The following is a 230,686-nucleotide window of genomic DNA, read 5'->3' as shown; positions in this document are numbered from 1 at the left end:
CGTCCGCCCGGCGACGTAGTCGAAGTCCGAGGCGTCGTTGTTGACGGTCTGGTAGATCGGGAAGCAGCGCAGGCCCTGCTGGGCGAAGACCTGCAACTCGCCCGGCTGGATGGCCTTCTCCGGCAGGGACGTGGCGCTCGGGTTGGTGAGGTAGCGGCCGACGTGAGTGATCCCGGCGGCCTTGAGGGCCGCCGCCCGGGCCGGGGTGACCTTGGCGATGGTGTCGCAGGCCTTGCCCTGGCGCGACTGGTCGCCATAGGACGCCAGGAGCGAGGCGAAGGTCGCGAAGTCGCCCTCGCCCGTGGCCGGGAGAGCGACGAAGGTCTGGAAGGACCGGACGGCCGCGGCGAGGTAGGAGTCGAAGGTGTCGGTGAGGGCGACGGGCCGCCGGTTCACGACCATCCCGGCGGAGAACAACTGCACGTGGACGCCCTGGTCGCCCTGCCGCACGGGGTGCGCCTTCAGGGCGGACTGGGTGCCGGGCCCGAAGTTGCCGTTGGCGGTGCCGTCGGCCATGCCGAGCTCGTACTGCGTGCCGAAGACCAGCGCCCGGGCCAGGTCCCGGGAGACGCGCCCGTCGCAGGCGACGGCGAAGAAGTCCTGCCGGTTCAGGTAGCGCCCGTTGAGCCACTGCTGCACCTCGCGGACCTGGCGGGTGCCGGAGGGGCCGAGGACGTACGAGTCCATCGTCAGGAGCGCCTTGAACACCTTGGGCGTCAGATCGGCGCCGGGGAAGGCCTGTTCGACGCCCATGTCGGTCTTGAGCTTCGTGACGGCGGCCCGGACCCGCTCGCCGTACGTGCCGTCCAGGTCGCCGCCGTCGTAGCCCTTGCAGTACAGGCCGGACTGGACGATGCGGCAGAAGTCGGGGGAGGGGACGGTGTCCGCGTTGAGCTTGGGGTACTTGGCGGTCAGCGCCGAGAGGGTGCCGGGCCCGAAGTTGTCGGACAGTGCCGTGATGCCCAGCTCGTACTGGAGGGCACGGGTCAGGGCGTAGAGGGTCGCCCAGTCGGTCTCGCCGGTTTCCTCCACGGTGGTACCGATACGGCTGCCGTAGACGGAGTTCACGAATCTCTGGGCCCTGAGCACCATGGGGTCGCGCATGAAGAGTGATCGTATGTCCGGCTAAACCGCTTACTGTGGGGTACTTGGGCGGGTCTGCGGAGCTTCTTGTGCTCTTCGGCGTACCGCTGGTTCACCCTGCGGGCGGACGCGGGCGGCCCCCCGCCCGTGGGCAGGGGGCCGCCTCGGCCGGTTCACGACCAGGTGATCAGGCGCTTCGGCTGCTCCAGGATCGCCGCCACGTCCGCCAGGACCTTCGAGCCCAGCTCCCCGTCGACCAGGCGGTGGTCGAACGACAGGGCCAGCGTGGTGACCTGACGGGGCTTCACCTTGCCCTTGTGGACCCACGGCTGGAGCTTGATCGCACCGACCGCGAGGATCGCGGACTCGCCGGGGTTGAGGATCGGCGTGCCCGTGTCGACACCGAAGACGCCGACGTTGGTGATCGTCACCGTGCCGCCCTGCATGGCCGCCGGGGACGTCTTGCCGTCCCTGGCGGTCGACACCAGTTCGCCCAGCGACTCGGCCAGCTGCGGCAGCGTCTTGGCGTGGGCGTCCTTGATGTTCGGCACGATCAGGCCGCGCGGGGTCGCCGCCGCGATGCCCAGGTTCACGTAGTGCTTGACCACGATCTCCTGGGCGGCCTCGTCCCAGGAGGCGTTGATGTCCGGGTTCCGCTTGATCGCGACGAGCAGCGCCTTGGCGATCAGCAGGAGGGGGTTCACGCGCAGGCCCGCGAACTCCTTGTCCTCCTTCAGCTCCTCGACGAGCTTCATCGTGCGCGTCACGTCGACGGTCACGAACTCCGTGACATGCGGCGCGGTGAACGCCGAGCCGACCATCGCCGCCGCCGTCGCCTTGCGGACGCCCTTGATCGGGACACGGGTCTCACGCGTGGTGTCGTACGACACCGCTGCCGGCGCGGGGGCCGGGGCGGTGGCCACGGGGGCCTCCGGCTGCGCGGTCTGCTGTCCGGGCACCGCCGCGTGCACGTCCTCGCGGGTGATGATGCCGTCCGGGCCGGTCGGGACGACCGTCGTCAGATCGACGCCCAGGTCCTTGGCCAGCTTGCGGACCGGAGGCTTGGCGAGAGGGCGTTCCCGGCCGGCGGGGGCGGCCGGGGGCGCCGCCCCGTGGCCGTTCAGCTCCGTCTGGATCGCTGTCGAGGCCTGCTGGACGGGGACCTCGGGGCCCTTGCGCGGGCGACGGCGGGTGGACGATGCCGCCACCCCGTAGCCGACCAGGACCGGCTGGCGGCCGGAGCCCTGCGCCTTCGGCTCCTCGGCGGGCGAGGGCGCCGCGGGCTGCTCGGCGGCGGGCGCGGGCTGCTCGGTATCGGGGGCGGTGCCTCCGCTCACGTCCACCGCGATGATCGCCGTGCCCACGTCGACCGTGGTGCCCTCCGGGAAGTGCAGCTCCCGGACCACGCCGTCGTACGGGATGGGCAGCTCGACGGCCGCCTTCGCCGTCTCGACCTCGCACACCACCTGGCCGTCCGTGACCGTGTCGCCGGGCTGGACGAACCACTTGAGGATCTCCGCCTCGGTGAGTCCCTCGCCCACGTCGGGCATCTTGAACTCGCGTACGGACGCTTCCGTCATCGTCGTCACGACCCTCTCCTCAGTACGCCAGCGAGCGGTCGACGGCATCCAGCACCCGGTCCAGGTTCGGCAGATACTCCTCCTCCAGGCGGGCCGGCGGGTACGGCGCGTGGTAGCCGCCGACCCGGAGCACCGGGGCCTCCAGGTGGTAGAAGCAGCGCTCCGTGATCCGCGCGGCGATCTCGGCGCCCGAGCCGAAGAACACCGGTGCCTCGTGGACGACGACCAGGCGGCGCGTCTTCTCCACCGACGCCTGGATCGAGTCGAAGTCGATCGGGGAGACCGAGCGCAGGTCGAGGACCTCCAGGTTCCTGCCCTCCTCGGCGGCCGCGTCGGCGACCTCCTGGCAGAGCTTCACCATCGGGCCGTAGGCGGCGAGGGTGAGGTCGGTGCCCTCGCGGACCACCTGGGCCTTGTGCAACGGGCCCGGGATCGCCTCCGGGTTGACCTCGCCCTTGTCCCAGTAGCGGCGCTTGGGCTCGAAGAAGATCACCGGGTCGTCGCTCTGGATGGCCTGCTGCATCATCCAGTACGCGTCCGACGCGTTCGAGGGGCTGACCACCTTCAGGCCCGCCACGTGCGCGAACAGCGACTCGGGGGACTCCGAGTGGTGCTCCACCGCGCCGATGCCGCCGCCGTAGGGGATGCGCACGACGACCGGGAGCTTGACCTTGCCCAGCGAGCGGGCGTGCATCTTGGCGAGCTGCGTGACGATCTGGTCGTAGGCCGGGAAGACGAAGCCGTCGAACTGGATCTCCACGACCGGGCGGTAGCCGCGCAGGGCCAGGCCGATCGCCGTGCCGACGATGCCCGACTCGGCCAGCGGGGTGTCGATGACGCGGCTCTCGCCGAAGTCCTTCTGGAGGCCGTCCGTCACACGGAACACACCGCCGAGCTTGCCGACGTCCTCGCCCATGATCAGGACCTTGGGGTCGGAGTCCAGGGCGCGGCGCAGCGACTCGTTGATCGCCTTGGCCAGGGCCATCTTGTCGGCCATCTCAGTTACCCCCCTCGTCGGCGAACGACGCCTGGTACGCGGCGAACTGGGCACGCTCCTCGTCGACGAGCGCGTGTCCGTCCGCGTAGGCGTTCTCGAAGATGGCGAAGTGGTCCGGGTCCGGCATGGCACGGACCGCCTCGCGCACTCGTTTGCCCAACGCCTCGGACTCGGCCTCCAGTTCCGCGAAGAATCCCTCGTCCGCGTGGTTTGAGGCCTCCAGATAGCGGCGAAGGCGCAGGATCGGGTCCTTGGCCTCCCAGGCCTGGCGCTCCTCGTCGCCCCGGTACCGGGTCGGGTCGTCGGAGGTGGTGTGGGCGCCCATGCGGTAGGTGAACGCCTCGACGAGGGTCGGGCCCTCGCCGGCGCGGGCCCGCTCCAGGGCCCACCGGGTGACCGCGAGGCAGCCGAGCACGTCGTTGCCGTCCACGCGGACGCCCGGGAAGCCGAAGCCCTGCGCGCGCTGGTAGATCGGCACGCGGGACTGCTTCTCGGTCGGCTCGGAGATGGCCCACTGGTTGTTCTGGCAGAAGAACACGACGGGGGCGTTGTAGACCGCGGAGAAGGTGAACGATTCGGCCACGTCGCCCTGGCTGGAGGCGCCGTCGCCGAAGTAGGCGATCACCGCGCTGTCCGCGCCGTCCTTGGCGATGCCCATGGCGTAGCCGGTGGCGTGCAGCGTCTGGGAGCCGATGACGATCGTGTAGAGCTGGAAGTTGTTGCCGTTCGGGTCCCAGCCGCCGTTGTTCACGCCGCGGAACATGCCGAGCAGGTTGGTCGGGTCCACGCCCCGGCACCAGGCGACACCGTGCTCGCGGTAGGTGGGGAAGACGTAGTCGTCGTCGCGCAGGGCCCGGCCGGAGCCGATCTGGGCGGCCTCCTGGCCGAGCAGCGAGGCCCACAGGCCCAGCTCGCCCTGGCGCTGCAGGGAGGTCGCCTCGGCGTCGAAGCGGCGGGTGAGCACCATGTCGCGGTACAGGCCGCGGAGCTCTTCCGGGGTGACACCGGCGACGTACTTGTCGTACTCGGCGTTCTTGACCCGCTTGCCCTCGGGCGTCAGCAGCTGCACGAGCTGGGGCTCGGCGCCGGCGTCCTTCTTGGCGGTCGTGCGGGTGGTGCGCTTGGTGCCGGTGGTGCCGGCCTTGCTTCCGGCGCTGCGTCGCGGTGTGCGCGCGGCAGTGCTCTCCACGGTCACGTGTGCTCCTCCGTCGGTCCGGCCCCCGGGGTTGCCGGTAGGCCAGTGCGGCTCACCTGTTCTCGACCACCGGGCACGGGGTGGGTGCCACTCGGCCGGGAACAGGCGTGACAGGTGCCCCGGCGAGCGCCCTGCAAAGGGCACGTTACCCAGTGCATCACATTTCTGTGAAACCCCCTCTGACCTGCGATTTTGCTTGGATATCCAAGTAAATCGGGAAGGTGTGGAAGGGGCCCTGGTCACAGCCTTGCAGGAGGCCGGAGCAACCGCACGTTAACCCGGTGACCCACGTCACGGGAAGAGTCCACTTTCCGGCGCGGCGAAACGGCACGCGCGCGTGGAGCCCGTTTCCGGGTCCCACGCGCGCGTGGATCATCCGTTTCGTCCCGGCGTTCCCCTTCGGGGAGCCGGCGTCGGGTCAGCCGCCGTCGCCGCCCGCGCCGCCTCCGACGACACCGGTCGCGCCGCCCGCGTCGGTGCCGCCCGTGTCGTCCGGCGGCGTCGCCGGGTCCGAGGGCTCCGAGTCCGTGGGCTCGTCGGTCGGCTCCTGGGTGGTGGGCTGGCCCGTCGGCTGGCCGGTGGGCGTCTGGGGAGCGCTCTGCGACGGCGTGTAGGAGGGGGTGTACGACGGCGTCCACTGGCCGCCGCCGGAGCTCGTGCCGGTGCCGTCGTCCGTGGACGTGTCGGTCGGCTCGTCGGTCGGCTCGTCGCTCGGCGTCTCGCTGGGCGTCTTCTTCTCGGTCGTCTGCGAGGTGGTCGGCGACTGCTTGGTGCCGGGCCCCTTCGTGTCACCGCCGGTGTTCTGCAGCGCCAGGGCGACACCCGCCGCGACGGCGATCACCGCGAGCACGGCGAGGATCCACAGCTTGCCGCGGCCGCCGCCCTTGTTGCCGTGGCCCTCGAAGCCGCCGTCGTCCCCGCCGCCGTAGCCGGCGGGCAGGATCGGCGACGGGATCTGCGCGGTGCCGGAGGCGTCCCCGGGGTGGCCCATCACGGCCGTACTGGCGAAGCCGCCCGACGGGGTGTGGCGGCCCTCGTGCATGTCGACCGGGCCGGTGTTCCAGGTGCCGGTGTGGCCGCCCTGGTCGTAGAGCATCTGGAGCGCGTACTGGACCAGCCCGCGCATCTCCTCGGCCGTCTGGAAACGGTCGTCCGGCTCCTTGGCGAGGGAGCGCATGACCAGGCCGTCGAGCTCGGGCGGGCAGGCGTCGGAGGCCTCGGAGGGAGGCGTCGGGATGTCCTGGACGTGCTGGTAGACCACCGACAGCGGGGTCTCGCCGGTGAACGGCGGGCGCAGCGAGAGCAGTTCGTAGAGCAGACAGCCCGTCGCGTACAGGTCGGAACGGTGGTCGACGGCCTTGCCGAGCGCCTGCTCGGGCGACAGGTACTGCGGGGTGCCCATGACCATGCCGGTCTGCGTCATCGTGGACTGCGCGCCGTGCAGGGCGCGGGCGATGCCGAAGTCCATCACCTTCACGGCGCCGTTGTGCGTGATGATGACGTTCGCCGGCTTGATGTCGCGGTGCACGATGCCGTGCTGATGCGAATAGGCGAGCGCCTCCAGGACGCCCGAGACGATGATCAGGGCCTGCTCCGGGCCCGGCGCCTCGGCGTTCAGCAGCAGGTCGCGGATCGTGCGGCCCTCGACCAGCTCCATGACGATGTAGGGCACGGACTGGCCGCCGACGACGTCCTCGCCGGAGTCGTACACGGCGACGATCGCGTGGTGGTTGAGACCGGCGACCGACTGGGCCTCGCGCGTGAAGCGCGCCTTGGACACCGGGTCCTCGGCGAGGTCGGAACGGAGCAGCTTGACAGCGACGGTGCGCCCGAGGCGGACGTCCTCGGCGGCGAACACCTCGGCCATGCCGCCCCGGCCGAGTCTGTGGGTCAGCCGGTACCGGCCGTCCCCGACCAGCCCGCCGTTCCCCCAGGACTCCGGCGCGTCCGACATGCCGCCGCCAGTCGCCTCGGGTTCGGACGGGCCCTGAGCGCGCTGCTGCTGTGCCATCAGTCCTCGCCGTCGTTTCTGCCCGCGGTGCGCGCGGTGTTGTTACGGTCTCCGTCGGCCACGCTACAGCCTCCGCGCAAGCCGCCGGTCCGAGACGGGGTGCCAGGACCGGCACGGGACGGACGCGTCATGAAACCTTCACTCCGTACTGTCGTGCAAATTCTGTGGACCGGCAGTACGTCCCCTGTAACGCTTCCGCGACGCTTCTTTCGCGTACGGTCACGGAACGGGCACCGAGCTTGACGTGTCAGTGCCCTGGGGCAGACTTGGCCGGGAATGGCGGTTTGGATCAACGCGGATCAAGGCGGATCAGCGTCGGATCAGCGACAGTCGGCGGCGCCTCAAGGGCTACGGGGGAAACGGAACATGAGCCAGGACGGCGCACAGGGCCAGTACACGGGGCGGGCGCTCGCCAATGGCCGCTATCAGCTGCGTGATCTCCTCGGCCAGGGCGGCATGGCCTCGGTGCACCTCGCGTACGACAGCGTGCTCGACCGGCAGGTCGCGATCAAGACACTTCACACCGATCTCGGCCGCGAACAGGCCTTCCGCGAGCGGTTCCGCCGCGAGGCCCAGTCCGTGGCCAAGCTCACGCACACCAACATCGTCTCGGTCTTCGACACCGGCGAGGACACCCTCGACGGCATGACGACGCCGTACATCGTCATGGAGTACGTCGAGGGCCGCCCGCTGGGCTCGGTGCTCGACGAGGACGTGCGGCAGCAGGGCGCGATGCCCGCCGACAAGGCGCTGAAGATCACCGCGGACGTACTCGCCGCGCTGGAGATCAGCCACGAGATGGGGCTGGTCCACCGGGACATCAAGCCGGGCAACGTGATGATGACCAAGCGCGGCGTGGTCAAGGTCATGGACTTCGGCATCGCCCGCGCCATGCAGTCCGGTGTGACGTCGATGACGCAGACCGGCATGGTCGTCGGCACCCCGCAGTACCTCTCGCCGGAACAGGCCCTCGGCCGCGGTGTGGACGCCCGCTCCGACCTGTACTCGGTCGGCATCATGCTGTTCCAACTGGTCACCGGGCGGCTGCCGTTCGACGCGGACTCGCCACTGGCCATCGCGTATGCGCACGTGCAGGAGGAGCCGCCGGTTCCGTCCTCGGTCAACCGCGCGCTGCCCCCGGCCGTGGACGCGCTGATCGCCCGCGCGCTGAAGAAGAACCCGAACGAGCGCTTCCCCAGCTCCGAGGCCATGCGCGACGAGTGCCTGCGTGTGGCGTCGTCCTTCCAGGCCGCCCCGCCGAGCATCGTGCCGGGCACGCAGGCCCCGAGCGGGGCGGGTGTCGGCTCGGCCGTGTTCCCGCCGGTCGACCAGGCGACCCCGGCGCCGTCGGGCCAGGTGCAGACGCCGTACCAGCCGACCCCGCCCCCGAACCCGTACGGCACGCCCGCCCCGGCGGCGCCGTCCCCGGCCTACGGCTACCCGCAGCAGGGCGGCTACCAGACGCCGTCCCCCGGCGCGTACTCCCCGCAGCAGGGTCCGTCGACCCCGCCGCCGTACAACCTCTCGCCGCAGACCGCGCAGGTCTCCGCAGGCGGCGGCAAGAGCAACAAGCCGGTGATCATCGGCTCGGTCGTGGTGTCCGTCGTCGCGGTCGGCGGTCTGGTCGCGGCCCTGCTGATGAACGGCGGCGGCGAGGACGACCAGGGCGGCGGGGGCAGCAGCGCGAGCGCGTCGGCCTCGGCGGCCAAGAAGCCGGGATACCGCGGGCCGGACACCTCGAAGACGATCGACACCGAGGAGTGCACGGAACCGCAGGAGTCGTACAACGACCCCGACAAGATCCGGATGCCCGACTTCAAGTTCAAGGACATCACCTCGGTCAAGGCCTGCCTCCAGGCGGCCGGCTGGGAGAAGAAGATCAACAAGCTGGACGAGAACACCTACGGCGACGGCGCGGTCATGAACCAGTTCCCGTCCGCCGGCACCGACGTGGACCCGAAGAACATGCCCCAGATCGAACTCGGCGTCTCCACGGGCAACCCGCCGGCCTGACCCGCCTGCGCGAAGGGCCCGGCAGCCGAGGCTGCCGGGCCCTTCGCTTGGCCGGTACGCGGACGCGTTACAGGTACGGCCCGCCCGTTCGGCCGGCTGAACGGCCGCCCGGGGGCTGCTCGTCGAGGCCGTCACCGACGCCCGGCGGGAGGGCGCGGCGCATCTGCTCCAGCTGGGCGCGGGCCGCCATCTGCTGGGCGAACAGCGTGGTCTGGATCCCGTGGAAGAGGCCCTCCAGCCAGCCGACCAGCTGCGCCTGCGCGATGCGCAGCTCCGCGTCGCTCGGGGTCGTCTCGTCCGTGAAGGGCAGGGAGAGCCGCTCCAGCTCCTCGACCAGCTCCGGGGCCAGACCGTCCTCCAGCTCCTTCACCGAGCTGGCGTGGATCTCCTTGAGCCGGACCCGGCTGGCCTCGTCCAGGGGAGCCGCGCGCACTTCTTCCAGAAGCTGCTTGATCATGCTGCCGATCCGCATGACCTTCGCGGGCTGCTCCACCTGTTCCGTGACCGGAGTCTCGCGGGAGTCCTCGTCTGCGCCGCCGCCGCTGAGCGCCATGCCGTCCTGGCCCACGACCAGGATCTGCGGGTTCTCCGGCGACCTTTCGTTCCTCGGCATCTCCATGCCGCCATTCTCTCGCACGCCTGCACCTCACCTCTGTGGTGCCCCCGCGGGAGGCTGATCCACCGTGTTGGAGGAGACGTGTGGGCCGGGCCCGAGGTTGCTCACCAACGGGTGAATCCGGCTCCCGGGTCAGGTGCGGCGGCCGGACGCGGTTCCGCCTGTCGGCCCAACCCGGAGTGCCGGACGCGTGGGGCGATGTGAGGCTGATTGCCTTGATCTGACCGAACTTGCCGATCTTGCCCTACCGGGCACGGCGGGAGGGGGTCACCCACGTGACTCCATGGCAACGCGCACTGCGGGCGACGGGACTGGTGGTCGCCCTGGGGGCGGGTGCGGTCGTCTCACCGTACGGGGCCGGCGCCTCGTACGGAGCTGTCCAGTCCGTCCGGTCGTACGAAGACCCCGGGGGAGGTGCCTTCGCCGCCCCCTCCGACCCGGGTGAGCCCTCGCGGGCCGGGAGCCGGGCCGGTGAGGGGCGACAGCGGCCGGGACGGCCGGAGGAGGAGCGGGGCGCCGGTGAGGCCACCGCCGCCCCCGAGGAGCCCCGGGAAACCGTCCCCGAACCCTCCGCCGCGACGGAGCAGCCCGTACGGGAAGCCACCGCCGCTCGCGCCGACCGCCCCGTCGGGCCGGTCCTGCGCATCCTGCCGCTGGGCAGCGGCCTGGTGCTGATCGGCCTCGGCCTCGGACTCGCCTTCTTCGCCCTGCGGCTGCGGCGGGTCTAGGACCTGCCGTCTCAGGCGCCCTGCGGGGTGATCAGCAGCACCTTGCCGATGTGGCCGCTCTCCTCCACGACCCGGTGGGCGGCGGCCGCCTCCGGCATCGGGAGCTCGCGGTCGACGACCGGGCGCAGGTGGCCGCCGGCGAACAGGGGCCAGACGTGTTCCCGCACGGCCGCGACGATGGCCGCCTTCTCCTCCAGCGGCCGGGCGCGCAGGGACGTCGCGCTGATGGCGGCGCGCTTGGCGAGCAGGGCGCCGATGTTCAGCTCGCCCTTGATGCCGCCCTGCATGCCGATGATCGCGAGCCGGCCGTTGACGGCGAGGGCCCTGACATTGCGCTCCAGGTACTTGGCGCCCATGTTGTCGAGGATGACGTCGGCACCGGCGCCGTCCGTGGCCTTCCGGACCTCCTCGACGAAGTCCTGCTCGCGGTAGTTGACCAGGATGTCTGCGCCCAGTTCGGCGCACCGGTCGAGCTTCTCCTTCGTGCCGGCCGTGACCGCCACCCGCGCGCCGACGGCCTTGGCCAGCTGGATCGCCATCGTGCCGATGCCGCTGGAGCCGCCGTGCACGAGCAGCGTCTCGCCCGGGCGCAGGTGGGCGATCATGAAGACGTTCGACCAGACGGTGCAGGTCACCTCGGGCAGGGCCGCGGCCCGCGTCAGGCCGACGCCCTCCGGCACGGGTAGCAGTTGTCCGGCCGGGACGACCACCTTCTCGGCGTAGCCGCCGCCGGAGAGCAGTGCGCACACCTCGTCGCCGGTGTTCCAGCCGGAGACGCCGGGGCCGATCTCGGCGATCCGCCCGGAGCACTCCAGGCCGGGGTAGGGGGACGCGCCGGGCGGCGGGTCGTAGAAGCCCTGCCGTTGCAGGATGTCGGCCCGGTTGACGGCACCGGCCGCCACCTCGACCAGGACCTCGCCCTCGCCGGGCACGGGATCCGGGACCTCGTCCCAGACCAGCGCCTCGGGCCCACCAGGTTCGGGAATCGTGATCGCATGCATGAAGGGGACGGTACTCCTCGGTCGCCGGGCCGACGCCCCTGCGCCCCCGCCTCCGTCTTGGGGCCGGTCCTGGCAGGCATCCGTGTGCGGGACCGATGAGTTTGCGTGACGGTGAAGGTCTCCCCATGCGTAGCCCACGTAGGCGGAAGGAACCGGCACATGAGCACGCAGACGTCCGGCATGGCGATCGAGACCGCGGGACTGGTGAAGACCTTCGGCGAGACGAGGGCGGTCGACGGAGTGGATCTCTCCGTGCCCGCGGGCACGGTCTACGGCGTCCTCGGCCCGAACGGCGCGGGCAAGACCACCACCGTGAAGATGCTCGCCACGCTGCTCCGTCCGGACGGCGGCGAGGCCCATGTCTTCGGCCACGACGTCGTCCGCGAAGCCGACGAGGTGCGCGGCCGGGTGAGCCTCACCGGCCAGTACGCGTCGGTGGACGAGGACCTCACCGGCACCGAGAACCTGGTCCTGCTGGGCCGGCTGCTCGGCCACCACAAGAAGGCCGCCCGGAACCGCGCCGCCCAGCTCCTGGAGGCCTTCGGGCTCACCGAGGCGGCCGGGAAGCAGGTCAAGCAGTACTCGGGCGGCATGCGGCGCCGCATCGACATCGCCGCGTCCATCCTCAACACCCCCGACCTGCTGTTCCTCGACGAGCCGACGACCGGCCTCGACCCGCGCAGCCGCAACCAGGTCTGGGACATCGTGCGGGCCGTCGTCGCCCAGGGCACCACCGTGCTGCTGACCACGCAGTATCTGGACGAGGCCGACCAGCTGGCGTCCCGGATCGCCGTCATCGACCGCGGCCGGGTGATCGCCGAGGGCACCAAGGGCGAGCTGAAGTCGTCCGTCGGCGCCGGATCCGTCCATCTGCGGCTGAGGGATCCGGACCGCCGGGACCTGGCGGCGGACCTGCTGCGCCGGGTCCTCGACGCGCAGGTGCAGCTGGAATCCGACCCGGTGGCCCTGACCGCCCGCCTCGGTGCGGCGGCGAGCGACGACAACGCCGCCGAGCAGGCGTCCCGCGCGCTGGGCGAGCTGGCCCGCGCCGGGATCACCGTCGACAACTTCTCACTGGGCCAGCCCAGCCTGGACGAGGTGTTCCTCGCCCTCACCGGACACGACACGCACGACTCCGGCCACGCCGACGGCTCCGACCACTCCCACGACCCGAAGGACGAGGTGGCGGCATGAGCACCGCGACGAGCACCGAGAGCAAGGAACTCGCCCCGGTCAGCGCCGAATCCCTCGCCGCGCTGCTCATCTCCAAGGAGCGTCCGCCCCGGCCCAGCGCCTGGTCGACCTCGATGACCTTCGGCTGGCGGGCGATCCTCAAGATCAAGCACGTGCCGGAGCAGCTCTTCGACGTCACGGCGTTCCCGATCATGATGGTGCTGATGTACACGTACCTGTTCGGCGGGGCGCTGGCCGGCTCGCCGAAGGAGTACATCCAGTTCCTGCTGCCGGGCATCCTCGTGATGTCGGTCGTCATGATCACGATGTACACGGGCGTCTCGGTCAACACCGACATCGAGAAGGGCGTCTTCGACCGGTTCCGCAGCCTGCCGATCTGGCGGCCCTCGACGATGGTCGGCTATCTGCTCGGCGACGCCCTGCGGTACACGATCGCGTCCGCCGTGATGCTCACCGTCGGCATCATCCTCGGCTACCGGCCGGACGGCGGAGTCGGCGGGGTGCTCGCCGGGATCGCCCTGCTGGTGCTCTTCTCGTTCGCCTTCTCGTGGATCTGGACCATGTTCGGGCTGATGCTGCGCACCGAGAAGTCGGTGATGGGCGTCAGCATGATGGTGATCTTCCCCCTCACCTTCCTGTCCAACGTCTTCGTCGACCCGAAGACCATGCCGGGCTGGCTCCAGGCCTTCGTCAACAACAGCCCCATCACCCATCTGGCGTCGGCGGTGCGCGGACTGATGGGCGGTGACTGGCCGACCGCCGAGGTCGCCTGGGCGCTGGGCTGGGCCGGCCTGTTCGTGCTGGTCTTCGGGCCGATCACGATGCGGCTCTACAACCGGAAGTAGGCGTGGGGCGTGTCCGTCCGGTGCCGTGCCGGTCAGTTGCGCGGCATGGGCGGCATCGGCCGGAAGTCGGGCGCGATCTGTGAGCCGGGCGTCGCCCGCACGATCGTGATGAGCCGGTCGGTCAGCTCCAGCGTCCCGACGGCCGGATCGTCGTAGCCGAGCACCCGGTGACCGCGTATGACGCTCACCACCAGGTCGGTGATCTCCCGCGGGGTCTTGCCCACCTCGGCCTTGACCACCGGCCGTTCGACGATGTCGAGCCCGCTGCCCTGCTGGATGAGGTCCTCCATCACCATGCCGGCGGAGGGGCTGAGCACCGACAGGCCGAGCAGACGGCCGGCGGCGCTGGCACTGGTGATGACCGCGTCGGCGCCGGACTGCTTCAGCAGGGGCGCGTTCTCCTCCTCCCGCACGGCGGCCACGATCTTCGCTCCGCGATTGAGCTGCCGGGCCGTCAGCGCCACCAGGACGGCCGTGTCGTCGCGCTGTGTCGCGATGATGATCTGGCGCGCCTTGTGCACCTCGGCCCGCTTCAGCACCTCGCTGCGGGTCGCGTCCCCGACGATGCCCGCGTACCCCTCGGCGGTCGCGGCGTCGATCACCTTGGAGCTGGGGTCGACCACGACGACCTGTTCCTTCTTCAGCCCCGTCGCACAGACGGTCCGGATCGCCGACCTGCCCTTCGTGCCGAATCCGATGACGACGGTGTGATCGCGCAAGGTGGACCTCCAGCGGGTCAGTCGCCACTCCTCCCGGGTGCGTTCGGTGAGGGCTTCGAGGGTGGTGCCGACCAGGATGATCAGGAACAGCACGCGCAGGGGCGTGACGACGAGGATGTTCGTGAGCCGGGCGGTGTCGCTGGCGGGGGTGATGTCGCCGTAGCCGGTGGTGGAGAGGGTGACGGTCGCGTAGTAGAACGCGTCGAGCAGCGTGACGCCACCGCCCCCGTTGTCGTTGTAGCCGTCACGGTCGGCGTAGACGATCAGCGCGGTCACGACGAGGACCCCCAGTGCCATGGAGAGCCGCTTGGCGACCTGGCCGATCGGGTGCTCCACCACTTTCCTCGGGAGTTTCACCCGATGGGTCACCAGGTGCTCGTCCGCCTGGCGGGCGATCGCGTCCTGGCCCGGAAGTTTCACGTGAAACACACCCCGATTCCTCCGGACGCCCAGGGCAGGTCGAGCAGTTCCGCCTCCTGCCCCGCGCGGGCACCGCCCGGGGTGACGACGGCCAGCGCGTCGGCCGCCGCGATGCCGCGCAGCATGGCCGGTCCGTTGTAGTGCAGCGGCACGGCCTGGTCACCCCGCAGAACGACCGGGATGAGCCGGGTGTCGTACGGGTGCCCGTGCACGGCGTCCCTGAGCGGCAGCGTGTACGGCTCCGGGGCCGGGCGGGCCGCGAGGGTCCGCAGCAACGGCTCGGCGAGTGTCAGCAGTCCGGAGACGGCGGCGAGCGGATTGCCCGGCAGGCCGACGAGGTGCTGGTCCTCCGTGAGGCGCGCCAGCAGCATGGGGTGGCCGGGGCGTACCTGGACGCCGTCCACGAGGAGTTCGGCACCGATGCGGCGCAGCGTGGGGTGGACGTGGTCGACGGGGCCCGCGGCGGTGCCGCCGGTGGTGACGACGACATCGGCGTCGGACGTGGTGAGCGCCCGGTGCAGGGCATCGGCGTCGTCGCGGATCCGTCGTACGGCGGTGACCTCGGCGCCGAGTGCCCGCAGCCAGGGCGGCAGCATCGGGCCGAGCGCGTCCCGGATCAGACCGTCGTGCGGCCGTCCCTCGGTGAGCAACTCGTCGCCGAGGACGAGGACTTCGGCACGAGGGCGGGGGACGGCGGTGACGGTGTCGTACCCGGCCGCCGCGGCGAGCCCGAGTACGGCCGGGGTGACGAGGGTGCCTACGGGGAGCAACTGGTCGCCGCTGCGGCACTCCTGGCCGCGCGGGCGGATCTCCTGGCCGGTGACGACGTCCCTGGTCGCGTACAGGTGGCCCTTGTCGTCGGTGCGGCCGTGCTCGCTGCGCAGAACGGCGGTGGTGTCCGGGGGGATGCGGGCGCCGGTGGCGATCCGGACGGCCTCGCCGTCGGTCAGGGGCTCGGGCGCGGCGTGCCCGGCCAGGACGCCGTCGTCCCGGACGTGCCAGGGGGCGGGCCCGGCGACCGCCCAGCCGTCCATCGCGGAGGTGTCGAAGGAGGGGAGGTCGGTGAGGGCGTCGAGCGGGGCGGCCAGGGTGAGGCCGAGGGCGGCTTCGAGCGGCACGGAGACGGGCCGGCGGCGGGTGGGCCGGGCGGTGCTCCGGGCGGCGCGTTCGGCGGTGGCCCGGGCCTCCGGCCAGGGGGTGGCGTGGTGGCGGGTGTCCGGCCGGGCAGGGGTGTCCGGCCGGCCGGAGGCGCGGCGGCTGTCCGTCTCACCTGGTTCGGCGGGGCCGGGCAGGCCGTTGCTGTTGTTCACGAGGGCGAGCACCTCCTCGACGTCGAGGTCCTCGGCGTCCTCACCGGCGCGTGTGCCGTGCGGGGTCATCCGGCGTCCGGGCGGGTGTCGGGCGTCGCGTCGGGGGCGACGTCACCGTTGCGGGGAGTGGCCCCGGGCCCGGTACCGGAGGACTGGGCCTCGGAGGCGCTCTCCTCCGCCCAGCGGACGGCGAGGGCCGCGGCCTTGCGGGCGGCCTCGGCGACCGCCTCGGGGCCGCCGCCCGCCCGTGCGGCCGCGTAGCCGACGAGGAAGGTGGTCAGCGGCGCCGCCGGCCGGTCCACACCGTGGGCGGCGTCGCGGGCGAGGTCGAGCAGGCCGCGGGTGTCGACGTCGAGCTCGATCTCGAGTTCGTCCTTGACTGCGGAAATCCATTCATCCAACACGTGCCCATGCTCCCTGATACGTGCCCTGGCGGTGGCGATGTCGTCCCAGGTGTCGCAGTCGAAGGACGCGACGGGGTCGGAGATACGGGTGAGGTCCAGCTCGGCGATGAGGCGCCGCAGCGGGAGGCCGGCGAGACCGTCGTGCCGGTCGGCGAGGAGCGCGAGCCCCTCGCGCAGCCGAGACGCGACGTAGGCGGCCACGAGTGGCTGGTCACGGCCCTCGGGGTCGGTCAGCAGCACGCCGTCGGCGGCGCTCGCCCGGAGCGTGCTCAGGAGCCGGTCGACCGTGTGCCCCTGCAGGAACGGCAGATCGGCGGAGAGCACCACGACGTGCTCCGCCGTGGTGTGCCGGAGCCCGGCGTCGAGCGCGGCGAGCGGGCCGCCGCCGGGCGGGTCCTCCTGGGCCCAGGTCACGGGCCGGGCCGTCGGCCGGGGCGCGGCGACGACGACGGTGCCGCGGGCTCCCGCGCATGCGGCGAGCACCCGGTCGAGCAGGGCCCGGCCGCCCACGCGTACACCTGGTTTGTCCGCGCCGCCGAGGCGCCGGGCGGCACCGCCGGCGAGCACGACGGCGTCGTACGCGGCGGGGTCCGGTCGCTGCGCGGGGCCGGAACCGGTGCCGGGTTGGCCCGGGAGCTCGTAGGCGGTCACACCCCGAGTATGCGTGCCCCCGCGATCACAAGGAACGCGGGGGAACCGACACGATCAGGGGCACCAGCTCGCGGGCGGAACAGGAATCACAGCGTCCGCAGCAGCACCGCCGGCTGTTCCACGCAGTCCGCCACGTAGCGCAGGAAGCCGCCCGCCGTGCCGCCGTCGCACACCCGGTGGTCGAAGGTCAGCGAGAGCTGGACGACCTGCCGCACCGCCAGCTCGCCGTCGTGCACCCACGGCTTGGGGACGATGCGGCCGACGCCGAGCATGGCCGCCTCGGGGTGGTTGATGATCGGTGTGGAGCCGTCGACGCCGAAGACGCCGTAGTTGTTCAACGTGAAGGTGCCGCCGGTGAGTTCCGCGGGCGTCAGCGTCCCGGTCCGGCCCGCCTCCGTCAGCCGGGCGAACTCCGCGGTCAGCGACTCGGCGTCGCGCGCGTGCGCGTCCCGGACGACCGGGACGACGAGGCCGCGGTCGGTCTGCGCGGCGAAGCCCAGATGCACGTGGTCGAACCGGACGACCTCCCTGGCCTCCGCGTCCACCGTGGAGTTGAGCTCGGGGAAGCGGGCGAGGGCCGCCGTGCAGATCCGGGCCAGCAGGGCGAGGAGGGAGATCTTGGGACCGCCGGCCGCGTTCATGGCCGTGCGCGCCCGCATGAGCTCCGTGGCGTCGGCGTCCACCCAGCAGGTGGCGTCCGGGATCTCGCGGCGGCTGCGCGCCAGCTTGTCGGCGACGGCGCCGCGGATGCCCTTGAGCGGGGTGCGGGTCTCGCCGTGGACCCCTGCCGCGGTCGACTGCGGCGCGGTGGGCTGCGGTGCTGTGGGCTGAGGTGCGGTCGCCGTGCCCGTCGCCTGCGGCATGGGGGCGTGCGGTTGCGCCGTCTGCGCCGCCGCACCCGCTCGGGCAGCGGCACGCAGCGCGTACTCGACGTCCGCCCGCAGGATCAGCCCGTCGGGGCCGGACCCGGTCAGCTCGCGCAGGTCGAGGCCGTTCTGCCGGGCCAGGCGGCGGACCAGGGGCGAGATCACGGGGACGGGGCCGTCCTCGGCCTCGGGGACAGCCGCCCGCCCGTTCACCGCCGCCGGGCCGTCGCCCTGCCCGCTCACCGCCCGGGAGCCCGCCGCGGACGACCCGGACACCGGCCTCTGCTGTCGCACCCTGCGTCGCCGCGCGGGCGCCTCGGACGTGCCGTATCCGACCAGGACGTTCCCGGAGCCCTCGGCCCCGGCGGTCCCGGACTCCTCGACGGCCCCGGCACCGGACGCCGGCCGCTCCCCCACCGCCACCGTGATCAGCGGCGCCCCGACGGGCAGTTCCGTGCCCTCCTCGCCGAAGCGGGCCGTGACCACACCGCCGTAGGGGCAGGGCACCTCGACCATCGCCTTGGCCGTCTCGACCTCGACGACCGGCTGGTCGATCGCGACGACGTCGCCGACCTCGACCAGCCAGCGCACGATCTCCGCCTCGGTGAGTCCCTCACCGAGGTCGGGCAGCTTGAACTCCAGCACCTGTGCCATCAGCTCTCGGCCTCCCACTGCAGACGCCCCACGGCGTCCAGGATCCGGTCCACACCGGGCAGGTGGTGGCGCTCCAGCATCGGCGGCGGATACGGGACGTCGAACCCGGCCACGCGCAGCACCGGCGCCTCCAGATGGTGGAAGCAGCGCTCCGTGACCCGGGCCGCGATCTCCCCGCCCGGGCCGCCGAAGGAGCCCGACTCGTGGACGACGACCGCGCGTCCCGTCCGCCGCACCGAGGCGCACACCGTCTCGTCGTCGAACGGCACCAGGGAGCGCAGATCGACGACTTCGAGGTCCCAGCCCTCGGCCCGGGCCGCTTCGGCCGCCTCCATGCAGACGAGTACGGACGGCCCGTACGTGATGAGCGTGGCGCTCCGGCCGGAGCGCCGCACCACCGCGCGGCCGATCGGTTCCACGGGCGTGGGCTCCTCGGGGTTCCAGGAGTCCTTCGACCAGTACAGCCGCTTCGGCTCCAGGAAGACGACCGGGTCGTCGGAGGCGATGGCGGCGCGCAGCAGACCGTAGGCGTCGGCGACGGTGGCCGGCGTGACGACATGGAGCCCCGGAGTCGCCATGTAGTACGCCTCGGAGGAGTCGCTGTGGTGCTCGACGCCGCCGATGCCGCCGCCGTAGGGGACGCGGATGGTGATCGGGAGCGGCATCGTGCCGCGGGTGCGGTTGCGCATGCGGGACACGTGCGAGATGAGCTGTTCGAACGCCGGGTAGGCGAACGCGTCGAACTGCATCTCCACGACCGGGCGCAGGCCGTACATGGCCATGCCGACGGCCGTGCCGAGGATGCCGGCCTCGGCCAGCGGGGTGTCCGTGCAGCGGTCCTCGCCGAACTCCTTGGCGAGTCCGTCGGTGACGCGGAAGACGCCGCCGAGGGTGCCGACGTCCTCGCCCATGACGTGCACGGCGGGGTCGGCGGCCATGGCGTCGCGCAGCGCGCGCGTGAGGGCCTGCGCCATGGTGGCCGGCTTGACGGCGACGGTGGTCATCGGTGCGTCCCCTCCGACTCGCTCTCGGCCTCCAGCTCGGCCCGCAACAGGTGCTGCTGCTCGCGCAGTTGGGGGGTGGGCTCGGCGTAGACGTGCGCGAACAGGTCCATGGGGTCGAGCGCCGGGTCCTGGTTCATGTGCGCGCGCAGGTCGGCGGCCATCGCCTCGGCGGCGTCCCGTGCGGCCTGCTTTCCGGCCTCGTCGAGCAGGCCGCGCGCGGTCAGCTCCCGCTCCAGCAGCTGGATCGGGTCGTGTTCGCGCCAGGTCTCGACCTCGGCGTCGCCGCGGTAGCGGGTCGCGTCGTCGGCGTTGGTGTGGGCGTCGACGCGGTAGGTGATCGCCTCGACGAGGGTGGGTCCGCCGCCCGCGCGCGCGTGCCGTACGGCGTCGCTCAGCACCTCGTGCACGGCGGCGGCGTCGTTGCCGTCGACCAGGCGGCCGGGCATGCCGTAGCCGACGGCCTTGTGGGCCAGCGACGGGGCCGCGGTCTGCTTGGCGAGCGGGACGGAGATCGCGAAGCCGTTGTTCTGGACGAGGAAGACCACCGGGGCCTGCCAGACGGCGGCGAAGTTCAGCGCCTCGTGGAAGTCGCCCTCGCTGGTGCCGCCGTCGCCGACCATGGCCAGCGCGACCACGTCGTCGCCCTTGAGGCGGGCGGCGTGGGCGAGGCCCACGGCGTGCGGCAGCTGGGTGGCGAGCGGGGTGCACAGGGGGGCGACCCGGTGCTCGTAGGGGTCGTAGCCGGTGTGCCAGTCGCCGCGCAGCAGCGTGAGCGCCTCGACGGGGTCCACACCGCGGGCCACCACGGCGAGCGTGTCGCGGTAGCTGGGGAAGAGCCAGTCCTGCTCCTCCAGCACGAGCGCGGCGGCGATCTCACAGGCCTCCTGGCCTGTGGTGGAGGGGTAGACGGCGAGGCGGCCCTGCTTGGTGAGCGCGGTGGCCTGCGCGTTGTAGCGACGCCCCCGGACCAGCTGCGCGTACAGCGTCCTCAGCAGCTCCGGGTCGGCCTTCGCGGCCGCCTCGGTGCCGAGGACGCGGTACGGCTCGGTGTCGGGCAGCAGCGGCGCGGGGTCCGTGCGGGGCTGCCAGGCGGGCGGCGGGGTCGGCCGGTACGCGCCCCGCTGCTCCATGACCGTCATGACGGCACCTCCTCGTGGGAGCGGCTTCGTGCAGGCGCGTCGGCTGTGATGCGCCTCACCTACCGATTGTTCGGTCGTCGGCACAATTTGGCTACGGGTGACCTCAGGCTGTGGACAAACGGTTCTCCACAACCTGAGATGGACGCAGTACGTCCATGGCAGGGAGGCGGGCGCAGGTGGCATCTGAACAAATGGCCGAGAGTCAGGACGACAGCGGCCTGCTGCCGCCGCCACCGCGCCCGCTGGACGCCATCGACCAGGACATCCTGCGCATGCTCCAGGCGGACGGCCGCGCCTCGATACGGTCGGTCGCCGAGCGGGTCCACGTCTCGCGCGCCAACGCCTACGCCCGCATCAACCGGCTCGTCGAGGACGGTGTCATCCGCGGCTTCGGCGCCCGCGTCAACCACGAACGGGCAGGCCAGGGGACATCCGCCTACATCACCCTGAAGATCGTGCAGAACTCCTGGCGCACGGTGCGCGAGGAGCTCAGACAACTGCCCGGTGCCTCGCACATCGCCCTGGTGGGCGGTGATTTCGACGTGCTGCTGCTGGTGCACGTGTCCGACAACCGGGCACTGCGCGAGCTGGTGCTGACCCGGCTCCAGGCGATCCCGCAGGTGCTCAGCACGCGCACGCTGCTGGTGTTCGAGGAGGAGGACCTGGAACCCCAGAGCTGAGCTCAGGCGCTCTTGCGAAGCCCTCCGAACGCCAGCTGCACCACCGCGTCGGCCACCTCGCGCTCGTTCATGCCCCGCCCGTCCGGCCGGTACCACTCGACGAGCGAGTTGATCATGCCGAAGACCAGCCGGGTCACCAGCCGCACCTCTATGTCGCCGCGCACGTCCCCGTCCGCCGCGGCGGCCTTGAGCAGGTCGGCCACCCGGTGGTCGAAGTCGCGGCGGCGCTCCAGGGCCCACCGCTCGGTGTCCGTGTTGCCGCGCACGCGCAGCAGCAGGGTCACATAGGGCAGTTCGGCTATGAGCACCTCGACCATGCGCCGTACGACGTACTCCAGGCGGTCGGAGGCACGCCCCACGCGCGCGTGCTCCTCGTCGAGGATCCCGAAGAGACCGTCCAGGGCCCGGCTCACGGCACGGCGCAGCAGCTCCTCCTTGCCGGTGACGTGGTGGTAGATCGACGACTTGGAGATGCCGGCCGCCTTGGAGAGGTGCTCCATGGAGGTGCCGTCGTAGCCGCGCTCGTTGAACACCCGGACGGCGACGGACAGCAGCGTGTCCGGGGTGTAGGTGTCGCGCTTGGCGGTGGTCATGAGGCGGTGCCCTCCCGCTTGTCGGAGGCGTGGGCGTGGCGGTACAGCGCGAGGGACGGCGCGTAACGCCCCGAGGGGTCGCGCAGGTGCAGGTCGTCCAGGAGGGCGTAGGCCCAGGAGCGGCCGAGCCGGCGGCTCCATTCGAAGGGGCCCAGGGGGTAGTTGACGCCGAGGCGCATCGCGGTGTCGATGTCCTCCTCGGTGGCCACGCCCTTGGCGACGGCGTCGTGCGCCAGGTCGATGATCCGCGCGACCGTCCGGGCGACGATCATGCCGGGGACGTCGCCGATGACGCTGACCTCCTTGCCGAGCGCCTGGAACAGGCCGATGGCCTCGGCGAGGGTCTGCGGGGAGGTGTCCTGGGAGGCGGACAGGGCGATCCGGGTGGCCTGGCGGTAGTCCAGGGCGAGGTCGAAGTAGACGACGTCCCGGAACTCCACGGAGGTCTGCCCGTCGGCGAGGGCGAGCTGGCCGCCGCTCGGCAGCACCAGGCGGGTGCCGTTGTCCTCGTCCTCGTCGCGGACCGGGATGCCCGCCTCGCGGATCAGCGCGAGCAGGGCACCGGCGGGGCCCAGGTCGCCCTCGGCGACGACGTAGGCGGGCGGCTGCCGTTTCTCGGCGGTGTCCGGCTCGGGGCGCTCGGCGCCGTCCCGGTGGTCGTACCAGCCGTGGCCGGTCTTGCGGCCCAGCCGGCCGGATTCGACCAGGCGCCGCTGGGCGAGGGACGGCGTGAAGCGCACGTCCTGGAAGAAGGACTCCCAGACCGACCGCGTGACGGACTCGTTGACGTCCTGGCCGATCAGGTCGGTCAGCTCGAACGCGCCCATCCTGAAGCCGCCCGACTCGCGCAGCACGGCGTCGATGGTGGCCGGGTCGGCGCCCTGTGCCTCGTACACCGCGAGGGCCTCGGCGTAGAAGGGCCGGGCGATGCGGTTGACGATGAAACCGGGGGTGTCCGCGCAGGCCACCGGCGTCTTGCCCCAGGCGCGGGCGGTCTCGTACGCGCGCGTGGCGTACGTGACGTCGGTGGCGAACCCGGAGACGACCTCGACCAGCGGCAGCAGCGGCGCGGGATTGAAGAAGTGCAGGCCGACGAAGCGGCCGGGGACGCGCAGGGCGCCGGCGATGGCGGTGACCGACAGGGACGAGGTGTTGGTGGCGAGCAGGCAGTCGTCGTCGACGATGCCCTCCAGCTCGCGGAACAGGTCCTGTTTGACGTCCAGGCGCTCCAGGACCGCCTCGACGACCAGGGAGCAGTCGGCGAGCTCGGCGAGGGTCTCGGCGGGCAGCAGGCGGGCGCGGGCGGCGTCCCGGTCGGCGGCGGTGAGCCGGTCCTTCTCGACGAGCCGGTCCAGGCGGGTACCGATCGCGTCGGCCGCCTCGCCCGCCCGCCCGGGGAGGGCGTCGTACAGCCGTACGGGATGGCCCGCGACCAGCGCGACCTGGGCGATTCCCTGGCCCATGGTGCCGGTGCCGACGACGGCCACGGGGCTGCTGAGGTCGAGTGCTGTCATGTGCGCGATCCTCCCGCACGGGGTTTTCCACAGATGCGGCGGACCCCCTTGAACCGACCGATCGTTCGGTTACTCTAGCTCTGTCCGAGTGTTCCTGCCCAGGTTTCTGCCCAGGTCATGAACTCGACGAGGAGTTCTTGAGACGAGGAGTTGGTCACCCATGACCGCCGCACTCTCGGCGCACGAGCTGATCGCCCGGCACCGGTCCACCCTCGACCAGGCGCTGGAAGCGATCCGCACGCGCGCGTACTGGTCCCCGCACCCCGAGCACCCCAAGGCCTACGGGGAGAACGGCAGCCTGGACGCGGCCGCGGGCAAGGCCGCCTTCGACGCCCTGCTCGGCACCCGCCTCGACCTCGGCCAGCCGGGCACGGACGACTGGGTGGGCGGCGAGACGTCCCCGTACGGCATCGACCTGGGCGTGACGTACCCGCACGCGGACCTCGACGTGCTGCTGCCCGCCATGAAGGCCGGCCAGCGGGCCTGGCGGGACGCGGGCGCGGAGCAGCGCGCGGTGGTCTGCCTGGAGATCCTCAAGCGCATCAGCGACCGGACGCACGAGTTCGCGCACGCGGTCATGCACACCTCCGGCCAGGCGTTCATGATGGCGTTCCAGGCGGGCGGGCCGCACGCGCAGGACCGCGGCCTGGAAGCGGTGGCGTACGCCTACGTGGAGCAGGTGCGCACGCCCGACACGGCGGAGTGGACCAAGCCCCAGGGCAAGCGCGACCCACTGGCCATGACCAAGCACTTCACGCCGGTCCCGCGCGGCATCGGCCTGGTCATCGGCTGCAACACCTTCCCGACGTGGAACGGCTACCCGGGCCTGTTCGCCTCCCTCGCCACCGGCAACGCGGTCCTGGTCAAGCCCCACCCGCGCGCGGTGCTGCCGCTCGCCCTCACCGTGCAGGTCGCGCGCGAGGTGCTCGCGGAGACCGGCTTCGACCCGAACCTGGTCGCGCTGGCCGCCGAGCGCCCCGGCGAGGGCATCGCCAAGACCCTCGCGCTGCGCCCCGAGATCCGGATCATCGACTACACGGGCTCGACCGCGTTCGGCGACTGGCTGGAGGCCAACGCCCGCCAGGCCCAGGTCTACACGGAGAAGGCCGGCGTCAACACGGTCGTCGTCCACTCCACGTCCGACTACAAGGGCATGCTCTCCAACCTGGCGTTCTCGCTGTCCCTCTACAGCGGCCAGATGTGCACGACCCCGCAGAACCTGCTCGTCCCGCGCGAGGGCATCTCCACGGACCAGGGCCCCAAGTCGTACGACGAGATGGTCGCCGACCTCGCCAGGGCGGTCGACGGACTGCTGGGCGACGACGCCCGGGCGAACGCGCTGCTGGGCGCGATCGTCAACCCGGACGTGAAGGCCCGGCTGGAGGCCGCGGCGGGGCTGGGCGAAGTCGCCCTCGCCTCCCGGGAGATCACCAACCCGGACTTCCCCGGTGCGGTCGTCCGTACGCCGGTGATCGTGAAGCTGGACGGGGCCAAGCCGGACGCGGAGGCCGCGTACATGAGCGAGTGCTTCGGGCCGGTCTCCTTCGCCGTGGCGGTCGACTCGGCGGCGGACGCGGCGGAACTGCTGCGGCGGACCGTCCGGGAGAAGGGGGCGATGACCGTCGGGGCGTACACGACCGACCCGGAGGTCGAGCAGGCCGTACGGGAGGTGTGCCTGGAGGAGGCGGCGCAGTTGTCGCTGAACCTCACGGGCGGGGTGTACGTGAACCAGACGGCCGCGTTCTCCGACTTCCACGGGTCGGGGGGCAACCCGGCGGCGAGTGCGGCGCTGTGCGACGGGGCGTTCGTCGCCAACCGGTTCAGGGTGGTCGAGGTGCGGCGGGAGGCCTAAGCCACCCCGCAGCTCCAGTGGTACAAGGTCATCGCCACGCTCGTCGCCAGGTTGTAGCTGCTGACCTGGGGGCGCATCGGCAGGGACAGGAAGTGGTCCGCACGCGCGCGTAGTTCCGGTGACAGGCCGGTGCGTTCGGAGCCGAAGGCGAGGACGGCGTCGTCCGGGAGTTTCACGGCCCGGATGTCGTCGCCCTCCGGGTCCAGCGCGAACAGCGGGCCGGGCGGCAGGTCGGACACCTCCAGCCGTTCCACCGCCGTCGCGAAGTGCAGCCCGGCCCCGCCGCGGACGACCGTCGGGTGCCAGGGGTCGACCGTCCCCGTCGTCACCACGCCCGTCGCCCCGAAGCCGGCGGCCAGGCGGATCACCGCGCCCGCGTTGCCCAGGTTGCGCGGGTTGTCGAGGACGACGACGGGGGCCGTGCGGGGCGTGCGCGCCAGCCTCTCGAGGTGGGACGCGCGCGAGGGCCGTACGGCCAGGGCGGCCACGGCGGTGGGGTGCGGGCGCGGGACGAACGACGCGTACGTCTCGTGCGGCACCTCCGTCAGCAGCCCGGCCAGCGCGTCCCGTACGTCCGGAGCCAGCTCGTCGGCGAGGGCGAGCGTGGCCGCCCGGTCGGCGGTGACCGCGACCGGCACCTCGGCGCCGAACCGCACGGCGTGCTTGAGGGCGTGGAAGCCGTCGAGCAGGACGGTGCTGCCGGCGAGCCGGCGCCAGACGGTGACGGGGTCGGTCATGTCCCGAAGCCTACGTGCGTCGCCTCGGGGCGCTCGTGGGCCTGCTGGTCAGGGGCCTGCGCGAGCCCGCCGCGCCGCAGCAGCCGGTCACGCGCGCGTGCCGCCCGGCCGCCCAGCCGACGCAGGAAGCCCGTCGGCAGGAACACCGCGTCCGCCGCGATCATCGCCAGCGAGAAGAACGGCAGTCCCAGCACGACGGCGATCACGGCGTGCTCGGTGATCATGACCGCCAGCAGGACGTTCTTCACCCGCCGGTTGAACAGCGTGAACGGGAAGGCGACCTGCACGAGGACCGTCCCGTAGGTCACGAGCATCACCATCGTGCCGCTGGCGGTCAGCAGGTCGGCGAGCCCGGGCCAGGGCGAGAAGTACTCCAGGTGGAGCGGGTAGTAGACCGCGGTGCCGTCCTGCCAGCGGGAGCCCTGGATCTTGTACCAGCCGGCCGTCGCGTATATCAGGCACGCCTCGGCCATGATCACGAACAGGGCGCCGTTGTGCACGATGTTCGTGACGACGTCGAGCATGATCCGCGGCTCACCGGCCTTCGCGCGGCGCCCCGTCAGCCACCACAGGGCCTGCGCCACCCACACCGTCCACAGCAGCGCCGGTATCAGCCGGTCACCCTCCATCCGGCCGGCCAGGGTCGCCCCGATCAGCACGAACCCGAGCACACCCCACAGGACCGGGCCGGTCCGGTCCGTGACCCGCTCGCCCCGCGCGTGTGCCGCCCGGGCGCGCGCGGCCCGCCGGGCGTCCAGCGACCACACCTGGGCGCAGCGCGTGAACACCAGATAGACCGACATCAGGTGCAGCACGTTGTCGCCGCCGTCGCCCATGAAGACGCTGCGGTTCTGGAGCGACAGCACGCCGACCATGAACAGCACCGACATCGTGCGGGTGCGCCAGCCCAGCATCAGCAGGGCACTGGTGAGGACCGCGAGCAGGTAGACGCTCTCGAACCAGATCCCGCCGTCCGACCACATGAGAGCGGTGAAGGCCTTGTTGGTCCCGATCAGCTGCTCGGCGAGACCCCAGCTCCAGGGCCCGTCGGGGCCGTAGAGCTCATGGCGGTGGGGGAACTCGCGCAGCAGGAAGAGCAGCCAGGTCGCGCTGAAGCCGATGCGGATCACAGCGGTCTGGTACGGGCCGAGGGCGGCCTCGGTGACCCGGGCGATACCGCGCGAGACGGCCAGGGAGAAGCGGTTCACCGCACGCCACCCCCGGCCTCGTCCGCCGGCACCGGCCACCACGGCAGCTCGCGGTAGGCCGGCGTCGTGGACACCTTCTCCCGGCTCCACTTCGGCGGGGGCACATTGCTGGTGCGGGAGCGGACCTGGACCCGCTCGATGACACCGGCGCCCCCGGTGGCGGCCCGCACGGCGTCGTCGCGGTCCAGGCGCAGCACCACGATCCGGCGCAGATAGGACTCGGAGAGCGAGCCGCGCAGGCCCACCGGGCGGTTCTCGCCGTCGTGGGTCGCGAGGAAGAAGTCCCAGGCCCGGCGCAGCTCGTTCTGCTGGGTGTGGCTGGGCAGCAGGTTGCCGTCGATGGCCCGGCCGTCCTCGGCGGACAGGTCGTACCAGCCGGTGGTCAGAGTCCCGCCCTCCCCGTCCCGGACCTCGGCGCGGACCTGGATCGAGATGTTCTGCTGGAGCGGGTTCGGCGCGAAGAGCTTCCAGTTCTGCTCGAACTCCGGATAGATCCAGTCGTCCACGGCCTTGCCGTGCTCCCGGGTGACGGTGTTCGGCGGCGCGACGTGCAGGAACGTCATCCCGAGGTGCGCACAGGCCCCGATCGCGACGACGGCGAGCGCCAGGGCGACACCGATCTGGTACCGGAGGGAGAGCGCTGCGATACCGGCGCGGGGTCCGGCTGCCGGGTCCGGCTCGGCGGGCGGGTCCGGCTCGGCGAGCCCGACGGACGGGGTGGGCGCGCCCGGCGCGGTGGGCCCGCCCGGCCCGGCAAGCCCGCCCGGCGCGGTGGGCCCGCCCGGCGCCGTCGGCACCTGGGACCCGTTCGGCCCGTGCCGGGCGTTCGAGCCTCCGTCGTACGCGTCCATCCCGCCCCGTTCCACGATCCCGGTCCGTCGCTGTCGTCCGCCCGGTCGCGAGGGCGTCGCACCGCCCGCGCACCGCTGCGCGACGTCGGCACGGGCACGGTACTCAGGCCGCCCGCCCGGGCACAGCCTCTTGTGCCGGTTCCGGCCGTGGCCGTCACCACACGGCGATCCCCCTGCTCCACAGGGGACCCCGCAGGTTGTCCACAGGGCGCTCGGGCCGGTCGCCCGCAGGAGTGACACCCTATGACGCCCGCCCGCACCCGCATTCCCTTGTTCCGGAACCCATTCCCTTCTTCTAGAACCTGTTCTATCTTGCGCCCGTCAGCTCAACGGGACCGGCCGGAGGGACAGGCACCGTGGACTTCACCTTCACCGAGGAGCAGCAGGCGGCGGCCGAGGCGGCGAAGGGCGTGTTCGCCGGGGTCGCGCCGGACGCCGTCCCCAGCCCGGCCCTCACCCCGGGCGCCGTCGCCGACACCTTCGACCGCGCCCTGTGGGCCAGGCTCGCCGACGCCGGCCTGCTGAGCCTGCTGCTGGACCCGCGCTACGGCGGCGCCGGCCTGGACGCGATCGCGCTGTGCCTGGTGCTGCGGGAGTCGGCACGCGTGCTGGCCAGGGTGCCGCTGCTGGAGAACAGCGCGGCAGCCGCCGCCGTCCAGACCTACGGCAGCGAGGAGGCGAAGGCCGCCCTGGCGGGCCGTGCGGGTCGGGGCGAGCTCGTGCTGACCGTCGCCGCGCACGGCCGCACCGGCCACGACCCGGCCGAGCAGGCCGTCACCGCACGGCGGGACGGCGGGACGTGGGTGCTGGACGGCGTCCAGACGGCGGTGCCGTGGGCGTACGACGCGGACGTCACGGTCGTCCCCGCGCACACGGAAACGGGCCGGACCGTGCTCGCCCTGGTGCCCCGCGACCAGCACGGGGCCGGCCTCGCCGAGCAGTTCTCCACGAGCGGTGAGCGGCTCGGGGAGCTGCGGCTGGAGTCGGCGCGGCTCGCCGCCCGGGACGTGATCGACGCCGACGGGGCATGGGAGTGGCTGCGGGACCTGCTGGCCACCGGGACGTGTGCGCTGGCGCTCGGGCTCGGGGAGCGCGTGCTGCGGATGACCGGGCGGTACACGAGCGAGCGGGAGCAGTTCGGCTTCCCGATCGCGACCTTCCAGGCCGTCGCCGTGCAGGCCGCCGACCGCTACATCGATCTGCGCGCGATGGAGGCCACGCTGTGGCAGGCCGCGTGGCGGATCGCCTCGGGGGCGCCGGGTGCGCTGCCCGCCGCCGGTGACGTCGCCGTCGCCAAGATCTGGGCGGCGGAGGGCGTACGCCGGGTCGTGCAGACCGCGCAGCATCTGCACGGCGGGTTCGGCGCCGACGTCGAGTACCCCCTGCACCGGTACCACGCCTGGGCCAAGCACCTGGAGCTGTCGCTCGGCCCGGCCGCGGCGCACGAGGAGGCCCTGGGCGACCTGCTGGCGGCCCACCCCCTGGCCTGACCCCACCGGCGACCGACGCCCAAGGGCGATACAGGCGCTACAGGACGAACCCGGGCTGCCCGTCGTCCGTCACGACGGGACGGCCCGCCGCCTCCCACACCTGCATGCCGCCGTCGACGTTCACGGCGTCGATACCCTGCTGGGTCAGGTACATCGTGACCTGGGCGGAACGCCCGCCGGAGCGGCAGATCACATGGACCCGGCCGTCCTGCGGGGCCGCCTCGGTCAGCTCGCCGTACCGGGCGACGAAGTCGCTGATGGGGATGTGCAGCGCCCCTTCGGCGTGACCGGCCTTCCACTCGTCGTCCTCCCGGACGTCCAGCAGGAAGTCGCCGTCCTTGAGGTCCGCGACCTCGACCGTGGGCACACCAGCTCCGAAACTCATGCGTCCGACGCTACCCGAACCGGCGCCCGGCCCGACCGGAACGCGGCTCAGCCCTCGGCGAGCAGCGCGGCCAGCTCCCGCTCCCTCTCGGTGACCTGGGTGAGCAGCTGCTGCCCGATCTCGTCCAGGAGGCCGTCCGGGTCGTCCGGGGCCAGCTGGAGCATGTGGCCTATGGCGCTCTCCTCCAGCTCCTTGGCGAGCAGGGCGAGCAGCTCCTTGCGCTGGGCGAGCCATTCGAGGCGTGCGTAGAGCTCCTCGGCGCGGCTCGGGCCCCGCTTCAGCTCGGGCCCCTTGGCCCACTCCTCGGCGAGCTCGCGCAGCTCCGCCGCGTCGCCCCGGGCGTAGGCGGCGTTCACCCGGGTGATGAACTCCTCGCGCCGCTCGCGTTCCTTCTCCTCCTGCGCCAGGTCCGGGTGGGCCTTGCGGGCCAGCTCGCGGTAGAGCTTGCGGGCCTCCTCGCTGGGGCGGACCCGCTGCGGCGGCCGGACCGCCTGGTCCGTGAGCATCGCCACGGCCTCCGGGAACAGGCCGCTGTCGTCCATCCAGCCGTGCAGCAGCTCCTCGACGCCGGGGATGGGCGCGAGCCGGGCCCGGGCCTCCTCCGCCCGGCGCCGGTCCTCCGCGTCGCCGCTGCGGGCGGCTCTGGCCTCCAGGATCCGGGCGTCCAGCTCCTCCAGCCGGGCGTACAGCGGACCGAGTTTCTGTTCGTGCAGCCGGGAGAAGTTCTCGATCTCGACGCGGAAGGTCTCCACCGCGATCTCGTACTCGATCAGCGCCTGCTCGGCGGCCCGCACGGCCCGCTCCAGCCGCGCCTCGGGCCGCGCCGCATCACCTTCGGGCGTCACCCGTTCCTCACCGGCGCCGCCACCACCCTGCTCAGCTTCCGGGGTCGTCACCCGACCAGCGTAGGCCACGGCCCGACCGCTCCGGCGCTCCGGACAGTCGGACTCCGAAGGTCCTCGGGGGTCACACCCCCATCTCCGCGGCGACCTTCCCCGCCCGCACCGCCGCCACCAGGTCCGCGTGGTCCGCCTCCGTACGGTCCGCATAGGCGACGGCGAACGCGGCCGTCGCCTCGTCCAGCTCCTCGCTCTTGCCGCAGTAGCCGGCGATGAGGCGAGGGTCGGCGCTATGGGCGTGGGCGCGGGCCAGGAGGGCGCCGGTCATCCGGCCGTAGTCGTCGATCTGGTCGGCGGCCAGGGCGGCCGGATCGACGCTGCCCTTGCGGTTGCGGAACTGGCGGACCTGGAAGGGTCGCCCGTCGACCGTCGTCCAGCCCAGCAGGATGTCGCTGACGACCTGCATCCGCTTCTGCCCCAGCACGACCCGCCGGCCCTCGTGGCCGGCCGCGGGTGCGTCGAAACCGGCCGTCAGCAGATGCGGCACCAGCGCCGACGCCCGCGCCTCCTTCACCTGGAGCACCAGCGGCTCGCCCCGGTGGTCCAGGAGCAGCACCACGTAGGACCGGGTGCCGACACTGCCGGTGCCGACGACGCGGAAGGCCACGTCGTGCACCGCGTGCCGGGCGAGGAGCGGCAGGCGGTCCTCCGGCAGCGTGCCGACGTACTCCTCCAGGGACGCCGCCACCGCAGCGGCCTCCTCGTCCGGGACGCGCCGCAGCACCGGCGGGGCGTCGACGAAGCGGCGTCCGCCGTCCCGCGTGGCCTGAGTCGACTTGGCCGCGAAACGGCCGCTGGTGTTGTGGCGGGCCTTCTCGGAGACCCGCTCCAGCGTGCCGAGCAGGTCGTGGGCGTCCGTGTGGGAGACGAGCTCCTCGTCCGCGATCGCGTTCCACGCGTCCAGCACCGGGAGCCTGGCCAGCAGGCGCATGGTGCGGCGGTAGGCGCCCACCGCGTCACAGGCCGCCTTGCGGCACCTGTCCTCGTCCGCTCCGGCCTCCCGGCCCGCGAGCACCAGGGACGCCGCGAGGCGCTTCACGTCCCACTCCCAGGGGCCGGGCACCGTCTCGTCGAAGTCGTTCAGATCGATGACCAGGCCGCCGCGCGCGTCGCCGTACAGGCCGAAGTTGGCCGCGTGGGCGTCGCCGCAGATCTGGGCCAGGATCCGGGTCATGGGGGTGCGCGCCAGGTCGTGGGCCATGAGGCCCGCTGCGCCGCGCAGGAACGCGAACGGGGTGGCGGCCATGCGGCCGACCCGGATCGGCGTGAGCTCGGGGAGCCGGCCGCGGCCCGACTCCTCGACCGCGCTCACCGCGTCGGGCCGGGACGGGTCCGGATCCAGCGTGGCGTGCGCGCTGCGCGGGATCCGCTCGCGCAGGGCCTTGCCCTCGTCCTTGGGCGAGCCCTCGACGGGCCACTCGGCGAAACCGCGCACCCGCGGCAGCCGACGGGGCGCCCCCTGCGCCGCCGCCCCGCTCGCGGCTCCAGCACCGTCCCTGGTCACACCGACCGCCTCCCCCGCACGCGCACGAACATCAACTCGTGCGACCGTACAGCCGACGGCCGAAACCCGTCAGACCCTGTGGACAACTCCACAGCTGTGGACAACCCGTGCGGAGCACACCGGCTCCCAGAGGGGGCCCTAGGCCCCCGTCGAGACCTGCGTGGGCACAGCCCCCTTCTGCACCTGAACCTGCACCCGCCCCTGCACGGGCAACTCCACCTGCCCCTGCGCCAGCACCCGCTCGGCCCGCTCCGCCGAGATGTCGAGCCGGGCCAGCACCGCGGGAACGGCGATGCTCGGCAGGAAGTGTTCGAACATCACGACGATGCGGCGCTCCAGATCCTGCCGCTGGCAGCGCAGCTGCGACAGCAGCTGCACCCCCGAGAAGCCGCCGACCAGCAGCTCCGCCGTCTCCGCCACGTCGACATGCGGCAGCAGTTCGCCCTGCGCCTTCGCCTCCGCCAGCATCTGCACGTTCTGGTCGATCCACATCCGGAAGGCCGGAGTGCGGTCGAGGTCCATCGCCCCCTGGTCGAGGGCGAGCCCCACACTGGCGCGAACCAGCGGTTCGGACCGCAGCCGGCGTGCCAGCACCAGACCGGAGTCGACAAGTTCCTGGAGCTTGCTGGACTGCGGCGGCAGCGTGATCGCGAGCTGTTCCTCGAACACCCCCACCGCCAGCTCCTCCTTGGAACCGAAGTGGAAGTACAGCGCGCCCTTGGTGACGCCCGCCCGGTCCAGGATCTCCCCGATGGTGGCCGAGGTGTAGCCGCGTTCGTCGAAGACCGCCGCGGCCGCTTCGAGGATGGTCCGCCGGGTGCGGATCGCGCGCTCCTGTCGCGCCATCGCGTGCCTCCTGATCTCCGTCAATTCCAGTGAAATCGCTGTGCAGCGGGGGCGCGAGAGCCTGTCCCAGCGGTTTGGCTCACCCTTTGAAAAAAACCGGCTCGTCCGTATCTTAGTCAAACGCCGACCTCAGCCAGGCAGCCGATCGGGGGGGTTCTCGTGCCGCAGTCAGAACCTTTAAGCGCACCCAGGGACGATCAGACCGGACAGGAGGGCCGTCCGGCAAACAGAACGACCGCGGCCGTCGAGAACGCGCCACACGCCGTGGCCACCGACCCCACAGAACCCCCCGACGCCCCCGGAGTCCCCGAAGCCGTCCCGGTCACCAAGGAACTCGCCCACCGCACCACCGAAGCAGACGTCTTCCCCACCCGGTGGCGCCGAATCTCCGAAACCCGTTTCCGCTTCACCGCTCACTGGCCGGCCGCCCACGCCTTCTTCGGCCCTGTGGACGACCGCCACCAGGACCCGATGATCGTGGGCGAAACGTTGCGGCAGGCCTCGATGGTGCTCGCGCACGCCGAGTTCGGCGCCCCCGCCGACACCCACTTCGTCATGTGGGACCTGACGGTCCACACCGACCCGTCCGCGCTCCTGCTGGCGGACGCGGCCGAACCGGTCGAGGTCGACGTCGTGTGCTCCGAGATACGCCGTCGCGGTCGCGGCCTGAGCAGCATGCGCACCACGATGGAGTTCCGCCGCGCGGGACGCTTCGTCGCCCGCGGCACCGGCAGCACCGGCTGCACCTCGCCGCTCGCCTACCGCCGTCTGCGGGCCAGGCAGTTGGCCGAACTGGGCACGCCGGTGCCGCTGCTGCCGGGCATATCACCGGCGCTCGCCGGCCGCTCCCGCGCCGAGGACGTCGTCCTCGCCCCCGCCGACCGCCCCGGCGTCTGGCGGCTGCGCGTGGACACCGGCCACCCGGTGCTCTTCCCACGGCCCAACGACCACGTGCCCGGCATGGTCCTGTTCGAGGCGGCCCGCCAGGCGGCGACCGCCGCGACCGGCCGGCACCCCTTCCTGCCCCGCTCGATGACGGCGGCCTTCTCCCGGTACGCCGAGCTGCACAGCCCCTGCTGGATCGAGACGGAAGTGCTCGACGAGGATCCGCGGGAGCCGGGGGAGACGACCGTACGGGTCTCGGGGCGGCAGGACGGCGAGTCCGTCTTCAGCGCCACGCTGACCTGCGCGCAGCCGGCCCGGGTGCGGTCCCTGTCGTGACAGCCGACTTTCTGATCACGGGCGCGAGCGGCTTCGTCGGCAGCCGGGTCGCCGCCACCGCGCACCGGCAACCCGGCGTCCGCGTACGGAATTTGTCACGCCGTACGCCTCCGGAAGCCGGCCCCGGCGAGTTCGTCCGCGGCGACCTCGGCGACCCGCCCTCCCTGCGCGGCGTCTGCGCGGGCGCCGACGTCCTGGTGCACTGCGCCACGCGGATCGACGGCGACGCCGGGACGGTCGAGGCCGTCAACGACCTGGGCACGCGGGCCCTGGTCGAGGAGGCCGTGCGCGCCGGGGTGCACCGGATCGTGTACGTGAGCACGGCCGCCGTGTACGGCCGCGGCCCCTTCCGCGGTGTGCGGCCCGGGGAGGTGCCGATCGCGCCCGTTTCGGCCACCAGCCGCACCCGGGCCGCCGCCGAACGGCACGTCCTCGACGCGGGCGGCCTGGTGCTGCGCCCGCACCTCGTGTACGGCGAGGGCGACCGGTGGGTCGTCCCCGGACTGGTGTGGCTGCTGGGCGAGTTGTCGGCGACGACCCTCACCGGCTGCGAGGCGCTCCAGTCGATGATCGACGTCGACACGCTGGGCCGTGCGGTGGTGGCCGCGGCCCTGTCCCCGGCGCACGACGGCGGTGTGCACCACGTCAACCACCCCGAGCCGGTGGCGGTCCCGGACCTGCTCGGGGCCGTGCGCACGCTGTCGGCGGAGCCCGGCGGCGGTGCGGTGGTGGACGTCGCCACCGCCCTGGACCGGGCCGCCGGGAAGCCGCTCGCCCTCCATCACCTCGGCATGCTCACGGTCGACCACTGGTTCGTGGACGACGCCTTCTGGAAGGACCTCGACTGCTCCCCCGGTGACGGGTTCGCGGCCGGGTTCAGGCGCGCGGCACCCTGGTACCGCTCGTTCCTCCAAGGCCGGAAAGCTTTCTGATCGCCTCCGCCTCTTCCGGACGCGGACCCGGCTGCGAACCGGGATCGCGGCCGTGCAGCAGCACGGGCAGCTCCTGGTGTCCGGTGGAGATGATGGACCGCAGCCGCCGCGGAGGCCGGGACGGATCGGCCAGGGCCAGCCGCGGGAACCGGTCGAACAGCGAGGTCAGGGCCACCGTCGCCTCGGCCATGGCCAGGGGCCGGCCCAGACAGTGGTGCACGCCGTGGCCGAAGGAGACGTGGTCGCGGCTGGTGGACCGGGTGACGTCGAACCGCTCGGCGTCCGGGCCGTGCCGCTCGGGATCGCGCCCGGCACCGGCGAACGAGACCACGACCGGATCGCCCTTCGGAATCGTCAGACCTGGCCCGATCTCGATGTCCTCGACGGCGTACCGCAGCCCCGACATGGCGCCGGGCGCCTCGAAACGCAGCGACTCCTCGATGGCGTCCTCCCAGGTCACCTGCCCGGAGCGGACGAGTGCGAGCTGGTCGGGGTGGGCGAGCAGGCTGTGCACGGTGTTGTCGATGAGGTTGACGGTCGTCTCGAAGCCCGCGGTCAGCAGCAGGATCAGGTTGTCCATCAACTCCTGTTCACTGAGGCTGCCTTCGTCGTGCGCGGCCATCAGGGCCGTCGTCAAGTCGTCGGCCGGGTGCTCGCGCTTGTACTGCAGGAACGCGGTCAGCGTGCCGTACAGCTCGACTCCGTTGGCCTGGGCGTCCTCCAGGGTGATCGCCGTGTCGAAGAAGCGGCTGATGATGCGGTAGAGGGCACCCCGCGGACCGTCCTCACCCGGCGGTACGCCGAAGAGTTCGCACACCACCTCGTGCGGTATCGGCGCCGCGAACGCCGCCCGCAGGTCGACGACTTCGCCCTCGGGGGTCCGCTCCAGGCCGTCCAGCGCCCGGTCGACGATCTCCTGGACGCGCGGCAGCAGCGCGTCGACGCGGCGTTTGGTGAAGGCGGCGGCCATCGGTTTGCGCAGTCGGCTGTGGTCGGCGCCGTAGGCCGTGACCATGTTGCGCACCGACACCCAGATCGCGAGCGGCCAGGTGCGGGAGATGTCCCCGTTGATCCAGGCCGGCCAGTGCTGGAAGGCGTCCTTGCTCGTCTCGGGGCCGGCCAGGAGCCGCTTGTTCAGCTCCAGGCCGTTGATCCACCACGCCCGTACGCCGCCCGGGAGTTCCACCTCCACGGCCGGTCCCTGGGCGCGGATCCGGGATATCTCGCCGTAGAGGTCCTGGCCGGACGGGTCGATCGCCAGGAAGGGGCAGGCGTGCTGTGCCATGACTCATCGCTCCTTGGTCCAGAGGCTGGGGAACCATCGTGCGATCTACGTGACGAAAAAACTTGGCATCCGGTTTGTTTTGGCCACCACTTCACCCGCTGTCAGCCAGGGGAAGCCCGACCGCGGGTCGCCCGGGCGCCGACCGGGACGCCCCGCTACCGCAGCGCGAGCCCCGCCCGGTCCGGCTCCTCCAACGCCCCGTCGGTCTCCTTCTCCCCCGCTTCCCTGCCGGGGTCCGGCTCGGTCCCGGCCGGGTCCAGGGCACCCTCCAGGTGCGGTGCGGCCACGCACGGCAGCAGCAGGTGCCACAGGTCGGTCAGCGAGGGGCGGGCGAGCCAGCCGGGGTCCTCCCGGGCCAGCACCTCGATACCGGTCGTGGCGGCGAGGACGACGGCGCTGGAGCGGTGCGGCGGCATCCCGACGGCGAGTTCGCCCCTGCGCTCGGCCTCGGCCAGCAGCTCGTGCACGCACTCCCGCCACTCCCGGCGCAGGTCACGCACCCGCCCGGCGACCGCCTCGGCGTTCAGCCGCAGCCCCGCACGCGCCACGACATCGGCGCACAGCAGCCGGGCGACGTGGTGCGTGACGTCCACGAGGCGCTGGAGAGCGCACCCGTCGCCGCCGCGGACCCGGGCCGCGATCTCGCGCAGGGCACGGGCTGCCGCGTGCTCGACGGCTTCGGCCACGGCGGCCTTGTTCGCGAAGTGGAAGTGCAGCGCCCCGGAACTGACGCCGGCTCCCGCGCTGATCTCCGCGAGGCTGGCCCGGACGTATCCCCGTGCCTCGAACTGCTCGGCCGCCGACCGGATCAGCGCGAGACGGGTCCGGACGGCCCGGTCCTGTTTGGTCACCCCTGGCTCCCGTGGAGGGCTCTGATGGCGACGCAATGAAACCAACTCGCTGGTTTTTCCACAACGCGCCGATGAGCCGGGAGCCTTGGTCCAGCCGCCCACCCCCGCCTACGCCGGCGCGACGCGCCCCTACGCCCGCAAATACGCCAGCACGGCCAGCACCCGGCGATGGGTCTCGTCCGCCGGGGGCAGGTCCAGCTTGGTGAGGATGCCGGAGATGTGCTTGCCGACGGCCGCCTCGGAGACGACCAGTTCGCGGGCGATCGAGCTGTTGGACCTGCCCTCCGCGATCAGCGCCAGCACCTCCCGCTCACGCGGGGTGAGCCGCTCCAGCGGATCGCGGCGGCGGCGCAGCAACTGCCGTACGACCTCGGGGTCGACGACCGTGCCGCCGTCGGCCACCTCGCCGAGCGCCTCGACGAACTCCTCGACCTGGCCGACGCGGTCCTTGAGCAGATAGCCGACGCCCGTGCCGTCACCGGAGTCCAGCAACTCGGCGGCATAGCGGCGCTGCACGTACTGGCTGAGGACCAGGACGGGCAGCGTGGGCCGCTCCTGGCGCAGCCGTACGGCCGCGTGCAGGCCCTCGTCCTGGAAGCCGGGAGGCATCCGCACGTCCGTCACCACCACGTCGGGGGCGTGCTCCCCGACCGCGGCGATCAGTGCCCCGGCGTCCCCCACGGCCGCGACGACCTCGTGTCCGCAGCGGACGAGCAGCCCGACGAGCCCGTCCCGCAGCAGCACACTGTCCTCGGCCAGGACCACCCGCAGCGGTCGCTCAACTCGCAGGGCCACAAGGGATCTCCACACGCAGCAGGGTCGGTCCGCCGGGCGGACTGGACAGGGAGAGTCTGCCATCGAGCACCGACACCCGGTCGGCGAGTCCGGTCAGCCCGCTGCCCTCCCCGGCCCGCGCACCACCGCGCCCGTCGTCGCGGATCTGCAGCACCAGCCGGCCGTCGCGGTGCCCGCCGCTCACCTCCGCCCGGCTCGCCCCGCTGTGCCGGCCCACGTTGGCGAGCGCCTCGCACACCACGAAGTACGCGGCGGCCTCGACGGCCTGGGAGAGCCGCCCGGGCAGCTCCAGGTCGACGTCCACGGGCACGGCCGAGCGGTCGGCGGCGTCGGCGACGGCGGCTTCGAGGCCGTAGTCGGCGAGGACCTTGGGGTGGATGCCGTGGATGAGCTCGCGCAGTTCCGCGAGGGCCGTACCCGCCTGCTCATGGGCCTTGGCGAGCTGGTCGGCCAGCGGTCCGGGCGGGGCGTCCAGCCGGGCCAGGCCGAGCGTCATCGTCAGGGCGACGAGCCGCTGCTGCGCCCCGTCGTGCAGATCGCGCTCGATCCGCCGCCGTTCCGCCTCGAAGGCATCCACCAACCGCACCCGGGACCGGGCCAGTTCGACCACCCTGGCCCCCAGGTCGGCCTCGCGCGGGGCGATCAGCAGCCGGGCCAGCCCGGCCCGCGCACCGGCGGCGACACCCAGCAGGTAGGCGCCCAGGACGAGCAGGAGCAGTCCGAGGACGGCGAACCCGACGGCAGCCGGCCAGGTGGTGACCAGCCACACCTTGAGCACCTTCGCCTCTCCGGAGACGGCCATGAGCACCGGAGTCGCCCCCACGGAGAGCGGCCCCAGCAGAAAGGCGGTGAACACGAGAGCGTCGACCGGCCACAACAGCCCCGCGAACAGCAGGGCATGGCCGAACTCCCGCCAGGTGGCCCGCTCCCGCAACCGGGTCGACAGCCAGGCCCACAGCCCCGGCTCCCCGGGCGCCTCGTGCGGGTCGGACGCCGGCTCCGCGTCGACCAGCCGCAGCCGGAACCGCTCCAGAGCCGCCACCGGAATGCCCGCCAGGGCCGTCCCCAGCAGCAGAGGAAGCCCCACCAGCGCCAGGGCGAGCACCCCGCCCGCCGCCACCGAGACCACGATCCCCACGAGCACGACGGCACCGGTCACCGCGCCCGTGAGCAGGTATGCGGCCGACCGCCACGGCCACGCCCGCAGCAGATAGCCGGGGCGGGACATGGCCTGCCACACGTTCCGAGGATGCATGGGGATCACCGTAGAAGCGGGCCGGGGCCCCGGCCATGGGCCCAGACGGAGGCCGGAGGGTATGCCTGGCCCTACCCCAGGTCTAGGCCCCGCCGCACTGCGCCGGCCCGCCCCCGCCCGGTTTCGTGGAAGCGACACCGACACCAGGGGGCACCCATGACACCCGACGCCATCCGGCTGGACTCCGTCACCAGGGCATACGGGCCCTTGACCGCACTCGACGAGGTCTGTCTGGCGTTCCCCGCCGGGACCTTCACCGCCGTCATGGGCCCCTCCGGCTCCGGCAAGTCGACCCTGCTCCAGTGCGCCGCCGGCCTGGACCGGCCCACCTCCGGCTCGGTCACCCTCGCCGGCACCGAACTGGCCGGGCTGAGCGAGCGCCGGCTGACCCTGCTGCGCCGCGAGCGCGTCGGGTTCGTCTTCCAGGCGTTCAACCTGCTGCCCTCGCTGACCGCCGAGCAGAACGTCGCCCTGCCCCTGCGGCTGGCCGGCCGGCGCGTCCCGAAGGCTCGCGCGCGCCAGGCGCTCCAGCAGGTCGGCCTCGCCGAACGAGCCCGGCACAGACCGTCCCGGCTCTCCGGCGGCCAGCAGCAACGCGTCGCCCTGGCCCGCGCGCTGATCACCCGCCCCGACGTGCTGTTCGCCGACGAACCGACCGGCGCCCTGGACACACGGACCGGCCGCGAGGTGCTCGGGCTGCTGCGCGGCATGGTCGACCGCGAGGGTCAGACGGTCGTCATGGTCACGCACGACCCGGTGGCCGCCTCGTACGCGGACCGCGTGGTCTTCCTCGTCGACGGGCGCGTCCACGGGGAATTGACCGCTCCGAGCGCCGACACCGTCGCCGCGCGCATGACCCGACTGGAGGCCGTGCCGTGCTGAGCGTCGCCCTGCGCACCCTGCGCACCCGCTGGGCCACCTTCACCGGCAGCTTCGTCGCGCTGTCGCTGGGCGTGGCGCTGCTGACCGTGACGGGCCTGGCCCTGGCCTCGTCGGCCGGCGCCCCGCAGCGCGCCCCCGAACGCTTCGCGGCGGCACCGGTCGTCGTCAAGGCCCAGGACACCCTGCGCGCGCCGACCCCGGCAGGCGACCGCGTCTCCCGCCTCGCCCACCCGCGCCCGCTGCCCGCCACGACCGTCGCGGAGGTGCGGAAGCTGGGCCCGGTCGTGGCGGACAGATCCTTCGCCGTCCGCGTCACGAAGGCCACGGACGCCCCCACGGACCTCGTCGGCCACCCCTGGTCCAGCGCCGCGTTCGCCCCCTACGACCTTGCCACCGGCCGGGCCCCCCGCACGGCCGGCGAGGTCGCCGTCACCGGCGACTGGACCCGCCCCGGCCAACGCCTCCACACCGACCGGGGCCCGGTACGCGTCGTCGGCACGCTCACCTCGCGCGGCTTCGAGAACGCCGTGTTCTTCACCGACGCCCGCGCAGCCCGACTCGCGCCCGCGGTCCCCCAGTTGGCCGTCGAGGCCGATCCGGCAGCCGTGCGGGAGGCGGTGGGCGACACCGCCCAGGTCCTCACCGGGGCCGCGCGCCGCCTCGCCGACGCCGACCCCGGCCGGGACGGCGAGGCGCTCACCGCGATGAACTCCCTGTTCGGCACCGCCGGCGGCGTCACCGCCTTCGTGTCGGTCTTCGTCGTGGCGTCGACCTTCGCCTTCGCGGTCGCCCAGCGGCGCCGGGAGTTCGCCCTGCTGCGCACCGCCGGGGCCACCCCGGGCCAGATCCGCCGGACCGTCCTCGTCGGAGCCCTCGCCGTCGGCACGCTCGCCTCGGCCGCCGGCTGCGCCCTCGGCTCCCATGCGGCGCCGCGCCTCGCGGCCTGGGTCGTCGGCAACGATCTCGCCCCGGCCTGGTTCACCATCGGCGACCACACCTGGCCGTACCACGCGGCCTTCTGGACCGGCCTGCTCGTCGCGCTGTGCGGAGCGACCGCGGCGTCCTGGCGGGCCGGCCGCACCGGCCCCACCGAGGCGCTGCGCGAGGCCGCCGCCGAGAGCGGCACCCTCACCCGGGGCCGCCTGCTGTCCGGCACGGCCCTGCTGCTGGCGGCCGCGGTGACCCTGGGCCTGTCCCTGGCCGGTGACCCGGCCGACCTGCTGCACCGCAAGACCTACATCAGCCGCCCGATGCTGCTGATCACCGCGGCCGCCCTGCTCTCCCCGCTCGTGCTGCGCCCCCTGACCCGGCTGCTGACCTGGCTGCCGGGCCCCTGCGCCCTGCTGGTGCGCGAGAACACCGCCGCCGGGATGCGCCGCACCGCCGCGCTCGCGGCCCCCGTCCTGGTCACCGTCGCCCTCGCGGGCTCCCTCCTCGGTGCCACCGCGACCCTGAACCGGGCGCAGACCGCCGAGACGAGCGAGCGCACCACCGCCGCCTTCGTCGTGACCCCGCCGGCCGGCACCGGCTTCGACGCCGCCGCCCTGCGCCGACTGCGCGCCGTCCCGGGCACCGAGATGTCACCGACGTCCTCGACGGCCGTCCACGTCCTGGAGGACGGCGTGGCCCTCATCCGCTCCGAGGCCCGCGCCGCCGCCCCCGGCCCCCTCGCGGCCACCACCCGCCTGCCCCTGGCCGCCGGAGCGGTGGGCGACCTCGACGACGACTCGATCATCGTCAACGAGGAGTGGCAGCGGCACCGGGTGGGCGACCGCGTCCGGATCTGGCTCGGTGACGGAACACCGCGCACCCTGCGGATCGCCGCGGTGATGCCCACCGGCACCGGCGACAACGGCGTCTACGTCACCCCGCGCAACGCCCCGGGCGCCACGGTCGACCGGATCGACGTGGCCCTGGCCGCCGGCGCGGACCCGAAAACCGTCGCCACCGCCCTCCACCAGGCACTCGGCACCGGGAACGGCCAGGTCCTCACCCGGGCGGAATGGATCCGGGCCACCCACCCCGAGACCCAGCGCACCACCCGCCTCGGCCTCCTGCTGGTCCTCGGCATCGCCCTCCTCTACACGGGCATCTCCGTGGCCAACACCATGGTCATGGCGACGTCCGACCGGGCCCGCGACCTGGCCGTGCTGCGGCTGGCCGGCGCCACTCGGTGGCAGGTCCTGCGGCTGACCGGCGCCGAGGCCCTGACGGTCGTGGCGGCCGGCGCCCTCCTCGGCCTCCTGGTCGCCGCCGTCAACCTGGCCGGCATGGCGGGCGCCCTCGCCCTGCTGTCGGCCCCGGTCACGGTCGAGCTCCCCTGGCAGGCCCTCGGCACGACGACGGCCGTCTGCGCCCTCCTCGCCGTGACCTCCGCGCTCACCCCGGCCGCCCTCGCCCTGCGCCGCCGCCCGGCGGAACTGGCGGGCGTACGGGAGTGACAGGTGCAGGACGCCCGGGGCCGGGTTCATCTCGTGATGAGACCGATAATCTGGCAGCCGTGAAACGGACCTCGTTCGACACCTGGCCCTGCTCCATCGCCCGCACCGCCGACATCCTGGGCGACGCCTGGAGCCTGCTGGTGCTGCGCGAGGTCTTCTACGGCGAATCCCGCTTCGACGGCTTCATCGGCTCGCTCGGCATCGCCCGCAACACCCTCACCGACCGGCTGCGGCGCCTGGAGTCCGAGGGCCTGCTGCGGCGGCAGGCCTACCAGAGCGACCCGGTCCGCCACGCGTACCTGCTGACGGACAAGGGCCGCGACTTCTTCGGCGTACTCGCCGCGATCAACGCCTGGGGCGACCGCTGGCTGGCCGGCGACGAGGGCGCCCCGGTCGTCCTGCGTCACACGCCGTGCGACCACGACACCGAGGCCCGGGTCGTCTGCTCCTCCTGCGGCGAGCCGCTGCGCCACCAGGACATGGCCGCCCGCACCGGCCCCGGCTACCCGGCCCGCCTCCTCGACGACCCCGCCGTACGCGAACGCTTCGCCCCCGGCCGGTCGCTGGGGGACGCCCGGGCCGACCAGGCCTGAGAACAACGAGGCCTGAGAGCTTCCTCACACGCGCGCACCCCTGGGCGCCGCGAGACAACCCTCACATCCTCGGACACGAGGAGGCACGAAAAAGGGCGGCATCTGAACGATGCCGCCCTTTTCGACGGTGCGCGAGGGGGGAGTTGAACCCCCACGCCCTTGCGGGCACTGGAACCTGAATCCAGCGCGTCTGCCTATTCCGCCACCCGCGCATTGGGTGTGTCGTGGGCTCCTGCCCCAGGGGGCCCGGCGCCTTCCGACACCCAGAACATTAGCACGCGGGGCGGGGTGGATTCACATCCGTTCTTCCGCAGGCAGACCCGCCTCCGAACCTTCGGTGCCCTGGCCACGTATCAACGCGTGCCGCTGCACGTATCAACCTCGTACCGGTACCCCCGTCTCCCCAGGAGGCGGTCGGGGTCCACAGCCGGGTGCGGGACACTGGTCTGCAGCCGCCTCTACGATCCTTGTCAGGAGTCCGGGAGAGCGGTTGCGCGGCAGCCGTAGCACCGGAGGAGTTCGAAGGAGAGCTCCACAGGGAACTTCGTCATGCGTCGACACCCGTCGGCCGTGCTGACAGGGGGAACCAGCCGATCGAGCGGCGCGTGGATACGATCAGTAAGCAGTACCAGGCAAGCGGCCCGCAGGGCAGTACACAGGACGGCAGCGACGGAGGAGGTGCCCCATGGGAGTCCTGAAGAAGTTCGAGCAGCGTCTCGAAGGTCTGGTCAACGGCACCTTCGCCAAGGTGTTCAAGTCCGAGGTCCAGCCCGTCGAGATCGCCGGCGCGCTCCAGCGCGAGTGCGACAACAACGCCACCATCTGGAACCGCGACCGGACGGTCGTGCCCAACGACTTCATCGTGGAGCTGAGCACGCCGGACTTCGAGCGGCTCAGCCCCTACTCCGGCCAGCTCGGCGACGAGCTCGCCGGCATGGTGCGTGACTACGCCAAGCAGCAGCGCTACACCTTCATGGGCCCGATCAAGGTGCACCTGGAGAAGGCCGACGACCTGGACACCGGTCTGTACCGGGTGCGCAGCCGCACGCTCGCCTCCTCCAGCAACCAGCAGGGCCCGTCAGGCGCCGCCGCACCCGCGGCCCCGCCCGCCGGACGTCCCGGCGGCTACGGCTACCCGCCGGCCGCCGCGCCCGCGGGCGCCCCGCCCATGCCGGCCGCGCCGCCGCCCGGCGGCGGCCGCCCCGGCGGTTACGGCTACCCGCCGGCCGCGAGCGCCCAGCGGCCCCCGGCCGCCCCGGCCGCCGGCGGACGCACGCGCCACTGGATCGAGATCAACGGCACCCGCCATCAGATCTCCCGCCCGACGCTGGTGCTGGGCCGCAGCACCGACGCCGACGTGCGGATCGACGACCCCGGCGTCTCCCGCCGGCACTGCGAGATCCGGACCGGAACGCCCTCGACGATCCAGGATCTCGGATCCACCAACGGCATCGTGGTGGACGGGCAGCACACCACCCGCGCTACGCTCCGCGACGGCTCGCGGATCGTCGTGGGCAGCACCACCATCATTTACCGGCAAGCCGAAGGGTGAAGCGGGGGCAATGTCAGAGCTGACCCTCACGGTCATGCGGCTGGGTTTCCTGGCCGTACTGTGGCTGTTCGTGATCGTGGCCGTGCAGGTCATCCGGAGCGACCTGTTCGGTACGCGCGTCACCCAGCGCGGATCGCGCCGGGAGGCAGGCCGGCAGCAGCAGGCCGCCCGCCAGGCCCCGCCGCAGCAACGCCAGCAGTCCGGCGGCGGCCGCCGCGGCCGTAACGCTCCCACCAAGCTGGTCGTGACCGAGGGCACCCTCACCGGCACCACGGTCGCGCTCCAGGGCCAGACCATCACCCTGGGCCGGGCGCACGACTCGACGATCGTGCTGGACGACGACTACGCCTCCAGCCGCCATGCCAGGATCTACCCGGACCGCGACGGCCAGTGGATCGTCGAGGACCTCGGCTCCACCAACGGCACGTACCTGGACCGGAACCGGCTGACGACTCCCACACCGATTGCGCTGGGCGCGCCGATCCGCATCGGCAAGACCGTCATCGAGCTGCGGAAGTAGTACGACAATGAGCGAGCGGAGCGAGCACGCAGTGGCGGGCCCCACCCCGGGCCCCGGCGCGCTCCCGACCGGAGGGTGGGCAGTGTGGCTCGACACGACCGGCTGTACCCGGAGCCGACAGGCGAGGTGCGCATGAGTCTGTCACTGCGCTTCGCCGCCGGATCGCACAAGGGGATGATCCGGGAGGGCAACGAGGACTCCGGATACGCCGGCCCGCGCCTGCTCGCCATCGCCGACGGCATGGGCGGCGCCGCGGCGGGCGAGGTCGCCTCCTCCGAGGCCATCTCCACGATCGTCGCGCTCGACGACGACGTCCCCGGCTCCGACATCCTCACCTCGCTCGGCACGGCGGTCCAGCGCGCCAACGACCAGCTGCGCTCGATGGTCGAGGAGGACCCCCAGCTCGAGGGCATGGGCACCACCCTCACCGCCCTGCTCTGGACCGGCCAGCGCCTCGGCCTGGTGCACGTCGGCGACTCGCGCGCGTACCTCCTCCGCGACGGCGTCCTGACGCAGATCACGCAGGACCACACCTGGGTGCAGCGCCTGGTCGACGAGGGCCGCATCACCGAGGAAGAGGCCACGACCCACCCGCAGCGCTCACTCCTGATGCGCGCGCTCGGCAGCGGCGACCACGTCGAACCGGACCTGTCCATCCGCGAGGTCCGCGCCGGCGACCGCTACCTGATCTGCTCCGACGGCCTGTCCGGCGTGGTGTCCCACCAGACCCTGGAGGACACCCTCGCCAGCTACCAGGGCCCCCAGGAGACCGTCCAGAACCTGATCGAGCTGGCACTGCGCGGCGGCGGCCCGGACAACATCACCGTCATCGTCGCCGACGTCCTGGACCTGGACACCGGCGACACCCTCGCCGGGCAGCTGTCCGACACCCCCGTCGTGGTCGGCGCCGTCGCCGAGAACCAGCATCAGCACCACGACAACGGCATCATGCAGACCCCCGCCGGCCGCGCTTCCGGGCTCGGCCGCCAGGGGCACGGCCAGGGCGGCGGAGGCGGTGAGTTCGGCCCGCCCGGCTCCGGCGACACCACCGGCTACATCCCGGCGGCCGGCCTGGGCTACGGCGACGACGACTTCGCCAAGCCCCGCGGGAAGGGCCGCTGGCTGAAGAGATCCTTCTACGGCGTCCTCGCGCTGGCCGTCATCGGCGGCGGCCTGTACGGCGGCTGGCGCTGGACGCAGACGCAGTACTACGTCGGCGCCGAGGACGAACACGTCGCGCTGTACCGGGGCATCAGCCAGGACCTGGCCTGGGTGTCCTTGTCGAAGGTCGAGAAGGACCACCCCGAGATCGAACTCAAGTACCTGCCGCCCTACCAGCAGAAGCTGGTCAAGGCGACCATCGCCGAGGGCGGGCTGAAGAACGCCCAGGCGAAGATCCAGGAACTGTCGGTGCAGGCCTCCGCGTGCAAGAAGGAGGCGCAGCGGCGCGAAGCCGAGAGCGAGAACAACGCCAAGACCGGCGAGGGCGAGGCCGGGGGCACCACGGGAACCACTCCCGCCTCCTTCACGTCCAAGGCCACACCGACGCCGAACCCGTCGAACCCGTCGGGCTCGCCGTCGACGCCGGAGAAGTCCCCGAACCCGTCCACGACCGCACCTACTCCCAGCCCCGGCCCCAGCCTCTCGGAGGAAGAGCAGAAGGTCGTCTCGCTGTGCGGTAAGCAGTAGGCAAGCCGTGAGAGGCCCTGTTACACGATGAGCGGTACGAACACATCGCACTCGCCGCAGCACCACACGTCCACGATCGGCGCGATCGGCGCACCGAGCAGACGCAACACCGAGCTGGCACTGCTGGTGTTCGCCGTCGTCATCCCGGTGTTCGCCTATGCCAACGTCGGCCTGGCCATCAACGACTCGGTGCCGCCGGGCCTGTTGAGCTACGGCCTCGGACTCGGCCTGCTCGCGGGCGTCGGCCATCTCGTCGTACGGAAGTTCGCGCCGTACGCGGACCCGCTGATGCTGCCGCTGGCGACGCTGCTGAACGGGCTCGGTCTGGTGGTCATCTGGCGCCTGGACCAGTCCAAGGGACTCAGCAACTACGCCGATGCCGCACCGCGCCAGCTGCTGTACTCGGCGATGGGCGTCACCCTGCTGGTGGCCGTGCTGATCTTCCTCAAGGACCACCGTGTCCTGCAGCGCTACACGTACATCTCCATGGCGGGTGCGCTGTTCCTGCTGGTCCTGCCGCTCGTGCCCGGACTCGGCGCGAACATCTACGGCGCCAAGATCTGGATCAAGATCCCCGGCCTCGGCACGCTCCAGCCCGGTGAGTTCGCGAAGATCGTCCTCGCGGTCTTCTTCGCCGGTTATCTCATGGTCAAGAGAGACGCCCTGGCCCTGGCCAGCCGCCGCTTCATGGGCCTGTACCTGCCCCGCGGCCGCGACCTCGGTCCGATTCTCGTCGTCTGGGTGATCTCGATCCTCATCCTGGTCTTCGAGACCGACCTCGGTACGTCCCTGCTGTTCTTCGGGATGTTCGTCATCATGCTGTACGTCGCCACCGAGCGGACCAGCTGGATCGTCTTCGGTCTGCTGATGTCCGCGGTCGGCGCCGTCGGTGTGGCGAGCTTCGAGCCGCACATCCAGACGCGTGTGCAGGCCTGGCTCGACCCGATGCGCGAGTTCGAACTCTCCCGCGCCGGCGTCCAGGACGGCGTCGTCCACTCCGAGCAGGCGATGCAGGCCCTGTGGGCCTTCGGCTCCGGCGGCACGCTCGGCACCGGCCTCGGACAGGGCCACTCCGACCTCATCGGCTTCGCCGCCAACTCCGACTTCATCCTCGCCACCTTCGGTGAGGAGCTCGGCCTGGCCGGCGTCATGGCCATCCTGCTGCTCTACGGCCTGATCGTCGAACGGGGCGTGCGCACCGCACTCGCGGCCCGCGACCCCTTCGGCAAGCTGCTGGCCATCGGCCTGTCCGGCGCCTTCGGCCTCCAGGTCTTCGTCGTGGCCGGCGGCGTCATGGGCCTCATTCCGCTGACCGGTATGACGCTGCCGTTCGTGGCCTACGGCGGTTCCTCCGTGATCGCCAACTGGGCCCTGATCGGCATCCTGCTACGCATCAGCGACACCGCCCGCCGCCCGGCTCCCGCTCCCGCCGGCGACCCCGATGCCGAGATGACCCAGGTGGTCCGCCCGTCATGAACAAGCCCCTGCGCCGAATCGCGATCTTCTGCGGCCTGCTCGTTCTGGCCCTGCTGATCCGCGACAACTGGATTCAGTACGTCAAGGCCGACGAACTGAGGACCGACACCAAGAACCGCCGCGTCTCGATCGAGCGCTACGCCTCGCCGCGCGGCGACATCATCGTCGGCGGCGACCCCATCACCGGGCACGCGACGACCACGTCGGGCGACTTCAAGTACAAGCGCACCTACAAGGACGGGCCCATGTGGGCGCCCGTCACCGGCTTCGTCTCGCAGGCCTTCGGCGCCAACCAGCTGGAGAACCTCGAGGACGGCATCCTCTCCGGCAACGACGACCGGCTCTTCTTCCGCAACACGCTCGACATGCTGACGGGCAAGAAGAAGGAGGGCGGCAACGTCGTCACCACGCTCAACGCCGCCGCGCAGAAGGCCGCCTACAACGGCCTGAAGAAGCAGGGCGGCAAGGGCGCGGTGGTGGCTCTGGAGCCGTCCACCGGCAAGATCCTGGCGCTGTCGTCCTACCCGTCGTACGACCCGTCGTCGATCGCCGGCAACAGCTCCAAGGACGCCGAGGCCTGGAAGAAGCTGGACAAGAAGAACAACCCCGACGACCCGATGCTCAACCGGGCCCTGCGCGAGACGTACCCGCCGGGCTCCACCTTCAAGGTCCTCACCGCGGCCGCCGCCCTGGAGGACGGGCTGTACACGGACGCGGACCAGAAGACGAAGTCGCCGCTGCCGTGGACCATGCCGGGCACCACGACCCAGCTGAAGAACGAGGGGAACATCCCCTGCGAGAACGCCACCCTCCGGACGGCGCTCCAGTACTCCTGCAACACCGTCTTCGGCAAGATCGGCTCCGACCTCGGCAACGAGAAGATGCTGGCCGAGGCCAAGAAGTTCGGCTTCACCGAGGAGCAGTTCACGCCGGTCCGCTCCAGCGCGTCGGTGTTCTCCGACAACATGAACCCCTCGCAGACCGCGCTGTCCTCCATCGGCCAGTTCAACACCGCGGCCACCCCGCTCCAGATGGCCATGGTCGCCTCGGCCGTCGCCAACAACGGCACTCTGATGAAGCCGTACATGGTCGACGAACTCCAGGCCCCGAACCTCGACACCATCGAGAAGACCGACCCGGAGGAGATGAGCAAGCCGATGTCGGCCGAGAACGCCCAGATCCTCCAGTCGATGATGGAGACCGTGGTCGACAAGGGCACGGGCACGAACGCCAAGATCGACGGCGTCAAGGTGGGCGGCAAGACCGGTACCGCCCAGCACGGCGTCGACAACAGCGAGAACCCCTACGCGTGGTTCATCTCGTACGCCAAGGGCGACGACGGCAGCTCGCCGGTCGCCGTGGCGGTCGTGATCGAGGACGACAACGCCGTCCGTGACGACATCTCCGGCGGTGGCCTCGCGGCGCCGATCGCGAGGAACGTGATGGAGGCGGTCATCGACAGCAAGAAGTGACCCCGCTCACGTCTGCTTCACATCGATGCACGTTGCGATACCGGTCCTGTATCGGCTGACGGGCTTGGCCAGGTCACACAAAGCGAGCCGGGTACGGTAGGCCCGGACGGCAGCCTCCGACCGCACAAGTTTCCGGTCGGGACCGACGGAGAGGGCTGGTAGGTAGCTATGGAAGAGCCGCGTCGCCTCGGCGGCCGGTACGAACTGGGCCAGGTGCTCGGGCGTGGTGGCATGGCGGAGGTCTACCTCGCGCATGACACCCGCCTCGGCCGCACCGTGGCGGTGAAGACGCTGCGCGCGGATCTCGCGCGTGACCCTTCCTTCCAGGCCCGGTTCCGCCGGGAGGCCCAGTCGGCCGCCTCGCTCAACCATCCCGCGATCGTCGCGGTCTACGACACGGGCGAGGACTACATCGACGGGGTCTCGATCCCGTACATCGTCATGGAGTACGTAGACGGCTCGACGCTCCGCGAACTGCTCCACAGCGGCCGCAAGCTCCTGCCCGAGCGCGCCATGGAAATGACCATCGGCATCCTCCAGGGCCTGGAGTACGCCCACCGCAACGGCATCGTCCACCGCGACATCAAGCCCGCGAACGTCATGCTGACCCGCAACGGCCAGGTCAAGGTGATGGACTTCGGCATCGCCCGCGCCATGGGCGACTCCGGCATGACCATGACGCAGACGGCGGCCGTCATCGGCACCGCCCAGTACCTCTCGCCGGAACAGGCGAAGGGCGAGCAGGTCGACGCGCGGTCGGACCTCTACTCCACCGGCTGTCTCCTCTACGAACTCCTGACGGTGCGGCCCCCCTTCGTCGGCGACTCCCCGGTCGCCGTCGCGTACCAGCACGTTCGCGAAGAGGCCCAGGCCCCGTCGGTCTTCGACCCCGAGATCACGCCCGAGATGGACGCCATCGTCCTCAAGGCACTGGTCAAGGACCCGGACTACCGCTACCAGTCGGCCGACGAGATGCGCGCCGACATCGAGGCCTGCCTCGACGGCCAGCCGGTCGCGGCCACGGCCGCGATGGGCTCGGTGGGCTACGGCGGCTACCCCGACGACCAGCCGACGACGGCCCTGCGCGCGGACTCCGGCGCGGGCGCCACGTCGATGCTGCCCCCCATGAACCCGGACGACGACGGCTACGGCTACGACGACCGCCCCGACCGGCGCCGCCAGCAGCAGCGCAAGTCCAACACGTCGACGATCCTGCTCGTGGTGGCGGGCGTCCTCGTCCTGGTCGGAGCGATCCTGATCGGACGGTGGGCGTTCAGCGGCAACGGAGGCGTGGGCGACGACACACTCCCCGCACCCAACTTCGTCGGTGAGACCCAGCAGAACGCCCGGAAGCTGGCCGACAACGCCGACCTGAAACTGACCTTCTCCAAGAAGCCCTGCGAGAACCAGACCAAGGGCAACATCTGCGACCAGGACCCGAAGGCCGGGACGGACGTCCAGAAGGGCGACACCATCTCCCTGGTGGTGTCGACCGGGGCGCCGAAGGTGACGGTGCCGGACGTCACCGGCCTGACCTTCGAGAAGGCCAAGGCCGAGCTCGAGGACAAGGGCTTCGACGTCGAACAGAAGACGGAGGAGTCCGACCGCACCCCCGGCGTGGTCATCGCGCAGGACCCCAAGGGCGACACGGACCAGGAGAAGGGCTCCACGATCACCCTCACCGTCGCCAAGGAAGCGGAGAAGTCCACCGTCCCGGACGTCCTCGGCCAGAGCTGTGACGCGGCCAAGCAGCAGATGCAGGCCAGCAACCTCGTCGGCAACTGCACCGAGGTGGAGACCGACGACGCCACCCAGGTCGGCAAGGTCATCCAGACCACGCCGCAGGCCGGCACGTCGGTCGACCCGAACTCGTCGGTGAACATCCAGATCGGCAAGGCAAAGCAGAACAAGCAGGTCGCGGTTCCCAACCTCCAGAACCAGACCCTCAAGGACGCCAAGAAGCTGATCCAGGACGCGCGCCTGACGGTCGGCAACATCGCAGGCTCCCAGGACGACAACGCCGTGGTAGTCGCGTCGAACCCGACCCAAGGCACCCAGGTCGACGAGGGGACAGCGGTCAACCTGTTCACCGCCGACCAGGCGGGCGGTGGCAACGGCAACGGCAACGGCGGCAACGGCGGCGGTTTCTTCGGGGGCCTCACCGGAACGTCGGCCCGCACGGAGGACTGACACCCCTCCTCACCGACAGAAGCCCCGGCACTCTCGTGAAGGTGCCGGGGCTCGTTCGTGTACGGGCACCTTTCAGCCAAAGACAATTACACCTGATCGGTTTAGACATAACAGAGTTTTCCACTCATGTTCTGCATTCCGCTTTCCCCCAACCCCCCTTCCCCCAAATTCACTTGTCTCCCAGTCGCAAGCACCGCTATTCTGCGCTCGTGAGAAAATGCCGAAGGATTACCACAATCGCCACCAGTGCTGCGACGATGATCGGACTCGGCGTCATTGCTGCGCCTTCCGCATCAGCAGCGGCCAGCTACAACGGCGCTTGCGGATCCGGCTACAGCGTCACCAATTCCGCCCGTATCGGAAATGGCGGAACGATATTCCTGACCTACAACTCATCGAATGGCTACAACTGCGTGGTGACCATTCGGGACACGCCTGACTCGACTCCGGGCATCGTCAGCGCCGGTCTGGGCAGGAATGGCGACATCTACAGCTGGAAGAGCGACCTGGGCAAGTACCAGTCCTATGCCGGACCGGTGTACGTCTACGGCAAGGGCGCATGCATGGACTGGACCGGAGCCATCGAGGGGTACGGCGTAGCCGAGCGCAAGGCGACCAACTGCGGCTGACCAAGTCCTGAGCTCTACCGGGCCCGTCAACTCTGTCGACGGGCCCTCCAGCTCTCTCGGGGGCGGGCAAACCCGTCGTCCCATTTCAATGCCCTGAGCGAAACGTCTGGAGGGGTGGAGCGCCGAGGTGCCACTGAGCGTTCTGGAGTAACAACCGGACTGCGATACAAAGCAGTCAGCCCAGCTCCTTCGGTGGTGTCCGCTCACTGTCCACCTTTTCGACCCGCTCCAACTCGCCCCACACGATGTACCGGTACGTGCTCGTGTACACCGGCGTGCACGTCGTCAGCGTGATGTAGTGGCCCGGCTTCTTCCTGCCGGACTCCTTCGGGACCTGCGAGAGGACCTTCACGTTGAACTTCGAGGTCTCGGGAAGGATGTCGTAGACCTTGTAGACGTACCACTTGTCCTTCGTCTCGAAGACGATCGGGTCGCCCTTCTCGATCTTGTCGATGTTGTGGAACTTGGCGCCGTGACCGTCACGGTGGGCCGCGAGGGAGAAGTTGCCGGTCTTGCCCGACATCGGCAGGACCGCCTTGACGGGATCGGTGTAGTACCCGGCGACACCGTCGTTGAGGATCTTGTTCGACGTGCCCTTCTCGACCAGGACCTCGCCGTTCTTCATCGCCGGCACGTGCAGGAACCCGATGCCGTTCTTGGTGTCCAGCGCACCGGGGCCGCCGCCGCGGCCGTGGGCCCAGTCGTCACGGACCTTGTCCGCCTGCTTCCCGGCCGCACGGTCGGCGACCACGTTGGTCCACCAGAGCGAGTAGACGACGAACAGGCCCAGGACCAGGCCCGCGGTGATGAGGAGCTCCCCGAAGACGCTCACCGCCATGGCGATCGGGCCGGGACGGCGCCGGGCCGCGGACGGCCGGGACGCCGACGCGCCGGTGTGCTCTTCGTGCTCCGTGTCGGTGGTCGCTGCCACTGGTCATCTGCCCTTAACTGACGAGCGCATCCGGCTTGCCCTTGCTGCGCGGCCGTTCCTCGACCATCTTGCCCCAGACGATCATCCGGTACTTGCTGGTGAACTCCGGCGTGCACGTGGTCAGCGTGATGTAACGGCCGGGCTCGGTGAACCCCGACCCCGGGGGGACGGGGTTCAGGACGCTCGTGTTGCTGGGCGACGTGACCGGCAGGATCGACGCCATCTTGTAGACGTAGTACTTGTCCTGCGTCTCCACGACGATCGGATCGCCCTTGGTGAGCTTGTTGATGTACCGGAACGGTTCTCCGTGGGTGTTGCGGTGGCCCGCGAGCCCGAAGTTCCCGGTCTTGTCACCGGGCATCGCCGTCTTCAGCGCGCCCTCGGCGTAGTGGCCGACCATGCCCCGGTCGAGCACGCCCTTGCTGCTCGTGCCCTCGGCGATCGGCACCACCACGTCCAGCTTCGGGATGTGCAGGATGGCGAAGCCCTGCCCGGGCTCGAAGACTCCCGGGTTGCGCTTGCCGTTCGCCCAGTCGTCCTGGAGGCTGCTGGCCTCCTGGCCGGCCTGCGCGTGCGCCCGCACGTTCGTCCACCACAGCTGGTAGGTGACGAACAGCAGCATCAGCACACCGGTGGTGATGAACACCTCACCTATCGCCCGGCTGGCCACGACCGCCGGACCCGGCTTGCGCGCCCGCGCCTGCCGCCGCGCCTCGACCCGCGACAGCGGCGCCCGCCGCTCCTCCTGAGCCGAGCCCCGGGCCGATTCCTGAGCCGATTCCTGAGCCGAGCGGGCCTCCGCAGCGCCGCCATGACGCCCGTGACGGCCCTTGGCGGCCTTTCTGCGGGCCGCGCGGCCCCCGTGGGCGGGTCCGCCGTGCCGTGCCGCGGAAGAGCCCGGAGAGCCGGATACGGCGTCATCGGCCGCGGGCGGCGGATCCGGTATCCGCAGCGCCACCGTCTCCTCGTCGGCCGGAGGCAGATACGGCTCGTCCGGGACGGGCTCGTACGACGCCGGGTACGGCTCAGGCGCGAACGGCTGCGGCTCCGGCTCCGGCTGTGACATGTACGGCTGCGGCGCTGACGGCGGCTGCGGAGAGGCACCGTACGCCCCTCCGCCCGACCACTCCTCGAACGCACCCGGCACCCCGTACGACTGCTGCCCGTACGAGGTGTCGGACTCGCGCTCGGGGCGCAGCGCCGTCACGCCGTGGCCCTGCCCACCACCGGGGCGAGCCCGGCCGACCTCGCCACCGCGCCCTGGTCGCCGCACTCCACCAGCCAGTTGGCCAGCATCCGGTGCCCGTGCTCGGTCAGCACCGACTCGGGGTGGAACTGCACGCCCTCCACCGGAAGTTCGCGGTGCCTCAGACCCATGACGATGCCGTCGTGCGTCCGGGCCGTGACCTCCAGCTCGGCCGGGACCGTCGCCGGCTCGGCGGCCAGCGAGTGGTAGCGCGTCGCCGTGAAGGGCGAGGGCAGGCCCGTGAAGACACCCCGGCTGGTGTGCTCGACCAGCGACGTCTTGCCGTGCAGCAGCTCGGGCGCGCGGTCCACCACTCCGCCGTACGCCACCTGCATCGACTGCATGCCGAGGCAGACACCGAAGACCGGCACGCCCGTGGCGGCGCAGTGCCGGACCATGTCGACACAGACGCCCGCCTCCTCCGGGGTGCCCGGGCCCGGGGAGAGCAGGACACCGTCGAAGCCGTCCTGGGCGTGCGCCGTCGACACCTCGTCGTTGCGCAGGACCTCACACTCGGCGCCCAGCTGGTACAGGTACTGGACCAGGTTGAAGACGAAGCTGTCGTAGTTGTCGACGACGAGAATGCGCGCGCTCACTGGTTGTCCACCGTCACATCGTTGAAGGGCAGCAGCGGTTCCGCCCACGGGAAGACGTACTGGAAGAGGACGTAGACCACGGCCACGACCAGGACGAGTGAGATCAGCGCCTTCACCCACGTGTTCCCCGGCAGATGCCGCCAGATCCAGCCGTACATGCCGTCCCTTCCGTCGTACCACGGCACCAGACCCACGCCGTACAGCCACCAGACTAACGGCGCAACGCCTCAGGTTTCCCTGCCTCCACAGGCTGCGTGGAGTCCAGGTGCGCCCAGACGATCAGCCGATGACTGTGTCCCCATTCCGGTTCACACGTGGTCAGCGTCAGATAGCGACCCGAACGCGTGTACCCGGATGTACGTGGGACAGGGTCGATCACCTCGATGTCCGAGGGCACTGTTTTGTACGGGCCTTTGTCGATCCGATACGTGAACCAGGTCGTTCCGTCGGTCAGCACCACGGCGTCACCCCGCCTCAGCTGGGGAAAGTCCTTGAAGGGGTCGCCATAGGTGCGGCGGTGGCCGGCGACCGCGAAGTTCCCCCTCTGGCCGAGCTGAGCGGTCTCCGCGTAATGGCCCAGGCCCTTCTTCAGGGTGCCGGTGCCGGTGCCTTCGAGCACCGGCTTGTTCCACGTGAAACCAAGGCGCGGGATGTACATGATCGCGAAAGGCTTGCCCTGGGCGTAGGGCGCGGATTTCGGCGGGTTCGCGACGTTCGCGCTGGAGGAGCCGGCCACCGCGGGGGGCGCGCTCGACTTCGCCCACTGCTCCTGGAGCAGCTCGATCTGGTCGTCCATGACGTCGTCGGCCCGCACGCCGGTCCAGAACAGCACATAGACGACGAACAGCACGATCACGCTGCCGACGGTGATACACAGTTCGCTGAGGGTCCTGACGATCACACGCACCGGCGGCTCCCCCGGCCAGGCTCTACTCCTCCACGGGCTTCGCGTAGTGCAGATCCACTGTGCCCGAGTAGCCGGGAAGAGTCACCGGGCCGTTCTCCTCGACTTTCCAGCCGAGCCCGTAGACGTTGACGTAGACCATGTAGTTCTGGATCGCCGGGGACGCCGCGAGCGCCTTCTGGAGCTTGCCCGGGTCACCCACCGCCGTGATCTTGTACGGCGGCGAGTAGACACGGCCCTGGAGGATCAGGGTGTTGCCCACGCAGCGCACCGCGCTGGTGGAGATCAGCCGCTGGTCCATGACCTTGATGCCCTTGGCCCCGCCCTGCCACAGCGCGTTCACCACGGCCTGGAGGTCCTGCTGGTGGATGACCAGGTAGTCGGGCTGCGGCTCGGGATAGCCGGGCAGCTTGGCGGTGGCGTCCGGCGGGGCGTCGTTGAGCGTGACCGTGAGCGACTCGCCCGTGAGTTTCTGCGTGCCCGCGCGCTTCTCCAGGGCGGCGAGCTTGTCGTCCTCCGCCTTGGTGCTGCCGTCGTCCCGCTCGGCGAGCGCCTCTATCTCCTTGCGCAGGGTCCCGTTGGTCTCGTCCAGCCCGCCGTTCTCCCGGCTGCGCTCCTGGATGAGGTCGGACAGCTTCAGCAGCGAGGTGTCCGTGCGGATATTGGTGCCTTTGGCGGTGTTGAAGCTGGTGAAGAAAATGAGTCCCGCGAGAGCGAAGACGGCCGCCGTGAGGATCCGCACAGGCCGGAAACGGCGCGCGCGCTCAGGGGTGGATCCCGTCCCGGGGGAGTCGGCAGAATTGCTCAACGTACCCTTATCTCCTTCGGCGCCACGGAAGCACTACGCTAACGGACGCCCGGGGGAGCACTCAGAGTCCCCTTACGCTGCCCCGAGACCGACCCAGTTACCTGCGCGGCCACGCAGCGCATCGACAGGAGAGACCCTCGTGCCGAAGTCACGTATCCGCAAGAAGGCCGACTACACGCCGCCGCCCGCGAAGCAGGCGACCGCGATCAAGCTGAACAGCCGTGCCTGGGTCGCGCCCGTCATGTTGGCCATGTTCCTCATCGGCCTGGCCTGGATCGTCGTCTTCTACGTCACCGACGGGTCGCTGCCCATCGACTCGCTGGGCAACTGGAACATCGTGGTGGGCTTCGGCTTCATCGCCGCCGGATTCGGTGTCTCGACCCAGTGGAAGTAACGGTCACCGGACGGTGAACGCAGCTCTGCCCAGGGTTGTTCACTGAGTTATCCACAGCGGTTTTCCACAGGTGGAAAAGAAAGACGATCTGTGGATAACTCGTTGAGTGTTGACGCCGGTATGACGGAAGTACCGGAACTCGAAAACTTGTTCGCCCCCTGCCTGACCTGCAAAAACGCGGGTCAGTGACAGGGGGCACAGGTGTTCCCGCACAGTGTGCACAAGATCCGCCACCCGCTGTGGACAACGCTCGCGCTCAGCTGAGCTGGGCCGTCCTCAACAGGGTCAACAGGACGATCACGGCGAGGACCAGCGCACACGTGCCGTACTGGATCAGGGCACGTCGCTCGCGCGGGGCGTGGACCATGGCGTAACCGACGACGACACCGGCGACGAGGCCGCCGATGTGGGCCTGCCAGGAGATGTTGAAGCCCGGGCTGAAGGTGAAGATCAGGTTGATCACCAGCAGCGCGATGATGGGGCGCATGTCGTAATTGCGCTGGCGCATCAGCACGGCCGTGGCACCGAACAGGCCGAAGATCGCGCCGGAGGCACCCAGCGTCGCCGTGTTCGGGGAGGCCAGCAGATAGGCCAGGGTGCTGCCCGCGAGTCCGGAGACGAAGTAGAGCGCGAGATAGCGCACACGGCCGAGGGCCGCTTCGAGCGGGCCGCCGAGCCACCACAGGCTGAGCATGTTGAACGCGATGTGCCAGATCTCCTGGTGCGTGAACATCGACGTCACCATGCGGTACCACTCACCCCCCGCCACGCCCTGTGTGGGCGTGAAGGGCGCGGGCGGCCAGGCGCCGACCAGGGCGAGGTCGGTCGCGAGCGCCTCATGGGCCTGGATGGCGATGAACACGGCCAGGTTGATCCCGATGAGGATCTTGGTCAGCAGGCGGGGATCGGCGCTGACGGTGCTGCCGGCGATGGTCCGGGGCATGGCGGCCGTGGGCGCGTGACCGGTGCCGGATCCGCTGCGGACGCACGCGGGGCACTGGAAGCCGACGGAGGCGTTGACCATGCACTCGGGGCAGATCGGGCGCTCGCAGCGGGTGCAGCGGATGCCGGTCTCGCGGTCCGGGTGGCGGTAGCACATGGGGACGCTGTGGGCGTCCTGCGGGCTGCCCGCAGCCTGGTCGTCCATGGGATCCCCTAGGTCGTGATGAGAAAAGCCCGCCCCGCTCATCTTTACGGACGAGCGGGGCGATTGGTTCCCTGCGGGGGCTTCGGCACTCCGCGGGTCTCAGCGGGTCTCGATGACGACCGACTCGATGACCACGTCGTTGACCGGGCGGTCGGTGCGCGGGTTCGTCTGGGCCGTGGCGATGGTGTCCACGACCTTCTGGCTGGCCGCGTCGGTGACCTCGCCGAAGATGGTGTGCTTGCGGTTCAGCCATGCCGTCGGGGAAACGGTGATGAAGAACTGCGAGCCGTTGGTGCCCGGGCCGGCGTTGGCCATCGCCAGCAGGTAGGGCTTGTCGAAGCGCAGGTCCGGGTGGAACTCGTCCTCGAACTGGTAGCCGGGACCGCCGGTGCCGTTGCCCAGCGGGTCACCGCCCTGGATCATGAAGCCACTGATCACCCGGTGGAAGACCGTGCCGTCGTAGAGCCTGTCCGTGGTCTTCTGTCCCGTCTCCGGGTGCGTCCATTCCCGCTCGCCCTGGGCGAGCTCGACGAAGTTCTTGACCGTCTTGGGGGCGTGGTTCGGCAGAAGCCGGACGTCGATGTCGCCGTGGTTGGTCTTCAGGGTGGCGTAGAGCTGCTCAGCCACGATCTGCCTTCCGTTGTCTTTCCGTGACTCCCTGATCCTCGCATGGACGGGGCTCCGCGTCGCCCGACCTCGGGTCACGGGAGGTAAACCGGGCCGACTCGCTTGCGGAAAACCAGTCGAGTAGTCCCGGGGCGGGGGCGCGCGGCGGCGATCCGTGGCATTGTCGACGGCAAGCTCCTGTTGAACCCTATTCGTCCGCTATTGCAGGTGATCGGCTCCCGATCAGTGTTCGGTCCGCTCTTGATCGGTTTTCGACCGGAGGTGGCCCGGAGCCGGCTCCCGTGACCCGGATGCCCGCCCGCGCATGCCTGGCGGTGCGCCGGGAGGCATGATCCGTAAAAGGGTGGAAAGTCGAAATACCGTACGCCACCGAGGAGGAGGAACCCGTGACCCGCATCGACAGCGTGCGCGCCGCGACTGGTTCGGCGAAGGACAGCGTGCTGCACGCCGCGGAAGTGGTGGCGCCCTACGCCGACACGGCCAAGGACAGGGCCGCGCACTACGCACACGAGGCACGCGTACGGCTAGCGCCCAGGGTGACGCAGGCCGCCGGGCAGGCGCGCGTCCAGTACGGCACCCATGTGCAGCCGTATCTGGAGCAGGCCCGGACGCATGTGCCGCCGAAAGTCGACCAGGCCGCCCATGAGGCCGCCGTCCGCACGCGCAAGGCCGCCCGGCAGGCGGCGGAGTACTCCCGGCCGAGGCTCGAGCAGGCTGTGGCCGCGGCCGTGCCCGTCACGACCGAGGCCGCGGCCCGGAGTGTGGCCGCGATGGCCGCGCTGCGCGGTCAGGTGTCGTCGAAGGAGGTCCAGAAGCTGATCCGCAGGCAGGAACGGCGGGCGAGGGCCGGCCGGGCCATGAAGACGCTGGTCGTTCTGGGCGCCGTCGCGGGCGGTGCCTTCGCGGCCTGGAAGTGGTGGGACAAGCAGGCCAACCCGGACTGGCTGGTGGAGCCGCCCGCCGCGACGGAGGTGCCCGAGTCGGGCCGTCTGACCTCCGTGGACGGCAGTGGTGAGTCCGCCCTGGACCCGGAGGTCGAGGCGAAGCAGGCCCAGGATGAGGCCGCCAGGCGCGACGACCGTTCCTGACGTCCGCCGGATTCAACAGCGCGGTGGGGCGGGAGACTTGAGGCTCCGAGGTGCGAGCCTTGGGGAGTCTCCCGCCCCACCGCGCTGTTTCACGTGAAACAAAAGCCCCCCGAACCACGTTTCCGCAGGTCGGAGGGCTTTCCGGAGTGGAGCCTAGGGGAGTCGAACCCCTGACATCTGCCATGCAAAGACAGCGCTCTACCAACTGAGCTAAGGCCCCGGAAGAGGAACATCCGCCCGGAGAAAATCTCGTCCCGGCGAGCGTCGGAGACCAGAGTACCGGGTTACCCCCGTGATTCCGCAAAAGGATTGGGGGTCCCCGTCGCCGACCACTCTCCGTAAGATGCTCGGCGTGGTTCGCTACCGCGAACCGCCGTACTTGGGGAAGCGATGGGGAGACGCAATGGACGCCGCACAGCAGGAAGCCACCGCAAGAGCGCGGGAACTGCAGCGGAACTGGTACGGGGAGCCGCTGGGGGCGCTCTTCCGTAAGCTCATCGACGATCTTGGTCTCAACCAGGCTCGTCTCGCGGGGGTTCTGGGACTGTCCGCACCGATGTTGTCGCAGCTGATGAGCGGCCAGCGGGCGAAGATCGGTAACCCCGCTGTGGTGCAGCGAGTGCAGCTGCTCCAGGACCTGGCGGGGCAGGTCGCGGACGGCAGCGTGAGCGCGGCCGAGGCCACCGAGCGCATGGAGGAGATCAAGAAGTCACAGGGGGGTTCGGTGCTCAGCAACACCACGCAGACGACGAGCAGTTCGGGGGCGCCGACGGTCAAGCGCGTCGTCCGGGAGATCCAGTCGCTGCTGCGCTCGGTCGCGGCGGCGGGCGACATCATCGACGCCGCGGAGACCCTCGCCCCGACCCACCCGGAACTCGCCGAGTTCCTCCGGGTGTACGGGGCCGGGCGCACGTCGGACGCGGTCGCGCACTACCAGTCCCACCAGAACTGACCCCGGCGCCCGGCCGCCGAAGGGGGTTCGGCACCGGGCTTCGGGTGAGGTGACGGGGGCTACGTCACGGTACGGGCGGACACGAGGGGGCGTGTGCCGCACGGGGGACCGTTCGACGCGAGGGGGACGTGTATCGCTCATCGGGGGAGTCACGGGGCCACGTGCAGTCCTGGGCGGCTTTGGGAGGCCACGGGGAGTCGTTTCGCCCGTCGGGGAGTCGTAAGGCTCGCCGAGGGGGAAGCAAGGGGGGAGACCACAGGGGGAGGAGAGACGTACAGCCATGGGTGAGGTGTTTGCCGGCCGGTACGAACTGGTCGACCCGATCGGACGCGGAGGGGTCGGCGCCGTCTGGCGTGCCTGGGACCACCGCCGCCGCCGCTATGTGGCCGCCAAGGTCCTGCTCCAGAGCGACGCGCACTCTCTGCTGCGCTTCGTCCGTGAACAGGCCCTGCGGATCGACCACCCCCATGTGCTCGCCCCCACCAGCTGGGCCGCCGACGACGACAAGGTCCTCTTCACCATGGACCTGGTCGCGGGTGGCTCACTGGTCCACCTCGTCGGGGACTACGGGCCTCTGCCGCCGGCCTTCGTCTGCACGCTGCTCGACCAGTTGCTGGCGGGGCTGGCAGCGGTGCACGCGGAGGACGTCGTGCACCGCGACGTCAAACCCGCCAACATCCTGCTGGAAGCCACCGGTACGGGCCGGCCGCGGCTGCGGCTGTCCGACTTCGGCATCGCGATGCGGCTGGGCGAGCCGCGCCTGACGGAGACCAACCTCGTGGTGGGGACGCCCGGTTATCTCGCGCCCGAGCAGATGATGGGCGCGGATCCGGACTTCCCTGCCGACCTGTTCGCCGTAGGCCTGGTCGCGCTGTACCTCCTGGAAGGCGCCAAGCCGGACAGCAAGGCGCTCATCCAGTACTTCGCCGAGCACGGAACTCCCGGTGCGCCCAAGGGCATTCCGGAGCCGCTGTGGCAGGTGGTGGCCATGCTGCTCCAGCCGGACCCGCTGGCCCGGTTCCGTACGGCCACGGGGGCGCGCAAGGCGCTCGCCGCCGCCGCGGAGCTCCTCCCCGAGCCCGGCCCGGACGACGAACTGATCGAGATCTTCGACCAACTCGGCCCGCTGCCTCCGGGATTCGCGCCGGACGGCCCGCTGGAGAGAGCGCGGGGTCTGCGGCCGAGGGAGGGGGAGCCGCCCGGCCCGGCGACGGACGAGGATCGGTACCGTCCGGCTGAGGAGGAGCGGCCCCGGCTGGACGCCCCGGCCCCTTCGGGAGACGGTTCGGCGTCCTGGCAGGGCCCGGGCGCCGCGGTCGTACAGCCGGGCCCCGGCCGGCACACCGCCCCGCCGGCCACCCCGGCTCAGACGCCCTCCATGTCGGACACCGGCAGCTTCCACCTGCCGCCGCCGCAGGCCACCGGCACGAGCTCCCCCACGCCGGGTCACGACGCACAAGCACCGGCCTTCTACTCCCCCTATGACCTCACAGACCGGCTGTCCCCGTCGCAGCCGCTCCCCCCGGTGTACCCGAACCACGCGGGCTACCCCGGTCAGCCCTTGCCCCCCGGGACACAGCAGCCCACCGGCACCTCCACAGCCCCGTACACGACTCAGACCCCGCAAACCCCACAGCGCGGACAAGGGATTCCGCCCGGCCAGGGCACTTCACGGCACCGGGCACACCGCCCTCCCCGCCGCCCCGGCCCTCCGGCCAAGGTGGCGGTCCCTGTCCTGCTCCTCGCCCTGGCCTGCTACGCCGTGGGGTTCTGGGCCCTGACCCGCATCTGAGTCCCGCGGACACCGGTACGGCGGGTCAGCCGGTACTCCTGCGCCGAGCCACCACGGTCCACACCCCGAGCCCCACCAGCAGCGCGCTCCCGGTGCCGATGCCGCCCACGGCGACGACCCGCATCGCGGTGTCGTCACCCCCGGCCACGCCTTCGGCCGCGGCCTCCCGGTCCTCGTCCGAGACCGCGAAGACGCCCTTCGGCTCGGACTCCCCCACGTAGTCGGGCCCGCTGCGCGGCTGACCGCTCACCCGGACCCGCAGGGTCATCGGGAACGGCCCGTCCCCGAAGCTGTCGGCGACGCTCTCCGCGAGGTGCGCGACGAGGTAGTAGGAGCCGGCGAAGCGCATCGCACCGACCTGGCCGATGACGGCGTAGCGGTTGGCGTGGTCGACCGGCGGCAGGGGAGGCAGGCTGCCGGACTTCTGGCCGCCGTTGTAGCCGACGCCCACGTCGGCGACGCGGCCGCGCGCCGGGTTGTACAGGTCCAGGTCCAGCGCGTCGGGCGTGTAGCCGGTGCCGCCGGAGGCCGAGCTGCCCAGGTCGGCGGTGACCTGGAGCTGCTGGCCCCAGTCGACCGGCACCTCGTAGAACAGCGTCTCGCCGGGCCGGATGTCGTCGCGCCAGACCCCCTGGTCCAGCGGGGTCGCCCCGGCGAACCCCGCGCCGCCCGGACGGTGCTCGGCCTTGCCCAGGAGCGGCTGGGGCGTGGCGGAGTTCCACACCTCGGGTGCGCTGGTGGGCCCGGTCTTCGCCGTCCGGGGCTCCGTCATGGCGACGATTTCGAGGTCCCAGGCGTCGGGCGAGGAGCCCTCGCCCTCCGGGTCGGCGCGCTCGACGGTCACGTAGTAGGTCCCGGCCTGTCGGCACAGCGACTTGGTGGGAGAGATCTCGCGCCGGCCCCACGCCGCGATCGGGTGCGGGCTGCGGGCGGCGCCGAAATTCGCGACGTCGCTGGAGCAGGAGGTGCCGTCGTCGTCCTGCACGGACACCTTGAGCCCGTCGATGACGGAGACGGTGCTGCCGGGGGAGGGGACGGCGGTGACGGAGACGTACGCGTTCGACGTGGCGTCGAGCTGGAGGCTGTAGCTGACCTTGCCGCTGCTCGGGAGGGAGCTCTTGTAGGTTGTGCCGGGCGTCAGCACCACGGCGTCGGCGGTACTCCTCGCCCCTTTGACACTGCGGGCGTCATCGGCGAAGGCGTACGGGCTCGGCGACTGCGCCGTACCGGACGCCCCGGCGGCGGCCAGAGCGGCCTGTCCGGGGGCCACGGCAGCCGTCGTGCCCAGCACCACCGCCACGGCGCCCAGGCGCACGCCCACCGACGGACGCCGACCGCGCCACGCGCCCGCGCGCCCCCACGCCGTACGACACCGTCCCCTCACGCGCCACCCCTCACGTCACCGGACCGCAGAACCGCCGTGCATCCTCGAACCGTGGAACCGTGGCCCATCCTGCCCCGCCGCCGCGTCCACCGTCCCGCCGTCCGCGCACACACACGAAACCCCGACCGCGAGGCGGCCGGGGTGTGCTCGCTTTGGGATGTCGTGACTCACGAACCCGTGGGCACGGAGTCAGTCGCCTCCGTCCACAGATCCTGCTCGGCGCGATCCGCCTGGATCTGGCGGTACACGAGGAGCCCGCCGATGGCGGCCAGTGCGACCAGGAGAAGCTTCTTCACCGCGCGACCTCGTCTTTCCTTGACGTAGGGGACCTCTGGCGCCCGACTATACACACCGACCGATACCGATCGGTGACCTGAGTCGGACCTCAACTCCCGCCCGGGACACAGCGATAGAAGCGGAGTCCACCGATCCGGCCGGAGAGTGATCACACGCCGACGGACGGTTACTTCGACCGCTCTTCTCCTCCTTCCTCAGCTTTTCGCCCCTCTTGCGTCCATACGGGTGGTGTTCATCTGAACATCGATGCGCCACGGGCGTCGGTCCACCACTTCTCGACCCTCATACACATCATGAGGAAAGTACGCAAATCGCCCAACCCGAAAGTGAGGGGTTATGGCCCGGAACAAGGTCATGAACCTGTGGACCGCCATCGTCACCGCCTTCCTCGCGCTGTGCACGGCGCTCGGATTCGTCACCACGACCGCCGCGGCGGCGGTACCGCAGGACGAGCAGGAGCGCAACAGCGCGCTCATCCCGCAGCAGCGGACGGCACCGGCGACGGCCGCCCCCAGGTCCTTGTCCTACGCCAAGGCCTTGCCCCCCACGATGAAGCAGCGCATCCACGCCGAGGCCCACGGCAAGTCCCCCCGCTGTCGCCACCGCCCGCTCGCGGACACGACGGCGTCACCCACCGCCGACTGCACCGGCGACGACACCGACGCCGACGGCGACCCGACGGACCATCTCACTCCGCTGCAGCGCTGATATCACCGGAACGTCCCGGCGACCCGCGTACAGGCCCGGCGGCTCCTCGGAGCCGCCGGGCCTTCTTCAACGGATCAGCCCTTGGAGAGCGTGACCTGTGCCTCCTGCTGTCCCGTGTCGACCGTCACCGGGTAGTCCCGGTCATCCGCTCGGGCCCTGCTGCGGATCGTCGCGGTACCGGGCTGGAACGAGGTGCCGGACTCCTGGCTGCTCAGACTGACCGACCACGGAACGGGCGCACCCGGCGTGCAGGCCACGGTCGTCTGGTAGGACGCGCCCGGTGTCGCCTTTTTCTGGATCTGGAAGACCTGGCCGGCGAGCGAGACGCTCGCGGGCTTGTTGCACGTCACGGTGCCGCCGACGGTGATCCGCCCCTCCGGGACCTCCACCGTGCCCGCGGGGTCGGTGGTCATCCCCATGGCGAGTTCGGCCGGGGGTTCGGGCATGACCGCGTGCACCGCACCGCGCAGCGGCACCGTCGAGCCGTTGCAGTACTGCTCGAAGGTGGCATCGAGTTCGCTGACGTAGCCGTAGGGGCCGAAAGCGATGTGCTCGATGGTGAAGGAACCGGAGGTGGTGTTGCACCACTTCTCGGTCCCGTTGTCGGTCCCGCTGAACGCCAGTTCCGGATCCTCGGGCTGGGCGTCGGGCCATTGCTTCGCCCCGGTGTACGTCGTGCCCTCGGTCAGCTTCTGACCGTCGGGGGCGGCGACGTTGAGACGCCAGAGCGTGCCCTGCTCCGCGTCCACCGCGACGGTCAGGCTGTTCCCGTCCGTGCTGCCCTGGACGTCGAACATCTGGACCGCGCCGGCCGTGTACGCGTACGACTGACCGCCGGATATGGGCTCACCCGCGTCGCCGCTGAAGCTCAGCGTTCCCGACGTCGCGCTGTAAGCCTGCGCGGTGCCCGCCGGCGGCGCGACGGCGAGCGCGACGGCCATCGCCGCGACAACGCCCACCGTCCTGGCCGGGACGCGTCTGGGCATGGTGCTTCTCGTCAAGGTTCCCCCAAGGGAATGTCTCCGGGAGGCCGACCGGCCTCACTGGAGAAGCGCCGGAGCGTCAGCAGGCGTCACAGTGGCCTCAGGCACCCCTGAGCTTCACCGCCCGCTCACGCGGGTCGTACCCGCGACCGACGCCCTCGACCAGCACGACGTCCCCGTCGATGTGGTCGGTCCGCAGCCGCAGGATTTCCCGATACGCGGGGGACGCGTACCAGGCGCGGGCCTCGGCCAGGCCGGGGAACTCGATCAGCACCATGCTGCCCGGCCAGCTCCCCTCCACCACCTCGGTCGGCGGGCCGTGGATCAGGAAACGGCCGTGAAACGGGTCGAGAGTGTCCTGAATGCGTTCCAAGTACTCAAGGATGTCAGGGTGGTGACGGCGGTCACGTAGGTGCGCAAAGCCATATGCGGGCACGTCCGCTTCCTTCGTTCGCTCCGGTACGACGACCTGACCGTAGCCAGGCGCTCCGTACGCCGCGATTACCTCCGAGGTAAGCGGGAGACACGCCCCTGGCGGCTGTGTCACCCGTAGATGCCAAAGACCCCCGGTCCAAGGGGACCGGGGGTCTTTTTCGCTGGTGGGGCTAACAGGATTTGAACCTGTGGCCTCATCCTTATCAGGGATGCGCTCTAACCAACTGAGCTATAGCCCCGCCGCGCTCTGCGGTATGTGTCCCGCGCGCTGACTCCTGAAGATTAGCGCACGACATGGGCAGTCCCAAAATCGGTTGTCGGGACAACGTCAAAGGACTCACTCGTCCTCGGCGAGCGTCAGCTCCACGCCGCCCACGAAGCCCGCGGACAGGTTGTAGATGAACGCGCCGAGCGTCGCCAGGGCCGTCGCCAGGACGACGTCGATGACCGCGATGACCGACGTGAACATCAGGACGTTGGGCAGCGACAGGAAGGCCTGGAGGTCGAAGCCGTTCGACTCGTTGGAGCCGGTCGCCTCGGAGATCGTGCCGCCGACCGTGGAGAAGACGCCCATCGCGTCCATCACCATCCACAGCACGGCGGCCGCCACGATCGTGCAGATGCCCAGGGCGATGGAGAGCAGGAAGCTGACCTTCATCACCGACCACGGATCGGCCTTGGCCACCCGCAGGCGGGCCTTGCGGACGCGCGGCGTGGTGCGCGCGCCTGTGCGCGGACGCCGTACGGCAGCGGCGGCAGCGCCCGCTCCGGCACCGGCCGCCGCCGGCTGCGCCGGGTAGGCCTGCGGCGGGTGGTACGGCCCGGCCTGCTGCTGTCCTTGCCGTTCCCCCGGCAGGGGGGAGGCCGTCTGCGCGGCGGTGCCCTTCTCCTGCGCGGCCGGCTCGGGCTGCGACTGGGCGCCGGATGCGGACGGGCCCGCTCCAGCGGTGTGCTGCTGGGTCTGCGGACCTCTGGTGTCCGTCACAGTTCCCCCCTGTGATTCATTCCTGCCAGGCGAGGACGCGTCCTTGGTCGGGGACTTGATCGCCTTCAGGTTGGTCGTGTGCGGATCCGCCGCACGCGCGGCGGAGCCACGGCCGCCGTCGTCCGTGTCCGTACCCTTCGAGGTACCGGTCGGTCCGGCGCCCGTGGCTCCGCTCACGCTGACTCACTCCTCGTGCTACTCGGCCGAGGGCGCCTCACCCTCGTCCGTGCCGGTGGTCGCGGCACCTTCGGCGGTCTCGTCGACGACCACGTCGCCGTCGACCTCCTCCGCCTCGCGTCCCGCCTCGGCGTTGCGTGCGATGCCGACGACGGCATCGCGCTTGCCCAGATTGATCAGTTGGACGCCCATGGTGTCACGGCCGGTTTCCCTGATCTCGTTGACTCGCGTACGAATCACACCGCCGCCCAGCGTGATGGCGAGGATCTCGTCGGTCTCCTCGACCACCAGCGCGCCGACGAGAGAACCACGGTCCTCCACGATCTTGGCGGCCTTGATGCCGAGGCCGCCGCGACCCTGGACGCGGTACTCATCGACGTTGGTCCGCTTCGCGTACCCGCCGTCGGTGGCAGTGAACACGAACGTACCGGCTCGAACAACATTCATCGAGAGCAGCTCGTCGCCCTCGCGGAAGCTCATGCCCTTGACACCCGAGGTGGCACGGCCCATGGGGCGCAGGGTTTCGTCCGAGGCGGTGAACCTGATCGACTGTGCCTTTTTGCTGATCAGAAGCAGATCGTCGTCCGACGAGACCAGTTCGGCTCCGATCAGTTCGTCGTCCGAACCGTCCTCTTGCGCACGAAGGTTGATCGCGATCACACCGCCGGAACGCGGCGAATCGTAATCCTTCAGAGGCGTCTTCTTCACAAGTCCGGCCTTGGTGGCGAGAACGAGGTACGGAACCGCCTCGTAGTCGCGGATCGCCAGGATCTCGGCGATCGCCTCGTCGGGCTGGAAGGCGAGCAGGTTCGCGACGTGCTGACCACGCGCGTCCCGGCCGGCGTCGGGCAGCTCGTAGCCCTTGACGCGGTAGACGCGGCCCTTGTTGGTGAAGAACAACAGCCAGTGGTGCGTCGTGGACACGAAGAAGTGGTCGACGATGTCGTCTTCCTTGAGCTTCGTGCCGCGGACGCCCTTGCCGCCGCGCTTCTGGGCGCGGTAGTCGTCGGTCTTGGTGCGCTTGATGTAGCCGCCCCGGGTGACCGTGACGACGATGTCCTCCTCGGCGATCAGGTCCTCGATGGACATGTCGCCCTCGTACGGGATCAGCTTGGTCTTGCGGTCGTCGCCGTACTTCTCGACGATCGCGGTCAGCTCCGCGCTGACGATGCCCCGCTGACGGACCGGGGAGGCCAGGATCTGGTTGTACTCGTTGATCTTCGCCTGGAGTTCGTCGTGCTCCTGGACGATCTTCTGGCGCTCCAGGGCGGCCAGTCGGCGCAGCTGCATCTCGAGGATGGCGTTGGCCTGGATCTCGTCGATCTCCAGCAGGCTCATCAGGCCCCCGCGCGCGATCTCGACGGTGTCGCTGCGCCGGATCAGCGCGATGACCTCGTCGATGGCGTCCAGGGCCTTCAGCAGACCGCGCAGGATGTGCGCCCGCTCCTCGGCCTTGCGCAGGCGGAACTTCGTACGGCGGACGATGACCTCGATCTGGTGCGTCACCCAGTGGCGGATGAACGCGTCGAGCGAGAGCGTGCGCGGCACGCCGTCCACCAGCGCCAGCATGTTGGCGCCGAAGTTCGTCTGCAGGTCCGTGTGCTTGTAGAGGTTGTTGAGGACGACCTTGGCGACCGCGTCCCTCTTGAGCACGATGACGAGCCGCTGGCCCGTGCGGGACGACGTCTCGTCGCGGACGTCCGCGATGCCGCCGATCTTGCCGTCCTTGACCAGGTCGGCAATCTTCTGGGCGAGGTTGTCCGGGTTGACCTGGTACGGCAGTTCCGTGACCACCAGGCACTGGCGGTTCTGGATCTCCTCGACCTCGACGACCGCGCGCATGGTGATGGAGCCGCGGCCGGTGCGGTACGCCTCCTCGATGCCCGTGCGGCCGACGACGAGCGCGCCGGTCGGGAAGTCCGGGCCCTTGATGCGCTCGAGCAGCGCGTCCAGGAGCTCCTCGTGGGACGCCTCGGGGTTCTCCAGGTACCACTGGGCACCGGCGGCGACCTCGCGCAGGTTGTGCGGCGGGATGTTGGTCGCCATGCCGACCGCGATGCCGGCCGAGCCGTTGATCAGCAGGTTCGGGAAGCGGGCCGGCAGGACGGTCGGCTCCTGGGAGCGGCCGTCGTAGTTGTCCGTGAAGTCGACGGTCTCCTCGTCGATGTCACGGACCATCTCCATCGACAGCGGCGCCATCTTGCACTCGGTGTACCGCATCGCCGCCGCCGGGTCGTTGCCCGGGGAGCCGAAGTTGCCGTTGGAGTCGACGAGCGGCATGCGCATCGACCACGGCTGCGCGAGGCGGACCAGCGCGTCGTAGATGGAGGAGTCGCCGTGCGGGTGGTAGTTGCCCATGACGTCGCCGACGACACGGGCGCACTTGTAGAAGCCGCGCTCGGGGCGGTAACCGCCGTCGTACATGGCGTACAGGACACGGCGGTGGACGGGCTTGAGGCCGTCGCGGACGTCCGGCAGCGCACGCGAGACGATGACGGACATCGCGTAGTCGAGATACGAGCGCTGCATCTCCGTCTCGAGCCCGACGGGCTCGACGCGCATGGCCAGGGCGTCACCCTCGGGCGTCGTCACGGGAGTGTTCTCGTCGGTCATTGCTGGTGAAGATCCTTCCTGGTGCGGTCAGCTGAGACCGACTCAGATGTCGAGGAAGCGGACGTCCTTGGCGTTGCGCTGGATGAACGCGCGGCGGGCCTCGACGTCCTCACCCATGAGGACCGAGAACAGGTCGTCAGCCTGGGCGGCGTCGTCGAGGGTGACCTGGCCGAGGACGCGGTGCTCCTGGTCCATGGTCGTGATGCGCAGCTCCTCGGCGTTCATCTCGCCGAGACCCTTGAAGCGCTGCACCGAGTCGTCCCGGATGCGCTTGCCGGCCTGGCGGCCCATCTCGATCAGGGCGTCGCGCTCGCGGTCGGAGTAGGCGTACTCGAAGTCGTCCTTGCCCCACTTGATCTTGTAGAGCGGCGGACGGGAGAGGTACACGTGCCCGGCCTCGACCAGGGGCCGCATGAAGCGGAACAGGAAGGTCAGCAGCAGGGTGTTGATGTGCTGGCCGTCGACGTCGGCGTCCGCCATCAGGATGATCTTGTGATAGCGGAGCTTCTCGATGTCGAAGTCCTCGTGCACACCCGTGCCGAACGCGGAGATCATCGCCTGGATCTCCTGGTTCTGCAGGATCCGGTCGATGCGCGCCTTCTCGACGTTGAGGATCTTGCCGCGGATCGGGAGGATCGCCTGGTACTGCGGGTTCCGGCCGGACTTGGCCGAGCCGCCGGCGGAGTCGCCCTCGACGATGAAGATCTCGCACTTGGTCGGGTCGTTCGACTGGCAGTCGGAGAGCTTGCCCGGCAGGGACGCGGTCTCCAGCAGGCCCTTGCGACGGGTCAGGTCGCGGGCCTTGCGGGCCGCCACGCGCGCGGTGGCCGCCGCGATGCCCTTGCGGATGATGTCCGCGGCCTCGTTGGGGTTGCGGTCCAGCCAGTCGTTCAGGTGCTCGTAGACGACCCTCTGGACGAAGGTCTTGACCTCGGTGTTGCCCAGCTTGGTCTTCGTCTGGCCCTCGAACTGGGGCTCGCCCAGCTTGACGGAGATGATCGCGGTCAGACCCTCGCGGATGTCGTCACCGGTGAGGTTGTCGTCCTTCTCGCGCAGCAGCCGCTTGTCGCGGGCGTACTTGTTGATCAGCGAGGTCAGCGCGGCCCGGAAGCCCTCTTCGTGCGTACCGCCCTCGTGGGTGTGGATGATGTTGGCGAAGGAGTACACGCCCTCCGTGTAGCCGCCGTTCCACTGCATGGCGACCTCGAGGGACAGCTGCCTGTCCTTGTCCTCGGCCTCCAGGTCGATGACGGTGGGGTGAACCGCCTCGCCCTTGCGGGAGTTGAGGTACTTCACGAAGTCGACGATGCCGCCCTCGTAGTGGTACTTGACCGTCTTGACCTCGGCGGTCTCGTCCGCGCCCGCCTCGTCCGCCCCGGAGGTGGCCTTCGCGGACTCACGCTCGTCGGTGAGGTTGATGCGCAGGCCCTTGTTGAGGAACGCCATCTCCTGGAAGCGCCGCGAGAGCGTCTCGAAGGAGTAGTCCGTGGTCTCGAAGATGTCCGGGTCGGCCCAGAAGGTGACCGAGGTGCCGGTCTCCTCGGTGGCCTCGTGCTTGACGAGCGGCGCCGTGGGGACGCCCATCTTGTAGTCCTGCGTCCAGCGGTGGCCGTCGGTCTTGACCTCGACGGCGACCTTCGAGGACAGCGCGTTCACGACGGAGACACCCACGCCGTGCAGACCGCCGGAGACCGCGTAACCACCGCCACCGAACTTGCCGCCCGCGTGCAGCACTGTCAGCACGACCTCAAGGGCCGGCTTGCCCTCGGAGGCGACGATGCCCACCGGGATGCCACGGCCGTTGTCGACGACCCGGACACCGCCGTCGGCGAGGATGGTCACGTCGATGGTGTCCGCGTGGCCGGCCAGCGCCTCGTCGACCGAGTTGTCGACGACCTCGTACACGAGGTGGTGCAGTCCTCGCTCACCGGTCGAGCCGATGTACATGCCGGGTCGCTTGCGGACCGCGTCCAGACCCTCGAGGACTGTGATGGCACTGGCGTCGTACGAAGCAGTGACTGAGGCCTCGGCGACTCCAGCCAGGGCCTCGACGGACGGGTTGTTCTCGTTGGGGTTGCCGGAATCGGCCACGAAGCGCCCTTTCTGGCACAGCACGAGCCAGGCTCGTCGGCGGGTTGCCGGAGCGGCTGCGGCATGTTGCGTTGGTAAGCCTTGATCAGCGTTGCTCAGCTTTTCCCGGACGGTCCCCACGATTGGGGCGGGATTGCTTCCAGTCTACCGGTAGCACTGACACTGATGGGGGTTTGCCGGTACCTGGGTCCGCATGTGCCGCCCTCAACCGGTCTTCCCCGACTCCCGATATGCGGATGGGGGCTCCAAGAGGCTCACGGAGGCACTCAGCGCTTCCGGCCGTCAACCCTTGGCTACTTCGGAGTCAGGTCGCGATTCGCAACCGTGTGCGGTGGTGCGAAGAGAGGGGCACCGGCGCTCCGTGCGGGCCGCCGACAGCCATTTTTGTGATGTCAGTCACTTGCTGTGGATCGACGGGAAACAGGCGCCGATCGGGCCCTCGCAGGGCCCCCGCCGAGGCCTCGCAGGGCCCCCGCCCGAGGCCTCGCAGGGCCCCCGCCCGAGGCCTCGCCGGGCCCTCGGGCAGCCTCGGGGCAGGGCTCCCGTCGGCTTCGGGGCAGGGCTCCCGTCAGCCGTAGGTGTCTCCCGGGCCAGTGCTCCCGGGGGCGCGCAACGGGCCGTAGCGGCGGTTGGGTCCGCCGGGTCCCTGCACCTTGATCATCTTCACCGTGCCGTGCCCCAGGTCCTCGTTCAGGCGCGCGACCAGCGTCGGGGCGAGCAGCCGCAGGTTCGTCGCCCAGGCCGTCGAGTCGCAGCGCACGGACAGGACATGCTCGTCCTCGTCGTACCGCTCCGGCACACAGTGGTTGGCCACGTCCTCGCCGACGATCTGCGGCCAGCGGCCCATCACCCCGCCCACCGCGGCCGGGGCCTCCCAGCCGCGCTCGGTGATCAGCCGGTTGATCGCGGAGCCGAGCGCCATGGGGTCGCGGCCGTCGGCGCGCGCGCCGGAGCGCAGACCGCCGCGGCGCGCCTGCTTCTTCTGCTGCGCCGCGTCCCCACGCGCGCGTGCGGCTTCCTTGGCGGCGCGGAGCGCCACGCGCGCGAGGTCGACGCCGGACGGCTCGGGGACGCGGGGCGCGGGGGCCTTCCCGGACGGGTTCTCCGGGGTGTGCCCCCGTGTGTGGTCCGGTGTGGTGCCGGCTGACCTGTCCGGTGTGTTCTCCGTCATACGCGCTCCACCGACCCCTCGGACACGGCGAACCGCACCCCCGACAGCACATGCGGGACGTCGTCGTCGACCGCGGCGGTCACCAGGACCTGCTCGCCGGGCGCCACCAGCTCGGCGAGGCGCTCACGGCGGCGGGTGTCCAGCTCCGCGAAGACGTCGTCGAGCACCAGCACCGGCTCGTTGCCCTCGGCTCTGAGCAGGTCGTAGGAGGCCAGGCGCAGGGCCAGCGCGTAGGACCAGGACTCGCCGTGCGAGGCGTAGCCCTTGGCGGGCAGCTGGCCGAGCTTGAGCAGCAGGTCGTCCCGGTGCGGGCCGACCAGGGTGACGCCCCGCTCGATCTCCTGCTTGCGGGCCTCGGCGAGCGCGGCCATGAGCTGCTCGAACAGGTCCTCGCGGGTGTGCGCCTCGCCGGGCGCGGACGGCTTGTACTCCAGGGCGACCGGGCCGCCGCCGGGTGCGAGCTGCTCGTACGCCTTGTCGGCGAGCGGCTGCACGGCGGCGATCAGGTCCAGGCGCTGGGCGAGCAACTCGGCGCCCGCGCGCGCGAGATGCTGGTCCCAGATGTCGAGCGTGGACATGTCCATGCTGCGGCCGCCGTGCCGACGGGCGAGCGCGGCCGACTTCAGGAGGGTGTTGCGCTGCTTGAGGACCCGGTCGTAGTCGGAGCGGACCCCGGCCATACGCGGGGAACGGGCGGTGATCAGCTCGTCGAGGAAGCGGCGCCGCTCACCCGGGTCGCCCTTGACCAGGGCGAGATCCTCGGGGGCGAACAGCACGGTCCGTACGATCCCCAGCACATCACGCGGCTTGACCTGCGAGGACCTGTTGATCCGGGCCCGGTTGGCGCGCCCCGGGTTCAGCTCCAGCTCGATCAGCTGCTGCCGGTCGCCCTGCCGCACCTGGGCCCGGATGATCGCTCGCTCGGCGCCCATGCGGACCAGGGGGGCGTCGGAGGAGACGCGGTGGCTGCCGAGGGTGGCGAGATAGCCGACGGCCTCGACGAGGTTGGTCTTGCCCTGCCCGTTCGGACCGACGAAGGCCGTCACCCCTGGGTCGAGCGGGACCTCGACCCGGGGGTACGAGCGGAAGTCGGCCAGCGACAGATGCGTGACGTGCATGGTCGTTTCGCCGACCTCCCCAACCGTCGGTGTTGCTTACTTGGTCTCGACCGCGTGGCCGCCGAACTGGTTCCGCAGCGCCGCGATCATCTTCATCTGGGGCGAGTCCTCCTGACGGGAGGCGAACCGCGCGAACAGCGACGCGGTGATCGCCGGCAGCGGCACCGCGTGGTCGATCGCGGCTTCCACAGTCCAGCGTCCCTCGCCGGAGTCCTGTGCGTAACCCCGGAGCTTGTCCAGGTGCTCGTCCTCGTCGAGCGCGTTGACCGCGAGGTCGAGCAGCCAGGAGCGGATCACCGTGCCCTCCTGCCAGGAGCGGAAGACCTCCCGGACGTCGGTCACGGAGTCGACCTTCTCCAGCAGCTCCCAGCCCTCGGCATAAGCCTGCATCATCGCGTACTCGATGCCGTTGTGGACCATCTTCGCGAAGTGGCCCGCACCGACCCTGCCCGCGTGCACCGAGCCGAAGTCGCCCTCCGGCTTGAGGGCGTCGAAGACCGGCTGCACCTTGGCGACGTTCTCCGCGTCGCCGCCGTACATCAGCGCGTAGCCGTTCTCCAGGCCCCAGACGCCGCCGGAGACACCGCAGTCGACGAAGCCTATGCCCTTGGCCGCCAGCTCCTCGGCGTGCTTCTCGTCGTCGGTCCAGCGGGAGTTGCCGCCGTCCACGACGACGTCACCGGGCTCCAGCAGTTCGGCGAGCTCGTCGATGGTGGACTGCGTGGGCTCGCCTGCCGGGACCATCACCCAGATCACGCGCGGGCCACTGAGCTTGCCCACAAGCTCCGGCAGGCTGTGGACATCGGCGAGGTCCGGGTTGCGGTCGTATCCGTAGACGGTGTGGCCCGCGCGGCGGATCCGCTCGCGCATGTTGCCGCCCATCTTGCCGAGGCCGACGAGACCGAGCTCCATCAGTTGTGTTCCTTAGGTTCGCAGGTGTCCGACGTGGCGTTGCGGCACTTTCGTACCGTGCCGAGCCCTCCGAGCCTAAACCCGGACGCTCGCGCACATCTGTGGGCATACGCGCTCAGTCGTATGCCCTCACCTGCGGGTTTGCCCCCAGCCTGTGGACAACCGGTCGGAACTCAGCCGCTGAGCCGCACCGGCATGATCAGGTACTTGTAGGCCTCGTCCGCCTCGGCGTCCAGCGCCGGCTTGCCGCTGAGCAGCGCGGGCTTGGTGGACGTCGTGAAGGACAGCTGGGCGACCGGGGAGTCGATGGCGCTCAGGCCGTCCAGCAGGAACGTCGGGTTGAAGGCGATCGAGATGTCGTCGCCCTCCAGCTGGGCGTCGACCCTTTCCACAGCCTGTGCATCGTCGCTGGAGCCGGCCTCCAGGATGAGCACGCCCTGCTCGAAGCTGAGGCGCACCGGGGTGTTCCGCTCGGCGACCAGGGCCACACGCTTGACGGCCTCCACGAAGGGGGCGGTCTCGATCACGGCGACGCTGTTGAACTCCGTCGGGAACAGCGTGCGGTACTTCGGGAGATCGCCCTCCAGCAGGCGGGTCGTCGTACGGCGGCCGGCGCCCTCGAAGCCGATCAGGCCCTCACCCGAGCCCGAGCCGGAGAGCGCCAGGATGACCTGGTCGCCGCTCGTCAGGGCCTTGGCGGTGTCCAGCAGCGTCTTGGCGGGCACCAGGGCGACCGCGGAGGCCTCCGGGTTCTCCGGCTTCCACAGGAACTCGCGGACCGCGAAGCGGTAGCGGTCGGTGGACGCCAGCGTGACCGTGTCGCCCTCGATCTCGATGCGGACGCCCGTGAGGACGGGCAGCGTGTCGTCGCGGCCGGCGGCGATCGCCACCTGGGCGGCGGCGGAGGCGAAGACCTCGCCGGGGACCGTGCCCGTCGCGTTCGGCATCTGCGGCAGCGCCGGGTACTCCTCCACAGGCAGGGTGTGGAGGGTGAACCGGGAGGAGCCGCAGACCACGGTCGCCCGTACACCGTCTGTGGAGATCTCCACCGGGCGGTTGGGGAGGGCGCGGCAGATGTCCGCGAGGAGGCGGCCGGAGACGAGCACCGTGCCCTCCTCCTCGACCTCGGCCTCCACGGACACCCGCGCGGAGACCTCGTAGTCGAAGCTGGACAGGCTCAGCTGACCGTCCTCGGCCTTCAGCAGCAGGCCGGCGAGGACAGGCGCCGGCGGACGGGCCGGGAGGCTGCGTGCCGCCCAGGCCACTGCCTCCGCGAGTACGTCGCGTTCCACCCGGATCTTCACTGTTGCCGCCTCCTGCTGTTGCCGGCGCTTCTCGCTCTGCCTGGCCCTCGTCGTCTGTGTCGGTGTCGACGGTCCCTGGGATGGGGAGGACACCGGGGACCAGTCTGACGCACCGCACTGACAGTAGGTGCCTCTCGGGGTCAAGTCGTGACGAGGGGCGGTCGGGCGCCGAAGGGCGAGTTGTGCACAGGACCCGCTTCGAAACGAATTCCCAGCTCTCTCTAGTCGGGAGTAGTAGTAGGGCCTGTGGATACCGTGGATAACCACGTTTGCCCAGCTCAGAGCAGGAATTTTGTCCACCGGTCCTGTGGGTGACGGCGGTGGACAACCAGGGGTCTCTGTGGAGAACGGAAAGTTCTGCACACCCCATGCACAGGGGGAGGCGAGTTCTCCCCAGCGCCGTCCCCAGTTTTACCCACCTTTCCCACAGCCCAACCCGGCACCTTCGTGTGACGCCTTTCACTCGACCCGGTGAGGAGGCGCGTCGCGTTGCCGAACAGTGGACAGCGATGTGGAGAAGCTGGGGATCGCTGGGGACAACCGGCCTCAACCTGTGGGTTGCCGGTGGACAACTCGATGCACAGCCTGTGGATCCCCGCGCTGTCCACAGCCTGTGGAGATCTTTCGTCCACGAATCCACATGTCACTGAGCTGGTCTGATGGTCCCTCACCAGGTGCCTCTGTGGACACAGTCTGGACAACTTCCCGGTCCCCAGGGTGTGGACGGGAAAAAGTCGCCGAATCTGTGGAGAGAGGCCGTAACCCGGCAGGTATTCGAACAGCCGGCGACCGCGACATGACGACGGCCGACAGCGGCATGACGACGGCCGGCCGTCGTCATGTCGAAGGGCGCCCCCGGACAACCTGCTCCGGGGGCGCCCTTCGGCGTCGTACGACCCGGCTGTGTCAGCCGTTCTTGATGCGGTTGGTCAGCTCGGTGACCTGGTTGTAGATCGAGCGGCGCTCGGCCATCAGATTGCGGATCTTGCGGTCGGCGTGCATGACCGTCGTGTGGTCACGGCCGCCGAACAGCGCGCCGATCTTCGGCAGCGACAGGTCAGTGAGCTCACGGCACAGGTACATGGCGATCTGCCGGGCGGTGACGAGGGCGCGGCCGCGCGAGGTGCCGCACAGGTCCTCGACGGTCAGCCCGAAGTAGTCCGCCGTCGCGCCCATGATCGCCGTGGACGTGATCTCGGGGGCGGAGTCCTCGCCGCCGGGGATCAGGTCCTTGAGGACGATCTCCGTCAGGCCCAGGTCGACCGGCTGCCGGTTGAGCGAGGCGAACGCCGTGACGCGGATCAGCGCGCCCTCCAGCTCGCGGATGTTGCGCGAGATCCGGGACGCGATGAACTCCAGCACCTCCGGCGGCGCGTTCAGCTGCTCCTGCACCGCCTTCTTGCGCAGGATCGCGATCCGCGTCTCTAGCTCGGGCGGCTGGACGTCCGTGATCAGACCCCACTCGAAACGGTTCCGCAGCCGGTCCTCCAGCGTCACCAGCTGCTTGGGCGGCCGGTCGGAGGACAGCACGATCTGCTTGTTGGCGTTGTGGAGCGTGTTGAAGGTGTGGAAGAACTCCTCCTGCGTCGACTCCTTGTCCGCCAGGAACTGGATGTCGTCGACGAGCAGGATGTCCATCTCGCGGTAGCGCTTGCGGAAGCTGTCGCCCTTGCCGTCGCGGATGGAGTTGATGAACTCGTTGGTGAACTCCTCCGAGCTCACGTACCGCACCCGCGTGCCCGGGTAGAGGCTGCGCGCGTAGTGCCCGATCGCGTGCAGCAGGTGGGTCTTGCCGAGCCCGGACTCCCCGTAGATGAATAGGGGGTTGTACGCCTTCGCCGGTGCCTCGGCGACGGCGACCGCGGCGGCGTGCGCGAAGCGGTTGGAGGCGCCGATGACGAACGTGTCGAAGAGGTACTTCGGGTTCAGGCGCGCGGTGGGCTCACCCGGGCCGGTCGCCGGCGCGGGCTGTGCGGCCAGCGGCCCGGGCGCACCGGTCGTGGGCAGGTTCGGACCGACGGGACCGCCGCGGTGCACGTGCCCCGAGCCGGGCGGCGGCTCGGGCAGCTCCCGGCGGACCGGGTCGCGCTGGTCGTAGTCGGGGCGTGACGTGTCGTAGTCGGAACGCGGTGCCTCGTAGGAGGGGCGCTCCATGGACTGCGGGCGGTAGTCCTGGGAGGGGGAGCCGTAGGAGTCGGACCCGTGCGATCCATAGGAGTCCTGGGACCCATGGGATCCCTGTGATCCATGTGACCCATGCGATCGCTGTGATCCATACCCGTCCTGCGACGACCCGTGGGATCCGTACGTATCCTGCGACGCACCATGCGAACCATGGGATCCGTACGAGTCCTGCGGGCCGTAGGTGTCCTGGTTGGGCGACGCGTACGGGTCGCGCTCGGGAAAGCCGAGGCGTTGCTGCTGCCAGCCGTAGTCGTCCTGCGTCGGCCGCGGCCAGGAGCCGGGTTCCGGGCGCTGGTACTCGGAGGGGTAGGCGGGACGGGCGGAGGGGAGTTGATCTCCGCGCGTGGGCGGGAGCTGGTCGCCTGCCGTTCCCGGCAGCTGGTCGGCGCGATGGCGGCCGTACCCCTCGTAACCGTCGCGGTCCTGGCGCGCGGCCGGAAGCTCGGGCTCCTCGTAACGCGACTGGGGACGGGCCGGGGGCGCCGTCGTGGCCGGGGGGTCGCCCGCGGAGTCGTCGACGGTGATCGCGATCCGGATCGGGCGGCCGCATTCGCGGCTCAGTGTCTCGCTGACGACGGGCGCCAGGCGGCCCTCGAGTACGCCCTTCGCGAATTCGTTCGGTACGGCGAGCAGGGCCGTGTCCGCGACCAGCGCGAGCGGCTGGCAGCGCCGGATCCAGTGCTCGTCCTTCGACTCGACGCCCTGGCCGCGGCCCTCCCCGAGGAGCTGCTCCAATACGCGTGGCCACACTGCGGCAAGATCGGCAGGTACGTCAGCCACAGGGCACGCTCTCTCACAGGTCCCACGAACGTGTGGTTCTGGGACGGCTCGGGATGTAAATCGGGTGGGGCAGGGATAAGGGAACGAATCGGAGTTCCGTCACGGTAGTCAGGGCGGCCACTGCGGTTCAAGTTGTTGTCCCCAGCCTGTGGACAAGTGTGTCCGGGCGGCTGCTGGTTTGACCGGATGGCGTAGCCGCGCGTACCGTAACCAGGTCGAGTTGTCGATGGCTGCTGCCGCCTGCCTCCGATGGGCACAGATCATTTGGGTGATCGGTAAGCGGTGCACTCGGGCGTAACTGCGAGCTACTCGTGGGCGCACGGTGACAGCCAGGACGGCACCCCGCAACTACCGAATCTTTCTGGAGCCCCCGAGTGAGCAAGCGCACCTTCCAGCCGAACAACCGTCGTCGCGCGAAGACCCACGGCTTCCGGCTGCGTATGCGCACCCGTGCCGGCCGCGCGATTCTCGCGTCCCGCCGTGGCAAGGGTCGCGCCCGTCTGTCCGCCTGATCCCGGTCAGGTCATGACGTCGTGCTGCCCACCGAGAACCGGCTGAGGCGGCGCGAGGACTTCGCGACCGCGGTACGACGAGGACGCCGGGCAGGACGTCCGCACCTCGTCGTCCACCTTCGTAGCGGTGCAACGGACCCGCATGCGCCTGGGGAGAGCGCTCCCCCGACGCGTGCGGGTTTCGTCGTGAGCAAAGCCGTGGGCGGTGCGGTCGTACGCAACAAAGTGAAGCGCAGGCTTCGCCATCTGATGCGCGACCGAGTCGCCCAGCTGCCCCCCGGTAGCCTGGTAGTGGTGCGAGCGCTGCCCGGTGCGGGCGACGCCGACCACGCACAGCTGGCCCGAGACCTGGACGCCGCCCTCCAGCGGCTGCTGGGAGGGGGCGCGCGATGAAGTACCCGCTGCTTGCTCTGATCAAGCTCTACCAGTGGACGATCAGTCCGCTGCTGGGGCCGGTCTGCAAGTACTACCCGTCGTGCTCCCACTACGGCTTCACGGCCATCGACCGGCACGGTGCCATCAAGGGAACGGCACTCACGGCCTGGCGCATCCTGCGGTGCAACCCGTGGTCGCTGGGTGGTGTGGACCATGTCCCGCCGCGCAAGCGCCCGCGGTGGCACGAAATGCTGCGTAACGCGTGGCGTGCACGCAAGGGCGGGCCCTCCGCCGCCGACCCGGACATCGAAGGACAGACTTCTCCCGCAAGTCCCCCGAGTCCTTCGAGCCCGGCCGCAGAGACACCGTCCCATGCCCAAGGAGCATGATTAGTGGACACGATTGCCAGCCTCTTCAGCTTCATCACCACACCCGTCTCCTGGGTCATCGTCCAGTTCCACTCGGTGTACGGCGCCCTCTTCGGCCCCGACACCGGGTGGGCCTGGGGCCTGTCGATCGTGTCCCTGGTGATCCTGATCCGTATCTGCCTGATCCCGCTCTTCGTGAAGCAGATCAAGTCGACCCGGGCCATGCAGACGCTGCAGCCCGAGATGAAGAAGATCCAGGAGCGCTACAAGAACGACAAGCAGCGTCAGTCCGAAGAGATGATGAAGCTGTACAAGGAGACGGGCACCAACCCGCTCTCCTCGTGCCTTCCTATCCTGGCGCAGTCGCCGTTCTTCTTCGCCCTGTACCACGTGCTCAACGGCATCGCCACGGGCGACACCATCGGCGTGATCAACAAGAGCCTGCTGGAGAGTGCGCAGAAGGCACACATCGTCGGTGCGCCGTTGGCGGCGAAGTTCACCGACAGCTCGTCGAAGGTGGAAGCACTCGGTGCCTCCCTCACCGACGTGCGCGTGGTCACCGCCATCATGATCGTCCTGATGTCGGCGTCGCAGTTCTTCACCCAGCGCCAGCTGATGACGAAGAACGTCGACACCACGGTGAAGACGCCGTTCATGCAGCAGCAGAAGATGCTGATGTACGTCTTCCCCGTCATGTTCGCCGTCTTCGGTATCAACTTCCCGGTCGGTGTCCTCGTCTACTGGCTGACCACCAACGTGTGGACCATGGGCCAGCAGATGTACGTCATCCACAACAACCCGACCCCGGGTTCCAAGGCCCAGGCCGCCTACCTGGAGCGCCTGCACAAGCACGTCACCACGAACGGCAAGGTCAGCCGGCGCCGTGACAAGGTCATCGTGAAGGCGATCGTCGCCAAGGGACGCGACCGCAACGAGTTCGAGCGCAAGTTCATCAACGGCCTCAGCAAGGCCGGTCTCGCCGCTCAGGCCGACGGCACCGTGATCAAGAGCGACACCGCTGCCGCCGTCGAGGCCGAGGACGGTACGCCGACCACCACCGGCACGCCGAAGCGTCAGCAGCCCAAGCGGCAGACCAAGGCACAGCGCCAGTCCGCTGCCGCCAAGGCGGCCGAGGAGTCCGAGCAGAAGACGTCGCTCACCAAGTCCGACGAGCCCGAGGACGCCAAGCCCGCCGCCGCTGCCAAGAAGGGCGGCGCGAAGTCCGGCAGCGGCACCCGCAGCAAGGCCCAGTCCGGACAGCGCAAGGGTCCGCAGCGGCCCAAGTCCCCGTCCAAGAAGTAAGAAGGAGTCCATCCCGTGACGGAAGGCACCACCTCCGCCGCTGCCGAGGGTGCAGACACCCTGACCCGCCTGGAGCAGGAGGGCGAGATCGCGGCGGACTACCTGGAGGGTCTGCTCGACATCGCCGACCTCGACGGCGACATCGACATGGACGTCGAGGCCGACCGTGCCTCTGTCTCGATCATCAGCGACACGGGCAGCCGCGACCTCCAGAAGCTGGTCGGCCGTGACGGTGAGGTGCTGGAGGCGCTCCAGGAGCTCACCCGTCTGGCCGTGCACCGGGAGACCGGTGACCGCAGCCGGCTGATGCTCGACATCGCGGGATACCGCGCCCGGAAGCGCTCCGAGCTGTCCGAGCTGGGCGCCAAGGCCGCCGCCGAGGCCAAGAGCAGCGGTGAGGCCGTGAAGCTGGAGCCGATGACGCCGTTCGAGCGCAAGGTCGTGCACGACGCGGTCAAGGCCGCGGGCCTGCGCAGCGAGTCCGAGGGCGAGGAGCCGCAGCGCTTCGTCGTCGTACTTCCCGCCTGATCGGCCCTCACGTTCCCCGGCCCCGTCTGTTGCGCAGGCGGGGCCGAACTTTGTCAGCCTGATAGTTCTGGTGGTTCTGGTGTCGGCGCGCATGCGCTGACGCGGTACGGAAGGACGGTCCCCCGTGACGGAGGCAGCGGAGCTTCCCCCCGCGCCCGAGCAGGCGCGCGAGGTGTTCGGTGATCGCTTCGCGGATGCGGTGCGGTACGCCGAGCTGCTCGCTGAGGCGGGCGTGCAGCGCGGTCTCATCGGCCCGCGTGAAGTGCCCCGCCTGTGGGAGCGGCACCTGCTGAACTGCGCGGTGCTCTCGGAGGTCGTGCCCGAGGGCGTGACGGTGTGCGATGTCGGCTCGGGCGCGGGCCTCCCCGGCATTCCGCTCGCGCTGGTCCGGGAGGACCTGAAGATCACGCTGCTGGAGCCGCTGCTGCGGCGCACCAACTTCCTCAGCGAGGTCGTGGAACTGCTCGGTCTCGATCATGTGACCGTGGTGCGCGGCCGGGCCGAGGAGGTCATGGGGAAGATCCAGCCCGTCCACGTCGTGACGGCCCGGGCTGTCGCGCCCCTCGACCGCCTCGCCACATGGGGTATCCCCCTGCTGCGGCCGTACGGGGAAATGCTCGCGCTCAAGGGCGACACCGCCGAGGAGGAGCTGAAGAGCGCGTCAGCGGCTCTCAGCAAGCTGGGTGCGGTGGAGACGTCCATCCTGCATGTCGGTGAGGGCGTGGTGGACCCGATGTCCACGGTCGTCCGGGTGGAGGTCGGGGAGAGCCCCGGCGGGGTGCGCTTCGCGGCGAAGCGCGCCAAGGCGGCTCGGACGGGGCGCGCCCGTCGGCGACGCTGATCCGTCCTGAGGACGAGACGTACTCCACACAAGCTGCCAAACGTACGCAAGCCGGAGTGTCGCGGCAGTTCGGCCACGGCTGCTGTGCATCGTGTTTCACGTGAAACGTCGCTCACTGCTGCACGGCATCATCAGTCGTGGCCGCGCTGCGGCCGAACCCCGCGACCGTAAGCCTCTCGGGTCACTCGATGAGGGAACTGAGTTGTCCACAGAGGTGGATTTCTCCACAGAACGGAAGGCCTCACTGGTTCACGACCCCGAAGACATGGGAGGCTCTGTTCATTGCGAGCCTGAAGTCGAGGAGAGTGAATCCTTGCGGTCCGACGCCAACATCGCGGGACCGATGACCGATCCGGTCCCCGGTCCCCGTACCGAGTCGATGGGGGCGGATGTTTCACGTGAAACACCGCCTCCGATGGACGACACTCCCATCGGTCGTGCTGCCCAACTGGCGGTGGAGGCTCTAGGCCGCGCCGGCGAGGGCCTGCCACGGCCCGAGCAGACCCGAATCATGGTGGTCGCCAACCAGAAGGGCGGTGTGGGCAAGACGACGACGACCGTCAACCTTGCCGCATCGCTGGCCCTGCATGGTGGCCGGGTTCTGGTGGTCGACCTCGACCCACAGGGCAATGCGTCCACCGCGCTGGGCATCGACCATCACGCAGAAGTTCCGTCCATCTACGACGTGTTGGTGGAGAGCAAGCCGCTCTCCGAGGTCGTCCAGCCGGTCCCCGATGTCGAGGGCCTTTTCTGTGCCCCTGCCACGATCGATCTCGCCGGTGCGGAGATCGAGCTGGTGTCCCTGGTGGCACGGGAGAGCCGGCTGCAGCGCGCCATCCAGGCGTACGAACAGCCGCTGGACTACATCCTCATCGACTGTCCGCCCTCGCTCGGCCTCCTGACGGTCAATGCGTTGGTGGCGGGCCAGGAGGTTCTGATCCCCATCCAGTGCGAGTACTACGCGCTGGAAGGTCTGGGGCAGTTGTTGCGTAACGTCGACCTCGTGCGGGGGCACCTCAACCCCGCCCTGCATGTGTCGACCATCCTCCTCACCATGTACGACGGCCGGACGCGCCTCGCGTCCCAGGTCGCGGAAGAGGTGCGCACCCACTTCGGCGACGAGGTGTTGCGGACGAGCATTCCCAGGTCCGTCCGTATCTCGGAGGCACCGAGTTATGGGCAGACGGTCCTGACTTACGATCCTGGATCGAGTGGTGCCCTCTCTTATCTTGAGGCGGCACGAGAGATCGCGCTGAAGGGCGTCGGTATCAGCTATGACGCGACGCACGCCCATATCGGCGCACAGCAGAACGACCCGAGCATGGTGGAGGGCATTCAGTGAGCGAGCGACGGAGGGGGCTGGGCCGTGGACTCGGCGCACTGATCCCTGCTGCGCCGACGGAGAAGTCGGTGGCCCAGGCTGCGGCAGGGGGCGCCGCTTCCACGTCCCCCGCGGCAGTGCCCGTGCTGCCGAACGATCGTGGGGTGGCCGCGGCGAAGGTGGCGACCCTGCCGCATGTTTCACGTGAAACAGAGGAGCCGGCGCAGCCCAGTGCTCCCGCCACGCCTGCGGCGCCCGTCGGTGCGCACTTTGCCGAGATCCCCCTCGACTCCATCACGCCGAACCCGCGGCAGCCGCGTGAGGTCTTCGACGAGGACGCGCTGGCCGAGCTCATCACCTCCATCAAGGAAGTGGGGCTCCTCCAGCCGGTCGTCGTACGGCAGGTGGGGCCCGCCCAGTACGAGCTCATCATGGGCGAGCGCCGCTGGAGGGCCTGCCGCGAGGCGGGGCTGGAGGCGATCCCGGCGATCGTGCGCGCCACGGAGGACGAGAAGCTCCTCCTGGACGCTCTGCTGGAGAACCTGCACCGCGCCCAGCTGAACCCGCTGGAAGAGGCAGCCGCCTACGACCAGTTGCTGCGAGACTTCAACTGCACGCACGACCAGCTGGCGGACCGCATCGGCCGGTCCCGCCCACAGGTCTCCAACACCCTGCGTCTGCTGAAGCTTTCTCCGGCGGTGCAGCGTCGGGTCGCCGCCGGGGTGCTCTCCGCCGGCCACGCTCGGGCCCTGCTGTCCGTCGAGGACTCGGAGGAGCAGGACCGGCTCGCCCACCGCATCGTGGCCGAAGGGCTGTCGGTGCGGGCCGTCGAGGAGATCGTGACCCTGATGGGGTCGCGTCCCCAGAAGGCCCAGAGGCCCAAGGGCCCGCGTGCCGGTGCTCGTGTCTCTCCCGCGCTGTCCGAGCTCGCCACACGGCTCTCGGACCGCTTCGAGACGCGGGTGAAGGTCGACCTGGGGCAGAAGAAGGGCAAGATCACCGTCGAGTTCGCCTCCATGGAGGACCTTGAGCGGATCCTCGGCTCACTCGCTCCTGGCGAGGGGCCGGTTCTGCAGAAGAGCCTCTTGGAGGGTGACTCCGAGGAGAGCGAGTCCTGAGCCTCCGGCGGGAGCCGCTGTTGTGGATGACGGAGCGGGCCATGTCCGGTGTGTGCCGGAACGTGGCCTGCTCTTTCCTTTCTGGCGGTATCGATGGAATCGCATCGTGGATACGATGCGTTCGGATACGGCGCAACCACCCGGCAGCACCTCTGAGAGGAAGGCAGGGGCCATGCGAACGATGAGCCGCGCTGGACTGGTGAGCGCCGGTTTGGGGCTGGGAGCGGTCGGTGGGTTCATCGGCAGTCTCCTCAGGGAACGGAGCGTTCTCACAGCCGCCCGCGACGCGGCAGGCGAAGGAAGCGAGGATCAGCCTTCATGGGGCGCCGGCTCGTACCGCTCACGTTGGACAACCTTCAGGACCTTCCCAAGCGCTGCCGGTCGTGTGTCTTCTGGGAGCTCGACCCGGTCAGCGGTGAGGCCGCGGTAAAGGCGGGCGAGTCCGCTCTGGAGAAGGAAGCCTGGATCTCGGCCGTTCTGCTGGACTGGGGGTCCTGCGGCCGGGTCGTGTACGTCGATGACGTGCCGGTGGGTTTCGTGCTCTACGCGCCTCCCGCCTATGTCCCGCGCTCCACGGCGTTCCCCACGAGTCCCGTCTCCCCCGACGCTGTTCAGCTGATGACCGCGTTCATCGTGCCGGGGTACCAGGGGCAGGGACTCGGCCGGGTGATGGTCCAGACGGTCGCCAAGGACCTGCTGCGGCGCGGGTTCAAAGCGATCGAGGCGTTCGGGGATGCGCGTTGGAAGGAACCGGCCTGTGTGCTGCCCGCCGACCACCTCCTGGCGGTGGGCTTCAAGACGGTCCGGCAGCACCCCACCTATCCCCGGCTGAGGCTGGAGCTGCGGTCGACGCTCTCCTGGAAGGAAGACGTCGAGATGGCCCTGGACCGGCTCCTGGGAGCCGTACAGAAGGAGCCGGCGCTGCGGCCGCTGTAGGGCAGGCACTCAAACGAATGGGCCAACCCTTCCGGGTTGGCCCATTCGTGTTTCACGTGAAACATGCACCGTCGCTCAGACGGCACCGCCGGTTCACTCGGCGATGAACTCCTCGAGGTCGCGAACGATCGCGGCCTTCGGCTTGGCGCCCACGATGGTCTTGGCGACCTCGCCACCCTGGTAGACGTTCAGGGTCGGGATGGACATGACGCCGTACTTGGCGGCCGTACCCGGGTTCTCGTCGATGTTCAGCTTGACGATCTCGATCTTGTCGCCGTACTCGGAGGCGATCGCCTCGAGGGACGGCGCGATCTGGCGGCACGGACCGCACCAGGCGGCCCAGAAGTCCACCAGCACGGGCTTGTCGCTCTTGAGGACGTCCTGCTCGAAGGAGTCGTCGGTCACATTCTTCAGGGTGCCGGCCACGGCGGGCTCCTTAACTGGTTGTTGCGTGGGGCGGGTAGGGAGAGGTCAGACAGAGGTCTTCTCGGGCTCGGGCTGCTCCTCGTCCGCGAGGGCGGCGAGGTAGCGCTCGGCGTCGAGAGCAGCGGAGCAGCCGGTACCCGCCGCGGTGATCGCCTGACGGTAGGTGTGGTCGACCACGTCGCCGGCACCGAAGACACCGGTCAGGTTCGTCCGCGTCGACGGGGCGGTCACCTTCAGGTAGCCCTCGTCGTCCAGGTCGAGCTGACCCTTGAAGAGCTCGGTGCGAGGGTCGTGGCCGATGGCGATGAAGAGACCGGTCACCGGCAGGTCCGACAGCTCGCCGGTCTTGAGGTTGCGCAGCTTCAGGCCGGAGAGCTTCGGGTCGCCCTGGATCTCGGCGACCTCGCTGTCCCACACGAACGTGATCTTCGGGTCGGCGAAGGCGCGCTCCTGCATGGCCTTGGAGGCGCGCAGGGTGTCACGGCGGTGGACGACGGTCACGGACTTGGCGAACCGCGAGAGGAAGGTGGCCTCCTCCATGGCAGTGTCGCCACCACCGATCACGGCGATGTCCTGGTCCTTGAAGAAGAACCCGTCACAGGTGGCGCACCAGGACACTCCCCGGCCGGAGAGGGCGTCCTCGTTCGGCAGACCGAGCTTGCGGTGCTGCGAGCCGGTGGCGACGATGACGGCCTTGGCCCGGTGGACGGTACCGGCCGTGTCCGTGACGGTCTTGATCTCACCGGTCAGGTCGACGGCGACGATGTCGTCCGGGACGAGCTCGGCACCGAAGCGCTCGGCCTGGGCGCGCATGTTGTCCATGAGCTCAGGGCCCATGATGCCGTCCTGGAAGCCCGGGAAGTTCTCCACGTCGGTGGTGTTCATGAGCGCACCGCCGGCGGTGACGGCGCCCTCGAACACCAGTGGCTTCAGCGACGCGCGCGCGGTGTAGAGCGCCGCCGTATAGCCGGCGGGCCCGGAGCCGATGATGATCACGTTACGGACGTCGCTCACGGCTTGATTCCTCGTCTCTGGACTGCGTCGTTCGACCGGTGGGAGCTTCTCTCGGAGCTCTCACCCCACCCAACGGATCCTAAGGGGCGAGCATTCCCGCTGTGTCCGGGCACACGGAGATGCGGGCCCTGTGCCGGGTACCGCCGCGGGTGAAGACGAAGACGTGGCTCAGGCGGACGGGTACGAGCGTTGGAGAAGGACCTTGCCCTTGGTGTCGGCCGCGGCATGATCCACACAGGTCGCGTCGACGATGTAGGCAGTGACCCGAGTGGCGTCGGATGCGTCGGGGAGCAGCACCAGCATGGCCTTCTTCCCGTGATACCTGCCGTTCTCGACGGCGAGGGCCGAGTCGTTACGCCCGATGCCGTCACGGACGCAGCCGGGCACGGTGGGTTCCCGGAAGACCTGGGGATGGTCGGGGCCGGCGGTCGCCGCGCCGAAGGGGGTGCGGGAGCCGCCCCCCTTCTTGCTCTGCTTGTCCGCCAGGAGATCGGTGACCTGCTTCTCGAGCTTCGCCTCGGAGAATGTGTCCGCAGGGGCGGTCCGTGGCCCGCCCGCCGTTTCATGTGAGGGCTTGCCGTCGCCGAGCGACGACAGCAGGACGGAGCCCAGCCCCAGCGCGGCGACGGTGAAGACGGTCCCCAGAACGGCGATCCTCCGGCGCCCGTTCCGGGTGCGGTCCTTGCGGCCCGGGCCGGTGGTGGAAGAGCGGGGGCGTCCGGCGGGCCGGTCGGCGGGCGTCGATGTTTCACGTGAAACATGCGCACCGCTGTCGTTCTCGGACGTGGAACGGGGGGTGCTCACCGGTGTCTGGTGCTCTGCGGTCTCCGGCCCCGTGGCGTTCAGCAGGGCCTCGGCGGCGAGGGCGGCATCGATGCGGCCTGCGACGTCGGCGGGCATGCGCGGCGGGCCCGGCAGCGTGCCGAGCAGCCCGCGGATCTCCTCCAGGGAGGTGTAGACGTCCGCGCAGAGCTCGCACTCGTCCAGATGACGGCGCACGTCGGTGCTCCGGGACGGTGGGAGGAGGCCCTCGGTGAGGTCGGAGATCTCCGCGACGTCCGGGTGCCCGGCCATGTCTGTCGTCGACGTCACGCTCGTCCACCTCCGCCCTTCACTGCCGCTGGGTCGCTCGGTCCTGTGTCCGGTGGTTCCGCCCGGCGCGGACCCGCTGCGGGTGGGACGGCTGGCCCCTGCGTCCGGTTCCGTTCCCCGCCCGGCTTCTTGCTCCCACCGGTGCTCTCCGGCCGTAGGTGGGTGAGCAGTGGCAGGAGTCTGGCTCTGCCGCGCGCACATCGGCTCTTGACCGTGCCGGTCGGCACGTCGAGAATGCGGGCCGCCTCGGCGACCGGGTAGCCCTGCATGTCCACCAGGACGAGCGCCGCTCGCTGGTCGGCCGGCAGGGTCCCCAGGGCTTCGATGAGCTGGCGGTGGAGATCGTTGCGCTCGGCGGGCGCCGAAGCCGACTCGTGCGGCTCCAGCAGCTGCTCCAGGCGCTCGGTGTCGTCGACGGGAGAGGTCTTCCGGGAGGCGACCTTGCGGGCGCGGTCCAGGCAGGCGTTCACCGTGATCCTGTGCAGCCACGTCGTGACGGCCGACTGGCCCCGGAAGGTGTGGGCGGCCCGGTAGGCGGAGACGAGGGCGTCCTGCACCGCGTCAGCGGCCTCCTCGCGGTCCCCCAGCGTCCGCAGGGCGACCGCCCAGAGCCGATCGCGGTGCCGCCGCACGATCTCACCGAAGGCGTCGGGGTCGCCCTCGACATGCCGGGCGAGGAGGTCCTGATCACTTGCACCGCTGTGCTCGGCGCGGTCCGCCATCGAACCCCCTTCCCTCTGTCGGCTCTCAGCCCGTGAACTTCACTTCGGTGATGGCCTGCTTGTAGCCCGGATTGCTGAAGTTGGCGGGGTCGTCGCCGGAGTACGGCAGGGCCGTCAGCCACACCAGGAGGTACCGGCTCTTCACCGGCTTGTTGACGGTCACCTTCGCGGAGGTGCTGCTCGTCGTCGCCGTGCCCAGCTTCTTCATGGCACTCAGCGGCGTGGACGAACCGAGGGTGTCGGTCGCGTACAGCTCGACCGTGGTGTGGTCACTGCCGTACCGCAGCGAGAGCGTCGCGGCCGAGACTTCCTTGTCGGACCCGAGGTCATAGACGATGCCGACACCGGGCTTTATCACCATCTGCGGGCCGTCCAGGTAGCTGCTGGTGCGCCAGGCCGTGGACGGGTTGCCGTCGTAGGTCTTGGTCACGTCGGCGGGGTGCTGGGCGTCGCCCTCGGCGACGTACTCCTCGGCGCCCTTGATGGCGATCGGCTTCGGTGCCGGGCGGTTCTTGTTCTTGTCGCCGTCGTCGTTGTTCTGCGTCTGGCCCGGGTCCTCGGACTTGCCGCCCTGGTCCATGAGCGCGTCCGCCAGCTGCCAGCTGCCGAGGCCCAGCGCGGCAATGAGGAGCGCGGACACGGCCCACTTCAGGGCCTTGCCCGTGCGGCTCTGCAGCGGGGGCGGCGGGGTCGGGACGGGCTGCGCGGCACCGGGGCGCTGGGCCTGGCGGCCGTACGCGCCCTGCTGGTACGCGGTGCGCTGGTACTCGGGCGGCGCGGTGAACGCCGGCTCCGGCGGGCGGATGCGGGGCATCTCGCCGATCGCCTTCACCAGCTCCTCAGGGGTGGTGCACGGCGACTCGTGGCGGGAGGCGGTGGCGCCGTCGTTGGCGAGCGCGCGCATGGAGAGTTCGGAGAGGCCGCGGTGCACACCGGCACGCACCTGGTCGGGCGCGATCAGGCCGATGTCCTTCGGCAGGCCGGACAGCCCGTAGGCATCGCTCTCGTACGGCCAGCGCTGGGTGAGGGCCGCGTACAGCAGGGCGCCGATGGCCTCGGTGTCGGTGCGCTGCGGGGTGTCGGACGCGACGCCCCGCAGAGCGGCGTTCACCGCGAGCCCCCGGATGCGCCACTGCCCGGTCGAGGCACGCAGGACGGCATTGGGGTTCAGCCGCAGATGGGCGAGGCCCTCGCGATGGGCGGCGGCCATGGCGGACGAGACCTGGCTGACCATCTGGTAGGCGTCATACGGCTCCAGCGGCCCGGCGGCGAGGAGCGTGGTCAGTTCGGTCGCGTCAGGAAGCCACTCGTGGACGACGTAGACGAGGTCGTTCTCCTCCACCGCGTCCAGCACCTGGACGAAGCGCGGGTCGCCCAGAAGGGCGGAGGAGCGGGCGGCGGCCAGGACGGACCGGGCCCGTGAGTGGTCCGCGGGCAGGATGTGCACGCCGACGGCACGGCGGAGCTTCTCGTCCACGGCACGCCAACTGCTGAAACCGTCCAGACGGGTGACGCACTCCTCGAGGCGGTAGCGTCTGGCGAGTTTGTGACCACTGTGCAGTTCGGGCGGCGAGGTCTTCCCTGGACCGTCGGTCCGGGTGCTCTCCTGTACCTCGTCGCTGTCCGTGTCCCGCTCCCGGTTCTTGGCCACCCCGTCGGCCGTGGACTGGTCCGCCTGTGCGGTCAGCGACGTCTCGTCGCTGTTGTCTGCCACGTCGACGGCAGCCGTACTCCGTTCCGCCACCGTCGTTCCTGCCTCCCCATCCATTGCGCGCCGCCCGGCATTCGTTGCGCGCCGTTCGACGCCGAAACCAATTGTGCCCACAGTCCGCCGCTATGCACGACACGCGGTGGCTGACGATGGTTGTGCGCCCACCCCCGACTCAGCGTCCCAGGCGTCCGCGGACCATGCCGACCAGCGAGTTGAGTTCCTCGATGCGCATGCGGCGGGCGGCGACGAAGAAGATCACGAGCAGCACGGCGCCTCCGGCCAGCACCGCGGCGAGCGAGCCCACGACACCCTGGCCGAGCGTGCGGCCGATGCCGTAGCAGGCCGCGCCGCTGAGCAGGGCGGCCGGGATCGACGCGATGCACAGCCGGGCGTAAGTCCGCAGGACACGGGCGCCGTCGAGATCCCCGCCCAGCCGCTTGCGCAGCCGGCGCCAGGCGACGCCGACGCCGATCGCGTAGGCGAGGCCGTACGAGGCGGCCATGCCGACCACGGCCCAGCGCGACGGGATGACGAAGTAGCAGACCGCCGATGCGCCCGCGTTGACCGCGGCCACGATGACCGTGTTGTAGAAGGGAGTTCGGGTGTCCTCGTAGGCGTAGAAGGCGCGTAGGACGACGTACTGCACGGAGTACGGAATCAGGCCGAGACCGAACGCCATCAGCATGAAGCCCATGTTGGTGGCCTCGCTGGTGCCGGAGGAGCCGAACATCAGGGTGCACATGGGGATGCCGAGCGAGAGGAAACCGAACGCGATCGGCACGATGGCGACCGCCGTGTTGCGCAGGCCCTGGGAGATGTCGTCGCGGACGGCACCGCCGTCGCCCTCGGCCGCCGAGCGCGACAGGCGCGGCAGCAGGGCGGCCATGAGGGAAACCGTGATGATGGCCTGCGGCAGACCCCAGATCAGCTGAGCGTTGGCGTAGGCGGAGAAGCCGGTGCCGTCGACGGGCGAGGCCTTGCCCGCCGCGGTGGACAGCCAGACGACGATCATGGCGCCCGCCTGGTTGGCCAGGACGAACAGGACCGTCCACTTGGCGAGCGTGATGGCCTTGCCGAGGCCCTGGCCCTTCCAGTCGAAGCGCAGCCGCAGCCGGAAGCCCGTCTCGCGCAGGTAGGGGATCATCGCCAGGGCCTGGACCACGAGGCCGAGCAGCACACCGACACCGAGGAGCCGCTGGCCCTCCGGCGGGATGTTCGTGACCTTCATCCCGGAGTCGGCCGCGGTGCCGTAGACGTAGATGAACATGCCCAGCGTCACGATGATGACGATGTTGTTCAGGACCGGGGTCCACATCATCGCGCCGAATTTCCCGCGGGCATTGAGGATCTGGCCCATCACCACGTGGACGCCCATGAAGAAGATCGAGGGCAGGAAGTACTGGACGAAGGTGATGGCGACCTGGTTCGCCGCGGGGTCGCTGGCGATCGAGGGGGACATCAGGCGGATCAGGAGCGGCGCGGCGAAGATCGCGAGCGCGGTGAGCGCGCCGAGCGACACCATGACGAGGGTCAGCAGGCGGTTGGCGTACGCCTCGCCGCCGTCCTCGTCGTCCTTCATGGCGCGCACGAGCTGCGGCACGAAGACGGAGTTGAGACCGCCGCCGACCGTGAGGATGTAGAGCATCGTCGGCAGCTGGTAGGCGACCTGGAAGGTGTCACCGAGGAAGCCGACGCCGATGGCCGAGACGATCAGTGCGGAGCGGATGAAGCCGGTGAGGCGGGAGACCATCGTGCCCGCCGCCATCACGGCGCTGGACTTCATCAGGCCCGCGGCACGGCCGCCCTTCTTCGGAGCGGGCGAGGCAGCAGCTTCCGGGGCGGGGGCGTCGTCCACCGCCGGCGTCGCCGCGGTCTCGCCGGGAACCGGGTACTGGCCCGCCGCGTACTGCCCCTGCGCCGCGTACTGTCCCTGCGCCATCTGGCCGGGGGCCGATGACGGGCCGGGGACCGACGGCGACTCGTAGGACGGGTGGCCGCTGGCCTGCTGCTGGTCCCGGAAGAGATGGGCGAACGCGTCCGGCTCCTGGCGCGGCTCACCCGCCTGGGAGACCAGGTCGTCCACACCCACGAACTGGGTGGTCCGGGCGTCGTCGCCGTACGGCAGGTGCCTGGTCGGGCCCTCCGGCTCCGGCGCGGGCGTCTGAGCCCACACCCGCGGGTCGGGCGCGTACGGCGACTGCGGCGGCTGGGCGTACAGCTCCTGCTGCGGCTGGTACGTGCCCGGAGGGGGCGGGGGGTGCGCGGCGCGGTCGTAGCGCGCTTCGGCGACCGGGTCCTGGGCGGAGAGGTCCTGTGCCCGGTAGGGGTCCTGGCCGTAGGCGTCCTGGAGGTACATGTCCGCGGGCGGCTGCGGCGGCACCTGGCCGTGCTCGGGCTGCGAGCCCTCGGGCCCGCCCGACTCGGGGTAGCCCGAGCTGCCCACGCCACGGCCGTGGTCACCGTCGTACGGCGCGTTCATGGTTACCCCACCTCATCGTCCCGGGCCCACCGGCCACGACATCTCAACGGTCCACTCTCTCACCCGTGCCGGACGGGTCGGCGCTTTCCGCTGCGGTGTCCGGGGCCGGGTCACTCGGCTGCTGCGGGGCGTCTGCCCGGGAGCCGGTCTCGGACTCTTTCTTGAGACGGTCGCCGGGGGCTTCCGGGTTCTGCGGAGTGCTGACCGGGCTGTCGACGTCGTCGTCCGCCTCCGCCGCGGCGTCCTCGGCGGCTTCGCGGGCGGCGGCGCGCTTGCGCTGGGTGTACATACGGAAGCCGGCGAGGACCAGGAGCAGGACGCCGCCGCCGATGACCAGCATCACGGTGGGCGTGACCTCGGTGACCTTCACGTCGAACGTGACGGGCTCGCCGTACTTCTGGCCGTCCTCCGTGTACAGCTGGGCGACCACCTCCGCCCGGCCGTTGGCGTTGGCGGACGTGGTGAACTTCACCGACTGGCTGTGCCCGCCGTTCACGGTGACCGGCTGCTCCTCGTAGGCGTCGCCGCTGATCTTGAGGCGGGTCGGGTTCTTCGACGTGAGCCGCAGCTCCAGGTGCTCGACGCCCTGGACCAGGTTGTTCTGGACGGTGACCGGGATCGTGGCGCTGCGGCCGGAGAGCTTGGTCTCCGACTTCTCGATGAGTTTGACCCCGTCGATCAGCCCGTCGAGGTAGGACTCGACGTTGTCGCGGTACCCCACCGCGGCGACGCCCCGGCCCCGCCACGACGTGGACATCTCGCGGTTCATGGCCCGCCCGAAGGGGGTGACCACCCGGGACTCGTCGGTGAGGATCACCTTGAAGTTGTCGAGCTTGTCGTGCGTCCTGGCGATCTGCTCGAAGGCGGCCCGCGGCAATTCCTGCCTGCGCAGCGAGGCGGGGTACGCGGAGGTGGGCGGCACCTTCCTGTTGGCCGACGGGTCCGGCTTGGCCTTGGCGGCGGCCGTGAGGTCCTGCGACTCGGACCAGTTACCGCCCTGGAGGGCTCCCAGCGCCTCGGCCATCGCCTGAGCCTGGCTCACGGAGGGCGTGCGCTGCGGGGCGACGACGATGCTGCGCTGCTTGCCGGTCTGGAGGCCGAGCGTCAGGCTCTGGGCCAGGAAGCGCTGCACGGCGAGCGTGGAAGCGGAGGCCTTGGTCAGGTTGCCCTGGAAGGCTGTGGACATCCTGGAGTCCGCGACGACCGCCGTGGTGCCGCCGCCGATGGGCCGGGCCGCGGAGGGTGTGTACGACAGATCATCCTGGAGGCTGTCGCTGCGGGTGATCACCTTGTCGGCGCCCCCCGAGGTCGCGACCTTCATGATCGACGGGTCGACGGCGCCGTCCACGGGCCACGCGAAGTCCTTGGACGGTTTCACGTGGAGGATCGGCTCCACCGTGTTGTCGACGGCGTCGGTGGCCTCCTTGAGGTGATTCAGCGAGCTCGTGACGGCCGTGCCGTTGTGAGCGAGGGAGGCGAGGTCCGGATCGCCGAACGGCAGGGCGACGACCTCCTTGCCCGCCACCGCCTGCTGGAGCTCGGAGAGCCACTGCTTGGCGACCGCCTGGTTCCTGCCGGGCGTGGTGGCGCCGTCCTCGCCCCTGACCTGGTAGCTCCTCGTCATCGCATCGACGGACGCCAGCAGATCCGGGTCGATCACCCAGGTGATGTCGAGACCCTTGCCCAGCGACACCATCTGGTCGAGGCGGCCGCCCGGGGAGATCTCCGCGGCGAGGTCGTCGTTGCTGAAGACCGGCGTCTGCTGCTCGTTCGACCCCGTCTCGGCCGTCATGTGGACATCGGAGACGAGCGGCCACAGGAACGTGGTCTTCGTCTTGGTGCCGGCCTCCTCCGGCTGCCACGGCAGGAACGTGCGCTGCACGCCGAGAACCTGGTCCCAGGGCTGCGCGGCGGTCTCACCGGAGAGCGCGACGGCCAGCTGGTAGACGCCGTCCTGGCCGAGGTCCAGCTCGTCGGCCGGAACGGAGATGTTGAAGGGCTCCGCCACACCGGGGGTGAGCTTGGGGAACTTCTTGGTGTACTTGCCGCCGACTGCCTCGCCGGCGGGGCCCTGGATGTCGTCGCTCTTCTTGGCGAGGCTGTCGATGGAGGAGCGGGTGTCGAGCGAGGGCCCCACCCGCAGGTCGACGTGGGCGTCGGTGACCGGCTGCTTGCCGTTGTTGGTCACCGTGCCCGTCACGGTCACCGTGTCCCCCTCGGTGGGGGCGCTGGGGCTGAGCGAGTCGACGGCTACGGACACCGAGCCGCTCGTGCCGGAGGCAGCCTGCGCGGACTCCTGCCCGGCCGCGTCCGCCGGCGTCGCGGCGGGCAACTGGAGGAGTCCGGCCAGTAGGGGCGCACCGGCGAGCAGTGCTCCGGTGCGCCGCAGCCACCGGCGGGCAGGTGAGGCACTGGTCCCCTGGAAGTCTGCCGCCTCGGCCACGCGCTCGTCCGTCCCTCGTCGTCGTCAGTGGTCGTCGGAATGTGCGTCCACGCATGGTAACGATGCGCGCTGAGGGGAAGTGCCGCGGTCCGTTCCACAAGATCGCGGCCCGGCACCGAGCTGTCCCGTATGTCGCTGTATGGCGGAGAGCGGTTGTCTCCATCTCAAGGGCGCCTCTTGTGCGCGTATGGAGGGACGTGTCTGCATGCGTCATAAGGGGAGGTCGGGGGCGCCCGGGCCACGTACCCTCTTCTGTTGTGCCGAACGCCAACGAAGAAATGCCCAGTGCCCTGAGCCAGGTGCAGCACCGCGCGGTGAGTGAACTGCTGCGGGTTGCTCCTGTCGCCGACGACCTCGCCCGCCGCTTCCAGGAGGCCGGGTTCTCACTTGCCCTGGTCGGCGGCTCGGTCCGGGACGCGCTGCTGGGCCGGCTCGGCAACGATCTGGACTTCACGACCGATGCCCGCCCCCAGGACGTACTCAAGATCATGCGCCCGTGGGCGGACGCGGTCTGGGAGGTCGGGATCGCATTCGGCACCGTCGGAGCGCAGAAAGACGGCTATCAAGTCGAGGTGACCACCTACCGGTCCGAGGCGTACGACAGGACCTCGCGCAAGCCCGAAGTGTCGTACGGCGACTCCATCGAGCAGGATCTCGTCCGCCGTGACTTCACGGTGAACGCGATGGCTGTCGTGCTGCCGGAGAAGGAGTTCATCGATCCGCACGGCGGGCTCGAGGATCTCGCGTCGCGTGTGCTGCGGACGCCTGGCACCCCGGAGGAGTCCTTCTCCGATGATCCCCTGCGGATGATGCGAGCCGCGCGTTTCGCGGCTCAGCTCGACTTCGAGGTCGCCCCCGAGGTTGTCGCGGCGATGAAGGAGATGGCCGGGCGTATCGAGATCGTCTCGGCCGAGCGGGTGCGGGACGAGCTGAACAAGCTGGTCCTTTCGCCGCACCCGCGCAAGGGCCTGACATTGCTCGTCGAGACGGGCCTCGCCGACCGCGTGCTGCCCGAGCTGCCGGCCCTGCGCCTGGAGCGGGACGAGCACCACCGGCACAAGGACGTCTACGACCACACGCTGATCGTCCTGGAGCAGGCGATGGCGCTTGAGGATGACGGCCCCGACCTGACCCTCCGCCTGGCCGCCCTGCTGCACGACATCGGCAAGCCCCGCACGCGTCGCTTCGAGAAGGACGGCCGGGTCTCGTTCCACCACCACGAGGTGGTCGGGGCGAAGATGACCAAGAAGCGCATGACGGCGTTGAAGTACTCCAACGAGCTGGTGAAGGACGTCTCACGTCTGGTCGAACTCCACCTGCGCTTCCACGGCTATGGCACCGGCGAGTGGACGGACTCGGCGGTCCGCCGCTACGTCCGTGACGCCGGTCCGCTGCTCGACCGCCTCCACAAGCTGACCCGCTCGGACTGCACCACGCGCAACAAGCGCAAGGCGGCGGCCCTGTCGCGCGCGTACGACGGTCTGGAGGAGCGGATCGCCAAGCTTCAGGAGCAGGAGGAGCTGGACTCGATCCGTCCCGACCTCGACGGCAACCAGATCATGGAGATCCTCGGCGCCGGTCCCGGCCCGGTCATCGGCCGCGCGTACCAGCACATGCTGGAGCTGCGCCTGGAGAACGGGCCGATGGAGTACGACTCCGCAGTGGCCGCGCTCAAGGAGTGGTGGGCCGGCCAGGAGAGCTGAGGCCGTGAAGCGGGGTCATGTTTCACGTGAAACATGACCCCGGGAGACGGGCCGAGGGCGGTGTTTCACGTGAAACACCGCCCCTCGCTGTGTCGGCCTTACTTCTTGTCCTTCAGGCAGAGCAGGAAGTCCTTGCCGTCACCGCTCTCGGTGTACGTGTACTGGAAGTCCTTGGCCTCGGCCTCGCACTTGCTCGACGCCAGGGTCTGCGTCAGGTACGCGCCCTCGATCTTGGCCAGCACCACGTACTGAGCCTTCGCATCGCTGCACTCGACGACTTCGAGGTCCGGGTTGTCGTCGTTGGTGCTGCCGCGGTGCATGCAGCTGCCGACGGACGCCGTGTTGGCGTCGTCGCGGCTGGTTATGTAGCCGCCGATGGCAATGCCCGCCACCGCGATGACGATGACGATGTTCTTGATGGTCTTGAAGCTGAGCTTGCGGCCGGTCGGCTGCGGCGGGACCGGAGCGTACGGAGCCGCCCCCTGCGGCGGGAAGCCGGGCTGGCCGGGCTGCTGGGGGTAGCCGCCCTGCGGCGGGTACGGAGCCTGGGGCTGACCCGCGGGCTGGCCCTGCGCGAACGGGTTGCCCTGGGGCGGCGGAGTGGTCACTTGGGGGTCCCCCTAGAACATGGTTGAGTGACGCGAACATGTCGCGAGATAAGACCCACGTAAGTTATCGGTCCCCACTGACACCGCAGTAGCCAGATGTGGCTCTGTGTCATTGATGTGACACTTACTGGCGGCCAAACCGGCCCATAGTCACAGCTACTGCCGCGTAGATAACGGCGATCGTGATCACCAGCGGCACGGATCGGCCGTCCGGCGGCAGCATCAGGGCGGCGATGGCGGCTGCGCCGACGAAAGCGACGTTGAAGAGCACGTCGTAGACCGAGAAGATCCGGCCACGGAAGCCGTCCTCGACGGAGGACTGGACGATCGTGTCCGTGGCGATCTTCGCCCCCTGGGTGGTCAGACCCAGGACGAAGGCCGCGGCCAGCAGAGGGGCAGCGGCGAAGGGCAGCCCGAGAGCGGGCTCCAGCAGCGCGGCGGCCCCCGCGCACACGACGATCCAGCGGCCCGGCCCGAGCCGCCCCGCGGTCCACGGCGTCACCGCGGCCGCCGCGAAGAAGCCGGCGCCGGAGACGCCCAACGCCAGGCCCAGCAAGGCGAGTCCGTCGTCCGTGGTCGTGGTGAGCGCGTACCGGCAGAGCATCAGCAGCATCACCAGCAGGGCGCCGTAGCAGAAGCGCATCAGCGCCATGGCCACCAGCGCCCAGGCCGCTTCCCGGCGCTGCGGCGCGGCCAGGTGACGTACGCCCGCCGCCAGATCGCGAGCGGTTCCGGTGAGAGCCGTCCCGAGCCGCACGCGTGTCAAGTTCTGGTCGGGGCCGAGGAGTTCCCGCGCCATGCTGAGCGATGCCAGGGCGGCGCACAGATACAGCACGGCTCCCACGAGCACCACGGCGGCGTCGCCGTCCGCCGCCACCAGGCGGACGGTGAAGGCGAGGCCGCCGCCCGCGGTCGCCGCCAGTGTTCCCGCGGTCGGGGAGAGGGAGTTGGCGATGACGAGGCGCTCGGCGTCGACCACGCGGGGCAGGGCCGCGGACAGGCCGGCGAGGACGAAACGGTTGACGGCGGTGACGCACAGGGCGAAGACGTAGAAGAGCCAGTCCGGAACCGGACTGAGTATCAGCAGGGCCGTGGCGGAAGCCAGCAACGCGCGCAGCAGGCTGCCGTAGAGCAGGACCTGACGGCGCCGCCAGCGGTCCAGCAGGACACCGGCGAAAGGGCCGACGAGAGAGTACGGGAGCAGCAGCACCGCCATGGCGGAGGCGACCGCGGCCGCCGAGGTCTGCTTCTCCGGGGAGAAGACCACGTACGAGGCGAGCGCGATCTGGTAGACGCCGTCGGCACCCTGGGAGAGCAGGCGTGCGCCGAGCAGGCGCCTGAAGCCCTGGAAGCGCAACAGAACATGCAGGTCACGGACGACGGCCATGGTGCACAGCCTCACATACGGGAGAGGGTCCCCGGGTCGTACGACCCGGGGACCCTCACAGCCCTGGCAGGAGCGACTGGTTGCGGCGCCTCAGCGCTCGACCTCACCCTTGATGAACTTCTCGACGTTCTCGCGGGCCTCGTCGTCGTAGTACTGGACGGGCGGGGACTTCATGAAGTAGCTCGACGCGGAGAGCACGGGGCCGCCGATGCCGCGGTCCTTGGCGATCTTCGCGGCGCGCAGGGCGTCGATGATGACGCCGGCGGAGTTCGGGGAGTCCCAGACCTCCAGCTTGTACTCCAGGTTCAGCGGGACGTCACCGAAGGCGCGGCCCTCCAGGCGGACGTAGGCCCACTTGCGGTCGTCCAGCCAGGCGACGTAGTCGGACGGGCCGATGTGGACGTTGTCCGCGCCCATGTCGCGGTCGCGGATCTGGGAGGTGACGGCCTGCGTCTTGGAGATCTTCTTCGACTCGAGGCGGTCGCGCTCGAGCATGTTCTTGAAGTCCATGTTGCCGCCGACGTTCAGCTGCATCGTGCGGTCCAGGACGACGCCGCGGTCCTCGAACAGCTTCGCCATGACGCGGTGCGTGATGGTGGCGCCGACCTGGGACTTGATGTCGTCGCCGACGATCGGGACGCCCGCCTCGGTGAACTTGTCGGCCCACTCCTTGGTGCCGGCGATGAAGACTGGAAGGGCGTTGACGAAGGCGACCTTGGCGTCGATGGCGCACTGGGCGTAGAACTTCGCCGCGTCCTCGGAGCCGACGGGCAGGTAGCAGACGAGGACGTCGACCTGCTTGTCCTTGAGGACCTGGACGACGTCGACCGGCTCCTCGGCGGACTCCTCGATGGTCTCGCGGTAGTACTTGCCGAGGCCGTCGAGCGTGTGGCCGCGCTGGACCGTCACACCGGTGCTGGGTACGTCGCAGATCTTGATGGTGTTGTTCTCGGAGGCGCCGATGGCGTCCGCCAGGTCGAGGCCGACCTTCTTGGCGTCCACGTCGAACGCGGCGACGAACTCGACGTCGCGGACGTGGTAGTCGCCGAACTGGACGTGCATCAGGCCCGGCACCTTGGACGCCGGGTCGGCGTCCTTGTAGTACTCGACTCCCTGCACCAGCGATGCGGCGCAGTTGCCCACACCGACGATGGCTACGCGAACCGAACCCATTCCGGTTGCTCCCTGTGTGTACGAGTGAGGCCCGTGGCGGGCTCTCACGTGGCGGTGTCGCCGGGCGTATCCGGACGGGGGTCGTCCCCCGGCCGGGGCAGGCCGCCCGACGCTCCAGATGTGGTGTCACGCGAACCGGGCTCCTCCGGGGCGGAACCCTTCAGGTCCCGACCCGCCCGCTCGCTCTCGATGAGCTCGTTCAGCCAGCGCACTTCGCGCTCCACGGACTCCATCCCGTGGCGCTGGAGCTCAAGCGTGTAGTCGTCGAGGCGCTCCCGGGTCCGGGCCAGGGAGAGGCGCATCTTCTCCAGGCGCTCCTCCAGCCGGCTGCGGCGGCCCTCCAGCACGCGCATGCGTACATCGCGTGAGGTTTGCCCGAAGAAGGCGAAACGGGCAGCGAATGTCTCGTCCTCGTACGCCTCGGGCCCGGTCTGTGAGAGCAACTGCTCGAAGTGCTCCTTACCCTCCGCCGTCAACCGGTAGACGATCTTGGCGCGGCGGCCGGTGAGGGGAGCGGCCTCGGTGTCGTTCCCCGGCTCCTCGATCAGCCAGCCGTTGGCGACCAGCGTCTTGAGGCAGGGGTACAGCGTCCCGTAGCTGAACGCACGGAACACACCCAGTGATGTGTTGAGTCGTTTGCGCAGCTCATAGCCGTGCATCGGAGATTCGCGGAGCAGGCCGAGTACGGCGAACTCGAGGATCCCGGAACGCCGGCTCATCGTCGCCTCCTCTCTCCCGCGGTACCCGATGTCTCGGGCCGATGTGTCGCACTGATGTATCGACTCGATACATCACGACGATAGAACGGCCTTCCGGGTGCGACAAGAGGGGGTGCGGTGAACGGGGTCACATCACCGATTCATCGGACGCGAGTTGCCTGATTTGAGGTGAACTTCAGGCCTCGGCAGGTTTTGACGGTGCGTAGTCTGTGCGCCATGCACATCACCGGGAACCAAGTGACGCCTGAGAGCGTCGTCGTCTTCGGTGTAGTACGGGTGCATGCGGGACCGATGAATGCGGAGCCGACCGCATCCGTACTTCGGGGGGACCGGAAACCAGCCGCCGTTTCCAGGCGCGCAGGGGTGCGCCTGCCCGAGGAGTAGTCGTTCGATGAGCGAGCACCGTCGCAAACCGCCGCAGCCGCAGGGAGGCGGACGTGCCGCGGCCCGACGCGGCCAGTCCGGTTCGTCCTCCGGCCGCCGCGCGGCCCCGCGAGGCGCCACCGGGTCTCCGTCCGACTCCTATGGGTCGGACTCCTACGGCTCGGGGGGTGAGGAGCGTCCGTACGGCGGCCGTGCCGAGGCCCGCCGTGCGGCGCAGAGAAGTACCGGAGGCGGCCGACGCAGAGCGGCCGAACCGGCCCGTGGCGGCCGACGCGCCGCCCCGGGCGGACCTGCGGGCCCCGGGCGGGGCAGAGGGCGCGGGGCTGCCGTCTACGACAAGAAGCGGTTGATCGACTATCCGCGGGCGGGCAAGTACGGCTGGCAGCGCTGGCTGCCGTCCTGGAAGCTCGTCTCCGGTCTGTGCATCGGCTTCTTCGGCAGCCTGGTGGCCGTGGCGGGCATCGGGTACGCCATGGTCGGCGTCCCCAACGAGGAGAACGCGGCGGCGCTGTCGCAGAACAACGTCTACTACTGGTCGAACGGCCAGCAGATGGTCGCGGCGGGCAGTGGCCAGAACCGGCAGAACGTCACGATCGACCGGATCCCCAAAGCCATGCAGTGGGCGGTGATCTCGGCCGAGAACAAGAGCTTCTACCAGGACTCCGGCGTCGACCCGATGGGTATCGCCCGGGCCCTGGCCAACATGGCCCGGGGCGGTGACACGCAGGGCGGTTCGACGATCACCCAGCAGTTCGTCAAGAACACCTACCTGAGCCAGGAACAGACGGTCACCCGTAAGTTCAAGGAGATGTTCATCTCCATCAAGGTGGGCACGAAGCTCTCCAAGCCGGAGATCCTCCAGGGCTACCTGAACACCTCGTACTACGGCCGTGGCGCCTACGGCATCCAGGCCGCCGCCCAGGCGTACTACGGCAAGGAAGCGCGGGAACTCAAGCCGGGTGAGTGCGCCTTCCTCGCCGCCCTGCTCAAGGGTCCGACGTACTACGACCCCGCGGGCAACGAGGGCATCGACGAGACGGCGACCGCCGGCGCGAACCGCAAGCGCTCGGAGGCGCGCTGGCGCTGGATCCTCGAGCAGATGCACAACGACAAGAGGATCACGGAGACCGAGTACCAGGACGCGATCAAGAAGTACCCCATGCCCCAGGGCCGCAAGGCGACCAAGGGCATGACCGGCCAGATCGGCTACCTGGCGGACACCGCCAAGAAGTACGTCCTGAACCACTCCAACATCACGGAGAAGCAGTTCGACCAGGGCGGCTACCAGATCAAGACGACCTTCGAGAAGGACAAGGTCGAGGCGCTGGCCAAGGCCGTGAAGAAGGTCGAGAAGGAAAAACTGAACCCGGAGAAGCGTGATCTGGACAAGCACGTCCAGTTCGGCGCGGCGTCGGTGAAGCCCAAGGACGGCGCGATCGTCGCGCTCTACGGTGGTGCGGGGTACGAGAACGGCCACTTCAACAACAACGCGGACACCTCGGGTGTCCCCGTCGGTTCGACGTGGAAGCCGTTCGTGCTCGCCGCCGCGATGGAGCACGGCACCTACCGGAGCGACGGTCCCCTCTCACCGCTCAGCAAGTACAACGGCAACGACCACCTCAAGGTCAGGAACAACGACGGCTCCTACGTCCTGAAGAAGGACAACACACCGTTCTTCCAGGAGAACGAGAGCGACCACCCCTGGGGCTACATCACCTTGCGCAAGGCGATGGAGCAGTCCGTCAACACCCCGTTCGTCCAGCTCGGCATGGACGTCGGGATGAGGAACGTGCGGGACGTGGCCGAGAAGTCCGGCATCCTGGACGCCAGTTTCGCCACCCTCAACCCGTCGTTCGCGCTCGGTACCTCGACTCCTAGTGCGATCCGCATGGCCGACGCCTACGCGACGTTCGCAGCCGCCGGCAAGCAGGCCTCCCCGTACTCCGTGACCAGCGTCAAGTTCAACGGGCAGGAAGTCGAAGGCTTCGACAAGCCGCGCATCACGCAGGCGATGCCCGAGAACGTGGCCAACAACGTCACGGACACTCTGGAGAACGTCATCCAGAACGGTACGGGTAAGAACGCCCTGGCCCTCGGCCGTACGGCGGCCGGTAAGACCGGTACCACGGACGAGAACAAGTCCGCCTGGTTCGTCGGCTACACCCAGCAGCTGTCGACCTCGGTCGCGATGTTCCGTGAGGATCCCAAGAGCGCCAAGCTGCTTTCCATGAACGGCACGGCGGGTGAGGAGTCCATCCACGGTGGTGACACTCCCACCCAGGTGTGGACCGAGTACATGAAGGCCGCGCTGAAGGGCAAGCCCGACCTCGGCTTCCCTGAGGCCGAGAAGATCGGCGAGATCCAGCACGAGGTGGGTGCTCCGTCGCCGACCCCGACGCCCAGCGTGGAGCCCAGCGAGACCGTGACCGAGTCGCCGAGCGCCACGCCCAGCGAGACACCCACGTCTCCGTCGCCCTCGCCGAGCGACACCTGTGGATTCTTCGGGTGTGAGAACGACGGCGGCACGGAGAACGGCGGCGATACAGGCGGAGAGGTGTCGCCCTCGCCCTCGCCGAGCGATACGAGCGAGAACGGCGGCAACACCAGAGGCAACGGCAACGGCGGCATCTTCGGAGGCCCCGCCGGATAGCCGGCTGATCGCCCGGCATGGGTGTTTCACGTGAAACGCGAAGATGTTTCACGTGAAACACGGGCCGCCGCACCTACCCGGTGCGGCGGCCCTCGGCGTATTGATGGACGCGTACGGCAGGATGTGCGGCATGGCCAGTGCAGAATCGACGCAAGAGAGCGTCCACGAGCCGGACCCGGTGCGGCCGACCCAGGAGGACAAGGTCGCGGCGGCCGGCAGCGAGCTGATCGGCGGCCCGCTCGGGCGGCGTGCCCTGCTCGGGGCGTCCTGGTGGACTCCCGTGCGGGTGATCGCGCTGGTGGCGATCGGCATGTTCGCCCTCGGCCTGGTCCAGAAGGCGCCCTGCTACAACGGCGCCTGGTTCTTCGGTGCCAGCTCCCAGTACACGCACGCGTGCTACTCGGACATCCCGCACCTCTACCAGGGGCGCGGTTTCGCCGACGGGCTCGTGCCGTACTTCGACAAGCTCCCCGGCGACATGCAGTACCTGGAGTACCCGGTGCTCACCGGTGTCTTCATGGAAGTCGCCTCCTGGCTCACGCCCGGCAGCGGCACCATCCAGGACCAGGAGCAGTGGTACTGGATGGTCAACGCCGGGATGCTGATGGTCTGTGCGTCGGTCATCGCCGTCTGCGTGACCCGCACCCATGCCCGGCGCCCGTGGGACGGCCTGCTGGTCGCCCTGGCGCCTGCCTTCGCCCTGACGGCGACCATCAACTGGGACCTGCTGGCGGTCGCCCTGACGGCCGCGGCGATGCTGATGTGGTCGCGCGGCCGCTCCCTCGCCTTCGGCGTCCTCTTGGGACTCGCCACGGCCGCCAAGCTCTATCCCTTCCTGATCCTCGGGCCGCTGCTGGTACTGTGCTGGCGCGCGGGCAAGTGGCGTGCGTTCGGGACGGCTCTGGGCGGTGCGATCGTCGCCTGGGTCGTCGTCAACGGGCCGGTGATGCTCTTCGCGTTCGACGGCTGGTCGAAGTTCTACACGTTCAGCCAGGAACGGGGCGTCGACTTCGGCTCCTTCTGGCTGATCATGGCCCAGAACTCGGACAACCCGCTTAGCACCGACACCGTCAACACGCTCGCCACGCTGCTGATGCTGGTGTGCTGCGCGGGCGTCGCCGTGCTGGCGCTGACCGCGCCGCGCCGCCCACGGCTCGCCCAGCTGGCCTTCCTGATCGTTGCGGCGTTCATCCTCACCAACAAGGTCTACTCGCCGCAGTACGTCCTGTGGCTGGTGCCCCTGGCCGCCCTGGCCCGGCCGAAGTGGCGGGACTTCCTCATCTGGCAGGCCTGCGAGGTGGCGTACTTCCTGGGCATCTGGCTGTACCTCGCGTACACGACCAGTGGAGACGCCCACAAGGGGCTGCCCACCGACGGCTATCACTGGGCCATCGGCCTGCACCTGCTGGGCACGCTGTATCTGTGCGTCATGATCGTGCGCGACATCTTCCTGCCGGAGCGGGATCCCGTTCGCCGGTCCGGGGACGACGATCCCTCGGGCGGAGTGCTCGACGGCGCGGAGGACGTCTTCGTCCTCGGTCCCGCGGCCCGTCCCGCCCGGCACGCGGCCGCTCAGTTCGACGGGCCGCAGGTCGAGTGGGGCAGGAAGGGCGCCACGGGCGGTTCGCTCTGAGCGAACGATGCGAAAGGCCGTACACGGAAACCGTGTACGGCCTTTTCGCTGTGCTGAGCCCGTTGCTGCCCGTCGGTGCGTGTGCCGGTCAGCGGTCCATGAGCCGGTCGAACTGCGTGGTGGTGTGCCGCAGATGGGCCACCAGCTCCTCGCCGACCTTCGGCTCCGGCGCGTCCGCGGGTACGAACAGGATCGAGACCTGCATGTGCGGCGGCTCGGCGAACCAGCGCTGCTTGCCGCCCCAGACGAACGGCGAAAGGTTCCGGTTGACCGTCGCGAGGCCGGCCCTGGCGACGCCCTTGGCGCGCGGCATGACGCCGTGCAGCGCCTTGGGGGCTTCAAGACCCACCCCGTGCGACGTACCGCCCGCCACGACCACCAGGAAGCCGTCGGAGGCCGCCTTCTGCTGCCGGTAGCCGAAACGCTCGCCCTTGGCCACACGCGTGACGTCCAGGACCGCGCCGCGGTACTCGGTGGCCTCGTGGTCCCCCAGCCACAGTCGCGTGCCGATGCGGGCACGGAACCGCGTCTGCGGGAACTGCTGCTGGAGCCGGATGAGTTCCTCGGCCTTGAGGTGGCTGACGAACATGGTGTGCAGGGGCAGCCGGGCCGCGCGCAGCCGGTCCATCCAGCCGATGACTTCCTCGACCGCGTCCGAGCCGTCGGTGCGGTCCAGCGGCAGGTGGATCGCGAAGCCTTCCAGGCGGACGTTCTCGATGGCGGCGTGCAGCTGGGCCAGATCCTGCTCGCCGATGCCGTGCCGCTTCATCGAGGACATCACCTCGATCACCACACGCGCACCGACCAGGCCGTACACGCCGTCTATCGACGAGACCGAGCGGATGACCCGGTCCGGCAGGGGCACGGGCTCCTCGCCGCGCCGGTACGGCGTCAGCACCAGCAGGTCACCGCTGAACCAGTCCTTGATCCGGGCGGCCTCGTACGTCGTGCCGACGGCGAGGACGTCCGAGCCCAGCCGTGTGGCCTCCTCCGCCAGCCGCTCGTGCCCGAAGCCGTAGCCGTTGCCCTTGCAGACCGGCACGAGGCCGGGGAACTGCTCCTGCACGTGCTTGTGGTGCGCCCGCCAGCGCGCGGTGTCGACGTAGAGCGTGAGCGCCATGGCCGGACCTGGAACCTTTCTCGTGGTTGCCGTGAATCACTGGGTGCTGTCTGTCAGTGGGTGCCGTGTATCAGAGGTATAGAAGCACTGAACGTGACATCAGCGGCGCGACATGTAGATGTCGAGCGCCTTGTGCAGCAGCTTGTTCAGCGGGAAGTCCCATTCGCCGAGGTACTCGGCGGCCTGGCCGCCCGTGCCCACCTTGAACTGGATCAGACCGAAGAGGTGGTCGGTCTCGTCCAGCGAGTCGGAGATACCGCGCAGGTCGTACACGGTGGCGCCGAGCGCGTAGGCGTCGCGCAGCATCCGCCACTGCATCGCGTTCGAGGGCCGGACCTCACGGCCGATGTTGTCGGAGGCGCCGTAGGAGTACCAGACGTGCCCGCCGACGATCAGCATCGTCGCCGCCGACAGGTTCACGCCGTTGTGCCGGGCGAAGTACAGCCGCATGCGGTTGGGGTCCTCGGTGTTGAGGGCCGTCCACATGCGCTGGAAGTACGACAGCGGGCGCGGCCGGAAATGATCGCGCACGGCCGTGATCTCGTACAGCCGCTGCCATTCCTCGAGGTCCTGGTAGCCGCCCTGGACGACCTCGACGCCGGCCTTCTCGGCCTTCTTGATGTTGCGGCGCCACAGCTGGTTGAAGTTCTTGTGGACCTCTTCCAGGGATCGGTTGGCCAGCGGCACCTGGAAGACGTAGCGGGGCTGGACGTCGCCGAATCCGGCGCCGCCGTCCTCGCCCTGCTGCCACCCCATGCGGCGCAGTTTGTCGGCCACCTCGAAGGCACGCGGCTCGATGTGGTCGGCCTCGATGTCGCGCAGCCGCTTCACGTCGGGGTTCTGGATGCCCTGCTTGATGGAGGTGGCGTCCCAGCGCCGGATGACCACCGGCGGCCCCATCTTCACCGAGAAGGCGCCCTGCTGCTTCAGGTGCGCCAGCATCGGCTCGATCCAGTCCTGGAGATTCGGCGCGAACCAGTTGATGACCGGGCCCTCGGGCAGATAGGCGAGGTAGCGCTTGATCTTGGGAAGCTGCCGGTAGAGGACCAGACCGGCACCGACCAGCTCGCCCGTCCTGTCGTCGAACCATCCGAGGTTCTCGGAGCGCCACTCCGCCTTGACGTCAGCCCAGGCCGGGACCTGCATGTGGCTCGCCGACGGCAGGCTCTGGATGTAGGCCAGATGCTGCTCTCGACTGATGGTCCTCAGGGTCAGGCTCATTTCGGGGCGCTCCTCGGGCTGGTGTGTCCCCATGGGGTCAGGGGCTCCGGCTCTCGCGCGAAGCCTACTGCGCCTTGGATGCGCGCCGGTTGGGCGTACGGGACCTTCGCCCCGGCCCGAGATCGGCCGGGGCGCGAGTGGTGTTCAGAAGAAGGGGTGTCCCGGCGTCAGCCGATGAGACCGCCGTGCGCCATGCCCAGGAAGAACCCGACGCCCGATGCGCCCAGGCCCAGGATCAGGCCGAAGCGCTCCCGGGTCGTCTCCGAGATCCACTGGCCGTACGCGCCCGTGAGGATGCCCACGAGGCCGGTCCAGGAGCTGAGCAGATGCAGGTCCTCGTCGATGATCGCCGTGAGGAACGCCGTGAGGCCCAGCACCAGGGTCACCGCGAGCAGAGTGTCCTGGAGGGGATGGGGCTTGCCGTCCGTGGCGAAGAGGCCGCCGGCGGTGTTGGGTCGCAATGCCTGTGCCATAGGGCACCTCCTGCGAAAGTCGGCGCATCGTAGCGCCATACACACCCGATGTGTACAGATTGGCTGCCCCCACGGCCGGATTTCAACCGCAAGCCCCTGTGCGGGTAGTCTGTACCGTCCGCACCGGTGTCTGCCCATGTCACGACAGGGGCTTCTCCACAGAACCCCCGACTGTCAGTGGTGGCCGATACCGTTGCTACGCATCACGACCCTCCTGCCACGGAACGACCGTGGCCGCTGAGTCCAAAGGAGGTGGGTTCCACATGCGTCACTACGAGGTGATGGTCATCCTCGACCCCGACGTCGAGGAGCGCGCTGTCTCCCCGCTGATCGAGAACTTCCTCTCTGTCGTCCGTGACGGCGGCGGAAAGGTCGAGAAGGTCGACACCTGGGGCCGTCGTCGTCTCGCGTACGAGATCAAGAAGAAGCCCGAGGGCATCTACTCGGTCATCGACCTTCAGGCTGAGCCTGCGGTCGTCAAGGAGCTCGACCGCCAGATGAACCTGAACGAGTCGGTCCTCCGGACCAAGGTCCTCCGTCCCGAGACCCACTGAGCTCTCCCGCTCAGCTGATTCCGGGATTCGAGTAGCAAGCAGCCAGAGCAAACCCGCCGAGAGGTTCCCCCATGGCAGGCGAGACCGTCATCACGGTGGTCGGCAATCTTGTCGACGACCCCGAGCTGCGCTTCACCCCCTCCGGTGCGGCCGTCGCGAAGTTCCGTGTCGCGTCCACTCCCCGCACCTTCGACCGCCAGACGAACGAGTGGAAGGACGGCGAGAGCCTGTTCCTGACCTGCTCGGTCTGGCGTCAGGCGGCGGAGAACGTCGCCGAGTCGCTCCAGCGAGGCATGCGCGTCATCGTGCAGGGCCGGCTGAAGCAGCGGTCCTACGAGGACCGTGAGGGCGTCAAGCGCACGGTCTACGAGCTGGACGTCGAGGAAGTCGGCGCCAGCCTGCGCAACGCCACGGCCAAGGTCACCAAGACCACCGGCCGCGGTGGCCAGGGCGGATACGGCGGCGGTGGCGGTGGCGGCCAGGGTGGCGGCGGCTGGGGCGGCGGCCCCGGTGGCGGTCAGCCGGCCGGCGGTGCTCCCGCCGACGACCCGTGGGCGACCGGCGCTCCCGCCGGTGGCAACCAGGGTGGTGGCGGCGGCTGGGGCGGTGGCTCCGGCGGCGGCCAGCAGGGCGGCGGCTACTCGGACGAGCCCCCCTTCTAGGGCGGGTTCGTACCCCAACTTCTTGATCACACAGGAGATACACCATGGCGAAGCCGCCTGTGCGCAAGCCGAAGAAGAAGGTCTGCGCATTCTGCAAGGACAAGGTCACGTACGTGGACTACAAGGACACGAACATGCTGCGGAAGTTCATTTCCGACCGCGGCAAGATCCGTGCCCGCCGCGTGACCGGCAACTGCACGCAGCACCAGCGTGACGTCGCCACGGCCGTGAAGAACAGCCGTGAGATGGCGCTGCTGCCCTACACCTCCACCGCGCGATAAGGGAAGGGTGACCGACTCATGAAGATCATCCTCACCCACGAGGTCTCCGGCCTCGGTGCCGCGGGCGACGTCGTCGACGTCAAGGACGGTTACGCTCGCAACTACCTGATCCCGCGGAAGTTCGCTATCCGCTGGACCAAGGGTGGCGAGAAGGACGTCGAGCAGATCCGTCGTGCTCGCAAGATCCACGAGATCCAGACCATCGAGCAGGCCAACCAGGTGAAGGCCCAGCTCGAGGGCGTCAAGGTCCGCCTGGCTGTCCGCTCCGGCGACGCCGGTCGTCTCTTCGGTTCCGTCACCCCGGCCGACATCGCTTCCGCGATCAAGGCTTCCGGTGGCCCCGAGGTCGACAAGCGCCGCATCGAGCTGGGCTCGCCGATCAAGACGCTGGGCGCTCACGAGACGTCCGTGCGTCTGCACCCCGAGGTTGCCGCCAAGGTCAACATCGAGGTCGTCGCGGCCTGAGTGCCGCGCTCGCTGAAGCAGTGAGCGGTGGGGTCGCACCCTTCAGGGTGCGGCCCCATCGTCGTTTCGGGCCCTTCGCCGTTTCACGTGAAACACGGTGTTTCACGTGAAACAGTCATCGAGGGCTGAGGCCGGTGATCAGCGGGTCGCGCCCGTCACGATCCAGCGGCCCGAGCGGGTCCGGAGCCACAGCGTCAGCATCCGCACGGTCATCATCAGCGTCATGGTGGCCCAGAGGGCGGTGAGCCCACCGCCCAGTACCGGCACCAGCAGGGCGACCGGGGTGAAGACCGCCAGAGTCAGCAGCATCGCCCAGGCCAGGTAGGGGCCGTCGCCGGCGCCCATCAGGACTCCGTCCAGGACGAAGACGACGCCGGAGATCGGCTGCGACAGGGCGACGATGAGCAGCGCGGGCAGCGCTGTGTCCTTGACCGCCGCGTCACTGGTGAACAGGGGCAGGAATGCCGGTCGGGTAATGATCACCAGGATGCCGAGGACGACCCCGACGGCGATCCCCCACTCGACCATGCGACGGCATGCGTCGCGGGCGCCTTGTGCGTCACCGGCTCCGAGGTAGCGGCCGATGATGGCCTGCCCCGCGATGGCGATGGCGTCCAGGGCGAAGGCGAGCAGGCTCCACAGGGACAGGATGATCTGGTGTGCGGCGATGTCGGCATCCCCGAGACGGGCGGCGACCGCCGTGGCGATCACCAGGATCGCCCGCAGGGAGAGAGTGCGCACCAGCAGGGGCACACCGGCCTGTGCGGAGGCCCTGATCCCGGCGGCGTCCGGGCGCAGCGAGGCACCGTGCCTGCGCGCTCCGCGCAGGACCACGGCGAGGTAGACCACGGCCATGCCCCACTGGGCGATGACGGTGCCCCAGGCGGAGCCGGCGATCCCCAGGTCGGCGCCGTAGACGAGCCCCGCGTTGAGGGCGCCGTTGGCGATGAAGCCGGCGACGGCCACATAGAGAGGGGTTTTGGTGTCCTGGAGGCCGCGCAGAACCCCGGTCGCGGCGAGGACGACGAGCATGGCCGGTATGCCGACCGCAGAGATGCGCAGGTAGGTGGTCGCGTAGGGAGCCGCCGCGTCCGAAGCGCCGAAGAGATCGACGACGCCGGACGCCGTCGGCAGGACGACGGCGACGACAGCAGCGCCGAGGAGCAGGGCCAGCCAGATGCCGTCCATTCCCTGGCGGATGGCGGCCTGGAGATCGCCCGCGCCGACGCGGCGGGCGACCGCCGCTGTCGTGGCGTAGGCGAGGAAGACGAAGACACTGACGGCGGTCATCAACAGGGCCGAGGCGACGCCGAGTCCGGCGAGTTGTGCCGTACCCAGATGACCCACGATGGCGGTGTCGGCCATGAGGAAGAGGGGCTCGGCGACGAGGGAGCCGAAGGCCGGCACGGCCAGAGCGACGATCTCTCGGTCGTGCTGTCTCCGGCCGGTTCTGCGGCGCGCGGGGGCCTGTGTCATGTGCACCAATGTAATCGTCCACAGGTAAGAGATGCAAAGGCTTTGTGTCCCTTACTTTCCGTCCAGGAGTGCGCACTGCCGCGCACCGTTCGAAGCGATCTTGCGCCGGTTGGGGAAGTTTTTCTTCTGCACAGCCGGTGGACGGCAAAGCGGCAGGTCAGAGCCGTCTCTTCAAGGCGGCTCGGAGCTTGTTCACAGGGCTGTCCACCGGGTCGTGCACAGGTTTTGAGGAGTTCTCCACAGCATCTGGGCCGTCGTCCACATGGCCTGTGGATAACCAGATTGGCTGACGGTGCCGACAGGCCTAACGTGGTCCGGCGCCCGCTCCGTCTGCCGGTTTTCAAAACGTCACAAAACCGGCGTTGGTCAACCGGAGTTGGGCGTCTCATTTGTCAGTGCCGTGCCGTAGAAAAGAGGGGCACGGCGAGGTCTGCTGCGGCGGACGGGAGGAGGTGGCTCGGTGAGCATTTCCGAGCCCTTGGACGACCCGTGGGCCGACAGCGGTCCCAGTGATCGTCTGCCCGCCTCCCGCCGACGTGGTGAGGGACCCCGGGGCCGCGACGAGCAGCACGAGCGCGGCAGGGACAACGGGGCATGGGACGGCGGCGCCGCTCCGACGTTCGAGCGGGTACCGCCGCAGGACATCGAGGCCGAGCAGTCCGTCCTCGGCGGCATGCTGCTCTCCAAGGACGCCATCGCCGACGTCGTCGAGATCCTCAAGGGCCACGACTTCTACAAGCCGGCCCACGAGACGATCTACCAGGCCGTCCTCGACGTCTACGCCAAGGGCGAGCCGGCCGACCCCATCACCATCGCCGCCGAGCTCACCAAGCGCGGCGAGATCAACAAGGTCGGTGGGGCCTCGTATCTGCACACCCTCGTCCAGACGGTGCCCACGGCCGCCAACGCCGCCTATTACGCGGAGATCGTCCACGAGCGGGCCGTGCTGCGCCGCCTGGTCGAGGCGGGGACGCGCATCACGCAGATGGGATACGCGGCCGACGACGACGTCGACGAGATCGTCAACCGCGCCCAGGCGGAGGTCTACGCGGTCACCGAGCAGCGCACCAGCGAGGATTATCTGCCGCTCGGCGACATCATGGAGGGCGCGCTCGACGAGATCGAGGCGATCGGCTCGCGCAGCGGTGAGATGACCGGCGTGCCCACGGGGTTCACGGACTTCGACTCGCTCACCAACGGGCTGCACCCGGGCCAGATGATCGTCATCGCCGCGCGTCCCGCCATGGGTAAGTCGACGCTCGCGCTGGACTTCGCGCGGGCCGCCTCGATCAAGAACAACCTGCCGAGCGTGATCTTCTCGCTCGAAATGGGGCGCAACGAGATCGCGATGCGTCTGCTGTCCGCCGAGGCGCGGGTCGCCCTGCACCACATGCGGTCCGGCACGATGACGGACGAGGACTGGACGCGGTTGGCCCGGCGGATGCCGGATGTCTCTGCGGCTCCGCTCTACATCGACGACTCCCCGAACCTGTCGATGATGGAGATCCGCGCCAAGTGCCGGCGCCTCAAGCAGCGCAACGACCTCCGGCTGGTGGTCATCGACTACCTCCAGCTGATGCAGTCCGGCGGTTCCAAGCGGGCCGAGAGCCGTCAGCAGGAGGTCTCGGACATGTCCCGTAACCTCAAGCTGCTGGCCAAGGAGCTGGAGATCCCGGTCATCGCGCTCTCCCAGCTGAACCGTGGTCCCGAGCAGCGCACGGACAAGAAGCCGATGGTCTCCGACCTGCGTGAGTCCGGTTCCATCGAGCAGGACGCCGACATGGTCATCCTGCTGCACCGCGAGGACGCCTACGAGAAGGAGTCGCCGCGCGCGGGCGAGGCCGACCTGATCGTGGCCAAGCACCGAAACGGCCCGACGGCGACGATCACGGTCGCCTTCCAGGGTCACTACTCGCGGTTCGTGGACATGGCGCAGACCTGATCCGTTGGCGGCACAGACCTGATCCGGTACTGCCAGCGAAATATGGTCGACTCGCCGGGCCGGGCCAGGATGAACTGGGGCCATGACGACACCTCAGGAAGAGCTGCTTCCCGCAACGAGCCGTGCGCTGCTGCACCGGATCGCCGTGGCACAGGCCGAGGGGCGGGCGCCGTCGCTGGTCGCGGCCGTCGTCCGGGGCGGGCGGGCGGTGTGGCACGGCGCCCGGACGTCGGTGGAGGGCGAAGAGCCCGACGAGCACGTCCAGTACCGCATCGGCTCGATCACCAAGACCTTCACCGCCGTTCTCGTGATGCGTCTGCGGGATGAGGGGCTGCTCGGGCTCGGGGACCCGCTGGAGAAGTACGTGCCGGGTACCGGCGCGGGGGAGGCCACGATCGCCGAACTGCTCGCCCACACGGGTGGGTTGGCGGCCGAGTCGCCCGGGCCGTGGTGGGAGCGCACGTCCGGGTCCCTGCGGCCGGAACTGTCCGACGTCCTCGGCGAGCAGCCTCTTCTTCACCCCGTCGGCCGGCGGCACCACTACTCGAACCCCGGCTACACGCTGCTGGGCGCGCTCGTGGAAGAGCTGCGGGGGACCTCCTGGGAGGAGGCACTACGGCGTGAAGTGCTCGAACCACTGGGTCTCGACCGGACCGGTGTGCGACCCGAGGCCCCGCACGCGGGTGGCTGGGCCGTGCACCCCTGGGCCGATGTGCTGTTGCCCGAGCCCGCCGAGGACCTCGGCCGTATGGCACCCGCCGGTCAACTCTGGTCGACCACGGCAGACCTGGCACGGTTCGCCGCCTTCCTGATGAAGGGTGACGAGAGGGTGCTGAGCGCCGAGTCCCTGCGGGAGATGCGGACTCCGGCGGCGCCGGCGGAATCCGCGGACGTGATCTCCGGTGACGCCTACGGCCTCGGCCTGCAGGTGCAGAGCCGCCACGGCCGGCTGCTCGTGGGGCACAGCGGATCCCTGCCGGGTTTCCTGGCGAGTGTGAGCATCAGCGTGGAGGACGACGTAGCGGCGGTCGTGCTGGCCAACTGCACCTCGGGCCCTCTGGTGTCCGGTCTCTGCGCCGATCTCGTCCGTATCGTCGCCGAGTCGGAGCCGCGCATCCCCGCTCCGTGGAGGCCACTGCGTGACGTCGACCCGTCGATGCTGGAGCTGACGGGGCAGTGGTACTGGGGGACGTACGCCTTCGCCCTGCGGCTCACGGCCGACGGGCTCGCCTCGCTGGAGCCGCTGTCCGGCAACGGGCGCCGCTCAAGGTTCCGCCCGAACGGCGACGGCACCTGGACCGGGCTGGAGGGCTACTACGCGGGCGAGCTGCTGAAGGCCGTACGGCGGCCGGACGGGTCCGTGAGCCATCTGGACCTCGGCTCGTTCGTGTTCACGCGGCAGCCGTACGACGAGGCGGCTCCGGTGCCGGGTGGGGTCGATCCCGAGGGATGGCGCGGCATCGGATAGGCGGTCACATGGGTGGGCGCCCTGTTTCACGTGAAACAGGGCGCCCATTCGCGTTCGGTCACAACGGGAGCTTGAAGCCCGTGTGAGAGGCCGTGAAGCCCAGCCGCTCGTAGAAGCGGTGGGCGTCAGTGCGGGTCTTGTCGGAGGTCAGCTGGACCAACTGGCAGCCCTGACGACGGGATTCGTCGATCGCCCACTCGATGAGCTGTGTCCCCAGGCCGCTGCCGCGCTCATCGGCATGGACCCGTACGCCTTCGATGATCGACCTGGTCGCACCGCGTCGGGACAACCCGGGAACGATCGTGAGCTGGAGCGTTCCGACGACGCGGCCTTCCCGGGCCGTCACGACCAGGCGCTGGTTCGGGTCGGCGCTGAGCCGTTCCAGCGCGGTCAGGTACGGGGTGAGGTCGTCAGGTGACTCGCGCTGGGCACCCAGGGGGTCATCCGCGAGCATGGCGACGATCGTGGGAATGTCGTCGGCGGTCGCGGGGCGTATCTCAAGATCTCCCATGACCGCACCCTACGCACAGACGCCCCGGGCGGAGGCCGGCTTATGCGGGCACCGGAGCCTTCAGCGTCTCCACGACGTGGACCAGCGGGGCCAGCTCGGGGTTCTTCGCCGCCTCGTCGAGAGCCTCGCGCAGGGCGGCGTCGTTGGTCGGCCGGGCCTCTTCGAGCAGCTTGAGGCCCGCCTCGGTGACGTTCGTGTAGATGCCCCGGCGGTCGGTGGGGCAGAGGTAGCGCTCCAGGAGTCCGCGGTCCTCGAGCCGGGTGACCAGACGCGTGGTGGCGCTCTGGCTGAGGACGACCGCGTCGGCGACCTGCTTCATCTGCAGATGCCCTCCGTCCCCGTCGTGCTGCCGGCTGAGCACATCGAGCAGGGAGTATTCGCGCGCGCTCAGGTCGTGCTTGGCCTGCAGGGCGCGCTCGATGTGGGCCTCGATCTTCCCGTGCAGCAGGGAGAGGGCGCACCAGCTCTGGGCGAGAGCGGTGAGCGCGGGGTCCGTCGCTGTCATTGGCGTTTCCTCCGTCCCGGAGCGGCTGACATCCAGGATAGAGCAGGACCGCAATTGACGGCTATTGCTTATAACCCGCGTCTGCAACTATTGTGAGGGCACACAAAGCGCTCCTGCAACCGTCTGGGAAGGTGTACCTCTCCATGCCTCTCGCGCTTCTGGCCCTCGCGATCGGGGCCTTCGGGATCGGAACGACCGAGTTCGTGATCATGGGCTTGCTGCCCGAGGTCGCGGGCGAGTACGGGGTCACCATTCCCACCGCCGGGTACCTGGTGACCGGCTACGCGCTCGGTGTCATGTTCGGCGCCCCGCTGATGACCGTGCTGGGCACCAAGGTCCCCCGCAAGCGGATGCTGATGCTGCTCATGGGCCTGTTCATCGTCGGCAACCTGCTCTCGGCACTCGCTCCCGCCTTCTCCGTCATGCTGATCGGCCGGATCGTCGCCTCGCTGGCCCACGGTGCCTTCTTCGGCATCGGCTCGGTCGTCGCGGCCGACCTCGTCGCCCGGGACAAGAAGGCCGGAGCCATCGCGATGATGTTCACCGGCCTGACCGTCGCCAACGTCGTCGGTGTCCCGCTGGGCACACTCGTCGGGCAGTCCGTCGGCTGGCGTGTGACCTTCGGCATCGTCGCCGCTCTCGGCGTCGTCGGCCTGGTCGGCATCGCCCGGCTCGTCCCCGACATGCCCAAGCCGGAGGGGGTGCGCCTGCGGCACGAACTCGCCGCCTTCAAGAACGTGCAGGTGCTGCTCGCGATGGCGATGACCGTCCTCGGCTTCGGCGGCGTCTTCGCGGCCATCACCTACATCGCTCCGATGATGACCCACACCGCGGGCTTCGCCGACGGCTCCGTCACCTGGCTGTTGGTCCTCTTCGGCCTCGGCATGGTCGGCGGTAACCTCGTGGGCGGCAAGTTCGCCGACCGCGCCCTGATGCCCATGCTGTACGTGTCCCTGGGCGCCCTGGCCGTCGTCCTGGCGCTGTTCACGCTCACCGCGCACGACAAGCTGCTGTCGGCCGTCACGATCGCCCTGATCGGCGCCCTGGGCTTCGCCACCGTCCCGCCGCTCCAGAAGCGGGTCCTCGACCAGGCGCACGGCGCCCCCACGCTCGCCTCCGCCGTGAACATCGGCGCCTTCAACCTCGGCAACGCGCTGTCCGCCTGGCTCGGCGGCCTCGTGATCGCGGCGGGCTTCGGTTACACCGCCCCCAACTGGGTCGGCGCCGCCCTGGCCGCGGGAGCCCTGGTCCTGGCCTTCCTCTCCGCCGCCCTGGAACGCCGTGCGGGTGCCTCCAGCACCGTCGTCACGGGATCCGCGCCGGCCGAGCAGCGGACCGCCGTCCACCACTGAGCCACCGGTCCGGCCAGGCTCACCCCCTCCCCTCGACCCGGACCAGCCCCCTCTGCACGTCTTCCAGGAGAACCCCGCATGAGCACCATCACCGCAGTCGCCCCGCTGACCACCCGGGACGCCGACGTCCTCGTCACCGCCGCCCGGCGTGCCGCCGAAGCCGCAGGCGTCACCGTCAGCGTCACCGTCCTGGACGCGGGCGGCCATTTGCTCGCCTTCCGCCGTGACGACCGCGCGGTGCTGATCTCCGGCGAGACCAGCACCCGCAAGGCCTACACGGCACTCCAGCTGAACGCGCCCACCGCCGACCTCGTCGACGCCGTGCAGCCCGGAGGCCTCTTCCACACCCTGCCCACCGCGCTCGACCGGCCGCTGCTGTTCATCGCCGGCGGCGTGCCCGTGCACCGCGAGGGCCGCCTGATCGGCGCGATCGGTGTCGGCGGCGGTGCGCCGGAGCAGGACCACGCTTTCGCCGCGGCCGCCGTGGAGGCTCTCGCCTGACCGGGCTCCTTCAACGAGACGACGCCGGTTCCCCGATCCACGGGGAGCCGGCGCTGTCGGATCGGGATGGCTCAGCCCGCCGCGACCGTGACCGGGGCGAAGCGACGGCTCCAGTCCCCGGGCAACTCGGTGATTCCGTTGGTCATCACCGAGTTGAAGGCAAGGGACGCCAGACCGCGCTCCTTCGCCCAGACGAGCAGCTCTGTGTGCCGTACGTCGATGTCGGTGCGCAGGGGGCGGTCGGTGTGGGCGGCGAGGGAGGCGATGAGGGCCTGGGCCACCGACGTGTCCCGCGCGATGAGCGGACCGACGACATGAGTGTCCATGTTCGGCCAGGCGGCCGCGTATCCGATGATCCGCCCGTCCTCCTCCGCCACGCGCAACTGGTCGGCGAAGGCTGGCAGTCGGGTGATGATGTGGGTGCGGTCGGTCCCGAAGGCCTGCTCGTCGAGCCGGAGGATCGCGGAGAGGTCCTCGGCGGTCGCGGCACGGGTGGCGACCGCCGGCTGGGGCCCGCCAGGAGTGAAACGCCCGCACACCATTTCCGCCCGCCCGGTGACCTTGAAGCCGAGTTCCTCGTAGAGGGGCCGGCCGTACGGGGTCGCATGCAGGGTGAGGGGCGTGGTGCCCATCGCGGAGACGACGTGGCGCATCAGCCGGCGTCCCACGCCCTGTCGGGAGTGCTGTGCGGCGACGAGGACCATTCCGATCGCCGCGAGGGCGGGGCGCTCCTGCGGTCCGTACTCGGTGACGACGCAGGCGCTGACAAGGCCGCCGTCGGGGTCGTCGATGCCGTAGCCCTTCCCGGCCGTGAGGAGGAAGCCCCACTTGTGCTCCTCCCGTGGCCACCCCCGGTCCTCGGACAAGTCGGCGCAGGCGGCGAGATCGCGGAGCGTCAGACGGCGGATGGGCAAAGAGGCAAGGGAAGGAGTCGGCACGCAGGTCAGGCTGTCCGACCGGAGCCCCTGGCGTCCACCTCTTTCCCTGGAGACATACGAGCTTTTGGCCAGTTGTAGCCCGCTGCACAGAGTGCGGACAGACGCCGGACGTTTCACGTGAAACACGGGCGCGTCCGGTGGTGACCGCGCTGATGCTTTCGCGCTGTGCCCTCATTCGTGACGGGGCAAGGGGGGACTTGTGTGCACAGCGGTGGCCGGTAGGGTCGACTCCGGTTCACGTCCGGGGCGGGTGACCTGTTCTGGGTGGGCCGCGTACAGGGCAATGCAGCCTAACGGGACGGAGAGATCGAAAACCCGCGTTTCCGGTGACGCGACTGAGCCGCCCAGGCGAGTGGGAAGCTCAGCTGGGAGGTACTGCGGCCAATGTCACACTCTTGCCTTACTTGTCCGTACAGAGCTGGGACACAGGTTGAATGTGGCCGCATTGGCCGCGACACCGGATGGGAACGCCGTCCGTCCACGGGGGAAAGCAGGCACCTTCCGACTGGGGAAGTGCGCAGACCGACCGAAAGATGCTCGAGGCGAGGCACACCATGGACGCTCCGACCACCACGTCGGCCGACAACGGCACTTCTGGCGGCGGGGGCGGCTGGTTCACGCCCCGCAACAAGCCGACGACAACTCCGGACAACGACTCCGGGGCCACGGACAACGACTCCGGCACGCCGGACAGCGACTCCGGGACCACGGACAATGACCCGGGTACGCCGGACGGCCGTCGCCCGGCGGTGATACGCCCGGTGGGCCGGCAGACGGCCGACCCGGAAACACCGGCAGAGGGCACGGCGACCCCACCCGCGTCGACGGCAGACAGCACGAGCACCGGTGCGCCGGACCAGGAGCACGGGCTCCCGGACGCGATACCCGAGCCCGCCCCCACAGCACCGCCCTCCGCACCCTCTCCCGAGGCCTCGTCGCCACGACCCGCGCCCGCGACGGGCACGCCGCCTCCGGCGTCCTTCGCCTCCGCCACGGCTCCTTCCGCCGAGCCGCGTGTTCCCACCCAGCGGCCCGCACCGGTGTCGCCCCCAGAGCCGGCTGCCACCGCCCCGGGCAACCAGGCCTCCCGGGACGCCATCCTCATTCGCCGCGCCATGGCAGAGGTCACGCCCGTGGCCGACAAGGTCACCTCGTACTTCTACGCCCTGCTCTTCGTGCGCCACCCCGACCTGCGCCCGCTCTTCCCGGCCGCGATGGACACCCAGCGGGACCGGCTGCTCAGGGCACTGCTCACCGCCGCCGAGCACATCGACAACACCGACGTCCTGGTCGACTACCTGCAGAACCTCGGCCGGGGCCACCGGAAGTACGGGACGCGGCCCGAGCACTACCCGGCCGTCGGCGAATGCCTGATCGGCGCGCTGAGCAAGTACGCCGCCGGGGTCTGGAACGAGGAGATGGAGGCGGCCTGGGTCCGGACGTACACGACGATCTCCCAGATCATGATCGACGCGGCGGCCGCCGACGAACTGCGCGCCCCGGCCTGGTGGTACGCCGAGATCGTCACGCACGACCTCAGGACCCCCGACGTCGCGGTCGTCACCGTCCGCCCCGACCAGCCCTACCCCTTCCTCGCCGGGCAGTACACGAGCCTGGAGACCCCCTGGTGGCCCCGGATATGGCGGCACTACTCCTTCGCGTCGGCGCCCCGCTCCGACGGCCTGCTGTCGTTCCATGTGAAGGCCGTCCCGGCGGGCTGGGTCTCCAACGCCTTGGTGCACCGTGCCCGCCCCGGTGACATCGTCCGGCTCGGCCCGCCCGCCGGTTCCATGACCGTGGACCACACCACCGACAGCGGGCTGCTCTGCCTGGGCGGCGGCACCGGCATAGCGCCCATCAAGGCGCTGGTCGAGGACGTCGCCGAGCACGGGGAACGCCGGCCGGTCGAGGTCTTCTACGGGGCGCGCACCGACCATGACCTGTACGACATCGACACCATGCTGCGTCTCCAGCAGAGCCATCCCTGGCTCTCGGTCCGCGCGATCGTCGACCAGTTGGCGCACCAGCAGCTTCCGGACGCGGTACGCGCCTACGGGCCGTGGAACGAGTTCGACGCCTATCTGTCGGGCCCGCCCGGGATGATCCGCAACGGTGTGGAGGCCCTGCGGGACATCGGCATCCCGTCCGAGCGCATACGGCACGACTCCGTGGAGGAACTGGCCGCGGCCGGGCCTTGATCGCCGCCGGTGTCAGCCCAGGTCGGGGGCGTGCATGGCACGTACGCCCTCGATGTTGCCGTCCAGGTAGTGCCGCAGCGACAGCGGAACGAGATGGACCGAGGCGATGCCGACCCGGGTGAAGGGCACACGCACGATCTCGTACTCGCCGACGGGCTCGTCCACCTCGGGGCCGTGGCGGAGGGAGGGATCCATCGACTCCAGGCGGCAGACGAAGAAGTGCTGCACCTTCACACCGGTCGCGCCGCCGTCCTCCCCGATGTGCTCCACGGTGTCCACGAAGCAGGGCACCACATCGGTGATCTTCGCGCCGAGTTCCTCGTACACCTCGCGGTGCAGGGCGTGGACAACGGTCGAGTCGTCGGGCTCGACCCCGCCGCCGGGAGTGAGCCAGTAGGGATCCATGCCCGGCTTGGTGCGCTTGATCAGGATCAGGTCGTCCCCGTCCAGCAGAACGGCACGGGCGGTGCGCTTGACCACGGGTCGGACGGTCATGGGTGAAATGTGGCCCGGCTGGTTCCACGTGAAACATCGCGAAAAGTCACCGGCCGAGCTCCCAGAGTGAGGCCCTGCCCGGGCAGCCGTCATACGCGCCCGCGCAACCCGGCATCCGCCCTCGGGCGCCTCCTCAGCACCAGTCGGCCGCCGCCCGCTGCAACCACTCGTGGGCCCGTGCGATATGGGGCATCGCGAGCGTCCCGGTGCGCACGACCAGGAAGTACGTGCGCAGCGGTGGCACCGCCGGCTCGTGCAGGGCGACGACGTCACCCCGCTCCAACGCGGCCGCGCACAGGTAGCGGGGCAGTACCGCCAGGCCCGCGCCCGCGACCGCGCACGCCAGAACCGCACGCAGGTCCGGGACGACGACGGTGCCCGGGGCGGCCGGGCGCGAGTCGAAGACGGAGGCCCAGTAGCGGGAGACTAAGGGCAGCGACTCGTGCACTTCCACCACGGGCACCTGCTCCAGGGCCGGTTCCGGCTTGCCGTCCGGCTGCCCGGCGCCGATCTGTTCGGCCCAGCGCGGGGCGGCGACGAGGACGTGCTCCTCGTCGCAGAGCGCAGTCGCCGTGAGCAGGGCACCGCGCGGACGGGCCGTGCAGATGGCCAGATCATGATGCCCGGCGGAAAGCCCTTCCAGCGTTTCCTCGGCGTTCCCGAAGGAGGCGCGAAGAGCGAAGCCCTGGCCGTCCTCTCCGGTCAGCTCCGTGAGGGCGGGCAGGGCTCGTTCGGCGGTGAACTCCGGGGGTCCGGCGAGGTGCAGCGTCCGTAAGGAGGAGTCGTCGTCGAGGCCGGTCTCGGCTATCTCCACCAAGGCGTCGAGATGCGGGGCCGCCTTGTGGGCGAGTTCGTCACCGATGCTGGTCGGGGTCACGCCGCGGGCCTGCCGCAGGAACAGGGGGCGGCCCAGCTGCCGTTCCAGCGTGCGGATCTGCGAGGTGACGGCCGGCTGGGAGAGGCCGAGCAGGGCGGCGGCGCGGGTGAAGGAGCCGGCCCGGTGCACGGTCACGAAGGTCCGCAGCAAGGCCAGATCCACACCGCTCTCCCCTCGTCGGCCCCGCTCCCGGCCCCCCGACCGCGCTCAACTATAAATAAGTCGATAGGTCTCTGTCGCTACCGTGATTGGACACTGACAGAGAGTCAACTAGCCTTGGTCGCGCGGTTCTTGCGCGCGGAACCGGGGGACGGTCCGAGCCACGAGGGGGGAGGCTCGGACCGTCCGTGGGGGATGTCAGGCTGCCGACGCGTCCAGCGCGCGCAGCACATCGGCCACCAGGTCCTCCGGATCCTCGGCGCCGACCGAGAGGCGGATGAAGCCCTCCGGCACCGCGTCGCCGCCCCAGCGTCCGCGCCGTTCGGCCGTGGACCGCACTCCGCCAAAGCTCGTCGCGTCGTCCACGAGCCGCAGGGCGTCGAGAAAACGGTCGGCACGCGCGCGCGTGGGCAGGGTGAACGACACCACGCAGCCGTAGCGCCGCATCTGCTGCGCGGCGATCTCGTGGGCGGGATCGCCGGGAAGTCCGGGGTAGCGCAGCCCGGTCACCTCGGGCCGCTCGCGCAGGGCCTCGGCGACCGCCAGGGCCGTCGCGCTCTGCCGGTCGACCCGCATCTGGAGCGTCGCGATCGAACGGTGCGCCAGCCAGGCCTCCATCGGCCCGGGGATCGCACCGACGATCTTGCGCCAACGGCGTACGGCGGTCATGGCATCGGGGTTCCGGCCGACGACGTAGCCCAGAACGAGGTCGCCGTGCCCGGTGAGCTGCTTGGTGCCGCTGGCCACCGCGAAGTCCGCGCCGAGCTCCAGGGGGCGCTGGCCGAGCGGTGTCGCCAGGGTGTTGTCGACGGCCACCAGGGCGCCACGCGCGTGTGCCGCCTCCGCGAGCCGCCTGATGTCGCACACGTCGAGGCCGGGGTTCGACGGGGTCTCGATCCACAGCAGCTTCGCGCCGTCGAGGACGTCGAGCTGGGCGTCGTCACGGGTGGGCGCGGTGCGCACCTCGATGCCGTACGCCTCCAGCTGGGCGCGCACCAGGGGCAGCGCCTGGTAGCCGTCGTCGGGCAGGACGCACACCTCACCGGCGCGCAGCTGGGAGAAGAGCACCGCCGAGGTCGCGGCCATGCCGGAGGCGAACACGAGCGTCTCGACGCCGTCCTGGCCGGGCGCCTCCAGCTCGCCGACGGCGCGCTCCAGCAGCGTCCAGGTCGGGTTCTCGTCGCGGCCGTAGGTGTAGGGGCCGGTGGGCTCGCCCGGCAGGTGGTAGTGGGCGGCGAAGACCGGTCCGGGCAGGGTCGGCTCGTACTTGGCCGGCTCGGGCAGCCCGGCCCGCACCGCGCGCGTGCCGTCACCGCCACCCGCGGCCACCTGGTCGGCGTCGCGCGCCACCCGGCCCGCATCCCCCCGACCGGCGTCGTCGCCTGTCCCTCGATGCGCGCCACCCGTCGCGGATTCGCTCATGCCGCCTGTCCCTCCACGTCCTCACGTACGGCGGCGAGCAGGCCGGCGCTCGCCGCCTCCACCATCTCAAGGCACTCCTCGAAGCCCTCGGCGCCCCCGTAGTAGGGGTCCGGTACGTCGAGGTCGTCGCCGGCGGCGGGGTCGTACGACCGCAGCAGACGCACCTTCTGCGCGTCCTGTTCCGTGGGCGCGAGGCGGCGTAGCGCCCTGAGGTGGCCCGAGTCGAGGGCGACGACCAGGTCGAGGCGGGAGAACCACGACGGCTGGAACTGCCGGGCCGTGTGACCGGTGGCGTAGCCGTTCTCCTCCAGGACGGCCACCGTGCGCGGGTCGGCGCCGTCGCCCTCGTGCCAGCCGCCCGTGCCGGCGCTGTCGACCTCGACCAGGCCGTCGAGACCGGCCTCCGCCACGCGCGCGCGGAAGACGATCTCGGCTATCGGGGAACGGCAGATGTTGCCCGTGCAGACGAAGCAGACGCGGTAGGTCATGCGCGCTCAGTCCTTGTCGGGCAGGACGACGTGCAGCGCCCAGGAGACGACCGAGATGATCAGGCCGCCCAGGACGGCCGTCCAGAACCCCTCGACGTGGAAGCTGAGGTCGAGCTTGTCGGCCAGCCACGAGGTGAGCAGCAGCATCAGCGCGTTGACGACCAGGGTGAACAGGCCGAGCGTCAGTATCAGCAGCGGGAGGCTGAGGAGCTTGACGACCGGCTTGACCAGGAAGTTCACCAGGCCGAAGATCAGCGCGACGATAATCAGGGTGCCGACCTTCTTGCCCGTGCTGTCACCGGTCAGGGTGATCTTGTCGAGCAGCCATACGGCGACCGCCAGGGCACCCGCGTTGGCGATCGTCTTGACTACAAAATTCATCATGTGTCTGATCGTGGCAGACCTGGTCGGACATGGGGACACGAGGCAGGGGCGGACCAAACGATGAAGGTATTCCGGCTGGACGAACTGGAGGCGGAGCGCGCCGCCAACGAGGGCGCCTACCTGCAGTTTCTGCGAGAGCAGAACATGTCGGTCGGCCTGTACGCCCTGGACGCGGGCGACCAGGATCCACAGAAGCCGCACAATCAGGACGAGGTTTACTTCGTTGTGAGCGGCCGTGCCGCGATCACGGTCGGACTGGAGACGACGCAGGTGGCGCGCGGCAGCGTGATCTACGTACCGGCCGGTGTCGCGCACAAGTTCCACCACATCACCGAGGACCTGAGGGTGCTCGTGGTCTTCTCTCCCCCCGAGAGCTGACGAGCCCTCTCGGGGTTCCCTAGGGGTTCGGTCAGGGGAGGACAAGGGATGCGAGGCCCCCGAAGGACCCCCTCGCGGACCTAGCATCGAGTGCAGGACATCAGGAGTCCGAAAGACACCGACAGGACCCGGCACTCGAACGGGCGGAGAGGTAAGGACGAGGGCGATGCGAGAGATCTTCACGGGACTGCCGTGGTGGGTGAAGTGGATCGCGGTGCCGGTCATCGCCCTGGTCGTGTTCGGCGGACTGATCGCCAGTGTGGTCGGGTTCGTCATCGGACTGCTCTTCAAGGTGCTGGTCTTCGTGGCGCTGGTCGGCGGACTGATCTACGTCGTACGGAAGTTCACGTCGAGCTCCTCGTCGCGCAGCGACTGGTGAGACCGGTGGGAAACCGGTGGGGGTAGCGGGAAACACCCGGAGTCACCGGTTCCCTCGGCCGGGGGAAGTTTCCGTTCCGGGCCGTCTGCGCGCGGTGGCAGACGAATAGAGTCCGGAACTCGACGCGGGGACATCCCCCGTGAGCGGCGTACACCCCCACCCGTGTCCATCGGCACGGTCTGCCCCCTCGCGCTTCGGGAGTGACCCTTGGCCCCGGCTGACACCGCACCTGTCCACCTGCACACCGTCCCCGCGCAACCCCGCTCGGCGCCCCCTTCGGAGCAACGGCCTCCCGCCACGCCACCCCCTCCGGCGACCCTCATCGGATCCGTGCAGCGCGCGATGCGCTTGCTGGAGACCGTCGCCGCGCACGAATACGGCGCCCCCGCCAAGCAACTGGCCCGGGAGAACGGGCTTGCCCTGCCCACGACCTACCACCTGCTGCGCACCCTCGTGCACGAGGGCTATCTGCACCGGGACAAGGGCCTGTTCTTCCTCGGTGAGGCCGCCGAGCGGCTGAGCAGCAGCGGGGCACGGCAGAAACGTCGCAGCACGGTCGTCGACGCGCTCGCGCACTGGCGGGACGTGCTCGGCGTCCCCGTGTACTACGCGGTGTACCGCGAGGGCGAGATCGAAGTCATGTGCGTCTCCGACACTCCGGGCAATCCCGCGGTCGAGGAGTGGGCCGACTTCCGGGAGACCGGGCACGCGCACGCCATCGGGCAGTGCCTGCTGTCCCAGCTGGACGAGGAGGCCCGCCGGGACCACCTCGACCGCTATCCGGTGCAGGCCCTCACGCCGTACACCGTGCGGGACAACCACAGCCTGCTGCGCCGTCTGGAGCGGGTGCGGCGGATGGAACCCGTGACCGAGCGTCAGGAGTACGCCCTGGGCGCCGTCTGCGCGGCGATCCCGCTCACTCTCGGCACGACGGCCGCGACGATGGCCATCTCCCTGCCCGCCCACCAGGAGCACCGGCTGCTTCCGGCAGCCCGGCAGTTGCAGAGCGAGATCGGGAGTCTGCTCGGGTCGCTCGCGCTCTCTATCAGTATGTGAAAACTCACTCCTTGTGATCTGCTGTGTACGTTCAGCAAGATTCCACCAAGTGTCAGAGGTTCGTTCCCGGCCAGTCACGGCGAATGACGGGGTTAGCGATGCGCGAGTCCGTACAGGCAGAGGTCATGATGAGTTTTCTCGTGTCCGAGGAGCTCTCCTTCCGTATTCCGGTGGAGCTGCGCTATGAGACCAGTGACCCCTATGCCGTCAGGCTGACCTTCCATCTGCCCGGTGATGCCCCGGTGACCTGGGCTTTCGGCCGGGAATTGCTGATCGACGGGGTGGGCCGGCCGTGCGGGGAGGGCGATGTGCGGGTCACGCCCGTCGAACCGGATTCGCTGGGCGAGGTGCTGATCCGGCTTCAGGTGGGCAGTGACCAGGCGCTGTTCCGGTCCTCGACGGCACCGCTGGTCGCCTTCCTCGACCGCACCGACAAGCTGGTGCCGCTGGGTCAGGAGGGCTCGCTCGCCGACTTCGACGCCCATCTCGACGAGGCCCTGGACCGCATCCTGGCGGAACAGGGCGCCGGCTGAGACATCCGTCGGGCGGCACGGTGGAGTAACGCTTCACCGGATGCCGCCGAGCTGTGCAGGAACGCTTCGCCGTACGGCGGGGCAGTCGGGCTTCCGAGTTCGAGAGCCGTCAGCGCTTGCGGCGCCGGCCCTTCCCCGCGCGTGCCGGGGCCGTGGCGGCCTCCGCGGCGGGCTGGGCTCCCGGACGGTCGGCCGAGACCACGAGCGCGGCCAGGGCCGTGGTGACCGGTACCGAGGCGACCAGGCCGATGGAACCGACCAGCGTGCGCACGATCTCTTCCGCGACCAGCTCGCTGTTGGCGACCGTCCCGACACCGCTCTGCGCGATGGAGAACAGCAGGAGCAGCGGCAGCGCGGCGCCCGCGTAGGCGAGGACCAGGGTGTTGACGACCGAGGCGATGTGATCGCGGCCGATCCGGATCCCCGCGCGGTACAGGCCACGCCAGCCCATGGTCGGGTTGGCCTCGTGGAGCTCCCAGACCGCCGACGTCTGCGTCACCGTCACGTCGTCGAGCACACCGAGCGATCCGATGATGACGCCGGCGAGCAGCAGACCGCTCATGTCGATCGTCGGGTAGAGCCCGTGGATCAGACCGGTGTTGTCGTCGGTGTTGCCGGTGAGCGCCGCCCAGTCGATGAACAGCGAGCCCAGAACGCCGATCAGCAGCAGCGAGACGAGGGTGCCGAGCACCGCCACTGAGGTCCGGGCGGACAGGCCGTGACACAGATACAGGGCGATGAGCATGATGGCGCTCGCGCCCACCACCGCCACGAGCAGCGGGTTCGAACCCTGCAGGATCGCGGGCAGGATGAAGAGGTTCAGCACCAGGAAGCTGATGGCCAGCGCGACCAGAGCCATGACACCCCGCAGTCGCCCGACGACCACGACGGCGAGGGCGAAGATGCCGGCGAGCAGCGCCATGGGCAGACGGCGGTTGATGTCGGTGACCGAGTACTGCAGATCCTTCGGAGCGGAGGGCTCGTAGGCGACCACGACCTCCTGGCCCTCGTGCAACTGGCGGGACTGGTCCGGCTGGACGATCTCGGTGAAAGTACGGCCTTTGTCCTTGCCGCTGTCGACCCGGATCGTCGCCCGCTTACAGGTTCCCTTCTCCTGCTGCACCGCGGAGGACCCCTCGGCGGTGGAGGTGTCGCCGGTCGGCGGGACGCCCGAGGCGCCGGCCTCCCTGCAGCTCACCGCCACCACCTTGGTGACGGAGGCCTCCTGTGTCTGCCGGTCGAAGCCGACGCCGGTGCGCTCGTGCGCCGGGGCACCGCCCGGCCACAGCACGGCGAGACCGACCAGCACGGCGGCGGCGAACGGGATCAGGACCGCCGCGATGACCTTGCGCAGGTGCAGGGAGACGGGCGTGGCAGGACCGTGGTTGTGACTGTGCGAGTGCCCGTGCCCGCCGCCCGGCTCGGAGCCGGGTCCGTTTCCGCGACCGCGTCCGTCGCCACCACCGCCGCGCCCGTCGGCCCCGCCGTGCTCGTGGCCTCCGCCGTACCCGTCGCCTCTGTCGTGCCCGTACCCGTCACCTCCGCCGGGCCTGTCGCCTACGCCGTGCCCGTACCCGTCGCCTTCCCCGGAGCCGGCTCCAGCTCCGTGCCGGCCTCCGGAACCGGCACCATACGAACCGGCCGGACCGGCGGTACCGGTCGGGCCCGCGCCCTGCCCGCTCCCGGGGCCGGACCGGTGCCCCTGCGCCTGTCCCCGTGCAGGCCCGAGCCCGCTCCCGGCGGCGAAATCGTGCTCGTGCCCACGGCCGTTGCCGTTGCCGGCGCCGGACCCGCGGGGCGGTTCGGGCGGTGGGTAAGGAGGACGCTGCGTCGTGGTCACCGACCGATCATCGCAAGAACGAGGGGGGCCCTCTGTTCACCGCGCCAGAATTGCCGCTAGCGTGGAGGCACCTTTTGTACACGCGGGAGCTCGGAGCACCGGGCTGAGAGGGCGCTGACCTCCGTCCCAGCGATGTTTCACATGAAACATCACCGAAGTCGAGTGATGTTTCACACGGAACGTCGGCAGACGGAAGCCGCTGCGTCGACCGCCGAACCTGTTACCGGGTAATGCCGGCGTAGGGAGTAGGTCTCATGACCAACAAGGACGCACGCACGCCTGCCTCCGTTCAGGACGCACAGTCCGAGGAGGCCGGGAAGTCCATCGGCTGGCACAAGGCGTACGTCGAGGGCAGCCGCCCCGACCTGCGGGTGCCGGTCCGTCAGGTGCATCTCACCAACGGGCAGTCGGTCACGCTGTACGACACGTCGGGCCCGTACACCGATCCGCTCGTCGACACCGACGTCCGCAGGGGCCTGTCGCCGCTGCGCGAGAACTGGATCATCGCCCGTGGCGACACCGAGGAGTACGCGGGCCGGCCCGTCCGCCCCGAGGACGACGGCGTCAAGCACACCTCGCCGCGCGGCGGCCTGCGCAACCTCGACGCCGTCTTCCCCGGTCGGCCGCGCCAGCCACGGCGCAGCAGGGACGGCAAGGCGGTCACGCAGCTCGCGTACGCCCGCCGCGGCGAGATCACGCCCGAGATGGAGTACGTGGCCATCCGGGAAAACGTTTCGCCCGAGGTGGTCCGCGACGAGATCGCGGCGGGCCGGGCGGTGCTGCCGGCCAACGTCAACCACCCGGAGATCGAGCCGATGATCATCGGCAAGCGGTTCCTGGTGAAGGTCAACGCCAACATCGGCAACTCGGCCGTGACGTCCTCCATCGAGGAGGAGGTCGAGAAGATGACCTGGGCGACCCGCTGGGGCGCCGACACGGTCATGGACCTGTCCACCGGTCGCAACATCCACACCACACGCGAGTGGGTGCTGCGCAACTCCCCCGTTCCCATCGGCACCGTGCCGCTCTATCAGGCCCTGGAGAAGGTCGACGGCCGGGCCGAGGAGCTGACCTGGGAGATCTACAAGGACACGGTCATCGAACAGGCCGAGCAGGGCGTGGACTACATGACGGTCCACGCGGGCGTGCGCTTGCCGTACGTGCCGCTGACGGCGAATCGGAAGACCGGGATCGTCTCACGCGGCGGCTCGATCATGGCCGCGTGGTGCCTCGCGCACCACAAGGAGAGCTTCCTGTACGAGAACTTCGAGGAGCTCTGCGAGATCCTCGCCGCGTACGACGTCACGTACTCCCTCGGAGACGGCCTGCGGCCGGGCTCGATCGCGGACGCCAACGACGAGGCGCAGTTCGCGGAGTTGCGCACGCTCGGGGAACTCAACCGGATCGCGAAGCGTTTCAACGTACAGACCATGATCGAAGGCCCGGGCCATGTCCCGATGCACAAGATCAAGGAGAACATCGACCTTCAGCAGGAGATCTGCGATGAAGCACCGTTCTATACGCTCGGCCCGCTGACCACGGACGTCGCGCCGGCGTACGACCACATCACCTCCGGCATCGGCGCCGCGATGATCGCCTGGTGGGGCACGGCCATGCTGTGCTACGTCACGCCCAAGGAGCACCTGGGCCTGCCGAACCGTGACGACGTCAAGACGGGCGTCATCACCTACAAGATCGCCGCCCACGCGGCGGATCTCGCCAAGGGTCATCCGGGTGCCCAGGAGTGGGACGACGCGCTGTCCGACGCCCGTTTCGAGTTCCGGTGGGAGGACCAGTTCAACCTCGCCCTCGACCCGGACACGGCACGGGAGTTCCACGACGAGACCCTGCCGGCGGAGCCCGCCAAGACGGCTCACTTCTGCTCGATGTGCGGTCCCAAGTTCTGCAGCATGAAGATTAGCCAAAGCATCACAGAGCGGTTCGGCGGTGCGGCGGCTGAGGGTGCGTCGCAGGAGGAGGTCGCGGCGGGGATGCTCCAGAAGTCGAAGGAGTTTGCCGAGGCGGGCAACCGGGTGTACCTGCCGATCGCGGACTGAGCTGAAGCGCTGGAGTCAACGACTCGCGGGAAGTACTACTAGTGTGAAGCGACGGGCCGGAACCGCAGCTTGGTTCCGGCCCGCGCTGACCCGTGTACTACCGGCCGCAAGTGCAGCGCTGCATGCCCCCCCCCAGGCGCTGCCGCCGATCGGCGCCAGAGCTGTCAGTAGCAGTGACAGGGCGGCCGGGGATATCTGAACGCGGACGGACACATTGAACCCTTCTCGGTAACATCTCGTGACGGTTCGTGATCTTTGTTCAGGTGCTGCGGCCGTGCTCCAGCTGGAGCAGGACGAGGGCGGCTCGGGCGATCCGGGTGATGCCGCTGGGATCGAGGCTGACGCGGCGCAGGGCCTTGAAGGTGACCTTGAGTAAGGCGTTGGCCCGCTCGGCGACCGCATGGACGCTCGGATGACTGAGTTGAACGTCTGCTGCGCGTCGTCGAGTTCGCCGCCCTTGGGCTTCTTTACCGGGTGGCGGAAGCCGTCGCCGGCGTTCTCGTAGCCGAGGTCGGTCAGGGTGGGAATGTCGAGGGTGGACGCGAGCCGGTTGAGGGCGTCGACCAGGCCGTGGGTGCGGGCGCAGGTGGTGTCATGCTCGCGGCCGGGGCGGACCGGGGAGACCCAGATCGGCCAGCCGTCGGGGGCGGAGATGACCTGGAGGTTGCCGCAGTGGTGCTTGTGCTTCCCGGACCACCAGAGGTCGGCGCCGTTGGGGCCGGGGGCGGCGACGCGGTCGGTACGGATGACGGTGCCGTCCAGGTTGAGATGGGTGTGGCCGGCGGCCGCCGCCCGTTCCAGCGCAGTGGACAGATCCGGGGCGTGGTCGGCGAGTACGGTCAGCCCCTCGTGCAAGTAGCGGTATGCGGTGGGTACCGAAAGCCTGTTGTCCCGGGCGAGTTGGGCCAGCCGGGTCCCGTCGACGAACTACCGCAGTACCAGGACACCCTGCTTGAAGACGCCCAGAGCGCGGGTCCCCTTGCGGGTGCCGAGCCGTTCGCGGTGCTCGCGCAAGAGCCGGGCGAGAGTCTCGGCGGTCTCCCTGCCGACGTCGAGTGTTGCGGTGTAGGTGATACCGGTCAACGCGTGAAGCCTCTGGATTCTGGGACGTGATCTTCGCAGACATGTTCCTACCAGGGGCTTCTCGCGTATCTGATGCCGGATCAAACCCGTCTGACGGCCCTGGTCAGTCAGGAAGATCGCGGATCTGCCGGACGGGAGGCCCAGCCAATACTCTGAGCCCCGTCCGCACTATCTGGGAGAGTCATGACAAGTAGGTTCACCGAGTTGGCCGTTGACTGCCACGATCCGGAGAGGCTCGCGGCCTTCTGGTGCGAGGTCCTGGGCTTCAAGGTGATCGACCGGAGCGAGGGCAAGGTCGAGATCGGCTCCTGGGTGCCGACCGTCGAGGATGTTCGGGCCCGCCAGATGCCAGCCACCCTGCTGTTCATCCAGGTGCCCGAGGGCAAGACCGTGAAGAACCGGCTTCACCTCGACGTCAGCCCGATCGACGGCAGCACCGAGGACGAGGTGACCAGATTGCTCGGCCTCGGCGCCACCAAGACGGATGTGGGCCAGGGCTCAGACCGAAACTGGGTGGTCATGGCAGACCTCGAGGGCAACGAGTTCTGCGTCCTGCGCACCCTGGCACCGCAGAACTAGGCCACGAGCGGGCACCCGCATCCCATCACACACTGCAACCATCACGTTAGCCGAGAAGACCTCATTCAGGTGCCTGCCGATCTGGATGTGTAGACCCTTGTTCCCGGTGTCATCGGGCGAGGGGGACGGCAACTGTGGGTTACCAGTCATCGATCACTCCCTTGTGAACGTGCTGAAGGACCGTCAACCTCTCGCTACTGTTAAAGAGATTGGGGTGGCGGGCTTCTGCATGCGCTCACGCCGGTAGTGGCTCGCCGATACGGGGCTATGCCGAAGTCCTCGTGACTTCGTCGAGTGCCGCCACCTTGGGCACGAACTCCGTGGCGAAGCGGCTCAGCAACTCCCGCTCTCCAGTAATTCGGTCACGGCAGGAGCTACCGCGAGGGAAGCGCAGCCGCTGCTACGACAGTTCTTTCTCGACGAGTCGGAGGTAGCTGAATGGATGCTCTTGCTTTTTCTGGATCACAGGACGAATCTCGCGAGTGGCGATATTGAACCCGATACTTCCGGCGATTCCGGCTACCCATCCGAAATCTGGGACGACCAGGGCTCCGACTGCTGCTGTGCTCATTGCCACCGTGACTGAGACGGACCTGGTGATCCAGGCCATGCGACTGCTTTTTACGGCTTCTTGATAGTCGGCTCGCGCCTGGGTCAGTTCCTTGCGCATGCGTTGAAGAACGTCGGCCGGGTGTTCCCAGTGCCGGTTCAGCTCACTGAGCATGACTTGGGTTGCGTCGACCAAACGTTCTCGCTCGGAGGCGTATTTTTCTCGAAAGGCCAAGACCTCGGAAGTCGGGGTGCCCGGTGCCGGCATAGGCAGCATGCGGCCCAATTCCACGCGCCAAGCCGTTACCTTGCGGTAGTCTGGTTTCAGTGATACTTCGTCAGCTGTTTGCTGATCGGTGTAGGGCGTGTAGGAGTGGCTCGTTGTCGAGCGTGCGACTTCGTGCGCCATGGTTCCGGCCAGGACGAGCAGTGCCTTCTCAGGAAGCACGAGATATCCGAGGTTTGGCCGCTCTGGAGGGCGACTACGTCGGGCTACACCGAGTGCGACGAGCCCCCGTTCGAGCCCGAACCCAATTTTCCCACCCGAGTCGAGGTAGACAGGGCGGCCTCTATGCGGGCTGATCGCGTGTAGCTCATCGACCAGCCCGGGAAAATCCTGGATTTCCCTATCGGCTAGCAGGCGGTAATGACGCTTGAGGCTAATAGGGTTGTAGAATCCCCGGTCCATGAGATCTCGTAGCGGGCCCGCGAGCGTGCGTTCGTACGTTTCTTGTCTCTCCGAAACCATCGAAGCGAGGCCGTCCCAGTACAGCAAAGCTTCGTGGACCACTTTTAGCGGAGGCTTAGCCAGCGGGTAGTAGAGAAGCGTGGTCATTTGTTCCCCCTGACGCTGGGTGATTCTTTGTTAGGCGGGGTTCCATCGTCTGCAGGAAGTAGGCGTGGAACCCGGCCGGCAGCGGCTTGGGCTTCCCGGCCGTCGATCCCCCATGCGAGGGGCACCACAGCCTGGGTGATCGTCCGCGCCGCCTGGAGAAAGCCCTGATTGCCGAAGGCGCGTGGTGAGGTAGCTGTATCGATGAGAGTAGATCGTCAAGACCTATTCCATTTTCTGCCCACGCCCATTTAGTCCGCTGCGAACCCCTTGGCGGTGACCTGGATCTCGTCAAGCAGGCGCATCGGTTGGGGTCGCCTCAAGCTTCTCAACCTCATTGATTAGCTCAAGCACATTTTGATATCTATCAGCAAGATCGTGCGCTGTGCATTTTCGGACGATCCGGCTTGCTGCTTCCGTTCCGGACATCAGCGCCTCTCTGCCACTGAAGATATAAGAAAGTACGTGCCCAATCGCATAGATCTCGTTGCGTATGTCGTATTCCTTGAAGCTGGAGAGCAAAGGGTCACGAATCGCGCCGCGCATCTCCGTCTTGGTTCGAGTGTATTCGGACTTCTTGTCCTTAACTAGTCCGAAGTCCGAAAGCTTCACTAGAACTGCTCCGCCGGCGAATGTTTTTACGAGGACATTCTGGAGGCTGATGTCACGATGTAGCAAGTTCTCGCTATGGATGTAATTGATGCCATACAGGAATTGAAGGGCAATCCGTTTCCGTGACGCAAACCGTAGTGTGCTATTGCGCCGCTTGATATAGGTGCGAAGGGTATCCTCGCAGAATTCCATCTTATACTCGCGACGAGTCTCGTCGTACTGGTAGACCTGAACACCGTAGGGAAAACTCAGGCGCTTGAGTATGTTGAACTCCTGCTGAAAGCGATGGAGATCTCGTTCACTCAAGTCCTTCTTGGCTCGCTTGACTGCAAATTTGATGCCGTAGTCTGGGTCGACGTAGGAGAAGACCTTGGCGTAGGAACCTTCGCCGATCAGTTGGAGTCGGACTCCCGTATCCCTTTTCTTAAGTCTTACTGTGGCATTCGAGAGGGTGAAAACGGGTTCGTACTTGACGATTCTGATTTGCTTAAAATCCTCCGGGATTGCACTTCCTCCGCTACGCGTGAGCCATGGCTTGCAACTCTCAATTGCTGTTCGATACTCCTCAAAAAGTTTCACCTCTACATTGGCATGTGTCAATGATTCGAGGACCTCGTCAATCTCCTTGATGAGTGCGATCATCATTCTGCTTGAGTCTGCCCAATAATGGTGGGTGGTCTCGGCCCTGTCGTTGATTGCCTCGAAATGTTCATTCAATCGCTCGTGGAGGCTTGCGAATATGCAGCCGAATCGCAGTTCATCTTCATAGAGCCGCAGGAGGCGTTCGATGCTGACATTTGCGAATCTTTCTGCGAAAGATCTTCTAGCATCAACTCGGTAGGGCTAGCCACTTATCTCAACTCATCCCTTCCAGGTCCGCGACCGTCGTTTTTCGGCGAGCCGCAGTGGGCTGCCAGAATGAAGAAGCCGAATCCCTCAGATGTATTGCGGCATAATTAGCTCAATGGCACGGTTTTCACTACGCAGCCGTGAGGTCACTCATCGTGCCAGATGTTGAGGGCTGTATAGAGCTTTATCGTGAAGATACTGGTGAGTAATGGGCGTATCGTCCGGGATGTTGCACCTGCCATCACCTATCGCATGAGCAACTGCGCCTTCGGTACGGTCGTGGTCGTGTCTGGCGCACGTCGGGTTGGTCACCCGTAGGCATGCGCCAGTTGATCGCGCGCGACTAGGGGAGCTGGTACGGGCATGGCGCTTGACGCTGCTCGATCGCAAGAGGGGTTCACATCGACGAGGGCCGCGCAGGTAATGAGTGCGGCATGCCGGGCGGCCGGGTTGGACGACAGAGGGGCAGAGCTGATCCGGCTGGGAGAAAGCGCGCTCTTCCGCCTGGACGCAGAGCCGGTGATCGTGCGAGTGGCGCGGGGAGAGCCGTGGCTGCCCAAGGCTCGTGTCGAGGTAGCCGTGTCACAGTGGTTGGCTGAGGAAGGGTTCCCTGCCGCGCGCCGGTCGATGGGCTGGAGCAGCCGTTCCTGATCGATGACCACCCGGTGACCTTCTGGGGGCTCATCGTCGAGGGCAGCCGTAAGGCCACGTACGGGGAACTCGGCGGCATCCTGCGGGACCTGCACTCCATGACGTTGCCCGTTGGCCTGGAGCTGCCCTCGTTCAACCCCTTCGACAAGCAGGAACTGCGGATCAGCCAGGCAGCGATCCCGGAAGATGACAGGGTCTTCCTCCGCAAGCGGTGGAGTGAGCTGAGGGACCAGTTCGAGGGCTTGCGGTTCGAGACGCCCAAGGGGCCGGTCCACGGCGACGCTCACGTGCACAACCTCATGGTCAACGACCGGGGGGAAGTCATCCTGATCGACTTCGAAGCATTCTGCTTCGATCACCCTGAGTGGGATCTGATGGTCACGTCAGTGGAGCACCACAGCCTGGGGTGGCAGACGGATGAGCAGTACGCCGACTTCGTGCGGGCGTACGGGCGGGACCTGCACGACTGGCACGGCTACGACACGCTCCGCCGGCTCCAAGAGTTCGGCCCAGGAGGACGAGGGGACGGCGGCCGAGTACCGCCGGCGCATCGCTGCCTTGCGGAATGATGACGCACCGCGCGACTGGCGTCCTTGTTAGCCGTTACTCGTCCTCGTCCAGACGGGCGAGCGCTTCGTTCACCTGCTCATTGAAGGCCACGACGGCGGGGGCGGCCGCGTACGCACTGACCTCCGCCCGAAAGTCGGTTACGTAGCGCTGGAAGCGGGAGGACTGGAGGGAGTCGCCGCCGTCCACGGCAAGGCTGGCCTGGTCCGTACGCCGTACAGCCCCGCCGTGGGTGAACAGGTTCTGCGCTGGGGCGTCCAGGTGGACGTTCGCCTGCTACGCGCCGATGGCGACGGGACTGACGATGACGCTGTAACTGCCTACGTGGCCAAGTACGTCACCAAGGGAGCGTGCGAGACAGGCGCCGGCATCGACCACAGGGTCACCACCTGGGATGACATCGAGGCTGCGTCCGTGAACGCACACGTGCGCACTCTCATGCGGGCCTGCTGGCGCCTGGGCGGACTGCCCGAGTACGAACCCCTGAACCTACGCACGTGGGCTCACACGCTGGGCTACTGGGGCCACATCCTCACCAAGTCCCGCGCCTACTCCGCCACCTTCGCGGCACTGCGGGCCGAACGCGCCCAGCACGTAGGCGGTGTCGACGTCCCCCGGGGCGGTCACGGACAGGCACTGGCGCTACGTCGGCTCCGGCCATACTCCGGGCGCTGCGCTCATCGCCGCCGGAATCGCAGATGACATCGCTCAGAATCGCGCTGTCGCGCGGGAGGCTCTCCGAGCTGGCGGTGGTGCCCCCTGAGTACTTCTTCGGCGAAGGCCAGCACTGAGCGCGAGGAAGCAGCAGCACGAGCGTGGATCGAGCGGCAGCTACGCGACTCTCCCCCACTCTCCGATGACCAGCTGCGGAGCGTGGGGGAGATCCTCGGACTTCAGCTCATTCGGAAGTCCGCCACACAGGCTTGAGAAGGTCAGGGTCGAATGTCTTGTTGCCCTTGCCACCCGGCACTGCGATCACGGCGCTCAGCACCTTCTTGATCGCTTCGCGCTTCTGTGTGAGCGTCTTCGACCCCCACGAGTTCCTGACGTCCTCCTGGGCCTCCTCGGCCTCCGCCTTCAGCGCTTCGTGCGCACGCTGGTCCGCACGAAGCTCCTTGATCCGCCGTTCGAGGACCGGGAGATTGCGGAAGAACGTCTCATCGTCGATGTCCGTGTCCTCGTCGTCGTGCCAACGCCGCTCCAGCTCGTTGCGGCTCCTGACGGCTCGCTGCAGGGCATCGGCCTTGTCCCAGTCCGGTACATCCTGGGCCTTGCTCGCCGCATCGCGCTCCAGCTTGGCGATGACCAGTTCCTCGATGGCCTCGTCCGTCTTGTCGCCCCGCTTGTAGGTCTTGTTGCAGCCGCCGTCCACGGTCTTCTTGCACATGTAGGCATGCCGGTACTTGAGCCAGTCGTTCGCCTTGATCCCGATCATCTTGTTGTTGCAGACCGTGCCGTCCTCCAGCACGTGGCCGCATCGCAGGATGCCGGTCAGCAGGTACTTGTGGACCAGGCCGCCGCGCGGCATCCCGGTTCCGCGGCCACGCTCCCTGATCTTGGCCGTGACCGCGAACCACTCCTTCGGAGTGATGATCGGATCCCACTCGCCCACGATGGGCTGATCATCGCCGTCGCGGACGAGCTCGCCCTTGATCTCGCGATATCCACACAGCCGCGCGTTCACCAGGACCTGCTTGACGGTCTGGTACTGGAAGGCGTTCCCGCGACTCGTGATGAAGCCAGCCTCCTTCCACCGGCGCGTGATCTCGGAAATGGAGGCACCCGCGATCACGTCTTTCACCGCCTGACGGATGGCTTCTGCCTCGTCCGGGCGCAACGAGACCTTTTCGTCCTCCCATCCGAAGGGGCGCCACGCCGCTACCGACTGCCCGCGGATCGCCCGGCTGCGGTGGCTGTTCCTGCTCCGACGCTCCTTCTTCCTCGTCTCGCTGAGGGACATGGCGACCCCCAGAAGCCCCTTGATCTCGAAGCCTTCGGCGTAGAGGTCCTGGATGCCGTTCGAGTCGTGGTAGACGCGTCCTTCCTGCGTGGTGAACGCCTTCAGGTACCGCTCCCAGTCACTCGGGCGCCGGTACAGCCGGTCGTCGTTGACTGCCATGACGCCGTGGATCGGGTACCCGTCCGGCGTCGTCCCGGCAGCAAGATTGGCGAGCAGCTGCTCGAAGTCATCGCGAACGATGTTCTCCTTGCTCGCGCTCTTGTCGTTGTCCGTGTAGCGGTAGACGACGAGCCATCCGAACCTTCGGGCGGTCTCGGTCATGTCCCGGTGCTGGTCCTCGACGCCGTGGGCGTCCTTCACCCGGCCGTCGAACGAGATCCGTGCGTAGCAGACGACGCACTTCAGCTCCGGGTCGGAAGCCAGCATGGCGCGCACTTCCTCGACGGACGGCAGTCCCTCGGGCGTACCTCGCAGCTTGCTGACCAACTCCTCGCGCTTGCCCACGTGTTCCCCCTCGGTCCATGTCTGGGCTGCTGGAACGACCGTAGCGCATGTGGAGGTTCTAGTAATGCTCTACCGCATGAAGATCTCGCAGGACATCCGCCGTGAACACGGCGGCACACCGGCCGAGATCGAGGACGGCATGGCCCAGAAGTCCAAGGAGTTCGCGGCGAGCGGGAATCGTGTGTACCTGCCCATCGCGGACTGAGCCGCCCGCACACAGGCCGAGGGCCGGGGACCGGTGGTCCCTGGTCCCCTGGCCCGCGGGAGGGATCCGACCGGGGCACTGACCCGACGGCTACTCCGGCTGGTGTTCCGGGCCTCCGAAGTCCGGGCTGGTGTAGTCCGGGCTGCTGAAGCTCGGCCGCGAGCCGTGGTCGCCGTCGTCCGGGCTGGTGAAGCCCGGGCGGTCGTAGCCGAGGTGCGGGATGCGGCTGACCGGCGTGGACGGGGAGGTGTGGTGCAGCGCGGCGGCCGCACTCGGGTCGACGAGGGCCTCCCGGAGGAAGGGCACGATGCCGCGTTCCAGCAGGGCCGCGCGCCAGGCATCCCTGGCCCGGTCCACTTCCCCGTGCGGTTCGCCGTGCGGGTCGCTCTCCGCCGTCGGCTTGTTGCGCAGGGCGGTGATCAGCAGTCCCACCGCGGCGACGAGGATCGCGACCGCGGTCACGGCGCCGAACACCCAGCCCGTGGTGAGCATCGTCCGGGCGAACGTCTGCTCGGGGTTGAGGATCTGAAGGATGTAGCCGACGAGCAGGAAGATCGCCGCGGCGGTTCCGGCCAGGACGGGAGCGAGGACGGCGACGACGGCTACGGCGCCCGCGCCGGCGGTCTCGGCGACCTCGCCCATGGTCGCGGCGAGACCCGCCGCGCCCGTGTCCGGCTCGGAGGAGCCGGATGCGCGCACGGCCGGCCGGCTGGACGGCGCCGGCCGGCGCTGTTCCTCGCGGACCTTGACGTAGTGCTGGTATTCGGTCGAGGCGGCCGCCGTGATGAGCGCGGTGGCGTTCAGTGCCATGGTGCGCAGTTGTTCGGGGTTGAGCCGCTGTCCGACAGCGGCCAGTTCCGGACGGTGTGGTGCGGAGCGCAGCGCCTCATCGAGGATCCGCTCGTATTCCTGGCGGTCCTCGCTCAGCAGGTGCTGCGGAACGCTGTTCATGTGCATCCCCCGATGCTCCGTAGGGCTTGGGGCTCGGCATGCTGACGAGCCGTCGGGCAGAAACGGAGGGGAGCCTGCTACGGATAAGCCGATGGTAGAGCCGTGAAGGTGGGCGGTGACAGGGGGTTTACCGAAATTGACCCGTCACAGGTCCGGTCCTGTGACGGGAAACGCCTGCCCGGTGAACGTTCACGTACCCAGCGGCAGTTGCTGGACCAGCAGCTTTCCGGCCATGGTCACGCCGCCGTCCATGGCGATGGCGAGTCCGTCGGCGTAGACGTGCGGACCCTCGACCACGGGGTCGTTCCTCTCCTCGTCGTCCTCGGAGCCGACCTCGCCCAGGAGATACGGAATCGGGCTGTGACCGTGAACGATGCGGCTGCCCCCGTACGTATCGAGCAGGGAGCGCACGGCGTCCGCGCCGCCCTCGTCACGGAAGGAGAACCGCTTGGTGAACTTGCGGAACAGGTCCCAGACCTCGTCCGCGTCGTTGCGCGTGAGCGTCTCGCGGACGGTGTCGTTGACCTCTTCGATGGAGCGGCCGTAGTCGAGGTAGGCGGTGGTGTCGGAGTGGACGAGCAGGTGGCCGTCGACCTCCTCGACGGCGTCCAGACGGGCCATCCACTGCAGGTGGTGGTCCTGGAGGCGGTCCATGTCGGTCTTCTGGCCGCCGTTGAGCAGCCAGGCCGCCTGGAACGTGGCGGTGCCGGCGCCGGAGTTGACGGGGGTGTCGCCGAACCGCTTGGCGCCGAGCAGCAGAAGCTCGTGGTTGCCCATGAGCGCCTTGCAGTAACCGCCGGCCGCGGCGGCCTCGGCGGACAGCCGCATCACCAGGTCGATGACGCCGATGCCGTCCGGGCCGCGGTCGGTGAAGTCGCCGAGGAACCACAGCCGAGCGGTGCCCGCGCACCAGTGGCCGTCGGCGTCGAGGAGGCCCTTCTCCTGAAGGGCCGCCACCAGTTGGTCGAGGTAGCCGTGCACATCACCCACGACGTACAGCGGGCCCTGCCCGGTGTCGGCCTGCGGGGCTGCCACGGCCTCGGGGTCGACGGTCACCTGGACGGTGTCGCCCCGGTTGATCACGGGCAGATCGCGCTCGGTCGGCGTGTACCCCTCGGGGTAGGCCTCCTCGGGCGGCGGGGCGACCTCACCGGGGTGGGCGCTGTGGACGTACGGACCGGCCTCGTGGACATACGCGGGCACCCGGAAGTCGCGCAGCGTCGCCGTCCGCTCCACCTCGGGTCCCTGACCGGCCCCCTGAGTCATCGACCCCTCCACCATCGCGCCGCATCTGCACCGCATCGGACTGCCTGGTCGTAGCGGCCCGTGGGTGTCGTGGGCCCATCATAGGAATGCGGATCGCGCCATGTGATGACCCAGGGGTGGTGAATCAGAGCAAGAGTCCAGTTCACTGCGGCTTTCGCCCCGATTGAGCCAGGCTTTGACCACCGTGTGACCGTCCTCGCTTTCCTTCTCTTCGCGAGAACGATCCCTTCTCTCCGGGGGACCGGCCCCGTTTCTCCCCAGGAGCGCGCACTTTCCTTGACCCGATCGGACGGGCTCAGGTCCCCTCGGGTGACCGGGGCGGGCTGACCGTCGTACGCGGCGGGCGCCGCTGGGACGAGGTGCGCACGATCAGCTCCGTCGGTATCACCTGCTCCACCGGACGGTCCGAGTCCGCTCCCTCGATGGCGTCGATGAGGAGCTGCACGACCGCGGTGCCGATGCGGCGCGGTTTCAGTGAGAGCGTCGTGATGGGCGGCTCGGTGTTGGCGTAGACGGTGGACTCGCTGCAACAGACCAGCAGCAGGTCGTCCGGTACGCGCAGGCCGTAGCGGCGGGCGGCGGCGAGCAGGTCGGTGCCGTTCGGGTCGAACAGGCCGTAGACCGCGTCGGGCCGGTCGGGGCGGGCGAGCAGCCGGTCGGCGGCGACGGCGCCCGCGCACGGATCGTGCGCCGGGTAGGCCTCGTACACCGGATCCTGGCCGACGCGCTCGCACCAGCGCAGGTACGCGGTGGTCGACAGGTGGGTGTACGTGTCCGTGCTCGTGCCGGTCAGCAGGCCGATGCGGCGGGCGCCGGCGCCGGCCAGGTGATCGAGGATGCCGAGGACGGCGGCTTCGTGGTCGTTGTCGACCCAGGCCGTGACCGGCAGCGAGCCGGCCGGGCGGCCGTCGGAGACGACCGGCAGGCCCTGCCGGACGAGTTCGCTGACGACCGGGTCCTGGTCCGAGGGGTCGATGACGACCGTGCCGTCCAGGGCGACGTTCGACCACACGTCGTGGCGGGAGGTCGCGGGGAGGATGACGAGGGCGTAGCCGCGGGCGAGCGCCGCGGAGGTGGCGGCCCGCGCCATCTCGGCGAAGTACGCGAACTCGGTGAAGGTGAAAGGTTCATCCCCGTACGTGGTCACGGTCAGGCCGATGAGTCCCGACTTGCCGGTACGGAGGGTTCGGGCGGCGGCCGAGGGCCGGTAGCCCAGCCGGTCGGCCACCTCACGGACATGGCGCCGGGTGGCGTCCGGGAGCCTGCCCTTGCCGTTGAGGGCGTCGGAGACGGTCGTGATGGACACTCCGGCGGCGGCGGCCACGTCTCTGATACCCGCCCGACCCGGCCGACTGCCTCGACGTGAGGTTTCCGCGCGGCTCACCTGGTGCTTCCCTGCTGCTGTCATGGCGAGCCGATAGTAGGGCTCATGTGGTGGGGTAGTGCGGACGCATATGCACGCGTTGACAGGCACGTTTCTGCATGATCATTTAACCCCAATTGGTTTGCAAACCAAGGGCGTTGGCGGCTCCCATGCCAGGACGTGACTTGTCGGCCCGCACGGGCCTGCCAAGTGGCCGAGGTTGCGAAGAGGTCTCAACTCACCTGCACGGGGGATGCGCGCTACGGCGTGCACCACCGGCGCGTAGATATATGTGCGGCGCGCCCCTGAATTCGTACGCCTTCGTGCGGCGATGCCCCTGATGCCCGTGGGACGCGCATGTGATGCCGTGGGACGCAGGCGGCCGGCCTTCGTCGCTCCGTCGTGGCTATACGCAGCGGCGCCGAATCCTCATAAGGTGAGGAGTATTGGATGTCGGCGGCGGTCATGGGCCGCCGGTCTTCGCGAGGAGGACTGCGGTGAGCGAGACGAGCCCCAAGCTGCGCGCCGAGCTGGAGGGGATCCCCACCTACAAGCCGGGCAAGCCGGCCGCGGCGGGCGGGCCGGTGGCCTACAAGCTGTCCTCCAACGAGAACCCCTACCCGCCGCTGCCGGGCGTGATGGAGACGGTGACGGCGGCGGCCTGCACCTTCAACCGCTACCCGGACATGGCCTGTACGGCGCTGATGAACGAGCTGTCCGAGCGGTTCGGTGTGCCCCTCTCCCACCTGGCCACCGGCACCGGGTCGGTCGGTGTCGCCCAGCAGCTGATCCAGGCCACCTCCGGCCCCGGCGACGAGGTCATCTACGCCTGGCGGTCCTTCGAGGCGTACCCGATCATCACGCAGATCAGCGGCGCGACGTCGGTGCAGGTGCCGCTGACCTCCGGTGATGTGCACGACCTCGACGCGATGGCCGACGCGATCACCGACCGGACCCGGCTGATCTTCGTCTGCAACCCCAACAACCCGACGGGTACGGTCGTGCGGCGGGCGGAGCTGGAGCGCTTCCTCGACCGGGTGCCCGGTGATGTCCTGGTGGTGCTCGACGAGGCCTACCGCGAGTTCATCCGCGACCCGGAGGTCCCGGACGGTGTCGAGCTCTACCGCGACCGGCCCAACGTCTGCGTTCTGCGGACCTTCTCCAAGGCGTACGGCCTCGCCGGCCTGCGCGTCGGGTTCGCCATCGCCCACGAGCCGGTGGCCGCGGCGCTGCGCAAGACGGCGGTCCCGTTCGGCGTGAGCCAGCTCGCGCAGGAGGCGGCGATCGCCTCGCTGCGTGCCGAGGACGCACTGCTCGGCCGGGTCGGCTCGCTGGTGTGTGAGCGCACGCGCGTGGTCGACGGGCTGCGCGCCCAAGGCTGGACGGTGCCCGAGACCCAGGCCAATTTCGTGTGGCTGCGGCTGGGGGAGCGCACGGTCTCGTTCGCGGAGGCGTGTGAGCAGGCGGGTGTGGTGATCCGGCCGTTCGCGGGTGAGGGCGTGCGGGTGACGGTCGGGGAGACCGAGGCGAACGACATCTTCCTCAAGGTGGCGGAAGGGTTTCGCACGGAGCTCTAGGAGCTGAGAAGGAACCGTTGGGTGAGCCGGCCGGCGCTGGTCGTCGGCCGGCTTCACGCATATCGGGGCGCCTGTTTCACGTGAAACAGGCGCCCAGCCATTTCAACAATATGTTGACGTTCGCGCCCAAGCAGTGACTGTGACAGGGGAGACAGGGGACCCCGTCCAAGGCTCGAAACTGCGTGCTGCATAATGGCTTGTGAATGTGAACGCTTTCACAAGCGGTTGTAAGGAGCGGCGACGTGGACCTGGCTCTGGCGCCGGAGACCCTGGCGCGATGGCAGTTCGGCATCACCACCGTCTACCACTTTCTGTTCGTTCCCCTGACGATCTCGCTGGCCGCCCTGACGGCCGGACTGCAGACCGCCTGGGTGCGGACGGAGAAGGAGAAGTACCTCCAGGCGACGAAGTTCTGGGGCAAGCTCTTCCTGATCAACATCGCGATGGGTGTGGTCACCGGCATCGTGCAGGAGTTCCAGTTCGGCATGAACTGGTCCGACTACTCGCGCTTCGTCGGTGACGTCTTCGGTGCGCCGCTCGCCTTCGAGGCCCTGATCGCCTTCTTCTTCGAGTCCACCTTCATCGGCCTGTGGATCTTCGGCTGGGACAAGCTGCCGAAGAAGATCCACCTGGCCTGCATATGGATGGTCTCGATCGGCACGATCCTGTCGGCGTACTTCATCCTCGCGGCCAACTCCTGGATGCAGCACCCGGTCGGCTACCGGATCAACGAGGCGAAGGGCCGGGCCGAGCTCACCGACTTCTGGCTGGTGCTCACCCAGAACACCGCGCTCGCCCAGGTCTTCCACACGCTCACCGCGGCCTTCCTGACCGGCGGCGCCTTCATGGTCGGCATCGCCGCCTTCCACCTGGTCCGCAAGAAGCACGTCCCCGTGATGAAGACGTCGCTGCGGCTGGGCCTCGTCACCGTCGTCATCGGCGGTCTGCTCACCGCGGTCAGCGGGGACACCCTGGGCAAGATCATGTACCAGCAGCAGCCGATGAAGATGGCCGCGGCCGAGGCGCTGTGGGACGGCGAGAAGCCGGCGCCCTTCTCGGTCTTCGCCATCGGCGACGTCGACAAGGGGCACAACAAGGTCGCCATCGAGATCCCCGGCCTGCTGTCCTTCCTGGCCAAGGACGACTTCACCTCGTACGTGCCCGGCATCAACGACGTCAACAAGGCCGAGCAGGAGAAGTACGGACCCGGCGACTACCGCCCCAACATCCCCGTCGCCTACTGGGGGTTCCGGTGGATGATCGGCTTCGGCATGACGTCGTTCGCCATCGGCCTGGCGGGGCTGTGGCTGACCCGCAAGAAGTTCCTGCTGCCGCAGCATCTGCGGGTGGGTGAGGACGAGGTGCCGCATCTCGTGCTCCTGCCCAAGAAGGCCCTCGGCCCGACCCTCACCAAGTGGTACTGGCGCATCGCGATCCTCACCCTGGGCTTCCCGCTGATCGCCAGCTCCTGGGGCTGGATCTTCACCGAGATGGGCCGCCAGCCCTGGGTCGTCTACGGCGTGCTCCAGACGCGTCACGCGGTCTCCCCCGGTGTCTCCCAGGCCGAGGTCATCACCTCGATGATCGTCTTCACCACGCTGTACGCGATCCTCGCCGTCGTCGAGGTCAAGCTGCTGGTCAAGTACGTCAAGGCGGGCCCGCCGGAGCTCACCGAGGCCGACCTCAACCCGCCCACGAAGATCGGCGGCGAGTCCCGTGACGCCGACAAGCCGATGGCCTTCTCGTACTAGGCCGAGGGAGCTGCACAGTCATGGAACTGCACGACGTCTGGTTCGTCCTGATCGCCGTCCTGTGGACCGGCTACTTCTTCCTGGAGGGCTTCGACTTCGGGGTCGGGGTGCTCACGAAGCTGCTCGCCCGCAACCGGCCCGAGAAGCGGGTGCTGATCAACACCATCGGCCCCGTCTGGGACGGCAACGAGGTGTGGCTGCTGTCCGCGGGCGGTGCCACCTTCGCCGCCTTCCCCGAGTGGTACGCCACGCTCTTCTCCGGCTTCTACCTGCCGCTGCTGCTCATCCTGGTCTGCCTCATCGTCCGGGGTGTGGCCTTCGAGTACCGCGCCAAGCGGCCCGAGGAGAACTGGCAGCGCAACTGGGAGACGGCGATCTTCTGGACCTCGCTGATCCCCGCGTTCCTGTGGGGTGTGGCCTTCGGCAACATCGTGCGGGGCGTGAAGATCGACCAGGACTTCAACTACGCCGGTGGCGTCCTGGACCTGCTCAACCCGTACGCCCTGCTCGGCGGTCTGGTCACGCTGGCGCTGTTCACCTTCCACGGGACGGTGTTCGTCGGGCTCAAGACGGTCGGGGAGATCCGGGAGCGGGCACGGAAGCTGGCGCTGCGGGTCGGGCTGGTGACCGCCCTGCTGGCCCTCGCCTTCCTGCTGTGGACGCAGTCCGACCGGGGCGACGGGGCATCGCTCGTCGCGGTGGTCGTGGCGGTGGCGTCGCTCGTCGCGGCCATGGTCGCGGCGCGGGCGGGGCGTGAGGGCCGGGCGTTCGCCCTGTCGGGGCTCACCATCGTGGCCACGGTGGCGATGCTCTTCCTGACGCTGTTCCCGAACGTCATGCCGTCGACGCTCAACCCGGACTGGAGCCTGACGGTCACCAACGCCTCGTCCAGCCCGTACACGCTGAAGATCATGACCTGGTGCGCGGCGGTCGCCACGCCGATCGTGATGCTCTACCAGGGCTGGACGTACTGGGTGTTCCGCAAGCGGATCGGTACGCAGCACATCGCCGATACTGTGCACTGAGGTGTGTTTCACGTGAAACCGATCGATCCGCGTCTGCTCCGGTACGCCCGTGCCACCCGGGTCTTCCTGGTGGCGGTCGTCGCCCTGGGTGCCGTCGGGGCGGGGCTGGTCATCGCGCAGGCGATGCTCATCGCCGAGGTGGTGGTCGGCGCGTTCCAGCACCGCATGACGGTGTCCGACCTCGGTACTCCCCTGCTGCTGTTGGCCGCTGTCGCGGTCGGCCGGGCGCTGGTCGGCTGGCTCACCGAGCTCGCCGCGCACCGGGCGAGCGCGGCGGTGAAGTCCGAGCTACGGGGGCGGCTGCTGGAGCGTTCCGCTCAGCTGGGGCCAGGCTGGCTGAGCGGGCAGCGGACCGGTTCGCTGGTCGCCCTGGCCACTCGGGGTGTCGACGCCCTCGATGACTACTTCTCGCGGTATCTGCCGCAGTTGGGTCTCGCGGTGGTCGTGCCGGTGGCGGTGCTGGCGCGGATCGTCACCGAGGACTGGGTCTCCGCGGCGATCATCGTGGGCACCCTGCCGCTCATTCCGCTCTTCATGGTGCTGATCGGCTGGGCCACCCAGTCCCGGATGGACCGTCAGTGGCGGCTGCTGTCGCGGCTGTCCGGGCACTTCCTGGACGTCGTCGCGGGGCTGCCGACGCTGAAAGTCTTCGGGCGGGCCAAGGCGCAGGCCGAGTCGATCCGGCGGATCACCGGCGAGTACCGGCAGGCGACCATGCGGACCCTGCGGATCGCCTTCATCTCCTCCTTCGCGCTGGAGCTGCTCGCGACGATCTCGGTGGCGCTGGTCGCCGTGACGATCGGCATGCGGCTGGTGCACGGCGAGATGGACCTGTACATCGGTCTGGTCATCCTGATCCTGGCGCCGGAGGCGTATCTGCCGTTGCGGCAGGTCGGGGCGCAGTACCACGCGGCGGCGGAGGGGCTCGCCGCGGCCGAGGAGATCTTCGAGGTTCTCCAGACGCGCGTGCCGGCTTCCGGTTCCGGGGCCGTGCCGGCGGGTGCGCTGGCCTTCGAGGGAGTGACCGTCCGCTACCCGGGGCGGTCGGCGGACGCCGTGTCGGGCGTGTCCTTCACCGTCGAGCCCGGGGAGACGGTCGCGCTGGTCGGGCCGAGCGGTGCCGGCAAGTCGACGCTGCTGAACGTCCTGCTCGGATTCGTACCGCCGACCGGGGGGCGGGTGCGGGTCGGGGGAACCGACCTCGCCGACGTGGACCTGGAGCAGTGGCGGTCCCGGATCGCGTGGGTGCCGCAGCGGCCGCATCTGTACGCCGGGACGATCGCCGAGAACGTACGGCTGGCGCGGCCCGACGCCGACGACGACGCCGTACGGCGGGCGCTGCGGGACGCCGGGGCGCTGGAGTTCGTGGCGGCGCTGCCCGAGGGCGCTGACACCGTGCTCGGCGAGGACGGGGCCGGGCTGTCCGCCGGGCAGCGGCAGCGGCTCGCGCTGGCCCGGGCGTTCCTCGCGGACCGGCCCGTGCTGCTGCTCGACGAGCCGACGGCCGCGCTGGACGGGGCCACGGAGGCCGAGGTCGTGGCGGCTGTACGGCGGCTCGCGGCCGGGCGGACGGTGCTGCTCGTCGTGCACCGGCCGGCGCTGCTGAGGGTGGCGGACCGGGTGGTGCGGCTGACGGAGCCCGAGACCGCCGCGGTGCCTGTCGCGTCCGCAGCGGTCCGGAATCCCGGAACCGTCCCCGTCGAGGCCGAGTTGCCTGCCGCGGCCTCTCCGGCGGAGCGGGGCGGCCGGCCCGCGTCGGGCGGCGTCCTCGGGCGCGTTCGCGCCATGTCCGGTGCCCGGCGTGGGCGGCTGGGACTCGCCCTGCTGCTCGGGAGCCTCGCGCTCGGGAGTGCCGTAGGGCTCATGGCGACCTCCGGGTGGCTGATCTCGCGGGCGTCGCAGCAGCCGCCCGTGCTGTATCTGATGGTGGCCGTGACGGCGACGCGGGCCTTCGGGATCGGACGGGCCGTGTTCCGGTACGCCGAGCGGCTGGTCTCGCACGACGCCGTGCTGCGGATGCTGGCGGACACCAGGGTCGCGGTGTTCCGCAGGCTGGAGCGGCTGGCGCCCGCCGGGCTGCGCCGGACCCGCCGGGGTGATCTGCTGTCCCGGCTGGTGGCGGACGTGGACGCGTTGCAGGACTACTGGCTGCGGTGGCTGCTGCCGGCCGGGGCGGCCGTCGTCGTGTCGGCCGCGTCCGTCGGTTTCACGGCATGGCTGCTGCCCGAGGCCGGTGCCGTGCTCGCGGCCGGGCTGCTGGCGGCGGGGGCGGGCGTGCCCCTCGTCACGGGTGCCGTGGCGCGGCGGGCCGAGCACAGGCTGGCGCCCGCCCGCGGCGTGCTCGCGACGCGGGTGGCCGATCTGCTCACCGGAACCGCGGAGCTGACCGTCGCCGGTGCCCTGCCCGCCCGGACCGCCCAGGCACGCGAGGCCGACGGGGTCCTCACCCGGATCGCGTCGCGCGCCGCCACCGCCACGGCACTCGGCGACGGGCTCACCGCCCTGATCTCCGGCCTGACCGTCACGGCCGCCGCCCTGACCGGCGCACAGGCGGTCGCGGCCGGGCGGCTGGACGGCGTGACCATGGCCGTCGTCGTCCTCACCCCGCTGGCCGCCTTCGAGGCCGTGCTCGGGCTGCCGCTCGCCGTGCAGTACCGGCAGCGGGTGCGCCGCAGCGCCGAGCGGGTGTACGAGGTGCTGGACGCCCCGGAGCCCGTGGGGGAGCCCGAGCAGCCGCGTCAGGCGCCCGCGTCGCCGTTCCCGGTCGCCGTCAAGGGGCTGGCCGCGCGGCACCCGGGCCAGGACCGGGACGCACTCGCAGGGCTGGACCTGACCCTCGACGAGGGCCGCCGCGTCGCCGTGGTCGGACCCTCCGGCTCCGGCAAGACGACCCTGGCGCAGGTACTGCTGCGCTTCCTCGACGCGGACGCGGGCTCGTACACCCTGGCGGGCGTGGACGCGTACGCGCTGGACGGGGACGACGTACGGAGGCTCGTCGGGCTGTGCGCGCAGGACGCGCACCTCTTCGACAGCTCGCTGCGCGAGAACCTGCTGCTCGCCAGGAAGGACGCCACGAAGGACGACCTGCGTGCCGCGCTCGGCCGGGCCCGGCTGCTGGACTGGGCCGACGGCCTGCCCGAGGGGCTCGACACGCTCGTCGGCGAGCACGGCGCACGGCTGTCGGGAGGCCAGCGGCAGCGGCTGGCGCTGGCCCGGGCACTCCTCGCCGACTTCCCCGTCCTGGTGCTCGACGAGCCCGCCGAACACCTGGACCTGCCGACCGCCGACGCGCTCACCGCCGACCTGCTGGCCGCCACCGAGGGCCGCACGACGCTGCTCATCACGCACCGGCTGGCGGGTCTGGAGGCGGTGGACGAAGTGATCGTGCTGGACCAGGGACGGGTCGTGCAGCGCGGGACGTACGCGGAGCTGGTGGCCGTCGACGGGCCGCTGCGGGAGATGGCGGAGCGGGAGGCGGCATCCGAGTCGCTGACGGCCGCGCCTTAGCGGGGCCCGACCGGCGCCGCACCGAGCCGCCCCCTGACGGAGTCCGACCGGCGCCGCACTGAGCCGTTCGGGGCAGTCGGTCCCCCGGCCGTACGAGGCGAACAGGGCCAGGGCGGCCGGGCTGGGCGACGATCACTGACATGCGCTCATATCGCCGCCATCGGCTGCTGGTTCCGGTACTGCTGTGCGCGCTGGCGGTGCTCGCGGCCGGGCCGACGGCGGCGCCCAAGGAACCCGGGAGCGGTACCGGCGGGGACCTAGGGCTCAGCGCCGAGGTGGTGCGGCTCTACGAGGAGGCCGCCGTGGCGACTCAGCAGTACGAGGCGGGGCGCCAAGAGGCCGAGGAGCAACGGGCCAGAGCCCAGCGGGCCGAGGAACTTCTGGACCGTCAGCGGCGGCACATCGCGGCCCTGCACGAAGACCTGGGCAGGATCGCCCGTGCCCAGTACCGCTCCAGCGGTGGGCTGCCGGTGGCCGCGCAGATGATCCTCGCCGACGGCCCCGACGATCTGATGCGGCGCCAGCACGCCTTCTCCCAGACGAACCTCGCCGTGAACAACGCGATCTCCAAGAGCCGCCGGGCCGAGGCACGGCTCGCCGCGGACGAGGTCAGGGCCACGGCCCACTGGCAGGCGCTGGAGAAACGGAACACCCAACTCGCCGCTCTCAAGGCGGACATCGAACAGAAGCTGGAAACGGCACGCTCGCAGCTCCAGGGGCAGGCGGACGCCTCGGCCGCCGCCGGGGCATGCCGCGGGGCCGTGCGGCTCGACCAGCCGGAGACGGGATTCACGACCGCGTGGGTCGCGCCCGTGGAGACGTACGAGCTGTCCGCGTCCTACGGCAGCGGCGGTGCGCGGTGGTCGAGCCGGCACACCGGGCAGGACTTCGCGGTGCCGATCGGCACGCCGGTGCGGGCCGTGGGGGCGGGCCGGGTGGTGAGGGTGTCCTGCGGGGGCGCTTTCGGCATCGAGATCGTGCTCAGGCACGCGGGCGGCTACTACACGCAGTACGCCCATCTCGCGTCCGTCGCGGTCGACCAGGGGGAGCACGTCGAACCCGGACAGTGGATCGGCCAGTCGGGCACCACGGGCAACTCCACCGGACCGCACCTGCACTTCGAGACCAGGGTCACGCCGGAGATGGGCTCGTCCGTGAATCCGGTGTCATGGCTGGCGGCGCGCGGGGTGTCGCTCTGACCGGGGCGAGAGTCGCAGCCGCGCCGCCGTCACACCTCCAGCCGCGACAGCTACGGCAGTTCCGTGAGCAGCTGCTCGATCATGACCGCCACGCCGTCCTCGTTGTTCGCGACCGTCCGTCCCGAGGCCGCGGCGATCACGTCCGGGTGGGCGTTGCCCATCGCGTAGGACCGGCCCGCCCAGGTCAGCATCTCGACGTCGTTCGGCATGTCGCCGAAGGCGACGACCTGCTCGTGCGAGATGCCGCGCTCGGCGCAGCACAGGGCGAGCGTGCTGGCCTTGGACACTCCGGGGCCGCTGATCTCGAGCAGGGCGCTGGGGCTGGAGCGGGTGACGTTGGCCCGGTCACCGATGGCGAGCCGGGCGAGGGTCAGGAAGGCATCGGGGTCCATCTCGGGGTGGTAGGCCAGGATCTTCAGCACCGGCTCCCCGGCCGCGCGGTGCTCCGGCGACAGCAGTTCCTCCGCCGGGGCGAGGCTGTCGGGGATCTCCATGTGCAGCTTCGGATAGGCCGGTTCCTGGTAGAAGCCGTACGTCTGCTCCACCGCGTACACCGTGCCCGGAGCCGCGTCACGCAACAGCCGTACGGCGTCCAGCGCGTTCGCCCGCTCCAGCTCCCGTACCTTCACGAACCGGTGGGAGCCGGGGCCGCCGTGCAGGTCGACCACGGCGGCGCCGTTGCCGCAGATCGCCAGGCCGTGGCCGTGCACGTGGTCGCTGACGACGTCCATCCAGCGGGCCGGGCGGCCGGTGACGAAGAAGACCTCGATGCCCGCCTCCTCGGCGGCGGCCAGCGCGGCCACCGTGCGGGGGGACACCGACTTGTCGTCGCGCAGCAGGGTGCCGTCGAGGTCGGTGGCGATCAGTCGCGGCGGGACGGTCTCGGCCGCGGTCTCGGGCTGTCGGGTCGCTGAGATCACCCGGCCATTGTCCCGCATATGCCTGCACGGGCGTGCGGGAGTCCGCACAGGTGAGTGGATACCGCCCTCACCAGGAACTTCCCGAGAGGGCTTCCCGCACGGCCCTCAGCGCACCTGAGGCCCTCAGCGCAACTGCGCCGGCGCCTCCATGGCGATCTGTTCGAAGGCCTTCTCGTCCGTCGCGAAGGGCGAGTCGGGGATGGGCCAGTGGAGCACGATCTCCGTGAAGCCCAGCTCCCTGTGCCGGCCGGCGAAGTCGACGAAGGCGTCCAGGGACTGCAGCGGGCCGCCGCGGTCCGGGGTGAATCCGGTGAGCAGGACCTTGTCGAGGTCGGTCATGTCCCGGCCGATCTCGGCGCAGGTGTCGGCGAGCTTCTCCACCTGCCCGCGGATGGCCTGAACCGACTGTTCAGGAGTGCCGTTCTCGTACAGCTTGGGGTCGCCGGTGGTCACCCACGCCTGCCCGTGGCGTGCGGCCAGCCGCATGCCGCGCGGCCCGGTCGCGGCCACCGCGAACGGCAGCCTGGGGCGCTGCACACAGCCGGGGATGTTCCGTGCCTCGTGCGCCGAGTAGAAGTCGCCCTCGTACGACACCGCGTCCTCGCTGAGCAGCCGGTCGAGCAGCGGGACGAACTCGGCGAAGCGGTCGGCCCGCTCGCGCGGGGTCCACGGCTCATGGCCGAGCGCGGTGGCGTCGAAGCCCGAACCGCCCGCGCCGATGCCCAGGGTGACCCGGCCGCCGGAGATGTCGTCGAGGGAGATCAGCTCCTTGGCGAGCGTCACCGGGTGCCGGAAGTTCGGCGAGGTCACCAGAGTGCCCAGCCGCAGCCGGTCGGTGATGGTCGCGGCGGCGGTGAGGGTCGGTACGGCGCCGAACCAGGGGCCGTCCCGGAAGCTGCGCCACGACAGGTGGTCGTAGGTGTACGCGGTGTGGAAGCCGAGTTGCTCGGCACGCGTCCAGGCCGCACGACCGCCTTCCTGCCAGCGGCGATAGGGGAGGATCACGGTGCTCAGACGCAGACTCATGACATCGAGCCTAAGGGAGCGCAGCGGGTGGCCCGTGTTTCACGTGAAACAGTCACCGTGCGCGGCTCATCCCGCACAGCGCGTCAGTGGGGCCCGGGAAAGCGCAGATACCGCGGCGGTACGGCCTCGGTGAGCCATACGCCGTTCGCGCTCACCCGGAAGACATGGCCGTCGCGGTGCATGGCGGCCGCGACCACGGCCAGCACGACCGGTCGGCCACGGCGGGCGCCGACGCGGGTCGCCGTCTCGCGGTCCGGCGAGAGGTGCACGGCATGCCGGTCCATCGGCCTGAGTCCCTCGGCCCGGATCGCGTCCAGGTTGCGGGCGACGGTGCCGTGGTAGAGGTACGCGGGCGGGGTCGCCGTCGGCAGTCCGAGGTCGACCTCGACGCTGTGCCCCTGGCTGGCGCGGATCCGGGTGCCCTCGACGGCGAAGCGCCGCTTGTCGTTGGTGGCGACGACGTGGTCCAGCTCGGCGCGCGTGAAGGGGAAGCCATGGGCGGTGGCTGCGGCGATCAGTGTGTCGATCTCGACCCAGCCGCCCTCGTCCAGTGCCAGCCCGATCCGCTCCGGCTGGTGGCGCAGATGCTTCGAGAGGTACTTCGACACCTTCACGGTGCGTCTTTCATCCATTCCCTCAGGGTGCGGGAGAGATCTGAATCACGCGATTGCGTTTCCCTCTGGAGGTTTGATCCACAGCCAAGGGGTGTTATCCACAGGCGAATTCCCAGAGTCTGTGGACAACTTGCCTTCGCATCAGGCAACTTGGGGTCACACCGGCGGCTTCAGCCGTGCGATCCTCCGCAGTGCTCCCGGCGCGAACCGCGACAGCCAGCGCGCACCCCGCGCCTCCGGCGTGACCGGGACCACCGCCTCGTTGCGCACCACCGCCCGCAGGATCGCGGCGGCGACCTTCTCCGGCGGGTAGTTCCGCAGCCCGTACAGACGGGCGGCACGCTGCTGGAGCCGTTTCTCCTCACCTGCCTCGACCCCGGCGAAGTGCGCCGTGGACGTGATCGCCGTGTTGACGAAGCCGGGACAGACCGCCGTCACGCCGATCCCCTGCCCGGCGAGTTCCGCCCGCAGGCACTCGCTGAGCATGAGGACGGCCGCCTTGGAGGTGCTGTACGCGGGCAGCGCCCGGGACGGCTGGTACGCCGCGGCCGACGCCACGTTGACGATGTGGCCGCCCTGCCCGCGCCCGGTCATCCGCCGGCCGAAGAGCCGGCAGCCGTGGATCACGCCCCACAGGTTGACGTCGAGGATCTTCTTCCAGTCCTCCGGCGTGGTGTCGAAGAAGGAACCGGACAGTCCGATCCCGGCGTTGTTCACGAGGACGTCCACCACGCCGTACTCGGTGGTGACCTTCTCGGCGAGCTTCTCCATGGCCTGCTCGTCGGAGACGTCGACCGTCTCCGCCCAGGCCGCTGGAGCGCCCGTCAGGCGGCACGACTCGGCGGTGCGGGCCGCCGCCTGAGCGTTCCGGTCGACGGCGACCACGCGCGCGCCGTTCTCGGCGAACGCCAGCGCCGTCGCCCGCCCGATGCCGCTGCCCGCCCCGGTGACCAGGACGAGCTGTCCGCCGAACCGCTGGGCGTGCCTGCCGCGCGCCGGCGCCGGGGACCGTCCGCTCTCCACGGACGTCACGAACTCCTCGATCCACGAAGCCAGCAGATCCGGACGGGTGCGTGGGATCCAGTGCCCCGCCTGCACGGTCCTGCGGGTCAACTCCGGAACCCACTGCTCCAGCCCGTCGGTGAGCCGCTCCGACAGGAACCGGTCCTCCAGGGGCGTCACGACCTGCACGGGCGCGTGCGCGTACGCGTCCGTGCGTGGCCTGCGCAGCCGGGGCCGTACGTTGTCCCGGTACAGCCAGGCCCCGTGTGCCGCGTCCGACGGCAGGGACGAGGTCGGGTAGTCACCCCGGGGCATCTTCTCGACGCGCTCCAGAACCCCCGGCCAGCGCTTGCCCAGCGGGCCGCGCCAGGCCAGCTCGGGCAGCACCGGCGTCTGCAGCAGGTACACGTACCAGGACCTGGCGCCCTGCCCGAGGAGCTGTCCGATCCGGCGCGGGGTGGGCCGCTTCACACGGCTGTCGATCCAGAGGCCGAAGTGGTCCAGGGACGGCCCGGACATCGAGGTGAAGGACGCGATGCGGCCCTCGGTGCGCTGCACGGTGATGAACTCCCAGCCCTGCACCGAGCCCCAGTCGTGCCCGACCAGATGCACCGGCCGGTCCGGGCTGACCGCGTCCGCGACGGCCAGGAAGTCGTCCGTCAGCTTCTCCAGCGTGAACCCGCCCCGCAGCGGCCGCGGTGCCGTCGACCGCCCGTGGCCGCGGACGTCGTACGCCACCACGTGGAAGTGCCCGGCGAGACGCGCGGCGACCTCGGACCACACCTCTTTGCTGTCGGGGTAGCCGTGCACCAGGACCACCGTCGGCCGCCGCGGATCACCGACCTCGGCCACGCACAGCTCGACCCCGCCGGTCCGCACCCGGCGCTCCCGCGCGCCCGTGAGCAACGTCATCCGGCGAATCTGACAGTTGTTAGAGGGTTCGTCAACAGGAGACTCCCGGTCGTGGTAACTCTCGAGAACCAGGTCCCCTAAGGGCCCGTACTACTCCAGGTTGACCTGAAGACAGCTCTGCGGAGTGACGACCGCCACGATTGCGGCCCGTACCTTCTAAGCGTGACTGTGATCGCGACCGAAAGCCTGAGCAAGCGGTTCCCCCGGGTGACCGCTCTTGACCGGCTCTCCGTGGACGTCGGGCCCGGTGTGACCGGACTCGTCGGAGCCAACGGAGCCGGCAAGTCCACACTGATCAAGATCCTGCTGGGTCTGTCCCCCGCCACCGAGGGCCGCGCCGAAGTGCTCGGCCTCGACGTCGCCACCAAGGGCGCCGACATCCGCGAGCGGGTCGGCTACATGCCCGAGCACGACTGCCTGCCGCCGGACGTCTCGGCCACCGAGTTCGTCGTCCACATGGCGCGCATGTCCGGCCTGCCGCCCACGGCCGCACGCGAGCGCACCGCCGACACCCTGCGGCACGTCGGCCTGTACGAGGAGCGCTACCGCCCCATCGGCGGCTACTCGACCGGCATGAAGCAGCGTGTGAAGCTCGCCCAGGCCCTCGTCCACGACCCGCAGCTGGTCTTCCTCGACGAGCCGACCAACGGCCTCGACCCGGTCGGCCGCGACGAGATGCTCGGCCTGATCCGCCGGATCCACACCGACTTCGGCATCTCGGTCCTGGTCACCTCGCACCTGCTGGGCGAACTGGAGCGCACCTGCGACCACGTCGTGGTCGTCGACGGCGGCAAGCTCCTGCGTTCCAGCTCCACCACGGACTTCACCCAGACCACGACGACCCTCGCGATCGAGGTCACCGACACCGACGAGCACCCGGACGGCACCCGCGCGGTGCGCGACGCGCTGCACGCGCGCGGGGTGAGCGTCGAGGACGGCAGCGGCCTGCCGGGCGCCGGCCACATCCTGCTGCTCACCGCCCAGGGCGAGGAGACGTACGACCTGGTCCGGGACGTGATCGCGGACCTCGGGCTCGGCCTGGTGCGCATGGAGCAGCGCCGGCACCACATCTCCGAGGTGTTCACGACCAGTGACCAGCACGAGCAGCGGAAGGAGGCGGTCGGCCATGGCGGTTGAGCACTCCACGGGGACATCCGCCCCGGCGCCGGGTGACCAGACCCGCATCCACAACATCGGCTACCGAAGCTACGACGGCCCCCGCCTGGGCCGCGCCTACGCCCGCCGCTCCCTGTACTCGCAGTCCCTGCGCGGTTCCTACGGCCTCGGCCGCTCGGTGAAGTCCAAGGTGCTGCCGATGCTGCTGTTCGTGGTGATGTGCGTGCCCGCGGCCATCATGGTCGCCGTCGCGGTCTTCACCAAGGCCAAGGCCCTGCCCGTCGACTACACGCGCTACGCGATCATCATGCAGGCGGTCATCAGCCTGTACGTCGCCTCGCAGGCACCTCAGTCCGTCTCGCGCGACCTGCGCTTCAAGACCGTGCCGCTGTACTTCTCGCGGCCCATCGAGACCGCCGACTACGTCCGCGCCAAGTTCGCGGCGCTCGCCTCGGCGCTGTTCATCCTCACGGCCGCTCCCCTGATCGTGCTCTACGTGGGCGCGCTGCTGGCCAAGCTCGACTTCGCCGACCAGACCAAGGGATTCGCACAGGGACTCGTCTCCGTGGCACTGCTCTCACTGCTCTTCGCCGGCATCGGCCTGGTCATCGCGTCGTTCACCCCGCGCCGCGGCTTCGGCATCGCGGCCGTGATCGCCGTGCTGACCATCACCTACGGCGCGGTCTCCACCCTCCAGGCCATCGCCGACACCCAGGGCAGCGGCGACGCCGTGCCGTGGATCGGACTGTTCTCGCCGATCACGATCGTCGACGGTGTGCAGTCCGCGTTCCTGGGCGCGACCTCCGCCTCCCCCAGCGGGGTGGGCCCGAGCACCGCCGAGGGCCTCGTCTACGTCCTCGTCGCCCTGGGCCTCATCGCGGCGAGCTACGGCCTCCTGATGCGCCGCTACAAGAAGGTGGGACTGTGACCACGCTCTCCATCGACCACGTCTCCCGCTGGTTCGGCAACGTGGTCGCCGTCAACGACATCACCATGACCATCGGCCCCGGCGTCACCGGTCTGCTCGGCCCCAACGGCGCCGGAAAGTCCACCCTCATCAACATGATGGGCGGCTTCCTGGCCCCCTCCACCGGCACGGTCACCCTCGACGGCCAAGCGGTGTGGCGCAACGAGCAGATCTACCAGCAGATCGGCGTCGTCCCCGAGCGGGAGGCGATGTACGACTTCCTCACCGGGAAGGAGTTCGTCCTCGCCAACGCCGAGCTGCACGGCCTGGGCGCCAAGGCGGCCCAGAAGGCGCTCGCCACGGTCGAGATGGAGTACGCGCAGGACCGCAAGATCCAGACGTACTCCAAGGGCATGCGCCAGCGCGTGAAGATGGCCTCCGCCCTGGTCCACGACCCGTCCCTGCTCCTGCTGGACGAGCCGTTCAACGGCATGGACCCGCGCCAGCGCATGCAGCTCATGGACTTGTTGCGGCGCATGGGCGACGAGGGCCGCACGGTGCTGTTCTCGTCCCACATCCTCGAAGAGGTCGAGCAACTCGCCTGGCACATCGAGGTCGTCGTCGCCGGCCGGCACGCCGCCAGCGGTGACTTCCGCAAGATCCGCCGCCTGATGACCGACCGGCCGCACCGCTACCTGGTGCGCTCCAGCGACGACCGCGCCCTCGCGGCCGCGCTGATCGCCGACCCGTCGACGTCCGGCATCGAGGTCGACCTCGCCGAGGGCGCGCTGCGCGTCCAGGCCGTCGACTTCGGCCGCTTCACGGCCCTGCTGCCGCGGGTGGCCAGGGACCACGGCATCCGGCTGCTCACGGTCTCGCCGTCCGACGAGTCCCTCGAGTCCGTCTTCTCGTACCTCGTCGCGGCGTAGGAGGCCCTGATGTACGACCCCACAGTCGCCCGGCTCACGTACCGGGCCCTGCTCGGCCGGCGCCGGGCCCTCATCCTCGGAGCCCTGCCGCTGCTGCTCATCGCCATCTCGGTGGTGGTGCGTTTCCTCGCCGGGGCGGACGACCAGACGGCGGCGGACCTGCTGGGCGGACTCGCCCTCGCCACGATGGTGCCGATCATCGGCGTCATCGCCGGAACCGGCGCGATCGGGCCGGAGATCGACGACGGCTCGGTGGTGTACCTGCTGTCCAAGCCGATCAAACGGCCGACGATCATCTTCACCAAGCTGATCGTCGCGATCGCCGTGACGATGGTGTTCTCCGCGGTGCCGACGCTCATCGCCGGCTTCATCCTGAACGGCAACGGCCAGCAGATCGCCGTCGCCTACACGGTGGCCGCACTGGTCGCCTCCATCGCGTACGCGGCCCTGTTCCTGCTGCTCGGCACGGTCTCCCGGCACGCGGTGGTGTTCGGCCTCGTCTACGCGCTGGTCTGGGAGGCCCTGTTCGGCTCCCTGGTGCCGGGCGCCCGCACGCTGAGCGTCCAGCAGTGGGCGCTGGCCGTGGCCCAGAAGGTCTCCGGCGGCGACCTGGTGACCTCCGACGTGGGCCTCACCACGGCGACGGTGCTGCTGGTGGCCGTCACGGTGCTGGCCACCTGGTACGCCGGTCAGAAGCTGCGCTCGCTGACCCTCGCCGGCGAGGAGTGACGTGCCCCGGCCCTGACGGGGGCTTCACCCCCGTCAGGGCACACTGGGCGAACGGTATGTAGGGATATCGCACGGAAGTTGGACGGCTGGGAGGGACGGGGATGGCGGGCGAGAGGGCTCAGTACGACGACCACGGACAGTCGGGATCGGGGTCCGGGGACGACTCCTGGGACGACCTCGTCCTGGACGACGACTTCATACGCTCCGCCGAGACCTCCGAGCCGTCCGCCCGCGCCCGGATGCTCGCCGCCCGCTGGCGGCGCGACGAACCGGAACCGCAGCCCTGGCGCTCCGACGAGCCGCCCGCGGGCTGGTTCTTCAGCAAGGCCCGGCGGCGCAGGTGGCGCAAGCGCTGACCGGCCCCGTCCGACCGCCGATTTAATCGGTGGCGTCCTTTTCGCCCGGCAGGCAGAGTAGTCGTGTTCCTGCCGGACGACGAGTCCGGCGTCACGTTCTGGGAGAGGAGCCGGACGATGTCCATGCACGGCAGTACGTCCAGCTCCCGTCAGGGCAGCCCGCGGCGGGTTCCGGAGTGATCGCTACCCCTCCGTAGAGCCCGCCCCGCACGGGGAGCTGCCCGGGGCGGCCGCTTCGAGCACGCGAATCGCACATCGCGTGAGGCCGCCCACCCGGAGGATTGGCCGAGTGGCAAGGCACCGGTTCCCTGAACCGCGGTCGGGCTGGAAAGCCCGCGCACGTTCGATCCGTGCATCCTCCGCCGCACACGCGACACGAAGGCTCAGCCCAGCAACCGCTCCAGCACCACCGCGATACCGTCCTCCTCGTTGGAGGACGTCACCTCGTCGGCGACCGCCTTCAGTTCCTCATGGGCGTCCGCCATCGCGACACCGTAAGAGGCCCAGGCGAACATCGGTATGTCGTTGGGCATGTCGCCGAAGGCGATCGTGTCGGCCGCCTTCACCTTGAGCCGACGCGCCGCCAGGGAGAGGCCGGTCGCCTTGGACAGGCCCAGGGGCAGGAGTTCGACGATGCCCTCGCCCGCCATGACGACGGTGACGAAACCGCCGGCGGTGCGCGTGGCCGCCTCGCACAGCTCGTCGTCCGAGAGCGTCGGATGCTGGATGTAGAGCTTGTTCAGGGGCGCGGTCCACAGGTCCCACGCGTCCGTGAAGGGGGTCGCGGGCAGATTGCCGTGCGCCGCGTAGCCCGGGCCCACCAGCACCTCGCCGTCCAGGCCGTCGCGGCTCGCCGCCAGGTACAGCGGGCCGACCTCCGCCTCGATCTTGGCCAGCGCCACCCCGGCCAGCTGCCGGTCCAGCGTCACCGACGTCAGCAGCCGGTGGGCGCCGGCGTCGTACACCTGCGCGCCCTGGCCGCAGACGGCCAACCCCTGGTAGCCGAGGTCGTCGAGGATGTGCCGGGTCCACGGGACCGCGCGGCCGGTGACGACGATGTGCGCGGCGCCCGCCGCGGTGGCCGCGGCGAGCGCGTCACGGGTACGGGCCGACACCGACTCGTCCGAACGCAGCAGCGTCCCGTCGAGGTCGGTCGCGATCAGCCGGTACGGGAAACCGTCGGTGGTCACTTGGCCACCGGCTCCAGGACCTCCCGGCCGCCCAGGTACGGACGCAGCACCTCGGGCACCCGCACCGAGCCGTCGGCCTGCTGGTGGTTCTCCAGGATCGCCACGATCGTGCGCGGTACGGCGCACAGCGTGCCGTTGAGCGTGGCCAGCGGGCGGACCTGCTTGCCCTCACGGACACGGATCGACAGGCGGCGGGACTGGAACTCGGTGCAGTCCGAGGTCGAGGTCAGCTCGCGGTACTTGCCCTGGGTCGGGATCCAGGCCTCGCAGTCGAACTTGCGCGACGCCGAGGCGCCCAGGTCGGCGCTCGCCACGTCGATCACGCGGTACGGCAGCTCCAGCGAGGTCAGCCACTGCTTCTCCCACTCCAGCAGCCGCTGGTGCTCGGCCTGGGAGTCCTCCGGGGCGACGTAGGAGAACATCTCGACCTTGTCGAACTGGTGCACGCGGAAGATGCCCCGGGTGTCCTTGCCGTGCGAGCCGGCCTCGCGGCGGAAGCAGGGCGAGAAGCCCGCGTAGCGCAGCGGCAGCTTGTCGGCGTCGAGGATCTCGTCCATGTGGTACGCGGCGAGGGGGACCTCGGACGTGCCGACCAGGTAGAGGTCGTCGTCGGCGAGGTGGTAGACGTCCTGGGCGGCCTGGCCGAGGAAGCCCGTGCCCGCCATGGACTGGGGGCGCACCAGGGCCGGGGTCAGCATCGGCGTGAAGCCGGCCGCGGTGGCCTGGGCCATCGCCGCGTTCACCAGGGCGAGCTCCAGCAGGGCGCCCACGCCGGTCAGGAAGTAGAAGCGCGAGCCGGAGACCTTGGCGCCGCGCTCCACGTCGATCGCGCCGAGGATCTGGCCGAGCTCCAGGTGGTCCCTGGGCTCGAAGCCCTCGGCGGCGAAGTCGCGGATCGTGCCGTGCGTCTCCAGCGTGACGAAGTCCTCCTCGCCGCCCACGGGCACGTCCGGGTGGACGAGGTTGCCGAGCTTCTGGAGCAGCTCCTGGGTCTCGGAGGCCGCGGCGTCGCGCTCCGCGTCGGCGGCCTTGACGTCGGCGGCGAGCTGGCCGGCCTTCTTCAGCAGCTCGGCCTTCTCGTCTCCGGACGCCTTGGGGATGAGCTTGCCGAGCGCCTTCTGCTCGGCGCGCAGCTCGTCGAAGCGGACGCCGGATGACCTGCGCCGCTCGTCGGCAGACAGGAGGGAGTCGACGAGCGCGACGTCCTCTCCACGGGCGCGCTGCGACGCGCGCACACGGTCGGGGTCCTCACGGAGCAGGCGAAGGTCAATCACGCGCTCAAGGCTACCGGTGTGGGGTGACCGCCCACGACTCACTATTACGGGTGTGGCTTACGTACCGCTATGCGGCAATTGCACACTGTGTCAATAAACCGACCGTCTTTCCCCGGAACGAGGCACCAGCAGGGCGCGGTGTTGACTCGAATCCCTTGGGGGGAACGGGACTTGGGCTCCGGTTGTCCACAGGGATCCACACCCGCCGAAGAGTTATCCACAGGCTGTGTGGAAGATCTGTGGACTTCGGAATTGATCACTCCGGAAGGCCCTGCCACGCCGAAGAATTCCCGGTGTAAACCCGCTCTACCCTCACTTTCGAGTGGAAATGAGTCACCCTCAAGAGTTACGCAAGGGAAAACGGTGGACGAAGGGTGACCTGCCCGTCGATGGACGCATCAGAGGTGTGCAGGGCGATTTGTCGACTGACTCACGCTTCGTTGTCGACTTGTCCCCAGGTCGAGAAGCTGGCCTGTGGATAACTTCTGTGGACAACGGCAATCAGCAGGTGCGACCGACCTGAAACCCGCTGGGACCGGTCCTAGAACCGGCCGTCCTGGCACCGCGCCACCCAGTCCGCAGCCGCCACGAACTCGTCGTCCGACGTCCCCAGCCGCGGCGGCTGGACATCCCCGGGCTCCAGGCCCGCGCGCGGGTAGGAGCCGAGATAGCGCACCTGGAGGCAGATCCGCTTCAGGCCCATCAGGGCCTCGGCCACCCGGCGGTCGGAGATATGACCCTCGGCGTCGATGCAGAAGCAGTAGTTGCCGATGCCCGCGCCGGTGGGCCGGGACTGGAGCAGCATCAGGTTGATGCCGCGGGTGGCGAACTCGCCCAGCAGGTCGCGCAGGCCGCCCGGGTGGTCGTCGCGCTGCCAGAGCACGACGGAGGTCTTGTCCGCGCCGGTGGGCGCCGCGGGCCGCGCGGGACGGCCGACCAGCACGAACCGCGTCTGGGCGTTCTCCGCGTCGTGGATCCCGGTCTCCAGGGCCTCAAGGCCATAGCGGGCGGCGGCGAACTCACCGGCGAAGGCGGCGTCGTACTGGCCCTCCTGGACCAGCCGGGCGGCGTCCGCGTTGGAGGCGGCCGACTCCCAGTGGGCGTCCGGCAGGTGCTTCTTCAGCCAGTTGCGCACCTGAGGCTGGGCGGCCGGGTGCGCGGAGACGGTCTTGATGTCCGACAGCTTCGTGCCCGGGCGGACCAGCAGCGCGAAGGTGATCGACAGCAGCACCTCGCGGTAGATCATCAGAGGCGCGCCGGCGACCAGCTCGTCGAGGGTGGTCGTGATGCCGCCCTCGACGGAGTTCTCGATCGGCACGAACGCGGCCTCGGCCTCGCCGAGACGTACGGCGTCGAGCGCGGACTGGACGGACACGTACGGGATGAGCTCCCGGGTGGCGGCCTCGGGAAGCGTGCGCAGGGCGACTTCGGTGAAGGTGCCCTCGGGGCCGAGATACGCATAGCTCGCTGGCATGACCTCACCCTAATGGGCTTGCGGAAGCGCTATCCCCCACAACGCGCACACAGCTCGACTGTCACCCCTCAAGCAACTTCTGCCCCACATACTCGCCTTCCGCGGCCCCACCGGGCACCGCGAACAGTCCGCTCGACTCGTGCCGGATGAACTGCGACAGGGCGTCGCCGCGGTCGAGCTTGCGCTGCACCGGTACGAAGCCGCGCAGCGGATCGGCCTGCCAGCAGATGAAGAGCAGGCCCGCGTCCGGGACGCCGTCCGGGTCGATGCCGTCGTGGAAGGAGAACGGGCGGCGGAGCATCGCCGCGCCGCCGTTCTGGTCGGGCCGGGTGATCCGGGCGTGGGCGTTGATCGGGACGACGAGATCGCCCTTGGCGTCCGTCTTCTCCAGGTCCATCGCGGTCGTCTCCGTGCCGCCGGACAGGGCCGCCCCGTCGGACTTGCGGCGGCCGATCACGTCCTCCTGCGCCTTGACGGAGAGCTTCTCCCAGTCGTCGAGGAGCATGCGGATGCGGCGTACGACGGCGTAGGAGCCGTTCGCCATCCAGGCCGGGTCGCCCTTCTCGGGCACGAAGATCCGCTGGGCGAAGTCGGCGTCGGACGGTTTCGGATTGCGGGTGCCGTCGATCTGGCCCATCAGGTTGCGGGCGGTCATGGGGTGGGCGGTGGCGCCCGGCGAGCGGTTGAAGCCGTTCATCTGCCAGCGGACCCGGGCCGCCGCGCCCGCGTCCTTCTGGATGGCGCGCAGGGCGTGGAAGGCCACGAGGGCGTCGTTGGCGCCGATCTGCACCCACAGGTCGCCGTTGCTGCGGTTCTTGTCGAGGTGGTCGGAGGAGAACTCGGGCAGCGGGTCCAGGGCGGTCGGGCGCTGCTTCTCCAGGCCGGTCCTGCCGAAGAAACTGTGGCCGAAGCCGAAGGTGATGGTCAGTGACGAGGGTCCGGCGTCGCGGGCCACGTCGGTGTCGTCGTGCGGGCTCGGCTCGCCGGCCATCAGCCGCCGGGCCGTCTGCGACCAGCGGCGCAGCAGGGCGGCGGCTTCCTTGCGGCCGGCGCCCGCCGCCAGGTCGAAGGCGACGAGATGGCCGCGGGCCTGGAGGCCGTCGGTGATGCCGGGCTGATGTTTCCCGTGAAACATCGCCCGGTCGGTGCCGAGCGAGGTGAGCGGGGCGGCGGCGTCGGAGGGGACGGCGGCGTATCCGACGGCCGCGCCTGCCGTGCCGAGCACGAGCCCGGTGGCACCGGCGGTGCCGAGCAGGCGTCGCCGTGAGATGCCGTCGCCGGTCGGCGCCGCTTCGGTCTCCCCCGGGGTGGTGCGGGGAGTGCGGGCTTCCGGAATGGACTGGTCAGCCATGGTGGTTCAGCCGATCTGCGCGTTCTTGGAGACGGTCACCTCGTCGATGTCGGAGGTCCGCACGGTCACGTCGACCTTCCAGTCGCCGGCCATGGGGATCTGCACTCCGTTCGCCGACCAGTGTCCGGTTGCGAGGTGGTCGGGGACGACGGGCAGCGGCCCGATGTCCTTGGCTTTGAGGGTGAACTCGACCTTCACCTCGGGGATGTCGAAGGCCCGGCCGTTGGGTCGCTCCACGTAGACGTGCATCTCGTTGTCGCCCACGCGTGCGGGGTCGAGGTCGACCGTGACGATGCCCTTGCCGTCCTTGCCGCCGGTGTCGAAGGGCATGTTCAGGGTCAGCGCACCGGAGGCGCCCGTGTCGGGCGAGGTGGACACGGAGGACGACGTGGCCGCCTTGGCCTCCTCCTCCGTGCGTCCCGGCTCGGTCTGGGTGAGGACGGTGGTGACGGCGAGCAGGACGACCGCGATGCCGGCCTCGGCCAGCACGGAGCGGCGCAGGCCGAAGCGGTTGGGGTCGGCGTCCCGCAGCCGCTTCTGCCGGGCGGCGTCCAGGGCGGCCCGCTGCCGGGCGAGCTGCGCTGCCCGCTCGGGATCGGCGGGCTCGGCATCGGGCTGCTCGCCGGAGTCGCGGTCGGTGCCGGAGTCGGCGTCGGCCTCCGCGTCCGTGGCGGTCCGTGCATTGCCGGTCGCATCGGGCCCGGCGCTACCAGCGGCCTCACCAGAGACATCGGTCTTTGCTCCGACCCGTGCCTTCTCCCGCTCCACGGGTGCCGGCACCGTCTCGGCCAGCCGTCCGGTCCACCGGCGGGAGATCCACGCGACGCCGACCAGGACGGCCACGAGCGCGATCTTGGCGAGGAGCAGCTGTCCGTACCGGGTGTCGGTGAAGGCCGACCAGGAGCCGAGCTGGCGCCAGGACTGGTACGTCCCGGTCGCGATCAGCGCGAGGACGCTGCCGAAGGCGACGCGCGAGAAGCGGCGTACGGCCGACGCGTCGACGGGCGCGTCGGCCGGGGCCCGGTACAGGGCGACCAGCAGTGCGCCCAGCCCGCCGAGCCACGCGGCGACGGCCAGCAGATGGAGGACGTCGACCGGCATGGCGATGCCCGCCTGGAGCCCGACCGAGGCGTGCTCGGACATCGCCCAGCTCGCGGCGAGCCCGGCCGCCACGACGACGCCGCCGATCGCGAGCCCGAAGGTCAGGTCCCGCTTCTCCTGGGGATCCTCGCGCTTGTCGTAGGCCCCGAACAGCACGGCGATGAACAGCGCCGCCGCGGCGAGCAGCAGCAGCCGGGACACCAGGGCGGCGCCGGTCTTGGTCTGGAGCACCTGCCCGAGCAGGGACAAGTCGAAGACGTCGGCGACCTTCCCGGAGCCGGTGAAGGAGCCCCGCAGGAGCAGCAGGGCGAGGGTGGCGGCGGTGAGGGCGAGCCACCCGGAGACGACGAACCGCTGCACGGGCCGAACCCCGGAGCCGCGCGGCCAGCAGGCGAGGACGAAGGCGGCGCCGCCGGCCAGGACGATGAACCCGGCGTAGGACACGTACCGTCCGAAGCCGTACAGCCAGCCGACCACGCCGTCGTCGGCGCTCTTCCCGGAGACCGACACGGACGTCTTGGACGGGGCGCCGATGGAGAAGGTGTAGGCACCGGCGACGGGATGGCTGTCCGCGGACACCACCTGGTAGGCGACCGTGTAGGTGCCGTCGGGCAGGCCGGAGTGGAGCCGCACGGCGTAGGTCGTGCCGCTGACGCCGGACGGCTCGCCCGCGTCGACGCGCTTGCCCTCGGGGTCGAGCACGCGCAGCGAGCCGTCGGACAGCGCGACCTGCTCGGAGAAGGTGAGCGAGACCCGGGCCGGGGCCTCGTCGACCACCGCCCCCTGTGCGGGGTCGCTGCCGGTCAGCGCGGCGTGCGCGGAGGCCGGACCGGCGCCGGCGAGGAGTGCGCAGGCCGCGGCAAGGAGCAGCAGCACGACGGTCCGGACGCGGGGGGCGATGGTCTGCGTCACAGTGGTCCCTCCCTCAGTGTCCGGTCTTCGGGGTGTAGGTCGCCGACTTCACCGGCATCTCGACCTTGACCGGGCCGGAGTGGGCGAAGTGGAGCTCGACGGCGACCGTCTGGCCTTCCTTCGGCTTCCGCTTCAGCTGTTCGAACATCAGGTGGTTGCCGCCGCTCTTCAGCACGAGTTCGCCGTGGGCGGGGACCTTGAGGCTCTTGACCTCCTGCATGGCACCGCCGGAGGTCTCGTGCACGGTGACCTGTCCGGCGGCGTCGCTGGTGACCGAGGTCAGCTCGTCGGCGGCCCCGCCCTTGTTGGTGACGGTGAAGAAGCCGGCCGCCATCTCGTCGGAGACGGGCTGCGGCATGTACGCGGAGCTCACGGAGAGTTCCGCCTTGCCGCTCCCGGAACCGGAGTTCCCGGAGTCCGAGTCCGAGCCGCCGCAGCCCGCCAGGGCCAGTGCCCCGGCCATGACGAGGGCTGTCGGGCCGAGTCGCCGCCTCACGGCTTCTGCCCCTTGACGATCTCGGGGAGGTCCTTGGTGTAGTCGTCGACGGTGGCGTCCTCGCCGTAGAGGACATAGCCGCCGTCGGTCTTCGGCGAGAACGCGATGACCTGGGTGCCGTGCTCGGAGACCATCTTGCCGTTCTTGTCCTTGTGCGGCGGGTCGATGGAGATGCCGAGGGTGCGGGCGCCGGCCTGGATGGTCGGGAAGTCGCCGGTGAGGCCGATGAACTGGGGGTCGATGCCCTTGAGCCACTTGCCGAGCTCGGCCGGCTTGTCACGGTCCGGGTCGGTGGTGACGAACACGACGCGCAGTTCGTCCTGTTCGGCCTTGGGCAGCTGCTTCTTGGCCACGGCGATGTTGCTCATGGTCGACGGGCACACGTCGGGGCAGTGGGTGTAGCCGAAGTAGATCAGCGTGGGCTTGCCCTCGGTCTCCTTGCGGAGGTCGTACTTCTTGCCCTGCGTGTCGGTGAGGACCAGGTCCGGCTTCTCGAACGGCTTGTCGAGGACGGTGGCGGCCTTGTCGCTGCCGGCCTGCTCCGAGACGACGGCGACGGGCTTGTCGCTGTCGTTGCCGCTGCCGCAGGCGGTGAGGGTCAGGGAGGCCGCGGCGAGCAGAGCGGCCGCGGCGAAGGTCTTGGTGCGCATAGAGAAATGTCCCAGATGTCGGTGACCCGGCGCGCACCGGGGGTGCCCCGCCCGGGGGGGCGGGAATCCGGCGCGCGCCGTTGCAACGGAAACGGCGTCAGGCGTTGGTGCGCCGACGCCCGGCCAGCACGCCGTAGGCGACGCCCGCCGCGCCGACCACGATGCCGACGATGCCCAGCACGCGGGCGGTGGTGTCGGTGCTGTCGGAGGAGGCGGAGTCGGAGGCGGCGGTGTCGGCGGAGGCCTTCTCGGCCGACTTGGCGTCGGAGGCCTCGTCGCCCGAGGAGGCGTGGTGCCCGTCCTCGGAGGCGGCGGACAGCTCCAGCACCGGGGCCGGGTTGTCGGGCTCCTCCTGGCCCTCCTGCGGCACCTCGATCCAGCGGACGACTTCCTTGTTGGAGTACGTCTGGAGGGCCTTGAAGACCAGCTGGTCGGTGTCCTCGGGCAGTTGGCCGATCGAGAGCGGGAACTTCTCGAAGTAGCCGGGCTCGATGCCCTTGCCGTCGGCGGTCCAGGTGACCTTGGTGACGGCCTCGGAGATCTTCTCGCCGTGCAGCTCCAGCGGCTTGTCCAGCTTGGACTTGGTGACGTCGATCTTCCAGCCGGGCATCGGCTCCGGCATCACCGAGGCCAGCGGGTGGTCGGTGGGGAAGGTGACCTCGAGCTTGGTGGTCGAGGCGTCGTCCCGCTCGTTGGGGACCTTGAAGTCGACGACCGCGTAGCCGCCCTTGGCGGCGGTGCCCTCGGGCTGCACGCTGACGTGCGCGAAGGCGGGGACGGACAGGGCGAGAACGGTGACACCGGCGGCGGCACCGGCCGCGGCGATACGGGAAGCCTTCATGGAAGGGAGCACTCCGCTGTGAGTCGAGTCGGGAGGGTGAAGAGGGATGCGCGCACGCGCGCGTGCCGCACGACGGCGGCCCTCCTCCAAGCCGTCCGAATCATCCGAGTCACACGAGTCGAGCGAATCAACTGGATGTAACGGATCAAGCGGATCGTACGAAAAGGCGGAGTGGTGGTCGCGTCGCGTCAGGCGGCGAGGGCGAGTGCGGAGGCGCGAGCCGTGGCGGCCGGCGGGCCGCGCCGGATCACCGTGTGCTGAAGTGCGGTCGTGCGGGGCATCGCAGGGGCCGGCCGCACGGCGTGCACAGGGCGCGGACCTGCCTCCGGCGCTCCCGGCAACCCGGCGCGCAGGGCGCGCACCAGCGCGAGTGCGGCCCGCAGGGAGCGCACGAGCGCGCCTTCGGTGACCCCCTGCGCCGACAGTTCGGTGAGCCGCAGCAGGGCCAGGTCGCCGTGGCGCAGCAGCCAGCCGGCGGCGATCGCCGCGAGGACGTGGCCGATCAGCATCGGCAGGGACGGCCACAGCGAGGCCGACGCCCCGGTGTCCGACGGCAGGTGCGTGTGCGCACCCGTGGCCGGCTGGATCCGGGCGTCGGTGAGGATTTTGTGCGCCTGCACGGGGCTGATCGCCGCGGCCGTCGTGCCGCACACGAACCGCGCGGCCTGCTGGACCAGCGTGGCGTCACTGGTTCCCGCGGGCACCGACGATGCGGCGGCGGTGCCGTGCTGACCGAGCCCGAACAGCGTGTGCAACACCGTCTGGCCGGCCGCGAGCAGCGCTGCGATCCCCGGCAGCGAGCGCACGCGCCCGGCGAACGGCGCCGCCACGGCGAGCACCCCGAGGAACCCGGCGCCCAGCGTCCACAGCGGAATGCCGTCGCAGGAGGCGAGCGCGTGACCTGCCCCGGCCAGCACGACACAGACCGCGGCGAACACCGCGGCCCGCAGGATCCGGAGTGCGAGTCCGGAGCGCGTCGCGCACGCGTGGGGGGCAGTCATGGCGGGCTCATCATCGCACTGGTCACCCAGGCCTCGTGCGGCAGGTCCGCAAGATGCCGTACGACCGGAACGTCACCCTCTGGCCCCACCCGTCCCTCCACATACACCGATCAGGGCTAGGGCGCATCCGCCGTATGGGCGGCGTCACGTCAACTTCACGCTTACATGCGGGGACTCAGGGCAATACGTAACGGTATGTCGAGCCGCGGCCAGGAGGCTGGAGCATGAGCATCTGGTGGTCACTCCATCTGCGGCGCGAAGCTGCGAGCGTGCCGCTCGCCAGGCGCCTTCTGATCGGCACGATGGAGACCGCGGGCGTCGATCCCGACATTTCCTACGACCTCTCCGTCGCCCTCAGCGAGGCCTGCGCGAACGCCGTGGAGCACGGCGGGGACACGGCACGCGGCGGTCCCGGTTCGGAGGCGTACCGGGTCACGGCGTACCTCGACGGTGAGAAGTGCCGGATCGAGGTCGCCGACGCGGGCCCGGGGTTCCCCGCGGCTTCCGCCGGCCGGTCACGCCCGCCGATCCGGCCCGCGCACGCCGACGCGGAGAACGGCAGAGGGCTGTGCCTCATCGAGCAGCTCGCCGACCATGTCCACATCGGCAACAAGCCGGGCCGGGGCGGGGCCGTGGTGAGCTTCGACAAGGTCCTCAAATGGCGGAAGGACGCCGCGCCGCTGATGGCGGTCTGACCTTCACCGACGCCCGATCGGCTCGGAGACGGTGTTTCACGTGAAACACCGGCCCTCCCGCCATCCGTCCCCTACAGCGCACTCCAGTCCAGCGTCGTCCGCGCCAGCTCCGCCACCTGTGTGAGCAGCGCCAGCCGCGCCGCGCGGACCGCCGGATCGGGGTCCATCACCAGCACCTCGTCGAAGAAGGCGCTGATCGCTTCGACCAGCGGGGCGGAGACCTCGATCAGTGCGCCGAGGTCGTCCTCGCGGCCGTGCAGGGCCTGGCGTACGGCGTCGGCGCGCTCGACGAGACGCAGCTCCGCGGGCGCGGTCAGCAGAGACGGATCCGCCGCATCGACGCCGCCCTCGGGAAGGATGCGCACCACCCGCTGGAACGCGGCAGCGAGTGCCTCGAACTCCTCCGTGCCGATGTGCCGCTCCAGCGTGGCCAGGGTGCGGTCGCCGTGGGAGGGCCGGTCGGCCCACACCAGGACGGCCTGCACGAGCCGGTGCTCGTGCCCGGCGTCCGTGAGCTGCTGCTCGTAGCGCCGGGTGATCAGCTCGGCGGCCTCGGCGACCCGCTCGGCGGGCACCTCGACACCCTGCGCGGCGTACCGTACGGCCGCCGCGCGCAGCCCCTCGCTCACCCGCACGCCGGCCACGGCGGGAAGACTCCGCAGCACGTTCAGCAGCCCGATCGCGGCCCGGCGCACCCCGTACGGATCGGAGCTCCCGGTCGGCGCGGCCCCGATCACGAACATGCCCGTCACCAGGTCGAACCGGTCGGCGAGCGACAGCACGGCACCCGCGTTCCCGGCCGGCAGCGCGCCACCGGCGGAGCGCGGCAGCTCCATCTCGGCCAGGGCTCGAGCGACCTCGGCGGACTCACCGGCCCGGCGCGCGTACTCCTCGGCCATCACCCCGGCCAGTCCGGAGAACTCGATCACCATCTGCGACGCCAGATCGAACTTCGCCAGTGCACCGGCCCGCCGCACGACCTCCACCGTCTCCTCCCCGAGCCCGGCCCGCCCGGCCAGGTCCAGGGCGAGGGAAGCGAGACGATCGGCGCGGTCGGCGACCGTACCGAGCCGGTCCTCGAACGTCAGCTTGTCCAGCCGCCGCCGGAACTCCTCCGGAGCCACCTTCAGATCCGCCCGCCAGAAGAACGCGGCGTCCTCGTAACGGGCCCGCAGCACCGCCTCGTTGCCCGCCCGCACCACGTCGTCGTCGCACAGGGCGTTGGCGAAGGTGACGAAGTGCGGCATCAGCCGCTCGCCGTCCAGCACCGGGAGGTAGCGCTGGTGCTTGCGCATCACGGTGGTCAGGACGCTCGCGGGCAGTTCCAGGTAGCGCTCGTCGAACGACCCCCGCACGGCGTACGGGAACTCCAGGATGTCGGTGATCTCGTCGACCAGATCGGCCTGACCCTCCACGTCGATCCGCCCGCCGACCTCGGCGGCCGCCTCCAGGGCACCACGGACCACCGCACCGCGCCGGGCGTCCCGGTCGAGCAGGATGCCGTGCATGTGCAGGAAGTGCGGGTAGCCCTCGGCGGAGGTCACCCGGACCTCCGGGTAAGGGGCCTGGCGCTGCACCCGCGTGGTGTCGCTCGCGGCGAGCGAGGAGACCACCACGGGCAGGGGAGTACGGCCCAGCAGCGCGAGCAGCCAGCGCACGGGCCGTGAGAACGACAGACCCGGGTCGCTCCACCGCATGTTGCGGCCGGCGCGCAGCCCCGACACGACCTCGGCCAGCAGATCGCTGAGCACCTCGACGGCCGGACGGCCCTCCTCGTGCCGGGTGACGGCCACGTACTCGACACCCTTGACGTCGACGATCCGCACGTCGGTCGGCTCGGCCCCCTGACTGCGCGCGAAGCCCAGCAGGGCGGGCGTCGGAGCGCCGTCCTTGAAGGCGGCGGCGACCTTGGGGCCGCGCACGGTCCGCATGGTGTCCCGCTCGCGCGGCTGCACGCCCTCGACGGTGATCACGATCCGGCGTGGCGTGGCCATCACGGTGATCGCGCCGTGCCCCAGCCGGGTCGCGGCCAGCTTGGCGGTGACCGACTCGCGCACCGCCTCGGTGGTGGCGGGGACGTCGGCGTACGGCAGTTCCTCCACGCCGATCTCGAACAGCAGTGTCTCGGCGTCGGGCACCTTGGGCAGCGCGGCCCGCTGGGCCGGGGCCGGCGCGGCCGCCACCCCGAGCGGATGCTCCAGAGCCGCCCGCCGCCGCTCCCACAGCTTGGCCGACTCGTGCGTCAGGCCGCGCATCAGCGCGAACGCCTTGGCCCGCTCGGTGGTGCTGATCGCACCCCGCGCGTCGAGCACGTTGAAGGTGTGGCTGCACTTGAGCACGTACGTGTACGCCGGGACCGGCAGCTCCAGGTCGAGCAGGCGCCGGGCCTCGGCCGCGTACGCCTCGAACAGCCGGTGGTTGGTGTCGAGGTCGGCGTCGTCGAGGTAGTAGCGGCTCATCTCGTACTCGTTCTGCCCGAACACCTCCCCGTACGTGATGCCCGGCGCGTAGACGATGTCCTTGAAGTGGGACGCGCCCTGGAGGTTCATCAGGATGCGTTCGAGGCCGTACGTGATCTCCACCGACACCGGGTCCAGGGCGACACCGCCGACCTGCTGGAAGTAGGTGAACTGGGTGATCTCCATGCCGTCCAGCCAGACCTCCCAGCCGAGCCCCCAGGCGCCGAGCGCGGGCGAGGCCCAGTTGTCCTCGACGAACCGCACGTCGTGCGCGCCCAGGTCGACACCGAGCGCCTTCAGGCTGCCCAGGTACAGCTCCTGCGGGTTGCCCGGGTCGGGTTTGAGGATGACCTGGAACTGGGTGTGGGTCTGGAGCCGGTTGGGGTTCTCGCCGTAGCGCGAGTCGTCCGGCCGCACGCTCGGCTCGACGTAGGCGACGCTCCACGGCTCGGGACCGAGCACCCGCAGCGCCGTGGCCGGGTTGGCCGTACCCGCTCCGACCTCGGTGTTCAACGGCTGCGTGATCATGCAGCCGTTGTCGCTCCAGTACTTCTGCAGGGTGAGGATGGCGTCCTGCATGGTCAGCGCCGTCTGGACGTTCTTCATGATGATCGCGCCTGTTCCCCGAGTCGGACCGGCAAGGTCGGCCATGATCTCACACGTCAAGCACCGTTGACCTGGGGTTTTTACGACCAGAGGTGCCCTGGTCTTCAGGTGCGCGGGGACCTGCGCGACCAGTCCCCACACACCCGAACCCGGGACTCAACCCTTGACGGACGCCATCCACGCCTCGACCTCGTCCGCCCGACGAGGCAACGCCGCACTCAGATTCCGGTTGCCGTCCTCCGTCACGAGGATGTCGTCCTCGATCCGCACACCGATACCCCGGTACTCCTCCGGCACCGTCAGATCATCGGCCTGGAAGTACAGCCCCGGCTCGACCGTCAGGCACATCCCCGGCTCCAGCACACCGTCGACATACGTCTCGGTCCGCGCGGCAGCGCAGTCGTGCACGTCCATCCCGAGCATGTGCCCGGTCCCGTGCAGCGTCCACCGCCGCTGGAGCCCCAGCTCCAGCACCCGCTCCACCGGCCCCTCGACCAGCCCCCACTCGACCAGCTTCTCGGCCAGCACCCGCTGCGCGGCGTCGTGGAAGTCCCGGTACTTCGCGCCCGGCCGCACCGCCGCGATCCCGGCCTCCTGGGCCTCGTACACGGCGTCGTAGATCTTCCGCTGGATCTCGCTGAACCGCCCGTTGACGGGCAGCGTGCGCGTCACGTCGGCGGTGTAGTACGTGTGCGTCTCCACACCCGCGTCGAGCAGCAGCAGATCGCCCGACCGCACGGGTCCGTCGTTGCGCACCCAGTGCAGCGTGCAGGCGTGCGGGCCGGCCGCGGCGATCGTGCCGTAGCCGACGTCGTTGCCCTCCACCCGCGCGCGGAGGAAGAACGTGCCCTCGATGTACCGCTCGGAGGTCGCCTCGGCCTTGTCGAGGACCTTCACCACGTCCTCGAAGCCGCGCACGGTCGAGTCGACGGCCTTCTGGAGCTCGCCGATCTCGAAGTCGTCCTTGACCAGCCGCGCCTCGGAGAGGAAGACCCGCAGCTCCTCGTCGCGCTCGGCGGTGACCTTGTCGGTCAGCGCGGCCTCGATGCCGGCGTCGTACCCGCGCACGACCCGCACCGGGCCCGTGGCCTCGCGCAGCGCCCCGGCCAGCTCGCGCACGTCGGAGGCGGGGATGCCGTACAGCTGCTCCGCCTCGGTGAGGGAGTGCCGGCGGCCGACCCACAGCTCGCCCTGGCCGTCCAGCCAGAACTCGCCGTTCTCCCGGTTCGAACGCGGCAGGAGGTAGATCGTCGCCTCGTGGCCCTCGCCCTTGGGCTCCAGGACCAGGACGCCGTCCTCGGTCTGGTTGCCGGTGAGGTAGGCGTACTCGACGGAGGCGCGGAAGGCGTACTCGGTGTCGTTCGAGCGGGTCTTCAGGTTGCCCGCGGGGATCACCAGCCGCTCGCCCGGGAAGCGCGCGGACAGCGCGGCCCGGCGGGCGGCGGTCTCGGCGGCCTGGGCGATGGGCTGGAGGTCACGCAGCTCGGTGTCGGCCCAGCCGCTCTTCATGTTCTCGGCAAGCTCGTCGGACACGCCGGGGTACAGTCCGTTCTTCCGCTGCTTGATCGGCTCTTCTTCGGCAGTCTCCGGGGTGTCCGAAGGCTCTTCTGCCACGGCGGTCATCCTCCTCGATACGGCACTGGACCGCTCTCCACTTTACGGCGGCGGGGAAGCGGCCTCAGGGCGATGACGAGGAGCGTTACTCGAACCGCACCGCCAGCAGGACGACGTCCTCCGCACCGTCCTGCGCGTCCAGCCCGTCCGGCAGCACGCTGCGCAGGACGTGGTCGGCGAGGGCGCCGGGGTCGCACCGCAGGGCCCGGGGCGCTCCGGCCGCCGCCGCGTGCAGCCGGGCGAAGGCCCGGTCGGTGGTCTCGCCGGTGCGGTGCAGCAGCCCGTCGGTGTACAGCAGAACCGTCTCCCCGGGCTCGGCGAGGATCTCCAGGCTCGGCGCCTCCCAGCAGGCGAGCATGCCCAGCGGGGCGGAGACCGACGTCTCCACGAACTCGGTGCGGCGCTGTCCGATCAGCAGTGGCGGACTGTGCCCGGCGCCGGCCAGCGTGATCTTGCGGGCGGCCGGTTCGCAGTAGCCGAACAGGGCGGTGGCCGAGCGGGCCGGCTCGGTCAGCCGCAGCAGCAGCTCCAGGTCGGACAGGACGGCGACCGGGTCCTCCCCCTCCATCACGGCGTAGGCGCGCAGGGACGCACGCAGCCGTCCCATCGCGGCGACCGCGCTGGGCCCCGCCCCGGTGACGGACCCGACGGCGAGGCCGAGGGCGGCGTCGGGCAGCGGCAGCGCGTCGTACCAGTCGCCGCCGCCGCGCGGGCCGGTGCGGTGCCGGGCGGCGAGCTGGACTCCGGCCACCCGCGGCAGCCGCGCGGGCAGCAGCTCGTCCGACATGGTCGCCATAGCCGCGCGCGTGCGCTCCAGTTCGAGCAGCCGGGCGAGGTGCTCGGCGGCGTACCGGACGTACAGGCCGACGAGGTGGCGCTGCCGTTCGATCGGTTCGGCGGGTGCGTCGTAGAGCCACGTGACGGCGCCGAGCCGGTCGGCGGAATCGGGGGACCCGGCGGACTCGGGGGTCAGGGGGAGGGCGTAGCTGGCGGCGTAGCCGAGGCGGGCTGCGACCTCGCGGTGGCGGGGGTCGAGCCCTTCCTCGGCGAAGAGGTCGGGTTCGGCGATGCCGTCCTCGCCGCCGGGCAGTCCGTCGAGGATCCGGCCGTAGGACAGGGCGCTGCGGGGCACGGTCTCGATGTGGCCGAGGTCGGCGCGCGCCAGGCCCAGGCCGATGGTGGAGTCCGGGCCGAGTCCGTCGCCGGGTTCCAGGACGACGAGGCCGCGGCGGGCGCCCACCAGGGCGGCGCCGGCCCGCAGCAGTTCCTGGAGCGCCTCGTCGAGCGCGGAGGTGCGGGTCAGACGCTCGGTCAGCTCGTGGAGGGTGGTGAGGTCGGAGACCCAGCCGGCGAGACGGTCCTGGAGTACCGCGCCCGGTGGGGCCGGAGGGTTTGGCGGGGCAACCGGGGAGGTACCCGCCGCGACGGGCGTGACAGTGTGTGCGGGCGCCGGAACCGTTGAATCGATTCCAGCCACTTTCGGAGGGTGCGGGGCGTTCATGGCGTCCGGCTTTCCGACCAGCGCGTACTGCTCAAAAGCATCGCAAACCCCCATGTCATTCTGCGCCGCTAGCAGTGTCTCCAGATGTACACGCACTCGTGAGGAGATGTCCAGCATTGTCCTGCTGGGATTCCTGGTGTCCGTGAGGTCTGAGGGAAGAACTCTCCTTCCCCTTGCGTAAATGCAAAGTTGGCCTAAAACTGCCGCAAGGGACGGCTTATTGCGGTCGACTGGGCTTGCTCGACGGAGCGTCACAACGGTCGTGATGGGTACGTACTCGGTGAAGGCCAGGGGTGGTTGAGAACCACCCGGAACCTGGTGACGGAGCCGGGCGTCCTATCCACCGACGACCGTGCCCCATCCTCCCGTGGCGGAGGCGGAGAGAAATACGCGCGACGGCAAACGCCATACTTCGCCACCCCTACGCCACGCCCGTGCTTTTGATAGACGCAGTATGGGCGGGACGGCCGCGGAAGCAGCCAAAGCTCGACCCATAGGGGTTCCCCTTGCGCACGGCAGGGGTGTGATGCGCCAACAGGTACGCACAGTGAAGTGATCGACACATGATGTGATGTGGACCACGGTGTTGCCGGCGTGCAACGGAAAGGAACGAGCGCTCATGCGCGAGATCCTCGGAAGGCGACGCAGGCTCCTGTCCCAGCGCAGCGACGGGAGGCCTGAGCTGATCGGCGCGGCCCTGACCTACGCGACGGAATGGCAGTGGCCCGTACTCCCGGGCGTGGCGGCGGACCCCGAGGGGCGCAACCGCTGCGGTTGCCCTGACCCCGAGTGCACGGTGCCCGGCGCGCACCCCTTCGACCCCGGCCTCCTCGCGGCCACCACCGACGGGCGCATGGTCCGCTGGTGGTGGAACAACCGGCCGACGGCGCCGATCGTCCTGGCCACCGGCGGCAAGGCCCCCTGCGCGGTCTCCCTGCCGGCGCTGCCGGCCGCCCGTGCCCTCGAGGCGCTCGACCGCTCGGGGCTGCGGCTCGGCCCGGTCGTCGCCTCCCCGAGCCGGTGGGCGATCCTCGTGAAGCCGTACTCCATGGAGCAGCTCGGCGAACTGCTCTACGCCAAGGACTTCGTGCCCGGCTCTCTCCGCTTCCACGGCGAGGGCGGCTACCTGGCGCTGCCGCCGTCCGAGACGGGCCAGGGCGAGATCCGCTGGGAGCGGGCGCCGCTGCCCGGCTCCGCCTCGCCGTGGGTGCCGGATGTGGAGGCCGTGGTGGACGCCGTGGTCGAGGCCCTCACCCGTACGGGTGTGAGCGCGCCCGAGTTCTAGGGCTGTCGGGCGCGCCGAGCCCGGGTTCCGCCCTGGGGCGTTATGTTCCGGGGCCATGCCGCGTCATTCCCGGGGCCGTCCCCGGGACCTCAGAAAGTTCCGGTTTCTCGCCCTCGCGGGTGTCGTGGCGGCGTGCGCGGTCGCACTGCCGCTGGCGGTGGCGTCCGCGGGCTCCCCGGATTTCCCGGGCTCCCGCGGGTCAGGGGATACGACACACGCCGGGGGCTCGGCGGACCACACCGGCGTGCGTTCCTCCCCGCCGTCCGCGGACGGCGGGGAGTCGTCCGCCGCGGCCGGCCTCCCCGCCCTCGGCCCGGGCCTGTCGACCGCCGCGCGCTGCGGTCCCGAACTCTCCTCCCCCGACGGCGTCGAGGCGCAGACCTGTGTCGTGACGCAGGCCGCGCACACCTGGGCGCGGACCTACTACCGCAATGCGACCGGCGAGGCGCTGGACGCCGTACTGAGTGTGATGGGGCCCGGCGCCCGGACCGTGCGGATCACCTGCGCGGTGGGTGCCGAGGACGAGCCGGGGACCTGCGAGACACCCCGCGAGCCCGCACGCGGCAATATGGCGGCCTACACGGCGGTCGCGGAGTTCGCCCGGCGGGCCGGCCAGGGGCCGCTGCTGCTGCGCTCGGGGAGCAACTCGCCCATGGGAGCGGGAAGTTGAGGAGCGGCTGCGTTCGGTGAACGGCCGCGCGCATGAAAAGGCCCGGTTGCTGGCGACGGGGGATGCACCAGCAACCGGGCTACAGGAACGGTAACAAGAGATCGGCGGTTCGCAAATTCGATCTCGCCCTTTCCGGTCACCGGTCGGCTTGTCCCGGCCGGGAGTTGTGAAGGGCGTCACCCGTCCCGACGCGAGGGTCCGGCCGGCCGTCCGGGCGGCCGGCCGGACCCTGTGACAAGCCGTCAGCTGAGCGTGACCTGCCGGTTGGTGAGGCCGCCCCGCGCGCGGCGCTCGTCCGGAGTGAGCGGTGCGTCCGAGGCCAGGGCGGCGGCGAGGCGCTCGGCGAACTCCGCCGCCGGCTTCTCCACGTCCTCGGCCTTGACCCCGCTCGGCAGGTCCCAGACCGGCACGGTGAGCCCGTGAGCGCGGAAGGAGCCCACCAGACGGGTGCCCTCGCCCAGGCTCGACCGGCCCGCGGCGTGCAGCCGCGCGAGAGCGTCCAGAAGCTGCTCCTCGGGGTGGGGCATGACCCACCGCAAATGGTTCTTCTCGGGCGTCTCGCACCAGTACGCGGCGTCCACGCCCTGGAGCTTGACGGTCGGGATGGCCGCGGCGTTGGCCCGCTCCAGGGAGGCGGACACCTCCGGTGTGGCGCCGGCCGGGTCCGGCACCCAGAACTCGAAGCCGCTGTGCACTTCTGGCTCGAACGCGCCCTCCGGGTCGAGTAGATCCTGAAGCCGCGGTCCGTCGGCCGGGGCGCGGCGGCCCTGCACCGGGGTGCCGGGCTCGGCTTCCAGGGCGCGCTGGAGGATGTCGGCGAGGTCGCGGCTGAGGTCGCCCGACGAGGTGTCGTTCTGCAGGCCGAGCAGGACCGAGCCGTCGTCGCGGCGCAGGGCGGGCCAGGCCATCGGCAGGACCGTGGCCAGCGTGACCGCCGGGACGCCCTCGGGGAGGCCGTCCTTGAGCGTCAGCCCGGCCGTGGCCGCCGGGACCAGCTCGCGCAGGGCCACCCAGTCGCACTCGCCGGGCAGACCCTCGAAGGGGCGGTGCACCAGCTCGGTCACGGCATGGGCCGCGGCCCGGCCGTGACAGGCCTTGTAGCGGCGGCCGCTGCCGCAGGGGCAGGGCTCGCGAGCGCCGACGACCGGGATCTCTCCGTCCGTGATCTGCGGGCGCTTGGCCTTCGTCTGGGGTCGCTTCTTGGCCATCGATGGGTCTCCCGGTTACGGCTCGTCTCGTACGGTCGCGAGCCTAGCCGTTCGTGCCCCGGGGGACGGGGTCCTGTGGACAACGCGGGCCTGTGGACAACACGGGTGACGCACGTGTGGGCGACGGGGCGGGCCGGCGCCGGGTCAGTCCATGTCCTCGAAGGCGTCCGCGAAGTCCAGTCCCGGTATCTGGGACACCGCCGGGGCCGTGACACGCGTCGCGAAGTCGTCGCGGCGGTGGCCGGCGTCCGGGTCGTACACGTCGGCGTGGACGACGACCCACACGGTGACCTCGCCGCGGATGTCGTCCCGGACACCCCAGTCGTCGGCCAGCGCGGTGATGATGTTCAGCCCGCGGCCGCCGTGCGCCGTGACCGACGGGGTCGCGGGGGCGGGGCGGGTCGGGCCGCCGCCGTCCGTGACCTCGACGATGAGCCGACCGGACGGGTCCACGCGCCACGCGGCACGGACGTCACCGTCGCCGGAGAACGCGTCGCCCAGGGGCCTGCCGTGTTTGCACGCGTTGCTCAAAAGTTCGGAAAGGATCAGTACGGCATCGTCGATGACCGCTTCCGCTACGCCACCTCTGCGCAACTGCGCACGCATACGGTGTCTCGCTTCCCCCACGCCCGCAGGGCCATGGGGTACGGCCATGCTCGACGACGTGGGCACCTCCTGTGCCACCACCAACGCCACCCCCGAGACCTCCTTCGCCCCACGCCACGGTGTGGATGCCCCATTGGCCTGTACCGGAAACCGGCCAATCCACGTCCGGTGACGCATTCACCACGACCGAACACGGACCGAACGCGCCGGAGCACTCCCTGTCATCGTGTGGCTGGATTTCATCGGTGTGGCCGAGACGCGAGGATCTCGTCCGGCAAGGGACGAGGTCAAGAGGTGTGCGTGGGTCTCGTGTGACCTGTGGGGCCGGCGGACCTCAGCGGCCGAGTTGGTCGAGCACCGCGCGCGGGCGGTTGGTGATGATGGCGTCGACGCCCAGGCCGACACAGAGGTCCACGTCCTCGGGCTCGTTCACGGTCCACACGTGCACCTGGTGGCCGGCCCGCTTCAGGCGCTCCACATAGAGAGGATGGTTACGCACGATCCGCAGGGACGGGCCCGCGATCGGCACGCCCGGGGGCAGCCGTCCGTCGCGCAGCCGGGGCGAGACGAACTGTGCCAGGTACACCGTCGGCAGGGTCGGCGAGGCGGCACGCACGCGGTGCAGCGAGCGGGCCGAGAAGCTCATGACCCGCACCGGGGACTCCTCGGCGGAGACCGGGGCGTCGAGGCCGAACCGCTTCAGCAGGACCAGCAGCCGCTCCTCGACCTGCCCCGCCCAGCGTGTGGGGTGCTTGGTCTCGATGGCCAGTTCCACCCGTCGTCCGGCGTCGGCGACGAGTTCGAGCAGCCGCTCCAGGGTGAGGACGGACGTCGCCTCGCGGTCCTCCGGGCGGTGCTCCCAGTCGGGGTCTTCGTCGCGCCCCTTGTAGGCCTCGCCCGCCTTCCAGGATCCGAAGTCCAGGGCGGCGAGGTCGGCGAGCTCCAGGGCGGAGACCGCGCCGCGGCCGTTGGACGTACGGTTGATCCGGCGGTCGTGCACGCACACCAGGTGGCCGTCGGCGGTGAGGCGAACATCGCATTCGAGGGCGTCCGCGCCGTCCTCGATCGCCTTGGTGTACGCGGCCAGGGTGTGTTCCGGGGCGTCCTCGGAGGCCCCGCGGTGGGCGACGACCTGAATCACATGCTGTCGTGCGTGAGTCACCGCGTCATGGTGCCACCGAGCGCGGGTACGCGTCTGGTCGGACGGACCCGGCGGATCCAGAGGTCCGGACGGAGGCATAGGAATTGCATCCTTTTCGTTGGTAATGACCTATATAAAGAATGGCCCCGGACCCACAGCCACCGCTTATGGTGCTCTGACGGCCAGTGGGAAAAGCTGACGGCATACAAAGGGACAAGCACAGCTGTATCGCGCCGGACCGTCGCCAGCGTGACCGAGTGCGACCCAGGAAACAGCCGTGGATCGAGGAGAGAACCTGTGAGCACCGAGAACGAGGGCACCGCGGTACCCCCCGCCCCGTCCGCACCCCCCGTGCCGGTGGACGCTCCCGCTGCTCCGGCGCCCGAGGGACAGGCTCAGGGGCCGGGACCGTACGGGCAGGACTCCCGGGGACAGTCCGCCCCCGGCCAGGGGGCGCCTGGTGACGCCGCGCATCACGGCGTCTCCTCCTCCGCCCCCGACCCCTCCTGGCCCCCGCCCCCGCCGCCCACCTCGCCGTACGGTGACGGCGGTTCCGGTTCCGGCGGCGGCTGGGGGTCCTCGTACCAGCAGCCGGCGCCGAAGTCCGGCCGTGGCCGCGGTGGTCTGGCCGCCGCGCTCCTGGTGGCCGCGCTGGTCGCGGGCGGACTGGGCGGCGGTCTCGGCTACACGCTGGCGAAGAACAACGACGACAACAGCGGCTCGACGACGGTGTCCGCCTCCAGCAGCGGCGGCGACGTCAAGCGCGACCCGGGCACGGTCGCGGGCGTGGCCGCCAGGGCGCTGCCGAGCACGGTCACGATCGAGGCCGAGAGCACCAACGGCGAGGGCGGCACCGGCACGGGCTTCGTCTTCGACAAGCAGGGCCACATCGTCACCAACAACCACGTCGTGGCCGGCGCGGTGGACGGCGGCAAGCTCACCGCGACGTTCCCGAGCGGCAAGAAGTACGACGCCCAGGTGGTCGGGCACGCGCAGGGCTACGACGTGGCGGTCATCAAGCTCAAGAACGCCCCGTCGGACCTGAAGCCGCTCACCCTCGGCGACTCGGACAAGGTGGCGGTCGGCGACGCGACCATCGCGATCGGCGCCCCCTTCGGCCTGTCCGACACGGTGACGACGGGCATCATCAGCGCCAAGAACCGCCCGGTCGCCTCCAGCGACGGCAGCGGCAGCCAGGCGTCGTACATGAGCGCCCTGCAGACCGACGCCTCGATCAACCCGGGCAACTCGGGCGGGCCGCTGCTGGACGCGCAGGGCAACGTCATCGGCATCAACTCCGCGATCCAGTCCACCGGCAACGGCGGCTTCGGCACCGGGCAGTCCGGCTCGATAGGCCTGGGCTTCGCCATTCCGATCAACCAGGCCGAGTACGTGGCCCAGGAGCTGATCAAGACCGGCAAGCCGGTGTACGCGAAGATCGGCGCGTCCGTCTCCCTGGAGGAGTCCTCGGGCGGCGCGCAGATCTCCAAGGAGGGCGCGGGCGGCGCCGCCGCACCGGTCGAGCCCGGGGGCCCGGCCGCCAAGGCCGGCCTCAAGCCCGGCGACGTCATCACCAAGCTCGACGACCGGGTGATCGACTCCGGCCCCACGCTCATCGGCGAGATCTGGACCCATCAGCCCGGCGACAAGGTCACGATCACCTATGAGCGCGACGGCAAGCAGCACACGGTCGACGTGACCCTGGGCTCGCGCGTCGGCGACAACTGACCAGCGGCCGCGCGCACCGACCCGTTACCCTTGTCCCCGCGCCGCCGATCACGGCCGGCGCGGGGAGGCGTGCCCGAGCGGCCGAAGGGAACGGTCTTGAAAACCGTCGTGGCAGCGATGTCACCGTGGGTTCAAATCCCACCGCCTCCGCGCAGGTCATAGATGTTGCAGGTCAGAAGAGGTGCCCCGGGCCACGGGGCACCCTTTTTGCATGCGGCCTGTCTCACCCTTTCTCGCCTGTATCCCAGAGCTGACCAGTGCGTATGGGCCATCTGTGGGCCAGGATCAGGGGGCGTCCCCCTCTTCCAGGGCACGAGAGATCAGGTCGTTGGAGTGCTGCTGACTACCCTTGAGGATCTTTGCGTAGAAGCGGTACAGCACAGCGATGCTGTGGCCGGCGCGAGTGGCGACCTCCGCCGGGTCCACTCCCGACTTGATCCACAGAGATACGCCCGCGTGGCGGAGGGAGTAGGGCGCGGCCGCAAGGTCTGATTCGACCTCGCGCGGGGACAGCACCGCCTTCCGCGCTTTCTCCCAGATGTCGCAGTACTCGGTTGACGGGACGCGCCCGCCCCTGGCAGCCCGGAACAGCCGGCCGTCATCGGCCGTGCCGTAGCGCCTGATGTGCTCCCGGAGCAGATGCACGAGAACGGGCGGGATCGGCACGGGCTGCGTCGCACCGCGCTTACGTCGGTTGAGCCCGCGCGTCTCGTACGACGTCCCGTCATCCGTCCACCCACCGCCCACTTCAGGGCGACTGTCCCCCAGGAGTAGCTCCCCCCACTCGTTCACCGTCTCGGGTGAGTTGGGAGGCAAGGTGCAATCCGATTCCTTGAGAGCGACGATCTCACCAGGTCGCATGGCCGCGTAGTAGAGGCACCCGAAAAACGCGTGCAGGTGCTCACCTCGTGCTCCGGAATCCCGGACAGCCCCGAGCAGGGACCGCGCAAGAGCAGGGTCCGGCACGTAACGGAAATCGATCTCGTCATCGCTCTTGGGAGGCGTCCAGTCCACACGCGGAAGTGGATTCGCAGTGAGTAGTCCCTTCTCCTCAACCGTGTAGCGAAGCACGTTGCTCAGCACCATGCGCTTGCGCCTGGCCGTGTTCTCAGCGGCTTTGCCTCCGTCCAGACGGAGCGACAAGGCTTCCAGAGCTGGCCGCAGTAGCGTAGGGGCCTCCAGGTCTTTGACCTTGATGGAGTGCGCCGCAATCCACTCCAGGGCCGCGCGGATACTGTCCGGTGGCTGCTCAATCGTGTGGCGCTGCACCCATGCCCCGTCAGGGGAGCGGACTGCCCGGAAAGCCCACTGGTACAGGGCAGCGCGCAGAACCATGCGACGCCAATTCGCTCGCGGGGCGCCCTGTTTCTTCGTCGAATTGCTGGCGTTCGCGCAACGCAGCCATCAGTTCCGCCCGCCGGCCGTCAGCCTGGGGCTTTAGCTTGAAGCTGCGAGAGTGTGGCCGCTCACCCACTCGCCAACGCAGCTCCCACGGCTTGGGGCGCCCGGCGCGCTTGCGAATGGACCAAATATCGACGTCATACGTCAGCATGTGTCTCCAAACAGAGCAAGGAGCCCGCGCTTAGCGCGGGCCCCGGTGAAACGGTCAAGGTCGAGCGGTGTGCTGCTCGCAGCGCTCCCACCACGCGTCGAGGTCACTACGGCGGCAACGGAGCTGACCGTTGGGGAGCTTGATGAGCTTCGGGGCCTTGCCCCGGGCGCGCATGCGGTAGAAGGCGGCGCGGCTCATCTCGATCTCTTCGAGGACTTCGGGAAGCTTGAGCATCTTGGGGCGGGCCAAGGCAGGGACTCCTTCGGAGAGGTCAGCGGGCAGGGTGAAGGGAAGCGGGTCCGGTGTGTCCGAGGTGCGGATTCCTGCGTCATCTGCGTCATCTGCGTCACCGCTGTTGCGGCAGGTCACTGGCCGTTTTCGGGCCGTGGGTGACGCAGGTGACGCAGCGTCTTCTCACCTAGGACAAAAAGAGGGTGGTGTCTGTTGTGGTGCGCGGCTCACAGAGTGAAGAACGGGCCGCTACGCGGCGCGTCCATCGCAGGGCGGCGCTGCCGCCGAACAGCAAGAGGAGCACGCCGCGCCGGGTGCTCCTCTTGCTTGTCCCGGCAGCCGTGGTGCCGGACGGTCAGAACGCCGCTGCTTGCTCGTGCGGGGGCAGAGCGGCCAGCCGCGCGATTTCGATGTAGCGGGACGCGTTGGTGCGTCCCCAGTCGATGACGACGCCCCGGGCGGCGAGGGTGGGTTGAAGGCGCTTGAGGCGGTCTGAGAGCACCTTGCCGGTGGTCGGCCACCCTTTTTAGGCAGGGGACGGCGCTCCTCGCCCGTGTAGAGGCCCGTGAGGCAGTGCAGCCACTCGGCCGACGTCATCCGCTGCTCGGTGCCCGGGTCGATGCCGGCGGCTACGGTGTATATGACATGGTGGGCAACGTCTGGGAGTGACTTGCGACGCCAACCGCACCGGGGTGCCACGAACTTCGCGGCAGCGCCTTCACAAGCCCCCTTTTCCGGGGAGCACCTGCCGTTTCCAACGACGCCAGCGAAACGATGCATGACGACGACACAGGTTTCCGCTGCGTCGCGACGCCGGAGCAGATGAGACCCGGCAAGCGGTGAAGTGAAGGGTGTTTCGCCACAACACTGGCTTAAATCCGGTTAGTACCCCGGAAGGTCCTGCCGTAGTAGGCGGTGTTATGACGCGGCCGATCGGGGCCGGGAGTGCGGGGCCCGGACTTCTCTACTCCATCAAGTGCCCGCGCGAGGCGCGCGCTGGTCCCTGAGGTCGCAGCGAGCTACGGCCCATGAGTCGAGTACCACTCAAAAGGCGCCGTCGGCCGGTCGGCTCCCAGACTTTAGGCAGCCGCCATGGGGCGATCCTCGATGATCATAGACCCAACGTCGTGCTTAGCGCGACGATCAGCCCACCTGAGCCATCGCGGAGGTCACACCGCCCTCAAGGGCGGCGAACTGGCTGCAATTCGCTTCCAACTTGCCCGTAGTCGTACGGTTCTATGGGCTGCGGATGCGGAACAAGCCGGACAGGCGAGGGTATAGCGGAAGGAGCTGACGATCGATTTCCTCAAGCTCAGATCTAGCTCAGAGGATTCACTGATCACTTGTGGTGATCATGGCACGATGTCAAGATCGTGGGCGACCAGAGGCCTTCTGGCGAAGGCCTCAACTACGGGGATAGGGGATTCCCTTGCGTGCCAATATGAAGAGGCTTGCCATCGCCGGTGCTGCCGCACTCGGTGTGCTCGCGCTCGCTGCGCCGAACGCCTCGGCGACGTCCAAGCAGTCGGACTACGTCCCGATGAAGATAAACCCGAACTGCTTCATCAAGGTGTACGTGGATGACCACCAGTACGCCGGCAAGATCCGCGCCCAGGCGAGCTTCCACTGCGACAAGGGCGACAACCTCTTCACGCCCTACATCAGCATCGACCGGGACAGTACTCACGGCCTAGCGACGAAGTCGGCCGGTCTGAAGGTGATTAACAAGGACAAGGGCTTCGGGGGCTTCGAGACGACCACCGCGGACAAGTCCGGTACCCAGTGCTACCGGGCCGTCGTACTCGTCGTGTATCCCGACCCCGCGGACGTGAACCAGGACCAGACCGTCAAGACTCCCTGTCTCAACACCTGATCCAAAAGGGCCAAGCTGCCTAGCCCGCAGAGGTCGCGAACCGGCCATTTGGTCACGTCGGGGCCTAAGGAAGACCCTTGGCGATCGCAGCTTCCCAAGCTGAGAGCTTGGCCGACACGACACGACACGACAGGGCAGGCTAGAGGCGTTGGGCAGCGTTTGGCCGTGAAGCGAGGTCGGTCGGCGGAACAGTCGTCCATCCCGATGGCGGACGTCGGGCATGAGGCGTTTGTCGCGCGGTCAACCCGGAGCCTGTGGGCTATACGTGGGCCAACGCGCTGAGAAAGCAAGCCAGTTAGCGCATAGTCGCAGGCCGGCAATGCAATGGGCCGTGACTGGCGACGGTCTTGAAACCCGTCGTGGCAGCGATGCCACCGTGGGTTCACATCCCGCCGACTCCGCGTAGGTCATCCATGTTGCAGGTCAGAAGGGGTGCCAACCCTCTGGGGCGGCACCCCTTCTGCGTGCACCCCGTCATCATTTCCTCCTGTTGCCCTCCCGCAGGGAGAACGGGGGTCTGTGGGCGGTACGTGGGCCACGGAGCTATGCTCGCCCCGTCAGTTCGTGATCTGCGCAGGTGGCAAACGGTTCGGCTCCGCGCAGCTGAAGTATCGCCGGTGACAGGGGTTGTCGAGCGTGCTCGGCGGCCCCTTTCGCGTGCGTGGGGGTGAGTGAGAGGTGGTGAGGGCGGGCGTGGGCGGATGCATCGTCGTCGTCACCGCTGTGCACGGCCCGTCGGCCCGCTTCCTGCCCGAGGCCCACAAGTCCCTGCGCGCGCAGTGGCTGCCGGAGGGCTGGGAGTGGCACTGGGTCATCCAGGAGGACGGGGAGAGCGCGGACGTACGGCCGTACGTCCCCGACGACGAGCGGGTGACCTTCCGGCAGGGCCGGGCCGGGGGCCCTGGTGTCGCTCGGACCATCGCGCTGGCGCACGCCGAGGGTGCGTACGTGAAGGTCCTGGACGCCGACGACCAGCTGACGCCGGGCACACTCGCGCGGGATCTGGCGGCGCTGGAGTCCGACAGCGGGCTCGGGTGGGCGACCTCGCGCGTGCTGGACCTCATGCCCGACGGGTCGACGGCCGGTTTCCCGGGCGACCCCGACCCCGGGCCGATCGACCGCGGGGTCGTCTTCGAGCACTGGAAGGCCAACGGCTTCCTCGCACCGGTCCATCCGGCCTCGCTGTTCGTCCGCCGGGAGCTGTTGCTCGCCCTCGGCGGCTGGATGGCGCTGCCCGCGTCGGAGGACACGGGGCTGCTGCTCGCACTGAACGCCGTGAGCCGCGGGTGGTTCTCGGGCGAGGTGGGACTCCTGTACCGGAAGTGGGAGGGGCAGGTGACCGGGCAGACGGCCCATGTGAACCGAGCCGAGCGCGCTGCCCGGATGGCGGTCGTGGAGGCCAGGGCACGGGCGCTGGCCGGTCTTCGGTGGCCGTTTCGGGCCGGGCGCTGACGTGAGCTGATCACCCACCTATGGCTTGAGCTCCGTCTCCCTCGGCGCCTTCGCTACGAGGCCATGGCGGATGTACCACTCCGTACCGAGCAACCGCTCCCGCTCGGGCGCCGGCAGCGCGGCGATCAGGCCCGGGGCGGCTCCCCGTTCCACCTCCGTGCGGTGCGCCAGCACGGCGGCGATTTTCCGGTCCAGCCAGCCGGTGACGTCGACGGTCGTCGTGACCCGGTCGTCCGGGACCGTGAGCATGGTCTTGCCCGTGGGGGCCAGGTGGCCGCCCCACGCCCGGACGGCGGAGTGCGGGTGCGTGGACAGGTACAGCGCGCTCGGCTGCCAGGGCTCACCGGCGTCCGGGTAGAGGCGTTCGAGTCCGGCGGCGTGGGCGGCCAGCAGGGTCACGCGGTGGGTGTGTACGTGGTCCTCGTGGCCGGTCAGGCCGCCGTAGGCGTCGTGGGTGACGACGATGTCCGGGCGGAAGTCCCGGATCTGGGCGACCAGGGCGCCCACCGCCTCGTCGAGCGGGGCGTCGCACAGGCGCGGGCTGCCCGGGGCGGACCGCGGGGCGCGGGAGTCGGCGTAGCCCAGCAGGCGTGGCCGGCCGGCGCCGAGGATGTGGAGTGCGTCGGCCAGTTCCGCGGCGCGCGGGGTGTCCGCCGCCCAGGTGGTTGTGACGACCGCCGTGCGGGCGCCCGCCGCCGCGTGCCGGGCGAGGGTGCCGCCCGCCACCAGGGACTCGTCGTCGGGGTGGGCGAAGACCGCGAGCAGGCTCGGTACCGGCATCGGCCCTCGCTACGGACGGTCCGGTGACGAGGGTGCGTCGGTGACGGTGACGGTGACGGTGATGCTGATGGCCTGGCTGGGGCACTTCTCCGCCGCCTCCAGGATCTCCGGGGTGTCGCCCGCCTCTTCGTGGCCCGGGCGGACGACACCGAATCCGTCGACGAACTCGAAGACCGCCGGGGCCCTGTGGACGCACTCGGCGGAGCCGTAGCAGAGCTCGCGGTCGACAGAGACCCTGTGTCCCTTCATTCCTTTCATCCCCCCTCGTCCCCACCGGCCGCTACCGGAAGCCGGTGGACCCGAGGTGTTGCCTGCCCAGCGTGAGGCCCGCCGAACCGGCCCGCCCTACCGCGCGCCGGCCGCCGCGAGCCAGTGGGCGACCCGGCGTACGGCGGCCTCGTCGAGTCGTTCGGCGAGGGCCTGGACGGTCGCCTCGTCCTCGGGGGAGAGGTCGTAGAGGCCCGCCTTGCTCAGCCCCGACATGAGGACCTGGTGGCGGCGGCCGGTCATGCGTTCCGCCAGTACGGTCGGTCCGTTCGGTCCGGCGGCAGGGGCGTCGGGGGTCGGCAGGGGCGTGGCCGCCTGCTGCAGGGGCGTGCCGGACTGCGGTGGCGTGTCGAAGCGGTGCCAGGCGCCGTCCTTCGGTCCCCACAGGGCGAAGGTCACCTCGTCCCCACGCGCGCGCAGCGTCTGTGTCATCTCGCCCAGGGCGTGCAGTACCGGCGAGCGGTGGGGCGACTCCGCGGCTGCCCGCCAGGTCCCCTCGGCCGGCCGGTGGTACATCGCCACCCAGCGCGGGGCTCCCTGCGGGCTCGGGCTCTCGGGACGTGTCTCCACTGTGCTCACCCCTGTACGTCGCTCCGGAAGCGGTACGCAGGCCGGCCTTGGCAACGGCAGGCAGACCATAGCTGACGGGTCGTCAGGAATCCAGGGTTGGAGAGCGTGGTCCGCCGGGGAGGATCACCACGTCGTCCGGCACCGGTCCCTCCCCTCGTGGGGACCGGTACCGAACGGTGGGGTCAACGTCGCCCGACTTCGCTGGAGGTTGACCGGATGAGTGCGCTGCTACGTCCGGATCCTGCCAGTTCCGGCCACCGACGAGGAGTCTCCGGTTCCGGGTGGACGGTATTACCGCAGGTCAGGCGTATAGAGTGAGTTTTCCGGTCCGGACGTCCAGACGCGGGGAGTTAAGGAGTGGAGACCTTGGGTTCCGACTCCGGGGCACGTACCGCCTTCGCGGAGCGCCTCGCGCTGCTCTACAAGGAAGCCGGGAACCCTCCCCTCAAGCGGGTGTCCGAAGCGGTCGTCCGGCTCCAGCGGGTCGACGAACGCGGGCGTCCCGTCCGGGTGTCCGCGCAGCGCATCAGCGACTGGCGCCGGGCACGGAACGTACCCGCTCAGTTCACCGCCCTCGCGGCGGTGCTGCACGTGCTGATCCCCGAGGCGCGGCGCGCGCGGCCCACGCCGGTCTCCCCGGGCCTGTACGACCTCGGTCAGTGGCAGCGGCTGTGGGAAGCGGCGGTGGCCGGCCCGGTCGGCGAGCGCGACCCTGGCTCCGCGGAGCAGGAGCGGCCGGACGCCGAGGCCCCGCCCGCGCCGCCCGGCGGGGTGTGCCCGTACCGGGGGCTGGCCTCGTACCGCAGGGAGGACGCCCGGTGGTTCTTCGGCCGGCAGCGGAGCACGGAGGCGCTCGTCACCCAGCTCCGGGCCGTGGCGGGGACGGGCGGCCTGGTCATGCTCGTGGGCGCGTCGGGGGCGGGGAAGTCCTCGCTGCTGAACGCCGGGCTGGTGCCCGCCCTGCGGGACGGGGCGCTGGGTGACGGCGGCGACCGCGGCGCCGAGGGCGACAGCGGCGCGGGTGGCGGCGGCGAACGCGGCGCCGAGGGCGACAGTGGCGCGGGTAGCGACAGTGGCGGTGGCAACCGTGGGGGCCGCGACCGCCGCGACCTCAGTGACGGTGTCGCCGTTACCGGCAGCCCTGCCGGCGAGAGCCGGCACGCGACAGCAGTCGTCCAGCTCGTCCCCGGCGGCCATCCCCTGGCCGAGCTGACCCGCTGCATCCCCGAGCTGGGGCCCGTCGTCTCGGCCATGGCCGCGGCCGAGGCACCCGGCGCCGAGGACCCCGTCGTCCCCACCACCGTGGGGCCACGCGTCCCGAGGGGGCCCGACGTCCGCGCCGCCGTCACCGCCTGGGCGCGGCGCGAGGCGCCGTCCGGCGCGCGGCCGGTCGTCATCGTGGACCAGTTCGAGGAGACGTTCACCCTCTGCCCCGACGAGGCGGAGCGACGTGCCTTCGTCAAGGTCCTGCACGCCGCCTGTTCGCCGGCCGGCGACGGCGGCCCGGCCCCGGCGGTCGTGGTGTTGGGCATACGGGCCGACTTCTACGAGCAGTGCCTCAGGTATCCCGAGCTGGCCGACGCGCTCCAGCACCGGCACATGGTGCTCGGCCCCCTGACCACCGCGGAGCTGCGCGATGCGGTGACCGGCCCGGCCAAGGCCGTCGGTCTGGAACTGGAACCGGGGCTGGCGGAGCTGATCGTCCGGGAGGTGAGCGCCGACGGCCCGCGCGGGGCGCACGACGCGGGCGTGCTGCCGCTCCTCTCGCACGCCCTGCTCGCCACCTGGCAGCGCAGAAAGGCGGGCCGGCTCACGCTCGCCGGGTACCGCGCGGCCGGCGGCATCCAGGGCGCGGTCGCGGCGACCGCCGAGCGGGCCTGGTCCGGTCTCGACCCGGCGGCGCGCACGGCGGCCCGGCTGCTCCTGCTCCGGCTGGTCCGGCTGGGCGAGGACACCCAGGCCACGCGCAGGCGCGGCACCCGGCGCCAGCTGGCGGAGGAGTCGACCGACCCCGGCAAGACCGAGGAGTCCCTGGAGGCGCTCGTCCGCGCCCGGCTGGTGACGCTGGACGCGGAGACCGTGGAGATCACCCACGAGGCGCTGCTGCACGCCTGGCCGCGGCTGCGCGACTGGATCGACGACGACCGGCAGGGCAACCTGCTGCGCCAGCGTCTGGAGGAGGACGGCCGGGCCTGGGAGGAGTCGGACCGCGACACCTCACTGCTCTACCGGGGCTCCCGGCTGGAACAGGCCCACGGGTGGGCGAAATCCGCCGGGGACACGTTTCTGACCCGGAGCGCGGTGGAGTTCCTGGCCGCCTCGGTCAGACTGCGCCGGCGCATCATCTGGATCAGCCGGGGCGCGGTGGCGACCCTGGTCGTGCTGGCGGTGCTGGCCGTCGGAGCGGCCGTCGTCGCCTGGAAGCAGCGGGACGAGGCCGTGTTCGAACAGGTGCTCGCCCAGGCCGATCGTGTCCAGTACACGGACCCCTCGCTGTCCGCGCAGCTCGACCTGGTGGCACATCGGCTGCGGCCGGACGACAAGGGTGCGAACAGCCGCCTGATCTCCATCGTGAACGCCCCGCTGTCCACGCCGCTGGTCGGCCACAGCGGCGCCGTCTACCTCACGACGTTCAGCCCGGACGGCCGTACCCTCGCCACCGCCAGCTACGACCGGACCGTCCGGCTGTGGAACGTGACCGACCCGAAGCGTCCGAAGCCCCTGGGCAAGCCGCTCACCGGCCACACCAGCTGGGTGAGCAGCGCGGTCTTCAGCCCGGACGGCCATACCCTCGCCAGCGCCTCCGACGACGGCACGATCCGGCTGTGGGACGTGACCGACCCCGGCCACCCGAAGCGGCTCGGCAAGCCCCTGACCGGCCATGACGGCACGATCTACCTGGTCGCCTTCAGCCCGGACGGGCGCACGCTGGCCTCCGTCGGCGACGATCACACCGTACGGCTGTGGGATGTGGCCGATCCGCGCCGGCCGCGAGCGCTGGGCAAGCCCCTGACCGGGCACGAGGCCGCCGTACGGTCGGTGGCGTTCAGCCCGGACGGCCGGACGCTGGCGGCCGGCGGCGACGACGGCACGATCCGGCTGTGGGACGTGACGGGCCCCCGGCGTCCGGAGCCGGTCGGGGAGCCGCTGACCGGCCACACCGCCACGGTGCACTCCGTGGCCTTCAGCCCGGACGGCCGTACGCTCGCCAGCGGCAGCTCGGACAACACCATCCGGCTCTGGAACCTGGCCGACCGGCGTCACCCGGCGGCGATCGGAGCGCCGCTCACCGGCCACACGGGCCCGGTGTGGTCCGTGGCCTTCAGCCCTGACGGCAGCATGCTCGCCGCCGCCAGCGCGGACAGCACGGCGAGTCTGTGGAAGGTCGATGATCCGGCGTACCCGTCGCAGGTCGGCGCGCCCCTGGCGGGCAGCAGCGGCGAGATGTACGCGCTCGGTTTCAGCCCCGACGGGCGCACCCTGGCCACCGGGTCGGGCGACAACAAGATCCGTCTGTGGGCGCTGCCGACGGCGGACATGATCGGCCGGACCGGAGTGTTCCGGCCCGACGGGCGGGTGCTCGCGACGGCGGCGCTCGACGGACGGGTCCGGCTGTGGGACGTGCGCAAGCCCGGCAGGCCCGTGCCGATTGGCGAACCGTTTCTGCCGAAGGGTGGCGTGAGCTCCCTGGAGTTCTCCGCGGACGGCCGCACCCTCGCCGTGGTGACGGGGAGCCGGGCCCTGCAGCTGTGGAACGTCGGCGATCCGGACCGCCCCGTCCCCCACGGCTCGCCCGTCCCGCTGCGCATCCGGTTCGCCGACCCGCTGGCCTTCAGCCCGGACGGGCGCCTGCTGGCGACCGCCGACGACGACCGCACCGTCCAGCTGTGGGACGTCGGCGACCCGTCCCGTCCGCGCCCGCTCGGCGCGCCCCTCACCGGTCACAAGGGGTACGTCAACTCCCTCGTCTTCAGCCCGGACGGCCATACGCTCGCCAGCGGCAGCGCTGACGGGACGATCCGGCTGTGGAACGTGACGGACCCCGGGCGTGCCGTCCTGCGCGGCGCACCTCTCACAGGGCATCTCGGAGCCGTCAACGTCCTCGCCTACAGCCCCGACGGGCAGACGCTGGCCAGCGGCGGCGACGACAACTCGGTCCGGCTCTGGGACATGGAGAACCCGGCCAGGGCCTCGCAGCGCAAGAGCCTCACGGGCCACACGGAGGCGGTCGTGTCACTGACGTTCAGCCGGAGCGGCCACACCCTGGCCAGCGGCGGCAACGACAGCACCGTCCGGCTCTGGAACCTCTCCGACCCCGCCAGGGCCACAGCGATCGGCCAGTCGATGAGCCCCAACGCCAAGAGCGGCGGCACCTTCCTGGCGTTCAGCCCGAGCAGCCACATGATCGGGGTGTCGAGCGGCACGGACACCATCCGGCTGTGGAACCTGGACGTCGACGCGGCCGCACGCCGCGTCTGCACGATGACCCGGGGCGTTCTGACGCGCGAGACCTGGAGCGAGTACCTGCCCCGGCTGTCCTACGACCCGCCGTGCGAGCCCTGACGGGACCGGATCGCCCAACAGGCCGCGCTGTCACGGGAGTTGAGTGATACGAGTCACAACTCTGGCTTTACTGACGAACAGTCGGTTTCCATGGACAAGCGCTTGTTACCCTTGGCCATAGCCCGACCGCTGGTGCATCCCCCGTCGCCAGCGGTCGGGCCTTTACGTGTGCGTGTGCGCTCGCAGATCGAGCCGCATCAGGATCCGGGGGTGGCCGGCCAGTACCGAGGTGGTGGCGGCCGCGTAGGTGAAGCCGGCGCGTTCGAAGTTCTTGCGGAGGCCGGCGTACGCCATCGTCAGGTCGACCTTGGCGTCGCCGTTGTCCAGGGGGTACGCCTCGATCGCCGGTGCGCCGTGGGCGCGGGCGAACTGGACCGCGCCGGCGATCAGGGCGTGCGAGATGCCCTGCTTCCGGTGACCGGGACGTACCCGGACGCACCACAGCGACCAGACGGGCAGGTCGTCGACGTGCGGGATCTTGCGGTTGCGGGCGAAGGAGGTGTCCGCACGCGGGGCGACGGCGGCCCAGCCGACCGGTTCGCCGCCGTCGTAGGCGAGCACGCCGGGCGGGGGATCGCGGTGACACAGCTCGGCGACGTACTCGCCGCGGGCCGGCCCGCGCAGTTCGTTGTTGAGCTTGGAGGGGATCCGGTAGCTCAGGCACCAGCAGACGTTCGCCCCGGGCGACTTGGGCCCGAGCACGGCCCGGACGTCCTCGAAGACCGTGGCCGGACGGACGTCGACGCTCATGCCACCACGATGCCACGCGCCGCCCGGCCCCGCCGCCCGGCCGGGCTCCTCAGGGCCTGGAGATCGACGAGGGCGACCCTGCTCAGGCCGATGCCGCCCGCAGCAGTCGCAGTTGGCCGATCTCCGTCGCGTTCTTCATCAGTTCCGCGTTCAGCCAGGCCGCCATGTGCGCGACCGTGTACTGGGGGTCGTTCGGCCAGGGGAACGGGGCCGTGGTGTCCAGGCCGGGGTCGGTGAGGTCGTCCAGGACGGTCAGCCACTGCGTGTGCAGGCCGCGCAGCCAGTCGATGGCCGGGGTGCCCTCGCCGGGCCAGGCGATGTCCGTGCGGTCGCGGGGCGGGCGGCCCTGGGCGTGGTCGAGGGCCACGCTCCACCACCAGCCGATGTGCCAGCTCACCCAGGCGATGGTGGGGACGGGCACGGGGTCGGGCTCGGTCTCCGCCCAGTCGGGGACCCAGGTGCCGTCGGGGCCCCTGCGCATCGCCCAGCAGTGCGGCGCGGGCTCCCAGAGGAAGTCCTCCGGCTTCAGCCGCTCCAGGTGGTACTCGAACAACGACCAGGTCAACTCGTGCTGCCAGCGCAGCAGTTCCGGGCGGGAAACGCTCATCGGGCGAGCCTACGCAAGAGCCCGGGCGTCCCGCGCCAGTCCCGCCCAGTCGAGGTCCCGCAGCCCCGGCTCCGCGTCGCAGCCCGACGGCAGCCGGGGCGTGGCCTGGAACCAGACGACGGTGAGCCGGGAGCGGTAAGCGACCGGGTCGTGGGCCGGATCGAGAGCCGTGGAGTGGAACGTGCCGACGCAGGCCACGGCGGGCAGGACCTCGACGGGCCCGAGGCCGCCCGCGTACTGGTCTGGGTAGGCGCGCCGGGGCGGGAGCAGGTGGACGGGTGTGCCGGGCCGGGCCCGTTCGGCGGCGCGCAGCAGGCCGCGGATCCGCCGGTCGTTCACCGGCTTGCAGGGATAGCCCTCCAGCAGATCGCCGTACGTCGATGTGAACCGCAGCTCGGCGAGATCCACCGGGCGGCCGGAGGCCAGGACGAGGCGGGCGAGCGCCAGGGCCGGCGTTTTGGCGTGCTGTCGCATGGAGGTCTTTCGGTGCTCATGGACGGGGTCCGGCTCAGGGCCGGTGCCCCGTCAGCCGCGCGGCCGACGCGATCGTCGCCCGGGCCTCGCGCTCGGACAGGCCGGTGCCCCGGGCGGCGTCGACCAGCGCGTCCACGAGCGCGGGGCCGATGCCGTCCTCGTAGGCCCGGCAGGCCGCCCAGAACAGCCGGGTGTTGCGCTGGCCCTCGTGCGCGGCGAGGACGAACTGGACCAGGCCCTGGCCGTGTCCGCCGGTCGCCGGGGGTGTGGGGTGGTGGGCGCGGGGCGGCGGGAGCAGCAGGCGAAGGAGGGAGCGCGGGCAGGGCGCGGGGGCCAGGTGCGCGGTCCCCGGGGCCGCGGCGTACACGCCCTGGCCGGTGCGGGAGCCGGGGCCGACGAGGTAGCCGCCGGCGCCCCGGATGTCGATGCCGGGGGCGAGGCGGCCCGCCGAGTTGGGGACGACCACGTCGGGCGGTCCGCTCAGCCAGAGGTGGCGGCCGCCGGACGGGGTCACGACGACCACGGTCGGCGGGATGGTGAACAGGTGCCGCAGCGCCAGCTCGCGCAGGGCGGCCGAGGCGTCCGTGCCGGTCTTCACGTCCAGGTCGAGGCCGATCAGATGGTGCGGGGGCAGGCCGCAGGCGATGCCGTACCCGGTCGCCCAGGGCGCCGCGGCGAACAGTTCGCGGATGCGGGCGGGGTCGCTGGAGGCGTCGTAGACCCCGTGGCCGAGCCGGCCGCACTCGCCGTGGCAGGGGGAGGGGACGGGGTCGTCGCGGTGCGGGGAGCGCAGCGCCGGGAGCTTGGTGCGGGACAGGGGGATGACGGCCAGTCCGCGTTCGGCGGCTGACAGGGCGTGTGCGAGGGCCAGCGTCGTGGCCTGCCGGTCGGTGGTGGCCATGCTCCTAGTTTCGTACGTGCGTTCGAAAAAGGAAAGGGGAACGGGTGCGACGCGCCGGGGCGGAGAGCCGGACGGGAAAACACGGGCACACCTCGGCCGTTGCGGCACCTGGGTTCGAACGCCCCCTTCTGCTCCCGCCCGGGACGGAAGTGACGCAAAGGGGTTTATCGACTTCTCGTCACGCTTGCGTGCGAATGGTGGCTTCCGGTGTGGTTCGCCGGGGATTCGGTGGGCAACTCTGGACTCGCGACGTCGCGTACCGCACCGGGTGGTCGGCCGACTTCCCTGGTGGCAGCAGCACTTCTGAAGTCCTGGAGGGACCACAACATGGCACGTATCCGTACCGGCCGCGTCATCGCCGCCGTCTTTGCCCTTCCGCTCGCGGCCGCCCTCTTCACCGGGGTCGCGACGGCGGACAACGGCTCCATCGCGGACAACGGATCGATCGCGTCCGCCACGGAGGCCGAGCAGGGCCTCCTCGGCAGCGGCGTCGGCGGCGACAACTTCGGCAACGCGGCCACCACCCAGCAGCATGCCGTCGGCGAGGGCGCCTTGAACCAGAGCAACACCGCCCAGGTCAACGGTACGGAGCCCACGGTCGTCAACCAGGGCAACGCCAACACCGCCGTCGCCTTCTCCCCGCTGTGGTGGTGAGCTGAGCGGGCCGGTGCACCGGCATCGGCCCGCGTCCTGTGGGGGTGTGCTTCGTGGGGTGACACGCGCCTGTGCGGCGGTACTTCGGTACCGCCGCGCAGGCGTTTTCGGCGGCTGTGAGGTCTTGACGGGACCATTGATCTGACGGACAGTCAGAAACCGTGAGCGGTGACCGGGAGATCAACGAGGAGAACGCGGGGTTCGAGGCGCGCCTGAAGGCCTACGAGGGCCGCCCGGCCGCCGCCACCGGGACCGGCCGGGACCCCGTCAACCAGCCGATGATCAGGCACTGGTGCGAGGCCATGGGCGACACCAACCCGGCGTACACGGGCCCGGACGCCATCGCTCCCCCCACCATGCTCCAGGCGTGGACCATGGCCGGCCTCTCCCGCCGCTCGGAACGCACGGCGGCCTACGACGAACTCCTCGGCCTGCTCGACGCGTCGGGCCACGACGCGGTCGTCGCCACCGACTGCGAGCAGGAGTACCTCCGTCCCCTGCGCCCCGGGGACGAGATCACCTTCGACTCGGTGATCGAGTCGGTCTCCGGCCGCAAGACCACGAAACTCGGCCCGGGCTACTTCGTCACCACCCGCACGGACATCAGGGCGGGCGGCGAACTCGCCGGCACCCACCGCTTCCGCATCCTCAAGTACGCCCCCGCACGCCGGCCGAAAGCCTCGAACGCCCCTGAAGAGCGCCGCCCCCGCCCCGTCGTCAACCGCGACAACGCCGGCTTCTGGGAGGGCGTGGCCCGCCACGAGCTGCTGATCCAGCGCTGCACCGGCTGCGGCACCCTGCGTTTCCCCTGGCTGCCGGGCTGCAACAGCTGCGGCTCGCCGGAGTGGGACACCGTCGAGGCGAGCGGCGAGGGCACGGTCTACTCGTACGTCGTCATGCACCACCCGCCCTTCCCGGCCTTCGCGCCTCCCTACGCGGTCGGGCTGATCGAGCTCGCGGAGGGCGTGCGGATCGTCAGCGATGTGGAGGGAGTGCCGTACGACAAGGTGCGGATCGGCATGCCGGTGCGGCTGGAATTCCGGCGGTACGACGACGAGCTGGTGCTGCCCGTCTTCCAGGGGGTGACGCCGTGAACGCCGGCGACCGCATCCCGCCCCTGGAGATCCCGGTCACCCGCACCCTGATCGTCGCCGGGGCGATCGCCTCCCGGGACTACCAGGACGTGCACCACGACCCGGAGCTGGCCCGGCGAAAGGGCTCCCCCGACATCTTCATGAACATCCTGACGACCAACGGCCTGGTCGGGCGGTACATCACCGACCACTTCGGCCCCCGGGCGGAGCTGCGCCGGGTGGCGATCCGGCTCGGCGCGCCCAACCACCCCGGGGACACGATGGTGCTGACGGGCACGGTCGAGCAGGTCGACGGGGACACGGCGACCGTCCGGGTCGTCGGCGCGAACGGCATCGGCACCCACGTCACCGGCACCGTGACCGTGAGGATCCCGGCATGAGCCTGAGAGGGCGGGACGGGCTCGGCGGGCGCGCGGCCATCGCCGGCATCGGGGCCACCGAGTTCTCCAAGGACTCGGGCCGCAGCGAACTGCGCCTGGCCGTAGAGGCGGTGCGGGCGGCCCTGGACGACGCGGGCCTCTCCCCGGCCGACGTGGACGGGATGGTCACGTTCACCATGGACACCAGCCCCGAGGTCACGGTCGCCCAGGCGGCGGGCATCGGCGAGCTCTCCTTCTTCTCCCGCGTCCACTACGGCGGCGGCGCGGCCTGCGCCACCGTCCAGCAGGCGGCCCTGGCGGTCGCCTCGGGCGTGGCGGACGTGGTCGTCTGCTACCGGGCGTTCAACGAGCGCTCGGGCCGCCGCTTCGGCTCCGGGGTGCGGCACCGGGAGCCGTCGGCGGAGGGCGCGGCGCTCGGCTGGACGCTGCCGTTCGGGCTGCTCACCCCGGCCTCCTGGGTGGCGATGGCGGCCCAGCGGTACCTGCACACCCACGGGCTGACCCCCGAGGCCTTCGGGCACGTGGCCGTGGTCGACCGCAGGTACGCGGCGACCAACCCGGCGGCCTACTTCCACGGCCGGCCCATCACCCTGGCCGAGCACGCCGCGTCCCGCTGGATCGTCGAGCCGCTGCGGCTGCTGGACTGCTGCCAGGAGACGGACGGCGGGCAGGCGCTCGTCGTCACCTCCGTCGAGCGGGCCCGCGATCTGCCGCACCCGCCCGCCGTGATCGCGGCGGCCGCCCAGGGCGCCGGACGCGCGCAGGAACAGATGACCAGCTTCTACCGCGACGACCTCACCGGCCTGCCCGAGACGGCGGTCGTGGCCCGGCAGCTGTGGCGCACCTCGGGGCTCGCACCGGCCGACATCGACGTGGCGATCCTCTACGACCACTTCACGCCGTTCGTCCTGATGCAGCTGGAGGAGTTCGGCTTCTGCGGCCCCGGCGAGGCACCGGACTTCGTGGCGGAGGAACGCCTGCCGCTCAACACGCACGGCGGGCAGCTGGGGGAGGCGTACCTGCACGGGATGAACGGGGTGGCGGAGGCCGTCCGGCAGATCAGGGGGACGGCCGTGAACCGGATCCCGGGGGCGGAGCGGGTCCTGGTGACGGCGGGGACGGGCGTGCCCACGTCGGGACTCGTACTGACCGCCGATCCTCAGGGTTGAACCCGCAGTACCCCGGTACCTCCGCTCCACCTACAGGAGGTGCGGCGAACCCCACCCCTACAACCTGAGGGGGACCCCGCTTCGGGACCTGCGGCCGATCCGCTGACAGCGGCCCCGCTCATAGCGTTGAGCCATGACCACACTCGTCTGCACCAGCGCGTCGAAGGCCGCTGCACCAGCGGCGCAGACCCCTCCGTACCCGTCGTTCTCGTCGTACGTCAGGGCCCGCCAGCCGGTGCTGCTGCGTACCGCCCGCTCGCTCACCGGCAACCCGAGCGACGCGGAGGACCTGTTGCAGACCGCGCTCACCAAGACGTACGTCGCCTGGGAGCGTATCGAGGACCACCGCGCCCTCGACGGCTATGTGCGCCGGGCGCTGCTGAACACGCGGACGTCGCAGTGGCGCAAGCGCAAGGTCGACGAGTTCGCCTGCGAGGAGCTGCCCGAGCCGGAGCCGGTGTCCGGCGGTGACGACCCGGCCGAGCAGCAGGCGCTGCGCGACGCGATGTGGCGGGCGATCATGCGGCTGCCGGCCCGGCAGCGGGCGATGGTCGTCCTCAGGTACTACGAGGACCTCAGCGAGACCCAGACGGCTCAGGTGCTCGGCGTCTCGGTGGGCACGGTGAAGTCGGCCGTCTCCCGCGCGATCAGCAAGCTCCGTGAGGACGCTGAGCTGGGGCTTGTGCGCCAGTGAGCGGATATGTCGGGCCCGCTGAGCGGTTCCGTCGTCAGCCGTGAGGTGATCGATCGCCCGGTCCTAGTGACATACCGCGCGGTATGTGCGCAGAATCAGCGCAGCCCTTACCACCGCGTAGGCAATGTCGCCCGGGAGGACGCCGTGCTGAGCACCATGCAGGACGTACCGCTGCTGATCTCGAGGATCCTGACCCACGGGTCGGCGATCCACGGGACGTCGCAGGTGACCACCTGGACCGGTGAGGACGAACCGCACCGCCGCTCCTTCGCCGAGATCGGCGCCCGTGCGGCCCAGCTCGCCCACGCCCTGCGCGAGGACCTCGGCGTCTGTGACGACGACCGGGTCGCCACCCTGATGTGGAACAACGCCGAGCATGTGGAGGCCTACTTCGCGATCCCCTCCATGGGCGCGGTCCTCCACACGCTGAACCTCCGGCTCCCGCCCGAGCAGCTGGCCTGGATCGTCAACCACGCGGCCGACCGCGTGATCATCGCCAACGGTTCGCTGCTCCCGCTCCTCGCCCCGCTGCTCCCGCACCTGAAGACGGTCGAGCACCTGGTCGTCTCCGGTCCCGGGGACCGCTCCCTGCTCGCGGACGCGACCGCGCGGGTCCACGAGTACGACGACCTGATCGCCGGGAAGCCCACCTCGTACGACTGGCCGGAGCTGGACGAACGCCAGGCCGCCTCCATGTGCTACACCTCCGGCACCACCGGCGACCCCAAGGGCGTCGTCTACAGCCACCGCTCCATCTATCTGCACTCCATGCAGGTCAACATGGCCCAGTCGATGGGCCTGACCGACGAGGACACCTCGCTGGTCGTGGTGCCGCAGTTCCACGTGAACGCGTGGGGGCTGCCGCACGCGACCTTCATGACCGGCGTGAACCTGCTGATGCCGGACCGCTTCCTCCAGCCGGCCCCGCTCGCGGCGATGATCGAGAGCGAGAAGCCGACCCACGCCGCCGCCGTCCCGACCATCTGGCAGGGCCTGCTCGGCGAGCTGACGGCGCACCCCCGCGACGTCTCCTCCCTCACCCAGGTCACCATCGGAGGCTCGGCCTGTCCGCCGTCGCTGATGGAGGCCTTCGACAAGCTGGGCATGCGGGTCTGCCACGCCTGGGGCATGACGGAGACGTCCCCGCTCGGCACGGTCGCCCGTCCCCCGGCCGGTGTGGCCGGCACGGAGGAGGAGTTCGCCTACCGCCTCACCCAGGGCCGCTTCCCGGCCGGTGTCGAGGCCCGGCTGACCGGCCCGGGCGGCGAGCGCCTCCCCTGGGACGGCGAGTCGGCCGGCGAGCTGGAGGTGCGCGGCCCTTGGATCGCCGGCGCCTACTACAACGGCCCGGGCGCCGACCCCCTGCGCCCCGCCGACAAGTTCAGCGAGGACGGCTGGCTCAAGACGGGCGACGTGGGCACGATCTCCGCCGACGGCTACCTCACCCTCACCGACCGGGCCAAGGACGTCATCAAGTCCGGCGGCGAGTGGATCTCGTCGGTGGAGCTGGAGAACGCCCTCATGTCCCACCCCGAGGTGGCCGAGGCGGCCGTCGTCGCCGTCCCCGACGAGAAGTGGGGCGAGCGGCCCCTGGCCACGGTCGTCCTCAAGGAGGGCGCCACCGCCACCTTCGAGACCCTGCGCGCCTTCCTCGCCGACGAGAGCGGCATCGCCAAGTGGCAGCTCCCCGAGCGCTGGACGGTCATCGAGGCGGTACCGAAGACGAGCGTCGGCAAGTTCGACAAGAAGGTGCTGCGCAGGCAGTACGCGGAGGGGGAGCTGGACATCACCCGGCTCTGAGCTCCCCGGGGCCCGCCCGGCCTGACCGCCGTCACCGCGTACGGCGGTCAGCCCGGGTAAAGGACCGCCGTCACCGCCGTACGGCCGTCAGCCCCCACCCCAGCACCAGCCACACGCCCGCCACCGCGCACACCCCGCCCCAGCCGGAGTGGCTGAAGGCGAACCCGGCGAGGGCCGAGGCGCCGGCGCCGCCCGCGAAACCGGCGACGACATAGGCGGTGTTGGCGGTGGCCGGGGTGGAGGTGGCGGTCAGGGCGAGGGTCTGGTTGGCGACGTGGGACGCCACCAGCGCCGCGTGGATCAGCACCGCGGCGGCGAACAGCGCGCCCAGCGTGTGCCCGCCCAGCCAGAACAGCGGCACGGACACGGCGGCGAGCAGATACGCGGACCGCACGACCCGCCCCGCGCCGAACCGGTCCACGAGCCCGCCGGCCAGCGGCGCCACCGCACTCGCCGTCAGCCCGAACAGCCCGAAGAGCCCGGCCGTCGCCGTGGACAGCCCGTACTCCGGCCCGGTCAGCAGCAGGGCGAGCGAGGTCCACAGCGCGCTCCACGCCCCGAACATCCCGGCCTGCCGCACGCAGGCACGCCACAGGTCGGGCGACTGGCGCAGCACCGAGGGCAGCGCGGCGAGCCCGGCGAACAGCGGGCCCTCCCGCCGCCGCTGCGACGGCAGGACGAGGGCGGTCGCGAGCCCCAGGACGAGGGTGAGCACGGCCGCGCCCGCGAACACCCACCGCCACCCGAAGGCCTGCCCGGCCAGTCCGCCCAGCACCCGGGCGGCGACGATGCCGGCGAACAGGCCCGCGATGACGGTCGCGACATGGCGGCCACGCCGCTCGGCCGGGGCGCGTTCGGCGACCAGCGGGACGAGCAGCTGCGGGATCACGGTCGCGGCCGAGGCGACGAACATGGCGACCGCGAGGGCGGTGACCCCCGGCGCGGCGGCACTGGCGGCCAGCGCGGCAGTGGTGACGAGCGTGAGCCCGCCGACCAGCCGGCGCCGGTTCGCGCTGTCGCCCAGCGGGGCGAAGAACAGCAGGCCGACCGCGTAGCCGAGCTGCGCGACCGAGGCGATCCAGGCGACGGCCGACGGCGCCGAGCCGAAGTCGCGCGCCATGAGCGAGAGCAGCGGAGCGGCGAGGTAGATGTTGGCGGCGGTGACCGCGCTGCACACCGCGATCAGGGTGAGGAAGAGACCGGGGGAGGGCGTGGGTGCCTGCCGCACGGGGGCCGTGCCGGCCCGGGGTGACGTGGTCGTGGTCGCTGACGGCATGGAAGGAGGACTCCTTGGAGTCGGCTCTAACAACTAACTGGTTGGTTGGACAATGAGGCAACAGTGTGGGCCGCCCCGCGATTCCCTGTCAACCAACCCGTTGGTTACTCGGCGCGCTACCCTCTCCCCCATGGCAGCAAGGGACCCCGAGGCCACCAAGGCCCGGATCTTCGAGGCGGCGGTCGCCGAGTTCGCCCGGCACGGCATCGCCGGAGCCCGCATCGACCGCATCGCCGCCGAGGCGAAGGCCAACAAGCAGCTGATCTACGCCTACTTCGGCAACAAGGCGGAGCTCTTCGCGATCGTCCTCGAGAAGAAGATGCTCCACCTCGCCGAGGCCGTCCCCGTCGACCCGGACGACATCGGCGGCTGGGTCGACCGCCTCATGGACTACCACGCCGCCCACCCGGAACTGCTGCGCCTGCTCTTCTGGGAGGGCCTGGAGTACGGCAGCGACGAACTGCCCCACGAGTCCGACCGCCAGGCGCACTACGCCCGCAAGGTCGCCGCCCTCCGGGACGGCCAGGACCGCGGAGTCGTCACCGACGCCATCCCGGCGGCCGACCTGCTGTTCCTGCTGACGGCCCTGGCCAACTGGACCCTGGTCGTACCCCAGATGCGGCGCATCCTGGTCGGGGGCGAGGAGCCCGACCAGGACCGCCTGCGCTCCTCGGTCAAGGAGGCGGCGCGCCGCCTCACGGCGCGCTAGGGGGCTGTGCGCCTAGTTCGTGCCGATCCGGGAGAGCAGCTCGACGATCCGGGTCTGCACCTCGCCGCTGGTGGACCGCTCCGCGAGGAACAGCACCGTTTCGCCGGAGGCCAGCCGCGGCAGGTCGGCCTGGTCGACGGCGGCCGTGTAGACGACGAGCGGGGTGCGGTTGAGCTGCCCGTTCGCGCGCAGCCAGTCCACGATCCCGGCCTGCCGCCGGTGCACCTGCATCAGGTCCATCACGACCAGGTTCGGCCGGAACTGCCCCGCCAGCGTCACCGCGTCGGCGTCGCTCGCCGCCCGCGCGACCTGCATCCCGCGCCGCTCCAGCGTCGCCGTCAGCGCGAGCGCGATCTCCGCGTGCTCCTCGATCAGCAGCACGCGCGGCGGGTGTTGTTCACTGTCGCGCGGCGCCAGCGCCTTCAGCAGAACGGCGGGATCGGCACCGTACGCCGCGTCCCGTGAGGCCTGCCCGAGTCCGGCCGTGACCAGCACGGGCACCTCGGCGGCGACCGCGGCCTGACGCAGCGACTGCAACGCCGTACGCGTGATCGGCCCGGTCAGCGGGTCGACGAACAGCGCCGCGGGGAAGGCCGCGATCTGCGCGTCGACCTCCTCGCGCGAGTTCACGATCACGGGCCGGTAGCCGCGGTCGCTCAGCGCCTGCGAGGTGCTGACGTCCGGCGCGGGCCACACCAGCAACCGCCGCGGGTTGTCCAGCGGCTCCGGCGGCAGCTCGTCGTCCATCGGCTGCGGCAGCGGCGGATCGGCCACCTCGACGGCACCGCCGGGCCCGTCCAGCGGCTCCGGCCCCTCGGCGGCGTTCTCGTCCGGCGCGCCTATGGCGTACGAGCGTCCTCCGCCCTCGGTCATCTGAACGAGCCGTGACTGACCGGCGAGGGACGGCTGCGCCGGGACGGGAGCGGGGACGGGGGCCGGGGCGGTGCCCTGCGCGGTGCCTTGTGCGGTGCTTTGTGCGATTCCCCGCGCGGGAGTCGGCTCGGCCGCCGGATGCGGGCGCGCGGCGTGCTCCGGGCGGGGCGCCGGTTCCTGGCGGGAGGCCTGGTCGGTCCGCCCGGCCCCTTCCGTTCGCGTGGCCGGGTCGGGCGGCGTGCCGAGCTTGCGGCGCCGGCCCGATCCGCCCGACTGGTGCGGGGGCGGCGTCGCCGACGACTGGGGCGCGGGCGCGCCCGGCCCCTGAGGTACGGAACCGGCCGACGGACGCGCGCCGGGCATGCCCGGCGGCTGCTGCATCTGCTGCACCTGGGCCGCCTGCCGGTTGAACGGCACGCCCTGGCCCAGCGTCCGCACGCTGATCGCCCGCCCCTGCGTGGAATTCGGGTCGACGGGCGCGGCCGCCTCCGCGGGCAACGGCTGAGCCGCCCGCTGCGCCTGCGCCGCGCCCTCCGGGGGCAACGGGGTGCCGGGGGGCGGGGTGTGGGGCTGCGGGGTCGGGGCCTGGGCTGGAGCCTGGGCCGCGGGGGTGCCGTTCGGGGGTACGGGGTGAGTGGTGCCGTTGGGGGCTACGGACTGTGCTGCCCGTGCGGCGCCGTTCGGAGGCACGGCGACACCGGCCCCCGAGCTGTCGTCGGCGGCGGGCCAGGGCTGGGGGGCCGGGGGGCCTTGGGCCGGGGCTCCGGGGGCGGTTGTGCCCTGGACCGGGGTGCCCGGGGCAGAGGTTCCCTGAGCCGGGCTGCCCTGTCCGGGAACGGCCTCGGCGGGGAGCGGCTGACCGGCGGAGGGCTGCTGCTCCGGCGCGGCGACGCCCTGCTGCGGCAGAGGCTGTACGCCGAGGGGCTGGTTCGGGGACACGGGCTGAAGCGCCTGCCCCGGGAGGGCCGCGGCCTGCACGCTGTGCCCGAGACCGCCCGGGGCGGGGACGGACACGCCCTGCGGGGGTACGGCGACGCCCTGGGGCGGGACTGCGGTGCCCTGCGGTTGGGGGACGTTCCCCTGCGGGACGTTCCCCTGGGGATGAACGGCGTTCCCCTGCGGACGCGCGGCGTTGGCCTGCGGTTGAGCGGCGTTCCCCTGCGCCGGAACCGCCACGCCCTGCGGCGGCACAGCCGTACCGGGAGCGACCTGCCCCGGACCGGCCTGGCCCGCCGGAACCTGACCGGTGACGTCCTGCTGCGCGGGAACCCCCTGCACGGCCCCCGCGGGCACGGAACCCGCCGACACAGGAGCCTGCTGTCCAGCGCCCTGCACCGGCGAACCGGCCACCGCACCCGGCGCCTGCGCTCCGGCTCCGTCGGCCGGCTGAGCCGCCACGGCCCGCCGCCGACGCCCGGTCGGCGCACTCGTGGGATGCGGCTGGGGCGGGGTGTGATCGGCGGACTGGTCGTGCGGGACGGCGTCGTGCCGCCCCTCCTCGGCCACCCCGGCACCGGCGGCAGCCGGACCGGGAAGCGCCACGCCCCCGTGCGCCTGGTCCGGCACCTGCCCCTGACCGGCCGCACCCGCCGCGACCTGCTGCCCCTGGTCGGCCGGGACGGCCGGGGCCTGGTCCGCCTCGGCCGGCGGCAGGGCGAACACCGGACGCGGCCCCGCGGCCGCCTCCTGCGCAGCCGCCCGCTCGGCCGCGGCAGCCAGCGCCCGCCGCCGCCGCCCGCTCGGCTGCGAAGCCTGCCCCTGCCCCTGACTCTGGCCCTGGGCCGCGTCGGTGGATCCGGCGGCGGCGTCACCGGACGGCGCCGGCAGCGCAGGCGGCAGCGCGTGCTGCTCGCCGGGCTCACGCCGGGCCCGCCGCCCGGAGGGCGCGGGCACGCCCTGCGGCGGAACGGTCCCGCCCAGCCCCGTGCCCGAGGCGGCGGTCCCCGCCGCATGCTCGGCGGCCGTGACGACGGCCCCCTCTGCGACACCCTGGACGGCACCCCCGACCGGCAGGGCCGCGGCCGCACCGGAGCCCTCGGCCGCACGCCGCCGGCGCCCGGTGCCGCCCGACACGGCCGCACCCTCACCGGAAGCCTGCGCGGGAAGGGCAGCCGGTTCCCCGGCGGCCCGCCTCCGCCGCCGCCCGGTGGGCGCAGCCCCCTCGGCACCGGACCCACCGTCGGGTCCGTCGGTCCCCTCACCCTCAGCGGGAACGTCACCGTCCAGGAAGGCATCGGTGGTGGCCCGCCGCGCCCGGCGCCGCCCCCCACCGGACGTCTGCCCCTCGGAGGTCTGCCCACCGTCGGCAGGTGCGTCGACCGCCTGGGCGGCCTCATCCGCGGCAACAGCCCCGGCGACGGCTCCGGCCCCGCCCCCGATCGGCACTTCGAGGACGTACGCGTTACCGCTCATCCCCGGCACCTCATGCGTCTGGAGCACGCCGCCGTGGGCCCGGACGATCCCGCGGACGATGGGCTCGTGCACGGTGTCGCCGCCCGCGTACGGCCCGCGCACCTCGATGCGCACGACCTCACCGCGCTGCGCCGCCGCCACCACGACGGTGTTGTCCAGGTAACCGCCCGCCGACACGGGCGTGTTGCCGGTCGCGTCGACCCCCGCCACGTCCGCGACCAGATGCGCGAGGGCGGTGGCGAGCAGCCGGGGATCGACCTCGGCCTCGATGGGCGGCGCGTGCACGGCGAACTGCACCCGCCCGGGCCCGATGAGCTCGACGGCCCCGTCGACACCGGCGGCGACGACGGCGTCCAGCATCACCTTCGTACGGGAGATGCCCTCGCTGCCCGTGTCGAGCCGCTGGTAGCCGAGGACGTTGTCGATGAGCGTCGTGATGCGCGAATAGCCGGCGGACAGGTGGTGCAGCACCTGGTTGGCCTCGGGCCACAGCTGCCCGGCGTCGTCCGCCGCCAGCGCGGCCAACTCGCGCCGCAGCTCCTCCAGAGGCCCGCGCAGCGACCGCCCGAGCAGGGTCAGCAACTGCTCGTGCCGCGCGGCGAGCGCCTCGTACCGGTCCTTCTCCCGCTCCCCGAGGGCGGCGTACCGCTCCTCGTTCGCGCCGAGTTCCTCGGCGTGCCGCTCGCGCAGCTCCTCCAGCTCGGTGACGTGCTGCTGGCGCAGCGCGGTCAGCTCGGAGGCGTGCTCCTCGGCGATCCGCTCCAGCTCTTCCTCGTGGCGCTTCTGCGCCGCCTCCTTCTCCTCGACGACGGCGTCGTACGGCCGCCGGTCGGTGAAGGTCATCACGGCACCGACGAGCTGCTCGCCGTCGCGCACGGGCGCGGTCGTCAGATCGACCGGCACCTTGCCGCCGTCCTTGGCGTACAGCACCTGCCCGCGCACCCGGTGCTTGCGCCCGGAGCGCAGGGTGTCGGCGAGCGGCGACTCGTCGTACGGGAAGGGCGATCCGTCGGCGCGCGAGTGCAGTACGAGATCGTGCAGTGCGCGCCCGCCGAGATCGCTGGCCCGGAAACCCAGTATCTGAGCGGCGGCCGGATTGACGAGCACGATCCGTCCGTCGGTGTCGGTCCCGACGACGCCCTCGGCCGCGGCCCGCAGAATCATCTCGGTCTGCCGCTGCGACCGCGCCAGCTCGGCCTCGGTGTCCACGGTCCCGGACAGGTCGCGCACGACGAGCATGAGCAGCTCGTCGCCGGTGTAGCCGTAACCGTCGTAGGCCTGCTGCCCGTTCTCCAGATTCGCACTGGTGACCTCGACGGGGAACTCGGTCCCGTCCGTCCTGCGCGCGATCATCCGGGTCGGCTTGGTCCGGGCATGCGGATCGAGGTGCTCGGGGCGCCGCATCGACCCCGGGATGAGCTTGGAGTCGAACTGCGGCAGCAGATCGAGCAGCCCGCGCCCCACCAGAGCGGTCCCCGGTGTCTCGAAGGCCTCCAGGGCGATGGTGTTCGCGTTGACGACCGTCCCGTTGGCGTTGACCAGCACCAACGCGTCCGGCAGAGCGTCCAGTATGGCTGCGAGGCGAGCAGCGCCTCGGGATGGCCTGCTGCTCACGAGACGCTTCCTCCCTGTTACCGCACCTTGCCGACCGCTCGGGCCATCTTGCCAACCGTCCCGCGGCGTGTCACGCGAGGGAGTCTAAGGGCTGCGGTTGCGCCCGCGACGCCGTATGAGAGCGAGGTCGCACGAGGAAGTGACCCCGAACTGACGACCGAGTAACCGCCAAACGCCCGCCCTCCTGCGACGACGTCGCGGGACCTTCGCGGGACCTTTACGAGGGCAGTGTTTCTGTACCTTTTTGCCCGGGTGGCCGAATGGGGCCGTGAGGTGGCCGGAAAGGGGCGCGAGCGGCGAGACGGGGCGAAACCTCCACGGTTCCCTCAGAAACGCTTCCCTCAGAAACGCTTCCCGGACCTCATGTCCGGCAGCAGTGGCACGAGCCGGTCCCAGCGGGCGATCCCGCAGCCGTCACGCCGGTCGTACGTGGCGTCGACGGGCCGCCCGGCCCAGGTGCCGGTGACCCGCGCGGTGGCCGGCCCGCCGTACTGCATGGTGCAGAAGCCGCCTTGCGGGGCGGGTGTGAAGACGTCCCTCCCCCACCGCGTGTCCCGCTCCAGAGCGGCACACGCCCCGCGCGGATCGGGATGACTGCCGCCGTCGGGCCCGCAGTGCAACTCGTACGTCCCGTCGAACCCACTGCCCGCGTTCCGCACGGCGACGGTGAGATGGTCCCGGCCCGGGCCCTGACCCCCACCGAGCTGGACCGGAGACGGGCCCGCCTGGGCATACGCGGCGGCCGGGGACACCCCGGCCATCGACCCGAAGGCGGCGACGGAGGCGGCGGCACCGACGACGAGCCGCCGCAGACGGGGTCGAGTGGTGGTCGGGGAGGTGAGGGAGCTCCGGGACACGTTTCCGGGCTCAGCCCGGCGAATGGCATGCGACATGACCTGACTAACGCGGCGCGGCCCGCTACGTTGCGCGCCGGGCGGACGCGCCGCACAACGCCATCGCACACCCGGCCGCCCGACACCTCCACAACGCCTTTGCCCTGCGACCTTCCCGCCTAGTACCGTGGGGGTCGATTGGTGACAGCACGCTCGACTGTGTCATCATCGGCACGCACCGACTCGCGCTCGCGCGGGCGGATGTGCACTGGAGGCGTCGCCTAGTCCGGTCTATGGCGCCGCACTGCTAATGCGGTTTGGGTCTTAAAGCCCATCGAGGGTTCAAATCCCTCCGCCTCCGCACTCTGACCAGGGAGTTCGGCCCCGCGTGGCTGGACTCCCTGAGTCGCGTTCTAAGCCGTTTTCACCGGCCGGCCCCGAACAGCCCGTCGACGATCCGCCGCAGCACCGCCTCCTCCTGGCCGGCAGCTTCCGTCCGCTCGTACTCGGTGAGCGCGAGGCCGGCGAGAGGGAACTCCTCAGTCAGTGCCCGCACCGCCCCGACCAGCTCCTCCACGCCTAGCCCGCCCGGCTCGGGTGTACCGACGGCCGGGAACACCGTCGGGTCCAGGACGTCGAGGTCGATGTGCAGGTACACCGCCTCGGCGCTGGTCGCGCGCACGGCAGCCAGCAGAGGCTCTGGTTCTGCCAGCTGCCCGACGCCGAGGTGCCGTATGCCGCGGCTCTCGACAAGGGCCTGTTCACCCGGGTCCAGTGACCGCGCGCCCGCCAGTACGACGCGGTCGGCCGACAGGCTCCGCGCAGGCCGCAGGCCCTCCGGCCCGTCGCCGATGAGCGCGCGCAGCACCATGCCGTGGAAGGCTCCGGAAGGCGACGACTCGGGGGTGTTGAGATCCCCGTGCGCGTCGAACCACACCACGGTCAGCCGGTCCCCGAACGCGGAGAGCGCGGCCTCGACCGGCGCGAGGTCGACCGCGCAGTCACCGCCGACGGTCACGGTCCGCTCGCCGGGCGGAACCTCGGCCAAGGCCGCGCGCACCGCCACCAGATGGCGCTCCAGCACATCGGCGTTCTGCACACCGCCCCGCGCCGTTCCGACGCTGTCGTCGAGCGTCACCGTGCGCCGCCGACCCGCGGGTATCTGCCCGGCCAGCCAGGCAGCCCCACCGGGCAACCGACGGGCCGTAGGGGCGCCCGACCCCTGCCACTGCGCCACCTCAAGCACGACCGGACCGCCCACGAAGGCTCCTCTCCATCACCTGATCACGAAGCCCCATCTGAGGCCATTTACGCAGGTCACAAGGGGTGCGGCAAACGGATTTCACATGGCGGCGGCAGTCATGTAATGTTCTTCCTGTCGCCGCGAGCGAGCCGAAAGGCCCGGGAGCGGCGAAAAAACAAAACAAGCACTCGTAGCTTAACGGATAGAGCATCTGACTACGGATCAGAAGGTTGCAGGTTCGAATCCTGCCGAGTGCACACAGATCAGGAGCCCCGGAGAGATCCGGGGCTCCTGGCGTTTTCGCCGTACAGCAGCCAAGGCTAGGCACGACGAGGGGCACCCGGGTTCGCTGCGTGTCCCTCGGTTTGCCGTGCCGGTCATCGAAGACTCCGCCGCCCTATGCGTCGAGCCCGTCGCCGGACTGAGACCAGCGCTTGATGATCATTGCTGGAGATTCCGGGGCCGGCCACACCTGGATACGGATCTTCTCAGTCGTTTCGGGGCTCTCGTCGGAGTCGATGTCGGCCTCGGTTGCCCGAGCCAAGTTGCTCCGAGACACGCGGACGCGGTTCCGGCCTGACGGGACCTCGAACGTTGCCGCATCGGGGGCGTAGTCCGTGCAGCCCAGAACCATCAGGCGGCCCAACGACACCTCGAGGCCGGCCTCAACCACGTGATCGAATTCCGAACTGTCGTCAATCGGTTCCCCATGCAGGACGCAGACAGTGACGGATACGTTGACATTGACCGACGTGCCGATACCCAGCGCATCCGGTGCAACCGCGAGCTGATCGGCAACGGCCTGATCCGTCCACGCGTCGCTGAGATCACCGTCCGAGTCGGCATCGGATACGTGTATCTGGAAGTAGTCGGCGAAGAGGGTGAGTTCTGTCGTTGTCGTCATGGCGGCACAGTGCCAGGCAGCACTGACAGCCGGAGATGCGCCCCGACTCGATGGGCGCTCATCGTCCACCCGGCCGTTCGGGGGACGCGCGGGTCGCCGCCGGCGCTTTTCCCGTCCGGCGGGGGCATCCCTTGAGGGAACGCAAGGGAGACACGATGCCGCTCTACCTGTCGAGGTTCAGCTACACCCCCGAGACGTGGGCAAGGCTGATCGGCCGCCCAGAGGACCGGGCCCAAGCCGCTCGGTCGTACATCGAGTCCGTCGGCGGAAAGCTCCACGGCTTCTGGTACGCCTTCGGCGCGCACGACGGCTACAACCTGTGGGAGGCCCCGGACAACGTGTCCATGGCCGCGGTCGCGCTGGCGATCAGCGGAGGCGGCGCGCTGAGTTCGTTCGAGACGACAGTCCTCCTGACCGTCGACGAGACGATCGAGGCCCTGCGCGCAGCCGAGCAGGTCCAGTACCGGGCTCCTGGCGCGTAAAGCTACAGATCAGAGGTCGCAGGTTCGAGCTTGCCGAGTGTGCACAGAACAAAGGCCCCGGAGGGATCCGGGGCCACTGGCGTTTTCGTGCGTACGCAGTGCTGCGCCGCCGAGGCTAGGGCTTGCTCGGATGTTTCAGGCGCCGGCCGCGGCTCTCGGCGATGCGGAGGACATCCTGTAGTGCCTCGGTCAGGCGCTCGGCGAGGTAGCGGAGATCGCCGGGCTGGGTGTCGGGGAGCAGCGCCAGGGCGTGGTCGACGAGTTGGTAGCCCATGTGGAGCTGGGTCGACTCCGTGGCGTCGGCGAGTCGGGAGATCGGTCCGCCGTGGTGGTCGGTGATCAGGTAGCAGTGCTTGCCCTCGGGCCCGGACCAGGGAAGCAGGCGGGGCTCGTCCGGCATCAGGCCACTTCCAACCCGTGAATCCAGTACGGGCCCGGCATGTCCTGGCCCAGCGTGGCCATGGCCAGTTCGCGCCGACGCTGACGTTGCTCATGAGCGATCAGGTACGGGCGTACGGACCTCATCGCTGTGACGTCCAGAGGAATGTCGTCGGAGATGTACGGGCTGCGGTGCGGCGGGAGTGGTGGAGCGAGGTGCTGGGGGAGGCCTACGGGCACGGCGGTCGGCGGTCGAAGGCGTGGTTTCGGGCCAAGTCCCCTGAAGAAGACGGCTGCCCAGGTGGCGAGTCGGTGGATAAGGTCGCTCATGTCATCAGCTCCGATCAGCTGGTGGCCGCGCCCCGGGGCGGCTCAATCCGTCGCCGGGGTTTTCACATGTGCAACCGTAGTCTAAGCGTGCTAGGCATGCTAGGGGTTATAGGCATACCGTGTATCGCACGGATGTCCAAGCATGCGCATGCTAGTGGGATGATCGAGTTCGTGCCTGACATTCCTCGCTGGCGGCAGGTGGCTGATGTGGTTCGGCGCCGGATCGCGGACGGCACCTACCCTCCGCGTACCCGCGTTCCCTCCGTCGTGCAGCTCACCTCGGAGTTCGGGGTCGCCAACGCGACAGCGCACAAGGTGCTCCGCGCATTGCGTGAGGAAGGGCTGACGTACACGGAGCCCGGTCTCGGCTCGTTCGTGGCCGAGCAGTCTCAAAAGGCCGGCGCCGCAGAGGACGTGTAGGCAGCGCGGCACATGGGCGGGGCTTCGGGCCGATCGACTTGTCCCACGGTGCTTTCAGGGGCCGGTGCCTGTCGTTCGTGAAGACCTCGTCGTGCTGAACTGATGAGGTTCTGCGCATCGACGCCGTATACGGCGGATGCCCGAAGAGTCCTCCAGTCAGCGGGTCGCTTCGTCCATGAGCAGGTACAGCAGGCCGACCAGCGAGCCGCTGCTCACGATCTCGCGGCGGTCGATCATGCCGCGGACCTCTGAGAGCGGGATCCACTCGATGCGGTCGGACTCGTTCTTCTCCGTAGGCGGTCCCACGTAGGTCGCGCCATCGGCACGGAAGACGTGGTGTTGTGAGTCGGTGATGCCGTTGGCCGGCTCGGCGTAGATGAGGGGCTTGACGGGGCCGGGACGCCAGCCTGTTTCCTCCAGGGCTTCGCGGGCGGCTGCCTCCTCGGGCGTCTCACCGTCTTCGACCAGGCCCATGGGAAGTTCCCAGGCCCACGTGTCCGTGACGAAGCGGTGCCGCCACATCATCAGGACCTCTTGGCGGTCGTTGATAACGGCGGCCACGGCCAGGTGCCGCAGGCGGACGATCGTGTACTCACACCTGCTGCCGTCGGGCTGCTCGACATCAGCCAGAGACAGGTTCACCCACTTGTCGGTGTAGACCCGTCGCTCGCCGTGGCTCTTCCATTCCATGGCTGTGGCCTCGTCCCCTTCTGTCCATCGGTGGCTGCTGTCGTTCGGTTCGGACCGTCAGGACGGCTGGGTCGGCCGATCGGGGGGTGAGGCGTGGTGGGAGGAGGCCGAGCTGGAGGTGCCGATCGCGATCGAGGACGAGGACGCGCTTTCGATGTTGACCACGTTCTGGGGCGGCAACTCGGGCTTCGTCAGGAAGTCCCGCAGGGCGCGGCCCGTAGGGGCGATGTGCGGGGCGATACCGGCCAGGAAGGCGGCGCCGAGCACCAACGCGGCCAGTTCCCCGGCATCGCCGAGCAGGGCGCAGAGGGGTGGGACGGTGAACAGCAGGAACGCCAGTGTGAAGAAGGCCGGGACGTGTTCCCGGTCCTCCCTCCTGCGGGCGGCCGAGCGTTCGTGGAACTCGACGTCTCCTTCGTCGTTGTGAGCCACGACCTTCCAGCCGGTGATGTCTCGGGCGGAGACGGAGAGCCGTAGGGCGACAGATTGGCCCCGCTCCAACTGGCCGATGGTGAAGACGGCTTCGTTCCTGTCTTGTTCGAGATCGGAGCGCCTGACCACCCCCATCTCGCGTTCGGGCGCCGACGTCGGTACCGCTTCGATGATCTGGGCGCCGGCCGGGAAGCTGAAACGCAGGTGCTCGTTTTTGACGACCCGGTTCCCGGTGTTCTCGATGCGGAATGCGACGGAGCTCAGGCCCTGGATGGGGTGTCCGTTGTAGATCAGCTGGAGCTGCCGTCGGATCGTCTCGTTCGCGGACACCATGGCGTTGTGCACTTCGGCGTCCCAGGAGAGCCGCTTGGTCGGCTCGCGGCGGAGCCTCATGCGTTCGATCGCGACGGTTCCCAGCACGCCGATGACCGTGCCCACGACGGCGACGACCAGATTCTGCTGGAACTCGGTCAGCACGGCTTCGGCGGCTGTCACCGCGGCAGGAGTCGACTCCATGACCGTCCCCCGTCCCCCCGTCCTCCACGCCCCATATCCCGATCAACTCACTGTAGCCAGGGGGACATGGCGAGGCAGGTGAGTTGCCCAGGTCGAGGGCCTTGGTTCAGCCGGTCCGGCAGTGTTCCTCCAAGTAGTTCGCCGCCATGCCGCTCGCGCGGGTGAACCAGTCGTTCAGGACTGCGATCTCGTCAGGGGAGTAGTCAGCGAAGAGTTCCTTAAGACGGGCGTAGTACGGCTCGTAGACCTCTCGGACGCGGGCGACCGCGTCGGGCTGGGCGGCTACGCGGATGCGGCGGCGGTCGGTCGGGTCGGGGCGGCGGGTGATGTAGCCGGCGCGTTCCAGGCGGTTGAGGATGCCGGTGACCGCGCCCGTCGTGACGTGGACGCGGGCTGCCAGGTCGCCGGCCGTGGGCAGGTTCTCACCGGCCTCGATGACGTAGGCGAAGCAGGTGAGGTCGGTCACACTCAGGCCTACCTGTTGGGCGATCTCGTGCTGTCCGACCAGGTGGGTCGCGATGAGGTGGTCCATCGCCGACAGTGCCTGCTCCGGCGTGGCGGCCGGACGCGGCTTGGCTTGCATTCCCAGATCCCTTAGTTCGTGAGATGTTTGGGCTCTAAAAGGCTTAGCTGGTGAGGGGTTCGGGGGCGCGGGTTCCCGGGCCTTGGTGTGTAAGGGGGCAGGATATGAGCGCACATCAGTATGACCACGGGCATACCGTCGCGGGATGGGTCGGAACCGGGATCGGGAGTGTCGGGGCCGTCGCGGCGGGGGCGGGAGTGTGTTTCGGCTCCGGTGTGCTGATCGCAGGGGGGCTCGCCATCGGGGTGGTCGGGCTGTTGGTCACCTGGGCGCTGCATCTGGCCGGCTGGGGGAAGGGGCCGGGAATCCGGCCCCGGGAGGAGTGGGGCTGGCGGGTGCGGGACTCGGGGGCGCGGGCCGGGCATGCCGAGTGCCTCGGGTGCCGGTTGGCCGGGCGGGGGCGGACTGCGCAGGTGGCCGGGCGCCTTGTCGTACGCGGTGATGTGCGTGTGGGCGGGGAGAGCGAACCCGCCGCCGTGGGAGCCGACTCCGGGCGCTGAATCGGACGCTGTTGCTCGCCCGACGCCGTTGTCAGTGGTGGCCTCTACGCTCGGCAGAGATGGCACAGGCATGGAGGTGCTCGGGGCTGCGGTGGTCCGCCGGCGGCCCCGTGCTGGTGTGGGACGGTGGCCGGCGCAGTGCGCTGACCTGGGGGAAACGCGTGGCCTTCGGGGTCGCGGAAGGGGGCGTGCGGACATGCGTGGGAGCTCGGGGGCATGCCTGTCCGACGGGGGCGGCCGTGTCGGCGCGCAGGTCGGCGGCGCGGTGCGAGGAGTGTGCGCGGCTGGACCGGGCGCACTCCGTGGCCGCCGACACGATCGCGGACGATCCGCGGCCGTACCACGTGTATCTGGCGTGGTTCGGGCCCGGCATGGTCAAGGTCGGGATCACGGCGGCAGAGCGGGGCTCCGCGCGGCTGCTGGAGCAGGGCGCTGTGTGCTTCAGCTGGCTCGGTGTCGGGCCGCTCATGGCCGCGCGGCGTACGGAGGAGCTGTTGCGGGCCGCGCTGCGGGTGCCCGACCGGATTCCCTACGCCGACAAGCGGGTCGTGCGGGCCGTGCTGCCGGAGGCGGCGGCTGACCGGGCCGTCGAGGTCGCCGAGTTGCATGCGCGGGCCGTGGCGCTTCCCGCGTGGCCGGAGTCGCTCGTGCGGGAGCCCCTGCGCGTTGTCGATCACGCGGAGGTGTTCGGGCTCGCCGGGCTGCCCGTCGCCGTCGGGGAGGTGGGTGAGCTCGTCGCCGGTGGGGTGGTGAGCGGGGAGCTGGTGGCTGCTGCCGGGCCCGATCTGCATCTGGCTACCGGGGGCGGGGTCGTCGTACTGGATACGCGGCTGATGCGTGGGTGGGGGCTGGTGCCTGCCGGGGGTGTGGAAGTGACCGTGCCGGTGCGGGAGTTCAAGGAGGAGGCGGGGGTGCAGGACGGGTTGTTCTGACCCGCCCGTCACATCGGCCCGGTCACCCGCTGATGACCCCGCCGCTGATGACCCCGCTCACTGGCGTTCTCAGCCGTTCCCTGAGAAGTCCCTGTGTGTTTCTCAGGGAAATCACAGGCTGCCGAAAGGGTGCTCTCAGAGCACGCCGACATCGTGTTCATCATGACCACGACCTCGCCCCAGGGGCGCACCGAACTGCTGAGGCCGGACGGGAGCCCCGTCCGAGTGCTTGTGGTGGACGACGAGATGTCGATCACCGAGCTGCTGTCCATGGCCCTGCGCTACGAGGGATGGCAGATCCGGAGTGCCGGTGACGGCACGGGCGCCCTCCAGGCCGCGCGTGACTTCCGGCCCGACGCCGTCGTGCTCGACATGATGCTGCCCGACATGGACGGGCTGGCCGTGCTCGGGCGGCTGCGTCGTGAGCTGCCCGACGTGCCGGTTCTCTTCCTCACCGCCAAGGACGCCGTCGAGGACCGGATCGCCGGGCTGACGGCCGGCGGGGACGACTACGTCACCAAGCCGTTCAGCCTCGAAGAGGTCGTCGCGCGGCTGCGCGGGTTGATACGGCGGTCCGGTGCCGCCGACCGGCGCTCCGACTCCACGCTGGTCGTCGGTGACCTCACCCTCGACGAGGACAGTCACGAGGTGACCCGGGCCGGTGAGAACATCCACCTGACCGCGACCGAGTTCGAGCTGCTGCGGTTCCTGATGCGCAATCCGCGGCGCGTGCTCAGCAAGGCGCAGATCCTCGACCGCGTGTGGTCGTACGACTTCGGCGGGCAGGCCAACGTCGTCGAGCTGTACATCTCGTATCTGCGGCGGAAGATCGACGCGGGGCGGGAGCCGATGATCCACACCCGGCGTGGTGCCGGTTACCTGATCAAGCCCGCCGCCTCATGAGCGGGCGGCGACGGCCGGGTACGCAGCAGAGGGTGGGCAAGCCGCGCACGCTGCGGACGCGGCTCGTCGTCGCGTCCGTGGTGCTGATCGCCGTGGTGTGCGCGGTGATCGGGACGGTGACGACCCTCGCCCTCAGGTCGCATCTGTACGAGCAGTTGAACGGGCAGGTCGACGACGCCGGCAAGCGTCTGTCGGGACCCATGAAACCCGGGGGCGAGAACGACTCCGACTCGATCGACAGGATCACCGGCTTCGTCCGGGGACCGGCCCAGCCGGGGACCATCGCCGCCGAGGCCGGTGCCGACGGCACGGTCACCCGGGCGGTCCTCGCCAAGGAGGCCTCCTCCAACGAGATCGGCCCGTTCCAGCGGAACTCGGCCGTCAGCCTCAGCGACGAGCAGAAGGCCGCCCTCACCGGGGTGCCGACCAGTGGAATGCACACCGTCGACATCCCCGGCCTCGGCGAGTACCGCGTGCAGTACGTCCTCGGGACCGACGGAGGCAACTACTACGTCGCCCTGCCCACCGAGTCGGTCACCACGACCATCAACACCCTCATCCTCGTCGAGGTGAGCGTCACCGGGGCCGGCCTGGTCGCCGCCGCCATCGCCGGTTCCGTCCTCATCGGCGTCGCCACCCGCCCCCTGCGCCGCGTCGCCGCCACCGCCACCCGGGTCTCCGAACTCCCCCTGCACACCGGCGAGGTGAACCTCAGCGAGCGGGTCCCCGACTCCGAGACCGATCCGCACACCGAGGTCGGCCAGGTCGGTGCCGCGCTCAACCGGATGCTCGACCACGTCCACGGCGCCCTGCACGCACGGCAGCAGAGCGAGACGCGGGTCAGGCAGTTCGTCGCCGACGCCAGTCACGAGCTGCGGACCCCCCTCGCCTCCATCCGCGGGTACGCCGAGCTGACCCGGCGCGGCAGAGAGGACGTCGGGCCCGACACCCGGCACGCCCTCGGGCGGATCGAGTCCGAGGCCGGGCGCATGTCCCTGCTCGTCGAGGACCTGCTGCTGCTCGCCCGGCTCGACGCCGGGCGGCCGTTGCAGTTCGAGCAGACCGACCTCGTACCGCTCGTCGTCGACACGATCAGCGACGCCCGTGCGGCCGGCCAGGACCACAACTGGCGTCTCGACCTGCCCGACGAGCCCGCGCTCGTGTCGGCGGACGCGGCCCGGCTGCAACAGGTCCTCGTCAACCTGCTCGGCAACGCCCGCACCCACACCCCGCCCGGCACGACCGTCACCGCCCGCGTCCAGCGGCGCGGCCCCTGGCTGTGCGTGGACGTCGAGGACAACGGGCAGGGCATTCCCGCCGCGTTGCTGCCGCACGTCTTCGAACGGTTCGCGCGCGGCGATTCCGCGCGCTCCCGCGCCACCGGCTCGACCGGTCTCGGCCTCGCCATCGTGCAGGCCGTGGCGAGTGCGCACGGCGGTGCCGTGACCGTCGACAGCGTGCCCGGGCGGACCGTGTTCAGGGTGCACCTGCCCGCGCTGCCGGCCCAGCCGCAGCCGGACATGAGCCGGCAGCAGCACTCACAGGCACGCCACAGCGTCACCACATGGGCACGACAGGGCGCCTGACGAAAGTCGGTTCCATGCGAACCGATTCTTCTCCCGGCACCCTGCCGGCGCGGGAGCACCTCCCGGCCGCACCAGCCGGTACGCCTGTCCTGGACGTAGTGATCCCCGTCTACAACGAGGAGAAGGACCTCCAGCCGTGCGTCCGCAGACTGCACGAGCACCTCGCCCGCACGTTCCCGTACGCGTTCCGCATCACGATCGCGGACAACGCCTCGACGGACACCACCCCGCAGGTGGCGGCACGGCTGGCGACGGAGATCCCCGAGGTCACCACCGTCCGACTGGAGCAGAAGGGCCGTGGCCGGGCCCTGCGGGCCGTCTGGTCGGCCTCGGACGCCCCCGTCCTCGCCTACATGGACGTCGACCTGTCCACCGACCTCAACGCCCTGCTCCCGCTGGTGGCGCCGCTGATCTCCGGCCACTCGGACCTCGCGATCGGCTCCCGGCTGGCCCGCAGCTCGCGGGTGGTGCGCGGCCCCAAGCGGGAGTTCATCAGCCGCGCCTACAACCTCATCCTGCGCGGCTCGCTCCAGGCCCGCTTCTCGGACGCCCAGTGCGGGTTCAAGGCGATCCGCCGTGAGGTGGCGCAGGTGCTACTGCCCCTGATCGAGGACACCGGCTGGTTCTTCGACACCGAGATGCTGGTGCTCGCCGAGCGCGCGGGCCTCAGGATCCACGAGGTGCCGGTCGACTGGGTCGACGACCCCGACTCGACCGTCCACATCGTCAAGACCGCGACCGACGACCTCAAGGGCGTGTGGCGGGTCGGCAGAGCCCTGGCCACCGGTTCGCTGCCGCTGGACCGGCTCGCCCGGCCGTTCGGCGACGACCCGCGCGACCGTGAGATCAAGGACGTACCGCGAGGCCTCGCCCGCCAGTTGGTCGGCTTCTGCGTGGTCGGCGGTCTCTCCACCCTCTTCTACCTGCTCCTCTACAGCGGCTTCCGCGTCTTCACCGGCTCCCAGGTCGCCAACGCCCTCGCCCTGCTGGTCTCGGCGATCGCCAACACCGCCGCGAACCGGCGGCTCACCTTCGGGGTGCGCGGGCGCGGCGGTGCGGTACGGCACCAGGCACAGGGCCTGGTCGTCTTCGGCATCGGGCTGGCCCTGACCAGCGGCTCGCTCGCCGCCCTGGGCGCGGCCACGTCAGAGCCCGCGCACTCCACCGAACTCGCGGTCCTCATCGCCGCCAACCTCGCGGCGACCGTGCTGCGCTTCCTGCTCTTCCGGGCGTGGGTGTTCCCGGACCGGCACGACAGCGAGACGACGGTGGCCGCCTCGTACCCCACCGCGGAGTCCTGCGCCGGGGAAGCCGCGGACAGCACCTGGCAGGACGCCCCCTGGCGGGCCGCCGCCTGGCAGGACACCACCCGGCAGGACGCGACCGTGCAGCTGCTGCCGGTGCGCCCCCACGACACCGATGCGAGGGACTTCCGATGACCGTCCACTACGATCAGCAGATCACCGGCAGAGGCCAGAGTCCCGACGCCGGGACCCATCACTCCCCTGTCCCTGCGCCACCGGCCCCCGACGCCGGTGAACCCGAGCGGCCCCTGCCGCGACGGCTGTGGCGCGGTCGGCCCGAGGATCCCCGCTGGGCCCGCCCGGCCTTCCTCGCCCTGCTCCTGGCGACCGCGGTGCTCTACCTCTACAACCTGAGCGCCTCCGGTTACGCCAACTCCTTCTACTCGGCGGCCGTCCAGGCCGGCAGCCAGTCCTGGAAGGCGTTCTTCTTCGGCTCGCTGGACGCGGCCAATGCCATCACCGTCGACAAGCCCCCGGCGGCGCTGTGGCCGATGGCCCTGTCCGTGCGGCTGTTCGGCCTCAGCTCCTGGGCGATCCTGGTCCCCGAGGTCCTCATGGCCGTCGGCACGGTGGCCGTCGTGTACGCCGCCGTACGCCGCCGGTTCAGCCCCGCGGCCGGTCTGATCGCGGGCGTGGTGCTGGCGCTCACCCCCGTCGCGGCGCTGATGTTCCGCTTCAACAACCCGGACGCGATGCTGGCCCTGCTGATGGCGCTGGCCTGCTACCTCGTCATCCGGGCCCTGGAGGACGGCCGTACCAGGTGGCTGGTGTGGGCGGGCGTGGCCGTCGGCTTCGCGTTCCTCGCCAAGACCCTCCAGGCCTTCCTGATCCTGCCGCCGCTGGCCCTCGTCTACGGGGTGTGCGCACCGGTGCCGGTGAAGAAGCGCCTCGGACAACTGGCCCTCGCCACAGTCGCGTTGGTCGTATCCGGCGGCTGGTGGGTCGCGATCGTCGAGCTGTGGCCCGCGTCCTCACGCCCGTACATCGGCGGCTCGCAGAACAACAGCTTCCTGGAACTGACCTTCGGCTACAACGGCCTGGGCCGCCTCAGCGGCGACGAGACCGGCAGCGTCGGAGGCGGCGGTGGCGGGGGCAACGGCGGTGGCGGCTGGGGAGAGACCGGCTGGGACCGCCTGTTCGGCTCCAGCATCGGAGGCCAGATCTCCTGGCTGATCCCGGCCGCGCTGATCCTGCTCGTCGCGGGCCTCGTCACCACCGGCAGGGCACGGCGTACGTCGGTGACGCGCGGTGCGTTCCTCGTCTGGGGCGGCGCGCTGCTCACGACCATGCTGGTCTTCAGCTACATGCAGGGCATCTTCCACGAGTACTACACGGTGGCGCTCGCCCCCTACATCGCGCCGCTGATCGGCATGGGCTCGGCGCTGCTCTGGGAGAAGCGGGACAAGGTCTGGGCGTCGCTGACCCTGGCGGCGGCGATGACGGCCACCGCGGCCTGGGGCTACGTCCTGCTCAACCGCTCCTCCGACTACCTGCCCTGGCTGAAGTGGCTCGTCCTGGTCGGCGGCCTGACAGCGGCCCTCGGCCTGATCTTCGCCGGCCGGCTGGGACGTGGACTGGCCCTGGGAGCGGCCGGGCTGGGCCTGGTGGCGGCGCTGGCCGGTCCGGCGGCGTACACGCTCACCACGGTGAACGAGGGACACACGGGTTCGATCGTCACGGCGGGTCCGGCGGTCGCGGGCGGCCGGGGCGGCCCGGGCGGCGGTGGCGGCTTCCCGGGCGGTGGCCCGAACCAGCAGGACGGCACCGGCACCGGCAACGCCCAGGGCGGCCAGGGCAACGGCTTCCCCCGCGGAGGTTTCCCCGGCGGTGGTTTCCCGGGCGGTGGCCCGAACCAGCAGGGCCAGAACACCACCCCCGGAGGACGGACCGGCGACGGCGGCCGGATGGGCGGCATGGGCGGCGGCATCGGCGGCCTGCTCAACGGCGCCAGCGTCGGCTCCGAGGCCAAGAAGCTGCTGACGACCGACGCCGACCGGTACACCTGGGCCGCGGCGGCCATCGGCGCGCAGAACGCCGCGAGTTACCAGCTGTCCACCGGCGAGCCGGTGATGGCCATCGGCGGCTTCAACGGCACGGACCCGTCCCCGACCCTGGCCCAGTTCAAGGAGTACGTGGCGGAAGGAAAGATCCACTACTTCATCGCGTCCGGCGCGGGCGGCGGTATGCGCGCCAGCGGCGACGGGACGTCCTCCCAGATCACCTCCTGGGTCGAGGCCAACTTCAAGAAGGTCACGGCCGGTTCGGCCACCTTCTACGACCTCACGCAGAAGACGGGCAACTGACCGTCCCTGACCGGGAGAAGGGCGGTGGCCGAGAGCCACCGCCCTTCTCCGTTGCCCGGATACCTGGAGGCCCAGGTGGCCGGATACTCGGTTGTACGGCGTATGGGAACTATTCTACGGTGTACAGCATGACGACGTCCCCCCAGGAAGAGGCCCCGCCGCAGACAGCACCCGGCGGCCATCCCCAGCGCTGGCTGATCCTCGGTGTCATCTGCCTCGCGCAGCTCACCGTGCTGCTCGACAACACGATCCTGAACGTGGCGATCCCCTCGCTCACCCGCGAGCTGGACGCGTCGACCGCCGACGTCCAGTGGATGATGAACGCCTACTCACTGGTGCAGTCCGGCCTCCTGCTCACGGCGGGCAACGCCGCGGACCGCTATGGCCGCAAGCTGCTGCTGATGGCCGGCCTGGCGATCTTCGGCGTGGGCTCGCTGGCGGCCGGACTGTCCCAGAGCCCGGCCCAGCTGATCGCGGCCCGGGCCGGCATGGGCGTCGGCGGCGCGCTGCTGATGACCACGATTCTCGCCGTCGTCGTGCAGATCTTCGACGACAAGGAGCGGGTCAAGGCCATCGCGCTGTGGTCCACGGTCAGTTCGCTCGGTTTCGCGGCCGGGCCGCTGATCGGCGGAGTGATGCTGAACCACTTCTGGTGGGGCGCGATCTTCCTGATCAACATCCCGGTCGCCGTGCTCGGCCTGATCGCGGTCGCAGCCCTCGTGCCGGAGTCCAAGCACAGGTCGGGCGACCGTCCCGACCTGGTCGGCGCGGTGCTGTCGACCATCGGCATGACGTCCGTCGTGTACGCGATCATCACCGGCCCCGAGCACGGCTGGACGTCCGGGCAGGTGCTGGTCTCCGCGCTGATGGGCATGGCCGTCCTCGGGCTCTTCGTGCTGTGGGAGCTGCGGACCGAGCATCCGATGCTCGACATGCACTTCTTCCGCAACGAGAAGTTCGTCGGCGCGGTCGCGGGCGCGATCCTCGTGGCGTTCGGCATGACGGGCTCGCTGTTCCTGCTCACCCAGCACCTCCAGTTCGTGCTCGGCTACGAGCCGCTGGACGCCGGTCTGCGGACGGCGCCGCTGGCGTTGACCGTGGTCGCGCTCAACTTCACGGGGGTCGGCGCGAAGCTGGTGCTCAAGGTCGGTACGCCGGGGGCCATCGCGCTCGGTATGACCCTGGTGTCGGCCGGGCTGGCGGCGATCGCGCTGCTCGGCGGGCACGGGTACGGCGGGATGCTGCTCGGCCTGGTCGTGATGGGCGCGGGTGTGGCGTTGTCCATGCCGGCGATGGCCAACGCGATCATGAGTGCGATACCGCCGGAGAAGGCCGGAGTGGGAGCGGGGATCAACGGGACGCTCGCGGAGTTCGGCAACGGGCTCGGGGTGGCGGTGCTCGGTGCCGTGCTCAATTCGCGGTTCGCGTCGCTGGTCGCCGTGTCGGCGGCGTCGTTGCCGGCGGCGCTGGCGGCGGCGGACAGTGCGGAGGAGAAGGCGCGTATCTCCGACGCGTTCGCGTCCGGGCTGGAGACCAGTCAGCTGGTGGGGGCGGTGGCGGTGCTGGCCGGGGGGTTGGTCGCGGCGGCGTTGCTGCGGCGGGCTGAGCGGGCAGAGTCCGCCTAAGAGCTCGGGTGCTTGGTGATCGGGCGGCTGCGGGACCGTTGTGGCTGGTCGCGCAGTTCCCCGCGCCCCCAAGAAGCACGTCTAGCATGAGCGGCATTGAAAGATCGAGGAAGGTGCGCCATGGCGAAAGCGGCTCGGGAGAGTCAGCCGCGGACCAGCGTCTGGCTGGAGAGCAAAGCGCACCGGCGGCGCGGTGGCGGTGGGCAGCCCTCGGGGCTGGACCGGGCCCGCATCGTCGAGGTCACCGTCCGGCTGCTCGACGCCGAGGGGCTGTCCAGGTTCTCGATGCGACGGCTGGCCGGTGAGCTGAACGTCACCGCGATGTCCGTCTACTGGTACGTCGACACCAAGGACGACCTTCTCGAACTCGCCCTGGACGAGGTCATGGGCGAGATGCGGCTGCCCGATCCGGACGCCGACGAGGACTGGCGGGACCAGGTGCGGGCCCTCGCCCGGGAGTACCGGACGCTGCTGGTGCGTCACCGCTGGGTGTCCGCGCTGGTCGGCGTCTTCCTCAACATCGGCCCCAAGAACCTGGCCTTCTCGCGGGCCGTACAGCAGGTGGTGCGCAGGACCGGACTGCCCGCGAACCGTCTGACGAGCGCGATCGCGGCCGTCTTCCAGTTCGTCTACGGCTACGGCACGCTGGAGGGCCATCTCTCCGCCCGGGCCGCGGCCGGCGGCATGACCGTGGACGAGTACTTCCAGCAGGCCCTGAGCACGGCGAACGCGGCCCCGCAGGCCGCCGACGTCCTCCAGGAGTCCCAGGAGATCATGGCGGCGCGCGGCGGTGACACCGTCGCCGAGATGCTGGAGCGCGACTTCGAGTTCGCGCTGGAACTGCTGATCGCGGGCATCGAGGCGATGGTCGCCCGGGAGCGAGGGGCCTGAGCGGGGTTCCGGCTACTCCCCCTCGACCAGCCGCGCCGGGAACCCGCCGGTGGCCACCGGCCCCCACCGCTCCGGGGTGACGCGGATGATCGACTTGCCCTGCTTGACCATCGCCGCGCGGTACTCGTCCCAGTCGGGGTGTTCCCCGGCGATGTTCCGGTAGTACTCCACGAGCGGTTCGACGGAGTCGGGGGTGTCGAGGACCTCGGCCGT

At 70.2% G+C, this 230,686-nt stretch carries 200 protein-coding genes, 7 tRNA genes and 6 pseudogenes (2 of these 213 only partly in view); 92 read left to right on the top strand and 121 right to left on the bottom strand.

Going from position 1 to position 230,686, the window contains the following annotated elements; genetic code table 11:
• The 5 genes from QF034_RS20590 to QF034_RS20570 form a co-directional block, all read right to left on the bottom strand.
• Positions 1-1,104: the 5' portion of a glycoside hydrolase domain-containing protein gene (locus QF034_RS20590; RefSeq protein WP_307176337.1), read on the bottom strand. 1,131 nt of this gene lie to the left of the window's left edge; only the first 1,104 of its 2,235 coding nucleotides appear in the window; it begins with the start codon at positions 1,102-1,104; the stop codon falls past the left edge of the window.
• Between the two features lie 152 nt (positions 1,105-1,256).
• Positions 1,257-2,672: a dihydrolipoamide acetyltransferase family protein gene (locus QF034_RS20585; RefSeq protein WP_307176336.1), complete on the bottom strand. Its 1,416-nt coding sequence runs from the start codon at positions 2,670-2,672 to the stop codon at positions 1,257-1,259.
• A gap of 10 nt (positions 2,673-2,682) precedes the next feature.
• Positions 2,683-3,660, bottom strand: a complete 978-nt coding sequence (locus tag QF034_RS20580; RefSeq protein ID WP_086562480.1) for an alpha-ketoacid dehydrogenase subunit beta — start codon at positions 3,658-3,660, stop codon at positions 2,683-2,685.
• A gap of 1 nt (position 3,661) precedes the next feature.
• Positions 3,662-4,855, bottom strand: coding sequence for a pyruvate dehydrogenase (acetyl-transferring) E1 component subunit alpha (gene pdhA / locus QF034_RS20575; RefSeq protein ID WP_307176335.1), 1,194 nt, complete (start codon positions 4,853-4,855; stop codon positions 3,662-3,664).
• A gap of 418 nt (positions 4,856-5,273) precedes the next feature.
• Entirely contained in the window at positions 5,274-6,866 is a 1,593-nt protein-coding gene (locus tag QF034_RS20570; RefSeq protein ID WP_307176334.1) for a protein kinase domain-containing protein, read from the bottom strand.
• Between the two features lie 366 nt (positions 6,867-7,232).
• On the opposite strand from QF034_RS20570, the gene QF034_RS20565 reads away from it, so the two are divergent.
• Positions 7,233-8,879 (top strand): Stk1 family PASTA domain-containing Ser/Thr kinase, encoded by a 1,647-nt coding sequence (locus QF034_RS20565; RefSeq protein WP_307176333.1) that lies wholly within the window; start codon positions 7,233-7,235, stop codon positions 8,877-8,879.
• A gap of 67 nt (positions 8,880-8,946) precedes the next feature.
• Here the strand turns inward: QF034_RS20565 and QF034_RS20560 are convergent, their stop codons facing one another.
• Positions 8,947-9,498, bottom strand: a complete 552-nt coding sequence (locus QF034_RS20560; protein ID WP_307176332.1) for a bacterial proteasome activator family protein — start codon at positions 9,496-9,498, stop codon at positions 8,947-8,949.
• 272 nt (positions 9,499-9,770) lie between these two features.
• On the opposite strand from QF034_RS20560, the gene QF034_RS20555 reads away from it, so the two are divergent.
• A complete protein-coding gene (locus QF034_RS20555; RefSeq protein ID WP_307176331.1) occupies positions 9,771-10,223 on the top strand; it encodes a hypothetical protein in 453 nt (150 codons plus the stop codon).
• Between the two features lie 11 nt (positions 10,224-10,234).
• Here the strand turns inward: QF034_RS20555 and QF034_RS20550 are convergent, their stop codons facing one another.
• A complete protein-coding gene (locus QF034_RS20550) occupies positions 10,235-11,224 on the bottom strand; it encodes an NAD(P)H-quinone oxidoreductase (protein ID WP_307176330.1) in 990 nt (329 codons plus the stop codon).
• A 159-nt stretch (positions 11,225-11,383) separates the two neighbouring features.
• Between QF034_RS20550 and QF034_RS20545 the strand changes: the two genes are divergently transcribed.
• On the top strand, positions 11,384-12,418 hold the full coding sequence (locus QF034_RS20545; protein WP_307176329.1) for an ATP-binding cassette domain-containing protein: 1,035 nt from the start codon (positions 11,384-11,386) through the stop codon (positions 12,416-12,418).
• Positions 12,415-13,263 carry an ABC transporter permease gene (locus tag QF034_RS20540; protein WP_307176328.1) on the top strand — a complete coding sequence of 283 codons (849 nt, stop codon included), beginning with the start codon at positions 12,415-12,417 and terminating at the stop codon, positions 13,261-13,263. Before QF034_RS20545 ends, QF034_RS20540 begins: the two co-directional genes overlap by 4 nt.
• A gap of 32 nt (positions 13,264-13,295) precedes the next feature.
• On the opposite strand, the gene QF034_RS20535 is transcribed toward QF034_RS20540, so the two are convergent.
• The 6 genes from QF034_RS20535 to pdhA (QF034_RS20510) all read right to left on the bottom strand — a co-directional run bounded on the left by QF034_RS20535 (position 13,296) and on the right by pdhA (QF034_RS20510) (position 20,430).
• On the bottom strand, positions 13,296-14,402 hold the full coding sequence (locus tag QF034_RS20535; protein ID WP_307176327.1) for a potassium channel family protein: 1,107 nt from the start codon (positions 14,400-14,402) through the stop codon (positions 13,296-13,298).
• Positions 14,399-15,781, bottom strand: a complete 1,383-nt coding sequence (locus QF034_RS20530; protein WP_307176326.1) for a molybdopterin molybdotransferase MoeA — start codon at positions 15,779-15,781, stop codon at positions 14,399-14,401. The genes QF034_RS20535 and QF034_RS20530 overlap by 4 nt, the downstream gene beginning before the upstream one ends.
• Positions 15,778-16,767 carry an NTP transferase domain-containing protein gene (locus QF034_RS20525; RefSeq protein ID WP_307176325.1) on the bottom strand — a complete coding sequence of 330 codons (990 nt, stop codon included), beginning with the start codon at positions 16,765-16,767 and terminating at the stop codon, positions 15,778-15,780. Before QF034_RS20525 ends, QF034_RS20530 begins: the two co-directional genes overlap by 4 nt.
• An 86-nt stretch (positions 16,768-16,853) precedes the next feature.
• Positions 16,854-18,287 (bottom strand): dihydrolipoamide acetyltransferase family protein, encoded by a 1,434-nt coding sequence (locus QF034_RS20520; protein WP_307176324.1) that lies wholly within the window; start codon positions 18,285-18,287, stop codon positions 16,854-16,856.
• On the bottom strand, positions 18,287-19,291 hold the full coding sequence (locus tag QF034_RS20515) for an alpha-ketoacid dehydrogenase subunit beta (protein ID WP_307176323.1): 1,005 nt from the start codon (positions 19,289-19,291) through the stop codon (positions 18,287-18,289). Before QF034_RS20515 ends, QF034_RS20520 begins: the two co-directional genes overlap by 1 nt.
• On the bottom strand, positions 19,288-20,430 hold the full coding sequence (pdhA, locus tag QF034_RS20510; RefSeq protein ID WP_307176322.1) for a pyruvate dehydrogenase (acetyl-transferring) E1 component subunit alpha: 1,143 nt from the start codon (positions 20,428-20,430) through the stop codon (positions 19,288-19,290). The genes QF034_RS20515 and pdhA (QF034_RS20510) overlap by 4 nt, the downstream gene beginning before the upstream one ends.
• A gap of 191 nt (positions 20,431-20,621) precedes the next feature.
• Here pdhA (QF034_RS20510) and QF034_RS20505 point away from each other — a divergent pair, with 191 nt between their 5' ends.
• Positions 20,622-21,110: an Lrp/AsnC family transcriptional regulator gene (locus QF034_RS20505; RefSeq protein ID WP_086563730.1), complete on the top strand. Its 489-nt coding sequence runs from the start codon at positions 20,622-20,624 to the stop codon at positions 21,108-21,110.
• A gap of 2 nt (positions 21,111-21,112) precedes the next feature.
• On the opposite strand, the gene QF034_RS20500 is transcribed toward QF034_RS20505, so the two are convergent.
• Both QF034_RS20500 and QF034_RS20495 read right to left on the bottom strand, forming a co-directional pair.
• On the bottom strand, positions 21,113-21,703 hold the full coding sequence (locus QF034_RS20500; RefSeq protein ID WP_307176321.1) for a TetR/AcrR family transcriptional regulator: 591 nt from the start codon (positions 21,701-21,703) through the stop codon (positions 21,113-21,115).
• The gene (locus tag QF034_RS20495; RefSeq protein WP_307176320.1) at positions 21,700-23,217 is read right to left on the bottom strand and encodes a 3-hydroxyacyl-CoA dehydrogenase; all 1,518 of its coding nucleotides are present in this window, start codon (positions 23,215-23,217) and stop codon (positions 21,700-21,702) included. Before QF034_RS20495 ends, QF034_RS20500 begins: the two co-directional genes overlap by 4 nt.
• A 160-nt stretch (positions 23,218-23,377) precedes the next feature.
• On the opposite strand from QF034_RS20495, the gene paaN reads away from it, so the two are divergent.
• Entirely contained in the window at positions 23,378-25,069 is a 1,692-nt protein-coding gene (gene paaN / locus QF034_RS20490) for a phenylacetic acid degradation protein PaaN (RefSeq protein ID WP_307176319.1), read from the top strand.
• On the opposite strand, the gene QF034_RS20485 is transcribed toward paaN, so the two are convergent.
• The 3 genes from QF034_RS20485 to QF034_RS20475 are packed head-to-tail and all read right to left on the bottom strand — an operon-like array spanning position 25,066 to position 27,865.
• Positions 25,066-25,806, bottom strand: a complete 741-nt coding sequence (locus QF034_RS20485; RefSeq protein ID WP_307176318.1) for a TrmH family RNA methyltransferase — start codon at positions 25,804-25,806, stop codon at positions 25,066-25,068. The genes paaN and QF034_RS20485 overlap by 4 nt on opposite strands.
• Positions 25,803-27,014 carry an HTTM domain-containing protein gene (locus QF034_RS20480; protein WP_307176317.1) on the bottom strand — a complete coding sequence of 404 codons (1,212 nt, stop codon included), beginning with the start codon at positions 27,012-27,014 and terminating at the stop codon, positions 25,803-25,805. Before QF034_RS20480 ends, QF034_RS20485 begins: the two co-directional genes overlap by 4 nt.
• Positions 27,011-27,865 (bottom strand): DUF5819 family protein, encoded by an 855-nt coding sequence (locus QF034_RS20475; protein ID WP_307176316.1) that lies wholly within the window; start codon positions 27,863-27,865, stop codon positions 27,011-27,013. Before QF034_RS20475 ends, QF034_RS20480 begins: the two co-directional genes overlap by 4 nt.
• 356 nt (positions 27,866-28,221) lie before the next feature.
• On the opposite strand from QF034_RS20475, the gene QF034_RS20470 reads away from it, so the two are divergent.
• Entirely contained in the window at positions 28,222-29,355 is a 1,134-nt protein-coding gene (locus tag QF034_RS20470) for an acyl-CoA dehydrogenase family protein (protein ID WP_307176315.1), read from the top strand.
• A 37-nt stretch (positions 29,356-29,392) separates the two neighbouring features.
• Here the strand turns inward: QF034_RS20470 and QF034_RS20465 are convergent, their stop codons facing one another.
• From QF034_RS20465 to QF034_RS20450, 4 genes are all read right to left on the bottom strand, one after another.
• Positions 29,393-29,722 (bottom strand): rhodanese-like domain-containing protein, encoded by a 330-nt coding sequence (locus tag QF034_RS20465; RefSeq protein ID WP_307179933.1) that lies wholly within the window; start codon positions 29,720-29,722, stop codon positions 29,393-29,395.
• 65 nt (positions 29,723-29,787) lie between these two features.
• Entirely contained in the window at positions 29,788-30,636 is an 849-nt protein-coding gene (locus QF034_RS20460) for a hypothetical protein (RefSeq protein WP_307176314.1), read from the bottom strand.
• A 70-nt stretch (positions 30,637-30,706) separates the two neighbouring features.
• A complete protein-coding gene (locus tag QF034_RS20455; RefSeq protein ID WP_307176313.1) occupies positions 30,707-32,143 on the bottom strand; it encodes a DUF2252 domain-containing protein in 1,437 nt (478 codons plus the stop codon).
• 138 nt (positions 32,144-32,281) lie between these two features.
• Positions 32,282-32,989: a ScbR family autoregulator-binding transcription factor gene (locus QF034_RS20450; RefSeq protein WP_306965427.1), complete on the bottom strand. Its 708-nt coding sequence runs from the start codon at positions 32,987-32,989 to the stop codon at positions 32,282-32,284.
• Positions 32,990-33,253: 264 nt separating this feature from the next.
• On the opposite strand from QF034_RS20450, the gene QF034_RS20445 reads away from it, so the two are divergent.
• Together QF034_RS20445 and QF034_RS20440 are read left to right on the top strand one after the other, a co-directional pair.
• A complete protein-coding gene (locus tag QF034_RS20445) occupies positions 33,254-34,210 on the top strand; it encodes a ScbA/BarX family gamma-butyrolactone biosynthesis protein (RefSeq protein WP_307176312.1) in 957 nt (318 codons plus the stop codon).
• Positions 34,207-35,142 carry an NAD-dependent epimerase/dehydratase family protein gene (locus QF034_RS20440; RefSeq protein WP_307176311.1) on the top strand — a complete coding sequence of 312 codons (936 nt, stop codon included), beginning with the start codon at positions 34,207-34,209 and terminating at the stop codon, positions 35,140-35,142. The genes QF034_RS20445 and QF034_RS20440 overlap by 4 nt, the downstream gene beginning before the upstream one ends.
• On the opposite strand, the gene QF034_RS20435 is transcribed toward QF034_RS20440, so the two are convergent.
• The 4 genes from QF034_RS20435 to QF034_RS20420 form a co-directional block, all read right to left on the bottom strand.
• Positions 35,087-36,427, bottom strand: a complete 1,341-nt coding sequence (locus tag QF034_RS20435; RefSeq protein ID WP_307176310.1) for a cytochrome P450 family protein — start codon at positions 36,425-36,427, stop codon at positions 35,087-35,089. The two genes, QF034_RS20440 and QF034_RS20435, sit on opposite strands and share 56 nt — an antisense overlap.
• A 155-nt stretch (positions 36,428-36,582) precedes the next feature.
• Positions 36,583-37,278: a ScbR family autoregulator-binding transcription factor gene (locus QF034_RS20430; protein ID WP_307176309.1), complete on the bottom strand. Its 696-nt coding sequence runs from the start codon at positions 37,276-37,278 to the stop codon at positions 36,583-36,585.
• Between the two features lie 129 nt (positions 37,279-37,407).
• Positions 37,408-38,067 carry a response regulator gene (locus tag QF034_RS20425; protein WP_307179932.1) on the bottom strand — a complete coding sequence of 220 codons (660 nt, stop codon included), beginning with the start codon at positions 38,065-38,067 and terminating at the stop codon, positions 37,408-37,410.
• On the bottom strand, positions 38,057-39,328 hold the full coding sequence (locus tag QF034_RS20420) for a sensor histidine kinase (RefSeq protein WP_307176308.1): 1,272 nt from the start codon (positions 39,326-39,328) through the stop codon (positions 38,057-38,059). Before QF034_RS20420 ends, QF034_RS20425 begins: the two co-directional genes overlap by 11 nt.
• A 156-nt stretch (positions 39,329-39,484) precedes the next feature.
• On the opposite strand from QF034_RS20420, the gene QF034_RS20415 reads away from it, so the two are divergent.
• Genes QF034_RS20415 through QF034_RS20405 form a run of 3 tightly spaced genes read left to right on the top strand, consistent with a single transcriptional unit; the run spans position 39,485 to position 43,244 of the window.
• Positions 39,485-40,210: an ABC transporter ATP-binding protein gene (locus QF034_RS20415; RefSeq protein WP_307176307.1), complete on the top strand. Its 726-nt coding sequence runs from the start codon at positions 39,485-39,487 to the stop codon at positions 40,208-40,210.
• Positions 40,204-42,651 (top strand): FtsX-like permease family protein, encoded by a 2,448-nt coding sequence (locus tag QF034_RS20410; RefSeq protein WP_307176306.1) that lies wholly within the window; start codon positions 40,204-40,206, stop codon positions 42,649-42,651. Before QF034_RS20415 ends, QF034_RS20410 begins: the two co-directional genes overlap by 7 nt.
• Before the next feature lie 59 nt (positions 42,652-42,710).
• The gene (locus QF034_RS20405) at positions 42,711-43,244 is read left to right on the top strand and encodes a winged helix-turn-helix transcriptional regulator (RefSeq protein WP_307176305.1); all 534 of its coding nucleotides are present in this window, start codon (positions 42,711-42,713) and stop codon (positions 43,242-43,244) included.
• A 128-nt stretch (positions 43,245-43,372) separates the two neighbouring features.
• Here QF034_RS20405 and QF034_RS20400 read toward each other — a convergent pair.
• Positions 43,373-43,456, bottom strand: a tRNA-Leu gene (locus QF034_RS20400).
• Positions 43,457-43,929: 473 nt separating this feature from the next.
• Here QF034_RS20400 and QF034_RS20395 point away from each other — a divergent pair.
• The 7 genes from QF034_RS20395 (at position 43,930) to QF034_RS20365 (ending at position 52,772) form a co-directional block, all read left to right on the top strand.
• Entirely contained in the window at positions 43,930-44,796 is an 867-nt protein-coding gene (locus tag QF034_RS20395; RefSeq protein WP_307176304.1) for an FHA domain-containing protein, read from the top strand.
• Between the two features lie 10 nt (positions 44,797-44,806).
• Positions 44,807-45,316 (top strand): FHA domain-containing protein FhaB/FipA, encoded by a 510-nt coding sequence (locus tag QF034_RS20390; RefSeq protein WP_020273104.1) that lies wholly within the window; start codon positions 44,807-44,809, stop codon positions 45,314-45,316.
• 132 nt (positions 45,317-45,448) lie between these two features.
• Positions 45,449-47,005 (top strand): Stp1/IreP family PP2C-type Ser/Thr phosphatase, encoded by a 1,557-nt coding sequence (locus QF034_RS20385; RefSeq protein ID WP_307176303.1) that lies wholly within the window; start codon positions 45,449-45,451, stop codon positions 47,003-47,005.
• 27 nt (positions 47,006-47,032) lie between these two features.
• Complete coding sequence (locus tag QF034_RS20380; RefSeq protein WP_307176302.1) at positions 47,033-48,481, top strand: FtsW/RodA/SpoVE family cell cycle protein; 1,449 nt, start codon at positions 47,033-47,035, stop codon at positions 48,479-48,481.
• A complete protein-coding gene (locus tag QF034_RS20375) occupies positions 48,478-49,953 on the top strand; it encodes a peptidoglycan D,D-transpeptidase FtsI family protein (RefSeq protein ID WP_307176301.1) in 1,476 nt (491 codons plus the stop codon). Before QF034_RS20380 ends, QF034_RS20375 begins: the two co-directional genes overlap by 4 nt.
• A gap of 168 nt (positions 49,954-50,121) precedes the next feature.
• Entirely contained in the window at positions 50,122-52,143 is a 2,022-nt protein-coding gene (gene pknB / locus QF034_RS20370; protein WP_307176300.1) for a Stk1 family PASTA domain-containing Ser/Thr kinase, read from the top strand.
• Between the two features lie 257 nt (positions 52,144-52,400).
• Positions 52,401-52,772: a spore-associated protein A gene (locus QF034_RS20365; protein ID WP_307176299.1), complete on the top strand. Its 372-nt coding sequence runs from the start codon at positions 52,401-52,403 to the stop codon at positions 52,770-52,772.
• Positions 52,773-52,947: 175 nt separating this feature from the next.
• Here the strand turns inward: QF034_RS20365 and QF034_RS20360 are convergent, their stop codons facing one another.
• Genes QF034_RS20360 through QF034_RS20335 form a run of 6 tightly spaced genes read right to left on the bottom strand, consistent with a single transcriptional unit; the run spans position 52,948 to position 57,257 of the window.
• Positions 52,948-53,703, bottom strand: a complete 756-nt coding sequence (locus tag QF034_RS20360; RefSeq protein WP_307176298.1) for a class E sortase — start codon at positions 53,701-53,703, stop codon at positions 52,948-52,950.
• A 13-nt stretch (positions 53,704-53,716) separates the two neighbouring features.
• Positions 53,717-54,910: a class E sortase gene (locus QF034_RS20355; RefSeq protein ID WP_307176297.1), complete on the bottom strand. Its 1,194-nt coding sequence runs from the start codon at positions 54,908-54,910 to the stop codon at positions 53,717-53,719.
• A complete protein-coding gene (locus QF034_RS20350; protein WP_307176296.1) occupies positions 54,907-55,545 on the bottom strand; it encodes an aminodeoxychorismate/anthranilate synthase component II in 639 nt (212 codons plus the stop codon). Before QF034_RS20350 ends, QF034_RS20355 begins: the two co-directional genes overlap by 4 nt.
• Positions 55,542-55,739 carry a hypothetical protein gene (locus QF034_RS20345; RefSeq protein WP_307176295.1) on the bottom strand — a complete coding sequence of 66 codons (198 nt, stop codon included), beginning with the start codon at positions 55,737-55,739 and terminating at the stop codon, positions 55,542-55,544. The genes QF034_RS20350 and QF034_RS20345 overlap by 4 nt, the downstream gene beginning before the upstream one ends.
• Positions 55,740-55,756: 17 nt before the next feature.
• The gene (locus tag QF034_RS20340; RefSeq protein ID WP_307176294.1) at positions 55,757-56,452 is read right to left on the bottom strand and encodes a class E sortase; all 696 of its coding nucleotides are present in this window, start codon (positions 56,450-56,452) and stop codon (positions 55,757-55,759) included.
• 22 nt (positions 56,453-56,474) lie between these two features.
• Positions 56,475-57,257, bottom strand: a complete 783-nt coding sequence (locus QF034_RS20335) for a DUF881 domain-containing protein (protein WP_307176293.1) — start codon at positions 57,255-57,257, stop codon at positions 56,475-56,477.
• Positions 57,258-57,396: 139 nt separating this feature from the next.
• Here QF034_RS20335 and crgA point away from each other — a divergent pair, with 139 nt between their 5' ends.
• Complete coding sequence (crgA, locus tag QF034_RS20330) at positions 57,397-57,651, top strand: cell division protein CrgA (RefSeq protein ID WP_010032600.1); 255 nt, start codon at positions 57,397-57,399, stop codon at positions 57,649-57,651.
• 256 nt (positions 57,652-57,907) lie between these two features.
• Here the strand turns inward: crgA and QF034_RS20325 are convergent, their stop codons facing one another.
• Both QF034_RS20325 and QF034_RS20320 read right to left on the bottom strand, forming a co-directional pair.
• Entirely contained in the window at positions 57,908-58,798 is an 891-nt protein-coding gene (locus tag QF034_RS20325; RefSeq protein ID WP_307176292.1) for a rhomboid family intramembrane serine protease, read from the bottom strand.
• 99 nt (positions 58,799-58,897) lie between these two features.
• Positions 58,898-59,425, bottom strand: coding sequence for a peptidylprolyl isomerase (locus tag QF034_RS20320; RefSeq protein WP_086560505.1), 528 nt, complete (start codon positions 59,423-59,425; stop codon positions 58,898-58,900).
• A gap of 386 nt (positions 59,426-59,811) precedes the next feature.
• On the opposite strand from QF034_RS20320, the gene QF034_RS20315 reads away from it, so the two are divergent.
• Positions 59,812-60,513 carry a DUF5324 family protein gene (locus tag QF034_RS20315; protein ID WP_307176291.1) on the top strand — a complete coding sequence of 234 codons (702 nt, stop codon included), beginning with the start codon at positions 59,812-59,814 and terminating at the stop codon, positions 60,511-60,513.
• Between the two features lie 147 nt (positions 60,514-60,660).
• Here the strand turns inward: QF034_RS20315 and QF034_RS20310 are convergent.
• A tRNA-Ala gene (locus QF034_RS20310) sits at positions 60,661-60,733 on the bottom strand.
• Between the two features lie 183 nt (positions 60,734-60,916).
• Between QF034_RS20310 and QF034_RS20305 the strand changes: the two genes are divergently transcribed.
• Positions 60,917-61,465 (top strand): helix-turn-helix domain-containing protein, encoded by a 549-nt coding sequence (locus QF034_RS20305; protein WP_086560503.1) that lies wholly within the window; start codon positions 60,917-60,919, stop codon positions 61,463-61,465.
• Positions 61,466-61,745: 280 nt separating this feature from the next.
• Complete coding sequence (locus tag QF034_RS20300; protein ID WP_307176290.1) at positions 61,746-63,257, top strand: serine/threonine-protein kinase; 1,512 nt, start codon at positions 61,746-61,748, stop codon at positions 63,255-63,257.
• A gap of 25 nt (positions 63,258-63,282) precedes the next feature.
• Here QF034_RS20300 and QF034_RS20295 read toward each other — a convergent pair whose 3' ends face one another.
• Positions 63,283-64,578 (bottom strand): hypothetical protein, encoded by a 1,296-nt coding sequence (locus QF034_RS20295; RefSeq protein ID WP_307176289.1) that lies wholly within the window; start codon positions 64,576-64,578, stop codon positions 63,283-63,285.
• A 230-nt stretch (positions 64,579-64,808) separates the two neighbouring features.
• Positions 64,809-64,937: a DLW-39 family protein gene (locus tag QF034_RS20290; protein ID WP_003999697.1), complete on the bottom strand. Its 129-nt coding sequence runs from the start codon at positions 64,935-64,937 to the stop codon at positions 64,809-64,811.
• A 337-nt stretch (positions 64,938-65,274) separates the two neighbouring features.
• On the opposite strand from QF034_RS20290, the gene QF034_RS20285 reads away from it, so the two are divergent.
• Positions 65,275-65,646: a DUF6344 domain-containing protein gene (locus QF034_RS20285; RefSeq protein ID WP_307176288.1), complete on the top strand. Its 372-nt coding sequence runs from the start codon at positions 65,275-65,277 to the stop codon at positions 65,644-65,646.
• A 74-nt stretch (positions 65,647-65,720) separates the two neighbouring features.
• Here QF034_RS20285 and QF034_RS20280 read toward each other — a convergent pair whose 3' ends face one another.
• From QF034_RS20280 to dnaA (QF034_RS41780), 12 genes and pseudogenes are all read right to left on the bottom strand, one after another.
• The gene (locus QF034_RS20280) at positions 65,721-66,632 is read right to left on the bottom strand and encodes a hypothetical protein (RefSeq protein WP_307176287.1); all 912 of its coding nucleotides are present in this window, start codon (positions 66,630-66,632) and stop codon (positions 65,721-65,723) included.
• Between the two features lie 97 nt (positions 66,633-66,729).
• Complete coding sequence (locus tag QF034_RS20275) at positions 66,730-67,065, bottom strand: DUF1330 domain-containing protein (protein ID WP_307176286.1); 336 nt, start codon at positions 67,063-67,065, stop codon at positions 66,730-66,732.
• 161 nt (positions 67,066-67,226) lie between these two features.
• Positions 67,227-67,303 (bottom strand) — tRNA-Ile (locus QF034_RS20270).
• A gap of 98 nt (positions 67,304-67,401) precedes the next feature.
• Positions 67,402-68,226 (bottom strand): DUF3566 domain-containing protein, encoded by an 825-nt coding sequence (locus tag QF034_RS20265; protein ID WP_307176285.1) that lies wholly within the window; start codon positions 68,224-68,226, stop codon positions 67,402-67,404.
• Positions 68,227-68,244: 18 nt separating this feature from the next.
• Positions 68,245-70,839, bottom strand: coding sequence for a DNA gyrase subunit A (gene gyrA, locus QF034_RS20260; RefSeq protein ID WP_307176284.1), 2,595 nt, complete (start codon positions 70,837-70,839; stop codon positions 68,245-68,247).
• Positions 70,840-70,881: 42 nt separating this feature from the next.
• The gene (gyrB, locus tag QF034_RS20255; RefSeq protein ID WP_306965487.1) at positions 70,882-72,930 is read right to left on the bottom strand and encodes a DNA topoisomerase (ATP-hydrolyzing) subunit B; all 2,049 of its coding nucleotides are present in this window, start codon (positions 72,928-72,930) and stop codon (positions 70,882-70,884) included.
• Between the two features lie 568 nt (positions 72,931-73,498).
• Complete coding sequence (locus QF034_RS20250; RefSeq protein WP_307176283.1) at positions 73,499-74,101, bottom strand: DciA family protein; 603 nt, start codon at positions 74,099-74,101, stop codon at positions 73,499-73,501.
• The gene (gene recF, locus QF034_RS20245; protein ID WP_086560492.1) at positions 74,098-75,219 is read right to left on the bottom strand and encodes a DNA replication/repair protein RecF; all 1,122 of its coding nucleotides are present in this window, start codon (positions 75,217-75,219) and stop codon (positions 74,098-74,100) included. Before recF ends, QF034_RS20250 begins: the two co-directional genes overlap by 4 nt.
• A gap of 36 nt (positions 75,220-75,255) precedes the next feature.
• On the bottom strand, positions 75,256-76,131 hold the full coding sequence (gene gnd, locus QF034_RS20240) for a phosphogluconate dehydrogenase (NAD(+)-dependent, decarboxylating) (RefSeq protein ID WP_307176282.1): 876 nt from the start codon (positions 76,129-76,131) through the stop codon (positions 75,256-75,258).
• Between the two features lie 173 nt (positions 76,132-76,304).
• Entirely contained in the window at positions 76,305-77,435 is a 1,131-nt protein-coding gene (gene dnaN, locus QF034_RS20235) for a DNA polymerase III subunit beta (protein WP_086560490.1), read from the bottom strand.
• A 906-nt stretch (positions 77,436-78,341) separates the two neighbouring features.
• A pseudogene (gene dnaA, locus QF034_RS41785) lies at positions 78,342-79,622 on the bottom strand (chromosomal replication initiator protein DnaA); the annotation flags it as partial.
• A gap of 167 nt (positions 79,623-79,789) precedes the next feature.
• A pseudogene (gene dnaA / locus QF034_RS41780) lies at positions 79,790-80,399 on the bottom strand (chromosomal replication initiator protein DnaA); the annotation flags it as partial.
• 374 nt (positions 80,400-80,773) lie between these two features.
• Between dnaA (QF034_RS41780) and rpmH the strand changes: the two are divergent.
• The 9 genes from rpmH to QF034_RS20185 all read left to right on the top strand — a co-directional run bounded on the left by rpmH (position 80,774) and on the right by QF034_RS20185 (position 87,700).
• Complete coding sequence (gene rpmH / locus QF034_RS20225; protein ID WP_003949374.1) at positions 80,774-80,911, top strand: 50S ribosomal protein L34; 138 nt, start codon at positions 80,774-80,776, stop codon at positions 80,909-80,911.
• A gap of 21 nt (positions 80,912-80,932) precedes the next feature.
• Positions 80,933-81,304, top strand: coding sequence for a ribonuclease P protein component (gene rnpA, locus QF034_RS20220; RefSeq protein ID WP_082319883.1), 372 nt, complete (start codon positions 80,933-80,935; stop codon positions 81,302-81,304).
• Entirely contained in the window at positions 81,301-81,675 is a 375-nt protein-coding gene (yidD, locus tag QF034_RS20215; RefSeq protein WP_086560487.1) for a membrane protein insertion efficiency factor YidD, read from the top strand. Before rnpA ends, yidD begins: the two co-directional genes overlap by 4 nt.
• A 3-nt stretch (positions 81,676-81,678) precedes the next feature.
• Positions 81,679-82,956, top strand: a complete 1,278-nt coding sequence (yidC, locus tag QF034_RS20210; protein ID WP_307176280.1) for a membrane protein insertase YidC — start codon at positions 81,679-81,681, stop codon at positions 82,954-82,956.
• Positions 82,957-82,971: 15 nt separating this feature from the next.
• Entirely contained in the window at positions 82,972-83,484 is a 513-nt protein-coding gene (locus tag QF034_RS20205) for a Jag family protein (protein WP_307176279.1), read from the top strand.
• Positions 83,485-83,608: 124 nt separating this feature from the next.
• Positions 83,609-84,325 (top strand): 16S rRNA (guanine(527)-N(7))-methyltransferase RsmG, encoded by a 717-nt coding sequence (gene rsmG / locus QF034_RS20200; protein WP_086560484.1) that lies wholly within the window; start codon positions 83,609-83,611, stop codon positions 84,323-84,325.
• Between the two features lie 265 nt (positions 84,326-84,590).
• The gene (locus QF034_RS20195) at positions 84,591-85,667 is read left to right on the top strand and encodes a ParA family protein (protein ID WP_078945117.1); all 1,077 of its coding nucleotides are present in this window, start codon (positions 84,591-84,593) and stop codon (positions 85,665-85,667) included.
• Positions 85,664-86,764: a ParB/RepB/Spo0J family partition protein gene (locus tag QF034_RS20190; protein WP_307176278.1), complete on the top strand. Its 1,101-nt coding sequence runs from the start codon at positions 85,664-85,666 to the stop codon at positions 86,762-86,764. The genes QF034_RS20195 and QF034_RS20190 overlap by 4 nt, the downstream gene beginning before the upstream one ends.
• Before the next feature lie 318 nt (positions 86,765-87,082).
• A complete protein-coding gene (locus tag QF034_RS20185; protein WP_059414780.1) occupies positions 87,083-87,700 on the top strand; it encodes a GNAT family N-acetyltransferase in 618 nt (205 codons plus the stop codon).
• A 93-nt stretch (positions 87,701-87,793) separates the two neighbouring features.
• On the opposite strand, the gene trxA is transcribed toward QF034_RS20185, so the two are convergent.
• The 7 genes from trxA to QF034_RS20150 all read right to left on the bottom strand — a co-directional run bounded on the left by trxA (position 87,794) and on the right by QF034_RS20150 (position 97,587).
• A complete protein-coding gene (gene trxA / locus QF034_RS20180; RefSeq protein ID WP_030847066.1) occupies positions 87,794-88,126 on the bottom strand; it encodes a thioredoxin in 333 nt (110 codons plus the stop codon).
• Between the two features lie 45 nt (positions 88,127-88,171).
• The gene (trxB, locus tag QF034_RS20175; RefSeq protein ID WP_307176277.1) at positions 88,172-89,140 is read right to left on the bottom strand and encodes a thioredoxin-disulfide reductase; all 969 of its coding nucleotides are present in this window, start codon (positions 89,138-89,140) and stop codon (positions 88,172-88,174) included.
• Positions 89,141-89,308: 168 nt separating this feature from the next.
• Positions 89,309-90,232, bottom strand: coding sequence for an anti-sigma factor family protein (locus QF034_RS20170; RefSeq protein ID WP_307176276.1), 924 nt, complete (start codon positions 90,230-90,232; stop codon positions 89,309-89,311).
• Positions 90,229-90,954 (bottom strand): RNA polymerase sigma factor SigM, encoded by a 726-nt coding sequence (gene sigM / locus QF034_RS20165; RefSeq protein WP_307176275.1) that lies wholly within the window; start codon positions 90,952-90,954, stop codon positions 90,229-90,231. Before sigM ends, QF034_RS20170 begins: the two co-directional genes overlap by 4 nt.
• A 25-nt stretch (positions 90,955-90,979) precedes the next feature.
• A complete protein-coding gene (locus tag QF034_RS20160; protein WP_307176274.1) occupies positions 90,980-92,698 on the bottom strand; it encodes a protein kinase family protein in 1,719 nt (572 codons plus the stop codon).
• 139 nt (positions 92,699-92,837) lie between these two features.
• The gene (murJ, locus tag QF034_RS20155; RefSeq protein WP_307176273.1) at positions 92,838-95,144 is read right to left on the bottom strand and encodes a murein biosynthesis integral membrane protein MurJ; all 2,307 of its coding nucleotides are present in this window, start codon (positions 95,142-95,144) and stop codon (positions 92,838-92,840) included.
• Between the two features lie 43 nt (positions 95,145-95,187).
• Entirely contained in the window at positions 95,188-97,587 is a 2,400-nt protein-coding gene (locus QF034_RS20150) for a DUF6049 family protein (protein ID WP_307176272.1), read from the bottom strand.
• Positions 97,588-97,844: 257 nt separating this feature from the next.
• On the opposite strand from QF034_RS20150, the gene QF034_RS20145 reads away from it, so the two are divergent.
• Positions 97,845-99,290, top strand: coding sequence for a CCA tRNA nucleotidyltransferase (locus QF034_RS20145; protein ID WP_307176271.1), 1,446 nt, complete (start codon positions 97,845-97,847; stop codon positions 99,288-99,290).
• Positions 99,291-99,388: 98 nt separating this feature from the next.
• On the opposite strand, the gene QF034_RS20140 is transcribed toward QF034_RS20145, so the two are convergent.
• From QF034_RS20140 to QF034_RS20125, 4 genes are all read right to left on the bottom strand, one after another.
• Complete coding sequence (locus QF034_RS20140) at positions 99,389-99,898, bottom strand: LppU/SCO3897 family protein (protein WP_307176270.1); 510 nt, start codon at positions 99,896-99,898, stop codon at positions 99,389-99,391.
• Positions 99,899-100,022: 124 nt separating this feature from the next.
• Positions 100,023-101,285 carry an MFS transporter gene (locus QF034_RS20135; RefSeq protein ID WP_307176269.1) on the bottom strand — a complete coding sequence of 421 codons (1,263 nt, stop codon included), beginning with the start codon at positions 101,283-101,285 and terminating at the stop codon, positions 100,023-100,025.
• Positions 101,286-101,375: 90 nt separating this feature from the next.
• Positions 101,376-102,458 (bottom strand): inositol-3-phosphate synthase, encoded by a 1,083-nt coding sequence (locus QF034_RS20130; RefSeq protein ID WP_086560472.1) that lies wholly within the window; start codon positions 102,456-102,458, stop codon positions 101,376-101,378.
• 44 nt (positions 102,459-102,502) lie between these two features.
• Positions 102,503-103,177 carry a PadR family transcriptional regulator gene (locus QF034_RS20125; protein WP_307176268.1) on the bottom strand — a complete coding sequence of 225 codons (675 nt, stop codon included), beginning with the start codon at positions 103,175-103,177 and terminating at the stop codon, positions 102,503-102,505.
• Positions 103,178-103,568: 391 nt separating this feature from the next.
• Here QF034_RS20125 and QF034_RS20120 point away from each other — a divergent pair, with 391 nt between their 5' ends.
• Both QF034_RS20120 and QF034_RS20115 read left to right on the top strand, forming a co-directional pair.
• Entirely contained in the window at positions 103,569-106,211 is a 2,643-nt protein-coding gene (locus QF034_RS20120; RefSeq protein ID WP_307176267.1) for a transglycosylase domain-containing protein, read from the top strand.
• Between the two features lie 121 nt (positions 106,212-106,332).
• On the top strand, positions 106,333-107,844 hold the full coding sequence (locus QF034_RS20115) for a glycosyltransferase family 87 protein (protein WP_307179931.1): 1,512 nt from the start codon (positions 106,333-106,335) through the stop codon (positions 107,842-107,844).
• Positions 107,845-107,932: 88 nt separating this feature from the next.
• Here the strand turns inward: QF034_RS20115 and QF034_RS20110 are convergent, their stop codons facing one another.
• The 3 genes from QF034_RS20110 to QF034_RS20100 all read right to left on the bottom strand — a co-directional run bounded on the left by QF034_RS20110 (position 107,933) and on the right by QF034_RS20100 (position 110,658).
• Complete coding sequence (locus QF034_RS20110; RefSeq protein ID WP_307176266.1) at positions 107,933-108,964, bottom strand: alanine racemase; 1,032 nt, start codon at positions 108,962-108,964, stop codon at positions 107,933-107,935.
• A gap of 99 nt (positions 108,965-109,063) precedes the next feature.
• The gene (femX, locus tag QF034_RS20105) at positions 109,064-110,185 is read right to left on the bottom strand and encodes a peptidoglycan bridge formation glycyltransferase FemX (RefSeq protein ID WP_020277982.1); all 1,122 of its coding nucleotides are present in this window, start codon (positions 110,183-110,185) and stop codon (positions 109,064-109,066) included.
• 167 nt (positions 110,186-110,352) lie between these two features.
• The gene (locus tag QF034_RS20100; protein ID WP_086560468.1) at positions 110,353-110,658 is read right to left on the bottom strand and encodes a hypothetical protein; all 306 of its coding nucleotides are present in this window, start codon (positions 110,656-110,658) and stop codon (positions 110,353-110,355) included.
• Positions 110,659-110,921: 263 nt separating this feature from the next.
• Here QF034_RS20100 and rpsF point away from each other — a divergent pair, with 263 nt between their 5' ends.
• From rpsF to rplI, 4 genes are all read left to right on the top strand, one after another.
• The gene (gene rpsF / locus QF034_RS20095) at positions 110,922-111,212 is read left to right on the top strand and encodes a 30S ribosomal protein S6 (protein ID WP_003991486.1); all 291 of its coding nucleotides are present in this window, start codon (positions 110,922-110,924) and stop codon (positions 111,210-111,212) included.
• A 71-nt stretch (positions 111,213-111,283) separates the two neighbouring features.
• Positions 111,284-111,874, top strand: a complete 591-nt coding sequence (locus QF034_RS20090) for a single-stranded DNA-binding protein (RefSeq protein WP_086560467.1) — start codon at positions 111,284-111,286, stop codon at positions 111,872-111,874.
• Between the two features lie 44 nt (positions 111,875-111,918).
• On the top strand, positions 111,919-112,155 hold the full coding sequence (rpsR, locus tag QF034_RS20085; protein ID WP_003949403.1) for a 30S ribosomal protein S18: 237 nt from the start codon (positions 111,919-111,921) through the stop codon (positions 112,153-112,155).
• Positions 112,156-112,173: 18 nt separating this feature from the next.
• A complete protein-coding gene (gene rplI / locus QF034_RS20080; RefSeq protein WP_010032778.1) occupies positions 112,174-112,620 on the top strand; it encodes a 50S ribosomal protein L9 in 447 nt (148 codons plus the stop codon).
• A 138-nt stretch (positions 112,621-112,758) separates the two neighbouring features.
• Here the strand turns inward: rplI and QF034_RS20075 are convergent, their stop codons facing one another.
• Entirely contained in the window at positions 112,759-114,096 is a 1,338-nt protein-coding gene (locus QF034_RS20075; RefSeq protein WP_307176265.1) for an MATE family efflux transporter, read from the bottom strand.
• A 460-nt stretch (positions 114,097-114,556) separates the two neighbouring features.
• On the opposite strand from QF034_RS20075, the gene dnaB reads away from it, so the two are divergent.
• Complete coding sequence (dnaB, locus tag QF034_RS20070; protein ID WP_307176264.1) at positions 114,557-116,038, top strand: replicative DNA helicase; 1,482 nt, start codon at positions 114,557-114,559, stop codon at positions 116,036-116,038.
• Between the two features lie 82 nt (positions 116,039-116,120).
• Positions 116,121-117,506: a serine hydrolase domain-containing protein gene (locus tag QF034_RS20065; RefSeq protein WP_307176263.1), complete on the top strand. Its 1,386-nt coding sequence runs from the start codon at positions 116,121-116,123 to the stop codon at positions 117,504-117,506.
• A 58-nt stretch (positions 117,507-117,564) separates the two neighbouring features.
• Here QF034_RS20065 and QF034_RS20060 read toward each other — a convergent pair whose 3' ends face one another.
• Together QF034_RS20060 and QF034_RS20055 are read right to left on the bottom strand one after the other, a co-directional pair.
• Complete coding sequence (locus QF034_RS20060; protein WP_307176262.1) at positions 117,565-118,017, bottom strand: GNAT family N-acetyltransferase; 453 nt, start codon at positions 118,015-118,017, stop codon at positions 117,565-117,567.
• Between the two features lie 40 nt (positions 118,018-118,057).
• Positions 118,058-118,522 (bottom strand): MarR family winged helix-turn-helix transcriptional regulator, encoded by a 465-nt coding sequence (locus QF034_RS20055; RefSeq protein WP_307176261.1) that lies wholly within the window; start codon positions 118,520-118,522, stop codon positions 118,058-118,060.
• Between the two features lie 143 nt (positions 118,523-118,665).
• Here QF034_RS20055 and QF034_RS20050 point away from each other — a divergent pair, with 143 nt between their 5' ends.
• Positions 118,666-119,874, top strand: coding sequence for an MFS transporter (locus tag QF034_RS20050; protein WP_307176260.1), 1,209 nt, complete (start codon positions 118,666-118,668; stop codon positions 119,872-119,874).
• 78 nt (positions 119,875-119,952) lie between these two features.
• Positions 119,953-120,375: a GlcG/HbpS family heme-binding protein gene (locus tag QF034_RS20045; protein WP_307176259.1), complete on the top strand. Its 423-nt coding sequence runs from the start codon at positions 119,953-119,955 to the stop codon at positions 120,373-120,375.
• Between the two features lie 71 nt (positions 120,376-120,446).
• On the opposite strand, the gene QF034_RS20040 is transcribed toward QF034_RS20045, so the two are convergent.
• Positions 120,447-121,313 (bottom strand): GNAT family N-acetyltransferase, encoded by an 867-nt coding sequence (locus tag QF034_RS20040; RefSeq protein ID WP_307176258.1) that lies wholly within the window; start codon positions 121,311-121,313, stop codon positions 120,447-120,449.
• Positions 121,314-121,867: 554 nt separating this feature from the next.
• Between QF034_RS20040 and QF034_RS20035 the strand changes: the two genes are divergently transcribed.
• Positions 121,868-123,511 (top strand): globin domain-containing protein, encoded by a 1,644-nt coding sequence (locus QF034_RS20035; protein WP_307176257.1) that lies wholly within the window; start codon positions 121,868-121,870, stop codon positions 123,509-123,511.
• A 12-nt stretch (positions 123,512-123,523) separates the two neighbouring features.
• Here QF034_RS20035 and QF034_RS20030 read toward each other — a convergent pair whose 3' ends face one another.
• The 5 genes from QF034_RS20030 to QF034_RS20010 form a co-directional block, all read right to left on the bottom strand.
• Positions 123,524-124,006 (bottom strand): NUDIX domain-containing protein, encoded by a 483-nt coding sequence (locus QF034_RS20030; RefSeq protein ID WP_307176256.1) that lies wholly within the window; start codon positions 124,004-124,006, stop codon positions 123,524-123,526.
• Between the two features lie 133 nt (positions 124,007-124,139).
• Entirely contained in the window at positions 124,140-125,045 is a 906-nt protein-coding gene (locus QF034_RS20025) for a LysR family transcriptional regulator (RefSeq protein WP_307176255.1), read from the bottom strand.
• Between the two features lie 195 nt (positions 125,046-125,240).
• Positions 125,241-126,464 carry a cystathionine gamma-lyase gene (locus QF034_RS20020; protein ID WP_307176254.1) on the bottom strand — a complete coding sequence of 408 codons (1,224 nt, stop codon included), beginning with the start codon at positions 126,462-126,464 and terminating at the stop codon, positions 125,241-125,243.
• Complete coding sequence (locus QF034_RS20015; RefSeq protein WP_307176252.1) at positions 126,461-126,952, bottom strand: low molecular weight protein-tyrosine-phosphatase; 492 nt, start codon at positions 126,950-126,952, stop codon at positions 126,461-126,463. Before QF034_RS20015 ends, QF034_RS20020 begins: the two co-directional genes overlap by 4 nt.
• Positions 126,953-126,958: 6 nt before the next feature.
• On the bottom strand, positions 126,959-127,336 hold the full coding sequence (locus QF034_RS20010) for a phage holin family protein (protein WP_086560454.1): 378 nt from the start codon (positions 127,334-127,336) through the stop codon (positions 126,959-126,961).
• 60 nt (positions 127,337-127,396) lie between these two features.
• Between QF034_RS20010 and QF034_RS20005 the strand changes: the two genes are divergently transcribed.
• The 4 genes from QF034_RS20005 to QF034_RS19990 all read left to right on the top strand — a co-directional run bounded on the left by QF034_RS20005 (position 127,397) and on the right by QF034_RS19990 (position 129,682).
• Positions 127,397-127,714, top strand: coding sequence for a cupin domain-containing protein (locus tag QF034_RS20005; protein WP_086560453.1), 318 nt, complete (start codon positions 127,397-127,399; stop codon positions 127,712-127,714).
• 166 nt (positions 127,715-127,880) lie between these two features.
• Positions 127,881-128,093: a DUF5326 family protein gene (locus tag QF034_RS20000; protein WP_020271174.1), complete on the top strand. Its 213-nt coding sequence runs from the start codon at positions 127,881-127,883 to the stop codon at positions 128,091-128,093.
• A 207-nt stretch (positions 128,094-128,300) separates the two neighbouring features.
• Positions 128,301-129,149: an IclR family transcriptional regulator gene (locus QF034_RS19995; RefSeq protein ID WP_370880822.1), complete on the top strand. Its 849-nt coding sequence runs from the start codon at positions 128,301-128,303 to the stop codon at positions 129,147-129,149.
• A gap of 98 nt (positions 129,150-129,247) precedes the next feature.
• Positions 129,248-129,682, top strand: a complete 435-nt coding sequence (locus tag QF034_RS19990) for an SsgA family sporulation/cell division regulator (RefSeq protein WP_020271172.1) — start codon at positions 129,248-129,250, stop codon at positions 129,680-129,682.
• Between the two features lie 109 nt (positions 129,683-129,791).
• On the opposite strand, the gene QF034_RS19985 is transcribed toward QF034_RS19990, so the two are convergent.
• Positions 129,792-131,522: a YibE/F family protein gene (locus tag QF034_RS19985; protein ID WP_307176251.1), complete on the bottom strand. Its 1,731-nt coding sequence runs from the start codon at positions 131,520-131,522 to the stop codon at positions 129,792-129,794.
• 254 nt (positions 131,523-131,776) lie between these two features.
• Here QF034_RS19985 and thiC point away from each other — a divergent pair, with 254 nt between their 5' ends.
• The gene (thiC, locus tag QF034_RS19980) at positions 131,777-133,579 is read left to right on the top strand and encodes a phosphomethylpyrimidine synthase ThiC (protein WP_307176250.1); all 1,803 of its coding nucleotides are present in this window, start codon (positions 131,777-131,779) and stop codon (positions 133,577-133,579) included.
• Between the two features lie 259 nt (positions 133,580-133,838).
• On the opposite strand, the pseudogene QF034_RS19975 reads toward thiC, so the two are convergent.
• A pseudogene (locus QF034_RS19975) lies at positions 133,839-134,662 on the bottom strand (HARBI1 family protein).
• 183 nt (positions 134,663-134,845) lie between these two features.
• On the opposite strand from QF034_RS19975, the gene QF034_RS19970 reads away from it, so the two are divergent.
• On the top strand, positions 134,846-135,241 hold the full coding sequence (locus QF034_RS19970; RefSeq protein ID WP_307176249.1) for a VOC family protein: 396 nt from the start codon (positions 134,846-134,848) through the stop codon (positions 135,239-135,241).
• 400 nt (positions 135,242-135,641) lie between these two features.
• Here the strand turns inward: QF034_RS19970 and QF034_RS19965 are convergent, their stop codons facing one another.
• Both QF034_RS19965 and QF034_RS19960 read right to left on the bottom strand, forming a co-directional pair.
• A complete protein-coding gene (locus QF034_RS19965; RefSeq protein WP_307176248.1) occupies positions 135,642-136,625 on the bottom strand; it encodes a hypothetical protein in 984 nt (327 codons plus the stop codon).
• A 288-nt stretch (positions 136,626-136,913) separates the two neighbouring features.
• On the bottom strand, positions 136,914-137,879 hold the full coding sequence (locus QF034_RS19960; protein ID WP_307176247.1) for a protein kinase family protein: 966 nt from the start codon (positions 137,877-137,879) through the stop codon (positions 136,914-136,916).
• Positions 137,880-138,446: 567 nt separating this feature from the next.
• Here QF034_RS19960 and QF034_RS19955 point away from each other — a divergent pair.
• A pseudogene (locus QF034_RS19955) lies at positions 138,447-139,334 on the top strand (aminoglycoside phosphotransferase family protein).
• Between the two features lie 3 nt (positions 139,335-139,337).
• Here the strand turns inward: QF034_RS19955 and QF034_RS19950 are convergent.
• Positions 139,338-139,490, bottom strand: coding sequence for a hypothetical protein (locus tag QF034_RS19950; RefSeq protein WP_307176246.1), 153 nt, complete (start codon positions 139,488-139,490; stop codon positions 139,338-139,340).
• 39 nt (positions 139,491-139,529) lie between these two features.
• On the opposite strand from QF034_RS19950, the gene QF034_RS19945 reads away from it, so the two are divergent.
• A complete protein-coding gene (locus tag QF034_RS19945; RefSeq protein ID WP_307176245.1) occupies positions 139,530-140,003 on the top strand; it encodes a replication initiator in 474 nt (157 codons plus the stop codon).
• Positions 140,004-140,199: 196 nt separating this feature from the next.
• On the opposite strand, the gene QF034_RS19940 is transcribed toward QF034_RS19945, so the two are convergent.
• On the bottom strand, positions 140,200-141,687 hold the full coding sequence (locus tag QF034_RS19940; RefSeq protein WP_307179929.1) for a recombinase family protein: 1,488 nt from the start codon (positions 141,685-141,687) through the stop codon (positions 140,200-140,202).
• 154 nt (positions 141,688-141,841) lie between these two features.
• Here QF034_RS19940 and QF034_RS19935 point away from each other — a divergent pair.
• Positions 141,842-141,970 (top strand): annotated as a pseudogene (locus tag QF034_RS19935) (thiamine biosynthesis protein ThiC); the annotation flags it as partial.
• Positions 141,971-142,060: 90 nt separating this feature from the next.
• Here QF034_RS19935 and QF034_RS19930 read toward each other — a convergent pair.
• The 3 genes from QF034_RS19930 to QF034_RS19920 form a co-directional block, all read right to left on the bottom strand.
• A complete protein-coding gene (locus QF034_RS19930; RefSeq protein WP_307176244.1) occupies positions 142,061-142,927 on the bottom strand; it encodes a hypothetical protein in 867 nt (288 codons plus the stop codon).
• Between the two features lie 183 nt (positions 142,928-143,110).
• Positions 143,111-144,202 (bottom strand): metallophosphoesterase, encoded by a 1,092-nt coding sequence (locus tag QF034_RS19925; RefSeq protein ID WP_307176243.1) that lies wholly within the window; start codon positions 144,200-144,202, stop codon positions 143,111-143,113.
• Between the two features lie 280 nt (positions 144,203-144,482).
• On the bottom strand, positions 144,483-145,595 hold the full coding sequence (locus QF034_RS19920) for a LacI family DNA-binding transcriptional regulator (protein ID WP_307176242.1): 1,113 nt from the start codon (positions 145,593-145,595) through the stop codon (positions 144,483-144,485).
• A gap of 452 nt (positions 145,596-146,047) precedes the next feature.
• Between QF034_RS19920 and hisC the strand changes: the two genes are divergently transcribed.
• The 5 genes from hisC (at position 146,048) to QF034_RS19895 (ending at position 154,609) form a co-directional block, all read left to right on the top strand.
• Entirely contained in the window at positions 146,048-147,127 is a 1,080-nt protein-coding gene (hisC, locus tag QF034_RS19915; RefSeq protein ID WP_307176241.1) for a histidinol-phosphate transaminase, read from the top strand.
• A 242-nt stretch (positions 147,128-147,369) separates the two neighbouring features.
• Entirely contained in the window at positions 147,370-148,878 is a 1,509-nt protein-coding gene (locus QF034_RS19910; protein ID WP_307176240.1) for a cytochrome ubiquinol oxidase subunit I, read from the top strand.
• A 20-nt stretch (positions 148,879-148,898) separates the two neighbouring features.
• Entirely contained in the window at positions 148,899-149,903 is a 1,005-nt protein-coding gene (gene cydB / locus QF034_RS19905) for a cytochrome d ubiquinol oxidase subunit II (RefSeq protein WP_307176239.1), read from the top strand.
• A 12-nt stretch (positions 149,904-149,915) separates the two neighbouring features.
• A complete protein-coding gene (cydD, locus tag QF034_RS19900; protein WP_307176238.1) occupies positions 149,916-153,410 on the top strand; it encodes a thiol reductant ABC exporter subunit CydD in 3,495 nt (1,164 codons plus the stop codon).
• A 140-nt stretch (positions 153,411-153,550) separates the two neighbouring features.
• Complete coding sequence (locus tag QF034_RS19895; RefSeq protein ID WP_307176237.1) at positions 153,551-154,609, top strand: M23 family metallopeptidase; 1,059 nt, start codon at positions 153,551-153,553, stop codon at positions 154,607-154,609.
• A 50-nt stretch (positions 154,610-154,659) separates the two neighbouring features.
• Here QF034_RS19895 and QF034_RS19890 read toward each other — a convergent pair whose 3' ends face one another.
• The 4 genes from QF034_RS19890 to QF034_RS19875 form a co-directional block, all read right to left on the bottom strand.
• Positions 154,660-155,547, bottom strand: a complete 888-nt coding sequence (locus QF034_RS19890; RefSeq protein ID WP_307176236.1) for a Cof-type HAD-IIB family hydrolase — start codon at positions 155,545-155,547, stop codon at positions 154,660-154,662.
• A 105-nt stretch (positions 155,548-155,652) separates the two neighbouring features.
• On the bottom strand, positions 155,653-156,555 hold the full coding sequence (locus QF034_RS19885) for an LLM class flavin-dependent oxidoreductase (protein WP_307176235.1): 903 nt from the start codon (positions 156,553-156,555) through the stop codon (positions 155,653-155,655).
• An 83-nt stretch (positions 156,556-156,638) separates the two neighbouring features.
• Positions 156,639-157,187: an RNA 2'-phosphotransferase gene (locus tag QF034_RS19880; protein WP_307176234.1), complete on the bottom strand. Its 549-nt coding sequence runs from the start codon at positions 157,185-157,187 to the stop codon at positions 156,639-156,641.
• A gap of 138 nt (positions 157,188-157,325) precedes the next feature.
• Positions 157,326-159,083, bottom strand: coding sequence for an SDR family oxidoreductase (locus QF034_RS19875; protein ID WP_307176233.1), 1,758 nt, complete (start codon positions 159,081-159,083; stop codon positions 157,326-157,328).
• A gap of 168 nt (positions 159,084-159,251) precedes the next feature.
• Between QF034_RS19875 and QF034_RS19870 the strand changes: the two genes are divergently transcribed.
• The 6 genes from QF034_RS19870 (at position 159,252) to QF034_RS19845 (ending at position 163,482) form a co-directional block, all read left to right on the top strand.
• The gene (locus tag QF034_RS19870; protein WP_307179928.1) at positions 159,252-160,220 is read left to right on the top strand and encodes an ABC transporter ATP-binding protein; all 969 of its coding nucleotides are present in this window, start codon (positions 159,252-159,254) and stop codon (positions 160,218-160,220) included.
• Positions 160,210-161,127 (top strand): ABC transporter permease subunit, encoded by a 918-nt coding sequence (locus QF034_RS19865; protein ID WP_307176232.1) that lies wholly within the window; start codon positions 160,210-160,212, stop codon positions 161,125-161,127. The genes QF034_RS19870 and QF034_RS19865 overlap by 11 nt, the downstream gene beginning before the upstream one ends.
• Positions 161,124-162,035, top strand: coding sequence for an ABC transporter ATP-binding protein (locus QF034_RS19860; RefSeq protein WP_307176231.1), 912 nt, complete (start codon positions 161,124-161,126; stop codon positions 162,033-162,035). The genes QF034_RS19865 and QF034_RS19860 overlap by 4 nt, the downstream gene beginning before the upstream one ends.
• A gap of 9 nt (positions 162,036-162,044) precedes the next feature.
• Entirely contained in the window at positions 162,045-162,764 is a 720-nt protein-coding gene (locus QF034_RS19855; protein ID WP_306965546.1) for an ABC transporter permease subunit, read from the top strand.
• A gap of 101 nt (positions 162,765-162,865) precedes the next feature.
• Positions 162,866-163,120: an SGM_3592 family protein gene (locus tag QF034_RS19850; RefSeq protein WP_307176230.1), complete on the top strand. Its 255-nt coding sequence runs from the start codon at positions 162,866-162,868 to the stop codon at positions 163,118-163,120.
• A gap of 275 nt (positions 163,121-163,395) precedes the next feature.
• A tRNA-Arg gene (locus tag QF034_RS19845) sits at positions 163,396-163,482 on the top strand.
• 21 nt (positions 163,483-163,503) lie between these two features.
• On the opposite strand, the gene QF034_RS19840 is transcribed toward QF034_RS19845, so the two are convergent.
• From QF034_RS19840 to QF034_RS19800, 9 genes are all read right to left on the bottom strand, one after another.
• On the bottom strand, positions 163,504-164,310 hold the full coding sequence (locus QF034_RS19840) for an HAD family hydrolase (RefSeq protein ID WP_307176229.1): 807 nt from the start codon (positions 164,308-164,310) through the stop codon (positions 163,504-163,506).
• A complete protein-coding gene (serS, locus tag QF034_RS19835) occupies positions 164,307-165,584 on the bottom strand; it encodes a serine--tRNA ligase (RefSeq protein ID WP_307176228.1) in 1,278 nt (425 codons plus the stop codon). The genes QF034_RS19840 and serS overlap by 4 nt, the downstream gene beginning before the upstream one ends.
• Before the next feature lie 541 nt (positions 165,585-166,125).
• Entirely contained in the window at positions 166,126-167,058 is a 933-nt protein-coding gene (gene pheA, locus QF034_RS19830; protein WP_307176227.1) for a prephenate dehydratase, read from the bottom strand.
• A gap of 61 nt (positions 167,059-167,119) precedes the next feature.
• Positions 167,120-168,409, bottom strand: a complete 1,290-nt coding sequence (gene efeB / locus QF034_RS19825) for an iron uptake transporter deferrochelatase/peroxidase subunit (protein ID WP_307176226.1) — start codon at positions 168,407-168,409, stop codon at positions 167,120-167,122.
• A gap of 6 nt (positions 168,410-168,415) precedes the next feature.
• A complete protein-coding gene (locus tag QF034_RS19820) occupies positions 168,416-170,422 on the bottom strand; it encodes a copper resistance CopC/CopD family protein (RefSeq protein ID WP_307176225.1) in 2,007 nt (668 codons plus the stop codon).
• Between the two features lie 13 nt (positions 170,423-170,435).
• Complete coding sequence (locus QF034_RS19815; protein ID WP_307176224.1) at positions 170,436-170,918, bottom strand: copper chaperone PCu(A)C; 483 nt, start codon at positions 170,916-170,918, stop codon at positions 170,436-170,438.
• Complete coding sequence (locus QF034_RS19810; protein ID WP_307176223.1) at positions 170,915-171,568, bottom strand: SCO family protein; 654 nt, start codon at positions 171,566-171,568, stop codon at positions 170,915-170,917. The genes QF034_RS19815 and QF034_RS19810 overlap by 4 nt, the downstream gene beginning before the upstream one ends.
• Positions 171,569-171,665: 97 nt before the next feature.
• Positions 171,666-172,409, bottom strand: a complete 744-nt coding sequence (locus QF034_RS19805) for a YcnI family copper-binding membrane protein (protein WP_307176222.1) — start codon at positions 172,407-172,409, stop codon at positions 171,666-171,668.
• Positions 172,410-172,597: 188 nt separating this feature from the next.
• Positions 172,598-173,410, bottom strand: coding sequence for a hypothetical protein (locus QF034_RS19800; RefSeq protein WP_307176221.1), 813 nt, complete (start codon positions 173,408-173,410; stop codon positions 172,598-172,600).
• Between the two features lie 224 nt (positions 173,411-173,634).
• On the opposite strand from QF034_RS19800, the gene QF034_RS19795 reads away from it, so the two are divergent.
• Positions 173,635-174,105, top strand: coding sequence for an ATP-binding protein (locus QF034_RS19795; protein WP_307176220.1), 471 nt, complete (start codon positions 173,635-173,637; stop codon positions 174,103-174,105).
• Positions 174,106-174,176: 71 nt separating this feature from the next.
• On the opposite strand, the gene QF034_RS19790 is transcribed toward QF034_RS19795, so the two are convergent.
• The 3 genes from QF034_RS19790 to QF034_RS19780 form a co-directional block, all read right to left on the bottom strand.
• On the bottom strand, positions 174,177-177,170 hold the full coding sequence (locus QF034_RS19790; protein WP_370880821.1) for a glycine--tRNA ligase: 2,994 nt from the start codon (positions 177,168-177,170) through the stop codon (positions 174,177-174,179).
• A gap of 156 nt (positions 177,171-177,326) precedes the next feature.
• On the bottom strand, positions 177,327-178,793 hold the full coding sequence (locus QF034_RS19785; protein ID WP_307176219.1) for an aminopeptidase P family protein: 1,467 nt from the start codon (positions 178,791-178,793) through the stop codon (positions 177,327-177,329).
• 76 nt (positions 178,794-178,869) lie between these two features.
• A complete protein-coding gene (locus QF034_RS19780; protein WP_307176218.1) occupies positions 178,870-180,402 on the bottom strand; it encodes a PP2C family protein-serine/threonine phosphatase in 1,533 nt (510 codons plus the stop codon).
• A gap of 502 nt (positions 180,403-180,904) precedes the next feature.
• Here QF034_RS19780 and QF034_RS19775 point away from each other — a divergent pair.
• Together QF034_RS19775 and QF034_RS19770 are read left to right on the top strand one after the other, a co-directional pair.
• Positions 180,905-181,570, top strand: a complete 666-nt coding sequence (locus QF034_RS19775; RefSeq protein ID WP_307176217.1) for a bifunctional DNA primase/polymerase — start codon at positions 180,905-180,907, stop codon at positions 181,568-181,570.
• 55 nt (positions 181,571-181,625) lie between these two features.
• Positions 181,626-182,240: a hypothetical protein gene (locus tag QF034_RS19770; RefSeq protein ID WP_370880820.1), complete on the top strand. Its 615-nt coding sequence runs from the start codon at positions 181,626-181,628 to the stop codon at positions 182,238-182,240.
• Between the two features lie 242 nt (positions 182,241-182,482).
• On the opposite strand, the gene QF034_RS19765 is transcribed toward QF034_RS19770, so the two are convergent.
• The 3 genes from QF034_RS19765 to QF034_RS19755 all read right to left on the bottom strand — a co-directional run bounded on the left by QF034_RS19765 (position 182,483) and on the right by QF034_RS19755 (position 185,216).
• Positions 182,483-183,448 (bottom strand): DUF5926 family protein, encoded by a 966-nt coding sequence (locus QF034_RS19765; RefSeq protein WP_307176215.1) that lies wholly within the window; start codon positions 183,446-183,448, stop codon positions 182,483-182,485.
• 144 nt (positions 183,449-183,592) lie between these two features.
• Entirely contained in the window at positions 183,593-184,231 is a 639-nt protein-coding gene (locus QF034_RS19760) for an ATP-binding protein (protein WP_307176214.1), read from the bottom strand.
• A gap of 157 nt (positions 184,232-184,388) precedes the next feature.
• Positions 184,389-185,216: a glycerophosphodiester phosphodiesterase gene (locus tag QF034_RS19755; protein ID WP_307176213.1), complete on the bottom strand. Its 828-nt coding sequence runs from the start codon at positions 185,214-185,216 to the stop codon at positions 184,389-184,391.
• 276 nt (positions 185,217-185,492) lie between these two features.
• On the opposite strand from QF034_RS19755, the gene QF034_RS19750 reads away from it, so the two are divergent.
• Positions 185,493-186,923 carry a S1C family serine protease gene (locus QF034_RS19750; protein WP_307176212.1) on the top strand — a complete coding sequence of 477 codons (1,431 nt, stop codon included), beginning with the start codon at positions 185,493-185,495 and terminating at the stop codon, positions 186,921-186,923.
• 63 nt (positions 186,924-186,986) lie between these two features.
• A tRNA-Ser gene (locus QF034_RS19745) sits at positions 186,987-187,073 on the top strand.
• 135 nt (positions 187,074-187,208) lie between these two features.
• On the opposite strand, the gene QF034_RS19740 is transcribed toward QF034_RS19745, so the two are convergent.
• The 3 genes and pseudogenes from QF034_RS19740 to QF034_RS19730 all read right to left on the bottom strand — a co-directional run.
• Positions 187,209-188,192, bottom strand: a complete 984-nt coding sequence (locus QF034_RS19740) for a tyrosine-type recombinase/integrase (RefSeq protein ID WP_307176211.1) — start codon at positions 188,190-188,192, stop codon at positions 187,209-187,211.
• 337 nt (positions 188,193-188,529) lie between these two features.
• Positions 188,530-188,724, bottom strand: coding sequence for a helix-turn-helix transcriptional regulator (locus QF034_RS19735; protein ID WP_307176210.1), 195 nt, complete (start codon positions 188,722-188,724; stop codon positions 188,530-188,532).
• A gap of 337 nt (positions 188,725-189,061) precedes the next feature.
• Positions 189,062-189,339: pseudogene (locus QF034_RS19730) on the bottom strand (AICE-type RepA C-terminal domain-containing protein); the annotation flags it as partial.
• Positions 189,340-190,147: 808 nt separating this feature from the next.
• Between QF034_RS19730 and QF034_RS19725 the strand changes: the two are divergent.
• Together QF034_RS19725 and QF034_RS19720 are read left to right on the top strand one after the other, a co-directional pair.
• The gene (locus tag QF034_RS19725) at positions 190,148-190,579 is read left to right on the top strand and encodes a hypothetical protein (protein WP_307176209.1); all 432 of its coding nucleotides are present in this window, start codon (positions 190,148-190,150) and stop codon (positions 190,577-190,579) included.
• A 693-nt stretch (positions 190,580-191,272) separates the two neighbouring features.
• Positions 191,273-192,031: a glycosyltransferase family 2 protein gene (locus QF034_RS19720; protein WP_307176208.1), complete on the top strand. Its 759-nt coding sequence runs from the start codon at positions 191,273-191,275 to the stop codon at positions 192,029-192,031.
• A gap of 18 nt (positions 192,032-192,049) precedes the next feature.
• On the opposite strand, the gene QF034_RS19715 is transcribed toward QF034_RS19720, so the two are convergent.
• From QF034_RS19715 to QF034_RS19705, 3 genes are all read right to left on the bottom strand, one after another.
• Positions 192,050-192,811 (bottom strand): PIG-L deacetylase family protein, encoded by a 762-nt coding sequence (locus tag QF034_RS19715; protein ID WP_307176207.1) that lies wholly within the window; start codon positions 192,809-192,811, stop codon positions 192,050-192,052.
• Between the two features lie 9 nt (positions 192,812-192,820).
• Positions 192,821-193,060 (bottom strand): ferredoxin, encoded by a 240-nt coding sequence (locus QF034_RS19710; protein ID WP_307176206.1) that lies wholly within the window; start codon positions 193,058-193,060, stop codon positions 192,821-192,823.
• 96 nt (positions 193,061-193,156) lie between these two features.
• A complete protein-coding gene (locus tag QF034_RS19705; protein WP_307176205.1) occupies positions 193,157-193,648 on the bottom strand; it encodes a hypothetical protein in 492 nt (163 codons plus the stop codon).
• A 357-nt stretch (positions 193,649-194,005) separates the two neighbouring features.
• Between QF034_RS19705 and QF034_RS19700 the strand changes: the two genes are divergently transcribed.
• Positions 194,006-198,211 (top strand): nSTAND1 domain-containing NTPase, encoded by a 4,206-nt coding sequence (locus QF034_RS19700; protein WP_307176204.1) that lies wholly within the window; start codon positions 194,006-194,008, stop codon positions 198,209-198,211.
• A gap of 162 nt (positions 198,212-198,373) precedes the next feature.
• On the opposite strand, the gene QF034_RS19695 is transcribed toward QF034_RS19700, so the two are convergent.
• The 4 genes from QF034_RS19695 to QF034_RS19680 form a co-directional block, all read right to left on the bottom strand.
• Complete coding sequence (locus QF034_RS19695) at positions 198,374-198,961, bottom strand: GNAT family N-acetyltransferase (protein ID WP_307176203.1); 588 nt, start codon at positions 198,959-198,961, stop codon at positions 198,374-198,376.
• An 82-nt stretch (positions 198,962-199,043) separates the two neighbouring features.
• On the bottom strand, positions 199,044-199,568 hold the full coding sequence (locus tag QF034_RS19690; RefSeq protein ID WP_307176202.1) for a DinB family protein: 525 nt from the start codon (positions 199,566-199,568) through the stop codon (positions 199,044-199,046).
• Between the two features lie 9 nt (positions 199,569-199,577).
• Positions 199,578-200,042: a hypothetical protein gene (locus QF034_RS19685; RefSeq protein ID WP_307176201.1), complete on the bottom strand. Its 465-nt coding sequence runs from the start codon at positions 200,040-200,042 to the stop codon at positions 199,578-199,580.
• Between the two features lie 34 nt (positions 200,043-200,076).
• Positions 200,077-200,943 (bottom strand): bifunctional DNA primase/polymerase, encoded by an 867-nt coding sequence (locus QF034_RS19680; protein WP_307176200.1) that lies wholly within the window; start codon positions 200,941-200,943, stop codon positions 200,077-200,079.
• Positions 200,944-201,270: 327 nt separating this feature from the next.
• Here QF034_RS19680 and QF034_RS19675 point away from each other — a divergent pair, with 327 nt between their 5' ends.
• The 6 genes from QF034_RS19675 to QF034_RS19650 all read left to right on the top strand — a co-directional run bounded on the left by QF034_RS19675 (position 201,271) and on the right by QF034_RS19650 (position 206,734).
• Positions 201,271-201,597, top strand: coding sequence for a hypothetical protein (locus QF034_RS19675; RefSeq protein WP_307176199.1), 327 nt, complete (start codon positions 201,271-201,273; stop codon positions 201,595-201,597).
• 161 nt (positions 201,598-201,758) lie between these two features.
• Entirely contained in the window at positions 201,759-202,691 is a 933-nt protein-coding gene (locus QF034_RS19670) for a bifunctional MaoC family dehydratase N-terminal/OB-fold nucleic acid binding domain-containing protein (protein WP_307176198.1), read from the top strand.
• On the top strand, positions 202,688-203,071 hold the full coding sequence (locus tag QF034_RS19665) for a MaoC family dehydratase (RefSeq protein WP_307176197.1): 384 nt from the start codon (positions 202,688-202,690) through the stop codon (positions 203,069-203,071). The genes QF034_RS19670 and QF034_RS19665 overlap by 4 nt, the downstream gene beginning before the upstream one ends.
• Positions 203,068-204,240 carry a lipid-transfer protein gene (locus tag QF034_RS19660; RefSeq protein WP_307176196.1) on the top strand — a complete coding sequence of 391 codons (1,173 nt, stop codon included), beginning with the start codon at positions 203,068-203,070 and terminating at the stop codon, positions 204,238-204,240. Before QF034_RS19665 ends, QF034_RS19660 begins: the two co-directional genes overlap by 4 nt.
• Before the next feature lie 133 nt (positions 204,241-204,373).
• Complete coding sequence (locus QF034_RS19655; RefSeq protein WP_307176195.1) at positions 204,374-204,934, top strand: SigE family RNA polymerase sigma factor; 561 nt, start codon at positions 204,374-204,376, stop codon at positions 204,932-204,934.
• Between the two features lie 156 nt (positions 204,935-205,090).
• Complete coding sequence (locus QF034_RS19650; protein ID WP_307179926.1) at positions 205,091-206,734, top strand: long-chain fatty acid--CoA ligase; 1,644 nt, start codon at positions 205,091-205,093, stop codon at positions 206,732-206,734.
• Positions 206,735-206,804: 70 nt separating this feature from the next.
• Here QF034_RS19650 and QF034_RS19645 read toward each other — a convergent pair whose 3' ends face one another.
• On the bottom strand, positions 206,805-208,010 hold the full coding sequence (locus tag QF034_RS19645; RefSeq protein ID WP_307176194.1) for an MFS transporter: 1,206 nt from the start codon (positions 208,008-208,010) through the stop codon (positions 206,805-206,807).
• Positions 208,011-208,140: 130 nt separating this feature from the next.
• On the opposite strand from QF034_RS19645, the gene QF034_RS19640 reads away from it, so the two are divergent.
• Entirely contained in the window at positions 208,141-208,719 is a 579-nt protein-coding gene (locus tag QF034_RS19640; RefSeq protein WP_307176193.1) for a TetR/AcrR family transcriptional regulator, read from the top strand.
• A 12-nt stretch (positions 208,720-208,731) separates the two neighbouring features.
• On the opposite strand, the gene QF034_RS19635 is transcribed toward QF034_RS19640, so the two are convergent.
• Together QF034_RS19635 and QF034_RS19630 are read right to left on the bottom strand one after the other, a co-directional pair.
• The gene (locus QF034_RS19635; protein ID WP_307176192.1) at positions 208,732-213,618 is read right to left on the bottom strand and encodes a PAS domain-containing protein; all 4,887 of its coding nucleotides are present in this window, start codon (positions 213,616-213,618) and stop codon (positions 208,732-208,734) included.
• Positions 213,619-213,959: 341 nt separating this feature from the next.
• Positions 213,960-214,379 carry an SSI family serine proteinase inhibitor gene (locus QF034_RS19630; RefSeq protein ID WP_307179925.1) on the bottom strand — a complete coding sequence of 140 codons (420 nt, stop codon included), beginning with the start codon at positions 214,377-214,379 and terminating at the stop codon, positions 213,960-213,962.
• Positions 214,380-214,721: 342 nt separating this feature from the next.
• Between QF034_RS19630 and QF034_RS19625 the strand changes: the two genes are divergently transcribed.
• Positions 214,722-214,812, top strand: a tRNA-Ser gene (locus tag QF034_RS19625).
• Positions 214,813-214,875: 63 nt separating this feature from the next.
• Here the strand turns inward: QF034_RS19625 and QF034_RS19620 are convergent.
• A complete protein-coding gene (locus QF034_RS19620; RefSeq protein ID WP_307176191.1) occupies positions 214,876-215,712 on the bottom strand; it encodes an arginase family protein in 837 nt (278 codons plus the stop codon).
• A 166-nt stretch (positions 215,713-215,878) separates the two neighbouring features.
• On the opposite strand from QF034_RS19620, the gene QF034_RS19615 reads away from it, so the two are divergent.
• Positions 215,879-215,951: transfer RNA gene (locus QF034_RS19615), tRNA-Arg, on the top strand.
• Positions 215,952-216,091: 140 nt separating this feature from the next.
• On the opposite strand, the gene QF034_RS19610 is transcribed toward QF034_RS19615, so the two are convergent.
• The gene (locus QF034_RS19610; RefSeq protein WP_307176190.1) at positions 216,092-216,598 is read right to left on the bottom strand and encodes a hypothetical protein; all 507 of its coding nucleotides are present in this window, start codon (positions 216,596-216,598) and stop codon (positions 216,092-216,094) included.
• Positions 216,599-216,753: 155 nt separating this feature from the next.
• Here QF034_RS19610 and QF034_RS19605 point away from each other — a divergent pair, with 155 nt between their 5' ends.
• Positions 216,754-217,080, top strand: a complete 327-nt coding sequence (locus QF034_RS19605) for a GYD domain-containing protein (protein ID WP_307176189.1) — start codon at positions 216,754-216,756, stop codon at positions 217,078-217,080.
• A gap of 115 nt (positions 217,081-217,195) precedes the next feature.
• On the opposite strand, the gene QF034_RS19600 is transcribed toward QF034_RS19605, so the two are convergent.
• Complete coding sequence (locus QF034_RS19600; protein ID WP_307176188.1) at positions 217,196-217,480, bottom strand: hypothetical protein; 285 nt, start codon at positions 217,478-217,480, stop codon at positions 217,196-217,198.
• Between the two features lie 467 nt (positions 217,481-217,947).
• On the opposite strand from QF034_RS19600, the gene QF034_RS19595 reads away from it, so the two are divergent.
• Positions 217,948-218,208 carry a GntR family transcriptional regulator gene (locus QF034_RS19595; protein WP_307176187.1) on the top strand — a complete coding sequence of 87 codons (261 nt, stop codon included), beginning with the start codon at positions 217,948-217,950 and terminating at the stop codon, positions 218,206-218,208.
• A gap of 156 nt (positions 218,209-218,364) precedes the next feature.
• On the opposite strand, the gene QF034_RS19585 is transcribed toward QF034_RS19595, so the two are convergent.
• From QF034_RS19585 to QF034_RS19575, 3 genes are all read right to left on the bottom strand, one after another.
• A complete protein-coding gene (locus QF034_RS19585; protein WP_307176186.1) occupies positions 218,365-218,898 on the bottom strand; it encodes an NUDIX domain-containing protein in 534 nt (177 codons plus the stop codon).
• A gap of 57 nt (positions 218,899-218,955) precedes the next feature.
• Positions 218,956-219,846: a hypothetical protein gene (locus tag QF034_RS19580; RefSeq protein ID WP_307176185.1), complete on the bottom strand. Its 891-nt coding sequence runs from the start codon at positions 219,844-219,846 to the stop codon at positions 218,956-218,958.
• 106 nt (positions 219,847-219,952) lie between these two features.
• On the bottom strand, positions 219,953-220,429 hold the full coding sequence (locus tag QF034_RS19575; RefSeq protein ID WP_307176184.1) for a MarR family winged helix-turn-helix transcriptional regulator: 477 nt from the start codon (positions 220,427-220,429) through the stop codon (positions 219,953-219,955).
• Positions 220,430-220,533: 104 nt separating this feature from the next.
• Between QF034_RS19575 and QF034_RS19570 the strand changes: the two genes are divergently transcribed.
• The 8 genes from QF034_RS19570 to QF034_RS19535 all read left to right on the top strand — a co-directional run bounded on the left by QF034_RS19570 (position 220,534) and on the right by QF034_RS19535 (position 230,473).
• Positions 220,534-220,929, top strand: coding sequence for an HGxxPAAW family protein (locus QF034_RS19570; protein ID WP_307176183.1), 396 nt, complete (start codon positions 220,534-220,536; stop codon positions 220,927-220,929).
• A 59-nt stretch (positions 220,930-220,988) separates the two neighbouring features.
• Complete coding sequence (locus QF034_RS19565; RefSeq protein WP_307176182.1) at positions 220,989-221,861, top strand: DUF2797 domain-containing protein; 873 nt, start codon at positions 220,989-220,991, stop codon at positions 221,859-221,861.
• A gap of 162 nt (positions 221,862-222,023) precedes the next feature.
• Positions 222,024-222,764, top strand: coding sequence for a response regulator transcription factor (locus QF034_RS19560; RefSeq protein WP_307176181.1), 741 nt, complete (start codon positions 222,024-222,026; stop codon positions 222,762-222,764).
• The gene (locus QF034_RS19555; RefSeq protein WP_307176180.1) at positions 222,761-224,350 is read left to right on the top strand and encodes a sensor histidine kinase; all 1,590 of its coding nucleotides are present in this window, start codon (positions 222,761-222,763) and stop codon (positions 224,348-224,350) included. The genes QF034_RS19560 and QF034_RS19555 overlap by 4 nt, the downstream gene beginning before the upstream one ends.
• Positions 224,351-224,364: 14 nt before the next feature.
• A complete protein-coding gene (locus QF034_RS19550; protein WP_307176179.1) occupies positions 224,365-225,789 on the top strand; it encodes a bifunctional glycosyltransferase family 2/GtrA family protein in 1,425 nt (474 codons plus the stop codon).
• Entirely contained in the window at positions 225,786-227,957 is a 2,172-nt protein-coding gene (locus QF034_RS19545; protein ID WP_307176178.1) for an ArnT family glycosyltransferase, read from the top strand. The genes QF034_RS19550 and QF034_RS19545 overlap by 4 nt, the downstream gene beginning before the upstream one ends.
• 128 nt (positions 227,958-228,085) lie before the next feature.
• Positions 228,086-229,582 carry an MFS transporter gene (locus QF034_RS19540; RefSeq protein WP_307176177.1) on the top strand — a complete coding sequence of 499 codons (1,497 nt, stop codon included), beginning with the start codon at positions 228,086-228,088 and terminating at the stop codon, positions 229,580-229,582.
• A 120-nt stretch (positions 229,583-229,702) separates the two neighbouring features.
• Entirely contained in the window at positions 229,703-230,473 is a 771-nt protein-coding gene (locus QF034_RS19535) for a TetR/AcrR family transcriptional regulator (RefSeq protein WP_307176176.1), read from the top strand.
• A gap of 12 nt (positions 230,474-230,485) precedes the next feature.
• Here the strand turns inward: QF034_RS19535 and QF034_RS19530 are convergent, their stop codons facing one another.
• Positions 230,486-230,686: the end of a PPOX class F420-dependent oxidoreductase gene (locus QF034_RS19530; protein ID WP_307176175.1), read on the bottom strand. Its footprint extends 270 nt past the window's final position; the window shows 201 of its 471 coding nt (coding positions 271-471); the start codon falls outside the window, past its right edge; it ends in the stop codon at positions 230,486-230,488.

It is taken from the genome of Streptomyces africanus (assembly GCF_030816955.1).
In the GTDB taxonomy this organism is placed as follows: Bacteria; Actinomycetota; Actinomycetes; order Streptomycetales; family Streptomycetaceae; genus Streptomyces; species Streptomyces africanus.
The sequence above is the reverse complement of the archived record's forward strand: the minus strand, read 5'-3'. Positions and strand labels throughout refer to the sequence as shown.

Coding starts and splice junctions, on each gene's coding strand:
- QF034_RS19570 (WP_307176183.1), top strand. CDS start 220,534: ATGAGCGCACATCAGTATGACCACGGGCATACCGTCGCGGGATGGGTC.
- QF034_RS20415 (WP_307176307.1), top strand. CDS start 39,485: ATGACACCCGACGCCATCCGGCTGGACTCCGTCACCAGGGCATACGGG.
- QF034_RS19760 (WP_307176214.1), bottom strand. CDS start 184,231: ATGCGTCACCGGACGTGGATTGGCCGGTTTCCGGTACAGGCCAATGGG.
- QF034_RS19650 (WP_307179926.1), top strand. CDS start 205,091: ATGCAGGACGTACCGCTGCTGATCTCGAGGATCCTGACCCACGGGTCG.
- QF034_RS19630 (WP_307179925.1), bottom strand. CDS start 214,379: ATGGCCGGGGTGTCCCCGGCCGCCGCGTATGCCCAGGCGGGCCCGTCT.
- QF034_RS20005 (WP_086560453.1), top strand. CDS start 127,397: ATGAAGGTATTCCGGCTGGACGAACTGGAGGCGGAGCGCGCCGCCAAC.
- QF034_RS20010 (WP_086560454.1), bottom strand. CDS start 127,336: ATGATGAATTTTGTAGTCAAGACGATCGCCAACGCGGGTGCCCTGGCG.
- QF034_RS19600 (WP_307176188.1), bottom strand. CDS start 217,480: ATGCCGGACGAGCCCCGCCTGCTTCCCTGGTCCGGGCCCGAGGGCAAG.
- QF034_RS20475 (WP_307176316.1), bottom strand. CDS start 27,865: ATGGACGCGTACGACGGAGGCTCGAACGCCCGGCACGGGCCGAACGGG.
- QF034_RS19770 (WP_370880820.1), top strand. CDS start 181,626: ATGCCGCGTCATTCCCGGGGCCGTCCCCGGGACCTCAGAAAGTTCCGG.
- QF034_RS19540 (WP_307176177.1), top strand. CDS start 228,086: ATGACGACGTCCCCCCAGGAAGAGGCCCCGCCGCAGACAGCACCCGGC.
- QF034_RS20485 (WP_307176318.1), bottom strand. CDS start 25,806: ATGACCGACCCCGTCACCGTCTGGCGCCGGCTCGCCGGCAGCACCGTC.
- QF034_RS20540 (WP_307176328.1), top strand. CDS start 12,415: ATGAGCACCGCGACGAGCACCGAGAGCAAGGAACTCGCCCCGGTCAGC.
- yidD (WP_086560487.1), top strand. CDS start 81,301: ATGAAGTACCCGCTGCTTGCTCTGATCAAGCTCTACCAGTGGACGATC.
- QF034_RS20300 (WP_307176290.1), top strand. CDS start 61,746: ATGGGTGAGGTGTTTGCCGGCCGGTACGAACTGGTCGACCCGATCGGA.
- QF034_RS20515 (WP_307176323.1), bottom strand. CDS start 19,291: ATGACCACCGTCGCCGTCAAGCCGGCCACCATGGCGCAGGCCCTCACG.
- QF034_RS19780 (WP_307176218.1), bottom strand. CDS start 180,402: ATGCTGGACATCTCCTCACGAGTGCGTGTACATCTGGAGACACTGCTA.
- QF034_RS19800 (WP_307176221.1), bottom strand. CDS start 173,410: ATGACTGCCCCCCACGCGTGCGCGACGCGCTCCGGACTCGCACTCCGG.
- rpsR (WP_003949403.1), top strand. CDS start 111,919: ATGGCGAAGCCGCCTGTGCGCAAGCCGAAGAAGAAGGTCTGCGCATTC.
- QF034_RS20020 (WP_307176254.1), bottom strand. CDS start 126,464: ATGAGCGAATCCGCGACGGGTGGCGCGCATCGAGGGACAGGCGACGAC.
- QF034_RS19545 (WP_307176178.1), top strand. CDS start 225,786: ATGACCGTCCACTACGATCAGCAGATCACCGGCAGAGGCCAGAGTCCC.
- QF034_RS20495 (WP_307176320.1), bottom strand. CDS start 23,217: ATGACAGCACTCGACCTCAGCAGCCCCGTGGCCGTCGTCGGCACCGGC.
- QF034_RS19660 (WP_307176196.1), top strand. CDS start 203,068: ATGAGCCTGAGAGGGCGGGACGGGCTCGGCGGGCGCGCGGCCATCGCC.
- QF034_RS19640 (WP_307176193.1), top strand. CDS start 208,141: ATGGCAGCAAGGGACCCCGAGGCCACCAAGGCCCGGATCTTCGAGGCG.
- QF034_RS20125 (WP_307176268.1), bottom strand. CDS start 103,177: ATGAGCCGGCGTTCCGGGATCCTCGAGTTCGCCGTACTCGGCCTGCTC.
- QF034_RS19710 (WP_307176206.1), bottom strand. CDS start 193,060: ATGAAGGGACACAGGGTCTCTGTCGACCGCGAGCTCTGCTACGGCTCC.
- QF034_RS20505 (WP_086563730.1), top strand. CDS start 20,622: ATGGCCGAGAGTCAGGACGACAGCGGCCTGCTGCCGCCGCCACCGCGC.
- efeB (WP_307176226.1), bottom strand. CDS start 168,409: ATGGCTGACCAGTCCATTCCGGAAGCCCGCACTCCCCGCACCACCCCG.
- QF034_RS20075 (WP_307176265.1), bottom strand. CDS start 114,096: ATGACACAGGCCCCCGCGCGCCGCAGAACCGGCCGGAGACAGCACGAC.
- QF034_RS20130 (WP_086560472.1), bottom strand. CDS start 102,458: ATGGGTTCGGTTCGCGTAGCCATCGTCGGTGTGGGCAACTGCGCCGCA.
- QF034_RS19930 (WP_307176244.1), bottom strand. CDS start 142,927: ATGCACATGAACAGCGTTCCGCAGCACCTGCTGAGCGAGGACCGCCAG.
- QF034_RS20580 (WP_086562480.1), bottom strand. CDS start 3,660: ATGGCCGACAAGATGGCCCTGGCCAAGGCGATCAACGAGTCGCTGCGC.
- QF034_RS19850 (WP_307176230.1), top strand. CDS start 162,866: ATGGCGGGCGAGAGGGCTCAGTACGACGACCACGGACAGTCGGGATCG.
- rplI (WP_010032778.1), top strand. CDS start 112,174: ATGAAGATCATCCTCACCCACGAGGTCTCCGGCCTCGGTGCCGCGGGC.
- QF034_RS20100 (WP_086560468.1), bottom strand. CDS start 110,658: ATGGCACAGGCATTGCGACCCAACACCGCCGGCGGCCTCTTCGCCACG.
- QF034_RS19775 (WP_307176217.1), top strand. CDS start 180,905: ATGCGCGAGATCCTCGGAAGGCGACGCAGGCTCCTGTCCCAGCGCAGC.
- QF034_RS20250 (WP_307176283.1), bottom strand. CDS start 74,101: ATGACGGAGAACACACCGGACAGGTCAGCCGGCACCACACCGGACCAC.
- QF034_RS20090 (WP_086560467.1), top strand. CDS start 111,284: ATGGCAGGCGAGACCGTCATCACGGTGGTCGGCAATCTTGTCGACGAC.
- QF034_RS19925 (WP_307176243.1), bottom strand. CDS start 144,202: ATGGTGGAGGGGTCGATGACTCAGGGGGCCGGTCAGGGACCCGAGGTG.
- QF034_RS20065 (WP_307176263.1), top strand. CDS start 116,121: ATGACGACACCTCAGGAAGAGCTGCTTCCCGCAACGAGCCGTGCGCTG.
- QF034_RS19960 (WP_307176247.1), bottom strand. CDS start 137,879: ATGATGATCGCACTCATCAAGGAGATTGACGAGGTCCTCGAATCATTG.
- QF034_RS20365 (WP_307176299.1), top strand. CDS start 52,401: ATGATCGGACTCGGCGTCATTGCTGCGCCTTCCGCATCAGCAGCGGCC.
- QF034_RS20110 (WP_307176266.1), bottom strand. CDS start 108,964: ATGGCGCTCACGCTCTACGTCGACACCGCGCGCTGGCGGGCGCACCAC.
- QF034_RS19920 (WP_307176242.1), bottom strand. CDS start 145,595: ATGACAGCAGCAGGGAAGCACCAGGTGAGCCGCGCGGAAACCTCACGT.
- pheA (WP_307176227.1), bottom strand. CDS start 167,058: ATGCCAGCGAGCTATGCGTATCTCGGCCCCGAGGGCACCTTCACCGAA.
- QF034_RS19785 (WP_307176219.1), bottom strand. CDS start 178,793: ATGACCGCCGTGGCAGAAGAGCCTTCGGACACCCCGGAGACTGCCGAA.
- rpsF (WP_003991486.1), top strand. CDS start 110,922: ATGCGTCACTACGAGGTGATGGTCATCCTCGACCCCGACGTCGAGGAG.
- QF034_RS19655 (WP_307176195.1), top strand. CDS start 204,374: ATGACCACACTCGTCTGCACCAGCGCGTCGAAGGCCGCTGCACCAGCG.
- QF034_RS20115 (WP_307179931.1), top strand. CDS start 106,333: ATGTGCGGCATGGCCAGTGCAGAATCGACGCAAGAGAGCGTCCACGAG.
- QF034_RS19725 (WP_307176209.1), top strand. CDS start 190,148: ATGAAGAGGCTTGCCATCGCCGGTGCTGCCGCACTCGGTGTGCTCGCG.
- QF034_RS20570 (WP_307176334.1), bottom strand. CDS start 6,866: ATGGCACAGCAGCAGCGCGCTCAGGGCCCGTCCGAACCCGAGGCGACT.
- QF034_RS20055 (WP_307176261.1), bottom strand. CDS start 118,522: ATGACAGCGACGGACCCCGCGCTCACCGCTCTCGCCCAGAGCTGGTGC.
- QF034_RS19885 (WP_307176235.1), bottom strand. CDS start 156,555: ATGAGTCTGCGTCTGAGCACCGTGATCCTCCCCTATCGCCGCTGGCAG.
- pdhA (WP_307176322.1), bottom strand. CDS start 20,430: ATGACGGTCATGGAGCAGCGGGGCGCGTACCGGCCGACCCCGCCGCCC.
- QF034_RS20385 (WP_307176303.1), top strand. CDS start 45,449: ATGAGTCTGTCACTGCGCTTCGCCGCCGGATCGCACAAGGGGATGATC.
- QF034_RS20050 (WP_307176260.1), top strand. CDS start 118,666: ATGCCTCTCGCGCTTCTGGCCCTCGCGATCGGGGCCTTCGGGATCGGA.
- QF034_RS19890 (WP_307176236.1), bottom strand. CDS start 155,547: ATGCGGGACAATGGCCGGGTGATCTCAGCGACCCGACAGCCCGAGACC.
- gnd (WP_307176282.1), bottom strand. CDS start 76,131: ATGGAGCTCGGTCTCGTCGGCCTCGGCAAGATGGGCGGCAACATGCGC.
- QF034_RS20195 (WP_078945117.1), top strand. CDS start 84,591: ATGGGAGGCTCTGTTCATTGCGAGCCTGAAGTCGAGGAGAGTGAATCC.
- QF034_RS19940 (WP_307179929.1), bottom strand. CDS start 141,687: ATGCTGGCTTCCGACCCGGAGCTGAAGTGCGTCGTCTGCTACGCACGG.
- recF (WP_086560492.1), bottom strand. CDS start 75,219: ATGCACGTCACGCATCTGTCGCTGGCCGACTTCCGCTCGTACCCCCGG.
- QF034_RS19550 (WP_307176179.1), top strand. CDS start 224,365: ATGCGAACCGATTCTTCTCCCGGCACCCTGCCGGCGCGGGAGCACCTC.
- QF034_RS19965 (WP_307176248.1), bottom strand. CDS start 136,625: ATGACCACGCTTCTCTACTACCCGCTGGCTAAGCCTCCGCTAAAAGTG.
- QF034_RS20030 (WP_307176256.1), bottom strand. CDS start 124,006: ATGACCGTCCGACCCGTGGTCAAGCGCACCGCCCGTGCCGTTCTGCTG.
- QF034_RS20450 (WP_306965427.1), bottom strand. CDS start 32,989: ATGGCGCGACAGGAGCGCGCGATCCGCACCCGGCGGACCATCCTCGAA.
- QF034_RS19875 (WP_307176233.1), bottom strand. CDS start 159,083: ATGACGTTGCTCACGGGCGCGCGGGAGCGCCGGGTGCGGACCGGCGGG.
- QF034_RS19685 (WP_307176201.1), bottom strand. CDS start 200,042: ATGCGACAGCACGCCAAAACGCCGGCCCTGGCGCTCGCCCGCCTCGTC.
- QF034_RS19580 (WP_307176185.1), bottom strand. CDS start 219,846: ATGGAGTCGACTCCTGCCGCGGTGACAGCCGCCGAAGCCGTGCTGACC.
- QF034_RS19605 (WP_307176189.1), top strand. CDS start 216,754: ATGCCGCTCTACCTGTCGAGGTTCAGCTACACCCCCGAGACGTGGGCA.
- QF034_RS20375 (WP_307176301.1), top strand. CDS start 48,478: ATGAACAAGCCCCTGCGCCGAATCGCGATCTTCTGCGGCCTGCTCGTT.
- QF034_RS19575 (WP_307176184.1), bottom strand. CDS start 220,429: ATGCAAGCCAAGCCGCGTCCGGCCGCCACGCCGGAGCAGGCACTGTCG.
- QF034_RS20420 (WP_307176308.1), bottom strand. CDS start 39,328: ATGCATCCTCGGAACGTGTGGCAGGCCATGTCCCGCCCCGGCTATCTG.
- QF034_RS20000 (WP_020271174.1), top strand. CDS start 127,881: ATGCGAGAGATCTTCACGGGACTGCCGTGGTGGGTGAAGTGGATCGCG.
- QF034_RS19790 (WP_370880821.1), bottom strand. CDS start 177,170: ATGAAGAACGTCCAGACGGCGCTGACCATGCAGGACGCCATCCTCACC.
- QF034_RS20045 (WP_307176259.1), top strand. CDS start 119,953: ATGAGCACCATCACCGCAGTCGCCCCGCTGACCACCCGGGACGCCGAC.
- QF034_RS20530 (WP_307176326.1), bottom strand. CDS start 15,781: ATGACCCCGCACGGCACACGCGCCGGTGAGGACGCCGAGGACCTCGAC.
- QF034_RS20305 (WP_086560503.1), top strand. CDS start 60,917: ATGGACGCCGCACAGCAGGAAGCCACCGCAAGAGCGCGGGAACTGCAG.
- QF034_RS19645 (WP_307176194.1), bottom strand. CDS start 208,010: ATGCCGTCAGCGACCACGACCACGTCACCCCGGGCCGGCACGGCCCCC.
- gyrA (WP_307176284.1), bottom strand. CDS start 70,839: ATGACCGACGAGAACACTCCCGTGACGACGCCCGAGGGTGACGCCCTG.
- QF034_RS19555 (WP_307176180.1), top strand. CDS start 222,761: ATGAGCGGGCGGCGACGGCCGGGTACGCAGCAGAGGGTGGGCAAGCCG.
- QF034_RS20285 (WP_307176288.1), top strand. CDS start 65,275: ATGGCCCGGAACAAGGTCATGAACCTGTGGACCGCCATCGTCACCGCC.
- QF034_RS19880 (WP_307176234.1), bottom strand. CDS start 157,187: ATGGATGAAAGACGCACCGTGAAGGTGTCGAAGTACCTCTCGAAGCAT.
- QF034_RS20135 (WP_307176269.1), bottom strand. CDS start 101,285: ATGGCCGTCGTCCGTGACCTGCATGTTCTGTTGCGCTTCCAGGGCTTC.
- QF034_RS19855 (WP_306965546.1), top strand. CDS start 162,045: ATGTACGACCCCACAGTCGCCCGGCTCACGTACCGGGCCCTGCTCGGC.
- QF034_RS20380 (WP_307176302.1), top strand. CDS start 47,033: ATGAGCGGTACGAACACATCGCACTCGCCGCAGCACCACACGTCCACG.
- QF034_RS20560 (WP_307176332.1), bottom strand. CDS start 9,498: ATGGAGATGCCGAGGAACGAAAGGTCGCCGGAGAACCCGCAGATCCTG.
- paaN (WP_307176319.1), top strand. CDS start 23,378: ATGACCGCCGCACTCTCGGCGCACGAGCTGATCGCCCGGCACCGGTCC.
- QF034_RS20545 (WP_307176329.1), top strand. CDS start 11,384: ATGAGCACGCAGACGTCCGGCATGGCGATCGAGACCGCGGGACTGGTG.
- thiC (WP_307176250.1), top strand. CDS start 131,777: ATGACCAACAAGGACGCACGCACGCCTGCCTCCGTTCAGGACGCACAG.
- QF034_RS20565 (WP_307176333.1), top strand. CDS start 7,233: ATGAGCCAGGACGGCGCACAGGGCCAGTACACGGGGCGGGCGCTCGCC.
- QF034_RS20185 (WP_059414780.1), top strand. CDS start 87,083: ATGGGGCGCCGGCTCGTACCGCTCACGTTGGACAACCTTCAGGACCTT.
- sigM (WP_307176275.1), bottom strand. CDS start 90,954: ATGGCGGACCGCGCCGAGCACAGCGGTGCAAGTGATCAGGACCTCCTC.
- QF034_RS19895 (WP_307176237.1), top strand. CDS start 153,551: ATGCGCTCATATCGCCGCCATCGGCTGCTGGTTCCGGTACTGCTGTGC.
- QF034_RS19805 (WP_307176222.1), bottom strand. CDS start 172,409: ATGAAGGCTTCCCGTATCGCCGCGGCCGGTGCCGCCGCCGGTGTCACC.
- QF034_RS20435 (WP_307176310.1), bottom strand. CDS start 36,427: ATGGCACAGCACGCCTGCCCCTTCCTGGCGATCGACCCGTCCGGCCAG.
- QF034_RS19680 (WP_307176200.1), bottom strand. CDS start 200,943: ATGGCCACCACCGACCGGCAGGCCACGACGCTGGCCCTCGCACACGCC.
- QF034_RS19695 (WP_307176203.1), bottom strand. CDS start 198,961: ATGAGCGTCGACGTCCGTCCGGCCACGGTCTTCGAGGACGTCCGGGCC.
- QF034_RS20390 (WP_020273104.1), top strand. CDS start 44,807: ATGTCAGAGCTGACCCTCACGGTCATGCGGCTGGGTTTCCTGGCCGTA.
- QF034_RS20550 (WP_307176330.1), bottom strand. CDS start 11,224: ATGCATGCGATCACGATTCCCGAACCTGGTGGGCCCGAGGCGCTGGTC.
- QF034_RS19565 (WP_307176182.1), top strand. CDS start 220,989: ATGGCACAGGCATGGAGGTGCTCGGGGCTGCGGTGGTCCGCCGGCGGC.
- QF034_RS19560 (WP_307176181.1), top strand. CDS start 222,024: ATGACCACGACCTCGCCCCAGGGGCGCACCGAACTGCTGAGGCCGGAC.
- QF034_RS19675 (WP_307176199.1), top strand. CDS start 201,271: ATGGCACGTATCCGTACCGGCCGCGTCATCGCCGCCGTCTTTGCCCTT.
- QF034_RS19795 (WP_307176220.1), top strand. CDS start 173,635: ATGAGCATCTGGTGGTCACTCCATCTGCGGCGCGAAGCTGCGAGCGTG.
- QF034_RS19765 (WP_307176215.1), bottom strand. CDS start 183,448: ATGGCCAAGAAGCGACCCCAGACGAAGGCCAAGCGCCCGCAGATCACG.
- femX (WP_020277982.1), bottom strand. CDS start 110,185: ATGAGCCTGACCCTGAGGACCATCAGTCGAGAGCAGCATCTGGCCTAC.
- QF034_RS19715 (WP_307176207.1), bottom strand. CDS start 192,811: ATGCCGGTACCGAGCCTGCTCGCGGTCTTCGCCCACCCCGACGACGAG.
- murJ (WP_307176273.1), bottom strand. CDS start 95,144: ATGAACGCGCCGTACGACGGTGACCACGGCCGTGGCGTGGGCAGCTCG.
- QF034_RS19690 (WP_307176202.1), bottom strand. CDS start 199,568: ATGAGCGTTTCCCGCCCGGAACTGCTGCGCTGGCAGCACGAGTTGACC.
- QF034_RS19810 (WP_307176223.1), bottom strand. CDS start 171,568: ATGCGCACCAAGACCTTCGCCGCGGCCGCTCTGCTCGCCGCGGCCTCC.
- QF034_RS19865 (WP_307176232.1), top strand. CDS start 160,210: ATGGCGGTTGAGCACTCCACGGGGACATCCGCCCCGGCGCCGGGTGAC.
- QF034_RS19610 (WP_307176190.1), bottom strand. CDS start 216,598: ATGACGACAACGACAGAACTCACCCTCTTCGCCGACTACTTCCAGATA.
- QF034_RS20060 (WP_307176262.1), bottom strand. CDS start 118,017: ATGGGAGATCTTGAGATACGCCCCGCGACCGCCGACGACATTCCCACG.
- QF034_RS19585 (WP_307176186.1), bottom strand. CDS start 218,898: ATGGAATGGAAGAGCCACGGCGAGCGACGGGTCTACACCGACAAGTGG.
- QF034_RS19970 (WP_307176249.1), top strand. CDS start 134,846: ATGACAAGTAGGTTCACCGAGTTGGCCGTTGACTGCCACGATCCGGAG.
- QF034_RS19990 (WP_020271172.1), top strand. CDS start 129,248: ATGCGCGAGTCCGTACAGGCAGAGGTCATGATGAGTTTTCTCGTGTCC.
- pknB (WP_307176300.1), top strand. CDS start 50,122: ATGGAAGAGCCGCGTCGCCTCGGCGGCCGGTACGAACTGGGCCAGGTG.
- QF034_RS20015 (WP_307176252.1), bottom strand. CDS start 126,952: ATGACCTACCGCGTCTGCTTCGTCTGCACGGGCAACATCTGCCGTTCC.
- QF034_RS20500 (WP_307176321.1), bottom strand. CDS start 21,703: ATGACCACCGCCAAGCGCGACACCTACACCCCGGACACGCTGCTGTCC.
- QF034_RS19535 (WP_307176176.1), top strand. CDS start 229,703: ATGGCGAAAGCGGCTCGGGAGAGTCAGCCGCGGACCAGCGTCTGGCTG.
- cydB (WP_307176239.1), top strand. CDS start 148,899: ATGGAACTGCACGACGTCTGGTTCGTCCTGATCGCCGTCCTGTGGACC.
- QF034_RS19595 (WP_307176187.1), top strand. CDS start 217,948: ATGATCGAGTTCGTGCCTGACATTCCTCGCTGGCGGCAGGTGGCTGAT.
- QF034_RS20280 (WP_307176287.1), bottom strand. CDS start 66,632: ATGCCCAGACGCGTCCCGGCCAGGACGGTGGGCGTTGTCGCGGCGATG.
- QF034_RS20395 (WP_307176304.1), top strand. CDS start 43,930: ATGGGAGTCCTGAAGAAGTTCGAGCAGCGTCTCGAAGGTCTGGTCAAC.
- QF034_RS20035 (WP_307176257.1), top strand. CDS start 121,868: ATGGACGCTCCGACCACCACGTCGGCCGACAACGGCACTTCTGGCGGC.
- QF034_RS20120 (WP_307176267.1), top strand. CDS start 103,569: ATGAGCGAGCACCGTCGCAAACCGCCGCAGCCGCAGGGAGGCGGACGT.
- QF034_RS20325 (WP_307176292.1), bottom strand. CDS start 58,798: ATGGACGACCAGGCTGCGGGCAGCCCGCAGGACGCCCACAGCGTCCCC.
- QF034_RS20520 (WP_307176324.1), bottom strand. CDS start 18,287: ATGGCACAGGTGCTGGAGTTCAAGCTGCCCGACCTCGGTGAGGGACTC.